Origin of the sequence: Nostoc edaphicum CCNP1411, from assembly GCF_014023275.1 — a bacterium.
Lineage (GTDB): Bacteria > Cyanobacteriota > Cyanobacteriia > Cyanobacteriales > Nostocaceae > Nostoc > Nostoc edaphicum_A.
The window spans coordinates 5,045,001-5,275,686 of record NZ_CP054698.1 but is presented as its reverse complement, the minus strand read 5'-3'; the positions used below and the strand labels follow the sequence as shown (position 1 = coordinate 5,275,686).

Annotated in this window: 171 protein-coding genes, 1 tRNA gene and 2 pseudogenes (1 of these 174 running past the window's edge); 85 read left to right on the top strand and 89 right to left on the bottom strand. The window is 41.7% G+C overall.

The window, feature by feature from the left end; all coding sequences use genetic code 11:
* The 11 genes from HUN01_RS24905 to rfbD all read left to right on the top strand — a co-directional run.
* Window positions 1-758, top strand: partial view of an acyltransferase family protein gene (locus tag HUN01_RS24905; RefSeq protein ID WP_181928423.1) — the 3' portion only. Its footprint begins 346 nt before the window's first position; only the last 758 of its 1,104 coding nucleotides appear in the window; its start codon lies beyond the left edge, outside the window; the stop codon is at window positions 756-758.
* Between the two features lie 234 nt (window positions 759-992).
* Entirely contained in the window at window positions 993-1,835 is an 843-nt protein-coding gene (gene kdsA, locus HUN01_RS24900; RefSeq protein WP_181928422.1) for a 3-deoxy-8-phosphooctulonate synthase, read from the top strand.
* On the top strand, window positions 1,832-2,356 hold the full coding sequence (locus tag HUN01_RS24895; RefSeq protein WP_181928421.1) for a KdsC family phosphatase: 525 nt from the start codon (window positions 1,832-1,834) through the stop codon (window positions 2,354-2,356). The genes kdsA and HUN01_RS24895 overlap by 4 nt, the downstream gene beginning before the upstream one ends.
* A 114-nt stretch (window positions 2,357-2,470) precedes the next feature.
* Complete coding sequence (locus HUN01_RS24890; RefSeq protein ID WP_181928420.1) at window positions 2,471-3,304, top strand: class I SAM-dependent methyltransferase; 834 nt, start codon at window positions 2,471-2,473, stop codon at window positions 3,302-3,304.
* A 39-nt stretch (window positions 3,305-3,343) separates the two neighbouring features.
* On the top strand, window positions 3,344-5,113 hold the full coding sequence (locus tag HUN01_RS24885) for a methyltransferase domain-containing protein (protein ID WP_181928419.1): 1,770 nt from the start codon (window positions 3,344-3,346) through the stop codon (window positions 5,111-5,113).
* A gap of 74 nt (window positions 5,114-5,187) precedes the next feature.
* The gene (locus HUN01_RS24880; RefSeq protein ID WP_181928418.1) at window positions 5,188-6,216 is read left to right on the top strand and encodes a glycosyltransferase family 2 protein; all 1,029 of its coding nucleotides are present in this window, start codon (window positions 5,188-5,190) and stop codon (window positions 6,214-6,216) included.
* The gene (locus HUN01_RS24875; protein ID WP_181928417.1) at window positions 6,213-7,130 is read left to right on the top strand and encodes a glycosyltransferase family 2 protein; all 918 of its coding nucleotides are present in this window, start codon (window positions 6,213-6,215) and stop codon (window positions 7,128-7,130) included. The genes HUN01_RS24880 and HUN01_RS24875 overlap by 4 nt, the downstream gene beginning before the upstream one ends.
* 17 nt (window positions 7,131-7,147) lie before the next feature.
* Window positions 7,148-8,218, top strand: a complete 1,071-nt coding sequence (locus HUN01_RS24870; RefSeq protein WP_181928416.1) for a glycosyltransferase family 4 protein — start codon at window positions 7,148-7,150, stop codon at window positions 8,216-8,218.
* Window positions 8,219-8,315: 97 nt separating this feature from the next.
* Window positions 8,316-9,392 (top strand): glucose-1-phosphate thymidylyltransferase, encoded by a 1,077-nt coding sequence (locus HUN01_RS24865; RefSeq protein WP_181928415.1) that lies wholly within the window; start codon window positions 8,316-8,318, stop codon window positions 9,390-9,392.
* A 104-nt stretch (window positions 9,393-9,496) separates the two neighbouring features.
* Entirely contained in the window at window positions 9,497-10,042 is a 546-nt protein-coding gene (gene rfbC, locus HUN01_RS24860) for a dTDP-4-dehydrorhamnose 3,5-epimerase (RefSeq protein ID WP_181928414.1), read from the top strand.
* A gap of 260 nt (window positions 10,043-10,302) precedes the next feature.
* Window positions 10,303-11,193, top strand: a complete 891-nt coding sequence (gene rfbD, locus HUN01_RS24855) for a dTDP-4-dehydrorhamnose reductase (protein ID WP_181928413.1) — start codon at window positions 10,303-10,305, stop codon at window positions 11,191-11,193.
* Between the two features lie 83 nt (window positions 11,194-11,276).
* On the opposite strand, the gene HUN01_RS24850 is transcribed toward rfbD, so the two are convergent.
* Entirely contained in the window at window positions 11,277-12,011 is a 735-nt protein-coding gene (locus tag HUN01_RS24850; RefSeq protein ID WP_181928412.1) for a 2-phosphosulfolactate phosphatase family protein, read from the bottom strand.
* 450 nt (window positions 12,012-12,461) lie between these two features.
* Between HUN01_RS24850 and HUN01_RS24845 the strand changes: the two genes are divergently transcribed.
* Both HUN01_RS24845 and HUN01_RS24840 read left to right on the top strand, forming a co-directional pair.
* Window positions 12,462-12,881, top strand: a complete 420-nt coding sequence (locus HUN01_RS24845) for a BlaI/MecI/CopY family transcriptional regulator (protein WP_069069046.1) — start codon at window positions 12,462-12,464, stop codon at window positions 12,879-12,881.
* Window positions 12,881-13,720: a M56 family metallopeptidase gene (locus tag HUN01_RS24840; protein ID WP_181932809.1), complete on the top strand. Its 840-nt coding sequence runs from the start codon at window positions 12,881-12,883 to the stop codon at window positions 13,718-13,720. Before HUN01_RS24845 ends, HUN01_RS24840 begins: the two co-directional genes overlap by 1 nt.
* A 283-nt stretch (window positions 13,721-14,003) precedes the next feature.
* Here the strand turns inward: HUN01_RS24840 and HUN01_RS24835 are convergent, their stop codons facing one another.
* The 7 genes from HUN01_RS24835 to psbD all read right to left on the bottom strand — a co-directional run bounded on the left by HUN01_RS24835 (window position 14,004) and on the right by psbD (window position 22,036).
* Window positions 14,004-14,876, bottom strand: coding sequence for a 6-carboxytetrahydropterin synthase (locus tag HUN01_RS24835; protein WP_181928411.1), 873 nt, complete (start codon window positions 14,874-14,876; stop codon window positions 14,004-14,006).
* A gap of 142 nt (window positions 14,877-15,018) precedes the next feature.
* On the bottom strand, window positions 15,019-15,720 hold the full coding sequence (locus HUN01_RS24830; RefSeq protein ID WP_181928410.1) for a J domain-containing protein: 702 nt from the start codon (window positions 15,718-15,720) through the stop codon (window positions 15,019-15,021).
* Window positions 15,721-15,735: 15 nt separating this feature from the next.
* Window positions 15,736-16,698, bottom strand: a complete 963-nt coding sequence (cysK, locus tag HUN01_RS24825; RefSeq protein ID WP_069069051.1) for a cysteine synthase A — start codon at window positions 16,696-16,698, stop codon at window positions 15,736-15,738.
* Between the two features lie 77 nt (window positions 16,699-16,775).
* The gene (locus tag HUN01_RS24820) at window positions 16,776-17,213 is read right to left on the bottom strand and encodes an Rrf2 family transcriptional regulator (protein WP_181928409.1); all 438 of its coding nucleotides are present in this window, start codon (window positions 17,211-17,213) and stop codon (window positions 16,776-16,778) included.
* A gap of 448 nt (window positions 17,214-17,661) precedes the next feature.
* Window positions 17,662-19,368 carry an iron uptake porin gene (locus HUN01_RS24815; RefSeq protein ID WP_181928408.1) on the bottom strand — a complete coding sequence of 569 codons (1,707 nt, stop codon included), beginning with the start codon at window positions 19,366-19,368 and terminating at the stop codon, window positions 17,662-17,664.
* 555 nt (window positions 19,369-19,923) lie between these two features.
* Window positions 19,924-20,205 (bottom strand): 4a-hydroxytetrahydrobiopterin dehydratase, encoded by a 282-nt coding sequence (locus HUN01_RS24810; protein ID WP_181928407.1) that lies wholly within the window; start codon window positions 20,203-20,205, stop codon window positions 19,924-19,926.
* A gap of 775 nt (window positions 20,206-20,980) precedes the next feature.
* Window positions 20,981-22,036, bottom strand: a complete 1,056-nt coding sequence (psbD, locus tag HUN01_RS24805) for a photosystem II D2 protein (photosystem q(a) protein) (protein WP_179066789.1) — start codon at window positions 22,034-22,036, stop codon at window positions 20,981-20,983.
* 351 nt (window positions 22,037-22,387) lie between these two features.
* On the opposite strand from psbD, the gene HUN01_RS24800 reads away from it, so the two are divergent.
* The 4 genes from HUN01_RS24800 (at window position 22,388) to HUN01_RS24785 (ending at window position 24,372) form a co-directional block, all read left to right on the top strand.
* On the top strand, window positions 22,388-22,660 hold the full coding sequence (locus HUN01_RS24800; protein ID WP_012410874.1) for a UPF0367 protein family: 273 nt from the start codon (window positions 22,388-22,390) through the stop codon (window positions 22,658-22,660).
* A 13-nt stretch (window positions 22,661-22,673) separates the two neighbouring features.
* On the top strand, window positions 22,674-23,351 hold the full coding sequence (locus HUN01_RS24795) for an ABC transporter ATP-binding protein (protein ID WP_181928406.1): 678 nt from the start codon (window positions 22,674-22,676) through the stop codon (window positions 23,349-23,351).
* A gap of 253 nt (window positions 23,352-23,604) precedes the next feature.
* A complete protein-coding gene (locus HUN01_RS24790) occupies window positions 23,605-24,156 on the top strand; it encodes an NYN domain-containing protein (protein ID WP_181928405.1) in 552 nt (183 codons plus the stop codon).
* A 144-nt stretch (window positions 24,157-24,300) separates the two neighbouring features.
* Window positions 24,301-24,372: transfer RNA gene (locus HUN01_RS24785), tRNA-Asn, on the top strand.
* 378 nt (window positions 24,373-24,750) lie between these two features.
* On the opposite strand, the gene HUN01_RS24780 is transcribed toward HUN01_RS24785, so the two are convergent.
* Window positions 24,751-25,719: a PrsW family intramembrane metalloprotease gene (locus HUN01_RS24780; RefSeq protein ID WP_181928404.1), complete on the bottom strand. Its 969-nt coding sequence runs from the start codon at window positions 25,717-25,719 to the stop codon at window positions 24,751-24,753.
* Entirely contained in the window at window positions 25,712-26,635 is a 924-nt protein-coding gene (locus tag HUN01_RS24775; protein WP_181928403.1) for a class I SAM-dependent methyltransferase, read from the bottom strand. Before HUN01_RS24775 ends, HUN01_RS24780 begins: the two co-directional genes overlap by 8 nt.
* Before the next feature lie 85 nt (window positions 26,636-26,720).
* On the opposite strand from HUN01_RS24775, the gene mscL reads away from it, so the two are divergent.
* Entirely contained in the window at window positions 26,721-27,200 is a 480-nt protein-coding gene (gene mscL, locus HUN01_RS24770; RefSeq protein WP_338044494.1) for a large conductance mechanosensitive channel protein MscL, read from the top strand.
* 123 nt (window positions 27,201-27,323) lie between these two features.
* Here mscL and HUN01_RS24765 read toward each other — a convergent pair whose 3' ends face one another.
* Window positions 27,324-29,003 (bottom strand): DUF3352 domain-containing protein, encoded by a 1,680-nt coding sequence (locus tag HUN01_RS24765; protein ID WP_181928402.1) that lies wholly within the window; start codon window positions 29,001-29,003, stop codon window positions 27,324-27,326.
* Between the two features lie 550 nt (window positions 29,004-29,553).
* Here HUN01_RS24765 and HUN01_RS24760 point away from each other — a divergent pair.
* The 3 genes from HUN01_RS24760 to HUN01_RS24750 all read left to right on the top strand — a co-directional run bounded on the left by HUN01_RS24760 (window position 29,554) and on the right by HUN01_RS24750 (window position 35,125).
* Entirely contained in the window at window positions 29,554-32,193 is a 2,640-nt protein-coding gene (locus tag HUN01_RS24760) for a M1 family metallopeptidase (RefSeq protein WP_181928401.1), read from the top strand.
* Window positions 32,194-32,997: 804 nt separating this feature from the next.
* Window positions 32,998-34,722 (top strand): ABC1 kinase family protein, encoded by a 1,725-nt coding sequence (locus tag HUN01_RS24755; RefSeq protein ID WP_181928400.1) that lies wholly within the window; start codon window positions 32,998-33,000, stop codon window positions 34,720-34,722.
* Between the two features lie 28 nt (window positions 34,723-34,750).
* Window positions 34,751-35,125, top strand: coding sequence for a hypothetical protein (locus tag HUN01_RS24750; RefSeq protein WP_181928399.1), 375 nt, complete (start codon window positions 34,751-34,753; stop codon window positions 35,123-35,125).
* Between the two features lie 140 nt (window positions 35,126-35,265).
* Here HUN01_RS24750 and HUN01_RS24745 read toward each other — a convergent pair whose 3' ends face one another.
* From HUN01_RS24745 to HUN01_RS24710, 8 genes are all read right to left on the bottom strand, one after another.
* Window positions 35,266-36,300, bottom strand: coding sequence for an Npun_R2821/Npun_R2822 family protein (locus tag HUN01_RS24745; RefSeq protein ID WP_181928398.1), 1,035 nt, complete (start codon window positions 36,298-36,300; stop codon window positions 35,266-35,268).
* Window positions 36,301-36,316: 16 nt separating this feature from the next.
* Window positions 36,317-37,207: an Npun_R2821/Npun_R2822 family protein gene (locus tag HUN01_RS24740; RefSeq protein WP_181928397.1), complete on the bottom strand. Its 891-nt coding sequence runs from the start codon at window positions 37,205-37,207 to the stop codon at window positions 36,317-36,319.
* 3 nt (window positions 37,208-37,210) lie between these two features.
* Window positions 37,211-38,191 (bottom strand): Npun_R2821/Npun_R2822 family protein, encoded by a 981-nt coding sequence (locus HUN01_RS24735; protein WP_181928396.1) that lies wholly within the window; start codon window positions 38,189-38,191, stop codon window positions 37,211-37,213.
* 3 nt (window positions 38,192-38,194) lie between these two features.
* Window positions 38,195-39,154 carry a glycosyltransferase family 10 domain-containing protein gene (locus HUN01_RS24730; RefSeq protein WP_238845588.1) on the bottom strand — a complete coding sequence of 320 codons (960 nt, stop codon included), beginning with the start codon at window positions 39,152-39,154 and terminating at the stop codon, window positions 38,195-38,197.
* A 21-nt stretch (window positions 39,155-39,175) separates the two neighbouring features.
* On the bottom strand, window positions 39,176-40,387 hold the full coding sequence (locus HUN01_RS24725; RefSeq protein WP_181928395.1) for a glycosyltransferase family 4 protein: 1,212 nt from the start codon (window positions 40,385-40,387) through the stop codon (window positions 39,176-39,178).
* A 5-nt stretch (window positions 40,388-40,392) separates the two neighbouring features.
* Entirely contained in the window at window positions 40,393-42,711 is a 2,319-nt protein-coding gene (locus HUN01_RS24720) for an ABC transporter ATP-binding protein (RefSeq protein WP_181928394.1), read from the bottom strand.
* 167 nt (window positions 42,712-42,878) lie between these two features.
* Window positions 42,879-44,042 carry a glycosyltransferase family 4 protein gene (locus HUN01_RS24715; RefSeq protein WP_181928393.1) on the bottom strand — a complete coding sequence of 388 codons (1,164 nt, stop codon included), beginning with the start codon at window positions 44,040-44,042 and terminating at the stop codon, window positions 42,879-42,881.
* Window positions 44,043-44,059: 17 nt separating this feature from the next.
* Entirely contained in the window at window positions 44,060-44,902 is an 843-nt protein-coding gene (locus HUN01_RS24710) for a glycosyltransferase family protein (RefSeq protein ID WP_181928392.1), read from the bottom strand.
* Window positions 44,903-45,306: 404 nt separating this feature from the next.
* Here HUN01_RS24710 and gloB point away from each other — a divergent pair, with 404 nt between their 5' ends.
* From gloB to dnaB, 3 genes are all read left to right on the top strand, one after another.
* Window positions 45,307-46,080, top strand: a complete 774-nt coding sequence (gene gloB / locus HUN01_RS24705; protein ID WP_181928391.1) for a hydroxyacylglutathione hydrolase — start codon at window positions 45,307-45,309, stop codon at window positions 46,078-46,080.
* A 203-nt stretch (window positions 46,081-46,283) separates the two neighbouring features.
* Window positions 46,284-46,742, top strand: a complete 459-nt coding sequence (gene rplI, locus HUN01_RS24700) for a 50S ribosomal protein L9 (protein WP_094352304.1) — start codon at window positions 46,284-46,286, stop codon at window positions 46,740-46,742.
* Between the two features lie 145 nt (window positions 46,743-46,887).
* A complete protein-coding gene (gene dnaB / locus HUN01_RS24695; RefSeq protein WP_181928390.1) occupies window positions 46,888-49,719 on the top strand; it encodes a replicative DNA helicase in 2,832 nt (943 codons plus the stop codon).
* A 171-nt stretch (window positions 49,720-49,890) separates the two neighbouring features.
* On the opposite strand, the gene HUN01_RS24690 is transcribed toward dnaB, so the two are convergent.
* Both HUN01_RS24690 and HUN01_RS24685 read right to left on the bottom strand, forming a co-directional pair.
* Window positions 49,891-50,412 carry an FKBP-type peptidyl-prolyl cis-trans isomerase gene (locus tag HUN01_RS24690; protein ID WP_084227332.1) on the bottom strand — a complete coding sequence of 174 codons (522 nt, stop codon included), beginning with the start codon at window positions 50,410-50,412 and terminating at the stop codon, window positions 49,891-49,893.
* Window positions 50,413-50,490: 78 nt separating this feature from the next.
* Entirely contained in the window at window positions 50,491-50,814 is a 324-nt protein-coding gene (locus HUN01_RS24685) for a phasin family protein (RefSeq protein ID WP_069073600.1), read from the bottom strand.
* 132 nt (window positions 50,815-50,946) lie between these two features.
* On the opposite strand from HUN01_RS24685, the gene HUN01_RS24680 reads away from it, so the two are divergent.
* Window positions 50,947-51,255, top strand: coding sequence for a TIGR03792 family protein (locus HUN01_RS24680; protein WP_181928389.1), 309 nt, complete (start codon window positions 50,947-50,949; stop codon window positions 51,253-51,255).
* Window positions 51,256-51,689: 434 nt separating this feature from the next.
* On the opposite strand, the gene HUN01_RS24675 is transcribed toward HUN01_RS24680, so the two are convergent.
* Window positions 51,690-52,100, bottom strand: coding sequence for a 2TM domain-containing protein (locus tag HUN01_RS24675; RefSeq protein WP_181928388.1), 411 nt, complete (start codon window positions 52,098-52,100; stop codon window positions 51,690-51,692).
* A gap of 502 nt (window positions 52,101-52,602) precedes the next feature.
* On the opposite strand from HUN01_RS24675, the gene HUN01_RS24670 reads away from it, so the two are divergent.
* Together HUN01_RS24670 and HUN01_RS24665 are read left to right on the top strand one after the other, a co-directional pair.
* Window positions 52,603-53,487: a ParA family protein gene (locus tag HUN01_RS24670; protein ID WP_069073597.1), complete on the top strand. Its 885-nt coding sequence runs from the start codon at window positions 52,603-52,605 to the stop codon at window positions 53,485-53,487.
* A 327-nt stretch (window positions 53,488-53,814) separates the two neighbouring features.
* Window positions 53,815-57,198, top strand: a complete 3,384-nt coding sequence (locus HUN01_RS24665; RefSeq protein WP_181928387.1) for an EAL domain-containing protein — start codon at window positions 53,815-53,817, stop codon at window positions 57,196-57,198.
* 73 nt (window positions 57,199-57,271) lie between these two features.
* Here the strand turns inward: HUN01_RS24665 and HUN01_RS24660 are convergent, their stop codons facing one another.
* The 4 genes from HUN01_RS24660 to HUN01_RS24645 form a co-directional block, all read right to left on the bottom strand.
* The gene (locus tag HUN01_RS24660) at window positions 57,272-58,423 is read right to left on the bottom strand and encodes a histidine decarboxylase (protein ID WP_181928386.1); all 1,152 of its coding nucleotides are present in this window, start codon (window positions 58,421-58,423) and stop codon (window positions 57,272-57,274) included.
* A 601-nt stretch (window positions 58,424-59,024) separates the two neighbouring features.
* On the bottom strand, window positions 59,025-60,809 hold the full coding sequence (locus HUN01_RS24655) for a ShlB/FhaC/HecB family hemolysin secretion/activation protein (RefSeq protein ID WP_181928385.1): 1,785 nt from the start codon (window positions 60,807-60,809) through the stop codon (window positions 59,025-59,027).
* Window positions 60,810-61,076: 267 nt separating this feature from the next.
* Window positions 61,077-62,852: an SWIM zinc finger family protein gene (locus tag HUN01_RS24650; RefSeq protein WP_181932806.1), complete on the bottom strand. Its 1,776-nt coding sequence runs from the start codon at window positions 62,850-62,852 to the stop codon at window positions 61,077-61,079.
* 111 nt (window positions 62,853-62,963) lie between these two features.
* Complete coding sequence (locus tag HUN01_RS24645) at window positions 62,964-64,136, bottom strand: RNA-guided endonuclease InsQ/TnpB family protein (RefSeq protein ID WP_181928384.1); 1,173 nt, start codon at window positions 64,134-64,136, stop codon at window positions 62,964-62,966.
* A gap of 65 nt (window positions 64,137-64,201) precedes the next feature.
* Between HUN01_RS24645 and HUN01_RS24640 the strand changes: the two genes are divergently transcribed.
* From HUN01_RS24640 to HUN01_RS24620, 5 genes are all read left to right on the top strand, one after another.
* Window positions 64,202-64,411 (top strand): hypothetical protein, encoded by a 210-nt coding sequence (locus HUN01_RS24640; protein ID WP_181928383.1) that lies wholly within the window; start codon window positions 64,202-64,204, stop codon window positions 64,409-64,411.
* 661 nt (window positions 64,412-65,072) lie between these two features.
* A complete protein-coding gene (lpdA, locus tag HUN01_RS24635; RefSeq protein ID WP_181928382.1) occupies window positions 65,073-66,497 on the top strand; it encodes a dihydrolipoyl dehydrogenase in 1,425 nt (474 codons plus the stop codon).
* A gap of 90 nt (window positions 66,498-66,587) precedes the next feature.
* Window positions 66,588-67,478 (top strand): indole-3-glycerol phosphate synthase TrpC, encoded by an 891-nt coding sequence (gene trpC / locus HUN01_RS24630; protein ID WP_181928381.1) that lies wholly within the window; start codon window positions 66,588-66,590, stop codon window positions 67,476-67,478.
* Window positions 67,479-67,729: 251 nt separating this feature from the next.
* Window positions 67,730-67,981 carry a DUF5340 domain-containing protein gene (locus tag HUN01_RS24625; RefSeq protein WP_069072137.1) on the top strand — a complete coding sequence of 84 codons (252 nt, stop codon included), beginning with the start codon at window positions 67,730-67,732 and terminating at the stop codon, window positions 67,979-67,981.
* 486 nt (window positions 67,982-68,467) lie between these two features.
* Window positions 68,468-69,136 carry a carbonic anhydrase gene (locus tag HUN01_RS24620; RefSeq protein WP_181928380.1) on the top strand — a complete coding sequence of 223 codons (669 nt, stop codon included), beginning with the start codon at window positions 68,468-68,470 and terminating at the stop codon, window positions 69,134-69,136.
* Between the two features lie 194 nt (window positions 69,137-69,330).
* Here the strand turns inward: HUN01_RS24620 and HUN01_RS24615 are convergent, their stop codons facing one another.
* A complete protein-coding gene (locus HUN01_RS24615) occupies window positions 69,331-69,489 on the bottom strand; it encodes a YqaE/Pmp3 family membrane protein (protein WP_069072139.1) in 159 nt (52 codons plus the stop codon).
* Window positions 69,490-69,630: 141 nt separating this feature from the next.
* Window positions 69,631-69,978, bottom strand: coding sequence for a translation initiation factor (locus tag HUN01_RS24610; protein ID WP_069072140.1), 348 nt, complete (start codon window positions 69,976-69,978; stop codon window positions 69,631-69,633).
* Window positions 69,979-70,300: 322 nt separating this feature from the next.
* On the opposite strand from HUN01_RS24610, the gene trpB reads away from it, so the two are divergent.
* From trpB to HUN01_RS24580, 6 genes are all read left to right on the top strand, one after another.
* Window positions 70,301-71,536 (top strand): tryptophan synthase subunit beta, encoded by a 1,236-nt coding sequence (gene trpB / locus HUN01_RS24605; protein ID WP_181928379.1) that lies wholly within the window; start codon window positions 70,301-70,303, stop codon window positions 71,534-71,536.
* A gap of 28 nt (window positions 71,537-71,564) precedes the next feature.
* Window positions 71,565-72,704: a class I SAM-dependent methyltransferase gene (locus HUN01_RS24600; RefSeq protein WP_203219499.1), complete on the top strand. Its 1,140-nt coding sequence runs from the start codon at window positions 71,565-71,567 to the stop codon at window positions 72,702-72,704.
* A 137-nt stretch (window positions 72,705-72,841) separates the two neighbouring features.
* Window positions 72,842-73,129, top strand: coding sequence for a hypothetical protein (locus HUN01_RS24595; RefSeq protein WP_069072143.1), 288 nt, complete (start codon window positions 72,842-72,844; stop codon window positions 73,127-73,129).
* A 232-nt stretch (window positions 73,130-73,361) separates the two neighbouring features.
* Window positions 73,362-73,898 (top strand): CAP domain-containing protein, encoded by a 537-nt coding sequence (locus HUN01_RS24590; protein WP_181928378.1) that lies wholly within the window; start codon window positions 73,362-73,364, stop codon window positions 73,896-73,898.
* A gap of 334 nt (window positions 73,899-74,232) precedes the next feature.
* Entirely contained in the window at window positions 74,233-74,781 is a 549-nt protein-coding gene (locus tag HUN01_RS24585; protein WP_181928377.1) for a CAP domain-containing protein, read from the top strand.
* Window positions 74,782-74,870: 89 nt separating this feature from the next.
* Window positions 74,871-75,500, top strand: a complete 630-nt coding sequence (locus HUN01_RS24580; protein ID WP_181928376.1) for a ribonuclease D — start codon at window positions 74,871-74,873, stop codon at window positions 75,498-75,500.
* Between the two features lie 402 nt (window positions 75,501-75,902).
* On the opposite strand, the pseudogene HUN01_RS24575 reads toward HUN01_RS24580, so the two are convergent.
* From HUN01_RS24575 to HUN01_RS24565, 3 genes and pseudogenes are all read right to left on the bottom strand, one after another.
* Window positions 75,903-76,349 (bottom strand): annotated as a pseudogene (locus HUN01_RS24575) (rhodanese-like domain-containing protein); the annotation flags it as partial.
* Window positions 76,350-76,845: 496 nt separating this feature from the next.
* Window positions 76,846-79,218, bottom strand: coding sequence for an NACHT domain-containing protein (locus HUN01_RS24570; RefSeq protein WP_181928375.1), 2,373 nt, complete (start codon window positions 79,216-79,218; stop codon window positions 76,846-76,848).
* Between the two features lie 338 nt (window positions 79,219-79,556).
* The gene (locus tag HUN01_RS24565) at window positions 79,557-79,760 is read right to left on the bottom strand and encodes a hypothetical protein (protein WP_181928374.1); all 204 of its coding nucleotides are present in this window, start codon (window positions 79,758-79,760) and stop codon (window positions 79,557-79,559) included.
* A gap of 1 nt (window position 79,761) precedes the next feature.
* Here HUN01_RS24565 and HUN01_RS24560 point away from each other — a divergent pair, with 1 nt between their 5' ends.
* The 3 genes from HUN01_RS24560 to HUN01_RS24550 all read left to right on the top strand — a co-directional run bounded on the left by HUN01_RS24560 (window position 79,762) and on the right by HUN01_RS24550 (window position 81,797).
* Entirely contained in the window at window positions 79,762-80,481 is a 720-nt protein-coding gene (locus HUN01_RS24560; RefSeq protein ID WP_181928373.1) for a response regulator transcription factor, read from the top strand.
* Between the two features lie 179 nt (window positions 80,482-80,660).
* Window positions 80,661-81,548, top strand: a complete 888-nt coding sequence (locus HUN01_RS24555) for a protein rep (protein ID WP_181928372.1) — start codon at window positions 80,661-80,663, stop codon at window positions 81,546-81,548.
* A gap of 21 nt (window positions 81,549-81,569) precedes the next feature.
* The gene (locus tag HUN01_RS24550; protein ID WP_181928371.1) at window positions 81,570-81,797 is read left to right on the top strand and encodes a hypothetical protein; all 228 of its coding nucleotides are present in this window, start codon (window positions 81,570-81,572) and stop codon (window positions 81,795-81,797) included.
* A gap of 77 nt (window positions 81,798-81,874) precedes the next feature.
* On the opposite strand, the gene HUN01_RS24545 is transcribed toward HUN01_RS24550, so the two are convergent.
* Both HUN01_RS24545 and pdxA read right to left on the bottom strand, forming a co-directional pair.
* Window positions 81,875-82,063, bottom strand: a complete 189-nt coding sequence (locus HUN01_RS24545) for a hypothetical protein (RefSeq protein ID WP_181928370.1) — start codon at window positions 82,061-82,063, stop codon at window positions 81,875-81,877.
* Window positions 82,064-82,444: 381 nt separating this feature from the next.
* A complete protein-coding gene (pdxA, locus tag HUN01_RS24540; protein WP_181928369.1) occupies window positions 82,445-83,524 on the bottom strand; it encodes a 4-hydroxythreonine-4-phosphate dehydrogenase PdxA in 1,080 nt (359 codons plus the stop codon).
* Between the two features lie 207 nt (window positions 83,525-83,731).
* Between pdxA and petM the strand changes: the two genes are divergently transcribed.
* The 6 genes from petM to HUN01_RS24510 all read left to right on the top strand — a co-directional run bounded on the left by petM (window position 83,732) and on the right by HUN01_RS24510 (window position 88,595).
* Window positions 83,732-83,836, top strand: coding sequence for a cytochrome b6-f complex subunit PetM (petM, locus tag HUN01_RS24535; protein WP_109009093.1), 105 nt, complete (start codon window positions 83,732-83,734; stop codon window positions 83,834-83,836).
* Window positions 83,837-84,069: 233 nt separating this feature from the next.
* A complete protein-coding gene (locus tag HUN01_RS24530; protein ID WP_181928368.1) occupies window positions 84,070-85,068 on the top strand; it encodes an SDR family oxidoreductase in 999 nt (332 codons plus the stop codon).
* Window positions 85,069-85,197: 129 nt separating this feature from the next.
* A complete protein-coding gene (locus HUN01_RS24525; protein ID WP_181928367.1) occupies window positions 85,198-86,115 on the top strand; it encodes an NAD(+) kinase in 918 nt (305 codons plus the stop codon).
* Window positions 86,116-86,499: 384 nt separating this feature from the next.
* Window positions 86,500-87,186 carry a response regulator transcription factor NblR gene (gene nblR / locus HUN01_RS24520; RefSeq protein ID WP_069072197.1) on the top strand — a complete coding sequence of 229 codons (687 nt, stop codon included), beginning with the start codon at window positions 86,500-86,502 and terminating at the stop codon, window positions 87,184-87,186.
* A gap of 160 nt (window positions 87,187-87,346) precedes the next feature.
* Complete coding sequence (locus tag HUN01_RS24515; RefSeq protein ID WP_181928366.1) at window positions 87,347-87,853, top strand: DUF192 domain-containing protein; 507 nt, start codon at window positions 87,347-87,349, stop codon at window positions 87,851-87,853.
* Between the two features lie 514 nt (window positions 87,854-88,367).
* Complete coding sequence (locus tag HUN01_RS24510; protein ID WP_181928365.1) at window positions 88,368-88,595, top strand: DUF2949 domain-containing protein; 228 nt, start codon at window positions 88,368-88,370, stop codon at window positions 88,593-88,595.
* A gap of 372 nt (window positions 88,596-88,967) precedes the next feature.
* Here the strand turns inward: HUN01_RS24510 and HUN01_RS24505 are convergent, their stop codons facing one another.
* Window positions 88,968-90,119 carry a pyridoxal-phosphate-dependent aminotransferase family protein gene (locus HUN01_RS24505; protein WP_181928364.1) on the bottom strand — a complete coding sequence of 384 codons (1,152 nt, stop codon included), beginning with the start codon at window positions 90,117-90,119 and terminating at the stop codon, window positions 88,968-88,970.
* A 599-nt stretch (window positions 90,120-90,718) separates the two neighbouring features.
* Here HUN01_RS24505 and HUN01_RS24500 point away from each other — a divergent pair.
* On the top strand, window positions 90,719-90,892 hold the full coding sequence (locus HUN01_RS24500) for a hypothetical protein (RefSeq protein ID WP_181928363.1): 174 nt from the start codon (window positions 90,719-90,721) through the stop codon (window positions 90,890-90,892).
* Between the two features lie 579 nt (window positions 90,893-91,471).
* Here the strand turns inward: HUN01_RS24500 and HUN01_RS24495 are convergent.
* The 3 genes from HUN01_RS24495 to leuS form a co-directional block, all read right to left on the bottom strand.
* Window positions 91,472-91,813 carry a DUF5615 family PIN-like protein gene (locus HUN01_RS24495; RefSeq protein WP_181928362.1) on the bottom strand — a complete coding sequence of 114 codons (342 nt, stop codon included), beginning with the start codon at window positions 91,811-91,813 and terminating at the stop codon, window positions 91,472-91,474.
* Window positions 91,814-91,816: 3 nt separating this feature from the next.
* Entirely contained in the window at window positions 91,817-92,149 is a 333-nt protein-coding gene (locus HUN01_RS24490; RefSeq protein WP_181928361.1) for a DUF433 domain-containing protein, read from the bottom strand.
* A gap of 175 nt (window positions 92,150-92,324) precedes the next feature.
* Entirely contained in the window at window positions 92,325-94,946 is a 2,622-nt protein-coding gene (gene leuS, locus HUN01_RS24485) for a leucine--tRNA ligase (protein WP_181932804.1), read from the bottom strand.
* Between the two features lie 156 nt (window positions 94,947-95,102).
* Here leuS and HUN01_RS24480 point away from each other — a divergent pair, with 156 nt between their 5' ends.
* A complete protein-coding gene (locus HUN01_RS24480; protein WP_181928360.1) occupies window positions 95,103-95,558 on the top strand; it encodes a gamma-glutamylcyclotransferase family protein in 456 nt (151 codons plus the stop codon).
* 16 nt (window positions 95,559-95,574) lie between these two features.
* On the opposite strand, the gene HUN01_RS24475 is transcribed toward HUN01_RS24480, so the two are convergent.
* The 3 genes from HUN01_RS24475 to HUN01_RS24465 all read right to left on the bottom strand — a co-directional run bounded on the left by HUN01_RS24475 (window position 95,575) and on the right by HUN01_RS24465 (window position 97,524).
* Window positions 95,575-96,189, bottom strand: coding sequence for an anti-sigma factor family protein (locus HUN01_RS24475; protein WP_181928359.1), 615 nt, complete (start codon window positions 96,187-96,189; stop codon window positions 95,575-95,577).
* Window positions 96,190-96,346: 157 nt separating this feature from the next.
* Window positions 96,347-97,003 carry a sigma-70 family RNA polymerase sigma factor gene (locus HUN01_RS24470; protein ID WP_181928358.1) on the bottom strand — a complete coding sequence of 219 codons (657 nt, stop codon included), beginning with the start codon at window positions 97,001-97,003 and terminating at the stop codon, window positions 96,347-96,349.
* A 368-nt stretch (window positions 97,004-97,371) separates the two neighbouring features.
* Window positions 97,372-97,524, bottom strand: a complete 153-nt coding sequence (locus HUN01_RS24465; protein ID WP_181928357.1) for a hypothetical protein — start codon at window positions 97,522-97,524, stop codon at window positions 97,372-97,374.
* A gap of 696 nt (window positions 97,525-98,220) precedes the next feature.
* Between HUN01_RS24465 and HUN01_RS24455 the strand changes: the two genes are divergently transcribed.
* Window positions 98,221-98,853: a L,D-transpeptidase gene (locus tag HUN01_RS24455; protein WP_181932803.1), complete on the top strand. Its 633-nt coding sequence runs from the start codon at window positions 98,221-98,223 to the stop codon at window positions 98,851-98,853.
* A gap of 280 nt (window positions 98,854-99,133) precedes the next feature.
* Here HUN01_RS24455 and HUN01_RS24450 read toward each other — a convergent pair whose 3' ends face one another.
* From HUN01_RS24450 to HUN01_RS24415, 8 genes are all read right to left on the bottom strand, one after another.
* Window positions 99,134-99,673 carry a late competence development ComFB family protein gene (locus tag HUN01_RS24450; RefSeq protein ID WP_179068053.1) on the bottom strand — a complete coding sequence of 180 codons (540 nt, stop codon included), beginning with the start codon at window positions 99,671-99,673 and terminating at the stop codon, window positions 99,134-99,136.
* A 121-nt stretch (window positions 99,674-99,794) separates the two neighbouring features.
* The gene (locus tag HUN01_RS24445) at window positions 99,795-100,730 is read right to left on the bottom strand and encodes a M23 family metallopeptidase (RefSeq protein ID WP_181928356.1); all 936 of its coding nucleotides are present in this window, start codon (window positions 100,728-100,730) and stop codon (window positions 99,795-99,797) included.
* A 600-nt stretch (window positions 100,731-101,330) separates the two neighbouring features.
* Window positions 101,331-102,029 carry a DevA family ABC transporter ATP-binding protein gene (locus HUN01_RS24440; RefSeq protein ID WP_181928355.1) on the bottom strand — a complete coding sequence of 233 codons (699 nt, stop codon included), beginning with the start codon at window positions 102,027-102,029 and terminating at the stop codon, window positions 101,331-101,333.
* 88 nt (window positions 102,030-102,117) lie between these two features.
* The gene (gene devC, locus HUN01_RS24435; RefSeq protein ID WP_181928354.1) at window positions 102,118-103,290 is read right to left on the bottom strand and encodes an ABC transporter permease DevC; all 1,173 of its coding nucleotides are present in this window, start codon (window positions 103,288-103,290) and stop codon (window positions 102,118-102,120) included.
* A gap of 103 nt (window positions 103,291-103,393) precedes the next feature.
* The gene (locus tag HUN01_RS24430; RefSeq protein ID WP_420832818.1) at window positions 103,394-104,590 is read right to left on the bottom strand and encodes an ABC exporter membrane fusion protein; all 1,197 of its coding nucleotides are present in this window, start codon (window positions 104,588-104,590) and stop codon (window positions 103,394-103,396) included.
* 1,128 nt (window positions 104,591-105,718) lie between these two features.
* Window positions 105,719-106,423 carry a DevA family ABC transporter ATP-binding protein gene (locus HUN01_RS24425; protein WP_181928352.1) on the bottom strand — a complete coding sequence of 235 codons (705 nt, stop codon included), beginning with the start codon at window positions 106,421-106,423 and terminating at the stop codon, window positions 105,719-105,721.
* A gap of 155 nt (window positions 106,424-106,578) precedes the next feature.
* Window positions 106,579-107,754 (bottom strand): ABC transporter permease DevC, encoded by a 1,176-nt coding sequence (gene devC / locus HUN01_RS24420; protein WP_181928351.1) that lies wholly within the window; start codon window positions 107,752-107,754, stop codon window positions 106,579-106,581.
* Complete coding sequence (locus HUN01_RS24415) at window positions 107,751-109,058, bottom strand: ABC exporter membrane fusion protein (RefSeq protein ID WP_181928350.1); 1,308 nt, start codon at window positions 109,056-109,058, stop codon at window positions 107,751-107,753. Before HUN01_RS24415 ends, devC (HUN01_RS24420) begins: the two co-directional genes overlap by 4 nt.
* A gap of 219 nt (window positions 109,059-109,277) precedes the next feature.
* On the opposite strand from HUN01_RS24415, the gene HUN01_RS24410 reads away from it, so the two are divergent.
* Complete coding sequence (locus HUN01_RS24410) at window positions 109,278-109,892, top strand: TetR/AcrR family transcriptional regulator (RefSeq protein ID WP_181928349.1); 615 nt, start codon at window positions 109,278-109,280, stop codon at window positions 109,890-109,892.
* 267 nt (window positions 109,893-110,159) lie between these two features.
* Here the strand turns inward: HUN01_RS24410 and infC are convergent, their stop codons facing one another.
* A complete protein-coding gene (infC, locus tag HUN01_RS24405) occupies window positions 110,160-110,672 on the bottom strand; it encodes a translation initiation factor IF-3 (protein ID WP_181928348.1) in 513 nt (170 codons plus the stop codon).
* A 215-nt stretch (window positions 110,673-110,887) separates the two neighbouring features.
* Between infC and HUN01_RS24400 the strand changes: the two genes are divergently transcribed.
* A complete protein-coding gene (locus tag HUN01_RS24400) occupies window positions 110,888-112,225 on the top strand; it encodes a DEAD/DEAH box helicase (RefSeq protein ID WP_181928347.1) in 1,338 nt (445 codons plus the stop codon).
* 255 nt (window positions 112,226-112,480) lie between these two features.
* Here the strand turns inward: HUN01_RS24400 and dnaG are convergent, their stop codons facing one another.
* Entirely contained in the window at window positions 112,481-114,436 is a 1,956-nt protein-coding gene (gene dnaG / locus HUN01_RS24395) for a DNA primase (protein ID WP_181932802.1), read from the bottom strand.
* Between the two features lie 165 nt (window positions 114,437-114,601).
* Here dnaG and tftA point away from each other — a divergent pair, with 165 nt between their 5' ends.
* Together tftA and HUN01_RS24385 are read left to right on the top strand one after the other, a co-directional pair.
* Window positions 114,602-115,954, top strand: coding sequence for a hormogonium tapered terminus morphoprotein TftA (gene tftA / locus HUN01_RS24390; RefSeq protein WP_181928346.1), 1,353 nt, complete (start codon window positions 114,602-114,604; stop codon window positions 115,952-115,954).
* A 97-nt stretch (window positions 115,955-116,051) separates the two neighbouring features.
* Window positions 116,052-118,634, top strand: a complete 2,583-nt coding sequence (locus HUN01_RS24385) for a BsuBI/PstI family type II restriction endonuclease (protein ID WP_238845586.1) — start codon at window positions 116,052-116,054, stop codon at window positions 118,632-118,634.
* Between the two features lie 188 nt (window positions 118,635-118,822).
* On the opposite strand, the gene HUN01_RS24380 is transcribed toward HUN01_RS24385, so the two are convergent.
* The gene (locus HUN01_RS24380) at window positions 118,823-120,667 is read right to left on the bottom strand and encodes a tetratricopeptide repeat protein (RefSeq protein ID WP_181928345.1); all 1,845 of its coding nucleotides are present in this window, start codon (window positions 120,665-120,667) and stop codon (window positions 118,823-118,825) included.
* Between the two features lie 238 nt (window positions 120,668-120,905).
* Here HUN01_RS24380 and HUN01_RS24375 point away from each other — a divergent pair, with 238 nt between their 5' ends.
* Window positions 120,906-121,568, top strand: a complete 663-nt coding sequence (locus tag HUN01_RS24375; RefSeq protein ID WP_181928344.1) for a class I SAM-dependent methyltransferase — start codon at window positions 120,906-120,908, stop codon at window positions 121,566-121,568.
* 299 nt (window positions 121,569-121,867) lie between these two features.
* Here HUN01_RS24375 and HUN01_RS24370 read toward each other — a convergent pair whose 3' ends face one another.
* The 3 genes from HUN01_RS24370 to HUN01_RS24360 form a co-directional block, all read right to left on the bottom strand.
* Window positions 121,868-123,274, bottom strand: a complete 1,407-nt coding sequence (locus HUN01_RS24370; RefSeq protein WP_181928343.1) for a family 2B encapsulin nanocompartment shell protein — start codon at window positions 123,272-123,274, stop codon at window positions 121,868-121,870.
* Between the two features lie 276 nt (window positions 123,275-123,550).
* Entirely contained in the window at window positions 123,551-124,960 is a 1,410-nt protein-coding gene (locus HUN01_RS24365; RefSeq protein ID WP_181928342.1) for a family 2B encapsulin nanocompartment shell protein, read from the bottom strand.
* 216 nt (window positions 124,961-125,176) lie between these two features.
* On the bottom strand, window positions 125,177-127,411 hold the full coding sequence (locus HUN01_RS24360; protein ID WP_181928341.1) for a family 2 encapsulin nanocompartment cargo protein terpene cyclase: 2,235 nt from the start codon (window positions 127,409-127,411) through the stop codon (window positions 125,177-125,179).
* A 670-nt stretch (window positions 127,412-128,081) separates the two neighbouring features.
* Between HUN01_RS24360 and HUN01_RS24355 the strand changes: the two genes are divergently transcribed.
* Together HUN01_RS24355 and HUN01_RS24350 are read left to right on the top strand one after the other, a co-directional pair.
* Window positions 128,082-128,264, top strand: coding sequence for a hypothetical protein (locus tag HUN01_RS24355; protein WP_181928340.1), 183 nt, complete (start codon window positions 128,082-128,084; stop codon window positions 128,262-128,264).
* Window positions 128,265-128,423: 159 nt separating this feature from the next.
* Window positions 128,424-129,398, top strand: coding sequence for a 2-hydroxyacid dehydrogenase (locus tag HUN01_RS24350; protein ID WP_181928339.1), 975 nt, complete (start codon window positions 128,424-128,426; stop codon window positions 129,396-129,398).
* Window positions 129,399-129,623: 225 nt separating this feature from the next.
* Here HUN01_RS24350 and HUN01_RS24345 read toward each other — a convergent pair whose 3' ends face one another.
* On the bottom strand, window positions 129,624-130,700 hold the full coding sequence (locus HUN01_RS24345) for a PIN/TRAM domain-containing protein (RefSeq protein ID WP_181928338.1): 1,077 nt from the start codon (window positions 130,698-130,700) through the stop codon (window positions 129,624-129,626).
* A gap of 411 nt (window positions 130,701-131,111) precedes the next feature.
* On the opposite strand from HUN01_RS24345, the gene hemW reads away from it, so the two are divergent.
* The 4 genes from hemW to HUN01_RS24325 all read left to right on the top strand — a co-directional run bounded on the left by hemW (window position 131,112) and on the right by HUN01_RS24325 (window position 135,239).
* Window positions 131,112-132,293 carry a radical SAM family heme chaperone HemW gene (gene hemW, locus HUN01_RS24340; protein ID WP_181928337.1) on the top strand — a complete coding sequence of 394 codons (1,182 nt, stop codon included), beginning with the start codon at window positions 131,112-131,114 and terminating at the stop codon, window positions 132,291-132,293.
* Window positions 132,294-132,303: 10 nt separating this feature from the next.
* Complete coding sequence (locus tag HUN01_RS24335) at window positions 132,304-133,191, top strand: UTP--glucose-1-phosphate uridylyltransferase (protein WP_181928336.1); 888 nt, start codon at window positions 132,304-132,306, stop codon at window positions 133,189-133,191.
* Window positions 133,192-133,612: 421 nt separating this feature from the next.
* On the top strand, window positions 133,613-134,734 hold the full coding sequence (locus tag HUN01_RS24330; RefSeq protein ID WP_181928335.1) for a THUMP domain-containing class I SAM-dependent RNA methyltransferase: 1,122 nt from the start codon (window positions 133,613-133,615) through the stop codon (window positions 134,732-134,734).
* 238 nt (window positions 134,735-134,972) lie between these two features.
* Window positions 134,973-135,239, top strand: a complete 267-nt coding sequence (locus tag HUN01_RS24325) for a hypothetical protein (RefSeq protein WP_069072185.1) — start codon at window positions 134,973-134,975, stop codon at window positions 135,237-135,239.
* A gap of 399 nt (window positions 135,240-135,638) precedes the next feature.
* Here the strand turns inward: HUN01_RS24325 and HUN01_RS24320 are convergent, their stop codons facing one another.
* From HUN01_RS24320 to HUN01_RS24290, 9 genes and pseudogenes are all read right to left on the bottom strand, one after another.
* Window positions 135,639-136,865, bottom strand: a complete 1,227-nt coding sequence (locus HUN01_RS24320) for a hybrid sensor histidine kinase/response regulator (protein ID WP_181928334.1) — start codon at window positions 136,863-136,865, stop codon at window positions 135,639-135,641.
* A 143-nt stretch (window positions 136,866-137,008) separates the two neighbouring features.
* Complete coding sequence (locus HUN01_RS24315) at window positions 137,009-138,628, bottom strand: NAD(P)/FAD-dependent oxidoreductase (RefSeq protein ID WP_181928333.1); 1,620 nt, start codon at window positions 138,626-138,628, stop codon at window positions 137,009-137,011.
* 68 nt (window positions 138,629-138,696) lie between these two features.
* Window positions 138,697-138,825, bottom strand: coding sequence for a hypothetical protein (locus HUN01_RS36245; protein ID WP_257798003.1), 129 nt, complete (start codon window positions 138,823-138,825; stop codon window positions 138,697-138,699).
* 166 nt (window positions 138,826-138,991) lie between these two features.
* Window positions 138,992-139,150 (bottom strand): annotated as a pseudogene (locus tag HUN01_RS36655) (IS701 family transposase); the annotation flags it as partial.
* A gap of 178 nt (window positions 139,151-139,328) precedes the next feature.
* Window positions 139,329-140,354, bottom strand: coding sequence for a S66 peptidase family protein (locus HUN01_RS24310; protein WP_181928332.1), 1,026 nt, complete (start codon window positions 140,352-140,354; stop codon window positions 139,329-139,331).
* Between the two features lie 115 nt (window positions 140,355-140,469).
* Window positions 140,470-142,911 carry a dynamin-like GTPase family protein gene (locus tag HUN01_RS24305; RefSeq protein WP_181928331.1) on the bottom strand — a complete coding sequence of 814 codons (2,442 nt, stop codon included), beginning with the start codon at window positions 142,909-142,911 and terminating at the stop codon, window positions 140,470-140,472.
* A gap of 739 nt (window positions 142,912-143,650) precedes the next feature.
* Window positions 143,651-144,634 carry a polysaccharide deacetylase family protein gene (locus HUN01_RS24300; RefSeq protein WP_181928330.1) on the bottom strand — a complete coding sequence of 328 codons (984 nt, stop codon included), beginning with the start codon at window positions 144,632-144,634 and terminating at the stop codon, window positions 143,651-143,653.
* A 672-nt stretch (window positions 144,635-145,306) separates the two neighbouring features.
* Window positions 145,307-146,191, bottom strand: coding sequence for an aspartoacylase (locus HUN01_RS24295; RefSeq protein ID WP_181928329.1), 885 nt, complete (start codon window positions 146,189-146,191; stop codon window positions 145,307-145,309).
* 52 nt (window positions 146,192-146,243) lie between these two features.
* The gene (locus HUN01_RS24290) at window positions 146,244-147,299 is read right to left on the bottom strand and encodes a glutathione S-transferase family protein (protein WP_181932800.1); all 1,056 of its coding nucleotides are present in this window, start codon (window positions 147,297-147,299) and stop codon (window positions 146,244-146,246) included.
* A gap of 376 nt (window positions 147,300-147,675) precedes the next feature.
* Here HUN01_RS24290 and HUN01_RS24285 point away from each other — a divergent pair, with 376 nt between their 5' ends.
* Window positions 147,676-149,778 (top strand): vWA domain-containing protein, encoded by a 2,103-nt coding sequence (locus HUN01_RS24285; protein WP_181928328.1) that lies wholly within the window; start codon window positions 147,676-147,678, stop codon window positions 149,776-149,778.
* 71 nt (window positions 149,779-149,849) lie between these two features.
* Window positions 149,850-149,981: a hypothetical protein gene (locus HUN01_RS36240; protein WP_257798002.1), complete on the top strand. Its 132-nt coding sequence runs from the start codon at window positions 149,850-149,852 to the stop codon at window positions 149,979-149,981.
* On the opposite strand, the gene HUN01_RS24280 is transcribed toward HUN01_RS36240, so the two are convergent.
* A complete protein-coding gene (locus HUN01_RS24280) occupies window positions 149,958-152,450 on the bottom strand; it encodes a VIT domain-containing protein (protein ID WP_181928327.1) in 2,493 nt (830 codons plus the stop codon). The two genes, HUN01_RS36240 and HUN01_RS24280, sit on opposite strands and share 24 nt — an antisense overlap.
* Before the next feature lie 201 nt (window positions 152,451-152,651).
* Here HUN01_RS24280 and HUN01_RS24275 point away from each other — a divergent pair, with 201 nt between their 5' ends.
* The 5 genes from HUN01_RS24275 (at window position 152,652) to HUN01_RS24255 (ending at window position 156,936) form a co-directional block, all read left to right on the top strand.
* Window positions 152,652-154,208: a GmrSD restriction endonuclease domain-containing protein gene (locus HUN01_RS24275; RefSeq protein ID WP_181928326.1), complete on the top strand. Its 1,557-nt coding sequence runs from the start codon at window positions 152,652-152,654 to the stop codon at window positions 154,206-154,208.
* A gap of 154 nt (window positions 154,209-154,362) precedes the next feature.
* On the top strand, window positions 154,363-154,605 hold the full coding sequence (locus tag HUN01_RS24270) for a hypothetical protein (protein WP_181928325.1): 243 nt from the start codon (window positions 154,363-154,365) through the stop codon (window positions 154,603-154,605).
* Window positions 154,602-154,991, top strand: coding sequence for a type II toxin-antitoxin system VapC family toxin (locus HUN01_RS24265; RefSeq protein ID WP_181928324.1), 390 nt, complete (start codon window positions 154,602-154,604; stop codon window positions 154,989-154,991). The genes HUN01_RS24270 and HUN01_RS24265 overlap by 4 nt, the downstream gene beginning before the upstream one ends.
* An 87-nt stretch (window positions 154,992-155,078) precedes the next feature.
* Window positions 155,079-155,417, top strand: a complete 339-nt coding sequence (locus tag HUN01_RS24260) for a hypothetical protein (RefSeq protein WP_181928323.1) — start codon at window positions 155,079-155,081, stop codon at window positions 155,415-155,417.
* A 13-nt stretch (window positions 155,418-155,430) separates the two neighbouring features.
* Window positions 155,431-156,936, top strand: coding sequence for an NB-ARC domain-containing protein (locus HUN01_RS24255; protein ID WP_181928322.1), 1,506 nt, complete (start codon window positions 155,431-155,433; stop codon window positions 156,934-156,936).
* 336 nt (window positions 156,937-157,272) lie between these two features.
* Here HUN01_RS24255 and HUN01_RS24250 read toward each other — a convergent pair whose 3' ends face one another.
* From HUN01_RS24250 to HUN01_RS24235, 4 genes are all read right to left on the bottom strand, one after another.
* Window positions 157,273-159,507: a glycoside hydrolase family 57 protein gene (locus HUN01_RS24250; RefSeq protein ID WP_181928321.1), complete on the bottom strand. Its 2,235-nt coding sequence runs from the start codon at window positions 159,505-159,507 to the stop codon at window positions 157,273-157,275.
* A 117-nt stretch (window positions 159,508-159,624) separates the two neighbouring features.
* The gene (locus tag HUN01_RS24245) at window positions 159,625-159,855 is read right to left on the bottom strand and encodes a NifU family protein (RefSeq protein ID WP_012408256.1); all 231 of its coding nucleotides are present in this window, start codon (window positions 159,853-159,855) and stop codon (window positions 159,625-159,627) included.
* A 528-nt stretch (window positions 159,856-160,383) separates the two neighbouring features.
* Window positions 160,384-162,153: an ATP-binding protein gene (locus HUN01_RS24240; RefSeq protein ID WP_181928320.1), complete on the bottom strand. Its 1,770-nt coding sequence runs from the start codon at window positions 162,151-162,153 to the stop codon at window positions 160,384-160,386.
* 173 nt (window positions 162,154-162,326) lie between these two features.
* On the bottom strand, window positions 162,327-162,563 hold the full coding sequence (locus HUN01_RS24235) for a hypothetical protein (RefSeq protein WP_181928319.1): 237 nt from the start codon (window positions 162,561-162,563) through the stop codon (window positions 162,327-162,329).
* A gap of 558 nt (window positions 162,564-163,121) precedes the next feature.
* On the opposite strand from HUN01_RS24235, the gene lepA reads away from it, so the two are divergent.
* The 6 genes from lepA (at window position 163,122) to HUN01_RS24200 (ending at window position 175,551) form a co-directional block, all read left to right on the top strand.
* Window positions 163,122-164,933 (top strand): translation elongation factor 4, encoded by a 1,812-nt coding sequence (lepA, locus tag HUN01_RS24230; RefSeq protein WP_181928318.1) that lies wholly within the window; start codon window positions 163,122-163,124, stop codon window positions 164,931-164,933.
* Between the two features lie 301 nt (window positions 164,934-165,234).
* The gene (locus tag HUN01_RS24225) at window positions 165,235-167,901 is read left to right on the top strand and encodes a PAS domain S-box protein (protein ID WP_181928317.1); all 2,667 of its coding nucleotides are present in this window, start codon (window positions 165,235-165,237) and stop codon (window positions 167,899-167,901) included.
* A gap of 366 nt (window positions 167,902-168,267) precedes the next feature.
* A complete protein-coding gene (locus HUN01_RS24220) occupies window positions 168,268-169,455 on the top strand; it encodes a glycosyltransferase family 4 protein (RefSeq protein WP_181928316.1) in 1,188 nt (395 codons plus the stop codon).
* Between the two features lie 899 nt (window positions 169,456-170,354).
* Window positions 170,355-172,892 carry a 3-keto-alpha-glucoside-1,2-lyase-like domain-containing protein gene (locus HUN01_RS24215; protein WP_181928315.1) on the top strand — a complete coding sequence of 846 codons (2,538 nt, stop codon included), beginning with the start codon at window positions 170,355-170,357 and terminating at the stop codon, window positions 172,890-172,892.
* Window positions 172,893-173,447: 555 nt separating this feature from the next.
* Window positions 173,448-173,909, top strand: a complete 462-nt coding sequence (locus tag HUN01_RS24205) for a hypothetical protein (protein ID WP_181928313.1) — start codon at window positions 173,448-173,450, stop codon at window positions 173,907-173,909.
* 586 nt (window positions 173,910-174,495) lie between these two features.
* On the top strand, window positions 174,496-175,551 hold the full coding sequence (locus HUN01_RS24200) for a cyanophycinase (protein ID WP_181928312.1): 1,056 nt from the start codon (window positions 174,496-174,498) through the stop codon (window positions 175,549-175,551).
* Between the two features lie 240 nt (window positions 175,552-175,791).
* Here HUN01_RS24200 and HUN01_RS24195 read toward each other — a convergent pair whose 3' ends face one another.
* On the bottom strand, window positions 175,792-176,451 hold the full coding sequence (locus tag HUN01_RS24195; RefSeq protein WP_238845584.1) for an SDR family NAD(P)-dependent oxidoreductase: 660 nt from the start codon (window positions 176,449-176,451) through the stop codon (window positions 175,792-175,794).
* A 301-nt stretch (window positions 176,452-176,752) separates the two neighbouring features.
* Between HUN01_RS24195 and HUN01_RS24190 the strand changes: the two genes are divergently transcribed.
* Window positions 176,753-177,709, top strand: coding sequence for an aldo/keto reductase (locus HUN01_RS24190; RefSeq protein ID WP_181928311.1), 957 nt, complete (start codon window positions 176,753-176,755; stop codon window positions 177,707-177,709).
* Window positions 177,710-177,825: 116 nt separating this feature from the next.
* On the opposite strand, the gene HUN01_RS24185 is transcribed toward HUN01_RS24190, so the two are convergent.
* Together HUN01_RS24185 and HUN01_RS24180 are read right to left on the bottom strand one after the other, a co-directional pair.
* Window positions 177,826-178,503, bottom strand: coding sequence for a class I SAM-dependent methyltransferase (locus HUN01_RS24185; RefSeq protein ID WP_181928310.1), 678 nt, complete (start codon window positions 178,501-178,503; stop codon window positions 177,826-177,828).
* A gap of 298 nt (window positions 178,504-178,801) precedes the next feature.
* Entirely contained in the window at window positions 178,802-179,062 is a 261-nt protein-coding gene (locus tag HUN01_RS24180) for a hypothetical protein (protein WP_069069950.1), read from the bottom strand.
* 592 nt (window positions 179,063-179,654) lie between these two features.
* On the opposite strand from HUN01_RS24180, the gene HUN01_RS35610 reads away from it, so the two are divergent.
* The gene (locus HUN01_RS35610) at window positions 179,655-180,425 is read left to right on the top strand and encodes a PEP-CTERM sorting domain-containing protein (RefSeq protein WP_238845582.1); all 771 of its coding nucleotides are present in this window, start codon (window positions 179,655-179,657) and stop codon (window positions 180,423-180,425) included.
* A 376-nt stretch (window positions 180,426-180,801) separates the two neighbouring features.
* Window positions 180,802-182,853 carry a tetratricopeptide repeat protein gene (locus HUN01_RS24170; RefSeq protein WP_181928309.1) on the top strand — a complete coding sequence of 684 codons (2,052 nt, stop codon included), beginning with the start codon at window positions 180,802-180,804 and terminating at the stop codon, window positions 182,851-182,853.
* Window positions 182,854-182,946: 93 nt separating this feature from the next.
* Here the strand turns inward: HUN01_RS24170 and HUN01_RS24165 are convergent, their stop codons facing one another.
* The 3 genes from HUN01_RS24165 to HUN01_RS24155 all read right to left on the bottom strand — a co-directional run bounded on the left by HUN01_RS24165 (window position 182,947) and on the right by HUN01_RS24155 (window position 187,875).
* A complete protein-coding gene (locus tag HUN01_RS24165; protein WP_181928308.1) occupies window positions 182,947-183,705 on the bottom strand; it encodes a hypothetical protein in 759 nt (252 codons plus the stop codon).
* A gap of 128 nt (window positions 183,706-183,833) precedes the next feature.
* Window positions 183,834-185,366 (bottom strand): DUF1565 domain-containing protein, encoded by a 1,533-nt coding sequence (locus HUN01_RS24160; RefSeq protein ID WP_181932798.1) that lies wholly within the window; start codon window positions 185,364-185,366, stop codon window positions 183,834-183,836.
* A gap of 316 nt (window positions 185,367-185,682) precedes the next feature.
* Window positions 185,683-187,875 carry a GUN4 domain-containing protein gene (locus HUN01_RS24155; protein ID WP_181928307.1) on the bottom strand — a complete coding sequence of 731 codons (2,193 nt, stop codon included), beginning with the start codon at window positions 187,873-187,875 and terminating at the stop codon, window positions 185,683-185,685.
* A 135-nt stretch (window positions 187,876-188,010) separates the two neighbouring features.
* On the opposite strand from HUN01_RS24155, the gene pip reads away from it, so the two are divergent.
* Window positions 188,011-188,958, top strand: a complete 948-nt coding sequence (gene pip, locus HUN01_RS24150; RefSeq protein WP_181928306.1) for a prolyl aminopeptidase — start codon at window positions 188,011-188,013, stop codon at window positions 188,956-188,958.
* Window positions 188,959-189,093: 135 nt separating this feature from the next.
* Here the strand turns inward: pip and HUN01_RS24145 are convergent, their stop codons facing one another.
* Window positions 189,094-189,531, bottom strand: a complete 438-nt coding sequence (locus HUN01_RS24145; protein WP_069069944.1) for an NUDIX hydrolase — start codon at window positions 189,529-189,531, stop codon at window positions 189,094-189,096.
* Window positions 189,532-189,931: 400 nt separating this feature from the next.
* The gene (mrdA, locus tag HUN01_RS24140) at window positions 189,932-191,764 is read right to left on the bottom strand and encodes a penicillin-binding protein 2 (RefSeq protein ID WP_181928305.1); all 1,833 of its coding nucleotides are present in this window, start codon (window positions 191,762-191,764) and stop codon (window positions 189,932-189,934) included.
* A gap of 291 nt (window positions 191,765-192,055) precedes the next feature.
* Here mrdA and HUN01_RS24135 point away from each other — a divergent pair, with 291 nt between their 5' ends.
* Both HUN01_RS24135 and HUN01_RS24130 read left to right on the top strand, forming a co-directional pair.
* The gene (locus tag HUN01_RS24135) at window positions 192,056-193,183 is read left to right on the top strand and encodes an ABC transporter ATP-binding protein (RefSeq protein ID WP_181928304.1); all 1,128 of its coding nucleotides are present in this window, start codon (window positions 192,056-192,058) and stop codon (window positions 193,181-193,183) included.
* Window positions 193,184-193,248: 65 nt separating this feature from the next.
* Complete coding sequence (locus HUN01_RS24130; protein ID WP_181928303.1) at window positions 193,249-193,518, top strand: hypothetical protein; 270 nt, start codon at window positions 193,249-193,251, stop codon at window positions 193,516-193,518.
* Window positions 193,519-193,811: 293 nt separating this feature from the next.
* On the opposite strand, the gene HUN01_RS24125 is transcribed toward HUN01_RS24130, so the two are convergent.
* Complete coding sequence (locus tag HUN01_RS24125) at window positions 193,812-199,637, bottom strand: AAA family ATPase (protein WP_181928302.1); 5,826 nt, start codon at window positions 199,635-199,637, stop codon at window positions 193,812-193,814.
* Between the two features lie 571 nt (window positions 199,638-200,208).
* Window positions 200,209-206,070, bottom strand: a complete 5,862-nt coding sequence (locus HUN01_RS24120) for a trifunctional serine/threonine-protein kinase/ATP-binding protein/sensor histidine kinase (protein ID WP_181928301.1) — start codon at window positions 206,068-206,070, stop codon at window positions 200,209-200,211.
* A 533-nt stretch (window positions 206,071-206,603) separates the two neighbouring features.
* Between HUN01_RS24120 and HUN01_RS24115 the strand changes: the two genes are divergently transcribed.
* Genes HUN01_RS24115 through HUN01_RS24105 form a run of 3 tightly spaced genes read left to right on the top strand, consistent with a single transcriptional unit; the run spans window position 206,604 to window position 209,398 of the window.
* Window positions 206,604-207,689, top strand: a complete 1,086-nt coding sequence (locus tag HUN01_RS24115; RefSeq protein ID WP_181928300.1) for an ABC transporter substrate-binding protein — start codon at window positions 206,604-206,606, stop codon at window positions 207,687-207,689.
* Window positions 207,690-207,724: 35 nt separating this feature from the next.
* On the top strand, window positions 207,725-208,618 hold the full coding sequence (locus tag HUN01_RS24110) for an ABC transporter permease (protein ID WP_181932797.1): 894 nt from the start codon (window positions 207,725-207,727) through the stop codon (window positions 208,616-208,618).
* A gap of 54 nt (window positions 208,619-208,672) precedes the next feature.
* Window positions 208,673-209,398: a Uma2 family endonuclease gene (locus HUN01_RS24105; protein WP_181928299.1), complete on the top strand. Its 726-nt coding sequence runs from the start codon at window positions 208,673-208,675 to the stop codon at window positions 209,396-209,398.
* A gap of 128 nt (window positions 209,399-209,526) precedes the next feature.
* On the opposite strand, the gene HUN01_RS24100 is transcribed toward HUN01_RS24105, so the two are convergent.
* The 8 genes from HUN01_RS24100 to HUN01_RS24065 all read right to left on the bottom strand — a co-directional run bounded on the left by HUN01_RS24100 (window position 209,527) and on the right by HUN01_RS24065 (window position 221,698).
* Complete coding sequence (locus HUN01_RS24100; RefSeq protein ID WP_181928298.1) at window positions 209,527-213,195, bottom strand: hybrid sensor histidine kinase/response regulator; 3,669 nt, start codon at window positions 213,193-213,195, stop codon at window positions 209,527-209,529.
* Between the two features lie 128 nt (window positions 213,196-213,323).
* On the bottom strand, window positions 213,324-213,572 hold the full coding sequence (locus tag HUN01_RS24095; RefSeq protein ID WP_238845579.1) for a four helix bundle protein: 249 nt from the start codon (window positions 213,570-213,572) through the stop codon (window positions 213,324-213,326).
* 31 nt (window positions 213,573-213,603) lie between these two features.
* The gene (locus HUN01_RS24090; RefSeq protein ID WP_181928297.1) at window positions 213,604-216,912 is read right to left on the bottom strand and encodes a GAF domain-containing protein; all 3,309 of its coding nucleotides are present in this window, start codon (window positions 216,910-216,912) and stop codon (window positions 213,604-213,606) included.
* 126 nt (window positions 216,913-217,038) lie between these two features.
* Window positions 217,039-217,512: a chemotaxis protein CheW gene (locus HUN01_RS24085; protein WP_181928296.1), complete on the bottom strand. Its 474-nt coding sequence runs from the start codon at window positions 217,510-217,512 to the stop codon at window positions 217,039-217,041.
* 124 nt (window positions 217,513-217,636) lie between these two features.
* The gene (locus tag HUN01_RS24080) at window positions 217,637-217,999 is read right to left on the bottom strand and encodes a response regulator transcription factor (RefSeq protein ID WP_069069929.1); all 363 of its coding nucleotides are present in this window, start codon (window positions 217,997-217,999) and stop codon (window positions 217,637-217,639) included.
* 499 nt (window positions 218,000-218,498) lie between these two features.
* Window positions 218,499-219,698, bottom strand: coding sequence for a response regulator (locus HUN01_RS24075; protein WP_181928295.1), 1,200 nt, complete (start codon window positions 219,696-219,698; stop codon window positions 218,499-218,501).
* A 528-nt stretch (window positions 219,699-220,226) separates the two neighbouring features.
* Window positions 220,227-221,153, bottom strand: coding sequence for an N-acetylmuramic acid 6-phosphate etherase (gene murQ / locus HUN01_RS24070; protein ID WP_069074893.1), 927 nt, complete (start codon window positions 221,151-221,153; stop codon window positions 220,227-220,229).
* Window positions 221,154-221,269: 116 nt separating this feature from the next.
* Window positions 221,270-221,698, bottom strand: coding sequence for a DUF3110 domain-containing protein (locus tag HUN01_RS24065; RefSeq protein WP_181928294.1), 429 nt, complete (start codon window positions 221,696-221,698; stop codon window positions 221,270-221,272).
* 265 nt (window positions 221,699-221,963) lie between these two features.
* Between HUN01_RS24065 and HUN01_RS24060 the strand changes: the two genes are divergently transcribed.
* The gene (locus HUN01_RS24060; protein ID WP_181928293.1) at window positions 221,964-227,873 is read left to right on the top strand and encodes a translocation/assembly module TamB; all 5,910 of its coding nucleotides are present in this window, start codon (window positions 221,964-221,966) and stop codon (window positions 227,871-227,873) included.
* 128 nt (window positions 227,874-228,001) lie between these two features.
* Here HUN01_RS24060 and HUN01_RS24055 read toward each other — a convergent pair whose 3' ends face one another.
* Window positions 228,002-228,931, bottom strand: coding sequence for a carbohydrate ABC transporter permease (locus HUN01_RS24055; RefSeq protein WP_181928292.1), 930 nt, complete (start codon window positions 228,929-228,931; stop codon window positions 228,002-228,004).
* Window positions 228,932-229,090: 159 nt separating this feature from the next.
* On the opposite strand from HUN01_RS24055, the gene HUN01_RS24050 reads away from it, so the two are divergent.
* Window positions 229,091-229,756 carry a GIY-YIG nuclease family protein gene (locus HUN01_RS24050; protein WP_181928291.1) on the top strand — a complete coding sequence of 222 codons (666 nt, stop codon included), beginning with the start codon at window positions 229,091-229,093 and terminating at the stop codon, window positions 229,754-229,756.
* 100 nt (window positions 229,757-229,856) lie between these two features.
* Here the strand turns inward: HUN01_RS24050 and HUN01_RS24045 are convergent, their stop codons facing one another.
* Window positions 229,857-230,633: an ABC transporter ATP-binding protein gene (locus tag HUN01_RS24045; RefSeq protein ID WP_181928290.1), complete on the bottom strand. Its 777-nt coding sequence runs from the start codon at window positions 230,631-230,633 to the stop codon at window positions 229,857-229,859.
* Window positions 230,634-230,686: the final 53 nt, after the last annotated feature.

Genomic DNA, 230,686 nt, shown 5'->3' with positions numbered 1-230,686 from the left:
CTTTATTAAAATCAACTTATGCACCTTCAGCCGGAATTGTAGAAATTGCCCGTCATTTGACGTTTACGCAATCCTTTGATCCAAGCGTAGCACGAGCAATTAATCCCGTACTTTGGACACTTGGACATGAAGGTGTTTTTTATGTAATAGCACCGCTGCTTTATATCACAGTACGTAAGCATACAGCGATATTACTTTTAGCATCTTGGTTACTCTCTGCCTACGCTAGCAGTCACAGCATTCCTGTTGTGCAGCAGTTTTTAATGATATTCAACTTATTTGCTAGCGGTATTTTTATGGCAGAGAAAAAAGTTATATTGGCTCCTTGGATAAGTGTGTTATTGATGCTGGTTGGTTTGCTATTGCTCAACTATGCACCTTCACAGTATTTTTTCAATTCTGTGAGTTTAATTTCCGTAGGCTTTTTTACTCTTCCTCATACTTTGCTAAATTTTCTTCCCAGGATTCGGAATTTTTTAGATAAATCTAATTTCTTGGGAATTACTTGGGTGGGAATGATTTCTTATAGTCTATACATTTGGCACTATTTGTTGATAAATATTTTCTCTGGTTATCAATTACCACAATTATGGCGCTCGTATCAAAATAATGATTTGCTCTGTGCTGTGTTGTTTACTTCAGTGGTCATGATAATTTCTTACATGTCATATTTGCTGATTGAAAAACCCAGCATGACTACTCTCAAGGAGCAACTGCTCAACAGAATATCTAAACAAAATGCTATGCGATCGCCATAATCGTGCTGGATACTTCTGTCCTTGCCTATTTGGACAATTTGCTACCAGCAGCCGTATGCCATTATCTTGATTTGTATACCTTTAGCCGTGATTTTCTGGTAAAGTATGCCAAGCTTACACCTACTTGCTAAGAGCAGTGCGAGAACCCGGACATTCAATCTAAGTGTGTCATACACAAGTCACAACTTTGGAAATCAACACGCCTGAATCCTTGATTGTTAAAGGCATCACCCCATGATTCACACTCAAATTACAGAGAGTCTATCTATTGGAAAAGGTAATCCTCTGACTTTGATCGGCGGACCCTGCGTCATCGAATCAGAAGACTTTACCCTGAAGATGGCCCAAGAAATCCGCCAAGTTTGCGATCGCCTTGGGATCGGATTTATTTTTAAATCCTCTTTTGATAAGGCTAACCGCACCTCCATTAATTCATTCCGGGGTCAAACTTTAGATACTGGTTTAGAAATTCTCCAACGAGTCAAAAAAGAAATTGGCGTACCCGTCTTAACAGATATTCATGAAAGTCAACAAGCGGCGATCGTAGCGGAAGTAGTCGATGTTCTGCAAATTCCGGCTTTCCTCTGTCGGCAAACCGATCTGCTCATAGCCGCCGCTGCTACAGGTAGAGTCGTCAACGTCAAAAAAGGTCAATTTCTTGCACCTTGGGATATGAAGTCTGTAGTCGCAAAGCTAGAGGCGGCTGGAGCTAAAAACATTCTTTTAACAGAACGGGGAACCACTTTTGGGTACAATACCTTGGTTGTTGATTTTCGCTCCATACCACAAATGCGGCAACTAGGTTATCCTGTGGTGTTTGATGCCACCCACAGCGTCCAAATGCCTGGGGGACAAGGTGATAAATCTGGTGGTCAGCGCGAGTTTGTCCCTTATCTTGCCAGAGCAGCTGCGGCTGTTGGTATTGATGCACTGTTTATGGAAATTCACGAAAATCCTGATGCGGCGTTCAGTGATGGGCCGAATATGATTCCCCTTGCTCAGTTAGAAGAGGTTTTAAAACCAGTTTTGCATATCCATAATAGTTTAGCAGTTGCTACTCCTGCTTACTTACAATGATCGAGATATCTGAATCTGAGTTGCGATCGCGTTTTTCCCAAGTGAAACTTTTAGCTCTAGATGTCGATGGTGTGCTGACAGACGGCGGTCTTTACTATACCGAAACTGGTGAAGAGTTCAAGAAATTTAACGTTAAAGATGGTCTAGGACTGAAATTATTGATGCAAGCAGGGATAGATATAGCAATTATCACCGCTAGTACATCAACATCAGTACTTCATCGCGCTAAAAAGTTAGGGATTAATTATACTTTTCTTGGCGTAGAGAATAAGTTGAACATACTTGAAAATCTGTGCCAAAAATTAAATATCACCCTAGAACAAGTTGCGTATATGGGAGACGATCTTAATGATATTCCTGTACTCCAAGCAGTAGGCTGTCCTTTAACGGTCGCTGATTCCATGTCTATGAATAAATCATCTGCGATATATGTTACGGAACTAGCTGGCGGAAAAGGAGCAGTGAGAGAAATATGCGATCGCTTCCTTTCTATCCACAAAGCAAGCAGTCTAATCTTTTAGTATGACAACAGGAGAAATACAATAAGGAGCAGTTCTAGCAATATGCGATCGCTCGTTAAAAAATTAACTTATTGGTTTCAATCACGCTATTCACAAATCAACAAAGAAACATCAATGGAACCTAAAATTACCGGAAATGATAATGAATTACCATTTAGTGGTTTTAATGAACAGAGAAATGAAATTAAATTCATAGATTTTTTAAATGATGATGATTTACAGGAATTGAATAATATATTGAAATGGAACTGTTTCGTAGTAGATAACAACGGCAGAAGATTTGGAAACCTAGCTTGGCGCGGCAAAAGAAACACACCACAAATCATTCCTGACAAAAGAATATTGTTAATGAATGAATATTTTAACTTAACAGACAAGCATGTTCTAGAAATTGGTTGCTTTGAAGGTATTCATACAATAGCTCTCTCACAATATGCCAAGCAAGTTACAGCACTTGATTCTCGGATTGAAAATGTTGTGAAAACAATTGTTCGTTCTTCTTTATTTGGTTTTCATCCGACTGTTTTTAAGTTAAATATAGAAGAAGACTTAACCAAGTATTGGGATTTACTGTCCGCTGATGTTATGCATCATGTTGGTGTTCTTTATCACTTAAAAGATCCAGTCCAACATTTACTTGATTTAGGAAAATATATTCGACTAGGAATAATGTTAGATACTCATTACTCTCTTGAACAAGATGCCAAAGAAACATTCCAAGTGAATGGCAAGATATATTATTATAAAAAATACCGAGAAAAAGGATATGCAGACGTATTTTCAGGTATGTACGAATCATCAAAATGGTTGAAACTAGATGATATAGTTTCAATTTTAAAGGAAGCAGGTTTTGGACAAGTGGATATAGTCGAACATAGGGATGAACGTAATGGGCCACGCGTTCTACTGATGGCTAAAAAACTAATCAAGAGTAATTTAACAAAATAATCTGTAAAACCTAACAGTTAGGAAATATGAAGTTAAATTATGGTGGAAGAAAAAGATTTTCCTGTTGAAAGTCCCATACAAATATTTGTTGGAACTCAAGAAGAGCAGATATTAGCTGTTAAAGTCCTAGAGTACTCCATCAAAAAATATACCTCAATGCCTGTTGAAGTTACGTCTCTATTTTCAGCAGTACACAACGCAGGAATACATATTCCAAAACCTGAAGATCCAAAAATTAAACCGCGAACTCCATTTAGCTTCCAAAGATTTGCAATTCCTGCTCTCAAAAACTATCGCGGTAGAGCCATTTATCTTGACTCTGATATGCAAGTATTTCGAGATATTCAGGAGTTGTGGTTACTACCATTTAACGGAGCAGACTTACTTTCTGTTTATGAACCAGAAAACTCTGGGAGACCGCCTCAATTCAGTGTTATGGTAATTAATTGTGAACAACTGAAGTGGGATGTCGTAGACTTAGTGCGAGATTTAGAACGGGGAAAATGGACTTATAAGCAATTTGTGTTGGAAATGGCTCCAGCTAACAAAATTGCGCCTGTAATACCAACTGAGTGGAATGATTTAGAGCGATATACAGAAGGTAAAACAGCTTTAACTCATTACACTGACATGGCATCTCAACCGTGGCTGACCACAGAAAATCCTCTAGGATGGTTGTGGTGTCAGGAACTATTTAATGCAATTAAAGAAGGCTTTATTAGTGAACAATTCGTCAGAGAAGAAGTTGCCAGAGGATGGATTAGACCTTCACTAGTATATCAATTAGAACATGAAATTATCGATCCTCGTGAACTATCCCCAGCAATAATTACTCAAGACAGCCTACAATTTACTCCTCCCCATTTGTGTGGAAAAATGATGAAAAATGTGAAGGACGATACTAAATCGCTTAATTTGTTAGAACGAATGGCACGTAAGGGTTATGGACTAGCTCAATACATTTGGAGAGCCAGTCGTCCAAACATCCTCAAAAACCAAGACAAGGAACCCTTAGCTGAACAAGTAGACAAAACCTCAAGCGTAAGTAGATTGCAAGAACTATACACCCTTGAACCACCGTTGAATTTAACAAAAGGACATGGGGGGAAACAATTTTCTGATATTGGACATCGGTGGGTGGAAACATTTAAACTTTTTGCAGACCTGAAGCCGAATGAAAGTGTACTAGATGTCGGGTGTGGTCCTGGTCGTATGGCTCTAGCGCTTGCACGCTATCTTAATGCAAAAGGTCGTTATGAAGGATTTGATATTAAACCTGACGATATCGCTTGGTGTCAGCAGGAAATAGAACCACGGTGGTCTCAAAGTCGGTTTCAGCTAGTAAATATTAAAAACGATCATTATAATCCGACTGGCAAGATTTCCGCTGATGAATTTAAGTTTCCCTACAAAGACTGTACTTTTGACTTTGTATTTCTGACTTCAGTATTCACGCACCTACTACCAAAAGATTTATCTAACTACTTGCAAGAAGTAGCGAGAGTACTGAAACCTGGTGGTCGTTGTCTAATTACTTACTTTTTGATAAATGAAGCAGTTAGCGAGTCTATCAAGGCAGGTAATGCCAGATTTGATTTTCTAAACAGTCCACAGACTCACTGCTATATTCAGAAGCCAGACGATCCTGAAGATACAGTAGGGTATGATGAAGAATTCATCCGTAATCAATATTCTCAAATGGGTTTCAAGATTCAGGAACCTATTTATTTTGGTAGTTGGTCAGGTATACAAACTGCCTCTAAACCACGCCACGGACAGGACGTGGTAGTAGCTGTAAAAGTTAAATAGAATCCAGTTAGGAGATAATTTCCATCTCACTTTGCAGGAAATATTTTCAGGTTGACAAATATCATTAAACTCAAATGCCGATTCCAGAAAAAATTGGTATTGTTTTAGCAACCTATAATCCTGATCTGAAATATTTTCAGAAACAGATCCAGTCAATTCAAAACCAGACCTGGCATAACTGGGTTTGTCATATTGTTGATGACTGCTCCCAACCTGAATATCAAACAGCGATTCAAAAAAATATCGAGAATGATTCACGATTTGTTTGTCATTTTCACAGCCATAACCTGAGACATTACCATAATTTTGAAAGGGGTTTACAATACTGTATTGAAGATCCTAAAATTACAGCGATCGCCTTTTCAGATCAAGATGATATTTGGATTCCAGAAAAGCTGGAAGTACTACTAAAAAAATTACGTCTTGAACAAGCACTCTTAGTTCATTCTGATTTGGAACTAATAAACAGTGATGATAAAACTATCAATCATTCTACTTGGGATTTTGAAGGACGTAATCCTGAAAAAGCGACAGTGGAATTATTACTTCTTCGCAACGTTGTAACGGGATGCTCTTTATTATTTTGCACTTCTCTGATAGCCTATGTTTTACCCTTTCCTCAACAAGATGAAATTGGTTGGCATCATGATTGGTGGGTAGCATTGGTTGCAATTCAAAAAGGTAAAATTGGACATATTCGCCAACCATTAGTCCGCTATAGGCTGCATACTTCTAATGTCGTGGGAGCAATGCAAAATGCTGGTAATTTTTATACTGAACTGATGCTGTGGTTCCAGAAAAAATATCGCATTACAGGTAAAAGCTATTTAATTCATAGTAATTTGAGTAAAGCATTTGAAGCTAGATTTTACCAAAAATTAGATTCAAACTGGTCTAATCCTTTTGACAATCGCCGCTTAGATTTTGGTTTGGGTATTCTTGAGCTTTGTTACCAAAGTTGGAAGGTAGGATATCGTTCTGAAGGTATAGCACTACGAATTTGGATTTTTAAAATTTTATTCGATATTCAACAAATTAAAAATTATATCTTCAAGTTGTTGCCAAAATTTACAGCCATTAAAAGCAATATTCAAAACAAATGAACCAGCAACAACCTATTTCAGTATCGATTATTTTAGTCAACTATAATGGAGCCGAAGTTTTACCAGATTGCTTAAATTCTATAAAAAAATTTATTGATATACCTAGCTACGAAATTATTGTTGTAGATAACGCCTCTAGCGATAGTAGTGTTGAATTAATTACAGACAAATTCCCTGAAGTTCATCTACTTAGACAAGCTGAAAATCGCGGTTTCGGGGCAGGAAATAATGCAGGCGCAAAAGTTGCAAGTGGAGAATTCTTATTTTTATTAAATACTGATACTATACTTACCAGTAATATTCTACCCCATCTACTTGAGTTAATGCAAGCGGACCCACAAGTAGGAATTATTGGGCCAAAATTGCTGAATCGAGATGGTAGTTTACAAATTTCTGTTTCGCCGGCATTAGGAATTAAAGGAGAATATCAAGCTCGGAATATGCATCGAGATTATCTAAATAACTCTGAGCAAAATTTGATTGAACAAAGATTTCAAGAAATTCAAGAAGTGGATATTATTGTCGGGGCTGCTTTTTTTATTCGTTCAAGTTTATTTCATGAATTAGGTGGATTTGATGAAAATTTTTTCATGTATTTTGAAGAATCAGATTTATGTCAAAGAGCGCAGTATCAAGGATATAAAATTATCTACACGCCTCATGTATCTTTGATTCATTTGCAAGGATATTCAATTCAAAAGGCTGCAAATGCAATGGCTATTGAATATAGGCGTAGCCAGATTTATTACTATCAAAAACATCGCCCTTTGTGGGAAAAATTACTATTACGTATATATATATTTTATAAATTTTTTGGAGAATTTATAACTACAGCCAATCCTAATAGCCTGAAGATTATTATTTTATTATTTACCGTGGAAAAATCTACTGTTAAAATATCTGTATCTAATTAATAAAAAATAATTTTATTATGCCTGTTCTCGCAAATTTATCTTTTGCACCAACTCAACCAACAGGTTGGTTAAATTATAGCCTGAATTTATTCAAAGAGCTAAAAAATTTAGATGTTGACGTATTAAGTCCACTAAAAATATCTGGCATTAAATGTTATTATTCTCCACCAGATATTACGACAGATTTTGGCATAAAAGGGCATTTAAAGCGCCTGTTATGGACGCAATTTAAACTGCCGAATATATATCATAAAATGAATTCTACGTTACTATTTTCTCCTATTCCAGAGGCTCCTTTATTTTCTTCTTGTTCTTATATAGTTACTGTTCATGATTTAATTCCTCTTAGATTTCCACAATGGTTTTCTGTGACACAGCAGCTTTATTGCAGTTATTATATTCGTGCTGTAATCAGACAATCAAAACACGTTATTTGTAATTCAATAGCAACGGCTGAAGATTTAAGCAAATTTTTGGGAGTTTCCCAGGATAAAATAACTGCAATTCCACTAGCTTATGATGTCAAAAATTTTTTTTGCTTGGATTTACCAACGCAAAATTATTTCCTTTATTTAGGACGGCATAATCCTCACAAAAATACTGAACGTTTAATTGCCGCTTTTGCGGCATTACCTAACTGTAAAGATTACGAGCTTTGGCTAGTAGGACCCAGCGATCGCCGTTATACTCCAGTTTTGACAGCGCAAGTTCAGAAACTAGGTATAACTAATCAAGTGAAGTTCCTAGACTATATGCCTTACAGCGAATTGCCAAAAATCATCAATCAAGCGATCGCTCTCGTTTTCCCCAGTCTTTGGGAAGGTTTTGGTTTACCTGTCCTCGAAGCGATGGCTTGTGGTACTCCCGTCATTACCTCCAATCTCTCCTCCTTACCAGAAGTAGCTGGCGATGCGGCGATTCTGATCAACCCCTACAACACCGGAGAAATTACAGAGGGGATGCAGGTTATCGCAACTAATTCGGCATTGCGATCGCGCCTTTCTAGTCAAGGTATCATTCACTCCCAACAATTCAGTTGGGAAAAAACTGGACAAGCAACCGTTGAAGTGTTATCCCGCTACATATAAAAGATAAACTAAGCCAGAATTTAGATACCAGGATTTAGGATTTTGTCCAGATTTCAGATTATCTTGACTAATGACTGATAATTAATCCTTAATCCCTATGAAAGCACTAATTCTCTCTGGCGGGAAAGGTACACGCCTACGTCCCCTCACCTATAGCGGAGCCAAACAACTCGTACCAGTTGCGAATAAACCTGTTTTATGGTATGGCATTGAAGAAATGGTCGCTACTGGGATTACTGATATTGGCATCATCATCAGCCCGGAAACTGGGGCAGAAGTCCAAGGGAAAACCGGAAATGGAGAATCCTTTGGAGCAAACATCACCTACATCGTCCAAGAGCAGCCACTCGGACTTGCTCACGCCGTCCAAATCGCCCGTCCCTTTTTAGGAGATTCTCCCTTTGTCATGTACTTGGGCGATAACCTGATTCAACTAGGTGAGTTACGTTACTTTCTGCAACAATTTAGCCAACAACAACCAGATGCTTTGATTCTCTTGCGTTCGGTTGCAAACCCTAGTGCCTTTGGTGTGGCTCAGGTTGATGAAACAGGACGGGTATTACAGTTAATTGAAAAACCCAAAGTTCCTCCTTCAAATCTGGCATTGGTAGGAGTTTATTTCTTTTCTCATCTCATCTTTGATGCGATCGCAAATATCCAACCTTCCGCCAGAGGCGAACTAGAAATTACTGATGCTATTCAATACCTCATTAATCAGGAAAAGCAAGTTTTAGCTTACAATCTCAAAGGTTGGTGGTTAGATACTGGTAAGAAAGATGACTTATTAGAAGCTAACCGATTGATTCTCGATACCTATCTGACAGCATCAGTTCTTGGCGAAGTCGATGCCCAAAGTCAGATTATTGGACGAGTCCAGATCGGTGCAAAATCTAAAGTAATTAACTGCACAGTTCGGGGACCAGTTGTGATTGGTAGCAATTGTCATTTAGAAAACTGCTTTATTGGTCCTTATAGTAGTATTGCTAACAATGCGACACTCATTGATACTGATTTAGAACACAGTGTGATTCTAGAAGGTGCTAAAATTGCCGGAATCCATCAGCGGATAATTGATAGTGTGATTGGGCAAAGGGCACAATTGACTCTCGCACCCCGTCGCCCCAAAGCCTTGCGATTTCTAATTGGCGATGACTGTCAAATTGAACTAACTTAAAAACAGGAAAAGCCACAGTCGAAGTGTTCCCTGCTAGCTGTAAAATACAAGCATTAAATTGCTCTCACAATTAACACTGTGGCAGATTACTCGAAATAATATTAATGAGTATTGTACATACCAAAATTCCCGACGTTATACAACTCGAACCCCAAGTATTTGCAGACGAGCGCGGGTTCTTTTTTGAAGCCTACAACGACCGAAAATTTGCTCAAGAGACTGGTATTTTTGCCAACTTTGTCCAAGATAACCACTCTGGCTCTAAACAAAACGTTCTGCGGGGATTACACTACCAAATCCAAAAACCCCAAGGTAAACTTGTCCGGGCTATTGTGGGCACTATCTTTGACGTAGCTGTAGATATTAGAAAAAGTTCCACTACCTTCGGTAAGTGGGTAGGTTATGAACTCAGTGCTGAAAACAAACGCCTACTGTGGATACCACCAGGTTTTGCCCACGGCTTTCTCGTGCTTTCAGAAATAGCTGAAGTTCTCTACAAAGCTACAGATTACTACGCACCCCAAGGCGATCGCACAATTCTATGGAACGATCCAGATTTAGCTATAGATTGGCCCCTAAGTGCCTCACCGATTTTATCAGCTAAAGACCAAGCTGGGAAATCTTTGAGAACTGCTGAAATATTTGATTAAGTAGTCATTGGTCATTGGTCATTGGTACATACCCCATCTTTTGTAATAGCCTAAGCTTACTTTGATGGTGGGCGGAAAAGCTTTGAAATAATTCAAACCATGTTAAAGAGTGGGCGCAATACGGTTCGGTTAAGGCAAGAGACGCGATAAATAATCGCCGTCTCTACAATAATCAGTCCTTTGTAGAGACGGCGATTTATCGCGTCTTTGCGATCTAAGGCGTTGCTTCTATTGGACAAATGACAAATGACAAATAACAAATGAGTAAATCAATTTTGTTGATTGGTAGCAACGGTCAAGTGGGTAAGGAACTGCAACAAATACTCCCATCCTCCGGCAATGTTATCTCAGTAGCACGCCCAACAGTAGACCTTGCCCAGCCTGATACTCTGTGCAGTATTATCAGATCCAACCAACCGCAAATCATCATTAACGCCGCAGCTTATACTGCTGTGGACAAAGCAGAAAGTGAACCCGAACTTGCTACCGCAATTAATGCTACTGCACCCTTAATTCTTGCCCAAGAAAGCCAAAAATTAGGAGCTTTCCTAATTCATATTTCGACCGATTATGTTTTTGATGGTAATGGGTATCGCCCTTACCAGGAAACCGATGCAACTAATCCTTTGAGTGTCTATGGCAAAACCAAACTCGCTGGAGAAGAAGCTATTCGGGAAACTTGCGCTCATCACCTCATCCTACGTACTGCTTGGGTTTATGGAAACTTTGGCAAAAGTAACTTTGTTAAAACCATGCTGCGGCTAGGTGCAGAACGCCAAGAAATCCGTGTTGTCGCGGATCAAATTGGTAGCCCGACTTGGGCGCAAGATATAGCCGCAGTCATAGCCCAGATCATTCCTCTGTTAACCCCAGAAATTAGCGGCAATTATCACTACACTAATAGCGGTGTTGCTAGCTGGTATGACTTTGCAGTTGCCATTTTTGAAGAAGCCCAACAGCTAGGCTTCCCTTTAAAAGTTGAACGGATTGTCCCCATTACAACTGCCGAATATCCAACACCAGCCAGTCGCCCAGCCTATTCTGTGCTTGCTTGTGGAAAAATTTCAGCAATTCTAGGGACTTATCCCCCCCATTGGCGACAAAGACTCAGACAAATGCTCACAGATTTGAAAATAGGGCATGAAGATTAGGGGAGAGGTGACAGGTGACAGGTGACAGGTAATAATCTGTACCCTGTAACCTTTACCCTATTCCCTTCTTCAGTCCCCAGTCCCTATCCCCTTTTTAAAACTCCCGTTTCATGTTGTATTGGCAAGACATCTAAAATATCAGTTTGGGAACAATATTTTAAATCATCTAAACAGTCAAGACGCAATAATCGTTGACCGTGACTAGCTTGGTGGAATAATCCTAATAAGTTATCTTGCCACTGAGAGTAAAGAGCGATCGCACTAACAACTTCATCATTACCAGCTAGTTCTTCTGGTGACAACTGGGTTTGCTGCAAAATACTATGAGCGATCGCACCTGCACAAACTGTATCCTCTAAGGAAAAACTACCTTCCCAACCAGAACCGACAATCCATACTGTCTCTGGTTGTTTCTCTAGGAGAAATTGCACCACCGCCGCCCGGTTGATCAAGGCTGCTGCTAATAGATTTGGGGAGTCTTGTACCCTTTGTAAGGCACGAGTGCCATTGGTGGTACTGATAAATAAGCGACGCCCCTGCACTAATTCTGGTGTGCAGTCGAGGGGAGAGTTTCCCAACTCAAAGCCAGGTACTTTTGCACCGCCGCGTTCTCCAGCCCGCAGGCGTTTTTCAGGGGGCCATTTTTCGCTAACTTCAATTAACTGATCTAAATCGCTGAATACTTGTACAGCTTCGCCTCCAGCCGCCAAAACTGTTGCAATTGTGCTAGTGGCTCGCAATACATCGACTGCGATCGCACATTCTGGCGCTTTATCCGTTGGAGTCAATTCAGGAGTGTGATATACGAATAGCTTCACGCGCTGGATACACCTGCTTTAATACAACTGCCGCAAATAATATTCTACCTAGTTGGTGTCACTAACTATAGTCACAATTGTTCTTGGAGCATTTTTTACCATCAAAATACAAAATGTATCTCATTCAATACATAGATGGGAGTCGGTAGAAACGCAATTAATCGCGTCTCTACTGGGGAGTCGGGAAGAAACCTGCTAGGAGTTTTAACTAAATCTTAAGAGTCCCTAATCCCTAATAAATACTCCAAAAGCCCATTTTGATGCTTTTAGACTTTCAGACTTGCTGCACTATCTTGTAACCTAAAACAAGAACAGACTTTCTAAATAGGGAAAATTTACAGCTTCAAAAAGTTACAGCCCAAAGAGACGGATATCCACTCATTCCCCATTTTCCAGTACAGATGCGATTAATTGCATCTCTCCCATTCCCCACTCCCCATTGAAATTGCTATGGCACCTTTACCCGACTACCGCCCTAAACAACTATCTTTAGGCCCATTGGAAGCGGAAATTTTAAATATTATCTGGGAACTTGGTTCAGCCACAGTCAAGGATGTACACGATCGCATCCTCGCCGATCCCAACCGCGAATTAGCGTATACTTCTGTCACCACCGTTTTACGCCGCCTCACTGATAAAGGTTGGCTGGCCTGCGACAAGAAAGAGCGGGCATTCTATTGGCGGCCAATGCTGAGTAAGCAGCAATCAGATGTCATCAAAGCTCACGAGCAGTTACAGCGATTTCTGGCGGTGGGAAATCCTGATGTTATTGCTGCTTTTGCAGATAGCTTAGATGAAGCAGCTAGTGAGCAAATAGCAGCGATCGCCAAACGCATTCAATCTGCACGCCAAGCCAGGGAGGAACAATGATGCATTTAATGATGATTTTGATTGCTTTGGCAGTTGCCTGGTTATTAAGATCCTCTTGGAATCAATCCCAAGGCAATTGGAGTCTGCGGTGGCAGCGATCGCTATTTTTGTTTCTCTTCCCGCCCTTGCTAATTTTCATGACTGCGATCGCGGTGCTGTTCATGGGGCCTCAAGGACAAATGGGCGGGATGTATACAGGCTCAATTAGCTATTTACTAGCATTCATTTATTTAGCATTTTTTGCCATTTCATGCATTAAACTTGCCTTCCAGGGTTGGCAGTCTGTAGAATCTGCCCGTAACTGCCCTTTAGTGAATGTTGGCGATAGACGAGCCAGACTGCTGCAAACCGGGGCGCTGTTCGCAGGTCAGATTGGTTTTTGGCAACCAGAATTAGTAGTTAGCCAAGGATTAGTGCAAGCTCTCTCACCCGCTCATTTAGAAAGCGTCTTAGCCCATGAGCAAGGGCATCACTATTATAGGGATACGTTCTGGTTTTTCTGGCTGGGTTGGGTGCGTTCCTGCACCGCATGGTTGCCGAATACAGAGCCTTTGTGGGAAGAACTTTTAGCTTTGCGCGAACTCCGTGCCGACGGTTATGCAGCATTGCAAGTAGACCCTCTGGTGCTAGCGGAATCACTTTTATTAGTGGTTAGTACCAGCCCAGTCTTATCGGAAATTTGCTGTGCTGCATTAGGTTCATCTGGTGCAGATCGCTTAGAACAAAGAGTAAAAGCCCTATTAGCACCACCAGAATCAACTTCAGAAACCCAATTGCAATCCTGGCATAGCTTTCTGTTGGCGTTCCTACCTCTACTGACTGTGATATTTCATAGTTAATTTGAATTTAGTAAGCTATTACAACGAAATCGTTTCGATTAAGGTTTTTTGATGAAAATTCTAGATTGCTAAAGATACGATAAATCGCCGTCAAGACAAAAGACCGATTTGTAGAGGCGGCGATTCATCGCGTCTTGTCTTAAACGTGGTATCTGAGAAAAATATTTATTTGGCAAATAGCCCAATGTTGACTGCTAAGAGTGTAGAACAAACTTTTCTAGCTTGGGCATGGGCATGGGGATGATATAAATTCCCTATGTCCTATGCCTGGATTTTCAATTACTTAAACGCTTGCCAATACTGGCTGATTCACGGATGTGCTGACTGAATCTGATTCTGACTCCGTGCAGTAAATTTCACAGGAGTTATTGGGACTTTCAATCAGTTTTACTTTGTAAAGTTTAGCTCCCAATTCCTGAATGGGCGATCGCAGTAAATTACTAATGTAAAGTGCGATATTCTCAGCAGTGGGCACAACTTCGGCAAAGTAGGGAATATCTTTGTTTAAAAATGTGTGATCGAATGGCTCTAACACATAATCTTCTACCACTTGATTCAGGGCACCTAAATCAATAATCATCCCAGTACGCGGGTCAATTTTTCCTTTGACAGTGACTTCTAGATGGTAGTTGTGTCCGTGACCGTTGGGACGAGCGCACTTACCATAAATCTCAGTGTTTTCTTCGTTACTGAGCTTAGGATGAGCTAGCCGATGGGCGGCGCTAAAGTGAGTACTGATAGTGAGGTAGGCTTCCATTGCGTTTCCCATATAATCTGCCCAAAGTTCAGGATGTTCAAATAACTGCACACGGACTAGAGGCAAATGGGGTGCTAGCCGCTGCCAGATAATCCGTGCAATATTCTCAGTGGTAGGCAGAGTTTGTTGAAATTCTGCCCACACATCGTTGAGATAAGAGAAGTCCAATTGACTGGTAACTTCTCGTTTAATTACGTGTTTCACATCAGACAAGTTCAGCACCATGCCATATTCATCTAATTCCCCGGTTAGGGAGATAAATAAAACATAATTATGTCCGTGTCCCGGAAATCTAGAGCAAGCACCAAATTTCTCAATATTCTCGGCTTCACTCAGTTCTGGCAACCAATAGCGATGACTTGCTGAAAACTGGGCGCGGCGATTAACAATGCATTGCATGAGTACACTATGAGCAGAATTTAAAATTTCTTAATCTTTTTCTGTTTCCAGCATAAACTAATTTCTTAGTCATTAGTCATTAGTCATTAGTCCTTTGACATCTATCAGGATTAACCCATGCCCAATGCCCCATGCCCAATTACTATGTAACAGACGCTTGTGCCTCACAGTGTAATCCCGTAGCTATGCGGAATAGTTCTTGACCTGTGTGCAAATAACGCTCATCGTAGTTCAAAGGAAAATAACCTAATTCTTCGAGTCCATCTGCTACCTGATCGAGGCTGTAGTAGAGGTGAGCCGCTGTTCTTGCTAGACTAGGGGGATTCGGTAGGGAGCGAAAAGTACTTTGTGCCTGTTTGAGGTCATCTCGACAGGCTTGTAAGTATTCCTGAAATTCATCTAACAGCTCATCATCAAACGGATCAGCAGCTAATTGCTCCATTTGTTCTTCTAACGAATAAAGAATGGTACAAAGCAAACGATTAACTGGTTGGTAAACTTGGCGCAGCCATTCCTCGACTTGCTCATCAACGTCGCGTCCTGTTTTTCGTCTTGTCTGGTAATGCTTTTGCGCTGATGCTGTACGCTGTTGGCGATCGCTATTTAATTTTTGAGAGTCATCTTGCAGTTCTTGGTCATAATTACGGCGATTTTGGTTATCGCCTAAGACCTCATAAGCTGCATTGATGCGGATAATCTGCTCGTGATCGGCTGTATCCTGATGACTGTCAGGATGAAATAACTTAACCAAGCGGCGATAAGCAAGCTTAATCTCCGCTTGGCTTGCACTTGGACTAACTTTGAGAGTTTCGTAATGGTTAGAAACGTGCTTAGAATTGACCATTAATTCAATGTATCGTTAACTGACGCTAGTGGCTAATCTTGCCTCCAAGTCTTGGAACAACGGTGTACTCAAATACCTCTCGCCAAAACTGGGCTGAATCATCACAATTAAACGTCCCTTATTTTCTTGACGTTGGGCGACGCGAATTGCTGCACATAAAGCTGCTCCACTAGAAATACCAGATAGTAGCCCTTCTTCTTTTGCCAAACGCCGACTGTAAGCGATCGCTTCTTCATCGGTGACAGTAATCACTTCATCAATCAATTTTATCTTTAATACTTGGGGAATAAACCCAGCACCAATTCCCTGGATTTTGTGTGGCCCTGGTCTTCCCCCTGATAAAACAGAGCTATTGGCTGGTTCAACAGCGATCGCTTTAGAATTAGGTTTGCGTGCTTTAATCACTTCTGCTACACCAGTGATCGTACCACCAGTGCCCACCCCTGCCACAATGATATCTACTTGTCCATCAGTATCTTCCCAGATTTCCTCTGCTGTAGTTTCTCGATGCACTTTTGCATTGGCTGGATTGCGGAACTGCTGTAACATATAGGTATTTGGCGTAGTATTAACTATTTGTTGCGCCCGCCCAATTGCTCCACTCATACCTTCCATACCTGGTGTTAGTTCCAGTTCTGCTCCATAGGCCCGCAACATTGCCCGACGCTCCCCACTCATCGTCTCTGGCATTGTCAAAATTAATCGATAACCCTTGGCTGCTGCTGCCATTGCGAGGGCAATTCCTGTGTTTCCAGATGTGGGTTCTACCAATACTGTTTTCCCAGGAGTAATCAGTCCCTCTTCTTCAGCAGCGTTAATCATACTCACCCCAATCCGGTCTTTAACTGATGCCGATGGGTTCATACTTTCCAGCTTGACCACAATTTCCGCAACACATCCTTCTGTTTGAGGAATACGGTTCAACTGCACTAGGGGTGTACGACCAACCAGTTCTGTAATGTTACGAGCTATTCGCATAATTTAGTCCTTAGTTATTAGTTATTAGTTATTAATTATTGGTCATTAGTTATCAACAAATAACAAATGACTCTTGACTAAATGTAGTACATTATATCCAACTGCCGCCGGGAATCTCGTTTTTCACAAAGATCCTGGAGCGTATATTTTTGCAACACTGAATTTGCCGCGCGACTTGCTTCTTGCCAAATTTCTTCTATAACCGAACTGTCTACCGTTTTGGAATTAACCTTTTCTTCACCAGTCCGCACCTCTAACCCTTCTAAACATTCTAAAATCTCAAAAAGGATGATTTTTCGGGGTTCTCGCGTTAACAGATAGCCACCTTTTGACCCGCGTTGACTCTTGACTATACCCCCACGCCTTAAGGTTGCTAGTAGCTGTTCCAGATAGCGATCGGGTATATTTTGTCTTGCTGCAATGTGTCGAATTTGCAGCGGTTCGCCACTTTCGTAATGAGCAGCCATCTCTAATAAGGCGAGAATTGCGTATTCCGATTTACAGGATAGTTCCACAAGTAGCAATAAGTTAGGGGTTATAAATTAGGAGTTAGGAATTAGGAGTCATTCAATCTGAATTTTATATTTTTCCTTCAATATAAAATCCCAAGTTCAAAATCCGCAGAGTTAGGATATTAAGCAATATGTAACTTTATAAAGCCAACAAAGCCAACTTAAACAGGACTTACGCAAACAACATCCAAAACCCTTATTCTCTGGTAGGGGCAATTCATGAATTGCCCCTACCAGAGAATAGTTTTGCGTAAGTCCTATTAAATTAGAAAAGCTCATTCAGAAAAAGTTACTCACGGCGTAAGTCACTTGTAGAATTCACAACTCCTAACTTTTCTAGTATACTCCGGTTAAATACTGGGGTTTATCCATTGCTGCTACTCAAAACAAAAAGCCCCGCCTGATGGCGGGGAGAAATAGAGTTCAAAATTGTTAGTGGATAGTCAACACTCTAGAAGGTGAAAGTTGTTCTGAGCGTACCGATAATTGCATCGTCGTTATCGCTGTTTTGACCAGGAGAGGTCAACCAGATTACACCAGGGGTAACAGAGATGTTATCTGACACGCGATACTTGTAGAAACCTTCAAAGTGATAAGGTACATCATTACCACTACCAGCAAAAACTGCTCGGTTACGAGAATAAGGTTCTGCTCCAGCGAAAATACCTAAAACATTACCCTGTTTACCAAAATCAACTAAAGCAACCCCAGCACCGTAGCTCCAAGCTTCATAATCATCATCTGCACCGAAGCCGGTGACATCATGGTAAGAGACGAAGCCACTAATTGATAGCTTGTCGCTGGGTCTAAACGCAGCTGACAGACCGTAGGAATTGCTGGAACCTTCACCTAGTAAAGCATTACCTTGTCCAGTACCTACTGCAACAAGATCTGCATTTGACGTAGAACCGGAGTTGAATAAATTACCAGCTCCGCCATTATATGCGTGGACGTAGGTAGCAGCTAAAGCCAAGCGATCGCCTACACTAAAGTTAAACTGTCCTAAAGCTGCATAGTCGCCATTGGTAAGACCTTGACCAAGACCAGGATTATTCGCTTCTGATGCCAAGTAACCCGCAGTTATTGAACTATTTCCCAAAATACCGCTGTTTTGACCAAAGGGTATGTTGAGCGCTATACCTGCACCACCACCAATCCGATAAATGGGACTTTCAGAAGCAAAGCTAGACAGGGCGCCATTACCACCGTCAGTTTGATCGAAAAAGTAGGGGTTGTTAACAGCAGCGTAATGGCTGTGTCGTCCGCCACTAGCTGCGAGGTAAACGTTGGCTGGGCCTATGGGAACTTCATAGGTTAAACGGTCTATTTTGACACTGTTGCCACCATCGCCATTACCGACTTGAAAGGTTTGTGTACCTTCATTAGTGACTACAGGAGTATCAAGTAAAAAAGCTTCTGCATTACCAGCAGCAAGACGTGTGTGTAAAACATCTCTACCTGTGAAGCTGGTTTGCAAGTCTAAGCGTACTCTGTTTTGGAAGACAGTGTTGTTGTTGTCACCACTAGTACCGCCAAACACATCACTAACAGCAAAAATGGCTTCACCAACTAGTTTGGTGGTAGTGGAGAACTGATTAGCTTCCAATTCAGCAGTCCGCGCTTCAAGGGAATCTACGCGACCGCGTAGGGTTGCCAATTCTGCGGAAAATTCTTCTTGTAACCGCTGCAAAGTAGCTAAATCTTGTTTGGTTACCAAGTCAGCTGTTGCTGTGGCAATCAATTCGTTAACTCGATCCAAACAGGCATTCAAACCAGCGGCAAATTCATAACGAGTCAAAGCACGGTTACCGCGATAAGTAGCATTTGGGTAACCTGCAATACAACCATAGCGCTCAACCAAGGACTGCAATGCTTGGAATGCCCAGTCGGTGGGTTGTACGTCGGAAAATTGAGAAACCGATGTTACTTGAGACTGGGAGTTATTTTGATTGCCTTCGTTACTGTAGCGATTAACTTGATCTATGGTTGTTTGAGCCAATATTTCTGGCTGTTGGACAACTTCAGTTGCACTTGCTTGTCCGGCTGGCGATACTTCAGTGGTTGTGTTTGGGGCGGCAATTGCTGTTGTCGAAACTAACAATGTTGCTCCCAAAACTGCTGGGCTAACCACTAAGGATTTCCACAAAAGATTAGACATCACTTTACTCCTCACACCTTGTTTAGATAATTGGCTTCGTTGCACCTAATTCTCAAAAATGCGACATCTCATTGAAACCTGTGGATGAGGCATAGTAGCCACTACTACAATTTTAGTTTTTGCAAAGCTAATAAACGATTAACTTGAGGTTAAAAACTTATGTGATTAACTTATGCAAAAACATATCTTTATATCATAACATTATAAAACATCTGATCTAGATGGCAAGATTGGAGCGATCGGCTTAATAACTGTCACACATACTTATCTAAATATCTAAGCAGGGAGTAGGGTTTAGGGCATTTGCTCCTACTTAGTTAAATTGCTGAAAGCTTTAGACACTTAGCAGCTTGTCATCAAAAACAACTTTTTCCACTTAGAGAAAAAATAAATCAACCTAAGTTACGCAATGTAAATTTAATTAAATTGGTCATAGTAAACGGCTCCAGCCTTGGAAATAGGGCTAGAGCCGTTTACTACAAACCTTTAATTATCTACTAAGTTCGCGTCTCGGTTACTTTCAGTCAGTTGGTGCTAGATGTCAAAAGAAATTGCTTAGAGAATTTTGGAAATCGCCTGCGCTACATCAAAGTCTGTCTGCGTCAGCCCGCCTGCATCATGTGTTGTGAGTGTAATCTTCACTTTGTTGTAGGAAATCTCTATATCTGGATGATGTCCTGCTGATTCAGCTGGCTCCACCAACTTATTCACAAATTCAATTGCTTCAATAAAATCTTTGAAGGTGCGGGTAATCTGCAACTTAGAGTCTTCAACAGTCCAACCTGACAGAACCTTTGCCTGTTCTTGAATTTCCGCTTCAGTGAGTAATTGTGCCATATCAAGAAATTCCTACTTATATATCTGTTACATTTTGCATCTGACAAACGTAAATCCCTTTTATTCTCCACACAGAAAGTATTGGAGGATCGACTAAGGCATAATGCGTGTGTGCATATTTAAATCAGACTTTATAGATGCCATTGCTCACATCTAGTCAGTCCCCAAGGTTTGATATAAGATATTTTTCTTTTTAAGAAAACTTAAACGTATTGGTTTTACCCACAGTAAGCATCGCCATCTAAGTTTTCAAAACCAAGCATTGATAAAACAAAATTCACCTATAAAAAACTATCCGCCCTGATTCAGATCGGTTGATCTAAGTCAGGGCGGTCTAGCGGGTCTTCAGGTTGCAACCAGACTGCCGGAAGGAACTCCGAGCTTGCCTAGCTACTTGAGCTAACTTAGTATCTCAAAGATGACTAAGGCTAACTTTTAGAGAACAGCCCCGGCACACAGCCGGCTAACTGCAACCTGATGACCCATGCATTTACTACTTTCTATCATGGGCATCACCTCCTTATTGCCTAAGCGGTCTTAGTTTCAAAAGGGCAGAGGATTTACTCTGGGTTCATAACCTTCACCTAACATAACATACAAATTTAGAGATATTAACCATATACAGAAAAAAATCTCCCACCTTTTGGTGGGAGATTACTGGAGAATGGGGAAAATTGACGTTTTATTGGCTTATTACAAGAAGATTATTTAATCTGCGAGGTGTCAATTTTCGGCAACCACAACTCTTATTCAGTTTATGGTCGGCTTTTTATTCTTAGAGAGCGTTACCGCGAGGTAGAACTTCCTCAGGGAATACAAATTGTTCGTGGGGTTGATCTTGAGGAGCCATCCAAGCGCGGATACCCTCATTCAGCAAAATGTTTTTGGTATAGAAGGTTTCAAACTCAGGGTCTTCCGCCGCCCGTAATTCTTGGGAGACAAAATCATAAGCCCGCAGGTTGAGTGCTAAACCGACGATGCCGACGGCACTCATCCACAAACCTGTGACTGGCACGAACAACATGAAGAAGTGCAACCAGCGTTTGTTAGAGAAAGCAATACCGAAAATCTGTGACCAGAAACGGTTTGCTGTCACCATTGAGTAGGTTTCTTCAGACTGGGTAGGATTGAAGGCGCGGAAGGTGTTAGCACCATCACCGTCTTCAAACAAGGTGTTTTCCACTGTGGCACCGTGAATGGCGCACAATAGAGCACCACCCAATACACCCGCAACGCCCATCATGTGGAAGGGGTTGAGTGTCCAGTTGTGGAAGCCTTGCAAGAATAGTAGGAATCGGAAAATTGCCGCGACGCCAAAGCTGGGTGCAAAGAACCAGCTAGATTGTCCCAAGGGGTACATCAGAAATACGCTGACGAATACTGCAATGGGAGCAGAGAAAGCGAGGGCGTTATAAGGACGGATACCTACCAGACGGGCAATTTCAAATTGCCGCAACATGAAGCCAATCAAACCAAAGGCTCCGTGCAGAGCTACGAATGGCCACAAACCACCCAATTGAAACCAACGGGTGAGGTTGCCTTGGGCTTCTGGCCCCCACAACAGCAATAGGGAATGTCCCATGCTGTCGGCGGGGGTGGATACTGCCACTGTCAGGAAGTTAGCACCTTCTAGGTAAGAGGAGGCTAACCCGTGGGTATACCAAGAGGTGACGAAGGTTGTGCCGGTCAGCCAACCGCCTAGTGCTAGGAAGGCGCAGGGGAACAATAGTATCCCTGACCAACCTACGAATACGAAGCGATCGCGCTTGAGCCAGTCGTCTAGAACGTCAAACCACCCTCTACTGGGGGCGCGTCCAACTGCGATGGTCATGAGAGCAAATCTCCAAATGTTTATAAGTACAGGTTGTATCTGTATTATAGATGGCTAAATAAAAGCCTTCTATATGCAGAAAGTTAACCAGGTTGTTAACCAAGTTTACAATTTTTTACACACCTTTAATCATATTAGGTGTAAATCGTTAATTTTTCTAGGGGTTTTGTCATAAAAATTAATTTTTGATTGAGATTGAGGTGGGGAGACAAGAAGGGAATAGGTAACAGGTAACAGATTATTCTCTATCACCTGTTACCTCTCCCCTAATCCCAATCCCCAATGCCCATTTCCCTAGAATCAGTCAGCTGACGCTAAAATGAGTCCACAGTTAAATTTGATTATTGCTAAATGTTTACCATCGATTTAAGCATCAGAAACACTGCTTTCCCGATCTCAGTACAACGTAAGTCAGCAGAGGATGCTGAGGCTGTCTATCAGCTAATTTTGGCAGCAATCCGTTCTGGGAACCCTGACATTGTAGAACTCAAGTGCGAGGGCAAGACAGAGAAAAAAATTGCTGTCCGCGCTAGTGAAATTTCTGGGGTGCAGATTGTTCAGAAAGATGGTACAACCCCTGGTGGTGGAAGACCACCAGGCTTTTTCGCTGTAGCCGCTGAGTAACCAAGGTTGACAAATGGCTCAAGTGGGCATTGAGGTCAAGGATTTAAATTTCAGTTGGCCTAATGGAGAGAAAGTTATCAAATCTTGCTCTTTAGAAGTACCCAAGGGTGAGTTTTGGATGCTCTTGGGTACAAATGGCAGCGGAAAATCTACGTTACTGAAACTGCTGGCGGGGTTATTAGCTCCTGAATCTGGCGAAATTAGGGTTTTGCACCCCGTTGGCTTTGTTTTCCAAAATCCAGATCATCAACTAGTGATGCCAACTGTTGGTGCTGATGTGGCTTTTGGATTGGTGGAAGAAAAGTTGCCACCTGCTGCTACCAGAGCCAGGGTTGAGGAGGCGCTAGGGGCGGTGAATTTGCTTACCCTCCAACGACGCCCTATCTATGCACTCTCTGGAGGACAGAAACAGCGAGTAGCGATCGCAGGTGCGATCGCCCGTCGCTGTGAAGTCTTATTATTAGATGAACCCACTGCCTTACTAGATCCAGATAGCCAGTTGGATTTAGTTGCTGGTGTTCGCCGCCTTGTCAAAAGTCGAGGTATTACAGCCCTGTGGGTGACACATCGATTAGATGAGTTAAATTACTGTGACGGTGCTTTTTTGCTAGAAAAAGGCTCTCTGGTGGATAGAGGTGAAGCTCAACGCCTCAAACAACGTCTGATGGAGGTACACAGCGAAGCCTCCTAATTAAGTGCTGAGTGCTGAGTGCTGAGTAAGTGAAATTCATTGTACTTAGCACTCCTGAATACTACTAAAAAAGAACTGTAACGCGCCTTTTAAACAAAGGCGCGTTTTAAGTTTGTGCGTCTGTCTGAGGTTTGAGTTTTGTGAGGCTGCCGTATTTTTTATTCTGTGTAGCATAGTGTTACAGACAATGCATCAATTATTATAAAACTTATGAATGAATTTTGTTAACTCTAGAAAATTGTGATTAAAAACCATGCCCCGTTCCTTACTCCAAGCCGTTTTGTTAGTGGACGGCTACAATATAATAGGTGCTTGGCCTTGCCTTAAAAAAACGCGTGATAGTGTTGGATTAGAGGCCGCACGGGGCGAACTTGTGGAAGCAATGACCGGTTATAGTGCGTTTCAAGGTTACACAACTCAGATAGTTTTTGATGCCCAATATCAGAACACCTCTAGTAATAAAGAAATTATTACTGAGCTTTTATCTGTTTATTACACTGATTTTGGGCAAACAGCAGATACTTATATTGAAAAATCCTGCGCTTCTTTTCGCCAGCAAATAGCTCAATCTTTAATTTCTCGTGTAATTGTTGCTACATCAGATCGGGCACAGCAGTTGATGATACAAGGGTATGGGGCTGAATGGTTGTCGGCACAACAACTCTGTGGTGAAGTGGAAGCTACCGTCTGCCGGATGCGACAAAAGTATCATACGCGCAAACAATCTAAGAGTAGGTTTTTAGCTAATGCGATTGATGCTAAAGCGCGGCAGCGTCTGTCTGAATTACGAATGGGATTACAGTGAATATTTAGTATTTAAGAGTCTCTGCTTAAGTTCCTGAATGGATTTTGGCTGCAAAAGTTATCTAAATTAAGCATCTAAAAAAAATATTAGCGAAAGTACTTGCCAAATACTATTTTTAGCCCTAAGATTATAAATCGTGAGTGGTCCTCAGTAGCTCAGTGGTAGAGCGATCGACTGTTAATCGATTGGTCGCTGGTTCGAATCCGGCCTGGGGAGTTTATAAATTTTGGATTTTAAATTTTCGATTCTAGATTATACATCAGAAACGTCACTGCCGCTTGACTCGGCTGTGACGTTTCTGAATTATGGCTCTTTTGGTGCTTTTCCTAAACTTGGTATTCAAGGTCACAAATAGTTCTCGATCAATAATCTCATAGCGATTTCTGTGTTCACGAAGTGTCTTGGAATGGGAATCGCCACCAAATAGCTGTAGGTCAGCAGTCATCTAACCCACTGGAGTTGTTTGCACAGAAACCCCCTAGTACAGCACGGCGGAAATAAACCACCCATTTCCAATCAACAAAACCCTTACGCTGTTTTAATTTTTAATTTTTAATTCCGCCTTGCGGTACTAGCCTTATCCTGAATCATATTTTAAAAATACCGACGACGGGCGGAATGTCGCAAATAGCGATAAATGCCCCAAGCTAAAACTCCAAAAAAGAGATTTAGTAAAAACCGACTAAATATAAACCACAAAATATAAGTGTCAAAAAGCTTTGACGGACTCAAAGGAGTAATTTTCCTGGCTAAGAGAAACAGACCAAAAATAGCATTTCCACCCAGCACAAGGGCAAAAAGCACTAAACTCCTTTGCCAATAACGGCGTTGGATTGTACGGTCTGAAATTAGGGTAATTACAGGTTTACCTTGCACTTTTCGCAGTAATTGTTCCAGTCGCCAAAACATCCACAACAGAAATGGAAATAAACCATAACTTAGGAAACGTAGGGGTAATGAGTAACCCCAAGCAATAGATAGAACATTCACTAGGGCATGACATATTACAGAATTTAGCCAAGCCCGAAAAATGAACTTCTTGTCTCGATTTAACCGAGTGTGGGAGGAAATATAGATTCCTAATGCGTATCCCCAAGGTGCAGAGAACATCGCGTGGACTGGCGTACCAATAATCCGGTCAGGAATTGATGCTGTACCATGAAAAAGGTAAATCCAGTTCTCTTCGGCAGTGAATCCAAGGGCAACGGCTATGGTAAAGAGGAAAACAGTAGAGGGAAGTAATCGATACTTGCGTTGCAGATAGTAGGTTGGGACAACAACCGCAGCCAACTTGCAGCCTTCTTCAATTGGGCCTATTTCCACAAGCTGCCGCAAGGCTGTACCAGGAAGCGATCGCTTAATCTGATGCCAGTCTACAAACCTGTTAGCTACAATTTCAAAAATCCATTCTAGGCTAAGGGCTAAAATACCACATATTGCCCCGATGATAAAGAACATCAGCAATCTCAACAGAGGCGGGGCAAATGGTATCCGATAGTAGTAGTAGCCTAATAGCAGCAAGGGTGGTATTGCTGCCCACAATACTATAGATAAATCAACCACTCACCTGAGCAATCACTGTGCGGTGACGGTGGGTATTGTTGGTGATAGTAGGAGTTTGGAAACCCGCCTCAACAATAGCTTGCTCAATGTCCAAAGCAAAATATTCGTCTAAATACGGTTCAGTACTTTTGAGCAAAGTCAAAATGTAGGCTGGCATTTTCTGGTAAACTTCAGATTTGGGATTCATATCCATGATTGCCAAGTAGCCACCTGGACGTAGCACACGCCGCATTTCAGCGAAAATCTGTCGGGTTGCTGACTGGGGTAATTCATGGCACATCAGGAAAATCGAAACTAAATCAAAAGAGGCATCAGGTAGTCCAGTAGATTCAGCTTGGGCATGAAGCCAGTTTATTTTAGCTTGGCGTTGTTGGGCGCGGTAATGAGCAACAGCTAAAAAGTAGGGAGATAAGTCTAAGCCTGTAATTTTGGTATGGGGATAAATTTCTTGTAGAGCAAAACTACTCAAGCCAACACTACACCCTACATCTAAGATGTCTTGTGGCTCATTGGCGATTTGATTTTTCAGGATATTGTGGTAACTTTGGCGCAGCATGGGATCGCCTTGCGCTTCTTCAGCGCCCTGCCAAATCTTAGCGTGGACAGCGTAAGCAGCAGGTTCTACCTCAAAAGCGGCTTGCCAACTCAGATTTCCAGTTTCGTAGGCATGAAATGAGGTGACGTAATAATCGGGATAGGAAAGCTGAGGATTTTGTACTTGAGTTAAATCAGCCTTCCAATCACGCGCCTGTAGTGTTTCGACTTCTTGCGTCCAAGGTACACCAATTCTCTCGGCACGTTTAATCATCATTTGTCTAGCTTGATGCTTGGCTAGGTTAGCTAAAGGCTGGATTGCCAATATGCCATTTACCAAGCGGGAAGCTAAACCAAGATTAGTGTTTACAGCAGCAGTCATAAATCAATTTGCATTTAACAGCCTTTTTTACTTATGACATAGTTGCTGGACAAAATCTATCTCAACAGAGAGGGCACAAAGGCGAATGTCATATAAAAAAAGACTACAACTAACTTATTCAGTCTCAAGTATGGCAAGAGCAAGAAGAAGTGCAAGTGGCTTTTTAAGAGATTTTCAAGAATTTGCCCTCAAAGGCAGTGTAGTTGACTTAGCGATCGCAGTCATCATCGGTACTGCTTTTAGTCGGGTTATCACCGCCTTTGTTGAGGATGTGATTATGCCATTGATTAACCCCTTAATCAGTGTGACTGGTAAAGACTGGAGAACAATCACTATCGGCCCAGGGATTGCGATCGGTCAGTTTCTCGGCGCAATACTTGACTTTTTAATCATTGCTTTCATCTTATTTGTAGCAATTCGCGCTTTGCAAAAATTCAAGAGACAAGAGGATGTTCCTATTCAATCTCCGTTATCAGATCCTAAGCTTGCAGCTCAGGAAAGACTGACTGGTGCTTTAGATAGGCTCAACCAGACATTAGAATCTCGGAATAATCAAGTTTTGTGAGTGGAGTGGGGAGATGAGGAAGAAGGGGAGCAGGGGGCAGGGAGCAAGGGGGAGAAGAGAGACAAGAGAATAACCCATGCCCAATGCCCAATGCCCAATGCCCAATGCCCAATGCCCAATACCCTACTTCGCAGTAGGCTTGAGAGCTAACAACATCTCCAATTCACTAGTAGATTTATCAGGGCTAGTAGAGGTAAAACCAATACCACGAACAGAACTCAGGATGGTTATGGTATCGGGGTTAGACGAGATAAAACTATTAATCAGGGGTACAGTTTTAGTTTTATCCATATCTAAGTAAAAATAGCCACCGTTGGGCTTTTGCAAAGAACTAGTAACGGCTTTGAAAGCGTCACTATTGTCGAGAGATGAATTCTTGCCATCGGCAACTGCGTCAGCAACAGGGCCACCAACAGCTACAAATACGGTATCTTGATCCAGCCAACCATGTGCCAATAAAGCTCCTTGTCGGGGGATTTGCCATTCAGTTACATCTTTACCACCGATATTTCTGTTAGCTACGTTAATTTGCTGGGTTTTGGCGAGGGTATCCAATTTTGTTAAGGTGGCTTCGGCAGTTTTGCGATCGCTAGTATCAAATACTAAAGCACCCCCAAAACCAACACTTGCTAATACTCCTTGATTTGATGGAATCGCACCAAAGGCAAATTCCCCATTCATCCAGCCAAAAATATCCTTATCCAGGTCTATATTGACAAATTTCAGTTGTCCTCGTACCTGTTCAAGACCTTGCTTCATTTCTGGATAATCTTTTGACTGTTCTACTAGTGCTTCCCAGCCACGGCTGATGCCATTTCCGCTAACCAAAGCAAAGGTATCAGTGGGAAATTTCCCGACTATATTCCCAGGACTTGATTGATACTGAAATTTATTTAGTTGCGGATCTAAATTAGCGATCGCTTTTACCCGCACTCCTGCATCATCGACACCAATACCCGCCACCACAGATTTTATCTGCTTTAGTTGTGTCAAGGTTTGTGGAGGTAACTGCTTTACCTGGGGATTTCCGGCTGCTAATTGCTGTACCATCCCTGCATAGTCTGGTACATAAATTTGGGCAAGGCTGTTTTTGACATCCACTCCTTTAAGAATATTGCTTGCACCTTCTTTACTGGCAAAAGAAGACTGTCCCTTAAAGGTATCAATTGCTTTTTCTACAGCTTGTTTTTCAGGCGCTAATACTAAGTGACTATTATTTAAAACTACGCTATAAGTAGGCTTGCCATTTTCTGTAGTTTCGACAATTTTTTGACCTTGATAGTCAGATTCCTGGAATTTCACCCCTTTTTGTGACTTCAATTTGTTAGCAAAATTCAAGGCACTCAGCTTGTCTTTGATTCCCACCACTATGAGGATATTCTGTTCCTGCTGTAAATTTGTTGGTAGATTAGGTGCCCCAGAGGGGACGTTGAACTGTGCAGGTTTCACAGGATTTGGTGGTAGTACAGCAATCATGACACCACCAGCCCAAGGCTTTATGTCTTTTTCATAAGAAACGTTACCGTCACGGAACATTTGCTTATTGAAATTTTCCAGATTTTTTGCCACTAATTTTTGTGCTTCTGGAGTGCCAAACTGCTGTAATTTTGCCCAAGCTTCAGTGTCAGTAGTAATATAAGTTGCCATCAATGCTGTTGAAGGTACTACTTTAGCACTACCTAAAGCGTCTGAACTACTTCCTGATGGGCCTTTAAAATACGTATAAGTTGCTATACTTCCTGCTACAACAACTACAGCAGCACCAATAGCAGGAATGAGAAACTTTGATTTACTTTCAGGCATTTTATTATCCTCTTTTGCTCAGATTGTCACCGAGATTTATACAAGTGTCATTGTAGAGTTTTCGGATTTCTTAATAATTTCCGCTCTTTGATCGGTATTTACTGATAAAATTAGTAGTCCTATAAGTTAGCAGTCTAATAGTTACTCTCAAAAATACTTCAAAGGGATGATGAGCAAATCCGCAAATGATATGCTGTTCATCTCAAAAAAAATAGCCTGATCAACAGCAGCAAGCTATCCTAAGTTATAAGAATAATTAGGAGTATTTGTACTTAATGAGAATCTTTCGAGGGGCAAGAGACTCTTGACTCAGTGACAAAAAAGTGCAAAACATCAGGAAAAGTAAATGCGGTAGGAATATGGAAAAAAGTCCCAGGTTCGACAGCCGGCCTTTGGAAGTTGGAGTGAGATTAATTTCAATCCCTAATCCCAAAGGGAAGTTCTCACCTCCATAATGCCCTATTAATTTGGGAAATATACACACCGCTATTTTGCTTAACAACATCCAGCCAAGCCAGACTTTTCAGGATTACAAGGTCAGTAAGGATCAATGTCGAAGTCTTATTTTGATACAGATAATAACGGACACAAACCTTTTGAGTTACCGGGAGCAAGACCACAGTACAACCCCGATCGCCCCGGACAGGTAGAGCATATTTTTCTCGATCTCAGCTTGGATATTCCAAAGCTTTGCTATCAGGGCAGTTGTAGCATTCGCCTCTTACCAATCCGTAATGGCATTGATAGTTTGACTTTGGATGCTGTAAACCTGAATATCGAGTCTGTGCAGGTAGACGAGGTTCCACAAAGTTTTGACTACGACGGGGAACAGCTTTCCATTCAACTTTCTGAGGCGACTCAAATTGGTAAACGCTTGCTAATTGCGATCGCCTATTCAGTGGCAAAACCGCAACGCGGTATCTATTTTATTCAACCAGACAAGCATTACCCAAATAAGCCTACGCAAGTTTGGACTCAGGGAGAAGACGAAGACTCTCGCTTTTGGTTCCCCTGCTTTGACTATCCAGGACAACTATCTACTTCGGAAATTCGCGTCCGTGTTCCCAACCCTCTCGTGGCTATTTCCAACGGCGAATTGATTGACACTACAGAAGATGGTGATTATAAAATCTACCATTGGTCACAGCAACAAGTTCATCCTACTTACTTGATGGCCTTAGCAGTAGGTGATTTTGCTGAAATTCGGGATGAGTGGAAAGGTAAACCAGTCACCTACTACGTAGAAAAGGGACGGGAGGAAGATGCTAAACGCAGCATGGACAAAACTCCCCGGATGATCGAATTTTTGAGCCAAAAATATGGTTATCCATACCCTTTTCCGAAATACGCCCAAGTTTGCGTCGATGACTTCATCTTTGGCGGCATGGAAAACACCTCCACAACTCTATTAACAGATAGATGTTTGCTGGATGAACGCGCCGTTTTAGATAACCGCAACACCGAAAGTTTAGTCGTCCACGAACTCGCCCACCAGTGGTTTGGTGATTTGGTGGTGATTAAGCATTGGTCTCATGCTTGGATTAAAGAAGGGATGGCTTCTTATTCTGAGGTGATGTGGACAGAAGAAGAATATAGTCCAGAAGAAGCAGCTTACTATCGTTTATTGGAAGCTCGTCGCTACTTAAGTGAAGATAGTAGCCGTTATCGCCGGCCGATGGTAACGCACGTTTACCGAGAAGCGATTGAACTTTACGATCGCCACATCTACGAAAAAGGGTCTTGTGTTTATCACATGATTCGGGCCCAATTGGGAGATGAATTATTTTGGCAAGCTATCCAAACATTTATCCAAGATAATGCTCACAAAACTGTAGAAACAGTAGACTTACTCAGGGCGATTGAAAAAGCTACCGGACGTAATCTTTTGTTCCTCTTTGACCAATATGTTTATCGTGGTGGTCATCCCGATTTTAAAGTGGCTTATTCTTGGGATGGGGATGCTAAGTTAGCAAAAATTACAGTAACTCAAACCCAAGCTGCTGAAGGTAAAAATGGCAGTAAGGATTTGTTTGATTTAAAAATACCTATTGGTTTTGGCTATACGCAAGAAGAAGTGAGGAGTGAGGAATTAGGAGTTAAAAATAATTCCAAACTCATAACTCCTAACCCACAACTCAAAACTTTCACCGTCCGGGTGAATGAACGTGAACAAAGCTTCTACTTTCCCCTAGAAAATAAGCCCCAATTTATCAGCTTTGATGTTGGAAATAATTACCTAAAAACAATAGCTTTGGAGTATCCAATATCAGAGTTAAAAGCACAGTTAGAATTTGATCCTGACCCGATTTCCCGTATTTATGCAGCAACAGCTTTGGCGAAAAAAGGCGGGTTAGAAGCTACTATTGCGCTTTCTGCTTCGCTAAAAAATGACCCATTGTGGGGTGTGCGTGTGGAAGTGGCAAAACAACTGGCCAAAATCAACTTAGATCAAGCCTTTGATGGCTTAGTTCCTGCTTTAAAAGATAAAAATGCTTACGTGCGACGATCTGTAGTGGAAGCACTTGCTCAAATCAAAACAGCTGAAAGCTATAAGATTGTGAGAGGGGTGTTACAAAAAGGTGATCCTAGCTACTATGTGGAAGCAGCAGCTTCTCGTGTAATTGGGGCGATCGCATCGGCAAACTTGGAAGAAAAACCCAAAGAAGACAAGGTATTAAAGCTGCTGAAATCCGTTTTAGAAGAGAAAGCGGGTTGGAATGAAATCGTGCGGAGTGGTGCAGTTGCTGGTTTAGCTGAATTCAAAACTTCGGAAACAGCTTTAAATCTGCTCATCGAATACACCAAACTTGGTGTACCGCAACCTCTGCGTCTAGCCACAATTCGCGCTTTAGGAAAGATTTCTGTCGGTCAAAGTCCGGCTAATTTGGAAAGGATTTTAGAAAAATTAGCAGAACTAGCCAAAGAAACCTTCTTTTTAACCCAAATAGCCGTAGCCGCAGCGTTAGGACAAATGGAAACACCCAAAGCAGTGGGTATTTTGCGATCGCTCGCTGAACAAACAGCCGATGGGCGTGTGCGTCGCTATGCTGAAGAAGAAATTTCCAAGGTGCAAAAGAATATTGGTTCAGAAAAAACCCTGCGTCAACTACGTGAAGATTTCGACCAACTCAAACAACAAAACCAGGAATTGAGAAGCCGTTTAGAAAACTTGGAGGCCAAATCTAAATAGCACTACATGATAATTAAAAGTAGCTAATTGGTAATTAGTAATTGTGACAAAATCACTATAGTAGTCCTAAATGATATGTGAGAAAGATTGAAGAATTCAGAAGTCAGAATTCAGGGGCGGAGCCGGAGACGCTCCGCCTCTGGTCAGAATCAATGAGTGGGGGATTTTAATCCCCCACTCATTGTAAACCGCTAAATCTTCTCTTTCAGAGACGCTGCGCGAACAATTTAGCGGGGGTCTTAAACCCACTTATTCATTCGCTTTTTGATTCAGAATTCAATTCTGAATTCTGGCTCCTGACTCCTGAATTCTGTTTGATAAAGTCTGTAATGCTTGCAAAATTAGGATTTTTCTATTCGTAAATTCTCATAGATCAGATGGGATTGCTATACCAATTAGCAAGGTTTTATTTGACAGTGTAATTTGTTTATAGACACATCGAATATTTTATTTTTCACTGAAATCGCAAAGTATAAATAAAGATAACATCAAGATCCCCGGCTTCCGTGAGAAGTCGGGGATCTTGTATAGGTAAATATTTATATATATATAAAGTAAAGTTAAGAAAAGATAAAATCATCCAAAACGTGGAAAATAAGTTGTAGTTTTATAAAGTATAATTAAGAAAAAGATAAACATATCTAGGCAGTAGCAATAAGCTAAAATCGCCTCGAACACTATCCCTGAAGGGTAAGGTTCTAGTTGTTTTAGATAAAAGACTACTAGCTATCTTGAACTTGCAACTAACTTGTAGGTCAGGAAAAAAACATTGTAAATTTTTCAGTTGAAGAGGCAAAAAAAGGCGTGGGTCAGTATCAACCTGCTCAACTAAAACTCTATAATCCAGATGCGATCGCTCGCTACTATAGTTATCGTCCTTGGCTAGCCTGGGGGCGACTGCTGAGAATTATCTCCTCCTTTGCAGGATTTATATTCAATCTGAAGTGGGACGAATGGCAAGATAAAGTTGAGCAGAACAAGGGTAAACGAGCTATCCAGTTGCGAGAACTGCTGACCCGCCTCGGCCCGACTTTTATTAAAGTTGGTCAAGCCCTCTCTACTAGGCCTGACCTGATACGCAAAGATTTTTTAGAAGAACTGATCAAGTTACAAGACCAGTTACCACCTTTCGATAATGCGATCGCTTACCAGATTATCGAAACTGAGTTAGGCCGTCCAATCCACGAGAGTTTTAGCGAACTGTCACCTAGCCCAGTAGCGGCTGCTAGCTTGGGTCAAGTATACCGGGGTCGTCTGGTCAGCGGCGAAGAAGTCGCAGTCAAGGTGCAACGCCCGAACTTACACCCGGTAATCACCCGCGACCTATATCTGATGCGTTGGGCAGCAGGTTGGCTAGCTCCTTGGTTGCCTTTAAATCTCGGTCACGACCTAACTTTAATTGTGGACGAGTTTGGCACAAAGTTATTTGAAGAAATTGACTATATTAATGAAGGCCGCAACGCCGAGAAGTTTGCCAGCAATTTCCACAACGACCCACAAGTAAAAGTTCCAGGTATTTACTGGCGTTACACCAACACCCACGTTTTAACCCTGGAATGGATTAACGGCTTCAAGCTGACGGACACTCAACGCATCCGCGAAGCAGGTTTAGATCCAGAAGCGATTATCCAAATTGGCGTTACATCAGGATTGCAACAGCTTTTAGAACACGGCTTTTTCCATGCTGACCCTCATCCCGGCAATTTGTTTGCTGTACCCGATGGTCGTATGGCTTACATTGATTTCGGCATGATGGATCAGTTGGAGGAAAATACCAAAGAAACGCTAGTGGATGCGCTAGTACATTTGGTAAATAAAGACTACACCGACTTAGCCGAAGACTTTGTAAAACTAGGGTTTTTGACTCCTGACACGAATATTTGCCCGATCGTGCCAGCATTAGAAGCAGTGCTAGGAAACGCTATTGGCAAAAATGTCAAGGATTTTAACTTCAAAACTATTACCGATGAATTCTCGGAACTGATGTATGAGTATCCTTTCCGAGTCCCGGCAAAGTTTGCTTTGATTATTCGTTCCTTGGTGACTCAGGAAGGTATTGCCCTGAGCCTCAACCCGGATTTCAAAATTATTGAAGTGGGTTATCCCTACATAGCACGGCGGTTGCTGACGGGCGAATCGCCGGAATTACGGCGACGATTATTGAATGTGTTGTTCAAAGATGGTAAATTTCAGTGGCAGCGGTTAGAGAATTTGATTGCGATCGCTCGTACCGATAGCAACTTTGATGTATTGCCTACAGCCCAGATGGGATTCCAATATTTAATCTCGGAAGAAGGGAAGTTTCTGCGTCGACAGTTGGTGCTTGCTCTCACCGAAGATGACCGCCTCCACACCGAAGATGTCCAACGCCTGTGGAACCTGGTTAAAGATGACTTAAAACCGGATCGTTTATTAAATGTAGCGATCGGCATTTTAACAGAGTTATCCAGAGAAGGTGCGGCGGCTATTCTCCCAAAATCTACATTCCTTGCGCCTTTTACTGGAAACCAGTCAGCAAGTAAAAACTAAAAACCTTTAATATAAATCAGGAGTTTTAATGTACTATTTTCCTCTACAACCACCCTATTTCCTCTTACTTGTTGGCTTTTTGACAGCATTAACATCTGGTTTGGCATTATCTGGCACTTTAAAAGTAATTGTGCAGAAATGGCCAAGCGAACGAACAGAAAATACTAAACCACGTTCCTCACTGAAACAATTACTTGTGCCATTTATCGGCATAACTGGTGGCACTTGCCTATTTCTGTCTTCAGGCTTAGAAATATTTGGTTTTCCCTCCACCTTGGCTTTAGGAGTAGGTCTACCAATTAGTTTGTTTACTTGTTTATTAGTTTGGTTGCAGTTGGGAAGTATGATGACCTTTATAGAACGTGAAGGTATGCAATCTTTAGATTTAGATTCCTTTTCTTAGATATGTGAAAAGGTTAGATACCCGAATTGTTTGAGAATTCAGGTATCTAAAAATTACTAACTTTCAAAAACTAGATAGGATTGCTACAACTGAATTATATTAGTTAATCAAGAATGAGAAAAACTCTATCTTGACTTATTTTAATTAGTAATTCTATCCTTAAAATTGCGATAGTTTAGCTTAATATTGTTGATTCTTTGCTGAATAAAACTACTAGTAGACTTTTGCAGAAGCATTATCTTGCTTGGACGCGTAAAGCTTTGAGGACGTTTTTCAGGTGATTTTAAATAGCGATAATATAAGAAAACATCGCGGTAAGGAATATCAACATCTTCACCCCCACAAAGCCTCACAAAATTTGAAGAAGATATACTCATATAATGTAAATATGTCAACCTCCGCCCTTGGTCGTAGAGGATATTATCTACCACATCAAATTTAGAACCCCAGTGATTACCAGTTGCCTGTTGGCAGTCATGAAAAGCAAAATTATAATAGGAAACGCCACTTCTCAACACCATATAGTTAAATAAAGATTGGTCAGGCGCTAAGAAAGCCATGACATCAGCTTCACCTGCTGCTAATTTGTCAAGTATATCGCCTCTCATCGCTGGAGAAAAAATATTTTTCTTAGTGGCAAACCAACCAGCACAAAATACTTTAGACTGCAAGTTCTCTGAGTTGAAAATTTGTTGTATCTGCTCTGGTGAACCATCAAAAATAAACTTTAAATCAGACTTATACTGAAAATCATTGACTACCCAATCGTAGTTATCTAATTTTTCATATACATAATCTATAGGCCCCATTAACAAGGTATCTGCATCAAAATAAATAAATCTATCAAATGGGCCATCGATAGCACAAAATTTGCGGTGCATTGGTAGCTCATAGAGTTCTGGAAAGCCCCACTCTCGCCAAGTTTTTTGTGCTCTGGGGTAATTTTTCCATATCTGAATAGCAAAATTATCCCAGTAAGCTATGGAATCAGAATCTTCAAATAAGGTGACATTATCTCTAGATGCAATCTCTGCTCTTACCTTGTCTAATCGCTCATTATATGGAAGTATACAAATAGGGATTTTCCTGCCAGCATTAGCTTCTATACTGTTGAGCAACGCAACTAATTGGTCATAGACAACATCATTGGCTAGGATGTAAATACCATCAATCATTGGGATACTCCTAATATTAAGTACGGGCAACAACAAAGGGAAATAAACGGCGAGTTAGTTTGGGGATGAAAGCGAATTTACCCTCATGAAGATAGCGATAGTGTTCCCACAGTTGCCAATAAGGACTACCAGTTTTCATCCGCGTACCAGCCCAGTGGAGATATTTTAATCGTTGTCCTCGGTCATAAAGGGCGTAATCTTGCTGTTGGAAATTTTGTGAACCTGCCCAACTACCAGGCCCACCCCCAGGAATTTTGACAAGATTCCCACGTTTGGCAATCAGCTTAAGCACAAGATAATTTAAAACTGGTTGGTCTGTAACTCCTTCAGAAAAATCGAAATATTCGCGATGCGCTGCACACTCGCGCAAAGTTTCATCCATTTGTTGTTCGGTAATAATTCCTTTTCTGGAAGCCCAAAAACCACTGTTGAAAACGTCTTGAAGTTGGACATCGGAAAAAATTTGCTGCTCTTTTACCAATGGTGAAAAGATATTTCGCAGTTTTTCATTGGCATGATGGTAATCACAACAAAAGAAATCAACTTCTGAAAGTTTGTCTAAATTGTCGGCGATTTTTTCAAAAACGACAATATCCGTATCAATATAAATAAACTCATCTAAAGGGCCAAACCACGCTACTAGCTTACGCATTTTGTTGGGTAAGGCGAGAAAATCTCTATCAAAAATTTCTCCGATGCGTTTGGTAAATTTATCAATAAGTTCTAAATCTGGGAAAATTTTGACATTGTGTAATGTAGCAACCTGCTCTGCTACTTTGTGATAATTGTCATTAAAAGGTATGAGATAAATGATTACTTCTGGGTCATAGTAACGAATGCTATTGAGTAAAGCGATCGCATTATCGATAACCCGGTCATTGGCAACTATATAAATTCCCCTACTCATAAATTATCCTTGGTTAATTAACTTAAATTTTCGCAAAGCTCTTGTAAATAAATTTGCTACTGGAGCGTCATTATAATTCTTAGGAGGATTTGTAAATACTGGGCGCTTTTCTGGTTCGTGTAGGTAACGATAGTAAAGAAATAAATCTCGATAGGGAAACTCAATATTCTCTCCAGCACAGACTGCTTGATTGATATTAGGAGGAATACCAATGTAATGAAGATAAGTTAGTCGATTACCTTTGTCATAAAGAAGATTTTCCCGTTCCTCAAAGTGCTTAGATGTGGCAGAACATCCTGTTTTTTCATGATCTGGCAGTTGACGAGCAAAGTTATAAATAGAAAGATTAGACCTCATTACCATGTAGTTTATCAATGGTTGTTCGCCAGCACCTTCATACAAAATTTCCGCCTCACCATTTTGTAAATGGGATATCAGCAAATCTCTTTGTTCTGAGTTAAATATTCCCCGCTTTGCGCCATAGAAGCCTGAACAAAATATTTCGGAATCAATGCGTTTTTGCTCGAAAACTTCTCGTAATTTGGGAGAATTAATATTATATATTTTACTAACGTCTTTAAATTGAAAATCGTAGACAACAAAATCATAACTATCTAGCTTTTCAAACACTGTCGCTAGTGAGTTCATCACCAAAGTGTCTGCATCTAAATAGATAAACTTATCGAATGGCCCATCAAAAGCGCAAAAACGACGGTGAGCGCCATAAAGACGGGATTTACTGCGATTTAATCGTTCTGGTGCTGCTGTCAGCATAAACTGATCCCAGCGGTTGATTGATTCTAGATCATCGTAAATAAACACATTAGGGCGTTTAGCTATTTCGTCAGTAATTCGCTGTGTTTGATCATCGAAAGGATAGATACAAACAGGAGTTTCTGGGCCTAAGATAACATCAATACTGTTAAGCAAAGCCACCAATTGATCGAAAACATAATCATTGCCAAGGGTACAAATACCATTCATAATTTATGAGTGTTGATCAACAAAGTTTGACAACCAGTTAAGTAGGTTTAATTTGTGTAAGATAATTTGACGTGCTTCTGCGATCGCATCTTTGGCAGCATACCAAGCATCAGGTGTAGCTGTGACTTCTTTGATGTAGGCAATGCCTTTTTCATCTAAACTGGGCAACCGCAAAAAACTACCCGGTGGCAATAATTTATCAGCAGCCGGGCCACCATAGTAAATTGGTAAACACCAAGCAAGCAAACTATCCCAAAGTTTCTCACTCACATACCAATTATTATCAGCATAATTTTCAATTGCCAGATTGTAATAGTATGGCGCCATGCCATACCATTTATTACCTAGTTCTCCCGACTTGTTAGCCCATCCTGGTAAGTTACGCCCATACAAATCAAACTTAATGCCACTAGATTGTAGAGACTGCAAAAAGTCTAAACGCTGGCGATGATTAACTGTACGGCTAATTCCTGAAGTAATCCAACTACACGGTGCAACCTTTTGGGGCGGTGGCATTTCATTTAAATCTTGAAATGAATTTGAGTGATACCAAATAGCAGGCATATAGTCAGGGATGGGAGCAAAATCATCGGGACCAGAAATGTAGCCAGAATATTTCTGGGCGTGTTGGTAATTATGATTAGTGATTTCGACAATTTCATCTAAAGGCGGTTCCCTTAGTAAATAAATAATTCGCTCTTTACTCACACCGCGCAGTAGAGAATCAACATTGACTATTGGTTTTTGCTGCTTTTTGCGAAAACTATCTAACCAAGATTTGTGTGGCGATGCTTGGGGAAAATCAAATTGATACATCAGCAGAAAATCTGGTTTTTCTGCTAGTGCCTGCATTTGCATATTGCCCCAAACTCCAAATTGATTCGGAGTTTGTTGCCATAGCCAATCGGCTCTAGTTTCTAAACCTCGATAGCTGCTAATCATACCTACAGTTTTCATAGTCATTTTAGTTATTAGTTATTTTTATTACACAATCATTTGAGGCAGTAGAGATTCATCAACATAACTAAGGATTTTTGCCGCTCGATTTTCCCAAGAAAACTGCTTGACAAACTCGATGCTATCTGGATAACCCTCTACTTTTCTGGGATGAGTTTCTAAAACCCGCTTCAGACTTTCGGCAAATTTGCTGGGGTTATCTGGTTCACACCAAGCTGCGATCGCTTGAGTATCTTGAAACTCAACTAATGATGGAATTTCTGTCGAGACAATGGGAGTTCCAGATGCGAAGTAGTCAAATAGCTTTAAGGGAGATGTGAAAGTTGCCGCTTTTCCCGAACAATGAGGGTGAGCTAAAACATTGGCTGCTTGTAGCAAAGATGCTAACTCATTATGCAAGACATAGCCCAAAAATTTAATGTTATGAATCTGTTTTTCTTTGACTAATTGTTGATAATATTCAACTTCTGTGGACTTACCACCGGCACAGGCAAATTGCACATAAGGCATTTCTTTAGCTACATCAATTAGTACATCAATACCTTTAAATTGCTGTAGTGCTCCCGCATAAACTACCAATTGTTGGCTTTCATCTCGCAATAGTTTTTGACGCCATTCTGCCGCTTTTTCCGGTTGTCTCTCCATAAATAAGCGATTAAACCCATTATGTAACTTAATCACTTTTTCTGGTGGCATCCCATTTTTAATCATGCTTTCGCGGACAGTTTCTACAACGCTGACAGCAATTTGTAACAGCGGATTGTTGACAATTTCTGGTTCAAATGGCTTGTCTTCATGGTGGTGGTGTTCGTAAATTGCAGGAACGCCATTTCTGATGGCAGCTTTTACAAAATTCCAGTTGCGACTGTGGACAAGTTTAATAGTTGGAAGTAAATGAAATGGTAAATAATATTTGCTGGCAATGGTGTTAGAGTCAGTAAACTTGCTCCGAAAACGGTCAATCGGCCAAGGCATGGGTAAGGGAGCAACTTTTAACTTGTCATGGAGGTTGTAATATTTAACAAGTTCTGTTGGTGTTTGTCTCGGTTGAAAAGGACGAGCTAAATTAGCTAGATTAAAGACTTTTGCTTTTTTGTCAGGATATACCAAAACTGTTGAGTATCCCAAGTTAGCCGCGGCGTTAGCTGCATTTGTAGACTGCACTAAGTGAGCCTCTGGCTGTGGCAACTCTTCACCAATAAAAAAGATGTAGTGTTTTTTTAAAGCAGCATTTTTCATAGATTTTAGATATTAATACTATTCTCAAACTTTTCTAAATTATCTAGCAGTCTTATCGAACATTCATGACTTTCAGTAATTAATTCATTTTGTTCTTCTGTGCTAGATATCAAATTATCAGCTAGAGAACGGAGAGAGTTAAGGATGAGGTTAAGAGAAGTACGGAACTCAATAGAGATATGATTAAATGCTTCATAATAGGTACTTATAATATCTTGATTTTGCTCAGAGATCGAGATTAATTGTCCTTTTTTTTGCAAGTTAATAACATCGTCAAAAACATCAATGGTGTTGAGAATTCTCCAAGCTGATTTGTAAGAGTCTTCAATTAATTCTTGCCGTTCTTGAGAATTGTCTACCAGATCATCAAGTAATAAGCGCAGTAACCCAATCATTGAGTTCATCTGCGTCCGAATTTCATGAGAGATGCGAAGCCAGCTTTGATTGTGTTTAGCAGCTTCCGGATATTCAGCAAATTTTTTGGAGTTTAGGCGCATTGCCTTGAGGATTTGTGTCTGAATCAAGTTTTTATTAGGGCGATCGCTAAATTGCATTGAATAAAGGCGTGAGTAGTAAGCACCCTTTTTTAAAAGTTCTTCATGGGTTCCCACCTCTACCACCTGTCCTTGATCTAAAACGGCAATTTGATCGGCTTTTTGGACGGTGGAAAGGCGGTGAGCAATTACTAGGGTGGTGCGATCGCGACTCAAATCATCAAGTGCAGCTTGGACTAAACGTTCGGAAACGGTATCTAAAGCGCTGGTGGCTTCATCTAAAATCAGAATTTCGGGATTTTGGACGAGGGCGCGGGCGATCGCTAATCTTTGCCTTTGTCCACCAGATAACATAACGCCGCGATCGCCAATTAGGGTGTCAAATCCTTGAGGCAATTTGCTAATAAACTCATAGGCATTTGCCCGCTTGGCTGCTGTAATAATTTCATCCTCAGTAGCCTCTGCTCGCCCGTATGCGATGTTATTCTGTACCGAGTCATTAAAAAGAAAGGTATCTTGACTGACGATTCCCATCCGCTTTCGCAGGGATACAAGATCAAACTCCCGCAAATCGGTGCCGTCAATGGTAATACTGCCAGCGATCGGATCATAGAATCTGGGTAAAAGGTCTGCCAAAGTGGATTTACCAGCACCAGAACCACCTACTAATGCTAAGGTCGTGCCACGTGGTAAATATAAACTCACATCTTTGAGTACCAACTTTTCATGACCAGGGTAGGCAAAGCAAAGAGAATTAAAAGAAACTCCCTCTTCTAATTTTGTGTACGGAAGCTTACCTTTACCCATGAATGGCTTATCGTGTAGGCTTAAAAACTCATTCGTCACATCCACGCTGGCTGCGGTACTGGCAAAGTTGCTGCGAATAGTATTTAACTGAGAAATTAATGGCAGCACTCGCAGCAGCACTAATAAATATGTCAGGAGTACAGTAGAAAGAGAAGAAACCTGGTCAGCAAAAAAGGTTTTGCTCAAAATTACAATCAGCAGTAAAGCTGTAATACCCATAACCTCACTCAGAGGTGTAATTGCTTCCGAATTAACCTGAGATTGAAAATCTGCTAACTCGCGATCGCGAATTAATTTTTTAATCCGTCGATATTCTTTTTCTTCATTTCCCGTCGACTTTACTAGCCGAATTCCGTTCAGGGTTTCTAGTACAGAGATGGAGTATGCCTTAGACATCTCACTAAGCTGCTTACCAAAATTTCTAGACCGGGAAATGGCATACTGATTTACTAATGTCACCAATGACAGCAAAAGCGTAGCAGCGATTGTCAACTGCCAAGAAATTGACAACAATAAACCAACGAAAACTAGAATTGTGATTCCCAGGATAACGATCCTGACAGTACTACCGATAGCGCTTGCAGCCCGACCAATTTCTCCACCAAGACGGTTGATTAAATCACCAACCTTCGTTTTTGCGTAATAATCTATATCAATTTCTAATAATAGTCTTAACCCGGTTTCGCGCATATCCGATGTTAGCTTTCGGGTTAAGGAACTTGATGCTAAAGCGCTGGCATAAGTCGCTAAATTCTTTAAAATAATGGTAAATATAATTGCCCCAGCCATTACTCCTATCCGGTAAGGTTCTGGAGTATTATCAAAGGGAGATATTAACCTTTTTAGAATGGGAGGGGCCGTGCTTAAATCTACTTCTTGCCCCACAATTTTTAAAACCACTGGCACAATTAAAGCTGTGCTAATCCCATTAAATAAAGCTCCAGAAAATCCTAACAATATTGTCAGCAGAATCAAACCTGGATAGGGTTTAGCGAATCTTAGTAGTAGTTTTCTGGTAGACATTGGATATTTTTATGCCACTTTCACTTATTAATATTATTCACAAAATAATTGCCAAATAAAGCTAATCATCAAATAAATATGGGACAGGGTACTGGGGACTGGGAAAGAAAATATGATTAAGATTTGGTTGGGTTCCCAATCCCTAATCCCTAATCCCTAATCAAGATTCACAACCGAGCAATTACTGACTTGAGCGTAGAAGCCATAGCCTCTATGCTATAGTGTTCCACACATCTTTTTCTAGCCTTGATACCTTGCTGGTTTGCTGACTCTAAATTCTGAAAAATCAATTGAATTTGTTCAGCAATCTGTTCAGGACAAGCAGGCTCAACTAAATAACCAGTATCACCTAAAATTTTAGGAATATCTCCAACGCGTGTTGATAATACAGGTTTAGCCATTGCCATTCCATCTGTCAACTTCAGGGGAAATTGAGCACGAGTTTCTGGGGTGTCTCGCTGGGGAACGACTACAATATGAGCCGCTGCTACCAAATCAGGCATAACATCAGCTGGATACTTTGGTAATTTGATAATCCAGCGTCCCCACTTTTGTTGGAGTTGCTGATCATAATCATCATAAGGACTACCGCCTACAATCACTAGTCTTAAGTCTGGCTGATTAATTTTATCGAGTGCGATGAGAACATCTTCTAGACCTTTATACGGTCTTGGCGCACCAGGAAACATTAAAATACGATATTCAGATAAACCATAACGATTTCTGCTGGACTCAGCATCATATCGAGCAGGATCAAATAAAGAAGTATCCTTACCATTAGGAACAAATGTACCGCCAAAGCGCTGCTGCAAAAATTTAGTATGCACCGTCACAGCATCAGCGCTACTTACCAAACCTTCCATCCATTTCACGTACAAAGGATGATAAGGATTCCTGAGTGCGCCGTCTGATTTCAACAATTCCCTAGCTAATTGTTTCGGTGTGGGACGATAATGCCAGTCATCACCACCATACCAACTGAGTTCCCAATCATCTATGTCTAAAATTAACGGTTTTCGGCTAAATATTTTATTTAGTAGGGCAACTCCAAAACTCGCTATTTGTGGTTTTATAGCATAAATGATATCACCATCAATTTTTGGGATAAATTTGCTGACTTCTCCAAAAAAATCTGGAAAATTTTTGCCCGGTAAACTATAAACGTTTAATTCTGATGGTAAATTTCGATATAAGTTATTTCCAAATAAAAACCCCATAATTTCAACTTCATATTCTAAATCTCTTAGGGCTGTCGCTATCAAGTATGCACGCAAAATAGCTGCACTTGATAAATCTGAAACCAACAGCGATATCTTGGAAAACTTTTTCACTATTTTTATACTTATTTTTATTTAGTGCGCCAAGGATTTGTAACTTGATTCGGTAAAAATACTTTAGCGAATCTGTCAAAAATCCGTGTATATAAGGAACGGCTAATATTTTTAGCATATTGAGGTCGATAAGGATAGGTGCAGTGCAGAACTTTAATTTGATCTTGAATATTATAAGCATCCTGCCACTTACTGAGATAATTATAGGTGGGTGGTAGAATTTTCATGTGAGGGTGTACAGATGCGATCGCAGATGCAAAAGCCCCTTGATCTTTTAAAAGTAATTTATCTTGGTTGTTTTTGACAATCTCAAAATAACGTTGAAATTCGTCAAAAAGTACCTTGATTACTTCTGTTTTTCTAAAAGCTATCAAACCGCTATTATATTGCACGTTATCTGCTTGCAAAGGAAACCCTACAGATTGCAGAATTGGCAAAACATTTGGCAAAAGGTCTTCTTGCTTTCCGCGCAACAAATTTGTAGCTTTAAGAATGGAAGGTTGTACATCTTCAGTTAATAGCAAATCATATTCATCTAAATAATCAAATACGTCTTTGATATCGGAAAGTAAACAAATATCTGAATCTAGGTAAATCGTTTTATCAAACTCAGAGGCCGCATATAGAGCTAGTTTTGCTTGCCTTGATGCCAAAACAGTATTTTCATTTGCAGGGGCCGGCTTTAAAATTACATTTTTAAAAGCCTTCAGAAAAGGATAGAGTCCTGTAGGAACTTGGTCAATTAGAATAATGATTGGCTCTTGATGGAACTTTCTAATTGCAGCCAAAAAATGAATACAATCTTGAAAAGGGTAAAGTCCAGTTAAAATTGTAATAAATCCTCTAGTTTCTGTTGGCATAAATCAAATTAACAATTGTTGTTTAGTTTGGAAATTAGATATGTATTTAGGTTTAGAAAATCCTACTCTAGTTTTAGTTTTAGCCAAATATGATAGAGTAGATATAAGCAAAATATAAACTTGATAATTTATTATTTTTAAGTAAAAAACAATAAAATAAATCTAACTTTATATTTGTAGCTATTCCAGAGAAATTTTACTGATAATTTCATCTGAAGTTGACTTTAGTTAAGTATAATTACCGTCTAAGCACGGCTGTATAATATCATAGTGAATATTGCATATAGCTATAATGAACAAAGTATAAATACTTGATATAGTTTGTGGAGGTAGCACTATTATTCATTGGAATGTAGTATTGCTACTCAATACCAAATATTTATGTTGTAAGGGAGGCAGAGATAATGCAGGTAATCCGTCTGGAAGCACTCTCAGACAACTACATATTCTTGTTACACGACTACAAACAAAATATTGCCGCTGTTGTCGATCCAGCGGAGGCTCAACCAGTTTTAAAGAAACTGGCAGAATTAAAAGCTGAGTTGGTAGCAATTTTCAACACGCACCACCATAACGATCATGTGGGTGGTAATAAGCAATTAATGGAACAATTCCCCCAACTGATAGTTTATGGAGGAGCTGAGGATCGTGGTAGAATTCCAGGACAGCAAGTGTTTTTGCAACAAGGCGATCGCGTCCAGTTTGCAGACCGTATAGCTGAAGTTATCTTCGTCCCTGGACATACCCGCGCTCACATTGCTTACTACTTTCCCCCCGAAAAAGCTGGCGAGACAGGGGAATTATTTTGCGGCGATACCTTATTTTCTGGCGGTTGCGGTCGCTTGTTTGAAGGAACACCGACCCAAATGGTAGACTCCTTGAGCAAATTACGCTCTCTGCCCGATGATACACGCATCTGGTGTGCCCACGAATACACATTAAAAAATCTGCAATTTGCCCTAACTGTGGATGGCGACAACGCCGACTTACAAAAACGCTTCAATGAAGTGAAGGCTTACCGTAGTCGAAAAGAAGCTACAATCCCCTCGCTGCTGGGAGTGGAGAAGCGAACCAATCCCTTTTTACGTTGGGATCAGCCATCATTACAATCAACCGTTAAGAGTAGCGATGGAGTGCAAACCTTTGCACGGATACGGGAAATGAAAAATAACTTTTAGGCATTTGGCATTGGGGATTGGGCGATAGGCATTGGGCATTTCCCAATCTCCATCAATTTTCTCGCGCTAATAGTTGCGATCGCACCCTTCCTTTCGCTACGATCTGTAAGCTTTAGGGTGTAGGCAAAGAAGCTTGGAATACAGCAGTGACATTGTGAGCTATCAAGCCTTACCCAAATTAATCAGATTTTACAGGAAAAACGATGGCGAAACGCGTACAGTTAGTTTTAAATCAGGATATCAGCAAGCTGGGGAAATCTGGCGACTTAGTGGAAGTAGCTCCTGGCTACGCTCGTAATTATCTGATTCCCCAGAAATTGGCAACTAATGCCACTCCTGGTATTCTCAAGCAAGTAGAACGCCGTCGTGAGCAAGAGCGTCAACGGCAATTAGAACTCAGACAACAAGCTCTTGAGCAAAAAGAATCTTTAGAAAAAGTTGGCAGCTTGACAATTGCCAAGCCAGTTGGTGAAAACGAAGCAATTTTCGGTACTATCACCACCCAAGATGTTGTAGATGCAATTAAGGCAGCCACAGGTCAGGAAATTGATCGGCGTGGCATTACCATTCCCGATATTAACCACCTTGGTACTTATCAAGCCGAAATCAAACTGCATTCTGAAGTAGCAGCGCAAGTCGATATTCAAGTCGTCGCTAGTTAACTTAAGAGGGGAACGCAGGGATGAGGAAGCAAGGGAAGTAAAAGTAAATAACCTTTAACTCTTGTACAGACGCGATTAATCGCGTCTCTAGCAAACAGACGCGAGTAGTCGCGTCTCTAGCAAAATCTCAAAACTAAAATCGTTTATGGCTGAAGAACTGAGTTTTAAAGGCGATGGTAGCGATCGCCTCCCCCCCCAAAATATTGAGGCGGAAGAAGCGATTTTGGGGGGTATTTTGCTAGATCCAGAAGCGATTAGTCGAGTTAGCGATCGCCTCCTTCCCGAAGCTTTTTACATTAGCGCTCACAAAGATATTTATCAAGCAGCTGTGAGGCTCCACGCCCAAGGTAAACCCACAGATTTACTCTCAGTCACAAGTTGGCTAACTGACCATGAGATACTTGCCCGCATTGGTGGGAGAAATAAATTAGCAACTCTGGTAGACCGCACAGTGTCAGCCGTGAACATCGACGCCTTAGCAGGGTTGGTGATGGAAAAATACCTGCGGCGACAGTTAATTAAAGCTGGCAATGAAATTGTACATTTGGGTTACGAGACAGAAACCGAATTACCAACTGTTTTAGATCAGGCAGAACAGAAAGTATTCGGTGTTACTCAAGAGCGTCCCCAATCAGGTTTAGTTCATATTTCTGATACTCTAATTAATAATTTCCAGGATATTGAAGATAGAAATCAAGGCATTGCCTTACCTGGGATTCCCTGCGGATTTTACGATTTAGATGCCATGACCAGCGGCTTTCAACGTTCTGATTTGATTATTGTCGCTGGCAGACCATCAATGGGTAAATGCCTCAGCCATGATTCAGAAATAGTTTTGGCAGATGGAAAAATTACCACAATTGAAGAATTATATAAACAACGTCATGGTTCATTATTGACGTTAAATAATGACTGGAAATTTACCTTTACTCAACCCTGTGCATTTGTAGATGATGGCATCAAACCAGTTTTTCGCGTAACAACTCGCTTAGGTAGGTCTATTGAAACTACAATCACCCACCCGTATTTGACTATTAAAGGCTGGCAAAAACTAGAAAATCTGAAAGTTGGTGATAAAATTGCTATCCCGCGAAAAATAGATGTGTTTGGCTCACATTCTATACGCGAGTGCGAAGTCAAGTTATTAGCTTATTTAATTGGCGATGGTGGATTAACTAACTGCAATCCACGATTTACAAATGGTAATTCATTACTGCAAACCGATTTTTTGCAAGCAGTTGCGGATTTTGGTGGTTTAACAGTGCGTTGGGAAAATTCTCAAGGTACACGCACACCATCACTTTGTGTACGTGGGGATTTGGAATTTATTGCTATTCAAAGACAGATTTTTGCTGAAAATTTTAAACTAGCGATTCAATCACACTCATTGACAGGAAAAGAAATAAGTCAATTAATTGGAGTCAGTCCTACTTTACTTTGCGCTTGGAAGCAAGGAGTCTGTGTACCAAATTTAGAAACTTTTGAGGTATTATGCGAAATTTTACAATTAGAATCAGAAGAGTTTGTATCTCATAGATTTGCCTGTATGAGCAAATCTCGTAAGAATTCGCTAACGCTTTGGTTAGAAGAATTAGGTTTGTGGGGCAAAGATGCTCATTCTAAAACTATACCAAACATCATTTTTAAGTTAGAGCGATCGCAAATAGCCTTATTCCTTAATCGTCTCTTTGCCACTGATGGATGGGCTGCACTACTTACTAGCGGTCAATCACAGTTAGGCTATGCAACAGTCAGCGAAAAACTAGCAAGACAAATTCAACATCTTTTATTACGATTTGGCATTATTGCATCTCTCAAAAAACGGTCTGTTAAGTATAAAAATACCCGCAGACCAGCGTGGCAATTAGATATTACTGATGCCTTATCTATTAAAACTTTTATCGCTGAAATAGGTATTTTCAGTAAAGAAGAAGCAATAGAAAAAGTTGCAGTAGCAATATCTCAAAAAAGATATCAAACTAATCGTGACTTGATCCCTGTAGAGATTTGGGAACAAATAGCATTAGCAAAAGGTAATGAAACTTGGAGTAGTTTAGCTAGACATGCAGGGATTCAAGGGTATACAAATATGCATGTTGGTAGACGTGCCCTAAAGCGGGAAAGACTTTGGATACTAGCTACAGCTTTAGATAATTTACCACTTCAACAGTTAGCAACTAGTGATGTTTATTGGGATGAAATAGTTGCGATTGAGTCGGTGGGTAACAAGCAGGTTTATGACTTAACAATTCCAGAAACACACAATTTTGTTGCTAATGATATCTGTGTACACAATACAGCATTTTGCTTAAACCTTGCTCACAATATCGCCGCTTCTTATAAATTACCAGTTGCCGTTTTCAGCTTGGAAATGTCAAAAGAGCAATTGACGCAACGGCTATTAGCTAGCGAAGCACAAATTGAAAGTAGTTATCTGCGGACTGGTCGCCTGAGTCAAACACAGTGGGAACCTTTAAGCCGTGCTATTGGTATCCTTTCCGAGATGCCAATTTATATTGATGATACGCCGAATATTACAGTTACACAAATGCGTAGTCAGGCAAGAAGATTACAAGCAGAAGTTGGAACTGAATTAGGATTAATTGTAATAGATTACCTGCAATTGATGGAAGGAGCAGGCGATAATCGAGTTCAAGAATTATCAAAAATTACTCGTCAACTCAAAGGTTTAGCGCGGGAATTATCTGTACCAGTTATTGCTTTGTCTCAGTTGAGTCGAGGGGTTGAAGCACGTACAAACAAGCGTCCAATGTTATCAGATTTGAGAGAATCCGGTTCGATTGAACAGGACGCGGATTTAGTAATAATGTTGTACCGCGATGAATATTACTCTCCCGATACTCCCGATCGCGGCATTGCAGAAGTAATTATAGCTAAACACCGCAACGGGCCTACGGGTACTGCAAAACTTTTGTTCAATCCACAGTTTACAAAGTTTCAAAATTTAAAAATTTAAAAATTTAAAAATTTGAATTGGGCATTGGGCATTGGGCATTGGGCATTGGGAATGGGAGGGATGAGGGAGATAGTGGAGACAAGGTGACGAAGAGACGCAGCTAGGCAAAGAAACGATCAAATACTATCTCTGTGTCCTCGTGTCCTCTTCCCCATGCCCCATACCCAATTTTTACTTAACTCCTAGCAATTCCACGTCAAACAGCAGAGTTGCGTTGGGAGGAATCACGCCACCAGCACCACGAGCGCCATAACCTAACTCAGAGGGGATGATTAAATTGCGACGACCGCCTACTTTCATAGTGCTAAGTCCTTCATCCCAACCTTTGATTACCTGTCCAATGCCGATTTTAAAGCTGAAGGGTTGGCCGCGATCGCGTGAACTATCAAACTGAGTACCATCTTCTAAAGTGCCAACATAGTGAACTTCAACCGTTTGTCCAGGCTGAGGAGTCGCTCCAGTCCCCTCTTTTAACTCAACATACTTCAATCCAGAAGGAGTGGTTACGGCATTCGCATCAGACATAGTATTACTCGCAATTAAGATATTGTTTTCAGTTACAGTTGTGGGCGCTGACGGTGTTTGAGTTAATTCGGCAGCAATGGCAGTATTCTGTTTACTGCCTACTTGCCCCACAATCAACAGCACAACACACACCAGCATGAACGCCACGCTGAGGAAAATTGGTTTCAAAATCAGTTCTCCTTACTTAAGTATCCTGGCAAAAAGATTACCAACAGGACACATTTAGTTTAAATCACAAAGGGTATTCTAACGCCAAAGCTTATTTTCTAAATCGCGCACTTGCCGCTCTAAACGGTCAATTCTACCCCTTAATTCGTCTACCTCTGACTGGCGAGCCACCCCCAAATCCTGCATCATATTTCGCATTTGCCGCTGCATTTGGACATCCCAGTTTCCCTGTTCCGACTTTAACTGCTGGGCAATATCATCCATTACCGCCTTGGCTTGCTCAGGATTGAGTTTACCGTCTTTAACTAAATCATCGCTGACTTGCCGCAGTTTTTCTGCTACTAAAGACGTTGTGCCAAGACCCACCATCATTAGCTGTTGCAACCAATTGTTGTTGTCCATATTCCCTTCCTCTTACTTATTAACCAGCCAACCCTTGCTCCTGAGTTTAGGCAATCAAGCTATGCTTAAAGCGTAGTTACTCTAGCCTACATCTCTATTTTGGCAAATTAAGAAACACAGGGTTCAAAGGACGTGTTTATAGAACTTCTCAAGTTTAAGGTTGCCCCGGATTTACGGGAATATTTTATCCAGAAGGACGCACAAATTTGGACAACAGCGCTGGCTGAGTATCCAGGATTTCTCGGTAAAGAGGTTTGGATCAGCCCAAATGACTACACAGAAGTTATCCTCATCATTCGTTGGGCAACACTGGAACAGTGGAAAGCCATACCCCAAGCACATTTGCAGACCATTGAAGACAACTTCATTCAAGCGCTCAGAGAATCATATTTAATTGTGGATTCAGGAGAATATCAAGTACGGAAATTTCCCCATTCATAGGTGAAAGATTACTTCCAACTCGTCGAGGTGCAAAGCTGTATTGTCAAGCCGACACCTATAAAAAGGCAAAAGGCAGGAGGTAGGAGAGAAAAAGTATTAATTAAAACTGAGAACTAAATACTAATACAGTTAATACCATTTTTTTGTGAAGATACACATAATAATACCCCCTGTAATCCCCCCAAGGCATCGGGGGGACGGCGATAGCCGGGGGGTGAATTATATGCAGCTTCACAAAAAAATGGTACAACTTCCCCTGCTTATACCATTTCACGAAAATCTTGATACATATAGATTTTTCGTAGGGGTTTAGCAGTGCTAAACCCTTACCCACGTATTTGTATCATTATTAAAGTGAAATGGTATTACCCTGATTCTCTTTCCCCCTACTGGCTTCACCTCTTAGTGTCTCTATTTTTCAAAGTAGGGAGAAGTTAAATCTGTGCCCGCCATTTCTGAAAGGCGATCTCGTAATCCTCTGATTTACTCTGATAAACACTCCAGCAATGAAAAAATAGTCCTAAACCCCATCCTAATACTGGGAAAATAGCCCAAAAATAACTAGGACTAGTAATTAAATTCAAAAGAATGAGGAATAAATTCACTGCTAGGAAGGAAACCAAGTGTGTCCAAAAGGCTCTGCGTCGGAAAGTATTAAATGTATGTCGCAAACGTTTCTCTTCTTGTTGAGCCAACCACTTTTGTTCAGTTGTTTCCAAAATATCAGACGAAATACCTAACTCAGATGCCATTTCTAAAAGCTGTTCTCGTGAAAATTCACCTTCCTGTTTACGAGTGAGTGCTTTTTGAAGGATTTGTTCTACATCTTCTGAATCGTAAGTCATTTTAATTACCTTATAAGTTTGTGTGTAAATGCGCCTTTGATTTCACGAAATTATCGATCGGCTTCGTTTAATTCAGTTAGCGAATGCATCCACATTTTGCACCCAATACTTAGTGATATTCACAACCTGATTATTTTCTCACAATTGATTTAGGGCTACTGTATTTGTCAATACCTCTATAATTGCTTTGATGAGAGCGATCGCTGTTACACCATTAAGCCAAACATTTGCATTATGGGGCACAGGAGCCTGGTAACCCGATTTCAGCTAAAGATCCAACTACATGTTGCTGCCTCAATCGAGTAAATATCCCTGAAATCACTCTTTTGAATTTCCGAAAATATTAAATTTAATGGAAGATTTAAGATATCAAGAGGGGTGTACGCTACCTAGTAGTCTGTCAAGTTTTATTTGATAGGTTCATAGTTTGCGCTAAAGCGCAAACTACGGACAATCCGCGACAGACCAGTAGATGGGAATGCGTCAATAGAGGACTCAATCAATGGGATATGTAATTGCTACTGCAAATATGAAAGGTGGCGTTGGTAAAACCACTCTCACCGTCAATTTAGCTACTTGTTTAGCTAAAAATCATGGCAAACGGGTGCTTGTCCTTGATTTAGACAGCCAAATTAGCGCCACACTCAGCTTGATGTCGCCTTTAGATTTTGCCAAGCGTCGTAAACAAAGCAAGACATTTAGGTATCTAATAGACCAAGTTATCAATCCAGATCCACAAGCAAAACTCACAATTCAAGATATCGTTCAATCCCAGGTTTGTAATCTTCCAGGACTAGATTTATTACCGGGAGATATCGATTTGTATGATGAATTTGTTGTTTCAGAAATGCTCCATAAACAAGCAACTGCTTTGGGTGAACAGGACTTTGAAACGATTTGGAATCGGTTTGAAAGGGTCTTGATTAACAACATCTTAAAACCAGTCCGTCAAGAATATGATTTTATTCTTCTCGATTGTGCACCGGGCTATAATCTATTGACTCGTAGCGCTTTAGCTGCTAGCGATTTCTACATACTTCCTGCTAAACCAGAACCATTATCTGTAGTAGGTATTCAACTGCTAGAAAGACGGATTGCCCAATTAAAAGACAGTCACGGACATGAAACCAAGATAGATATAAAAATGTTGGGAATTGTATTTAGTATGTCCAGCGCTAATCTTCTCACTGGCAGATACTATAAACAAGTTATGCACCGCGTTGTTGAAGATTTTGGTGTAGAAAAAATTTGTAAAGTACAAATCCCAGTTGATGTCAATGTTGCTAAGGCTGTTGATAGTTTTATGCCCGCCGTTTTAAATGCTCCCCAATCAGCAGGTTCAAAAGCTTTCTTTCAGTTAACTCAGGAGTTGTTGCAAAAACTATAGCCCTACTTAATCATTCATGAACAACACGATTTCCGACTTATTAAATAGGTCGGAAATCTGAGCTTTTCGATTTTAATCAAGGTCGTAATAAAGATAATTTATACTGGCTTCGTGAAAAGCAAGCTACATGGGAAAAATCTCAAATCTAAAATTCTTTATTCAAGAAAAAAACTTCAGGCATGGGGTCAATCTCAAATCTCAAATTTAAAATCCCAAATTCAGTAATAACTAAGTTGTTTTTTCCTAAAGTTCAGCAGTTATACGGAAGCTATAAGCAGTGAGATTCAGTTATTGAGTGAAAAGGTCAGTAAATCTCACTAAGAAAAAATGGTTAGTAACGATTCTGCACGGGCAGAGAAAAATCAGCATTTGCTAATGCGCCTACCACGGACTCTGAGTTATCTCGAAACCTGGGGCTTTGGGTTAACGGGTCATGTTGGATGGATTGGTACTGCGCCGATTATTCATGCAGCGTTAGGGCCTAAAGCTATCTTAGTTTGGTTTTTTGGCACGATCGTTTCCTTTTTGCTTAACTTGCAGGTACAAAGTCTAGGTAGACATTGGTCAGATGTCGCCGGAGGAACACCAAACTACACTACAAGGCTATTAGAGAACTTTCCTGCTTTAGGCCGTTACGTAGCATTAGGATATTTTTTTAGCTGGGCAGCAGCACCAGCACTATACGCAATTATTCTCACCAACCTAATTAAAGTCAATTTTGAACCATTAGGTATTTCTTTTCCAGAAAATTTATTAAAAGTTTTATTTACAGCGATTCCTTTTATTTTGGCTTTCAGTGGCACGCGTGCTTTAGCACTCCTGCATTTATTTTTTGTATTCCCAGCAATTTTATTACTGTTATTATTTTGTATTCAAGGTGTACTATGGTTAGCCTTCTCAACTTCTAGTTTTAAATTTCTCCCAATTAGCACACATAGCCTGAGCTTTGAAGAATGGGCAAAGTGGTTTTTTCTAGGTAGCTATTCAATTTTTGCTTGTGAAACCACTTCTTCTTTTGTTGCTGATAGCCGCCACCCATATAAAACTTTAAGTTTCTTAACCGTAGCGGCTTGGTTAATTCCTCCAGTCTTTCTAGGTGGTTCTTGGGTATTAATGTGTTCGGCTCCAAATCCAACAATAGGTGATGATGCGTTCTTAAATCTGGTAGAGGCTTCTAAACCTTTTTGGGGTGAGTCCGCCTCCTTTCTAGTAACACTTCTAATTACTATATCTTGCCTTCTAAGTTCTGCTACGGCAGTTTCCAACTCTCCTCGGATGTTATACCAGCTTGCCTTAGATAGACAGATTTCTCCCATATTTGCATTAGTTTCCCGTCAAGGTGTCCTTGGTCCTGCTATTTTAGTTACCTTTTTACTCAGTTTGCTTTGTCTCAATTTGGGAAATATATCTCAACTTGTCACAGTAGCAGGTACTTGTTATCTCATGTCCATTATGGGACTACATCTGGGATTATGGCTGTGTCGGGGACAACCACACGTGTTATGGCCTTGGTGGTCACTTAGTTTTTTCTTAGTAGAAGCAGTAGTTCTCATAGTGGGAGGTTTAGCTTGGAATTGGATAGATTTTTTAGTAGGATTATTATTACCCATTATTCTGATGATAGGAGATGTAGCCCTACGTCGCTTAAGATTTGCACCATTACACCCCAAATGGTGGACACAGCGTTACGACACTAGAGCTATTAAAAACAACTCAGACTTTGTGGTACTACAAGTGATTGTTTTAGTATCATTAATTTGTATTACTGCCACAATCAGTTGGGTTATCCGCGATTTATTAGATAGACTTTCTACTAATCCTCAAAACTCTTTACTAGCTATTCTGTTAGTGACACTATCTTTTACAGGGGTAGCGATCGCTTGCTGGACAACTTTACCACAAATTATTGCTATTGATGAGGCACGCAAACAAGCAAGAAACTTATTTATCACTACTCTCGATACCGTTCCAGATACGGTTTTAGTCTTAGATGAAAAAGGTATAATTTGTCAAACCAATGCTGCTGCTGAAGAATTATTTGAAACAAGCATTCAACAGTTGCTTGGGAAAAACTTGAATCAACTCCTAATGTGCTATCGCGGTACACCGGAACAATGGTCTATTAGAAGTGAGCAAAGTTTAAGAATAAACCAAGGTTTACGAATTGTTGAATCGACTATTTCACAGCCATTTAATTCCCAGCTACGGGAATATATTGTAATTGTCCGTGATATCACTAAGCGGAAGCTAGCAGAGGAAGAATTAGTCCAGTACCGTTATCAGCTTGAGCAGTTGGTGCTAGAACGCACCATTGAACTTATTAGAGTTAATCAACAACTTCAACAAGACATTATCAAGCGTCAAGAAGCACAAGAGCAATTACTACACAATAGTCTTCATGACGGGCTAACTGGATTGCCTAACCAAAGATTATTTATGGAGCGGGTACAGCAGGCAATAGAACAGAGTAAACAGCAAAATAATTATTTATTTGCTGTACTCTTCTTAGACCTAGACCGCTTTAAAGTTGTTAATGACAGCCTTGGACATCTGCAAGGAAATCAACTTTTGATTGCAATTTCTCATCGGCTAAAGTCAGTTCTGCGAGTCGGAGACATAGTTGCCCGTTTTGGTGGAGACGAGTTCACAATATTACTTGAGGAAATTGAAGATATCAGCACCGCTATACATGTAGCCGAGCGAATTAAAAAGGTGCTAGCTTCGCCATTTCAATTAAACGAGCATCGGGTGTTTACTAATGTTAGTATTGGCATCGCTTTAAGTAAAAGAGATTATGAGCAAGCAGCACAGATTCTACGCGATGCCGATGTAGCAATGTATTGTGCCAAAGCACTTGGTAAAGCGCGTTATGAGGTTTTTGACCCAAAGATGCACGAGGGTGCAGCTTTGCTCTTGGAATTAGAAACTGCTTTACGTCATGCGCTGCTCAAGCAAGAAGATTTTCGTCTTGACTACCAGCCAATTGTTTCACTAACAACTGGCAAAGTTATTGGATTTGAGGCACTGATACGTTGGTATCATCCAGAACGAGGACTTATTTCCCCGCAAGATTTTATTCCCCTGGCTGAGGAAACGGGAATGATTGTTAGTATCGGGGAATGGGTGCTTTATGAAGCCTGTCATCAAATGCACAGATGGCATCAACAATTTCCTACTTCACCACCTTTGACAATTAGCGTCAATTTTTCTGGTAAACAAATCACGCAACCCGATGTATTTAAACAGGTTAAACATATTTTGCAGCAAACTGGAATGGAGCCATGCTGTTTGAAATTGGAGATTACTGAAACTTTGTTGATGGATAATTTTGAATTAGCTACCACTGTGCTTTCCCAGTTAACAGCGCTGAATGTCGAGACACACATGGATGACTTTGGTACTGGCTATTCATCCTTGAGTTATCTACACCGTCTACCAATCAAAACCATTAAGATTGACCGCTCTTTTGTCACCAGTATAGGTAGTCGAGGAGAAAATTTAGAAATTATTCGAGCGATTGTGACATTAGCCCATAATTTAAATATGTCTGTAACAGCAGAAGGGATAGAAACTGTAGAGCAATTGGCACAATTGAAGGCTTTACAATGTGATTATGGACAAGGGTATTTTTTCTTACCACCGATGGAACGTGCAGAAGTAGAAAGACTACTTGCTGCTAACTTATGCTCCAAAAACTTTTTAAAAAGATAAAGTCTTGGGATCAAATTCTGCTTAGAGAAACACTTTGTAAAATTGGGCGATCAATTTCACTTGAGAATCTATATTAGTGTAGTACTGACTGTCGCTGGAAATTCTCTGCGTTATTAACTAACCCTTCTTCTAATAAAAGTTCGCTCACAAAAGCATCAATTTTATTTCTATCGATATTCTGCATGACTACAATATGTACCCAATTTTCAAAAATCGCTAACTGCCATTTTTTAATTAACCTTTGAGAAGGTTTTTGAAAGACTACAGTATTGGAAAAATTATTCAGCATACATGGATATTCTCTGATTTGAAGTTGTTGGAAAAGATATTGGGCATTATCAATACAGGTCTTTGCTTCTCTAGCTAATCCATCATAACCTCTTGTTTTCGTTGCATACCAGAGAATCAAAGGGGTATGACCGTTTCTAGACCCCAGAATTGTTGTATCTGTTGAACCAATATATTCAATTGCTGTTTCAACTTTTTCTACCCATTTCTTTTTAGTTAAAACTATACCGCAAGGCAAGGGAGAACCAATGAATTTAGCAGAAATGGCTACACTATCTATAGGTTTTTGAAAGTTAACTTGCGGAGCGCCATCTAGAAATGGTAATATTAATCCTGAAAGAGCGGCATCACAATGAATGTAGTAATCTTTAATCTGATTGCGCTCTAAAATTTCTAGAACTTTGTCTAAGTTATCAATCGCACCTTTGACAGTAGTGCCAATATTTAAATTGATAATCGCTGGATAACTACGATTCTCACTAATTAGTTTTTCAAAATGTTCATAATTCATCTCTCCATTAATTTGTGAATTAACAACATTATGTTGAATGCGAAATAATTTGGCTGCTTTGGGTATGGAGTAATGAGAGTCTTCTGAGGAGTAAAGAATCCCATTAGGGTAGATTTCTCTTGCTAAAAACATTCCATATAAATTACCTTCAGTCCCGCCAGCAGTAATATAACCCCAAAACTGATTTTCTGGAATCTTATAGAGGTGAGCAAAAAAAGATAATACTTCTTGCTCAAACTTACGAGAATGAAGACCAAAATCTGGCTCAATATATGGATCTCCAGCATTATTTAACAGAAAATTAAAAAATTTTGCGATCGCACTGTAGTCACAACTTAAATTATACGGATAACCTGCATGAAACTGCGATCGCTGTTCTATTTGCAGCAAAAAATCTGCCAACTCTTTAGCAACTTTATCTGACATATCTTTTCTTTAAATCTCTTGAATCTTAAGTTAATGGATGTTTTAGTCTAAAATCTACGTATTAATCCATACCTTTATATTTTCTTAATAATGTGGCAGTTCGGTTCTTTCTTTGACAAGAATACAGTGACAATACGTAGATATCTTCAGTGAAAATACTCAATTTTTTTGTTCACAAGTCTATTACCCTTAGAATTAGACCTTTCAAGGTGTTATGTAATAGCTTGATTTGTAGTTTGCTCAAAAGAGGTGAAAATCTGCTGAGTTGAGAATCGAGATGTTGCTGGGGCAGGTGTTTGAACCGTTTATAACAGAAAGTCCAGTTGCGGTGATGGTTTGTGGACTTTTAGAGAAAACACTATGTCCCTAGATACTGAATTACCTATTTTTGTTCGTAGTGCAAAAACTCAATACACTCGCGAGTTATTATTCTCGACACCCGTGAATTTAATGAGCCTAATTTTTTATGGAGTCAACCTATCAATACATCCAGCCCACCAAGCATCGTCTGAATCGCACGCGAGCGAGTTGCTTTAATGGCGGGAATCCCCGTTGCTTGGTACAGACTTTTGTAGAGAAAGGAAGGAGAATAAGCCTAATTTTAAAAAGGATTATAGAGTAAACTAAAATACAGGCCGTTTTCTTGTAATGTTCTCTCGTTTGAGTTAACAGATACTAAAGGAATTCCCCAGTCAAGACGAAGGGTGAAGCGATCGCCCTGTGACCAACGCAACCCCAGACCAACAGCAGCTAAAGTATTAGGATCAGGATTCTCTCTATCAGAACTATTCCAGCCAACACCAAAATCCACAAAGGGGACAACCTGTAGGGTGCTATCTATCTGAGGTAAGCGCAGAATCGGTACTTGAACTTCAGCAGAAAGAAAAGTACCATTATCCGTCAGTAAGTAATCTTGACGGTAGCCGCGAATGCTATCCTGCCCACCTAAGCCAAATTGCTCTAAAGGCAAAAGTGTTCTGGATGCGAGTTGCGTATTTAAACGGAGTAAAAATAAGGTTTCAGGAGCTAAAAGGCGTGCCCACTGCGCTTGTCCTTGCCAAGCAAAAAAACGGCTATCGGGAGGATTTGGATTAATTGTGGGATTCAATACATCTATGCCCAAACTGAATTGAGAACGGAGGGCGATGACTTCACGGCTATTACGACTCGTCCATTCTTGAAAAAATCGCAACGCAGATACCCTGGTGCGTCCTTGTTCATCAGCACCTAAACCGGGAAAAGGTAGTCGCTCTACTTCAATATAAGAAGCTTCACTTTCCCGTCGCGAGGCTGTCAACCCAAGAGCGAATTCTTGTGTAGGAGTTTGAACTATGGGCTGGCGGAATGTCAATTCGTAATAGCGAGAATCCGATTGGATATCTAAAACGTTGAAAGGAGGTTCAATAACATTACTGGATGTGATGCCATAGTTTAAGGTGAGGGTTCCATTGCGGGGATTGAGTGGTAATGTATAGCTGGCATCAAAGGAGTTACTACCATCGGTATTAGTGTAAGCTACACCCAGAGAGTCTCCCAGCCCCAATAAGTTGGCTTCATTTAATTGTAATCGGCGGCGGAAACTGCCAACACTAGGCGATCGCCCATTATCAAGAACTATTTGGCTACTAAAGGTTTTTGCCTCGGTCACTTTAACTTCTAAGAGACTTGCACCAGTCCGTGATCCTGCGGAGAGTTCCGCAGTCACATTTTGAATCAAAGGATTAAGTTGCAAAAGTTGCAGTGCCTCTAGTAGACGCTGGCGATTGAGAGGTTGTGATGTCGCTATTGCTAGTCGGCTGCGGACATAATTCTGATTCAACCGTCTAGTTCCAGTTATCTGGATGTCTTCTAATTTACCTTCGACCACCTGAATTTTGACAACACCAGATTGGATTGTTTGGGGTGGGATATAGGCTCCAGAAGTAATGTAACCATTGTTGACGTATAACTCAGTGATTTTAGAACGTGCTTGATAAACTTCAGTCAGCGATATCGGTCGTTTGGTAAATTCAGCAGTGGCTTTGGCTAATTCTTCGGGACTGAAGACTGTACTACCAACAACTTCAAACCGTTCCACAACAATAGTTTGAGGAAAGTTGCCGGGGATTGGTTCTTCAGGTGTGGGAGTTGGGGCAGAGGGCGGAAATAATTCTGCTGGTGGGGGAAGTGGCTGTGGCAGTTCAGGTGAGGGAGTTGGCAAAGGTGCGGGTGGTTGGACATCCTGTGGTGGTGGGAATTGTTGTGACAGGATGAAATTACTAGTTGGTAATTGTGTAGTATCAACAACCTGAGCTTGCAGTGGACTAGAAGATATGCTGCTGAGAAATACAAGCATACTCAGCGGTAAGCAGGACACTATAAGATTCTGAGGATATTTATCAATCATCGCACTGGACTATTTTTTGTCAGAAACTATGGGATTATAGGGGGACTGCCTCAGATGTGAATCTTACTTCATCTTCTGCCGCTAAAGTTAATATCTTGGGTAAATCTCAATTTAAAAGCGAAATTATCTGGTTATTGCAGACTTAAAAGTATTGACAATGTTCAATCTGCATCAGCAAGCAGATATGTTGAAATTATCTATTGCTGCGGGAGAAATAGACCTCAAGTATTTAGAGCAATTAGGGCTTTGTGTATGAAAAAACTCAGGTTACTCCATATCCCTCTGCTTAAACATTCCCATCAATTTACGTTTACGAGCGTGGGTTTGCATCAAATTGTCCCGATAGCTTAACCAGTCAGCTTTCTTCCCAGATTTTAAGTAGGCATTACGTGCTTTTTTTAACCATTCAACCGCGTAATAGTAGTATTCGGCTTTACCTGCATCCATAATCTTTTCGGCACGGCGACGAGCATTAGCAATCACCCAACTAGGATTGTGAGAGATAGCAGCATCCATAACTCGGTGAATCAACTCTGAATCATAAGAACTGAGTTCACTAGCGATCGCAATGGCATCATCAATTAGCCCTTCATATAAGAATATATCCACCTTGGCCGATTCTGTTCCCCAACCGCTATCAGTACGGATAATTCTCAGCAAGTCTGTTTTGACACTTTCCCAGTTTTCCCCAGCCAATTCTGCCATCTTTTGGTAGTCAACAAAAGAGGGCTTCACTTGAAAAGCCGCCTTGATTGCTAATAAAGCAGCTTCACTATTACCCAACTCCAGAGCTAAATCACTTGTCCAAATCCCCAATTCGTACTGAGAATTACCTGGTAAATTTAATCCACTCTGGGCTATATCTAGTGCTTGCTGTAATGCCCCCTGAACACTGAGTGTTTTCGCTAGGGCAAAAGCTTCTTCCATTGAAATCATCTGGGTTTGAGCAGCATCAATTGCTTCTTCCACCCTACCCAAACGCCCTAGCATTGTCAGATATTGCTGGGTTTGCCCTTCTGCTTCTGCTAAATACAGGTATTCTTGAGAACGTTCCTGACGTTCAAGAATTTTCAGGCGAATTAGTGCCAAATCATCAGCGTAGTCTGGCACATCTTCTTCCCAAGCTCCCCTTTCGGTAATATTACCTTGAAGAACTTCTACTAATGGTGGATAATCCCAACCTTGGCGTAAAGCTTCCATAACTAGACCAAAATCAACATTCCAGTCATCTTGCCAAGCTTCTAAATTTATTTGAATATCAACCTTTTCTTCTGGAGTGAGTTCGGTGCTGAGAATTGCTTCACACCAAGCATGATTCAATTCCTCCACAAGTTCATCGTTTTCAGCACCGTATTCTGCAACATCATCCCAATTTTCCACACAGGTAGAGGTAATCGCTGACAAAATAGCGATCGCATTTTCACCCTCTCCCCGTTCGCTAAAATTTACGGCAGTTTGCACTACACTCAGCAATTCCTCAGCAATTGGGTCTTCTTCGTACCCCTCCTCAAAGTAGCGCACGGTATTCTTGAGAATCTGCCGTACTTGCCGCCGAAACGGAATCGGATCAATAGTATTGCGGCGCAGAGATTTTATAGTTGTTAGCTTGTCAGTAGGATTTGTCATCCAACTTACATGGCGGTCAATCGCCTCAATCATTGGTGGGTATTCAGCTACCAACTCTTGCAACAGCCTTTGAGTTTCGATATAATCTAGGCGATTTAGTAATTGTTCTAGGGTGGGGCGCTGCTCAATACTTTCTGAGTTACGCGCACAGACAAGCATCGTTGCCACAATGTGTTTGCACCACCCGTCAAAGTTGTAAGCACAGGTACAGTTGACTGAAGTTAACCCACTGCTATCGAAATTCAGGTTGACATGATAAGGTCTAGCTTGACTACCTGCAACATCTGCCTGAAGCAGATGACCACGTTGGATAACAGTACTGACAGCACCAGCCTCATAGTATGCCTCGCCCCGCTGGAAAGATTTGGCGTTGGCATGACGGCGGATAGTAAATTCACTAATTTGGGGAATAGACATCGAGCGATCGCCTGCGTAAATCTTTTGGATCAATCGTGACATTTCCTACACTTCTGCTTCTCTACGAGACGCTTCGCGAACGCAGAAAGTGTAGGCTTCTCAGCGACTCTTCTAGGAAGACATTGACTGAGCTTTAAGACCGTGTGCCCCACGGTTCTTTATGTTGATAGCTGCGTTCAAATCCCTACACAAACTGACCTTACAATTAGGACAATTATGTTTTCTTTGGGATAGCAGCTTCTTTACTTTTTGACCACAACTAGAGCATTCTTGGCTTGTGCCGTTTGGATTTATAGCTATTAGCCTCAAACCAGCATTTTCGGCTTTGTTTGAAAGTATGGTTACAAACTGTCCCCAACCAGCATCATTGACACTTTTAGCCAATCTTGTTTTAGCTAGTCTTTTGATATTCAACTTTTCCACAGCTATGACATCATACTTATCAAGTAGTGCTTTAGCTATTTTGAAGTGAAAGTCTTTCCGAGTATCAGCAACTTTTTTGTGTTGCTTACCCAATTTTTGAATAGCTTTTTTACGTCGATTAGAGCTTTTATTGCGTCTTGATACCTTACGCTGTGCTGATTTTAATTTACGTTCAGCTTTGCGCAAATGTTTCGGTGCAGCAATTCTAGAATCATCTGACGCTACATAAAAATCAATTAAACCTACATCAATACCTACGATCTTGTCAGGATTAAAATCAGGCTTGATTGTGGGAACTGTTTTGTCATTAAGGCTTAAAGTTACATAGTAGCCATCTGCCTTTTTGGTGACAGACACAGTTTTAATATCAAACCCCTTAGGTATTGAGCGATGAACAATCACCTTGATATCACCAATTTTTGACAGCGTGATTTTGTTATTAACAAAATGATGTCTTTTAAATTGGGTATAAGTGAATGTTTTGTACTGCCCTTTTCCTTTGAATCTGGGCCTACCAGACTTTTTACCGTTAACGTCGCCCTTTATCCATCTATCAAAAGCTAATTCAACCTTCTTAGGGACTTCTTGTAGTACTTGAGAGTGAATTTCTTTGTACCAAGGTCTATCTACTTTGAGTTGAACAAGAGTTGCTTTTTGATTGTAATAGTTAGGTTGTTCTTTTAACTCTGGCAGATGACAGATTAACGAACATCTATCAACAGGACAGCGATTCATCTCGTACCAGTCAAACCTTTGAGCCAGCAAATAATTATATTGAAAACACAACATTTCCAGAGTTTTATCTATTTTCTCTGCCTGCAATGCAGTTGGTTTGACTTTGTATTGGTATGAGGTTTTCATTTTCTGCCTTCTGTTCTTCGACCTGAAAGTAGCATAACATAAAGTGTATCCATCGTGTAACCAATATGAAAAACAAGCAATTAAGATTAAGAATGTCAGAGCGTAGATTCAATAAGCTCAAGCAATATGCAGAGTATGCAGATAAAACCATGACTCAAGTGATAGACGAGCTTATCGACACATTACCAAGCATAAAAAATGGTGATTCCGACGCTCGCGGACTCGCTAACGCTGAGTTATCATCGACCAACTGCCCTGTCAATCCTGCGGATTGAATTAGTTATTGGTCAATTCGTCATCACCCAAAAATTCATCCCACACTGCCCTTCGGGTCAGATGTGGGGCTTCTTTTTGTTTAAGCTAAATCCAGCTTAGGTGTTCAGCTAACGTGCTGTAAATAAAAAGGTGTGGGGATTGGGAATTGGGAATTGGGTACTGGGAATTGGGTACTGGGAATTGGGTACTGGGAATTGGGTACTGGGAATTGGGAATTGGGAATTGGGTACTGGGAATTGGGTACTGGGAATTGGGAATTGGAAAATAGTATTTTTAATATTATTTCCTAGTCCCTAGTCCCCAGTCCCCAGTCCCCACTCTAAAGTCTAAAAAAATAAGTATCTAGATTTGACTATAATTACTGAAAACATCCATCTTTTCGCCAGAAGTGATTGAATCATAATCTAAGTTAGCAAAACCCGAACCTTAAATCAGGAAATAGTTATCAGGCGTATGGTAGGGATCTAAATTAGTTACCAGTGTTCACTGATACAGTAATTTGCAAATAAGTAAGGTACAAAATGCAGGACTCAAAATCAGATATAAAGAGTTTCTGCCCTCTGCCTCCTGCCTTCCTTGATAACTGATAACTGTTAAAGGGGTTGCGCTGATTGTCGGTCAAGTTGAGAATAAATAGGCGAAGCACACGGGGAAACTAAGGTGAGTCAAGAATTTGATTACGATTTAGTAATTATCGGCGCTGGTGTAGGCGGACATGGCGCAGCCTTACACGCCGTAAGTTGCGGTCTGAAAACAGCGATTATTGAAGCTGCTGATATGGGAGGAACCTGTGTTAATCGGGGCTGTATTCCTTCTAAAGCGTTGCTGGCGGCATCTGGACGTGTGCGGGAGTTACGTGATGCCCACCACCTCAAGTCGTTAGGAATTCAAGTTGGAAGCGTGGAATTTGATCGCCAAGCGATCGCTAATCATGCTGGTAATCTCGTCTCGAAAATTCAAGGCGACTTAACCAACAGCCTCAAACGTCTAGGAGTCGATATCATCAGAGGTTGGGGAAAAATTGCTGGGGCGCAAAAAGTCTCTGTTACCGGAGACGGTGGTGAAAAAACCATCACCGCCAAAGACATCATTCTTTCCCCCGGTTCAATTCCTTTTGTGCCTCCAGGAATTGAAGTAGACGGCAAAACTGTCTTTACCAGCGATCAAGGTGTCAAGTTAGAGTCGTTACCAGATTGGGTGGCGATTATTGGTAGTGGTTACATCGGCTTAGAATTTTCTGATATTTACTCAGCTTTGGGTTGTGAAATCACCTTGATTGAAGCCCTAGATCAGTTAATGCCAGGATTTGACCGCGATATTGCCAAACTTGCTGAACGGGTGCTGATTACTCCCCGCGATATTGAAACGAAAGTGGGGATATACGCCAAAAAAGTCACTCCTGGTTCACCTGTGGTGATTGAGTTAGCAGATTTTAAAACCAAAGAAGATGTAGATGTCATCGAAGTAGATGCTTGCTTGGTGGCTACGGGACGCATCCCAGCGACCAAAAATCTTGGTTTAGAGTCTGTGGGTGTAGAAGTTGATCGGCGGAACTTTATCCCAGTTGACGATCGCATGGCCGTTCTGTCATCTGGTGAAGTAGTGCCGCATCTGTGGGCAATTGGCGACGCGAATGGGAAGATGATGTTAGCACACGCGGCTTCTGCTCAAGGCATCATTGCGGTAGAAAATATAGTTGGGAGGGAAAGAATAGTAGACTATCGCAGCATCCCCGCAGCAGCATTTACCCACCCAGAAGTTAGCTATGTGGGCTTAACAGAAACCGCAGCTAAGGAGTTGGGACAAACCGAAGGGTTTGAAATTGCCACAAGTCGGAGTTACTTCAAAGGGAATTCCAAAGCGTTGGCAGAAAATGAAGCCGACGGTATTGCCAAGGTGATATATCGCAAAGATACAGGAGAAGTCTTAGGAGTCCACATTTTCGGACTGCACGCCTCAGACTTAATTCACGAAGCATCCGCTGCGATCGCAAACCGTCAATCTGTCCAAAGCCTCGCACATCTAGTTCACGCCCACCCGACACTCTCAGAAGTCCTGGACGAAGCTTATAAACGAGCCATTTAGTCATTTGTCCTTTGTCATTTGTCCTTTGCTAATAAACAAGGACAAATGACCATTGATAAATGACCACTGACCAATGACTAATGACAAATTATGCAAATTCGCCGCCGTTCACCTAACCCAGCTATTGATGTATCTATATTGCGTTATCAGGCTGTCGTACCTGATGCAGCGCCAAACCACATTTTGGAGGAAATTGTCTGGCAGAAAGAAGTAGAATATGACCAAATGCGGGAAAAAGTTCCTTTGCAGCAATTGCTTAAACAGGTACTTACCGCGCCGCCAACCCGTGATTTTGTCGCCGCCTTGCGCCAAGGTAAAACTAATCCAGCATTGATTGCCGAAGTCAAAAAAGCTTCACCTAGCAAAGGCGTTTTACGAGAAGATTTTGACCCAGTAGCGATCGCCCAATCTTATCAGCAAGGTGGTGCCAGTTGTCTTTCTGTGCTGACAGATGTCAAGTTCTTTCAAGGTAGTTTTGATAACTTAGCAAAAGTTCGGGCTGCCGTAGATTTGCCCCTACTGTGCAAAGAATTTATCGTTTACGCTTACCAAATATACTTGGCGCGAGTTCAGGGTGCAGATGCTATTTTGTTGATTGCAGCTATTCTCAGCGATCAAGATTTGAAATACTTCCTCAAAATTGCTAACAATCTAAAAATGGCAACCTTGATTGAAGTCCATAGTTTGGCAGAACTTGACCGTGTGTTAGCCTTAGATGGGGTCTCCTTGATAGGAATCAATAATCGTAATTTAGAAGATTTCTCTGTTGACCTGCAAACCACTTGCCAACTTTTGGCTGCAAGAGGTAGCCAATTGCAAGAGAAAAACATCCTTGTTGTCAGCGAGTCAGGACTACACAACCCAGAGGATTTGAGTTTGGTGCTTACAGCAGGTGCATCCGCTGTACTCATTGGAGAATCTTTGGTAAAACAACCAGATCCCGGCGCTGCGATCGCCCGTATATTACCGAGGAATTTCTGAAAAGTTATACCTCTCCTGCGCTAATAAGGAGCGCAGGGCAACTAACTGCACAGAATAGTTGAGCAATTGGGCACACTATGCGTAGACACGCAGCACTTTGCCATCAAGTATCATCAATATCTTTGCCAAATCTTCATTGCTAATCAAATCCAAGCCATAAGCAACTAGTTATTTATTATGTAACAATTCATTAATAAGAGACAAACTCTCATTAATACAAAATCCCAAATATGAAATCAAAATTTAACTTCATGGAGCAAATTCCTCTACCTTCACCTATTCACTACGAACTTATACTTCAACTTTTAGAAAGACAAACTATGTTAGCAGTCAATGATAATCCAGATTTAAGGCATCAGGTCAATCAGCTAATTATTACTCTCCGTAAAGCTGCTGTGCAGCAAAAGCGACTAGAAGAAATTTGCGAGTTTTCCTCTGTAACTATTGATCACCGTTGGTCGATCAACCACCATAACGATAGCAAAGTTGTTGCTCCCGATTGAAGCTGATAACTTAATATCTCAACCTTAAATTTGGCATCTTTAGTTAAGTTATATTACCATTATCAGAAAATGTCTCTGTGTATTGAAGGGGTAAGTACTCAAAATTTCCGCCACACTTGCTTGACCCAAAGGCACGGTTTGGGGTGTGATTTAAAATCCTCTATATAGACTCTAGTTACAGAACTTTCTCTGCATTGTAAAAATATATAGAAATCCTAAATTAGTATTTGAAATCGGCAGCTTTAACGCTTAAAGTTTAGTTGATATAGATTTTACTTTATTGAGCTAGTTCACTCAATTTATACATAGTTATTGTTTCTCTAACTACTAACTTAGCTTTTGACAATTTATACAAAAATAATATTAATGCTGTAGAAAAAATATCATCTTTATAATATTTTAGCTCTGAAAAAGTTCATCTTGATTTAGAAGAAATTGTAGATCAGTTAAAATATTGATGAGATTCTCTCTCGAATTTAACGAAAGATGAAATATAACAGCATTCACGAACTACTCAGAAATAATCAGGCTTGGGTTGCCGAAAAGCTAGCTATAGATCCAACTTACTTTGAAGAATTATCTAATGGACAAACACCACCTTTTCTATACATTGGGTGTTCTGATAGTCGTCTGGCATTAACAAGATTTACCCGTACAGAACCCGGAGAGTTATTTGTACATCGTAATATTGCCAATCAAGTTTCTCTAACGGATATAAACTTTTTAGCCGTTTTAGAATACGCAGTTTTACATCTTAAAGTGGAACACATTATCGTTTGTGGTCACTACGATTGCGGAGGAATTAAGGCCGCTTTAGAAGGGAGAACCATCGGAATTCTTGATAACTGGGTAAATCCGATTCGGGAACTGTATTTACAAAAACAAGAAGAAATTGATACCTTGCCAACAAGAGAAGAACGTCTCAATCGTTTGGCAGAAATCAATGTTGTGGCGCAAGTGAAAAATCTTTACCAAACTTCTATCATGCGTCAGGTACTCCATGAGCGAAAAGCGCCTATGGTTCATGGTTGGGTACTAGATATAAGCACTGGGTTGATCAAAGATTTGAATGTCTCAACTGTGCAATGGCAGTTACACATCTGCCCCTTGCTTTTAGAGTTTAGACTTTATGCTATGTTAAAAAATGAGAGCTAATTCGGTATTTACCGCTAGACAAAAGCTGAACCAATACGCTCAAGATTATTATAGATTTTTGTTTAATAAAACTTACAAATACAAAGCAGGTAATTTATTTTCCTTATTTCCATGCTCCGTATGGAAATGTACTCATTGAGGCCCTGACTCAATTTATCACTGGATGCAGAGCCTCCAACCTACCCCACAAAGAATTATTTCTTAGCAATTATCCACACTGCATGAATAATTCCAGGAATGTAACCAAAAAGCGTCAAAAGTATATTAATCCAAAAGTCTACGCCAAAGCCTACTTGTAAAAAAACTCCCAAAGGCGGCACAAAAATGGCACACAAAATCCGAACTAAATCCATTTAAACCTCCTATTAATCTCACAAAAGACAGCTTGTTGGTGAAGTTATTCATCACTTTTCAAGCATGTTTGTACCTCTCAAAGATAACATTCTCTCTGTTAATCTAGGTCATGATTTAGATGCGGTAAACCGTACTTAACATTAGCCACCGCTGATTTTGGCTTTGTAACCTAGCTTGGTCAAAATATCGAAAATTTTCTGCTTGTGTTCGCCCTGAATTTCAATTTCGTTATCTTTAACTGTCCCACCTGTGCCGCACTGGGTTTTCAACTGCTTCACCAAATCTGCCAAAGTTTCCGGTTTGACTTGAAAACCACTAATTACTGTGACGGTTTTCCCTTTGCGTCCTTTGCGGGAAGCTTGTACTTTAAGATTTTGTTGTTGTGGGGGTAGTTCTGGAATTGGTCTTTCTGTAGCCGCGGAGTTGTCGTTGCCAAATTCGCGGTAGACAAAGCCTTTGTCGGAAGATTTGGGATTGGAAGAAGACATAAAATGAATGTTAAGAAAAATTTCAAAGGCAGTGGAAACTTCTACGCAACCATTCTGCGGGGATATCAATTTCTAGGCTAACATCACAAATCCATTGCAAGGGATTGGGCATTGGGCATTGGGCATGGGGCATTGGGCATGGGGCATTGAAAAGAGGCAGAGGGGCGGGGTGCGGGTGGAAGAGGGGAAAACTTTTCTCCCTTTCTCCCTGCTCCCTGCTCCCTGCTCCCTTGCTTCTTCCCCTGCTTCCCAATCCCCAATCCCCAGATATACCCCAGACTTTCTATAATAATTAAGTCATTCCCGTCATCAAAAACAGCCTGTGACTACCACTCCCCTATCTCCAAGTTCAACTGCTCAAGTTCCCGATATGCTAGGTCGCTTTGGGCGCTTTGGCGGTAAATATGTACCTGAAACGCTCATGCCTGCCCTTGCTGAATTAGAAACAGCTTATCAGCAATACCGCAATGACCCTGGTTTTCAAGCAGAACTACAGCAGTTATTACGGGACTATGTGGGACGTGCAACACCATTGTATTTTGCTGAACGCTTGACTGCTCATTATGCCAGACCCGATCGCACGGGCCCACAAATTTACTTAAAACGCGAAGATTTAAATCATACTGGCGCTCACAAAATCAATAATGCCCTTGGTCAGGTATTGTTGGCGAAACGCATGGGTAAGCAAAGGATTATTGCCGAAACGGGCGCTGGACAACACGGAGTTGCCACAGCTACAGTTTGCGCTCGTTTTGGGCTGGAATGCGTAATTTACATGGGCGTTCATGATATGGAACGCCAATCTTTAAATGTCTTCAGAATGCGGCTGATGGGAGCAGAAGTGCGCCCGGTGGAAGCGGGGACTGGAACCCTGAAAGATGCCACTTCTGAAGCAATCCGCGATTGGGTGACAAATGTGGAAACCACTCACTACATTCTCGGCTCGGTAGCAGGGCCCCATCCTTACCCGATGATGGTACGTGATTTCCATGCAGTAATCGGCCAAGAAACTCGCGCCCAAGCAATGGAAAAATGGGGTGTATTGCCTGATATTCTCTTGGCTTGTGTGGGTGGTGGTTCCAATGCTATGGGACTATTCTACGAGTTTATGAATGAGTCTTCTATACGGTTCATTGGGGTTGAAGCAGCCGGGGAAGGTGTTAATACTGAAAAACACGCTGCAACCTTGACAAAAGGACGAGTTGGTGTATTACACGGAGCAATGAGCTACCTGCTGCAAGATGAAGATGGGCAAATCATTGAGGCACACTCAATTAGTGCAGGTTTAGATTATCCCGGTGTGGGCCCAGAACATAGCTATTTAAAGGATACTGGTCGCGCTGAATACTATAGTGTGACGGATGCAGAGGCTTTGGCAGCATTCCAGCGATTATCGAAATTGGAGGGAATTATCCCAGCATTGGAAACAGCCCATGCGATCGCCTACCTCGAAACCCTCTGTCCTCAATTAACCGACAGTCCTCGGATTGTAATTAACTGCTCTGGACGCGGTGATAAGGATGTACAAACAGTAGCCAAGTTATTAAATCCCGCGTAAATATACTTAAAATTCTTGGGAGGAAGCAATGATGGATCAACAATTCCAACACGCGATGCTACCGCAACCTACTCACGACGAGTTGGCACGCCAAAACTTTGTGCAAAGTCTGAAAATGCACATTTTCAGGAATATCTCTCCTGGTAATAAAGTAATTTATGAAAAACTAGGCAAGCCGAAGTTTGAACAAGAGCATCAGCGTCCTCCCCAGAATCGTTATGAAATTCGGGAAGTAATGCAGCACGAACCCTACTATCGCTGGACTAGTGCCCTTAAGCGCATCAACCAGGAAATGTTATGGGATGCTGTAAATGCCAATGTTGACAGACAGCTACCAGAGTTAATCGAGCGTTCCAAAGACAAGGGTAATGAACTCGGTACTTTAACCCTCGACCCAAATTTTCAAATACCTACTCATCAAAAAGCTGTAGACATTCACTGTATGCCCGGAGGATATCACAGTGAATTCACAGATGATGATGTCGCTGCCGGTGCAACCTACGATCGCGGCGCTTACGTTTATGGTTTAGGTTGGTTGGGGCCGCTCAACGATGATATGGGGCTATCTATAGTCCAGAACTACCTCCTACCAGAGTATCCAGACTTTCGACCCCGAAAAATTCTCGATATGGGATGTTCTGTTGGCAATAGCACATTACCATACACAGATGGTTTTCCAGATGCAGAAGTCCATGCCATAGATGTAGGCGCATCTATGTTGCGTTACGCTCATGCAAGAGCCGAAGCCTTGGGAAAACGGGTACACTTCTCTCAACAAAATGCCGAACATACTAACTTTCCGGATGAATCATTTGACTTAGTGGTTTCTCACATTTTGCTGCATGAAATTCCCCCGCCATCTGTGCGTAAAGTTATGCAAGAATCTTATCGTCTACTGGCTCCTGGCGGCATGATGATCCATGTGGAAGCACCCCTATATCGTCACATGGATATTTATACACAGTTTATTTATGATTGGGAAACCGCTAACAACAACGAACCCTTTTGGAGTGCTGTACGCGATTTAGATTTAGTGCCGCTAGCTACTGAGGCTGGTTTTGCAGCAGATAAAGTATTTGAGAAATTTGTCCCTAATGGGGCATGGAAGGCAAAAGTAAGTAACTCAGGCAGCCAAGGCACTTGGTTTGTAGTTGCTGCAACTAAGTAAGAATTCGTAATTCGTAATTCGTAATTCGTAATGACGCTCCTACGTCGCTAACGTAATTCGTAATTGAGGAAGTCAGATTTTCTCTGAGTTTCCTTCTTTTCTATGTGTGGTCTGATTTTTGGAGAATTGGTATTAGGATGACAAAAATAGCCAAGGGTAAACGGCCTGTTTATCTAGAAAATCCGCAAACTGATAAATTGTTAGCGATCGTCATGGCTTTAACTGGCGAGGTATCCGTGCTGCATGAGCGGCTAGACACCATTGAACGGTTGCTAGAGGTTAAAGGTATTTTATCGGCTACTGAGATTGAAGCTTACGAGCCGGATGCCAAAGTAACTAAGGAACGGGAACAGTGGCGTGCAGAATATATTGCGCGGGTGTTGCGTGTGGTACAGGAAGAGTTAGAAACCCTCAACCAAAGCTAGGCACTCAGAGGTTTTAGTGGAGAAAGTTATGCCATTTGTACAGAAAAAATACTACTAGTGATAGATGTAAATTTTTCATGAACATTACAAAGTTTTCGTAAAGTCGCGAATGTAACCGTTTTTTGGTAACTTTTGAACAAAAAACGGTATAAACAGGAGTATATAGACCTATAAGCAATTTGTCACATTGGCAGTAGTTTGGTTAGATTGTCTGGAACTTTACTTTCAGCAAATGATTAAAACAACAATCTACGCCGTTGCTTTAGGCACTATTGCTCTTAGTAGTGGGGCGATCGCTACTCCTGTAACAAATCAAACTTTTACGCCGCTATCTTCACAACTATCAAATAATACTGTTAAAATTGCAGCATTGAGCTATGACACTGCCGCGATAGAACAGTCAGTTTTCAACCAAATTAATAGCTACAGAGTTTCCCAAGGGCGACTAGCGCTGACTCGTAATCCTAAGATCGACAATCAAGCCAGGATTCACAGTCAGAACATGGCTAACGGTAAAGTTGGCTTTGGACATACTGGATTTTCACAGCGTGTTGTAGCAACCGGTATTCCTTACAGGGCAGCTGGTGAAAATGTCGCTTACAACCAGGGATATCCTGATCCTGCTACGAAAGCTGTACAAGGTTGGCTCAAAAGTTCAGGGCATCTTGCCAATATCAGAAATCAGAATTATACCTTGACGGGGATTGGTGTTGCTGTCACAAGTACAGGCAAAGTTTACTTCACACAAATATTTATGACACCAAGATAGATCCCAAAAGTGTAGCAAAATTTCGGTTTTTTCCTTGTTAGCTAATCTTTTGTTAAATATTGAGTAATGTAGCTTCAATGACATTTGTCTATTGAATACTACATTATTTTTTTAGTAATGCATGAAAATCTGAAATTCTCAGCAAAAGTAAGCATGGTTTTCATGAAGTTGACCTATTGAAGTATTGACAATTAGAAATGATTATTTGTGTTCCTCGTAAAGGATATAGCCAAATTGCCGAAATTCATCAATCCTTAATAGTATCGTGGTATATATCGTCGGAACAATGAGGTAGAGTATAAGTCTTATATCTCTACACATTACGCAATTCTCCATGTTCCGACAAACTGCTTTTGGCATCGCTTTAAGTGCGCTTGTCCTTGCTAGTGGATTAACGACTGTTCCGATACCAAATCATCCTTCTACAAATACATCCACCCGTAATAAGCTGTTGTCGCTTTTTTCCAGTCAGGTTGCAATATCGACTCCTACTTTTAAAACTACGGAGCTAGAAAAATCAGTATTTGAGCAAATTAATCGATATCGGGCTTCTAAAGGACTGCCAAAGTTGACCCTAAATGCTAGTATCACTCGACAGGCAAGAATTCATAGTCAAAATATGGCTAAAGGTAAAACCCCATTTAGCCATCAGGGGTTTGAAGGGCGAGTCAAAGCTATCACTCTTCGCTACAACAGTGCGGCGGAAAATGTTGCTTTCAATCGGGGATATAGCAACCCCGTGGAGGAAGCTGTTACTGGTTGGATCAACAGCCCCGGACACCTAAAGAATCTTAAAGGAAATTACAACCTTACTGGAATTGGCGTTGCTACTAATAATCAAGGCGAAGTCTACCTTACACAACTTTTCTTTCGGGCTAGGTAGATTTAATTTTTAATTTGTTTGCACAATAATAATGTATTGTCTGACAATACTTTTGTCTGTTGGACACTGCTATTATTTTTGGACAATTCATGACATTACCAGATTTTCAGGTGAGCGATCGCGACCTTAGTGACGCAGCCCTTGAACAGTATTTAGAATCGACGGCGATCGCAGTTGATACAGAAACGATGGGATTATTGCCGTTGCGCGATCGCTTGTGTCTCGTCCAACTGTGTAACCTTGAGGGGAAAGTGACTGCAATCCGCATAGCCAAAGGACAAGCAGACGCTCCAAACTTAAAAAAACTCTTAGAAGCGGCGAATGTCGTAAAAGTATTTCACTTTGCTCGTTTTGACCTTGCCACTTTGCGAGCCAATCTGGGGATTCAGGTTGGGCCGGTTTTTTGCACCAAAATTGCCAGCAAGTTAGCCCGTACTTATACAAATCGCCACGGACTCAAAGATGTGGTGCAAGAATTAGAACAAGTGGAACTGGATAAAAGCTCTCAAAGTTCTGATTGGGGTAACGCCGCTAGTTTATCTGAAGCTCAACTAAGTTATGCTGCCAATGATGTGCGCTACTTAATTAGTGTGCAGCAGAAGCTAATAGAAATGCTCAAACGAGAAGAACGTTGGGAAATTGCTCAAGAATGTTTTCAATTTCTACCAACTATAGTTTCCTTAGATTTGTTGCAATTTAAGGATTTGTTTGAACACTGATGAAATGGGCAATGAGGAGTAGGGACAATAAATTTTGACTGCTCGTCGTTTCAGACTACTGAACTGTCAAGTTTAAATTGACAGGTAAGCAAGCTCGTAGTAAAGACTTTAGTCCTTATTTTATTTCTAAGCACTAAAGTCCTTACTACAAAACTTTAATTATTCACGCCCACTTACTCAAGTGATTTTTACCTAAGATCCAACGTTGGAATCATTAGTGTCTCTAGGAGTTTTAGATTCACTAACACCTTCTTTGAGATTACTAGCTCCTTCTTGAATGCCTTCTTTGAGATTACTAGCTCCTTCTTGAATGCCTTCTTTGAGGTTACTTGCTCCCTCTTGAATGCCTTCTTTGAGGTTACTAGCTCCCTTCTTAATGGCTTCCGTAGCGCTAGTACCTCCCTTTTGCAGATTTTCTTGGTGATTTTGTAGCCGAGCTACAACATTGTAGTCATCTGCGCCTGGGGGAGTTTTTGATTCAATAATACCTTCTGTTGGGCCACCAATCGCCTTCCATGCGCCAAGACCACCTTTGAGTTGGGAGACATGCTCAAATCCATTAGAACGCAGTTGCTGCGCGGCTTGAGCAGTTTCTTCTTCATTTGCACCGTAAACGTAAATATCACGGCTTTTATCCAAAGAAGGTACTGCACGTTCTACCAATTCATCTACTGGCATGGGCATCGCTCCCATAATATGACCTTGGTTGAAGGTGTTGCGATCGCGCACATCCAAAATTGTAAAAGCTGGTTCGCCCCATTCCAAGCGAGACTTCAAGACATGAGCATCAGATTGTGCTTCTATTGGTGGCTGTGGGGGAATGATCCCGCCTACTAAATTATTTGCCATAACTGCTCCTTGCTGACGATATTAATAGCAATTTAACTAACTCAATATATTTAATTGCTCTTTCGCTGGTATGAATATCCTCGAAATCTCTCCTCAGATAGACTGGGTAATTTCAATAATTTCTACCAATTAATCAATTGCAAATACAACCATTTAAGACTATGGGAATACAAGATTTTCTAAAAATAATTCAGAATTAAGGAGTCAGAATTCAGTATTAATTCTGTACGATTGGGTGACGAATATTGGTTAAAACCGTACTTCGTCCCGCTATGCTAACGCCCGAAGTCAAGCGAAAAAATTAAAATATTCCCGCCTTAAAACTCTATCTCTTTATAGGTAGATTATTCTGAATTCTGAATTCTGAATTCTGTTTTATATTAATCTAATTAAATAGATTTAAATTTTCTGTTTCTGATGTTGTAGTAATTTAGACAATCTTAATTTTACTAAATTCTTAAAAAATCAGAGAAATTATTAATTTAAAAGTAAAAAATCAGCTATTAATATATAAATTGCGTACCCTTTCAATATCAGCGATCGCTAATAATAATGTCTCCTCAATTTCCTGCCATACTCTTGGACTTACATAAGCGGCGCTATTGAGACAATCTACCAGCAACTTATTGACATCGTAATATTGCTGAAGTAATTCTTTTTGCTGTTCATTAAACTGCCAATAATAACCAATATTGCGATATTTAATCAGTATATTTCTTAATTGTTCACCCCACATTTTACCCTTAGCTTCCCACCAATCCTTAAATTTATCTAGATTGCTGTCTATGGGTGGCAGTTGTTTCTTCAGTTTTTGTAAGACTTGCTTCAATTTAGGATCAATAACAAGGTCAACAGCTTTATCAAAGGCAATGGCGAGGGCATGAACATGATCAAGGGCATCGTTGAGACTATGCTTAAAAGCAAAATCAAGTTCGCTAACACAGGCAACAGTACTAAACAGAAACTCATCAAGAGCAAGCTCAGGGTCAAAAGCTATGTTACCAACAAGGGCGTACTCAAGATCATAACCAGAAGTATAGACAAAGGCGCGAGGTCTATTGCAAGAGCTTTGTTCAACGCAAACGAGGTAAAAAGCACGAACGGCTGCTGCTTTGTAATTAGTAGAGATTGAACTAGATTTTTGACGCAGCCAGGTTAAAAAATATTGTAATCTCTCGTCGCTAGCCATTAATAAATCAATTTTTTGTTTCATTATCTGTAGTATTTCATCAGAATTCGACAACATACTAACAGTTAGTAAAAATACTTCTTGCCAGTGCTTTTCGGTCATGTGACTAACCAGACTGTTCCAAGATTGGACTTGGGAAATCTCAACAATTTTTCTAGCTGTGAAATACTTTTGGAGCGTCAAATGAGAAAAAGAGTAAATTTCTTGTGCCCTTTGCACTAATAACCCATCTTGTACTTCAATTGCCTTCAAAACTGCTTCTCGATCTAGCTGCAATTGAGTTCCTTCTAAGTTAATTCCTTCTAATGTATCCAGATAGTCAGCAATAAGTTGCAAAACTTTTTCCTTTTCAAAGAAGTAATCTTCTTGCTCAAAAGTTATAAATGCAAGTTTACAAAGGAGCTTTTTTTTACTTAATGGAGTCAAATTACAACCAACGCGATCGCGTTTGACATCTCTAATCTCATCCCATCTGAACATTAAAATATTCAGCGCTTGCTCATATAACTTGGCTGGATTTAAGGTGAATCCATCTTTTATTTGGAACACTATGCAAATCCAATGCAACAGTATTGGAGTGACCGCTAATTCTCGGATATGCTGATTTTCTGGTAGATGTAGCTGATTAATAAATAAATTTCCTATGGCTTCCCCATCTTCTCTAGAATTAAGAGCAACTGCAACAAACCATTTTTTGACAAAAACTTCCACTTGCTCTTGGTCAAAGTCTGCCACCTCAACTTCAGTAAATCCCTGAAATCTATATTTCTGGGCAGCAATCCGACTGCTAATAACAAACTTATTTTTGTAAAAACTCTGGGTAAATCTACGAATTTCTACTGTGACTTTATCTGCCTTTTCTGCTGGTACTTGATCTAATCCATCTAGCAAAATCAGTAGTTTGCCCTCAGTCAGCAGAATTTTAGTTGATTCTTTTTCAATACCGCAACTCAGAAATTCTTCGCTGATGTAGTTCAATATATTGAATTGGCTATCACTTTTAGCATCTTCAGCAAATTCTTTCAGCCTAATAAAAGTTGCGATGCGGTTTGGCTGAAACTCGCCTTTGTTACACTCAATTGCGAGATATTGTAAAAATGTGGTTTTACCTGACCCTGGTTTACCCAGCACTATTAGTTTTGAGTGTTGCAATACCGCCTCTAAGCCTGGTAATCGTCTCTGACGTTTATATCCTCCAAGTTGATTAAAGTTCGATTCAGATTTGAAGTCTTTCAACAGGTCAGAAATTTCTCGCCATTCCAGGCTAGTTATCTTCTCTAAGACATTAATATTGGTGTAAATATCCATCAGTTGGACAGTCTGGGAAATGTCCAACATTTGCATGGTATTGCACTGGTCTTGAATTTTGTCTTGGCGCTTTTGGCGCACTTCCCGCACCAATGTATCGATGTCAGCACCTTTGAATTGCGCTTTAGGAGTTGCATCAAATGCGACATCTTCAGGTAAGCTAGCTACTTTTTGCCAAGATAATCCTAGCTGTTGACAAATTTGGACAAAACAAGAGCGAGAAACCGACTCACCTGCAAAAAATTTGGAAACTGGTTGACGTGTAATTCCTAAAGCTGTTGCTAATTTATGCTGACTCCAAGTTTTGTCTGTTAAAGCTGTTTTTGCTGCCCTTATACCTTCTGGTGATGCTCTCAGTCCTTGGCTTATCATAGTCTCAGGCTGAAACTTGTAGTATAGTATATGCTTAAGAGGGTAACTACATGTAAATGCACCAGGGTAGATTTTCGTAGACCTTCTTCAAGAAGACATACTCATTGGCTAAAATACGGTTGGGTTAAATAGGAGTTTAGAATCTAGATTGGCTTATGGTTTCCTTTGTGAGCTTTTATAGATATCTAATTCATCAGAGAGTGTGGTTGCTCTTCCAAAGTTGTAGCAATTGCAGTTGTGTTTAGTGTTTCTTTGGACTATTTGCGGATATGGAGATGGTCTTCAAGGACACTTATTTTAAGTATGAAAGTTTAAAAATATACAATATAAATTCAAAATTATACAAAAATCATACAAGACTTATACATTTTATAAGCATTACGATGGCTGAAGTTTTCATAAACTTCATGGAAAATTAATTGTACACAAGTACTACAGTAGCGATCGTACTCAGCAGAGACGCGCGTGAACACACTCTCAACAGAAACACGTAAAGCAAAACTGACGCAACAGCGAATCGCCCAATCAATAATAGGCAGCATTATGGTTACAGTTCCCACTACTACTCCTAAAATTCTGATCGTCGATGACGATTTCGGTGTGCGAAATCTCGTCTATCGTTTTTTAAGTCGAAAATATCAAATAGAGTCGGCAGCAGATGGTAAAACTGCCTTATCGTTGTTTGAGCAATTTAATCCAGCTTTAGTAATTCTGGATTGGAATTTGCCGGATGTTACTGGTTATAACCTCTGCCAAGAAATGCAGAGTCGTACTAATGTTTTAGTGCTGATACTGACTAGTAGGACTGACGAGGCTGATAAAATTAGAATCTTAAGCGCAGGTGCTGATGATTTCATGACTAAACCATTTAGTCTTGCAGAGGTTGAAGTTAGAGTAGAAGCTCTTTTGAGGCGGATACGCTACATCAACCCCTCCCCAACACAACGGATAGTTTTCAAGCAGCTAGCAATTAATCCAGAAGGTCGGGAGGTAACACTTAACGATAAACCTCTCGCCTTAACAGCCCTGGAATTTAATATCTTACATTTTTTGGCAAGTCATCCGAATCAGGCTTGGAGTCGCCCACAGCTAATCCAAAAAATCTGGGGTTGCGACTACATAGGAGATGGACGGGTAGTTGATGTCCATATTGGTCAGTTGCGTAAGAAAATGGAAGTCGATACCAGCGTACCGGAGTTTATTAAAACTGTGCGGGGCTATGGTTATAAGTTTGAAGCGCCCGATGAGATTACTAATTCGTAATTCGTAATTAATGAGTACTTGCACCGTTGTTTATTAATGGAGACAAAAAAGCGCATTTCTGGATGGGGTAATAATTATCAATTATCATCGCATCTGACTTACCTAAATACTTTTACTGAGGCTTGTCCCTATAACTTGGGTTAATTTAGGACGCTGATACAAACTGATTTGGTGATTTCGTGTCTGCTCAAGCCTCAGACAGTAACTTTATTGCTTTTAATATATCGTCTCAAGATAAGTTCCAACAAAATCAAAATGTACAGACTTTAACCGAAGTTTCACCCATAGGTAAAATTTGGGATAAACACAGAGCTAATACTGATAAAGTATTACATTATTACGCCAAAGCAGACGAAGATTATTTTCAGCAATATGCTTGGCGGATGAGAATATGTTCCGAATTGCTGGAATTTCAATTAGTGCCAGACGAATCAGAAAGTATTCTCAAGTTAAAGCTATTGGATGCCCGATTCTGTAGGGTTCGTCACTGTCCGATTTGTCAGTGGCGGCGATCGCTTATGTGGAAAGCAAGAGCTTACAAAATTCTCCCACAGGTTGTAACTGATTACCCCAAGCATCGTTGGCTATTTCTCACCTTGACTGTAAAGAATTGCCAGATTGAGGAACTCAGGGAAAACTTGGATTCCATAAATAAAGCTTTTAAGCGATTCACTGAATTGAAAGCATGGCCTGGGAAAGGCTGGGTAAAGTCCATAGAAGTGACTAAAGGTAGAGATGGAGTCTCAGCACATCCGCATTTACATATTTTGGCAATGGTGCCGCCTTCGTATTTCAGTCATGGCTATCTTTCTCATACCAAATGGATAGCCTTATGGCAGCAGTGCTTACGGATTGATTACCAGCCAATTATTCATACTAGCGCAATTGCAAAGCATCATAACCCATCACTACTCATCCCAGAAATTCTCAAGTATCAGGTGAAAGAGTCAGATTTAGTGGGTGATAGAGAATGGTTTTTAGAGTTAACCCGTCAACTGCATAGAAGTAGAGCGATCGCTGTTGGGGGTATACTCAGGCAGTATATAGGACTAGTATTTGATTTATGAAAAAATCTAAGTATATGTAGGGTGTGTTACGGCTTCCGTAACGCACCAAAATCTTCGGATGGTGCGTTAGCCTACGGCATAACACACCCTACTCAAATATTTTCAGAAATCAAATATGATTCCTATATGCGCGAGTTAGAAGAAAAAAACCAAGACCTCATTGATGAAAGTGAAGAAAGAGATGAGGCTGATAAAGCAAGTTTGTCTTTCAGGTGGAAGCACAAGTTACAAAAGTACAATATTGAGTGATAACTAAGACTAGTTAAAATACTCATAATCATGAAGATGCAGTTGTTTCAGACTATTAGACAATGTAGAAAAGAGTTTTAATCCTTACCTTTGTCCTGCTCGTGTCGGGTAGAAGTAACCCAACCGACATAGCCACCAAAGCCGACCTTAACAAGATCAGCAAATACTGGACGATAGTCTTTATCAACAACAGCCAAACCGAAAGAACCACCAAGCAATAAAGTGGTACTAATAACAAAACCCAATTCTTTTAGTTTTTGTGACATTTGAATGTACCAAATAGTATTCACGAAGCTATGCGCGATAGCGCTACACAAACCTCACACCTAAGTGCGCGTTAGCACCTCTTCAGAGATCAACAAACAAAAATCCACAGGTAAATTCCTGGGGCGTTGTTTAGTTATCTCTGTTTTCTTTCCTAATTGCCTCAGCGAAGCTGCTCACCATATAGTCCACCCAGCGAGTGGATAAATAAATGCACATCATCACAATTATTAGGCGTTAGCCTACAAAATTTCGTAGAGCCAAAAGAAAAAATCCCAGCAACTCAATGAGTGAATAACTGGGAAATGCAGATTACCTTCACTTGAAATTAGGAAATATCTTCGAGTTATAAAAATAAGTAGGTTAATTTACACTTTTAGGCATCATATCTGCCTTTGACTAACCAACTCAGCCGCTAAATGTATCGCTGCTTTCATACTCGTAGCATCAGCAATTCCCTTACCCGCAATATCAAACGCTGTTCCATGATCCGGTGAAGTCCGAACAAAAGGAAGACCTATAGAAGTATTAACTGCCCGATCAAACGCCATCAGCTTCACAGGAATTAAGCCTTGGTCGTGGTAAAGTGCCAAGTAGCCATCAGCAGGATTTTGTCCTAAAGAATTTCCATACCAAGCTTGACCAGGTTTAACCCACATCGTATCCGGCGGTATTGGGCCATCTAGTTGCAATTGTGGACGATTTTGCCGCTCTTGCTCCAACCAAGGAATTAACCAATCCTGTTCTTCATGTCCAAGTTGTCCCTGTTCACCACTGTGGGGATTTAAACCTGCGATCGCAATTCTCCCATTTTCTATCCCAAAATCTTTCTCCAAACACTCCACCAGTAAATCCAGTTTTTGTGTCAGCAACTTTGGTGTCAATGTATCGGCTACTTGACGTAAGGGAATATGTGTGGTGGCAAGTAAAGTGCGGAGTATCCAACCAGTATGAGGCGATCGCGCCACAAATAACATCCCAAAGCGGTCAACACCTGATTTTTCTGCCAAAAGTTCCGTTTGACCCGGATAATTATATCCTGCGGCTTTCCAAGCAGATTTAGCGATCGGCCCCGTGACAATAGCATCAAATTTACCAGCGAGTGTTTGAGCGATCGCGTATTCCATATAGGCAAAACTAGCTGCACCACTCGCCGCATTACCTATTCCTGAGATAATTTCACCTTTTATTTCCCCATCCAACTGCACATCGTTAATTGACAACTCATCTGGATTTGCCAAAGGTGCTAAATTCTCAGTTAAATTCAGTTTGCGATAAGTCTGTACCAGCAAATCCTTGTTACCCACCACTGTAACGTCATATTTTTTACTAATTTCCGTATCTGCTAAAGCTTTCAAAATCACTTCTGGCCCAATTCCCGCAGGATCTCCCAGCGTCAACGCCAAGCGCGGACGATTCTCTTTAGCAAAATTTATTAAATTACCTTGATTATTTTGATACATAAATTTTCTTCATAATTATTATCATAAAATTTTCCCAATTTCCCCATCTCCCCTTCTTCCAACAGTAGGGATTGCCCCCCAAGCCAGTAGGGATTACCTGCTAAACTAGTTTAAAATTATTTACACAGGTCTAATCCAACAGCAACTATTGAAAAGCTTCTGTTAGACCTAGTTTACACACCACTTTGCATAAGGAGAATCACACCAATGGGCGGCGAAATATTGAATGCAGCTCTATTGTCTTTCGGTTTAATCTTCGTGGGCTGGGGCTTAGGTGCTTTGTTACTTAAAATTCAGGGCGGAGAAGAATAATTAGTGCTGAGTTAGGAGTTAGGAGTTAAGAGTTATTTTATTCTCCCCACTCCCCATTCCCCATTCCCTTTTTCATCGAAATGAGAAAAAAGCTTGTCCGTTAACCGGGCAGCTATTTTCTCATGAGTCTACCCAAATCAATTGATTTTCTGAGAAAAGATGTAAAGTTTTGTTTGCATAGGTTATTCTGATAACATTCTTTTCATAAAACATTAAAATTTATTACAACCCTCATGACATTATTAATCGTCGGTGCCACTGGCACCTTAGGAAGACAAGTGGCTCGTCGGGCAATCGATGAGGGATATAAAGTACGCTGTCTTGTTCGCAGCAGTAAAAAAGCAGCTTTTCTCAAAGAATGGGGTGCAGAACTCGTACCCGGAAATTTGCGTTACCCCGATACCCTTGCGGAAGCTTTAGTTGGCGTAACCCAAGTTATTGATGCGTCAACATCCCGCCCTACAGATTCACTGAGTATCAAACAAGTGGATTGGGACGGCAAAGTAGCATTGATTCAAGCAGCAAAAGCAGCGGGTGTAGAGCGTTTTATCTTCTTTTCGATTTTAGATGCTGATAAATACCCAGAAGTGCCGTTAATGGAAATTAAGCGGTGTACAGAACTCTTCCTGGCTGAGTCAGGTTTAAATTACACCATCTTGCGGCTAGCTGGGTTTATGCAAGGGTTAATTGGCCAGTATGGGATTCCTATTTTAGAAGCACAGCCAGTTTGGGTAACAGGTAATTCTTCTCCCATCGCCTATATGGACACTCAGGACATTGCTAAGTTTGCAATCCGAGCATTGAGTGTACCAGAAACCGAAAACCAAGCTTTTCCTGTAGTCGGTACTCGTGCATGGAGTGCAGAAGAAATCATCAACCTGTGCGAACGCTTATCTGGAAAAGACGCCAGAATAACGCGGATGCCAATAAACTTGCTGCGTGCTGTGCGGGGCTTAATGCGGTTCTTTCAGTGGGGATGGAACGTAGCTGACAGGCTAGCGTTTACAGAAGTATTAGCTAGTGGTAAACAGTTAAATGCTTCAATGGATGAAGTATATACAGTTTTTGGTTTAGATGCACAACAAACCACAACCCTAGAAAGCTATCTACAAGAGTACTTCAGCCGAATCATGAAGAAGCTCAAAGAGGTAGACTACCAGAAAAATAAAAATAAAAAGCAGAAACCTAAAAAAACTCCCTTTAAACAGTCTTCAAAAGCCAATAGTCAATAGTCATTACAAAATAGACATTAGTCGTTAAACTCTAGACTCTGGATATTTGACTCTAGATTAATGACTACATGACCAAAATGTGTAAGGATTACATAATACAGAGCACCGCCTAAACTTGGATATTTGAGTGTGCCGAAAGCAGGCATTATCTACAATGACGTTAAACCGATAGCGGGCCGTGTCGCTATCGAGTTGAAAGACAAGCTAACCGCAGCCGGTTGGAATGTATGTATCACATCGAGTATCGGTGGAATACTGGGCTACTCTACACCTGAGAGTTCTGTATGCCACACGCCCATTGATGGTCTAACCCCCCCTGGTTTTGACTCAGATATGAAGTTTGCAGTGGTGTTAGGGGGGGACGGCACTGTTTTAGCAGCGTCTCGTCAAGTAGCCCCCTGTGGTATTCCACTGCTAACAGTGAATACCGGCCACATGGGATTTTTGACAGAAACTTTCCTGAATCAATTGCCCCAAGCATTAGAACAGGCGATGGCGGGTGAATATGAAATTGAAGAACGAGCTATGCTCACCGTCAAAGTGTTTCGGGGAGATTCAGTACTATGGGAAGCTCTCTGCTTAAATGAAATGGTACTGCATCGGGAACCCTTGACCTCTATGTGCCATTTTGAAATCGCCATAGGGCGTCATGCGCCAGTAGATATTGCGGCGGATGGTGTGATTGTTTCTACACCTACTGGTTCTACAGCTTACTCATTGAGTGCTGGTGGCCCAGTCGTGACTCCTGGCGTACCTGTTTTACAGCTAGTACCCATTTGTCCCCATTCTCTAGCTTCGAGAGCATTGGTATTTCCGGATACCGATTCGGTCAACATCTACCCAGTCAATATTCCTCGACTGGTGATGGTAGTAGATGGCAATGGCGGGTGTTATATCCTACCAGAAGATCGAGTATATATGGAGCGATCGCAATATAGTGCCAGATTTATTCGCCTGCAACCGCCTGAGTTTTTCCGAATTTTACGAGAAAAATTAGGTTGGGGTCTGCCACATATCGCTAAACCAACTTCGGTAGAATTGCCGTAGTTATTGGGCATTGGGGATTGGGCATTGGGCATTGGGTATTGGTATCGGGCATTGTGGATTAAACTTATCCGTAAATTACGTTTTAACCCTCTGATTTATAAGGCTTAAAGGTTAATTCGCGGATATGTCTATTGGGAATTGGTGATTGTTACTTTCTTCTTATTACCCATGCCCCATGCCCCATGCCCAATACCCTTGAAGTTAGTTATTAAGATTGCATCGGAGAATTAGATAGCTGACACCTGAACGTGCTAAAAGATTCTTAGCAGCGTGTCAAATCAGGATTGCTCCGTCACTAAAAACTCGTAATTGCACTTTATGACTGATGTAAAGATTTTCTCTGGAATATCTTTACGAATCCCAAATCCAATATCCCAAATTGTTATGACAGTTGCTTCAAGTCCCTGTGTTTTGGTGATTGAAACCGATGAGAGCCTAGCAAATCAGCTTGCTTGCGATTTGCAAGAAGCCGGCTATGAATCAATTTTGGCTCATGATGCGACCAGTGGATTACAACACTGTCGCGATCGCCAACCTGCTTTAATCGTCTTAGACCGGATGCTAGCAGGAGAATCAGGACTCTCGTTGTGTAAAAATATGAGAAGCACTGGTATGCGATCGCCTGTATTGATTTTAATGGCAAGGGATACAGTCGATGATCGTGTAGCCTGTCTAGAAGCTGGAGCGGATGATTACATCCTCAAACCTTACCGTTCAGAAGACTTTTTGAAGTTAATTCGCCTCTACTTAAAACCCGATGTGGATACCACGGAGCAATTGCGCTTTGGGGATCTAATTTTAGACATCGCAACTCGCCGTGCTATACATAGCGGACGGGCAATTGACTTGACAATGAAGGAATTTGAACTATTAAAATTCTTAATGGAACATCCCCGTGAGGTGTTAACCCGCGAACAAATTTTAGAAAATGTTTGGGGTTATGACTTTCTGGGTGAGTCGAATGTAATTGAAGTGTACATCCGCTACTTGCGCCTAAAAATTGAAGATGAAGGTCAAAAGCGCCTCATTCAGACAGTCCGCGGCGTAGGGTATGTTTTAAGAGAATCCTAATATACTGTGGCGGAAGTTTGCCTATCTTTAACAAGGGGATTTTGCCATTGTCTAATTGAGATTGAAAACTGGGGTGTATTACGGGACAAATAAAAGCCGTGGGTTTTCCAGCTTAAATTCTGTAAAATTGAAATCTAAATTACAAAATCGAACAAATAATATGAGTCGTCGGCTAAGTTTGCTCTCGATATTGCTGAGTATTTTTCTGATGGGCTGTTCCATGCCAACAACAGCTAAACCTCCCAGTCTCACCTCTGGTTCTCAAACTCCAGCACCAGAAAATTTAGGTCAAACACTACCAATTTCGGCTAAAGCCATTGTTCCTAATGGTACAACAATTAAATTAGAGGTGGCGCAGACCCCAGAACAGCAAGCGATGGGCTTGATGTATCGACCAGCTTTGCCAGATGACCGAGGGATGCTGTTTGGATTCCCTTCAGCACAGCCAGTAAGTTTTTGGATGAAGAATGTACCAGTGCCCTTGGATATGGTATTTTTACAGAACGGTGTAGTTAAATATATTCAGGCTTCTGCACCTCCTTGTACAAGTCAGCCTTGTCCTACCTATGGCCCAAACACACCAATAGATAAGGTAATTGAACTTCGCTCTGGAAGAGCTGCCGAATTGAACTTGAAAGTGGGCGATACTGTCAAAATCGAGTTTTGAGACTCCAGTGCTTTACGACCATAAAGAACTAAGTAGTTACTCTGTTGAGAAGCTACACGGTCTAAATATATATTTTTTTTGTAAAAAATATCACTTTATGTGGTAAAACAGTCACTTGTAACGCTAATATTTGAAAACTGTGGTAATGATGTAAAATTCTAATGTCTCCAACCTAAAATTGCGCTTTTGAGGTTTGGTTGCAAAAATATTCCCTTGGGCGTAAGTGTAAATAGCTGCCAATAAGAGAATATAGGCTATGGAATCTCTGTTACTACATGTGTGATTAAATAAAGCACAAAAGTCAACGAGATGGAGTTAATTTAACTAAGCAAAAATACTGCTCGACTTTCAAGCAGATGGTTTGTAGGAAAATTCTATTTCTTAGACCTTTTATGAGAAGCCTCTCTCTAAGGCAAATCAAAAAAAGCTGTGCTGGGGTGGGTGTATAGCCGATAACGGCACAGTGACAGATTAAATACTGGCTACTGTCTACCAAGCAATGGTGAACTGATATATGACAATACATTCTGCACAAGGAGGTGAGATACAAATGTCACCATCAAAATATTCTCGACTGATGCATTTTTTACAAGAAGATTTGGCCATTTCCACAGCCTCACTGGCGGTGGTGCTTCGACATCGTGAGCAAGACCCAGGCCCTTTAGCAATGATTCTTTGGCAGTATGGGTTGATTACTTTAGAGCAGTTAGAACAAATTTATGATTGGCTGGAGACGGCATAAGTCACACCAATTTTGGATTTTGGGTTTTGGATTTAAAGTCTTTACCAAAAGACCGTTAACGGAATCTCAAACAAACACTATTTATACCAATTTGGTATCATACTAAGTTGACAAAGTTAGTTTCTTTGGTGTCAAAGATGCTGTGCTACTGTTTCGGGAGCAAATAATACTATCTATGACAACTCGGTATGATTTAGGAGAATTGAGCCATGTCACATCAACTCTACGTTGTGCAAAAGTTGATATCTGAATCTATTGACTCTGGCGGTTTCTACTCATTTATATACAGATTAAAAGAGCGAGTTAAATTATCAACTCGCTCTTTTAATTTGTCCTTTGTCCTTTGCTAATGACCAATGACCAATGACTTGACTATTGTGTAAACACTCTAACTGCTGCTGCTACACCAGAACCAGGGGTAAAGTCTTCGTAACCAAGTTCTGAGAGGGTAACTTCTAAGGATGCTATACAGCTTAAGATATCGCGATCGCTCACAAAACCCAAGTGACCAATGCGAAAAATTTTGTTGCTCAAATGGTCTTGACCACCTGCTAGGGCGATATCAAAGCGTTTTTTCATCAATGACCGAATCTTATCAGGTTCAATTCCTTGTGGTGCTACAGCCGTAATCGCTGGACTAGCGGAACTATCTGCTGCAAACAGGGGTAAGTTTAACCCTTGAATGGCGGCGCGGGTAGCATTTTTCAGCCGTTCATGTCGAGCAAATATTGACTCCAAGCCTTCCTCTTTCATCATTCGCAACGTGGTGTGTAACGCTACAATCAAGTTCACAGGCGGAGTAAATGGGGTTGTATTTTTGGCTGTGGCTTTACGATATTTGCCTAAGTCCAAATAATATTTTGGTAACTTCGCAGTTTTGTAAGCTTCCCAAGCCTTGGGACTAACAGAGACAAAACCCAATCCCGGCGGAATCATATAACCTTTTTGGGAACCGGAGGCGACTATATCCAAACCCCAAGCATCCACGGGTAGATTGAACGCACCCAAGCTGGTTACAGCATCAACGATAATTAAAGCTTCACCGTGTTCTTTGACGTGGCGGTTGATAGTTTCTAGGTCATTCAACACACCTGTTGATGTTTCGCTGTGGGTAATAATTACGGCTTTAATTTGCTTTTGGGTATCTGCTTGGAGTTTTTCAGCAAATACTGCGGGGTCTAAGGGTTTTCCCCATTCCACCTTAACTTCTTCTACATTCAAACCGTAGGCTTGACCAACTTCTACCCAGCGTTCACCAAATTTACCATTAGAGCCAACTAAAATGCGATCGCCTGGAGAGAGGAAATTAATTATTCCAGCTTCTACAGCACCAGTACCACTGACATTCAGCGTCAATACATCACTTTGAGTTTGGTGCAGCCATTTGAGGTTTTCCGTCACCTCTGCCAATATGTTGCTAAATTCACTGGTACGATGCCCAATCGGATGCTTGGCTAATGCCAGTAAGGCAGCTTCTGGCACCGGGGTTGGGCCAGGAATCATCAGCATCAGCTTATCGTTCATGTGTCCTATCCTAAAAGTCAAATAAAAGTCAAAATTGTGGAAAGTTGGTTCAGTCTGATAGCAAATCCTAGATATTCATCTACAGATTACACACAGTTTGTCACCAGCCTTGCTGTATATTTTCCAAATCTATAGGAAAAGTATCATGAGAGTTACTGTTCGGTCAGCTTGAACTTTCCAATTTATACAGAGACTCTAACTCAGATAAAACCTTTGTTCCAGGCAATCTTACCACACACCTAGACGCCAGGTTAAGGCGTTTGCTCATAGGGGAGAGGCTATTTTAGCTAAGGGTGAAACAAACGTCTATCTAGATGAGGCGCGGATATGATCAATTCTTAAATCTTACCCATAATTCGCTGCGGCGGTTTTGATAAAAACAGACGAAATAGTTTTGAATATCGCGGGAATAGTCGGTGAAAAAGCAATGTTTTGCTTCCACGAAGGAAGTAACCACCTACACTATGCGGAAGACTTGGATGTTACCGTTTGCTAAGAGATAGAAGATACCCAACCCAAACTTTTCAATGTACTTGGGGCGAAAATTTGTTCTTAGGTTGCCATTCTTTAAAGAATACCTCCATCTATAAAAGGAGGCGATGATTTATTTCAGTCCAAATCACTTCGATGCTAATATCCAAGACTTTTCTGGCTTACTCAATAGCGATTTATTTGCCACAGAAGTTGAGATATTTATGCTACTAATTGCTGTATGTTATGATGTTGAACTTAGTGGAAAGCGATGCCTAAAACGGGCTACGCCTACGTTATAAATTATAAGTTTTTATACTAACACTTACAAAATTGCTACAATCGTGCCTAGTCTTTTTAATTACTATTCATGGTGAGTCGTTTTTAACTAGTGTTCAGTTCATAAACTGTCACTCACCAGATCCCCGGTATTCTTGCAAAAGAGATATTCTTAGTTAGTGCAAGGAGTGATACCATTTCACCACATGTTTGTCACAAGTTATCCCCGTAATGCTCCCTCCTCAGGGAATGTTGCAGATTTCAAATGTTGCATCAAACGAGTGAGTTGGTATAAGCTTTTACGGGAAAGCGCTTGAGTGAGCAAAACTCTCAAGCGCTTTTTCGTGTATAAATAAAACAGAAGTCAGAATTCAGAATACTCTACCCATAAAGGGATAGAGTTTTAAGGTGAGAATATTTTAATTTTTTTCGCGCCACTTGCGGGCAAGGTTTTAAACCAATATTCATTACCCAGTCGTACAGAATTCAATTCTGAATTCTGACTCCTGAGTTCTGAATTCTTCTTATAAAATTACTGTAACAGTACTTCTTACAACACATAATTAATGGATTTAACATCCGTGCCATCCGTCAAATCCTTTTTAATTGACTTGACGTACCACACGAATTAGTTTTCCTTGCAAAGGTTCTCCTGCTGTCACAGCCTCATCTATCCGTGCTGCAAACTTTTCCCAATTACGATGGTTCGTGCAAGCAATAATACCGAAGTGGTTAGAATCACGACGATGCAAACGGATAAAATCATCTCTGTTGATAGTTAATATCGAGCGTTTTTGACTTATAGCAAATGCTAGCACTTCCTCATCGGTTATACGTTGACCTGCATTTTCTGCTTCTTGAACTGTCAAAACATCATGTCCCAAAGCGCGTAATAATTCCACAACTGGGAACGGAAACTGCTCATCTGCGTAGAATCGTGCCATCAACTAGGCTGCCTCATTACGCTCAATTGCCAATTCGATTTCATCGGCATGAGTTTCTGCATATACCCAAGCATTGGCTAAGTCTGTAGCTGTAATGGTTGGATAGCTTGTCAAAAGGTCAGCATCACTATATCCAAGACCGCGAGCTTCCACAAGTACCCATACGGGAATACGAGTTTTAGTGATGCGAGCCTCTCCACCACAGACTCTAGGAGTTTTCTCAATTCCTTGCCAATGCCAATTGTTGCCGAGACTTTGAGCAAGTAACTGTATAGCCTGCAATTTTTCACCAGGACTGAGGGCAAGAAGTTTTTGTTCTAACTCTTTGAGTGTCACGGATGTAAATCCTCTGATGTTTTTTCAGGCTACATTTACAATTTTATCGATTGCTAAGTACAACATTTTATTAATTCGTAGCGAATCCTCTGCCGCCCTATCCTGCGGAAAGGCAAAGCGCATCTGCGTTTAAATTTCAACCCTCAATTCGCCACGAGTCTACGCAAAACTCTACTTAACCAACTACAAAATTTACCAACTTTCCCGGTACTACAATTACCTTTTTAATCTCTTTGCCTTCGATGTAACGCTGGGCAATTTCTGACTCACGGGCGTATTTTTCCAACGCTGCTTTATCTGCTTGTGCTGGCACTTGAATCGAGCCGCGAGTTTTACCCATAACTTGAATCACTAAAGTGATTTCATCAGCTACCAAAGCAACCGGGTCAAATGATGGCCAAGTTTGAGTATGAACTGAATCACTTTCACCCAATAAATGCCACAATTCATCAGCAATGTGTGGTGCAAATGGTGCTAGTAAAACCACCAAAGTCCGAATACCTTCTGCATAAATTGGTGAATTTGTGCCGTCAGCATCAGTTAAGGCGTTACTCAGCTTCATCAATTCTGAAATCGCTGTGTTGAATTGATATTCATCTTCCACGTCTTCCGTTACTGCTTGAATAGCCGTATGAATTGCCCGCCGTAATTCCTTTTCTGCTTTAGTTAAATCAGAGAGTTGAGCTTTTTTACGGGATACCCCAGCCGCAATATAATCTGTCACCAAACGCCAAACCCGATTTAAAAAGCGGGATTGTCCTTCCACATCGGCTTCATCCCATTCCAAATCTTTTTCTGGTGGCGCTTTGAACAAGATGAACATCCGCGCTGTATCTACACCGTATTTGGAAATTACATCTTCTGGCGCTACACCGTTGCCCTTTGATTTAGACATGGTGGCATAGAGACGTTGCAGCGGTTCACCTGTCTGGGGGTCACGGGGGTCGGCTGAATTTACTAGATTAGAGGGAATCCATTTATCTTTACCACCCTTTTTGGGATTTAGGTAAGTTAAACCCTGTACCATACCTTGAGTTAACAGGCGTTGGAAGGGTTCGTCAAAGTTCAGTAACCCTCTGTCCCGCAGAACCTTAGTAAAGAACCGCGAATACAACAAATGTAAAATTGCGTGTTCAATTCCACCCACATACTGGTCAACTGGCATCCAGTCGTTAATTTTACTGGAATCGAAAACCTGTTGTTCATTTTTAGCGTCAGGGAAGCGCAAGAAGTACCACGAGGAATCAATAAAAGTATCCATCGTGTCAGTTTCCCGCTTCGCTGGAGTGCCACAAGTCGGACAAGGCACATTTACCCAGCTTTCCAACTGAGTCAAAGGTGAACCGCCACGTCCAGTAAATTCAACCTCTTCTGGCAACTCTACTGGCAAATCTTTATCAGGAACTGGCACTATCCCACAGTTGGGACAGTGAATTACAGGTATGGGTGCGCCCCAATAACGCTGCCGCGAAATTAACCAATCCCGCAAGCGATATTGCACCCGCACTTTACCAAAACCTTGTTGTTCGGCGTATTCAATTATTGCTTGTTTAGCCTCTGTGGAAGCCATACCAGTAAAAGCCCCAGAATTAATTAAAATTCCTGGTTCAGTGTATGCCTGGTTATATTCAATTTGGATGAGTTGCGTGACTTCATCATTCTCTGATGTTGGAGTTAAGTCAAAACCTGCCACATCATCTGGGGAAACAATGACAAAATCAATCGGCAAATCGTAATTTTTGGCAAACTTAAAATCCCGAACATCATGTGCCGGTACACCCATCACTGCCCCAGTACCATACTCGTACAGTACATAGTCAGCAATCCAAATAGGCACTTCCTCGCCTGTAAATGGGTTAATTGCCTTACCACCTGTGGGGATACCCCGCTTAGGTTTGTCTTCAGCGGTACGTTCCAACTCACTTTGATTGGAAACTTCTTTAATAAAGACTTCTACCGCTGCTTGTTGCTCTTTTGTAGTGACACGTTTTGTTAAAGGATGTTCTGGTGCTAACACCAAGTAACTGACACCATAAACGGTATCTGGGCGTGTGGTGTAGACACCGATTTTTTCATCTATCCCAACTATAGGAAATTCTAAATAAGCGCCTGTAGATTTACCAATCCAGTTTGCCTGCATCGACTTGACGCGTTCCGGCCAACCTGTCAATTTATGTAAGTCATTGAGTAATTCTTCGGCGTAGTCGGTAATCTTAAAAAACCACTGGCGTAACAATTTGCGCTCAACTATTGCCCCACTGCGCCAGGAACGTCCTTCGTTATCAACTTGCTCGTTTGCCAGTACAGTTTGATCTATAGGGTCCCAGTTTACCGCTGCTTCTTTTTGGTAAGCTAACCCCGCTTGCAAAAACTGCAAGAAAATCCACTGCGTCCACTTGTAATAGTCTGGTGAACAGGTAGCAAGTTCACATTCCCAATCAATGGATAAACCAAGACGCTGCAATTGCTGCCGCATCTGGGCCATATTCTGATAAGTCCACTTTGCTGGCGGTACACCACGGTCAATGGCGGCGTTTTCTGCTGGCAAGCCAAAGGCATCCCAACCCATTGGGTGTATTACCCGATACCCTTGCATTCGCTTGAGGCGGGCAATCACGTCAGTAATCGTATAATTACGGACGTGACCCATGTGTAGGCTGCCCGATGGATAAGGGAACATGGATAAAGCGTAAAATTTTGGCTTATTGCTAGCTGTAGGTGTCTGATCTAAGCCAAGTTCTATCCATGTCTTTTGCCATTTTTCCTCAATTGCTGCTGGGTTATATCGAGAATCCACCAAAAATGCTCCTACTGGGTCTGTCTAGGTTAACCTGCTAGGTTAACCTATATTGTAGGTCAAGTACTCAAAGATTTATACAATTGAGCATCAGCCTGATTATGCCCAAACTGCTAGCTTTTTGGGTATAGCAAAAGTCATTTAATGAAAGTTTAAATGGTTGAATCAAATATAAAATTTTCTGATTTGGTGCGGGTTTTTGTCTATGGCACGCTCAAACCAGGTGAAGCTAACTATAAAAGATATTGTGCTGGTAAAGTCGTTGATGTCAAATTAGCTATTGCACAAGGTAAATTGTTTGCTCTACCAATGGGATACCCGGCGATGACTTTAGGAGATAGCCAAGTTCACGGATATTTACTTTTTTTTCCCAACCTAAAGATTTTAAATGAATTAGATGTGCTGGAAAATTACCAGCCAACTAGACAACCAACAGCAAACCTCTATAATCGACAAATGATTGAGGTTTACGATTCACAGTCGCTCTCTTTGGGTTGGGCTTGGGTTTATTTAATGACTCTAGACCGAGTTGAGCAATTAAGAGGATGCCTCCAACCTGACGGTTGGTGGAGTGGCTCAGGTTTAACTGCAAAATACAGTTATGATCTGTAAACTGTTAACTTTGTGATTAGTTTATGTCTTGTCTAGAGTCCTGGCGTTGCGGCTGTACCCGATAAACCGGATTTTCTGGAGAAGCTACTGCTGCTTTAGGAATTTCAATTACCGGGTTATTTAGTCCCACCATCAGCGGCGAAGGGGGAACTATAGACGCTGACGATGTTTGTATCGGTTCTGTTTGTGGTCGTTGTGCCAGTTGTGGTACTCTCGAAGCGCCAGGTACTAAGCTAGATACTGCGCCGATCACACAAGCAGCAACGGCTGCACCTCCCAGCATCCAGTTGAGACGAGAGCGGCGGTGCAAACGTGTCAAAACTTTCTGAACTGTTGCTTCTGGGGACTCTTGGGCTGCTGGCACTGGGAGCGTCCGCAAGCCTTGGCGCAGCTTTAACAGTCGGGCATACAAGCATTGAACCGAGGCATCATTTGCCAGCCATTCTTCTACTTGCTTGCGTTCGGTAGCTGTGACTTCACCATCGAGGTAAGCACTCAATAACTCGAAGCGATCGCGCTTCACCATATCCATAAGACCCGTTGATTCATTGGTATGCTTGGCCATTCCATCTGGCAAATCTTGAGGAAGTTGCAAAGGTGAACGGTCGTAAAACTGAGAATCAGTAGTCATCTTAACATTATTACCAATTCATACACGGGTAAACTGGGCGGGAAATTTGGGAAAATTAGCCAATTTTCCTCCTTAGGGCAGAAGTAATCTACGTCTTTCTGGTAATTCTTAATCTATGCTTAAATTCTGCCATTCGACAGAGGCAAGATACTGTAAATTAGGAGTCTAGATAATTCTGCAAGTGAGCTTGCAATCTCGATCTAGCTCTGGCTATTCTTGACTTCACAGTTCCTAGGGAAACTCCAGTGATTTCGGCAATTTCTTCATAAGCCATGCCTTCGATTTCTCTCAGGACGATGGTAGTACGAAAAACTTCTGGTAAATCCGCGATCGCTTCCCGCAATTGCTCGTAAAATTCTCTAGTTGTCAGTTCTTCTTCAGGCCCTGGAGTATCACCAGCGATTTCCCAATCCATCTCGCCGTCCTCTAAGGAGCGGGGAGCATCGAGCGACAAAGGACTCATAACCCGCTTGCGTTTCCGTAACTCGTCGTAAAACAAGTTGGTGGCAATACGGCTTAACCAGCCCCGAAATTTAGCAGGTTCTTGTAATCGGTTAATATTCCGATACACTCGAATCCAAACTTCTTGAGCCAAATCGGCTCTGTCAGCCCAATCTGGAGCCAGGTGGTAGAGAACTCGATCAACTTGACTTTGATAGCGGCGTAATAGTTCTGCAAACGCAACACGATCTGGTCGCAGTCCCGCTTGACAGCGCAAAATTAAATCGTGGTTAGGGAGTTTGTCAACTTGCACTGATGCTTCTGGATACTTTGCATCAACCGTTGACCAGGATACAGTAATCGACTGACTCATAGATCGTACTGGCTCTAAATCATCCCTATCTATTAGACCTGCTAATGGGACATAAGTTCCATACTAAGGTGACGGATTTATTACTGGAACACTGAAGCATACAATTTTGGATACATTTATAGCAATAAGGAGAGCCACTTTTTCCTTATACTGCTCCCATAGTTGCCTTTGCACCCATCAACTAACAAAGTTACTATAATATGCACATTTTAGTAATTTTCGCAACTGGGTATATACGCTTGATAAAAATAATTAAATCTGGTTATAAGGATGAAGATAAAAATTTTGTAATTCTAACTTTTTGATACCTTTAAAATTCAGGTAATAATTTCTGGAAGTTGGGTTGCTGTGGTTGTTAAGATAGTGATTTATTTTTTTGATTTTGTTACCAGAATAGTTGCTGATTGTTCTGGTTGTGGGCCGTAGGCAGCACTAGAGTTATGTTGCTCTGGTACGCGAACTTGAAAAAATAAATTGAGGGAAAATGTAATTGTGACTGCTAGCAATAGTTTTTCAAACATGGTTTTTCTTCCACCTACACCATTAGTGATTGATTGCTACATTTCAAGAGTTCCACCAAAAAGTCCAAGTATTGGCTTACAATCCCCAGAACTTTTGAATAATCAGGTTTCTCACTTGAAGTTTTGCAGCTGGGACAATTCGCATAGTCTTAGTTTGCCCAGAGGTGTTGGCAGATTTATAGCAGAAATGATAAGTATTGATAAATTTTTGATAATAGGATGATGAACACATTCAATTGCTCGGCTGGATATGTCAGGGATAAACAATAGGCGATGGCAATGCTAAGAAATGAATCTGTAGGGCGGATGGTAATGTTGCTCTGTTTTGGCACAGCATTTCTATCTTTAGGTGTCCATTGGCGCATTACTACGGCGGAACGGCAGTTTGAGAAGACTGCATCTACTTCGATGCGGCGAGATTCTACCCTAAGCAATCCCAAGGGAAGCCGCCCAGAGGGAGTCTACAAGAATCTTTCTCAAGTGAGTTTAGGGGAAATTGCTATGGGCGCATCTTCTATGCCACCTGGTGAAGTGACCCAAGGCTCAACTGCCCAGAAGAGGGAATTTACAACAAAGCCCTCTGCTCTTAAGCCTCAAACTAAGTCAAAAACAATTAAGAAGAATGTAGCCAAAGCAACGACTCGGAAGGCTGCTACACTCAGGTCTTCTGGTGGTAAGTCTCAAACTAAGTCGAAAATAATTAAGAAACCTGTAGCGAAAGTAACTAATCGAAAGGCATCTACATTTAAGCCTTCTACTATTAAGCCTCAAACTCAGCCTCAAACCATTAAGAAGAATATCGCTAGAGCAACCGACCTACCAACTAAGACGCAGCTGGTGGCACAAGCAGAAAGACAAAATCCAGTTGCAGATAGCTGGCCAAAAGCTCTATGGTCTAAGGCTTCAGCCCAGCAAGTAGCATCTAATAAGCTGGCAGATGCCAAGACGCAAGTGGTAGTTGATTTAAGTGATCGCCGCACTTATGTATACGCAGGGGATGAGGTGATAGCCAGCTACCCAATTGCTATAGGTAAGAAAGGTTGGGAAACGCCTACAGGTTCTTTCCAGATAATCCACATGCGACACTATCCAATCTGGCGTCACCCAATTACGGGCAAAGTATTTGAAGCTGGTACGGATAGCCCTTTGGGAGACAGATGGATTGGTTTTTGGACAGATGGACGGAATGAAATTGGCTTTCATGGGACGCCGGAAATTGACCTGGTAGGAACGGCTGTATCCCACGGCTGTTTAAGGATGCGTAATTCTGATGTCCGATTATTGTATGACCAAGTGAGTTTAGGTACAGCAGTGGTAGTACGTGATTAATTTATTAAGAGTCATTTGTCATTTGTCATTTGTCATTTGTCTAAAACAAATGACTGAGTGGCACTAATAAAAGCCGAAAGGCTTGTGTAACCTCGTTCCCAGTCTTCAGATTGGGAATGTATTCTAAGACGGCTGATGCCTCTCATTAAGAAAGAGGAGGCGGAGCCTCAAGGAATGGTGTTCCCAGCCTGGAGGCTGGGAACTAGGCAACGCAAAACTTTGTACTTATCTTAGTGGCAATGACTAATGACCAATGACCAATGACCAATGACTCTTAAAATTATAATTTTTGCTCAAAGTTAGGTGCGTATGTCTGGAGTAAAGCACTAACTTGGCGTACAACCTCATTGCCAGTGTTTTTGCCCAAGGCTTGCCGTTCTGGGAAGAAATTGGGTCGATCTAGGTAACGGTTGATCGCCTCACTTACTTGCTGAGAAATTAAGTCTTGCAGTTGTGCCTGAGCAGTTTGGCGCTGAAAGTTAGCACCCTCTTCTGTAGTAGCATACAGAGGTGGTAGGCGATTGAGAGCGTAAGCGGCAATATCCCCGACATCCAGAGAACTTTCGCTGGTAGCTTCAATTTCTGCGACTCGTGCGATCGCTTCCGTCAGTACCAATTCTTCCATAACGTTAATGAATTGTTTGCGAGGTACCGCCACTACCTCACCAGTCAATAGCGCACCCATCAGCCGATCCAGCGCCATATACTCTTCAATTGAGAGTTCCGAGGCGTTGTCACAGATTCTACCGACTTCTGCTTCCATTGCTGGTGTCAAATAACCATCCTGGAGAGCTTGTTCTACAATTTTTTCGATACTCATAACGCTTATCATCATTTATGTTAGCCAAGCAAGGTAGGGACGGTATCAATCCAATTTGTTTTGTCTAATTCTCAGCAAAAAATACACAAATTATTCACAGACGTGATCAACTCCGCCTCTACTAGTTAAAGACCTTAGTTCGCCAAGGTGTTGGATCAACAGATTGTCCGTTGACATACAAACCCCAGTGTAAATGTGGCCCCGTAGAAGCACCTGTTGAACCTACTGCGCCAATTAGTTGACCAGCTTTCACAAAATCACCTTCTTTAACGTTAATACGACTAAGGTGCATGAAAATACTGGTTACTCCTTGACCGTGGTCAATGCCAACTACGTTACCATGAACCCGAAACCCTTGGGATACCCTACCTACCAAAGCAACTCGCCCAGCGGCTGGGGCAATTACGGATGAACCGGCAGCACCAGCGTAGTCAAGACCACGATGATAGTAGTCATTTGCAAATGTACCATTATAGTAGCGACGTACACCATAGGTTGTACTCATTCGCCCTGCATTTGGCCTCAGGAATATTCCATTCCAATACTTTTCTGGTGTTTGTAGTGCCTTAAAAGCTGCCACACGCTGAAGTTCATGCTCTGTAGCCTTCACTCCAGCTTTGCCAGGTGGCAAAGTAATGCGTTGTACGGGGAACTTGCGATTAAGCACATTCACTGCTAAGTTTTGTACTTGACCATCCCCTGCAACCCGAAGTGTTCTAGTTCCAGATTTTTCTAGTGGAGTTGTGGGAACAAAAGCCCGATACTGATTGGGTGCGATTTCAAAAGCTGGGTATGTATTATTACCACTAGCTACTGTTGGATTTGTACCATTATCTGGATTATCTAGATTGATCTCCACCGAGAGTGTATCCCCTAATTTAGGATTAGTTGGAGTCACTTTTACTTCTAAAGCATCTACAGGCAATGCCAAAGCGATTGGGAGAACAGCAAATATTCCCTTTAACACATTTATTGCACGACGGTTGGCTGTCAAGGTTTTGACATCAAAGCCGAGCAACTTTTTGTTTGAACTACTAGCGCTATTCTCAATAATCATAGAACTACAAAAAAACCCTTGCTTGTGTTAGAAAATAGACTAGCTTATTATTACTAGTGTTTCCTGCTTGAAGCCGATGTTGTTGTAAACCATAAATGTTAGGAAATTCTCTAAGTACTTATGGATTGCAAGGGCGAATGATTTTATCTGTAATTATTAGTGAATTGGTATTAACTCTAATAATTAATGTGTATGACATCGATAATGAGCATAAAATTTAACTAGATTGATGGCAAAAACGCTCTTGTGGCTTGCTATATGTTTCACTTGTTAGGCAACAAAGGAAACTCGTTGTAATTATACTCATTACATAATGATACTTGAAGGAAATCTTGGAATCAACTGGACACTTTTTCAACTGGACACTAATATCACACTGTTAGGTTGAAATCGGTATGGGGAAATTACTTAAACTAGGTAAGTAAGTCCGCGAGGATAAATTAAACTATATTAAATAATGTAAATATCTTAAAATTTGCTCTTAGTAGCGCTTTAACGCCAAAAAACCATAAAAATAATGCACAAATTTTAGTATAGTCACGCCACACTTAAGATTTACTTTATAAATCAACTTTACATGATGGAATACGCTGATCAACTTTAGGCTGATAGTATTACTTTTGACTTAAGTTTGCCATCTTCCATGTTAACGATGCGATCGGCAATATCTAGGATGCGGTTGTCATGAGTAACCATCAAGATGGTGCAGCTTTGTTCTTTTGCCAGTTTTTGCATGAGATTGACTACATCTCGTCCCGATTGACTGTCAAGGGCGGCGGTGGGTTCATCCGCAAGGATTATTTGAGGATGACTGACTAGGGCACGAGCGATCGCTACTCTTTGTTTTTGTCCCCCAGACAGTTTATCAGGATAGTAATGCAAATGATTTCCTAATCCTACCTGTTCTAACATCTGGGCTGACCTAGCTCGCATCTTTTTTAACCCAAGATATTTGTGCAATTCCAAAGCCATTTTGACGTTTTGGAGTGCCGTCAAACTACCATGCAAGTTATGTGCTTGGAAAATATAACCATTACGGCGTCGCGCCTGCACTAGTTGTTCAGCACTAGTGCCACAAAGTTCTCGTCCTAACACCCGCAAACTACCAGATTGGGCAGAACGCAATCCACCTACTAAGGTCAGTAAGGTAGTCTTGCCAGAACCAGAGGGCCCAGTCATGATAATAATTTCACCAGCGTTAATCTCTAAGTTGATGTTAAATAGAATTTGCTTGCGGAGTGAGCCATGACCAAAATAGTGGTCGAGATTTTTAATAGAGATGACGGGTTGACTAGTCATAAATAGCTTGATTACTCGTGATGATCGTCATTGGTCATTTGTCCTTTGTCATTTGCAAATGACCAATGACAAATGACAAATGACAAATTTAGAACATATCAGCAGGATCGGCGGCTTGGAGTTTGCGGGTGGCGATCGCACCGGAAATTGTACACATAATGATAGTCAGCACTAATACCTGTAATGCCCGAATCGCAGTCATGTACATGGGCAAATTTGTGGCACTGCGAGTCAGTTGGTAAAGTGCTAAAGATACTCCCAATCCAGGGAAGAAGCCGAGTGCTGCCAAGATCAACGATTCTTCAAGTACCACACCTAGCAGGTAGTAATTGCGATATCCCATTGCTTTGAAGGTGGCGTATTCCCGAACATGGGCATTAACATCGGTGGAAAGGACTTGATAGACGATGATCACGCCTACGACAAAGCCCATCGATACACCCAGGCTGAAAATAAACCCAATGGGTGAATTTGTTCTCCAGAAGTTATTTTCAAATTCAATAAATTCGGCGTGGGTTAATACTCTGACATCATCTCTCAGGTAGGCTTTGAGCATTGCTGCTACTTTTTTCGGTTCATAGCCTGGTTTAAGAACAATCAAACCTAGACTGACACTGCTGGACTGTCGCCCAGAAAATAGCCGCAAAAAATTCTGATCGCTGGTAATCAGGTTGCCATCAGAACCAAAGGAAGCCCCGACTTGGAATAAGCCACTAATAGTAATGGTGCGCCGTTCTATTTCTGTAGTCAGGGTTTTTCCTTGGTCAATTTGAGCGATCGCTTTTTGATAATCTCCTCTTGCACCACGATCAAACAAAACGGTATCTGGCATTTTGATCGTTTGCAATTGCTGGTTAACATCTGGTAAGTCAAAGGCTGGCTTGTCTGGGTTAAAGCCGATAACTAGCACCCCTGTCTCACGGTGTGTTTGGGGATTTTTCCAGATTGCATTATTGAAATACATTGGTTCGGCTGACTTCACCCCTGGTATATCCATTGCTTGGTAAAGTCGCCGACGAGAAAATGTAGACAAGCTTGGCAAGTTACGGGCTTGGGGACTTGTTAAAACAATGTCTGCTTGCAAACTGCGATGTAATCTGGTGTTACTGTCATACAATGCAGTTTGAAAGCCTAACTGCATGAACATCAGAAGATCCGCAAAGGCAATACCTGACAATGCCACGAAGAGACGGCTTTTTTCATGATTCAGTTGCAGCCATCCTAGAGGAGTTCGCCGTCGCAGTTGTTTAATCAATCCCATGATAAGAAGTGAGGAGTGGGGGGATTAGGGGACAAGGGAGATGAGGGAGTAACGAAGAAGAATTAATAACCAATGACTAATGACTAATGACTAATGACAAATTTCACAATTCAATTACTGCCTTAACTTGCATATTGGTTAAGGTGGCAGCTTTTCGGCTGGAAGCTTCATCTAGTCGGATATGGACTTCTACTACTCTGTTGTCGATATTGCTGACGGGATCTGTGTTGATGACATTCTGTCGTCGCACTTGCAAACCTTTGCGATCTACGATTCCCTGTAATTCGATCGGGAGGTAATCACCAAATACTCGTACTTGCTGCCCTGAATGCACTTTGCCGATATCGCTTTCGTAGACTTCGGCTATGACATACATCTGGCTGGTTTGGCCGATATCTGCAATGCCATCATTTGATACTAATTCCCCAGGATGGGTATGGATCTCAAAGACCTGTCCATTTTGAGGCGATCGCACCTCAGCCTGATTAAGATTAACTTTTGCCAGATTCATCGCTGCTACGGCACGATTGACTTCTGCTTTAGCTGCTTCTACATCCACTCCGCGCACTTCGGCAATTTCATCAAGCGTGGCTGTAGCTTGTTTAACTTGTTGCTGACTAGTTGATTGGGTACGATTTAATAGTGACTGTGCTTCTTGCAAGCTTTTTTGGGCGGTTTCCAAGTTTAAACGCTTACTATCCCGTTGAGAAGCGGAAATTGCGCCTTGTTGATATAGTTGCTGATAACGTTCGTCTTCTGCTTGGGCGTTACGCACTTCGGCTTGGAATCGCTCAATTGTCGCGGCTTGGGCATTAAGATCACCTTGGCGTTCTGCCTCTAAACGAGCGATCGCAGCTTTTTGGGCAGCAATTTCACCACGTTTAGCACCTGCTTGGGTGCGGTTTAGGTTTGCCTGGGCTACTTTTACCTCTTCCTGCGCTTCTTTTAATGCTGCTTGCAAGCGATCGCGGCTGTTCAAAATTGCGATCAATTGTCCTGCTTTTACTCTATCCCCCTCCTTCACCAACAACTTTTCTACCCGGCTTCCTTCCGCAGACACCGCAGCAGAGAGTTTAATTACTTTCCCCTGTGGTTCGAGCCGCCCTAAAGCTGTTACCGTTTTTAACTGTGGCAATTGTGTTGCTGGCACTTGTGTCTCTGGATTTACATAATTTTGCCAGCGTTTTACTATATAAAAACTTATTCCGCCAATCAATAAAGATGCAATTATACCTATAGCAACAGATGGACGCAGAATAGACTTAGGGAACGTTCTGTACCCTAGCTTTGAGTTTCGCACCATAGATTACCTCTTAACTAGTGGCGCAGAAAAAAGAACAAATTAGGCTTTTATCCGTAATTGTTTGCTAATTACTACTTCTTAAGTCAGTTATTGTTGATTTATCACTTAAGGGACTTCCAAGAAATAAATTATCCATTTTGTGGGGTAGGCAACATGAGCGCCCTAAATCTGGGACGGGTGGGGACACCATTGGTGTCAACTTAAGCCAAAAATAGCGTACTGATTGGGTGTTGTTCACCCGCCAGGGATTGTAAATCCCTGACTAATTGCTCAAGTCTACTGAAGTAGACTGAAAATTTTTGCGCTCTAAAGTCCTCTGAAGAGGACTTTAACTATGAGACAGGGATTTACAATCCCTGGCGGACGTGCGGTTTCGCGTTAAGTTGACACCAGTGGTGGGGACAACCATCCCACAAGAAAATTTGGGATGTTTTTTTATTTGGAAGTCCCTAACAGTCCATAACAAAATTGTAAATTGTTGACATTTTAGTTACATCAGGTATTTATCTGGATAGGAAAATAACAAATTATTCTACTGATTGAGAGATTTGTTTTCCTGTGAAACTACCTTTGGTTTATGAAAGTATTCAGGTATAGTAAGCGTTTTCAAAATTATGATTTGTAACAGCGCCAACAATCAGAATCAAATTAAGTTAATAAAATAAGTATTTTTTGTCAAGATTATGAATAACTTCAACTTTTAATGATTAATTCTATATAACAACCAGATCGCAGGTATGATAATTAATCTACCAAACATAGTTAGAGACTAAATTATGTCTACTTAAAACTTAGAGTTATTTCCACTCAAAAATTATGATATTTTTATCCGATACTTTCAAAAGTTAAGGGATATTTAAAATCTATCATTTGGATGCAATACGGAGTAGTAAGCTTAATCTAAAATCGGTCGTTAGAAATTTACTGGAAGGTCTAAGTAGAGCGGCATGAATAATTCAAGGTTTGTAGTGGGGGCTACCCCCTGCGGGAACGCTTCTCTACGAGAGGCTCCGCCAACGCGAACAGCCCTCATTTGAGGACTAAAGTCCTTACTACGAAATAATTTCAAGATTTTTTACATTACTTAATCTACTTTGATTTATTCTCGCCTACTTACTTAGTAGTTTAACTGGCTGCAACAACAGCACGATCATTTACTAACTTGCCATCTTCCATATAGACGATGCGATCGGCAATATCTAGAATGCGGTTGTCATGAGTAACCAAGAGAATGGTACAGTCATGCTCTTTAGCTAGTTTTTGCATGAGGTTAACCACATCTCGTCCCGATTTGCTGTCAAGGGCGGCGGTAGGTTCATCTGCTAAAACAATTTTAGGACGACCAACCAATGCACGAGCGATCGCAACTCTTTGTTTTTGTCCCCCAGATAAATCATCAGGATAATAATTGAGGCGATTTCCTAATCCTACCTCCTCTAACATTTGGGCTGACCGGGTTTTCATTTCTGCTGGTGAAATATTATTATGCACTTCCAAGCCCATTCTGACGTTCTGGAGTACTGTCAGGCTACCGTGCAAGTTGTGCGCTTGGAAAATATAACCATTATTGCGTCGCACTTGGGTAAGTTGTCCTGTACTAGCGCCACAAAGTTCTTGTCCCAATATCTGCAAACTACCGGATTGGGCAGAACGCAAGCCGCCTGCTAAGGTGAGAAGTGTCGTTTTACCAGAACCAGAAGGCCCAGTCATAATAATAATTTCGCCAGCGTTAATATCCAGGTTGATATCAAAAAGAACTTGCTTACGGAGTTGACCATTACCAAAATAGTGGTCGAGATTTTTAACAGAGATAACGGATTGACTAGTCATAAATAGCTCGATTATTCCTGATGATTGTCATTTGTCCTTTGTTCTTAGTCATTTTTTATTACCAAGACTTACGCCAAAATTGCTAATTTCGCTGTCGTAGAGAATAATTCCTAGAGTCTCCGTAAGTCCTAATGACTAATGACTAATGACAGTTTTTAAAACATATCTGCGGGGTCAGCGGACTGTAATTTCCGAGTGGCGATCGCACCAGAAATAATACACATAATCATTGTTAGTATTAACACTGTGGTGGCTCGCGCTACCGTCATATAGAGTGGTAAATTGGTGGCATTGCGAGTTAAAGCATAAAGTCCTAAAGGTGCGATCGCTCCTGGAATAAAGCCCAAGATTGCCAAAATTATTGCCTCTTCAAACACCACGCCTAATAAATAGAAATTGTTATAGCCCATTGCTTTGAAAGTGGCGTATTCTTTGAGATGGGAATTCACATCTGTAGAAAGAACTTGATAGACGATAATCACGCCTACCATAAACCCCATTCCTACACCCAGGCTGAAGATAAACCCGATGGCTGTATTTTTTTTCCAATAATCTGTTTCAAATTCGATAAATTCTGCTTTGGTTAAAACTTTAATATCATCATCTAAATGAGATTCTAAAGCTGCTTTGATTTGTTTGGGATCATAGCCTGGTTCTAGTTGAATCAAACCTATACTGACACTACTTGCTTCTCGTTTAGGAAATAGCCGCAAGAAATTCTGGTCGCTGGTAATCAGGTTGCCATCAGCCGCAAAGGAAGCCCCGATTGAAAATAAGCCGCTAATGGTAATTGTCCGGCGGTCAATTTCAGTTGTCACAGGTTTCCCTTGTGCAACTTGAGCGATCGCTTCTTGATAATCTCCTCTAGAGGCGCGATCGAACAGAAGGGTATCTGGTAGCTTCACCCGATCTATCTGGCTGTTCACATCCGGTAAGTCAAACGCTTGCTTTTCAGGATTGATCCCGATAACTAGCACAGATGTCTTTTGGCGTGTTTTAGGATTCTTCCAATCGACAATGTTGACATACATTGGTTCTGCGGACTTCACCCCTTGTACATCCATTGCCTGATACAGCCGCCGCCGCGTAAAGGTGGACGCATTTAACACGTTACGGGCTTGAGGACTAACTAGAAAAATATCAGCCTGGATACTGTTGTGCAACTTAGTATTACTTTCAAATAAGGCGGTCTGAAACCCTAGCTGCATGAACATAAGAATATCAGCGAAAGCAATGCCTCCCAATGCTACCAATAGACGGCTTTTTTCATGACTCAGTTGCAACCATCCCAGGGGGGTTCGCTGCCGCAGTTGTTGAATAAATCCAATCACAGTTCAATTACCGCCTTTACTTGTAGGTTGGTAAACTTTGCAGCTTTGACGCTAGATACTTCATCTAGTCGCACATGTACTTCCACTACTCTGGCGTCAATATTGCTAGAGGGGTCACTGTTGACGAGATTTTGCCGCTGTACCTGCATCCCCATCCAATCGACGGTTCCCTGTAATTCTCCGGGGAGGGAATCGCTTATTACCTTGACCCGTTGCCCCGATCGCACTTTGTTAATATCACTTTGGTAAACTTCTGCGACTGCATACATCTGGTCGGTTCGACCTAGTTCCACAATCCCGTCATTAGAAACGGTTTCTCCAGCCCTTGTATTAATCTTCAGAATTTGTCCCGCATCCGGTGCGCGGACATAAGCCTGATTAAGTTGCGCTTTAATTTTTGCCACAGTCGCTTGAGCGCTGTCTACCTCTGCTTGAGCGTTGGCAATATCTGTAGGACGGACTTCAGCGGTTTGGTTAAGGGTGGCTTTGGCTTCGTTAATCTGCTGTTGCAAGCTAGCGAGGGTTTGGTTGCGGTTCGCTTTGGCTTCTTTAATTTGCTGTTCTAAAGTAGCTACAGTTCTTGTCTTATTGGCTTGGTTTTCGATTACCTGCTGAGTAGAAGTTTCTGCACTCAAGCGTTTTTGATCGGCTTGCTGACTAGAAATTGCCCCTGCTTTGTATAAAGCTTCGTAGCGTTGCACATCTACTTGAGCGTTCCGCTTTTCGGCTGCAACCCGATCCACCGTTGCTTGTAAACTCTCTCGTTGTCCTTGCAAGTCTGCTTCTAGGCGATCAATTGTGGCTTGCTGAGTTTTGACATTTCCTTCTAATTCGACTTGCAGACGGCTGACAGCAGCTTGTTTTGCTCCAATTTCTCCCTGTTTTGCTCCCGCTTTTACCTGGTCAAGGTTGGATTTGGCAACTTGAACTTGTTTTTGGGCTTCAACTAAACTTGCTTGCAAGCGATCGCGACTATCCATAATGGCAATTACCTGTCCAGCTTGGACGCGATCGCCTTCTTTCACCAATAGCTTCTGAAGCAGACTTCCTTCTGTCGAAGAAGTTGCAGACAGTTTTATAACTTCTCCATTTGGTTCTAAGCGTCCCAATGCTGTAACTGTTTTTACTACTGGCTGAACAGCTACTGGCGCTATTTGCTTCTCATTGGCGGTAGCCTGGAACTTTAGTACCGTGTAAACACTAACTCCGCCTATTAGTAGAGATGTAATTATTGCTAGTGTAGTTGGCGATCGCAAAAGATTTTGGGGAGACTTTAAATCCTCTAGTTTCCAGTTCTGCACCATAGTGTTCACCTTTCCCCATTAGCAACTTGTACTAAACTGTTCAGTTCAATTCATGCTAAACTAAACGGAGTAGTTTAGTCAATAGCACAAAGGTAGAATTCTCAATTTAATCAGCTTGCCTTGAGTTATAAACCAGAATGCTTGTCAGGACTGGGATTAATGACGTAGGGTAAATTGCCACATCTATTAAAATTGTTTATAAGAGAGGATGATTAATAAATGGTACGCATTAAATCTGACGAAGTTGATCGCGATAATTCCGTTGATAAAGTGGAGCAAATTCTGCAAGGGGCAATGCAAGAGTTTCTCCAAAATGGTTATGCTGGTACAAGTATGGATCGAGTAGCAGTAGCAGCAGGTGTTTCTAAAGCGACAGTCTACAGCCACTTTCAAGATAAAGAAGGACTTTTTAAAGTACTGTTAGAGCAACTGGCGAGCAAAAAGAATAACTCTATTTTTGGCACAGAACCTATTGGCAAAGAACCAGCAGCCGTACTACATCACTTAGGTACTAAAGCATTAGATTTGATGAATAGCGACCAAGAACATACTGCATTTATGCGAGTATTAATAGGGGAATCTGGTCGTTTTCCTGAGTTAGCTCAAATTTGTGTCCGAGCGATGATTAAGCCAGTGGCGGAAACTCTCACTCAATACTTGGCCGCTCCTGAGCTAAATATACCTGACCCAGAGGCAACAGCAAGAATTCTTTTAGGAGCGTTAGTGCATTTTCATATTACTCAGGATGTGATGCATGGGAGAGATATTATACCAATGGAAAGCGATCGCTTGATTGATGCCTTGATACACTTAATCACTAAACGCGCCGATTGATTGGTTAGATCCCGGCGTGTGGCGCTTGTTTGGTCAGAAGGTCAAATTCACCTTGAGTAACAGTTGACTATACTCAGTGCTGATTTAATTAAAAAATTACTTAGTACTTATGTACTTAGTAAATGCCCCAACTATTGTATGGACGGTCTTTTAACTCAGCACTGAACAATCTTCATTATTTTTTCTATAGAAGTTACAGTACTGTCTCCGGCTTATTTGGTTTCTTACAAGCTGCCACAAATACATCCTCCAGCGATCGCAAGATAACTAGGCAGGAATGACTTGAACAATTAGTGCGCGTTTATCCAGTGACTGGATTTTACCTACTTGACTGAGATCATTGGCAATTCGGTCTAGCAGTTCTCCTGCTTGGTCACGATATTGATGTTCTCGGCCTCGTAAACGGATGGCAAACTTGACTGAATCGCCTTTACTCAACCACTGAACTGCTTTCTCAATACGTAAATTGTAATCAGCGACACCCACGTTTAGACCGAACCTAACTTCCTTTACCGTAGGTCTAGCACTCTGGCTCTGACGTTTTTTCTTTTGATACTGAAGCTTCCCATAGTTGAGAATCTTCGCGATCGGAGCGTCTTTACCTTGGGAGACTACAACTAAGTCAAGCTCTAAGCTTTCAGCTAGCTGTAGCGCCTCATTGGTGTCAATCAGACCACGATTGTTATTCTCATGGTCAATCAAGAAGACACTAGGTGACTTGATTTGTGAATTAATCAGTTGCTTTTGGATTGCGATAATGAATTTCTCCCATTTGTTCAATACTTTGCTTTACAAGCAGGTAATGCCAATTTAACACAACACTGAATCAGAGCAACTTTAACAACACAATAGACGGCAATCTGTTAAGATTAAGTACTGCGGCACTCGCTCTCAGTCTTGGCGCTACTGCCCATCCAGCCTTTCAATAATTTTTTATCCGTCCGCCTAAGACTGACGCCTCATTGGCGACAGGCCGATGTTATTTTTGGAGTCTTATGTCTTTTTCTCATCTCGGCTTGTCCAATGAAATTATCCGTGCCGTTACCGAACGAGGGTACACGGAACCCACGCCAATCCAGATGCAGGCGATTCCCGCTGTATTATCTGGTAGCGATTTGTTAGCTGGCGCACAAACTGGCACTGGAAAGACCGCTAGTTTTACCCTACCGCTTTTGCATCGTTTGTCGTCCAACAAGGGCAAAGGTACATCTAATGGATACCCACCAATTCGGGCGCTAATTCTCACCCCGACTCGCGAACTCGCTGCACAAGTGGAAGAAAGCGTGCGCGAGTATGGCAAGTACTTAAATCTAAACTCAATGGTGATGTTTGGCGGAGTCGGTATTAATCTGCAAAAACAGCGTTTGAGGGGTCGAGTAGATATTTTGGTCGCTACTCCAGGGCGACTACTAGACCACGTACAGCAGGGGACGCTCAACCTGTCGCATATTGAGGTTTTAGTGCTGGATGAAGCAGATCGGATGTTGGACATGGGCTTTATTCATGATATCCGCCGCATCCTTTCACTTCTGCCCAAACAGCGACAGAATTTGCTATTTTTCGCTACTTTCTCAGACAAAATTAAGGCACTAGCCGCCGGACTGCTCAATAACCCGAAGATGATTGAGGTAGCACGCCGCAACGTTACCGCCGAAACGATCGCCCAGAAAGTTTACCAGGTAGACCGTGACAAGAAACGTCAATTACTTGCTCACTTGATTCGGCGAGATAATTGGTATCAAGTGCTAGTGTTCACTCGCACTAAATATGGTGCTGACCGTTTGGTTAAGCAGTTGGGTGAAGACCGGATTCAAGCACTGGCAATTCACGGTAATAAGAGCCAGCCGGTGCGTACTAATGCTCTAGCAAAGTTCAAAAATGGCACATTACAAGTATTGGTGGCGACGGACATTGCTGCTAGGGGTCTTGATATCAGCGAACTGCCCCATGTAGTTAACTTCGATTTGCCCAATGTACCAGAAGATTATGTTCATCGCATTGGTCGCACCGGTCGCGCTGGTGCATCAGGTGAAGCCGTGTCGCTGGTGTGCGTTGATGAACAGCATCTATTGACAGATATTGAAAAACTGATCGAGCAGCGCTTACCAAAGGAAGTGGTTGATGGCTTTGGCCCCAACCCCGACATCAAGGCTGAACCAATCGCAAATGGACGGCAACACAGAGCCAAAACTGGAGGTGATAAGCGTCCGGCTCGGACTGCTAAACCGCTACCACAGACATCGGCTAAACGTAAGGCAGCGCCACCTGCCACGAATGGTGATAATCGTAATCGTTCTTCCGCATCGCGCCGTTCTGCGAAACGCGATCGCTGATCTTCGTTCTTAGAGGATGTTTGAAAAGTCCTCTTGTCGGTATCAAAAGTTTTAGATCCCCCTAAATCCACGCCACTTGCTCATGGGGGAAACCCCCAAGACCGCAGTGGCTCCCCTTCAAAAGGGGGACTTTGACTCCGGTTCCCCCCTTTTTAAGCTATGCATTATAAACATCTTTCTTAACAAAAGCTTTGACAGTTGTTCTTCCCTCTCTAGCGCATCTTGATAGCGTTGTTTAATGACGTGAGTACAAAACTACAACAAGTCTGTGATCGAAAATAACCGTTGTCGATCTATTTGCTGAAGCTTGATTTTTTCAGCGTAGAAAGCCTGATAATACGATTGATAGCGCTCTGGTTCAGTTTCGGGATCGGTTTGTTGCCATAGTTCCAAAAAGTGGCGATAACGTTTTTCAAGCATCACCAAATCCATGCAAGCGATCGCAGCTTGAACTACTTGCGGAGTCCGCAGTATTTCTTTCTGGTTTTTTTCATCTACATGAAATAAATGGGAAATTAACCCGATCTCGCTGTCAAATTCTAAGAACTGGTCTTGCAGGCGGGAAATTAAATCTGGTAGAGACGCAAAATTTTTCGTTTCTCCATCACCAGATGAAATTTCTAAAATCTGTTGCCATAAAAATCGGTGGTGGGAAAGACTAAATTGCAAATCTCGCTCCTCTAGTTCGGCAATAATCGCTTGACGCTGTTCAGGACAATGCAAGTAAATTCGCAATAACAAGGCTTCTGCGTGTTCTAAAAGGCTGCGTTCTGTGGGGAGTGGGAAGTGGGGAGTGGGGAGTGGGGATTTGCTACTTCCCCATGCTTTCTTCGCTGACACAGGTTTAGAGTATGTAGCCGTAGCCGGAGCAATTTGAGTTAGCAGATTTTCGACTCGTAGGGGTATAAGTCTGGTATCTCCCAAGCTGAGTATTTCTGCACAGTAGGAAACATAATAGTTGCGTGTATCGCTGTTAGCTATATTTTTAAGTAATTTGACTAATTGCTGAGTTACTTGCTGAAAATCAGTAGCCTGTTTTAAGTCGCGGTCTTGAATAATTTGCTGAATCTGCCAGTCTAGCCAAAGTGGCGCATTTGTTAGCAGTTCTCCATAATCTTCTGGAGTGTGGCTATGTAAATATTCATCAGCATCTTTACCATCGGGTAAATTCAGAATCTTTAGCTGAACTTCGCCTTTGTATGCTAACTCAGCAATTTCACCGATCGCCCGTTCCGCAGCATTAGTTCCGGCTTTATCAGCATCAAAGTTGAGTACTAATTGTTTTGATTCGGTGTAGCGTAATATTAACCGGACTTGTTCTAAGCTTAAAGCTGTACCGAGTGAGGCGACGGCGTTATTAATACCAGCAGCGTGGAGAGCGATCGCATCAAAATATCCCTCTACCACCACCGCTTGATCGAGTTTAGAAATTCCATCTTTGGCTTGATCGAGGGCAAATAAGGTTTTACCTTTACTAAAAAGTTCGGTTTCTGGTGAATTCAAATATTTAGGCTGTTCATCAGTTAGAGTTCTCCCACCAAAGGCAATGACGCGCCCTTGAACATCACGGATGGGAATCATCAGGCGATCGCGAAATACATCATAATAACCGCCTCCTTCCCTACGTGGCTTAATCAATCCCGCTTTTTCTAATATTTGCGCTGGATAATGTTTGTCTTCCACTAGATAGCGATGAAGGGTTTCCCAACCTGCGGGAGCGTAACCTAAACCAAATTGCTGTATAGTTTCTTCTTTGAATTGGCGGTTAGATTGTAAATATTGAAGAGCCTTTTGCCCTTGTGATTGTCTGAGGGCGTGTTGATAAAACTGTGCTGACGAAGCCAGAACTTCATACAACTGCTCACGCAAAGATAGCTGACGCTGCAATTCTTGGCGTTGTTCAGGTTCGAGAGTTTGCACAGGTACTTGGTAACGCCGTGCTAAATCCAGCACCACGTCAGCAAAAGAACGCTTCCCCAACTCCATGACAAACTTAATGGCATTTCCCCCAGCTTGACAGCCGAAGCAATAATACATTTGCTTGGTCTGACTGACGGTGAAACTAGGAGATTTCTCATCGTGGAAAGGGCACAAACCGACAAAATCCTTTCCACGTTTGCGTAAAACTACGTATTCCGAGACGACATCTACAATATCAGCCCGTAGTTTCACTTCCTCAATTGTGTCTGGGTGCAAGCGGGGGATTTGCATGGCTTTGTCATTAGTCATTGGTCATTGGTCATTGGTCATGAACTTTGGAGAAATACCAAAGGACAAATGACTTTAGACTTCTGATAGCTATTATATTCTTGTTGCTAGACCAAAAATGATTTGTAGAATTGCTTACACTAAATTTTATCAGAGGAAATACTGAAAATGGGACGTATTTTTATATCAGCGGCTCATGGAGGCAGAGAAGCGGGAGGAATCGATCCAGGTGCGATCGCAGGTGGTACAACTGAAGCGAGAGAAATGATTCTGCTGCGGGATTTGATTGTCACGGAACTGAGAGCGCGGAGTTTGGAAATTTTGGCGGTTCCTGATGACTTGAGCGCCACCCAAACTATCACCTGGATCAATTCCCGTGGTCGCCGGGGTGATGTCGCCCTAGAAATTGAATCTGACGCAGCTAGCAGCCCTTCTGTGCGGGGGGCTAGCGTCTTTTATATTGCTAATAATAGCGATCGCAAAAGCAATGCTGAACAGTTGCTAGTGGGGTTATTGCGCCGTGTACCCCAATTACCGAATCGCGGAGTCAAAGCAGATACGAATAGTGGCTTGGGTAGTTTAGCATTCTGTCGCCAGACAACGCTTCCAGCTTTGGTGATGCAAGTGGGGTTTCTCAGCAATCCAGAGGATCGGGCTTTGCTGCAAACTCGTCGCCGCGATTTTGCTTTAGGTATTGCGGATGGATTAGTCACTTGGAGTCGTGTGATTGACCCCACTCCTGGAACTCCAGCCGAAGCAAATTATCCAGCAATTAATATTAATATTAATGGGCAAAATTACTCAGAGCAAGGAGTTTTAGTTAATGGGAATGCTTACATACCTATTGATTTAGTAGACCGCCTACGGATTGACCTTTCAAAAGCAGCTAATGTTAATCGGATTACCTATCGCAAAGTAGTTTATGTTAAAGCGATTGAACTGCGAGATTTTAATGTTGCAGTGAGTTGGGATGCTGCAACACGTACTGTTAGCTTGCGCTCGAATTTGATGGTTTGCTCTGGTCAATTTGAGCGGGTGATGTCAAACGGGAATACTTCAGAAGTACAGTTACAATTATTTCTGAGAAACAATAATGAAAATGCTTTAGTAAAGTTTCCTGACATCCCAAAACTTTATCGGGAAGAAGCAGGGATAGAGGGAGTGAACTATGATATTGCCTTTTGCCAAATGTGTGTAGAAACTGGATTTTTACGGTTTGGTAGCGATATTAGACCTGAGCAAAATAACTTTGCAGGCTTAGGTGCAATTGGTGGTGGTTCGGAGGCTGCTTCTTTTGCAAGTGCCAGAATTGGAGTCAGGGCGCACATCCAACATTTGAAAGCTTACGCCAGTTTAGAACCTCTGGTACAGGAAGTAGTAGATCCCAGGTTTCGCTTTGTCACACGGGGGATTGCGCCATTAATTGATCAGCTATCAGGGCGCTGGTCGGCAGATTTGGATTATGGTACAAAGATTTCAGCAATGCTCAAACGATTATATGAATCAGCAGGACTTCTTTGAGTGAGTTTCTGCACGACGCGATCGCAAACTTGGTCTGCTTCAGCATCAAGATGCCGTAAAGTTGTTGTAAACTTGATCGCAATTAAGAAGACAGACCGTGATCGTCCCATCAAGCATTAGAGCTTTCGTAGCAAGTCATAACAGTAATTTAGAGTTTACCAGCCTCGCAAAACTATCAAGTGGAAACTTGCTTGCAGAAGTGGATCTTCACCGGGCTGTAGCAAGTTTAAAGCTAAGACAAGACAAAAAAGCATCAATGGGTCAATTTTTGACTCCTGCCTCAGTAGCCCAATTGATGGTTGGGATGTTTAATAAGCTGGATTTGCCTGAAATATCCTTGCTTGATGCTGGAGCAGGAATCGGTTCATTACTAGCCGCTTTTGTGGAAAAAGTATGCCAGCATCGACAACAAACCTCAAGTTTGCGCGTTGTAGCTTATGAAATTGACCCTTTTCTAATTAGATATTTGCATCAGACTCTAGAGCTATGTGAAAGGGAATGTCAACGTGTGGGTATTTCCTTCAATTACGAAATTCGTGAGACTGATTTTATCGAAGATGCAGTCAGGCTACTTCAGATGGGTTTATTGAATAGTGCAAACGCAACAGAATTTACCCATGCTATTCTCAACCCGCCTTATTTGAAAATCAATGCTCATTCCAAGGTGCGCGAATTGCTGCGTTCGATCGGTTTGGAAACTAGCAATCTTTATACTGGTTTTATGGCAGCTACAGCGCAACTTTTAAAACCAAGTGGGGAGTTTGTAGCGATTACCCCGCGCAGTTTTTGTAATGGTCCCTATTTTCGTGACTTCCGCAAGATGTTTTTAGAAACGATGGCTTTACAACAAATACATCTTTTTGAGTCGCGGCAAGAAGCATTTAGTGATGATGATGTTTTACAGGAAACTATCATCATCAAAGCTACAAAACAAAGGCAAAAGTTTAGCAGCGTCATCATAAATACCAGTTCTGGTGCTAATGATGACTTGCTTATGTCACACTCTGTACCATATTTAGACTTGGTTCACCTCGATGATTTAGAGCAGTTTATTCATATTATTCCAGATAACATTAGCCAGCAAATTGTTCAGCGAATAGAACTTTTTACCTGTACCTTGAAAGATTTAGAGCTAAAAGTTTCAACTGGACGGGTAGTAGATTTTCGAGCTAAAGATTACCTAAGAGAAAATATAGAAAACAATACCGTTCCTTTAATATATCCAGTGAATTTATCGAATGGATATGTAGAGTACCCAAAAATAACTAAAAAGCCCCAAGCAATAGTTCATATAGAAGAAACAGCGAATCTTTTGATACCAAATGAGCATTATGTTCTATGCAAAAGATTCTCATCGAAAGAAGAGAAAAAGCGTGTTGTTGCGGTGGTTTATGATGCAAACCAATTTAATTATGAATATGTCGGCTTTGAAAATCACTTGAATTACTTTCACAAAGATGGGCGTGGAGTTAGCCTTATCTTGGCTCGTGGGCTTGCTGTTTATCTCAATTCAACCCTAGTTGATGCTTTTTTTCGGTTGTTCAATGGACATACTCAGGTCAATGCAACAGATTTGCGAAAATTAAAGTACCCTAATTTGTCACAGCTATTTTTGTTAGGGACGGGGTTTAAAGAAGAATTTCCTTCTTTACAGGAAATTGATGAACTTATAGAAAATCAGCTACTGAGTATGTCGAATCTATCAGAGAATAATCCAATTGCAACTAAATCTCGAATTGATGAAGCGCTGCAAATCTTGACACAATTGGGCTTTCCACGAACACAGCTTAATGAACGGTCAGCTTTAACCCTCCTGGCATTGCTTGATTTAAAACCGACAGACTCTTGGCAATTAGCAACTTCCCCTTTGATAGGAATTACGCCGATGATGGGCTTTATGGCTCAACATTATGGCAAAACCTATAAACCCAACACACGGGAAACAGTTCGCCGCCAGACAGTACATCAATTTCTGGATGCAGGTTTGATAGTTGCTAATCCAGATGATTTAAGCCGCCCTATCAACAGTCCCAAAACTGTATATCAGATTGAAAATAGTGCGTTAGAACTATTAAGAACTTACGGTACTGACGAATGGGAAAAGAACATTTGCACTTACCTTGCTTCAGTTGAAACTCTGAAAAAGCAATATGCTCAAGAGCGTGAAATGTCCCGTATTCCCATAGTAATTAATGGAGAAATCAAAACTTTATCACCAGGTGGTCAGAATATTCTGATTGAAAAAATTATTAATGATTTTGCCCCTCGTTTTACTCCTAATGGAAAGCTTATCCATGTTGGCGATACAGATGAAAAGTTTGCTCACTTCGATGAAGCAGCATTGGCAGATTTAGGCGTTAACATTGATTTCCACGGCAAAATGCCAGATGTGATTATTCACTTCACCACAAATAACTGGTTGGTGCTGATTGAAGCTGTAACCTCACATGGCCCAATTAATCCTAAACGAAAGAAGGAACTTGAAGTTCTATTTAGAAATGCCGAAATACCTCTGGTGATGGTAACAACATTTCTCAGTCGTAAGGCAATGGTGGCATATCTGGCAGAGATTGCTTGGGAAACAGATGTTTGGGTTGCTGAAGATTCTACTCACCTGATTCATTTCAATGGTGAATATCTATTGCAGGCTTACCAAATAGAAAAGAAGCAAACTTCCTGAATCTACAGCAAAATTCAGGTGTCTGTGTAACATTTATAGCGCAATACGCTTGGGTTAAGATTTAACTCTTTGTCAATACTTTCTTATACCAATTCAATTAATGATTACAACATATCCTTGGGTAAAGACGCGATGAATCGCGTCTCTACAAGATGGTCTATTTGTTGCATTCTTTTTTCAAATTGGTATTACATATCTTGCTTGTATTCTTCTAACAATTGCGGAATGTGATCATACCCATCTACACCGATAATCGCAATAATTTTCGGGCGATGTTGCTGTAAGAACTTGTGGAAAGCTTCTGTCCCTATCTGTCCTTGCAAAATTGTCAGTAACCCTGCTGGTTGTCGCCATTCACTAGAAGCAATTTGCTCTAAAAGATACATTCCCAAGCAGCCTGTGTAAACAGTCTTTTCCGAATTTTGCAGATGATAATAAGCTTCTGCTAAATAAGCTAAGTTCCGCCCCTGTAGATACAAATCACCGGAAACTTGCGCTGTTTTAAAGCCATCTTCGAGATATTTAATTGCGGTTTGGTGTTGTCCAATTACTAGATAGGCAATTCCTAAACTGCTGACACATAAGGCTTTACTTTGAAGATCGCCTAATTTTTCTGATAATTTTAAACCTTGTTCCAAATAATTAATTGCGGCTTCATAAGTTTCTGGTTCTAAGTTTTCCAATTCTTGAGCTTGCATGACTTCGCTGTAGCCCAAATTCACTAGCGCGTTTGCTTCTCCTGTTCTATCGCCTGCTTGCCGACTCAGTATTAATCCTCGTTGACTGTAGTTAATTGCCTCAGCATAATTTTGCTGTTGCACGTATGTGCGGCTGAGGTGGTTGAGATTGGCAATTTCACAAGCGCGATCGCCTGCATTCCTGGCGATCTCTAGTGCCTGCTGATGAAAGTCAATAGAGCGCTGGTATTGTCCCAAAGCACGCTGAGAATAGCCTAAAAGGGTCAAAATTCGCGCTTTCTCTTGGGTTCCTTCGCCTTTTCGCAGCGGTTCATCTAAATAATCGAGGGCATCTCGCAAATAAGTGCCAGTAAAAGAGGCAAAAATCCCGCCGTAAAAGGGAAAATATGGACGCTGGGCAAAGGTTCGTAAAATCTGGAGCATGATTTGAGAACAGGCATCGCCGTATACTTTTCCAATGCTGCCAAAACCACTTGCTAACTGACTCCAAATCACTGCAAAGGTCAAGAAAGTAGAAATGGACAACTTTGGCCCCGCTTTCACATCGTAAGCTTGTTGGTCAAACCAGTTAATTAGTCCCCGTTGCAAGTACTGTAAAATCAATGCCATTTCCACCCAATCTCTGAGGGTGATTCCTCGTTGTCGCTCGGTAAACTCTATTACCGATTCTTCCCTAGCCAAGGTGCGAAGCAGTGATTGGGGTAACTCACTATTGAGTTGTTTCGCCCAACTTGCCCAAGGGCCACCTTCTCCCGGTACGCCGCCAAATCCCAGAGATTCTTTTTGCTCGTACATCCAACTGAGCAAGTTATCTTGCAATCGCTGCCAAGAAGCTAAACCACGGGTAATCCCTTCAGAAAATTGTTCTAAATCAGAATCTACCTGAGCAAATTGCTGTAATGATTTTGATAACTGCTGTAGCTGTTGCAAATTTAGGGGATACTTCTGATTGGGGTCAGTAACCCGGATAAATACCGCCAAACGCTCGTCAGCGGGGGCTGTGGTAATTTCTGAAACTGCCGAGGCGATCGCTTCTGTGGCTTTATTTTGCTCTTGCCACCGTTGCCATTGACTTTGAATAGTCTTAATGGCTCTCAAACTGCGAGTAGCCTTGGCTTTCTTGAGTTCGTCTTTTTGGCTATCTACTTGACTTTGCAGGGAATTCAGGCGATCGCTCAAAGCTAGCTCAAAAACTTCCCCTGTCCCGGAAGTAATTCCTTTCAGCAGCATTTGATATACCTGTTCCACAGAGCTTATTTTGCCCTTGAGGGTGGTTTCGACAATTTCATCAATTAAGGCAAGATAGCGATCGCTTAATGGCAGAGAGTCTGGCACTTTGGCTATTAGGAGAATGTCACGTCAATTCTAATTCTAATCTTGGCAGCAAAAGTTGGGGAATTGGGCATTGGGCATTGGGCATTGGGCATTGGGCATTGGGCATTGGGAATTGGGCATTGGGCCAGAACTAAAGTTTTCATTCATACTTCTTTCCTCCTGTCCCCTGTCCCCTTCCTCCTGCCTTTCTTTGTAAAAGTCTAAATTATCTAGGATTTATTCAGTAGTAACGCACGTTATGACAACTCAAACACTAGGACTCGAACAAAATCTCTATGACTATTTACTATCAATATCTCTTCGAGAACCGGAAATTTTAACCCAACTGAGACAGGAAACAGCCCAATATCCCATCGGTAGAATGCAAATTGCTCCCGAACAGGGGCAGTTTTTGGCGTTACTGGTGCAATTGTTGGGAGCAAAAAAAACTTTGGACGTTGGGGTATTTACAGGTTATAGTTCCCTGGTGGTGGCATTGGCGTTACCGAGCGACGGTAAGGTGGTAGCCTGTGATATCAGTGAGGAATTTACAACGATCGCTCGGCGTTATTGGCAGCAAGCAGGAGTGGCGGATAAAATTCAACTGCACATTGCCCCAGCTTTGGAGACTTTGGATCGGCTACTCGCAACAGGAGAAGCGGCAACTTTTGATTTTGCCTTCATTGATGCAGATAAGAGCAATTATGATGGCTATTATGAGCGATCGCTGCAATTAGTGCGGTCGGGGGGACTGATTGCGATCGATAATGTCCTCTGGTCAGGTAGGGTTGCCGACCCCCAAGTGCAAGATAATAGAACTAAAAGAATTCGTGCCTTTAATCAAAAACTGCATCAAGACCAGCGAGTTAGTCTTAGTTTAATAGCGATCGCAGATGGCTTAACTCTGGCACTGAAGAAGTAATGTCTTTACCGAAGAAAGGCAGAGGGCAGGAGGCAAAAGGCAGAAGGCAGGAGGCAGAAAATATATTTTTTGCCCTCTGCCAAACGGGTTTGAGAGCAACTAAATTTATTTATGAATAAAGGTTAAAAATGTATTTTGAGACGCGCAGCGCAAAAATACAGCGTCCATCATAAATCCCCTAAATTTATTTATGGGGATTACCTCCTGCCTCCTTCCTGCCTTCATCCTCCTGCCTCCTTAAGCCATATCCCGATGTTTGCAAATCGCTACCAGATATTTCAGATGCACTAACCCTTTCCTCAGCGACCGATTTCGACATCTTCGAGGATGCCAAGTGCGTCAGGAACGAGGACAGCTGCGGAGTAGTAGGCAGTGACGAGGTAAGAGATAATGGCCTTTTCGCTGATGCCCATAAATCGGACGGACAAACTGGGTTGGTATTCGTCCGGGATACCAGTTTGATGTAAGCCAATCACGCCCTGATCTTTCTCACCAGTGCGGAGTATAAGGATAGAACTGGTCTGATTCTTGGTAATCGGAATCTTGTTACAGGGAAAAATCGGTACATTGCGCCACGTGATTATTTTGCTCCCATCCATGTCGATGGTGTCTGGATAGATGCCCAGACGGTTACACTGGCGACCGAAGGCTGCAATAGTGCGGGGATGAGCCAGAAAGAACCTCGACTTCCGCCGACGGGTGACTAGTTCATCAAGGTCATCGGGAGTTGGGGGGCCGCTGCGAGTGTAGATGCGCTGTTTCAGGTCGGCGTTGTGCAACAATCCAAATTCGCGGTTGTTGATCAACTCGTATTCTTGACGTTCCCGCAATGCCTCAATCGTCAGCCGCAGTTGTTCTTCCGTCTGGTTATATGGTTGATTGTACAGATCCGCAACGCGAGTATTCACTCGCAACATAGTCTGAGCAATGCTTAACTGATATTCGCGGGGTGAAAGTTCGTAGTCAACAAATGTTCCTGGTAATGTCGTCTCTGTACTATGACTGGTTGACAACGCGATCGCAGCTTCCCCATACTTGTTTTGTGGAAGTTCGGCGCGAGTCCGAAACTGCTCAACTTGGGCTTGCAACGCTTGCGACTGGTTGAGCAGTTCCCGAAATGCCTGTTGTGGTAGTGCTAATACGGTGCATCGGGTCACAGCTTTGACTGTGAACTTCCAATTGCTTTCTGAATCGACCAACACGCGATCGCCAAAATAATCACCGTCAGCTAGCATATCCAATAGAGGCTGCTCGTCATACTTGCCAATACCAATCTTGTTTACTTTGCCATGTGCGATTAAGAAAAGCTGATTGGCTGGCTGACCTGACTGGACAATGATATCACCAGGTGCGAACTCCTGCTGAACAAACCGACTTGCTAACGCCCTCAGCACCTCGATATCGTCAAATCCTCGCAGCAAGGGCAACTCACCAAGTTCCTGGGGAATCACCTGCACCTCGGCTCCGGTGTTGGAGAAACTCAACCGCCCATCACCTACTGTATAGGTCAACCGACGGTTCAGCCGATAAGTGCCACCCTTCGTCTGCACCCACGGCAACATCTTCAATAACCACCGTGAGGTAATTTCCTGCGTCTGCGGTGCAGATTTGGTGGTCGTGGACAAATTACGCGCAGCATCTTTACTCAAACTCAGTTGAGGTTGTCCACTCTCAACATTTAAATTTGATTCAATAAAATCCGTCATCAGCCGATCCTCTAGTTAGTAATAAAAGTGCCATTCAGTACCAATACGGTTCGGTTAAGGTTTTTTGATGAAAATTCTAGATCCAAAGACGCGATAAATCGCCGTCTCTACAAGGAACAATCTTTTGTAGAGACGGCGATTTATCGCGTCTCTTGCCTTAATCAAACCGTATTGCATTCAGTGCTGAGTGCTGAGTTAAAAGACCGCCCACTTTCTTGCAGGGTATCAACAGTCAGCTATAATTTTTACTCACTCAACACTCAGCACTCCTGATATTTAGCGCCCAATTTCAACATCTTCAAGGATGCCAAGTGCGTCAGGAGTGAGGACGGCTGCGGAGTAGTAGGCGGTGACGAGGTAGGAGATGATCGCCTTTTCGCTGATGCCCATGAATCGAACAGACAAGCTGGGTTGGTATTCATCGGGGATACCAGTTTGATGTAAGCCGATCACTCCTTGTTTTTCTACACCAGTGCGGAGCAAAAGGATAGAACTGGTGCGGTTATTGCTGATGGGGATCTTATTGGAAGGAAAGATGGGTACGCCGCGCCAAGATGTTACCTGAACGCCGTTCACATCTACGCTTTGTGGATAAAGACCCAGGCGGTTGGCCTCACGACCGAAAGCAGCGATCGTCCGGGGGTGAGCCAGGAAGAATCCCGGCTCCTTCCATACCGTAGCCAACAGCTCGTCCAAGTCATCGGGGGTGGGTGCGCCGCTACTGCTGTAGATCCGTTGTTTGAGGTCAGCATTGTGCAGCAACCCGAATTCGCGGTTGTTGAGTAATTCGTGTTCTTGACGTTCCCGCAATGCCTCGATAGTCAGACGCAGTTGTTCTTCTGTCTGGTTGTACGGTTCGTTGTACAGATCAGCTACCCGTGTACTTACTCGCAACACCGTTTGAGCAATGCTCAACTCATATTCTCTGGGTGTGAGTTCGTAATCGGCGAAGGTTCCCGGCAACTCAGCCTCTTGGGGATGATCGGCTGCCAGTTCAATGGCCGCTTCACCTTGGGCAGTTTGTGGCTGGTTCAGGCGGGTGCGGAACTGTTCAACATGAGTTCCTAACGCCTCAGACTGAGCGATCGCCCTCTCAAACGCTGCTTGGGGTAGCGACAAAACGATGGTTCTGGTAATCGCTTTGAGGGTGTACTGCCAAGTATCCTCCGACTGCACCACAGTTTCATCGCCGAAGTGATCGCCGTCAGCGAGCACATCGAAGACGATCTGCTCGCCATACTTGCCAACACCAATCTTGTTGACCTTGCCACGAGCAATCAGAATGACGCGATCGGCAGGCTGGCCAAGTTCGACGATTACATCATCTGGGGCATACTCTTGCTGCACAAACTGGTTTGCCAACCCGGTCAATACGTCAAGGTTGTTAAACCCTCGCAGTAAGGGCAACTCAGTAAGTTCCAGGGGAATCACCTGCACCGTTGCTCCGGTGTTAGTGAAACTCACCCGCCCATCACCGACGGAATAACTCAACCGACGGTTGACCCGATATGCGCCACCTTTCGTCTGCACCCACGGCAACAACTTCAATAACCACCGCGATGTAATTTCCTGAGTCTGTGGTGCAGATTTGGTCGTTGTCGCCAAATTACGCGCCGCTGCTGTACTCAAAGTTAAATGGGGCTGCTGATCTTCTACATTCAAATTGGGATCGTTAGAATACGTCACAACTTAATCCTCCACTTTAATTAGTTACTAAAAAAACTGATCTCACGCGATCGCATACTGATACCAATTTGAAAAATGATTGCGACAAATGGAAAACTGAAACACTTATCCAATGGATGTTTCACAATCCAAAATCTAAAATCTAAAATCCAAAATGGTATGACCTTGAATTAACTCACCGACAAAAAACCTGACTTTATTGACCGAGTAATGACCTTAAACCCTCATCGATCCAATACGCCTAGCTGAAGTACCCAGCCCTCTGGGCCCGCTAAGTAGCCGCCCTGCTAACGAATTACGCAATTCAAATTCCTTATAGCGGTCTACCGTTATATGCCACTTGAGGACGCCGCACATCCACTGCTCTAGTTTCTTGACGTATCCAAGCAGTTTCTCGCGGGTACTTGCATCCAAATCGAAATCATCGAAAAGGGCTGGCAGTTCGGTGGCGACGATGTGTTGAAACTGGAGCGCCCGAGCGGTCATCAGGTTGTTGACAACCTCAACCGCCTCTGGTGTGCCGCAATTGAGGAAATTCTGAACGACCAGCACGCAGTTATGGATTTCGCCCTCGAATTCGATTTCTTTCTGATATGAAAAGATATCGTTGGTAAAACAGGCGAAGTCGGCGGCGGAATTATCGAGCGATCGCATCGTTCGGGTGCGGTAAATCTCCTGCGGGATCTCGCTCCCCTGAGCTAGTCGGGACAAGCTCATTGTCAGATCCGAACCAAAGGTCTTACGGCGCATCTCAATATAATCTATCGGGTCGGGAATCCGATTTTGGATCTGGTTGGCAAGTTCCCACACCCAACTGTCAGTCATATCCTGGATTGCGCGGCGGAACTGAGTCCGCGCGTTTGCGGACATGGGGCCAGCTGTGCGAGACCAAATATCTGCCAAACCGGCTTCCACCGGATTAGTCGGAACCTCGCTGGGGGTGGAGTCATCCAGAGGCATAAACGCCGACAGTCGGGCATTGAACACTTTTGCACCAGCCATGTTGCGGTTATTCCCGTAGAGTGCCGGGAAGTAATCGTCGGCATAGGTTCCCCAAACAAGCCAGCACGCTGTCAGATTTAGCTCAGGGCCAGATCCATTCGGATGGATCAATGCGCCGCATAGAGCTACGTCGGCAACATCAAACTTGTGGTCATCCCAGATGACGGCATCAGGAATCCCAGGTAGTGATTCCAGCATCCCCATCTCACGCGCCCATTCCTTGGAATGCTTCCGCGCAGCATCCAGATGGGGATTCAAGCTTGTAGTGAAGGGCATGTAAAACTTCGGCAGTGTTACTGGCCCGACAGCCTGATATGGAACGTGAGTAAAGCTCTTGAACCTTCCCAAACCCAAGGCGGCGTATAGCGATTCAATCCGCGCAGCCGATGTGCCTAGTCCTGTGGGGCCTCCCAGAAGTGGCGTGGATGTCTGAGAATTGTCTCCTCCCTTGTTCATGTAACGGCTCGATCGCATGTGCCACTCGTGACCGCCCGATTGCCAGTCCTGGAGTCCTTTGATGTAAAGGAGAACGTTCACACGAGCCACTGGGTCTAGTCCATACTCTTCAAAGAGAGGGGGCAACTCGGTGACGGCAGTGTTATCAAACTGGTATAACCGCGAGGTCAGCAGTTCGTTGGTGAGGTTAGCCGCCTCCTGGGTACTCACATTCAAGAAGCGCTCCAAGACCAACACGCAGTTGGCGTTCTCACCTTCATCCTCCACTTCTCTCTGGTAGGAGAATAAGTCGTTGCGAAGATGCACTCCATCGGCAAATGTGTCTTTGAGGATACGCATTGGCCGAGTCGAGGCGATTTGGGCCGGAATCTCTATAAACACGGCGTGTTCGACGAGATCCGCTGACCACGGAGCGCCACCAACTTTGCGGCGCATCTCAATATATTCGATGGGGTTGGCAACCCGATCTTGGTTGATATTGGCGAGTTCCCACAGAGACTCTTCTAGGAGGTTCTTGGTACTCTCAAAGAATCGAAGTCGCCAATCCACAGATTTAGTAAAGGCAGTGCGAGACCAGAGGTCAGCCAAGCCGCGCTCTACTGGGTTGGTCGGAACCGAAAGGGTATCAGTGGGATGCACTGGCATAAACGCTGGCAATCGGTCAAGGTATTCCTTTGCCCCAGCCATGTCTTGGGTGCGTTTATAGATTTCCAGGAAGTGATCGTCGAAGAAGAACACCCAAACATACCAGTCGGTTACTAGGTCAAGCTCCGCTCCCGGCGCATCTGGATGGGTATAGGAGCAAAGCAAGGCGTAATCGTGGGAGTCAAATGTATGTTCATCCCAGATAACCGAGCTTTGCGCTTCCTCTTCTGAGCCAAGTATCCCCATCTCGTAGGCCCACGCTTTGGAATGGACTCTTGCCGCTTCTAGATTTGGGTTCAGCCGTGCGGGCCAAGGCGTGTAAAATTCTGGCAGTTCAAAGGGTTGCATGATCTGCGCGTAATCTCCTCTTGGGTCTTCTTGCTGTCTTTATTTCGTGGCTGATCTGAGTACCGTTGCAGTTCATGGATATCCTCGCCAACCGGATTAAGTCTCCACATTGGTTTGCTTGTGATAGCTTGTGTTAAGGCGATAATACAAGATACTGCTAATTCAAATAACGAGCTATGTACGTTTTATTTGAAGTTCCCTATACCAAAGATAAGGCATTTCAAAAAGCTGTTTAAGTCATTACTTTTTTCCAATGCTGGCAGATTAATTTTTAGTGATTTATTATGGTGTTCTCATAACTTTTCATAGTTTTAAAAAAAAAGCAATCCGTAGATGAAAGCACTTAAACAGATAGTTAAATCAAAAATTGAAGGATAAGAAGACAGTTAAGACAGTTAAGCAGATATTTAAATCAAAAGTTGAAGAATAAGAAGACAGTTAAGACAGTTAAGCAGATATTTCAAACATTTAAGACAGTTATTAAAGAATAATTAATAATTGTTAATCCTTTACAAGTAATGTTGATTAACTGGTGTGAATTAACGAAACTCCAATCAAATCAATAAACCTCTGCTATGACCCAATACGATTCGGTAAAGGGGAAAGGGGAAAAGGGAAAGGGGAAAGGTTTTAAGCAAAACCAATTTCCAGAGCATAAGGAAAGTGAAGAGTGCTTATCCGAACCGTATTGTGCTATGACCTAGATGAAATTCCGGAAAGTGAGGACACAGAACAAAGTAGTGTAATTGTGACTGAACTTTCAGAAGAAGCCCTCGTCTCTGGTTCCCATGCTCTGCATGGGCTTATTAGGGGCTGCTGCCTCCAGTCAGACATTGAGTCAGAGACTCAATGAATGCATTCCCAGGCGGAACCTGGGAACGAGGAAAGTCTTATCACAGCTAGGTTTTTAGGTCTTGTGTGTACACCGTAGCGATCGCAGCGTGTTGTAGACAGGGCTGTTTTCCTCCTGCCTTTCCTGATAATAATGGGAAGAATTTATTATGCTAAAACTATGCTTGAAGCTAAAGTCTTCGTTACTCGTCGTCTACCCATTGAATTAGAGGAACTGCGATCGCTTGTCACTGTGGAAGTTTGGCCAGAACGCCAACCCCCTCCCTACGAAATTTTACGAGAAAAAGTCCAGGAAATAGATGGATTACTCTGTCTGCTGACTGACCAAATTGATCGACAACTGATCGAGTCTGGGAAACTCAAAGTCATCAGTCAGATGGCGGTGGGTTACGATAACATTGACATTGCCGCCGCTACGGCACGGCAAATTCCCGTCGGTCATACTCCTGGTGTGCTAACCGATGCTACCGCAGATTTTGCTTGGGCATTACTCATGGCAGCAGCACGGCGAGTAGTGGAGGCAGATCGGTTTACTCGTGCAGGGTTGTGGCAGACTTGGGAACCAGACTTATTATTGGGGCCAAATGTTACGGGTGCTACTTTGGGGATTGTTGGTTTTGGGCGCATTGGTCAAGCGATTGCTCGTCGTGCCAAAGGGTTTGAAATGCAGATTTTATATACGAGTAGGCAACGATGTAACCCAGAATTAGAACAATCTTTAGGTGTGGAGTTTGCTACGTTGGAACACTTGCTGCAAGAGTCTGATTTTGTAACACTGCACACACCATCTACTGATGATACTTATCATCTTATTAGCGATCGCCAATTTGAGTTGATGAAGCGATCGGCTATTTTGATTAATACAGCGCGGGGAACTATTGTAGATCCAGATTCTCTGTATCGTGCCCTTACAAGTGGTCAAATTGCCGCTGCGGCTGTGGATGTCACCGAACCAGAACCGATTCCCAGCGATAGCCTGTTGTTGACTCTAGATAATCTAATTATTGCGCCTCATATTGGCAGTGCCAGTCGTCAAACGCGATCAAAAATGGCAACAATGGCGATCGCTAACTTAATTGCTGGACTGAGGGGCGATCGTCTAGCTTATTGTGTCAACCCCGAAATTTATCAATGAAGGCAGGAGGAAGATTCTGACAAGTGTAGGTTGTTTATTTGGGAATGAGTGGGAACTCTCAAACAGAGTTCTAAACGTGGTTCAAATAACGAAATTTTGTTCTTGGGTGGGAAATCATAAATGTGATGCCTCAATAGTGAGGTTTATAAGTCTAATTAATAAATAATCGGTGCAGTCAACCTGCACCGATTACCAAATGTCACTTGAATTAAACATCCCATTGTTTCACGCCAATGCTGAAGCTTGGGGTTTGGCAAAAATCATTCTTCCTGCTGTAGTTTGTAAAGCACTGGTTACTACTACTCGCAGTTCACCACCCACATAATTGCTGCCTTCTTCAACAACAACCATTGTGCCGTCGTCTAGATAGCCAATGCCTTGACTGGGTTCTTTGCCTTCCTTGAGGATTTTCAAATCCAGGTTGTCACCAGGTAAATAACTGGGACGGACGGCATTCACTAAATCATTCACATTCAAAACAGGTACTTTCTGAACGCTGGCGACTTTAGACAAGTTGTAGTCGTTAGTTAGCAATGTACCGCTGATTTCTTGGGCGAAGCGTACTAACTTCGCGTCTACTGTGGGAATATCGTCGTAGTCAACTGCATTAATCAGAATGCGATCGGGATAATCTTCTTTAATGCGGTTGAGAATTTCTAGCCCTCGTCTTCCGCGCACCCGTTTTTGGTCTTTGCTAGCATCTGCTACTTGTTGGAGTTCTTGCAAGACAAACTGGGGTACAAGAATTTGCCCTTCCAGAAATCCTGTTTCTAGTAAGGCTTCAATACGACCATCAATAATGCAGCTAGTGTCTAAAACTTTGGTATTGGCGGGTTTTAGTGTTCCTTCCACTACCATCGATTCGACGGTGTTGGGATTAATGAACCGCAATAAGCCTCGCCCGTGAGTATCTGCCAAATTCATGCCAGTGACGGAGAGGATAATACTACCGACAACTGCCACGAGTGGCTTAATAAATCCAAAATCCGCCGGGATAGGTAGCAAAAATAGTGGGGCTAGCATGAGGTTAGCTAACAATAGCCCAATCACTAAGCCAATGGCACGAGTTAAGATCACTTCCAGAGGCATTTCCTTGACTTGTGATTCTAGGCGACGATATGTCGTCTGGAAACTCAGCCCGATCGCACCACCAATAATGGCGGCAAAGACGGCAACAACTAAGCGTAAAGCTTCTAGATTCGTTACTTGATCTAGCGCCCCATTGGGTAACAGTTCAATGCTGTAGAACCCTATTCCCGACGCTGCCAGGATAAATGAGAAAATGATAATGGCGTCAAGCATGGTTGTCTTGTTTTCCTGAAATTGTGTTCACCGATAAAGTTAAGTATTTTTTATTTCATCGGTAAGATAAACTCATCAATAAGCAATATTGACTTACACTAAGGGTTTAGTAGGACAATATCTGCAATTATTATAACCAAAGGCTTTTATCTTAATATTTTTCATTGTTTCTTTGTAAAACGACAGAAATTTGTAAATAAACTACTCTTTTTGTAAGAATTCAGAATCCAGAATCCAGAAGTCAGAATTAAGAAGACTTTGATACCCAAACTTAATAATTTTAATAAAATCAAGAAGTTATTACACGCTTGATTTTACAATTATTCTGGCTCCTGACTCCTGACTCCTGAATTCTTACCTCTTTTTTATTGTCTCTAATTCGCAGTTGGATTAACTCAATTCTTTCTCAACATGAGTCAAAAATTTAGTATTTCTGGAATTGCGAGTTCTGCTTATGTGCATATTCCCTTTTGCAGACGGCGGTGCTTTTATTGTGATTTCCCGGTGTCTGTTGTTGGCGATCGCTTGCGGGGCGAAACATCTGGTACTATCTCCCAATATGTTGAGGTGCTATGTCAAGAAATTGCCATTACACCAGCATTTGGTCAACCCCTAAAGACAATTTTCTTCGGTGGTGGTACTCCTTCCCTGCTATCAATAGAGCAGCTACAACGGATAGTAACAGAGCTAGAGAAGCATTTTGGTATTGCATCTGGGGTAGAAATTTCTATGGAAATTGACCCAGGTACTTTTGATTTAGCACATATAGCAGGATATCGCAGTGCAGGCGTGAACCGGGTAAGTTTGGGTGTACAAGCCTTTCAATCAGAATTATTGCAAAGGGCGGGGCGATCGCACTCAGTTGAAGATATTTTTGCAGCAGTGGAACTAATTCATCAAGTCGAGATTCCCGAATTTAGCTTAGACCTAATCTCCGGGTTGCCGCATCAGTCTTTGGATCAATGGCAAGATTCTCTCACCAAAGCGGTAGCGCTTCTACCTACTCACATATCTATTTATGATCTTACCATCGAACCAGGTACGGCTTTTGGCCGTTACTACAAACCTGGCGATACTCCTTTGCCCACGGATGAAGCCACGGTCAAAATGTACCAGATGGGGCAGCAGGTTTTAACTAGTGCAGGTTATGAGCATTATGAAATTTCTAATTATGCTCAATCTGGTCATCAGTGCCGACATAATCGAGTCTATTGGGAAAACCGCTCTTATTACGGCTTTGGGATGGGTGCAGCGAGTTATGTTGAGGGTAAACGCTTCACTCGTCCGCGTAAAACTAAGGAGTATTACAAGTGGGTAGAAGCTGGCGGTGTGATTGATTGTGATCTGACTCCCCCAAAGGAAGTATTGTTAGAAACGTTAATGTTGGGGTTGCGTTTGGCGGAGGGTGTGAGTTTGGCGGCGTTGGCGGAAGCTTATGGGGAAGAGAAGGTGGAGGAAATTTGCAGGTGTTTGCAAGAGTATTTTGATGAAGGTTGGGTAGAAATTGTAGAGGGAAGGTTGCATTTGATTGATCCCCAAGGGTTTTTGTTTTCTAATGTGGTGTTGGCGGAGTTGTTCGAGAAGTTGGGGTGACGATCCATTTATGCAGAAAAATCAAGTTAGAAAAGCTGTGATTCCGGTAGCTGGTTTTGGGACTCGGTTGTTTCCAGCTACGAAAGTTGTGAAAAAAGAACTTTTTCCGATTATTGATCGAGATGGTAGGGCAAAACCTGTGATTCTCGCAATTATTGAAGAGGCAATTAGTGCTGGAATTGCAGAAGTGGGGATCGTGGTGCAGCCCGATGACAAAGAAATATTTGAAAATTTATTGAAAAACCCACCTAAAAAAGAACTTTTAGAGAAACTTTCACCGCAAAATCAGGAATATAGCCAATATCTCGAAGATTTAGGCAGCAAAATTACCATCTTATTGCAAGAGGAGCAATTGGGCTATGGTCATGCGGTGTTTTGTGCCAAAGATTGGGTGCAGAATGAGCCATTTTTACTAATGTTGGGCGACCACATTTATGCATCTGACATTGAAAAATCTTGTGCTAGTCAAGTTTTAGATGTTTACGAACAAGTGAATCAAAATGTTGTTGGTTTAACTACAATGCCAGCAGAGATTATTCATAAGGCTGGGTGTATAACAGGAGTTTGGCAAGAGTTAAATTCGATTTTGTCAGTTACACAACTCTATGAAAAGCCTACCATTGAATATGCAAAACAGCATTTGCGTGTAGAAGGAATGGCAGAAAATGATTTTTTAGGTATATTTGGCTTATATTTGCTGACGCCGAAAATTTTTGACTTTCTAGCAGAGCATATAAATCAAAATTTCCGAGAACGAGGTGAATTTCAGTTAACATCCTGTCTGGAAAAGTTACGTCAGGAAGAGGGAATGACAGGGTATGTTGTTAAAGGGAAGTGTTTTGATACAGGTTTGCCAGATGCTTATCGTCAGACAATGATTGATTTTAGAAATTTCTAGATGAATCTTAGAGGAAGTTTGAAAACTCCTCTTGTCGGTATCAAAAATTTTAGATCCCCCTTAACCCCCCCCTTAAAAAGGCTACGGTGTACACACAAGTCTAATTACCCCCCTTAATCCCCCCTTGCAAAGGGGGGAAATAGAAAATCTAGTTCCCTCCCCTTTGCAAGGGGAGGGTTAGGGTGGGGTAAAATCTTGGTTAATCAGCGATTTCAGACTTGTGTGTACACCGTAGCCTTAAAAAGGGGGGAACCAGAATTAAAGTCCCCTTTTTAAGGGGGATTTAGGGGGATCTAAAAGTGATTAAAGTCACAGCGAAACACTTTTCAAACAACCTCTTAAGTTAAAAAAGTCGCTTCTCTGAAAAACCAATAAATTGAGTTACTAGTAACCATTAATTACGAATTACAAATTACGACTTATGAATTATTTTGCAACGGTTGCTCGCGGATTAGAAACCCTGGCGGCTCAGGAGTTAGAGCAACTGGGTGCCCATTCGGTGGAGCCAGGATTTTGTGGTGTAGCCTTTGAGGGCGATCGCACTTTGCTTTATCGCGTCAATCTCTGGGCTAGGCTACCGTTCCGAATCTTGGTGAATATCCATGAGTTTCCTTGCCAAAATGCCGATGATCTCTATCGCGGTATCCAGACTATCGATTGGGTAAACTATTTAACGCCAGACATGACCCTGGCGGTGAATGTCACAGGCAAAAACCAGCACCTCAACCACAGCCACTTCACATCTCTCCAGGTCAAAAATGCGATCGTTGACCAGCAGAAAGAAAATCTGGGCGAGCGTTCAAATGTAGAGCTTCATGACCCAGATGTGCGGGTCAATGTTCATATTGAACGCGACTTTTGTACCGTTAAACTCGACAGTTCTGGAAATAGTCTGCATCGCCGAGGCTACCGTCCTGCGGTTGGAGTAGCCCCTCTCAAGGAATCTCTCGCTGCTGCGCTCATTCAGCTTTCGGGTTGGGAGCCAAACCAGATGTTCTACGATCCTCTGTGTGGATCTGGCACTTTACCTTTGGAAGCTAGCTTAAAGGCGCTGAACATAGCACCAGGGCTGTTTCGTGAGTCTTTTGGATTTGAAACTTGGCTCGATTTTGATTTGTCCCTTTTAGAAAAGTTGCTCCAAGAAGCTAAGGACAGCCAACTAGATACCCTTCCCGCACCTATTTGGGGAAGCGATCGCGATGAAAATATAATCGAGCAAGCGATTAACAATGCTCAAAACTGCGGCGTTGATAACCATGTATGGTTTTCTCAAATGGAGTTAGCCGATGTTGTCGCCCCCGCAGACAGTGGGATTTTATTCTGCAATCCACCTTATGGCGAACGGCTGGGGCAAGATAGTGATTTAGGGGCGTTCTATAAACTTTTGGGCGATGTCTTGAAACAACGCTTCAAAGGCTGGACTGCATTTGTGCTGAGTGGGAATAAGGAACTGTCTCAATCGATTGGACTAAAATCATCCCGGCGGATTGCGGTGTATAACGGAGCGCTGCCTTGTCAGTTAATGAAATATGAGTTGTATTAAGACAAAGACGCGATCAATCGCCGTCTTTACAAAAGACCGATCATTGTAGAGACGGCGATTTATCGCGTCTTACCTGTGATATTTTTAATACTCTTTAATAAATTTAAATTTAGTCCAAAAAAGCTTGAAACTATCTCTGAGTATATATTCTGGCAGTTATGATGACAACATTTAAAAAAAGTGGCAGTATAATCGGTGACTGACAACCTGCAATTTATTTATAGCTAAGGGGCTATTTATGTCAGACCAATTCACGTTTACCGTTACCAATGACACCGAACAGGCAATTACAGAGTTGTGGGTATCTCTCGATGATGAAGATTGGGCTTCATTTACCTTGAGTGATTCAGGGATTCCATCGGGTGAAACAGTGACAATTGCTTGGGCTGAATATACGAATGATTCGCCCTGTGAATGGTATATCTCTGCTGTCTTTGAAGATGAATCAGAAAGTGAGTCAGCCCTATTTAACTTCTGTGAAGAACCAGCTTTAACGTTCGGCTAAATTCCCCAGTGCGATCGCTTGCTGCGGGCGTGTACGCCATCGCGCTTATGCATGATTGCATCTCGACTCCAGCCATAAAAACTAAAGCCCTGCCTCGAAAGTAGCTAGGTGGGGCTTGATATTAGAATTGATATTGGCATGAATAACATCACAGAATGAAATAGAAAAAAGCTGAAATAAAGGTATAAAGCGTCTTTTGCTCCTGATTTCTGCTGTATAGGACTAGTACAGCACGGCGGAAATAAACCACCCATTCCCAATCAAAAAAACCCTTACGATGTCTTCATTTTTAATTTTTAATTTTTAATTTTTAATTCCGCCTTGCGGTACTAGCCTTTTCAAGGTGACTTGTAAAATTTCTTTTTTCTCTCTGCGCGTGAGGAGAAATATAATGTTCGCTTAAGATGATAAATCTGACAGGCTTAACGGTAGTAAGACAGTGAATCTTGTGCAATCTTTAATATTGGTAACTTCTATCGTGCCTTGGAGACATTCTACAAACTTCTTAACTAATGTCAAACCCAATCCTGTCCCGCCAATTTTCCAGAAATTGTTGTAAGGAATTCGATAAAATGGTTCAAATATTCGAGATTGATCTTTTTTAGGGATTATTACGCCAGAGTTGCTAATTGTAATTTCAAAAAAGGGCACTTGAGCATTAGTCCTCATATCAGATTCCTCATCTTTATTGATTACACTTTTTGTTATGTCGATAATCTGGACAGTTAATTTAATCTCTTCATCAGGTGGAGAATATTTGCAGGCATTGTTGAGTAATTCGGAGATAATTTTGGTAACAACACCTAAGTCTGAAACCATAGGTGGTAAATTTTGGGGGATACTAACCTGGAAAATCTGTTTTTGAGAACGAGCAAGTTCTCGAAAATACAAGCTTAAATGAGGAAGCCATTCTTGAAGTTGAAATGAAGTTAATTCTAATGGATATGCATCTGTATCAATCATTTGTAGAGACAGCAAAATGTTCACCAAATCTAGCCCTTCTTCACACTGTTGGCGCATAATAGTTATGTAGCCAGCTACAGACTCAAATGGAGAAAGTAGTTCTGAATTTAAAATGCCCTCTCGCTCCAGAATATTTTCTAGCACCGAGATTGTCATTTTGATATTCAATAAGGGCATTTGCATTTCATGAGAGGCGGTTGCTAGAAAATTATTTTTCAACAGGTTGAGCCGTTGAGATTGTGACAATTGCTCACGTTGATGGCGATTGAGTGCTGTTTGAATAGCAACATAAAGTTGTTGCTCTTTGACAGGTTTGAGGATGTAACCAAAAGCAAATGTCATGTTAGCCCGCTTCACAGTGTTTTTATCAGAATGTCCGGTAATATAAACGACAGGTATTTGAAAACGATTCCAGATTAGCTCCGCCGCCTGAATTCCGTCCATCTCACCCCGCAACTGGATATCCATCAAAACCAAGTTTGGGAGTAGTTCACCAGCTTTCTCAATTGCCGTTTCTGCCGTATCGATAATATCTAAAACAGTGTATCCCAGCAGCTCTAAAGTTTCTTGTAAATTCATGGACAGAATATACTCATCTTCAACAACCAGAATCCTAACTTTCTCTGTTATCTGTGTGCTTGATAAAATACTGGTTACGTTCATAAAGCTGCTTTTGATAAAATAAATTTTGAGGAGTCCACAACTAATAAGCTGAATAGATTTTAGGTATGTCAAATGGATGTTGTTTCCTAAGATGCGATCGCTTTTCCCCTTTTAGAAACAACCATCGATAAAACTCTTCTGTCTCAAAAATTACGATCGCAATTTTTCAAAATACTTAAAGCCACCGCCTCCGCTACCTTGATACCATCGATACCCGCCGAGAGAATTCCCCCTGCATATCCTGCGCCTTCCCCAGCCGGATAAAGACCGACTGTATTTAAACTCTGATAATCCTCTTTGCGTTTAATCCGAATCGGTGATGAGGTACGGGTTTCCACTCCAGTCAACACGGCATCATCCATCGCAAATCCTTTAATTTGTTTGTCAAAAGCGGGAAGGGCTTCGCGGATGGCTGCGATCGCATAATCTGGTAAACTCTGGCTCAAATCACCCAAATGTACCCCAGGTGTATAAGACGGTTTAACAGTGCCCAATGCTGTAGAGGGGCGATGGTTGAGAAAGTCTCCCACTAACTGCCCTGGAGCTTCATAAGTTCCACCGCCCAACTCAAAAGCCTTTTCTTCCAAGCGCCGTTGAAAGTCAATTCCCGCTAACGCATTTCCCGGATAATCTTCGGGTGTGATACCCACAACGATCGCACTATTGGCATTGCGCTCATTGCGAGAGTATTGGCTCATCCCATTGGTCACAAGTCGCCCCGGTTCTGATGCGGCTGCAACTACCAAGCCTCCCGGACACATACAGAAACTATAGACGGAACGACCATTTTGGCAGTGGTGAACCAGTTTGTAATCGGCAGCACCTAAAAGCTTATGACCAGCCTGAGCGCCGAAGCGACATTTGTCGATGAGAGTCTGGGGATGTTCGACCCGAAAGCCGATGGAAAAAGGTTTTGGCTCTATGTAAACTCCACGATCAAATAGCATTTGGAAGGTATCGCGGGCGCTGTGACCAACTGCGAGAACCACATAATCGCTGGTGATATATTCCCCACTAGCGAGGGTGACTCCCCGCACCTGTCCATTTTCGATGTTGATATCTTCAACTCGACTTTCAAAGCGAATTTCACCACCGAGGGATTCAATTTTAGCCCGCATACTTTGGACAATTCCCACCAGTTTGAATGTGCCGATGTGCGGTTTGTTGATATAGAGAATTTCTGGTGAGGCTCCCGCATTGACGAGTTCGGTTAGTACCTTGCGCCCATAATGCTGAGGATCTTTAACTTGACTGTAGAGTTTGCCATCGGAGAATGTACCCGCCCCACCTTCGCCAAATTGGGCATTGGATTCGGGGTTGAAGTCTGATTTTTTCTTCCAAAAGCCAAAAGTATCAGCAGTGCGATCGCGAACTTTTTTCCCACGTTCTAAAATGATGGGACGGAACCCCATTTGCGCCAGCATCAAACCTGCAAACAAGCCACAAGGCCCAGTACCAATCACGATGGGGCGAATCGCCAAATTGCTGGGTGCTTGTGCCACTGGGCGATAACTCATGTCTGGCGTGGCCATGACATGGGGATCTTTTTTCAGACGCTTGAGTAGATGAGTTTCCTGAGTCGTTTCTACATCCAGAATATAGACAAGGGTTATATCTCCTTTCTTACGCGCATCGTAGCTACGCTTGAAGATTGAATAGCTGATCAATTCTTCGTCTGTGATTTGCAGCTTTTTGAGGATGGCAGACTTGATCTCATCTTCAGGATGATCAAGCGGGAGCTTTACTTCTGTTAGTCGTAACATAGCGAGGAGAAATTCATACTTGTCTATCAAAATCTTAATCAAAATCTAATCAAAATTACTGTGGCACGTTAGCGTAGGTCGCCGTAGACATTCACTAAATGTACTTGCCGCTGCGCTAATGCGATGCCTGCGGTGGGCGTAGCCAACGCTAGTGTTTGCACAACTAGGCGGGGAAAAGGTAGTTCCGCTCTAATCATTAAATTTATTTTTTAGTATCAGGAGATATTTACTCTTACTTTATAATACTACGTACTACTATAACGAACTAGATATGGAGTTATTTCGACTTAACCTAGCAATAGAAACTCAACAAATTGCCTTGTCTAATCTTTTAGATATATCAAGAAATACGAGCAATTTAGTCTAGACAATGCCATCACCGCTAAGGTTTGCAAAAATATGTTCACGTACAACTAACGTGAACATATTCCGTTGTATTTCGTACCAATTGCTAATTATTTTTTCAGACCGTATAAACTCCAATCTAACAAAAGCTTGAAGTGAACAAAATATGTGAGTCTTGTGCATAGATATCTTTAACCCTTGCGGGTTCGCCAGTCGCTACAACGGGGGGGAGGAACCCCCGCAACGCGCTGGTTCACCATGAACCGACAAATTCCACATACTTTTTTTATGGCTCAATGAAAGGTTTCAAATCGCGTAAGTCTTATTTTAATAATCTTGAGCCGTCGAACTTGCGTTAAACCAGACTAACAGCCGCTTCTAACATTCTTATTGTCCCAAGTTCAGCATCTATTTCCACTTCTACACCTATTGGCAAGGTAAATTTATCTTTAATATGACCAATCATTGAACCATACCAAGCAGGAATCCCTAAAGGAAGTAGGTGTTGTTGCAATACTTGCATTAATGTAAATGATGGTTCATCCCCAAGACTACAATTCGTGCATTGCCCAAAGATAAAGCCAGTAATTTGATTTAGTATCCCAGCGGTTTTTAACTGCGTCAACATCCTATCTATACGGTAAATATCCTCGCCAATTTCTTCCATAAACAGGATACTTTTGTTCCAAGAAGGTAGGTAAGGTGAACCTATCATCGCTGATAGCACTGATAAGTTTCCACCTACAAGTTTACCTCTCACCTTTCCCGGTGCTATTGTCTCCACCCGCACTTCGCTAGGGTTGAGATTTTGCATAGTCACAGCTTCGCCATTAAATAGGATGCGCTTGAAGTAATCCACTGTAAATTGATTCCAGGTAGACGTAGCAACTGGGCCATGAAAAGTAATCATTTGACTACGGGCATTAATTGCCAATAACAGCGTCGTAATATCGCTGTACCCGATGATAATTTTCGGATGGGAGCGGATCAGCGAGTAGTTGAGTAAAGGTAAAATGCGATTACAACCCCAACCGCCACGCATGGCGATAATTGCTTTGATGGTGCGATCGCTAAACATTAAGTTTACATCCTGGGCGCGATCGCTATCTTTACCCGCTAAATAGCCGTAACGATCTAAAATATGCTTCCCCAGCTTGACTTTTAACCCTAATTGTGAAACTGACTTCTGCGCTGCTTCGATGTCTTTAGCGTCAACAATACCCGCAGGGGCGATTAATCCTACAGTATCGCCTACTTGCAGATGAGGCGGCTTGCGGATGGTGTTTGTGGGTAGTTTACCTTGGGCGGTAAGTGGTGATACTTGGGTGGCTAGGGTAGCGAGTCCACAGGTTGTAAGAAATTGTCGGCGCTTGATAGTCATAACCATTAAGTTGGGGATTTGGATTATAAAAAGTTAGATCCCCGACTTCTTAAAGAAGTCGGGGATCTAAATACCGCTAATTTTCACAAATCAAATCGGATTGTGATATGTAAAATTAAACCTCTTGTACCACATCTGAAATCACAAATCCATTATTAGCAAACTTCCCATCAGTGTCAAACGAATCACCAATTACAGGCAAAAGATGATCATATAATTGCATCGCCTGCAAACAACTATTAATACTAGAAGTGGCTGAATTATATGCTGCAATATTTTCTTCGACAACATTCAATAATCGGCGATTATTCGCAATTTTTTCTTCAGCCTCTTGTTGCAATGTTTTCTCTAAATAAGCACGCGCCTGTGGATATTGCTGCAAAATTTCATCGGCTTGCTGATTTGCCATTGGGATCAATTGAGTTTTGAGAGTTTGGTTGATGGTTTGACGGAAAGATTTACGAATAGTTTGGGAAACTTTGGGTTCAAAATCTAACTTCAATAACTGCCTAATTGCTGGCTCTGCTTCTATGATACTTTCAGCGTCGTAACCTTGGGAAGTTTGTAATAAAGTTTGGCGAAATTGATATATAGAAAAAGTGCCTTCATCATAAAATCTTGGACTTTCTCGCACAAAGCGATCGCACTCTACACTAGCTGCACTAACTAATGCTTGAGTAACCTGCTTTTCGATAGTTCTAATCTCTTGTTCAATGCCGCCATCATGATCTAATAACCGATACAACTGACGATAATATTCTGACTTACGAATCTTTTCAATCAACCGCTGAAAATAATTTGCAACTACTTGCTGAGAAGATTCAACCAAAATATCTTCTAATTGATTTGCTAAGTAATAAAATGCTTCTACTAAAATAGCAATCAAAGGTGCGGTAGCGTTGCGAGGATGGCTGATGGTTGCGCGTCGGTAAGCATAAGCTACAGAAAAAGTATCTAGCAATTCATCTAAACGGCGAATCATACGTGATTGCAATTGCTTAAAATCTGCTTCAAAAGCATCACAAGAATTATTAATTACATGGTTAACTTCTTCTTTAATATGCTCACTAAATTCTCTCCCAACTTGCTGGAGTTGCTGATTTAGTTGTTGCAATTCTTGTGCCTTCATCATCTCAATTTCTTGAGGCTGACTATCTAAATCGCGTTGTACACTCTGATAATGTTTTTTCAGCTTAATACAAATATCTTCCAAATCATCAGCAAGATTTTTAAATAATTGTGGACGCTTTTCTTCTGTAAGATAGCGAGTAATAGCTGTGCGAAATTCATTAGTACCACTATCTTGAATTAGCTTTTCTATCAGTTCATTTCCCCAATCTCCCAGAATCCGCACATAATTTTGATTTGGGGTTTCAATGGCGTTAACAGAGACATTGAATTTAGTAGAAGATAGCCTTCCTGAATTTACACAGTAGTTGTTAAATGCATAGACAAATTGCGGTGTTTCTTCATTACCATCTAAACCTTTAATACTTTCTGCGAAAACAGAATCTAAACCAAATCTATCTTGTTGGTTTGTCTGTTTAATTTGACTGCCGTAAAATCCTAATAATCCACTGGTTTTATAAACCTTATTTGAATTGCTAAATTGCCCACTAATTAAGTTATCTAACCGTTGCCGTAGTTGGGTATTATACCAAGTTTCATCAATTCGGTTGAAGATATAGAAAACGCGATCGCGTACTCCCCCATTCTTCCGCATTAATTCTAAAAGTTCTGTTTCTTCTTTTGTCATGTCGCCCGCCGAAGCAGGTTTTAGCACACACACCACCGCCGAAGTATCAGGATGTTGAATTTTGGCATAAGTTAGCTGTGCATCTTTTTCTACTGGTGCATCGATACCAGGTGTATCTATAATTACATTGCCATCTTGTAGCAAAGGATGATTACAGTAATATTCTATCCGCTTCAATACTGCACTATTGCTACCACGACGGGCATATCCAGCCGCTTCCTTGAGATTGGAAAAGTTAAATTGCTCCATTGAGTATGTAGCATTATTAACCGTGTTGATGCGATCGCGGTTTGCCATATATCCCTCTAGCAATAACATTAACGCTTTCGCCTGCTTTGCACGTTCTGATTGACTCTCACCACCCTCCTGCTGAATAATCGCTTCAGAACCCTGACGTAATAAGTTGATTACATCAATTTGGTTGATATTAGCTACTGTCTTAAATCCTAGCTGCTGACACAAAGAAACTGCTTGTTCCCGAATTTCTGCTTCACTTAAAAATGTCAAAACAACACGTTCTTTATCTGCTTCTGCATACTCGATTTTGCATTCTGTACCTGTAGCATGTCCCTCTGCACTGTAGAGTAATTCTCTTTCCAATAATGCATTGATTAGCATTGATTTACCAGCACTAAACGCACCCGCAAACACAATTTCAAACTTGGGAGAAATCGCTTTACTTAAGGAAGTTTGTACAGGTGTAATATCTTGAGAACGTAGCGTTGGTTCTTGTTGTAAAAGTTGTAATATCGACTCAACCTGCCCTTTCAAATTTTTGCACTGAAGCGGTAAATCTGACATATTCAGCATCCTGACAATATTTATCTATATCTTAGTAATATTTATTGTCTTGATGGTTCAGTAAAATTCCTGAGAATTTTTTATGCGGTTTAATTACTGGATATTACTTAAACAACTAATTAATGACTATTAACTAAGAGGATATTTTAAAAGTGGTTGGCTGTAATTTTAGGCACTTGTTGATCCCCCCAACCCCCCTTAAAAAGGGGGGCAAAGTCTCTAAAAGTCTCCCAATTTATCGGGGAATTTAGGGGGAACTAAAACGTTTTGCTACCGACCAGAGGACTTTTCAAGTAACCTTATCCACACAACTGCTGAAATAGTTATCGGTGCGAGTGAGGAGTTTACTTTTAATAGAACTTTTGACCAACAAACAGGTTATCAAGAACTAAAAATTATCCCTGACTATTCATAATCGGATTTCTATATAGCACTCATATTTGATTTCTGAAAAAACTCAGTACAACTAAGAAGCCTTATTGACTATTGCCTGCCTACGCAAATTCGTTCAAAAATCAAAGCGGATTCCTATATGACATTAATCGCATCTAAAAAAATAACCTCTAGGGAAGGGATATCACCAGAGGTTTTTAATAAAGACATTGGAATAGTGAACTATTATAGAAATAAATCTATCTTTTTGCCAACCCTATCACCTCCTTCTCAAGCACAGGTCAAAGTTAATTTTGCCTGTAATTAAGGATACGAATTAGACTGAGAAATCGCATAGATTATATTTTTACCTCTTTTGAGGCACTAATACAGGCAGTTGACGCGCACCCGCTACGAATTTGGCGTGTTGTCCAACAGTCAAAACATTAAACTGACTGGATATAAGTTCTAAACTTTTGTTAACTATTGCTAGCTTTTTGTAGGTAGGGACGCTCATTCCAGGGAAAAATGATAGTTCTGGCACATCCTCTTGACTTACAAAGTCTGTAGGATGGAGTAGCAAAGAAGGTTGAACGTGTGTAAGTTTACACAACCAGAGGGCAATTCGCAGGTAGAGTAAAGCCACTTCCGAAGAAAATGTACTTAGATACATTATGTAACTGAAGTGAATTGGCACTTTGAAAATTGGCATGGTGGTAACGGGAATCTCAGTTAGTTTATCCTTACCCATGTGCCACTGATAAGCTTTCAAAGGCTGTAAACCCTCTTTGAAACCACCAAACAAGGCTTCCCGTTTCTTACGTTCTTCCTTGCTCAATTTACAGGTCATTAAATAATAAGCTCGTGCTATTGGCCCCAAAAATGTGGGGAAGGTCGAAGCATCATATTCATATCCCCGTCGTGCTAGAACTTTTAATACCGCAGGAGAAAAACTGTATCCCGGCCCCCGAAAACCAATAGGATGTTGATGAGTGACGCGCTTGATATGTTCTTCGGCAAGTGCCACCTCTTGTTCAATCTCATCCTCTGAATACAGATGTAGCCAAGGATCATGGTAGAATGAATGATTGCCAATTTCGTGGCCGGCGTTAGCGATCGCTTGTATTGCTTTAGAGTTCTTTTCCAGCGCTGCATCCTGACCCACAATAAATACTGTGATTGTCAAATTCCATTGCTGGAGAATATCTAAGAAACGAGGTACTGCGATATCCAGGTAAGAGGGGAAAGTCTCCCAACCCGGAGCGCCTTGATTTTTTAGATAAGACCAAATATTATCCAAGTCTAAAGAAAGACTCGCTATTGGTCTGTTTCCTTGTTGCTTGGTTTTCATTATAAATTCAAGTATTTGGACAATTTTAAGCGTAAATTATAGTGTTGATTTGAGCTTTATTGCTCAAGTTTCGTAATTCGACTCAAGGCTGGTTTTAGGGGAAAATTCAAGCCAGAAGGTTTGCCGCTCCTCATTTTCAAAATAAAGAGTTACTTTAAGAGCAGAATTCCGTAGGCGTAGCCAGTTATAGACATCACCCAGATTAATGTCTCATATTTGTAAACAAATTCTGCTTCTCTAAAAAATATTTTTGATGAATTAGATAATGGGTTTTCAGCATTTTTTGAATATCGACTTTATAAGAAGAATTCAGAACTCAGTAGTCAGAAAACAGGTATGAATTCTGTACGAGTGGGTGACGAATATTGGCTAAAAGAGAGTGGAATATTGGACGAAAAAAATTAAAAGATTTTAGCCTTAAAACTCTATCCCCTTATGGGTAGAGTATTCACCAATCCTGAATTCTGACTCCTATTTTATCAGCCCTACGGACAAATTTTTACCCTGATATTTAATTCCTGGTGATTAATATATCATAATCATGAGACATTTAAACTTAATATAAGTAGGTTTTAGCAATCGCGCTATATATAGAAGTTATTAATGATTTGGATGCTCAATTTTTATCATTAGTTCCAATAAAAAGCAATTATACAAAAAATTTTCCATATCCTAGATATTAATTTGCTGCCTTTGAGTCAAACACATTGCAATTCCCTTTTCGTAGTAAGCTGCCTCATTAATAAAAATCGGCCAAACGGTAGATGCACCCTCATAAATAATTGTTTTATCATCAAAAGTTATAAAAATTGGGTCTCCTGGGTTCAATGCTTGATAATCTTTGTCTTGCAGTTCTGGATGAATCATCCCAAAGATTGTTCCATCCGGTTGTTTTGGATAGTCTACAACAGATAAGTGATCGTAGATAATCAACGTTTCGTTAGTTGATGGAATTTCACCCTGGTTAAACTGTTCCAAATAGTCCAGAACTGCATGAACAAGTTCTTCTGTTTGTTGAAACAGCGTCGCTTTTAAAATACCTTGAGCAATCGGGCCAACCTCGATCGCAAAGCCTAATTCGCACAGAGAATTTACAAATGGGTTTTCTTCAATTGATTTAAAAGAGCAGCGATAAACCTTCACCAAAGGGCTGACATGGCTTAGATAAGCAGCCAATTTCAAGTTTAAGGGATGACTATTTACCAAAATAATTGTCAGACCCATATTAGCTGTACTGCTGTGCAAGTCTAAGATGAAATCTGCTTGTTTATCCCCGTTTGATGCTAGGGTATCCTGGATTGATTTCGCTTGTAATTCTTCGTAACTGTTCAGACTCGGATTTTGTAAATCTTGCTTGAGAAAACAACGATTTAAATCCTTCTCTACATATCGCCTCCCTGCTGCAAAAGCATGAGGATTTGCTAACAGGGTGACTGTCTCAAAACTTGGTCTAGTAATTAAATTGGGAAACTGGGCAAATTTTTGGCTCAGGTAGGCTCCTGTAAACTCATTGCCATGAGTTCCGCCGACAATTGCAACTCGATTAATCTGGTTCACGATTACACCAACTCTAGAATGCAGTCATCGAGGTATCAATTCTCAATGTACCTTATGAAGCATTAACTTTGCCGATGCGATCGCGATCGTGTGGTTGATTAAGATAGGACATATCAGGCCCATCGGGAATAATCCCGCCAGGATTGAGTGGGAATAGGTTTCCGTAGTAGTCGTGCTTCACAGTTTCTAAGTCGCAGGTGTCAGCAACACCTGGAAGCTGATATAAATCACTTAGGTAAACTCCCAAGTTCTGATAGTCTCGAATTCGCCGCCGATTACATTTAAATAAACCGTAGTAGGCACTATCAAACCGAAATAACGTGGTGAATAAACGCACATCTGCGAGTGTGAGATTATCTCCGCACAGATATCGATTAGTCTGCAATGCTATGTCAATCTCATCAAGAGTTGTGAACAATTCATTACAGGCTTGATTATATGCTTCTTGAGTCTGGGCAAAGCCGCAACGATATACACCGTTATTTACGGCGTGATAAATCTTCTCATTCCACCAGTCAATTTTCTCTTTGAGTGCTTCTGGGTAAAGATCAAGCGTGGGATTGTTGGCGAACTCGTTAAACTGAGAGTTCAGCATCACGATAATCTCTGAACTCTCATTGTTGACAATGGTTTTGGTTTGGTTATCCCATAAAATTGGAACTGTAAAGCGTCCGCTGTAGCCGGGTTCTGCCCGCTGATAAAATTCAACTAGTGTGCGGCAACCTTCTTCTTCTTCGTTGAATATCCAACCGCCTTCAATGGGAGAAGGAGAGACAATACATACTGATATTACCGCTTCGAGTTTTTTCAGCGATCGCACAACCAAGGTTCGGTGCGCCCAAGGACAGCCCAGCCCAACATAGAGTTTGTAGCGCCCAACGGATGGTGGGTGTGGATTCCCTGACTCTGTACCAATGAACTTCCGAAACTGGCTATTAGGACGAATATATGCTCCCGACTTATTGCTAGGAGCAAGCTGGGACATCATTATTTGCCACATAGTCGTCCAGACAAACTTTCCCAGCCAAATGATCAGCTTTGGAGGAAGTGTCCTGCCCTTCTTCTTGGGGAGATTTTTATCGTCATCCATTGGAGTTGAGTTAGTCATGGCGACACTCTTGCTTTGGGAGCGATCGACGTTACCACTGTATGTGGTGTTCAATTTATAATCTGTAGGTTTCCATGCCTACACGCACCTTGAGATTTCTTACTTTACTCTACTACGCTTTGCCTGAACTATTGCATCTATGAGTTCGTGGGCTTTTAAGGTTGGGTTTCCTTTCCCCTGATGGTAGACCGGAATGTTTAGTGTTGTATCTGCTACAGTTACCAAAACTGCAACGGTTATGAAATCCCAGGCTGCTCAAGACTATTCTAGGTAAGTGGAAACTTGAAATTTCAGCAACCCTGTACAAAAAGATAGGGCTTCCACACATCCCACAAGGTTTTGAGCTGATACACAAATTTAGTGTGAGGATTTAGCCATGTCTTACCCGATTCCGTCCAAAATGTGGCAGCGAGTTAGTATTGTAGTACTGTTGTTATTGATACCGTCAGTAGGAATTGCAATCTTACGTCAGTCTGCTACGGTTGCGGTTCCAGCTAATCAGACTCCTCCCAGTTCTACCCCAACAAGCTCCATTCTACCCAATCACCCTGACTACCAAGCACTCCAGGCATTGGTACAAAAGTATAGTTGTGTAGTCCCCGTCCAAAACTTTGGTACTCTTCCCCTAACCCGAGCTGAGTTTGCCACCGTCTTGAATGCCTGTGTGAATCGGAGCAATGAGCTAATAGCGACTGACCCCAAGATAGTCACCCAAGGGGATATGAAAACCCTACAACGCTTGCAGTCAGAATTTGCACCGGAGTTAGCAATCCTCAGAAATCAGATAGATGAATTGGAAGCTGGTAGTCCCGTCACTCCAACTCAGGCTCCCAGAGAACGTACTCAAGCCGAGTCTACCCGAAAAACTCAACCCGTACCCACCGCCCCACCCCTTAGCATTCCCTCTGGCTCATCTGTGCAGGATCAAGTTTCTAACCGCCCTGTAAGCCCTACACGCCAAACTCGTAGCACTATTGGAAGGGTTGCCCCGGAACCACAAACAGGTAGCAGATTCAATACAGAAAACTACAATCGGATTGACGATAATCCTTTTCATCGCGTCGGTAATGAACCCCTTTCCACCTTTTCGATTGATGTAGATACAGCATCCTACAGCAACGTGCGACGGTTTATTACTCAAGGGGAATTACCACCCAAGGATGCAGTGCGAATTGAGGAATTGATCAACTATTTTACCTATAATTATCCCCAACCAAAAGGCGATGCCGACGGTAGGCAGAGCCAACGCCCTTTTTCCGTCACCACTGAATTGGCTGCTGCTCCCTGGAATCCTCAACACAAGCTGGTACAGGTGGGTTTGCAAGGTAAACGCCTAGAGAGTGAAACCTTACCACCCAGCAACCTAGTATTTCTGATTGATGTCTCCGGTTCTATGGATGACCCCAACAAATTACCCTTGGTGCAACAGTCCCTAAAATTGCTGGTGAATAAACTGCGTCCTGAAGATCGGGTAAGTTTGGTAGTTTACGCTGGGAACGCTGGATTGGTATTACCTGCTACTCCTGGTAGTCAGAAATCGAAGATTCTGGCGGCGATTGACCGCTTGGAAGCTGGAGGCTCCACTGCTGGCGGTCAGGGCATTGAACTAGCCTACAAAATAGCTAAACAAAGCTTCCTCAAGTCTGGTAATAATAGAGTAATTTTAGCTACCGATGGAGATTTTAACGTCGGGGTTTCTAGTGATGCCGAACTGACGCGATTAATTGAACAAAAGCGAGATCAGGGAATTTTCCTGACGGTGTTGGGATTTGGCACTGGCAATTATAAGGACGGAAAAATGGAGCAACTGGCTGATAAGGGTAATGGCAACTACGCTTACATCGATACCCTATTGGAAGCCAAAAAGGTTTTAGTTAATGATCTGAGGGGAACTCTGTTTACCATTGCCAAGGATGTGAAAATTCAGGTGGAATTTAATCCGGCGAAAGTTCAGGCATATCGCTTGATTGGCTACGAAAACCGCCTGCTGCAAAACCAGGATTTCAATGACGACAAGAAAGATGCAGGGGATATTGGGGCTGGTCATTCTGTGACAGCGCTTTATGAAATAATTCCCACCGGCACGAAAAGCGATGTGAAACTACCGGAGATAGACCCCTTGCGATATCAGCGTTCTGGTGAAACTGCCTCGGATGCTGCTGGTAATGAGTTAATGCAGGTGAAACTGCGCTATAAATTGCCCCAGGACAGCACCAGTCAACTAATTACCCAAACCATCCAAGATGATGATTTGAGAGCCGATCAGATACCCTCCACAAACCTGAGATTTGCTGCTGCGGTGGCAACTTTTGGGATGCTGCTGCGTGACTCTGAGTATAAGGGGAATGCTAATTTTGATTTGGTGATGAAGTTGGCAACCCAAGGGAAAGGGGAAGACCAGGAGGGCTATCGGGGTGAGTTTATCCGCCTGGTGGAACAATCTAAGGGGTTGATGACGAGGACGGGAAGTAGGGAGTAGGGAGTAGAGAGTGGTGTATAGCTGAGTGCTGAGTGCTGAGTGCTGAGTAAAAACCCAGTTGTTTCAAGACTTTGAGCAATCAACACTGTCCTAATCTGTGTGACTACGGCTGTACAACCTACACCAAAAAAGCGATCGCCTGTTTGATTGCAGACATCAAAGGCGATCGCTCTCTACTGTTATGCTTGAATGCGAAGTGTTAACAGCACTGTACTGGTGAAGGTTTGGGAAGGTAGCCAAGCTAAAAGCGATCGCCTAATTAATTCAATCACCGTCTGTTCCTTCAAGGATGAAGCCTCATCATCTAGCATTAACTGTTTTACCCGTCCCTGGTTAACCTGAAATTCAAACACCAAATCACCACCGAAACCTCTAGGGAGTTGAATTGCTTGCAAGTATTGAGTCAGTAGATAAATCATCTGTTGATCTAATCCTGTGAAGCTCACAATCTGTAGATGAGGTATAGAAGATTCTTCTCTCTGTAAGGCTTTTAAATCTTCCAACTGATCATCTAAGTTCATCTCTTCAAGCTGTGGCATCAATTGTTCAGAAAATAATGAAAAGCGCTCAAGATTACTAAATTCATCTACATCTGCAAATCCGATTTCTGGCTCTGATGCTGGAATATCATGTTCCATCGCTAATGATTCCATTTCTTCAAAGCGTGGCATTGGTTTTGCTGGAGCAGGTGCAGACATTGGCGGTGGTGCAGATTGTTTCTTTGCTTCCCGGCTTCGCCTTACCATTGGCTGGTTTACCATTGCACCGCTAGGAGCAGCAGCAACAGCGTTACCAAAGATACCCTCATGGCTGATGGCTTCAGGGATTTCTACAGGTACTTGCACAGATATGAAATCCTGGTTGGGATTGACTCTGATCTCATCACTGACGGCAACAAAAGCGGTATATTGCGATAACAGTTGATAAGCCAGAGCCGTATCTGTCACTGCTTCCACACCTCCCTTTGTGTCTCCACTCACCATTTGATTCATTAAATCCTTGATGCGGGAACGTCCCCAAAGTTGAGCGATCGCAGGATTACCTGTTTGGGGAAAATTCAGGTGAAAACTGTACTGATAACGCCTACCACCCGCAGCAATGCCAGAGATGTGCAACTTTCCAGAATGCGCGTCTGATTTGCGTCCAAATAGCACTAATGGTTGCTCTGCAAATAAATCTGGTGGTGTAGAAGGATACATAATTGGAGATTCCCCATCACCTTCCCATTGCAATTGAATATTGGCGAGGACTGGATTATTGATTTGGCGGAAGAATTTTTCTACCACCTCATCTACAGGTTCATCATGGCGAATAATCCGAGCAATACCCCGTCCTAATTCTGCAATCCGATTGAGTAAGAAACGATTCACCGAACTACCTGCACCAAAGCTATGAAGGCGGGTTCCTGGCTGGAGACGCTGTTTAACTTCAGCTAAAATTTGGTTTTCGTTGCCGATATAACCATCAGTTAGTAAAACAATATTTCGCAAGCGTCCCGGATTTGTGGTTTTTAAGTTTAAGACAGTGCGAATACCGCCTAACATCTCTGTTCCCCCGCCAGCGTTTAAGCGATTGATATAGTTGATTGCTAATGAGCGATTTTGCGAAGTGTTGGAGAGGGGAACGGGTGAAAGTTGCTGTGTGGTATCGGAAAAATCAATAATGTTAAAGGTGTCGTCGGGATTGAGTCCATTGATAAAACGGCGCATCAATTCCTGACATTGCATCAGTGGTTCGCCACTTTGAGAACCGGAGGAGTCGATGAGAAACACCATATCTTTGGCGACAATCTCTTCGGGACGGTACTCAAGGGCGGGAATCAGGTATAGTGCGAAGTGTCCACCCCGTTCATCGGCTTGGGTGAGCGTGGTTGTTTGAATTTTATTATTGCTAACTTGATAGCGTAAAATTAGGTCTTTATTGGGTATGGTGTCTCCACCTCCTAGTTTGACATTTACTAACTGTTCTTCACGGATGATTTGGATTTGGTGAGAGGGTGAGTTAATATCCTGAATCTCAACGCCAGCATTAATTTCGATGGTGACATTAATATCATGACTTGAGCGCATCCCCGACGGTAAAATGGGAGCATTCAAGCGGGAAGCATCTGAAACTAAATCGGTATCTTGATTTAAAGTCATGGGTGCAATAGCTGAACCACCCCCGACTGCATCTTCTGCGATGGTGATTCCGGGAATGTAACGGGGGCCAACAACCATCGGGAAGACGAATTCGTAATTTCCCCCCTCAAATTTTAGGCTGTCGCTGTAGCGAATAATCACATCAATTTGTTCACCTGGTTTGATGTTCGCCAGGGATTGGGTGAAGATATTGTCTCGTTCTTGTTCGAGGAGTCCGGCTGTGTGTCCTTGTTTTCTGGCTTGTTCGTAGATGGCTACAGCTTCTTGGCGTTTTTTGATGCTGCCTTGAATTGTGCGATCGCCTATGCGAATTAGCATATCATCAACGGCAGCTTCATCGGGTAAGGGGAAGATATAAACGGCTTCTAGGCTTGTGGTAAAGGGATTTTCAAAGCTTTGGGTAACTTCCACCCGTGAGATGTTACCAGCGATTTTGGCTTTTACCTCGGTGTGTTTGAGGGGAAAGGCAATCTGTTGGTTGGAGTTTTGCAGATATAAACCACTGGGTTGTTGTTCTAGAGTTTGAGTCATAATTTTTACCTGGCGCTTTTGTTTGCTGTCTCTAGCGTAGGCGGTTTTTTTTGGGAGATATGCTCAGTTTTGTGCTCAGTTATTGGCTCAGTGATGGGTTTAGTGGAAATGCTACTTTATATTTCTGCTATGATATTAAATGATAAGTAAAGTTACTTATATATACTCATTATTGACCATCAAGAAAAAATTAAAAACGTAATGACTAAAGTTAATTTGGACGCACTGATTCCACGAGAAGATTTCGAGGTAGGAGAAAATAGTAATCCAGGTAAGAAGAAAGAAACAATTTCTATTGAAGATATTAAAACAGATTCATTTTTCTTCTTAAACATCCGCAAACCCGACTTTCAAAGAGAAACTAACGAATGGGATAAGACAAAAGTTTGTGATTTTATAAAAAGTTTTATAGATGGTGATTTAATACCAGCGATTATTCTATGGCGAAGTACAGCCGGATATTTGTTTGTAATTGATGGCAGCCATAGGTTAAGTGCTTTAGCTGCTTGGGTAAATGATGATTATGGTGATGGAACAACATCTAAAATATTTTATGACGGTATAATTCCTGATGAACAAATAAAGATTGCTCAAGAAACGAGGAAAGTAGTTAATAAAAACATCGGTTCATATAGTGATGTCAATTTAGCTCTAAAACATCCTGACAAATTTAAACCTGAAATTGTCAAATCTGCTCAAAATTTATCAGTGTTGGCAATTCAGGTTCAATGGGTTGAAGGTGATGCAAGTAAAGCCGAAAATTCTTTTTTCAAGATTAATCAACAAGCTACTTTAATTGATAAAACTGAGCTACAGCTGCTTGAATCTAGAAGGAAACCAAATAGCATAGCTGCACGTGCAATTATTAGGAGTGGTACAGGTCATAAATATTGGTCATCTTTTCCAGCTGAAATACAAAATCAAATACAAGAAATAGCGAAAGAAATTAATGAAATACTTTTCGAGCCTAAACTGCAAACTCCAATAAAAACTTTTGATATACCAGTTGCTGGTAAGCTTTATTCTGCTCAAACACTACCATTAATTTTAGATTTTGTAAATATCGTTAATCATATAGATTTTAACAATAAAGGGATTGATGATGATACAACAGGAGAAGAAACAATCAAAATATTAAAAAATGTCAGAAAAATTGCTTATAGATTAAATAGTAATAAACCTTCATCTTTGGGGCTACACCCAGTTGTTTATTTTTATTCAAAAGAAGGAAGACATAAAACAGTATCTTTTTTATCTATTGTTGATTTCGTCATAGAGCTAGATAAAATAAAAAAAATTAATCATTTTATTGAAGTTAGAGAAAAGTTTGAAGAATTAGTTCTTGAATATGATTATTTGTTTCAGCAGATTTATGTGAAATATAGGTCTGTCCAAAAGAGCTATAAACACATATCGAAGTTTTTTCAAGAAGCTGTTTTCTATTTAAAATCGGGAAAAACAATTGAACAAACTATAGATGAAATGTTGTCTACTCCGAACCTTCAGTATTTGACTGTTCGTAAGATAATAAGTCAGCCAACAGATTTATCTGCACAAGACTTCAATACAAATAAAAAAAGTGAGATTTATATCAAGGAAACCTTAAAAAATGTTCCGAGGTGTAAAATTTGCAACGGACTTATCCATAGAAACTCTATTTCAATTGATCATATACAGCGTAAAGAAGATGGTGGATTAGCAAATGTGGATAATGGACAGATAACACATCCATACTGCAACACTGGATATAAAAATTAAGTGGTTGCTTCTTCCACACATAATACGGAGTCATTAAATTATTTTAGTGCGAACTCAGTGATAAATTGGCAGAGATTATGGCAATAAAGTAGAAAGCTAAGTTAGCAATTTCTTATTCCATTCCTATCCTAATTATGAAGAAAGGAGTTGAACTATGATCGCTCACAAGATAGAAATCGTATTAACTGAAAATGGAACTCTGACGCTACAAGGTTTACCTTTTCATGCAGGGGACGCTGTAGAAGTGATTATTCTGGAAGCTAAAACTCCAGATAACCAAGTAGCACTAAAACCCCAATCAAATACAAATCTTTATCCTTTGCATGATACACAGCCATACCATTATGAAGATCCAACAGAACCTGTAGCTTTAGAAGATTGGGAAGCTTTGCAATGATTGTACTTGATACTCATATCTGGGTTTGGTGGGTGCAGAACGATTCACGACTGACCCAACAACAGCAAGAATGGTTACGAGATTACGAATCTGATGGTTTAGGAATCAGCATTCTTTCTTGCTGGGAAGTAGCAAAATTGGTAGAGAAAAAGCGACTAGTTTTACCTGTAGATATTGATAAATGGCTAGAAGCTGCTTTAGCTTATCCGGGAGTACAACTATTAAATTTGTCTTTGCCGATAATAGTTGATTCAACTCAATTAAATGGATTCCATAACGACCCGTTTGATCAAATGATTGTGGCTACAGCCAGATATTATAATTGTCTTTTGTTAACTGCCGATGCTAAAATTCTTAATTATTCTGATGTACAAACCCTCAAGTAGTGAATTGTAAGATTGTAAAATTTACATAATCTATACTTGTCTTTTCATCAAAATGGGGATATCTAAAACAAAATAGTGGAGAGTAAGATGAATTTAAAAGATATCAAACAAAAAATATTTCCAGTTATAAAAGTAATATCTATAGTAGCGATCGCAACTGCAATAGGCTTAGAATTATGGAATATTCAAGCATTAACAACTAACAATCATCTACCTATTATCTTAAATCCAGTTTTGATAATTGCTCACTTGGCATTGTCGGCTCATTTCATTGAAGGAATCATTGCCGCTTTTTATGCACCTGGGAAAAATCAAAAACCAATCCAATATGGAATTTATACTTTTTTTGTGGGTACAATTGGTTTATTAGAATTGTTTGAAAATCATTCCCAGATCCCCGACTTCTTTAAGAAGTCGGGGATCTAAAATTGTAGATGTTATGTCAAACTCGCTGAAAGCCTCTGATTCAGGATTAGCAATTGTAGACAAATCCCGTCAACGTCTAGGTTGGACAAAAACTAGCACGGCGCGTTGGTGGCAAGATGCCCATACCTCTAGAGCTACTTTACGCCGATTTTGGCAAGGCGATCGCATTCAGCGAGAAATTTTCATCGCGATCTGTCAAGCTGTTGGTATTGTCAACTGGGAAGCGATCGCAGAATTATCCCACGCAGACTTGGAATCTATTGCAGACATCCCCACACTTTACCGAGACTGGAATGAAGCACCTGATATCGAAAGCTTCTATGGACGAAATCAGGAATTGGCACAATTAGAAGAATGGATCACCAGCCCAAACTGTAAATTAATCACCATTAACGGTATCGCTGGTATTGGCAAAACCTCCCTAGCACTGGCTTTAGTAGACCGCATTCAGTCAAAATTTGATTGTTTAATTTGGAAGTCTCTACAAACTTCCCCATCTCTCATTTCCCTGCTCAATAGCCTGCTAAACTCCTTTGAGCAAGGCGTTGTGCAAAATATTCAACAAGGTACAGTACAACTTATACAGCAGTTACAAAAGCGTCACTGTTTGTTGGTATTGGATGGACTAGAGGCTATTTTCTCACAGGCAGAAAACCTCAGCTATGGTCAATTTATCCAACAATTAAGTCGGGAACGACATCAAAGTTGTATTCTCATTACTAGCCGCGAACAACCAAAGAATATCGAAATTAATAGCAAAACATTTCGGTGTTTAAATCTCAAAGGGTTGCCAAAAAAAGCGGCTGTAGAATTATTACAATCAAGGGAATTTACAGGCAAAGAACTGGGGTTATCAGCATTAATTCAACTTTATCGCGGTAATCCTTTGGCGCTGAAACTGGTAACACCATTGATTCAGTCTGTATTTGGCGGGAATATTGCTGCTTTTTTAAGTCAGAATACTCTAATTGTGGGCGATCGCTTGCGTGTGATTCTCAAACAGCAATTTGAGCAACTTTCCGGCTTAGAGCAAGACATTCTCTACTGGTTGGCTATTTGGCAAGAACCTGTCTCATTTTCTCGATTGCAAACCCATTTGCTGATATCCGTTGACCCAGGGATGGTTTTAGAGGGGATTGTGGGGTTAGAAAGGCGATCGCTTTTAGAAAAATGGATCAGCGATTATGAACCCTCATTTACATTGCAACCCCTGGTAATGAAAATAGTGACAGATGAATTGGTGGAACATACTGCCCAAGAGATTCATCAAGTCGTCCAGAGTCATGATATTCGTCATTTTCAGATATTGCGAACCCATTGGTTGCTACGACCGGGTACTGACGATATTGCAGGCGATCGCATTTTAAACCAACTGGGGAAAAAGCTCTGGCGCTTTTATGGTGCAACTCTTCCAGAAATCCTGAATCAGATTTTGTTGTTGTTAAAAGGTCAATCTCCTTTAGCAATGGGTTACATCGGGAGCAATCTAGCAATCCTCTCAGGAATAGACTTGGTATGACCCCCAATAGACCAATACGGTTCAGTTAAGCAAATTTATCTGTTAAGGCAGGCAGGGGGAGCAGGGGGAGCAGGGGAGGCAGGGGGAGAGAAACCTTACTTACAATTTTCTCGCTAACCATCTTGACAAATCCTGTTTGAAATGGAATGAATCAGCCCTGCTTAAAAAGGGGGGCAAAAAGCTCTCAAAGTCCCCCTTTTTAAGGGGGATTTAGGGGGATCAATACACATTTTGCACCCAGCAAAAAGATGTGTGTACACCGTAGCTTACCAAGGGGAGGGGTTGGGGTGTTAAGGACTTTTGCAAGAGGTCTAATAACACCAAGGATATTGAGTTCTAAGGCACCTCAATGGGAATCAAAGCATTTTCTGGCAAATAGTTGGCAAAACGCCCTTCATCCGCAAGCACCAAAATCAGGCGCAGGGAATAATCTGGCGGCACTTGCAAATCTGCCCACGGTACTGCCAACTCTAAACAATTATTTAAAGCTACTTGAGCGCGACTGAAACGGGGTTGCCATTGATAATTGTCTCCAGCTTCCCGAAACTGAATCGATTGCGTCAGCAAGTTAACTTCCAAAAGATGATGGAAAAGGTAATTAAGTGGGGCTGCATCTGGTACATCGGCTAAGGGAACTGGGCTGTTGACCATTGTTTTTTCTGGATAGAACCAAAGCAAATTCAACTCTGCTGGAAAACCCCGCCCTGGTGCAACGCCACCTTTAAAGTCCAGGCGCAAATAGAAATTTAGGTGATCCACCCCATACCAAAGTCGCTGGATGACGCTGCTATTGTGCATCGTCCCCCGCGCCCCGCCGATTTCTATGCGTCCAGCTTTGTCCCAGTCTTGCTCATCACCTTTACCATCAATGACAGGATGAATAAATCCTTGTGGGGTATGGCTTCCCTGTGCTTCGTGGATTTCCACTGGTTGCTTGAGATAGGGCGGTACAGGTTCATTTAATGCCTTGTAAATGCCAAGCAGGTGTTCTCGAAACAACTGGTCAAAGATGGCATCCTGATTTGATGAGTGTCCTGCACCAAACCACCAAAACCAGTCGGAACCCTCTGCGGCATATAATGCTTCCCACGCTTCTGGGTTGTTTTCTTCCGTCGCTTCGGGATGACTTGCGAGCATTTCCCTGGCTTCTGTCAAGTAATCCCAAGCACGATTTTTGGCGGGATCGCCGATCCAAGTTGTGAAGCTCCCATCCACCCAAGAACCACTATGTAGTTGCCCTCCGGGAATGGTGGCTGTGGCTGGAAATTCTTCGAGGAATTCGGAGACAGTGACGAGTTTCAGGTGGGGTTCATCGCTCAAGCTTTGATATAAAGCTTCTAGGAAAGGTTTGCCGTCTTGGGGATAAAATTCCCAGCAATTCTCCCCATCCAAGGCGATGGTAACTAGCCAAGGTTGATCACTGTGACTATCTCTTTGCATTTTAGCGATCGCTTGCAAATGTCCCACCAAGTCTGCTGCTGCCTGTTTTGCTGGCATCGCACCGTAGGTAAAGCCAATCAAATCTGATAATCTGTGGTCACGAAACACAATTGACAAATCACCCTCGGCGGTTTGTAGGCGATAGGGTCGGTACAACAATTCTGGTTGCTGCACATTCCCCGCCCCATCCCGATGAAAAAAGTGTTTCAGCGTCCACCCTAAGACGGCTTCATCTGAGCATATCCACTTAAATCCTTGGTCAATAATATGTGGAAGTGTCGCCGGACTTACTGATTGTTCCGAAGGCCACAAACCACGAGGGATCTGTCCAAAGCGGTCTTTATAAAAGTCCCAAGCTTTCCGCAAGTGGCGGGGAATATCTTCTGCCCACTCAAATCGCTGCTTAGGTAGTGTCATATTAGGCACAGCGACCCGACCAGAGTTAGTATCAGCGAGTAACGGTAAAATCGGGTGGGTGTAAGGCGTGGTAGTAACTTCTAGCTGTCCCGCCTCCTGCATTTTTCGATGTTGGGGGATAATCCGGCTGAGAATTTCTCGCTGTTTGGAATAAATGCGCTGGCGATCGCTTAAAGTAAAATTCCGACCCTGTTTTAACCAAGTAGCAATTTCTGGATCATCCCAAAACAGCGGATCGATCCAAGCCAAATTGTGCCAAGCTAGCAAATCGCCATAATCTGGCAACTCCCAATTTGCTAAACACCAAGCTTGCCCTTTTTCCTGCCTTTGCTGGTACAGTTCGGCATAGCGGGGATGGGGGTCAATCAGCGTGTGGTGATTGGCATCAAAAAAGTGTTGGATAACGAATTCCCGCTGTTCCTGGGTGAGTTGTTCATCCGGTGTCAAGCTGGCTGTGAGATAAGGGTCAAAAGCAGTACCAGCAATATAATCTTCCAGTTGCAATATCAACGATGGTACTAAATTCACCGTTTGGTGTAACTTAGGATACCGCTCTAATAGCAATACCAAATCCAAATAATCTTTAGTCCCATGTAAACGTACCCAAGGTAAACGGTACTGCTGACTTGGAGATAGCGAAACGCCGCTGCCAGGAGATTTGTACAGCGGCTGATGTTGATGCCAGATAAAAGCGATGTAAAGAGGATGGGACATAGCGAGTAATTAAGGGTTAGGAATTGGGGATTACAAATTAGGGATTTAGGTATTAATGATAAATTATGAATGAAAAAATCCATTCTTCCCCAGTCCCCAGTCCCCAGTCCCCAATCTCTACACTACTTGCTCAATTTCTGCAATTTCGGGAATCATTTCCTTAAGGCGGCGCTCAATTCCCATTCTCAGGGTCATTGCAGAACTGGGACAAGAACCACAGGCACCTTGCAGGCGCAGTTTTACAACAGGCCCATCGAGTTCTACGAGTTCCACATTGCCGCCATCAGACATGAGATAAGGGCGCATTTCATCTAAGACTGTTTCAACGTTGTCAATTGTGAGTTCCATAGTTTAGACCTGCTAAGTTAATGATGGGCATTGGGCATTGAATAATAATGATCTCTGTGCCAGATGCGGCGTTGCTCATTAACCATTATCCAAAATTTTATTTTTCAGCTTTGTTAAATCGATCCTAAATCTAATTGCCGCTAGATTGTCATGTGTCAGTTTTTAATGACTTTTGACTAAACCACTGCTGGTTTTAGCAACTTGATATTAGATTAGCTGAACAATTTGTTGTGCAAGCCCTCCTACTCTACTTTAGCCTTTAAAGTACTGAAGAGAACGCAAGGAGGTGAGAACAAGGAAGGTTTTTTCCCAATACCCCTCAAGAGTGCTGAGTAATGAGTGCTGAGTAATGAGTAATGAGTAGGATTCCTTACTCACAACTCGGAACTATTTTGCCCCATGCCTAATATGGTTATTAAACAATAATTACTAATAATTACTAAAAAACTTTAAAGCTTAAAACTCAAAACCCAGTATTACCAAGTATCCAAACTCAGCACTCAGCACTCATTACTCATTACTCATTACTCAGCACTCAGCACTACTTGTTGAGTCGCTATCACTAGATGAAACCATAACTGGTTGTTGATACAGTGGCACGGTGAATGTGACTGTTGAGCCAAGTCCTTCGCCTAGACTATAAAAATGTACCTCACCACCCATTGCCTCTACTAACTTCTGGGATATTGCCAGTCCTAAGCCTGTGCCGCCATATTGGCGAGTGCGGGAGCCATCCACCTGAGAGAATAATTGAAACAGTTTATCTTGTTTATCCAAGGAAACACCGATACCAGTGTCTGCCACACGTACTCTTACCATGCCAGGAAATTCCTGACCTTGAAAGTTCGGCTTCGCTTTTTTCAGTACTAAATCGGCGCTGACGGTGATGCCGCCCTCATGGGTAAATTTGATGGCATTACCTACCAAATTGAGCATCACTTGTAGCAACCGTTGGTAGTTGCTTTGGACAATGATTTCATCGGAAGTGGCAGGCATTTGCATCCCAAAGCTGAGGTTTCTCACTTCTGCTTGGGGACGCATGAAACTTTCTACATCACTGAATAGCTCATTTAGCTTGACTGGAGCGTAAGCTAGCTCCATTTTGCCAGCTTCAATTTTGGCAATGTCCAAAATGTCGTTAATGATATTCAGCAGATGTATGGATAACTGATGAGCTTCTGTCAAAAATTGGTTTTGTTCTTCTGGGTCATCTGCCATCCCTTCCAAAATCAGCTTCAAGAAGCCAATCATGCCGTTGAGGGGGGTACGAATTTCATGGGATACATTAGCCAGAAACTCGCTTTTAAGGCGGGAAGCTTCTTCGGCTTTTTGACGCGCTGCTTCTAATTCTTTATATAAAGTAGCATGTGCGATCGCAGTTCCCAATTGATCTGCTGCTTCTTTTGCTAGTTCTAATTCCGATTCTGTTAATGTGTAGCACTCATCCTGCCAATTCAAGGCAACCAATCCATTGGCTTGGTCTTGATAGCAAGTTGCAACCACTAAAGTTTTCTGCCGCCCAGACCCAGTGTATCCAGGCACTTCCATCACAACTGGTTCTAGGGTTGCCAAGGCTTGAGCAAAAGCAGGCTCAGAAACTACATCTATTTCTGAACCAAGCATTGATTTGAGTTCTGGCTGGCGATACTCAGCTTTTACCTGCACTTTTGAGCTAGAGGGCTGATAAGGACAAATAATACAGCGCTCTAGCCGCAGTGCTTTCCCCAAGCTATCAACTGTTTGCTGCCAAATAATATCTAAATCCAATGTCCGGCGAATATTTCTGGTAATGCGATTTACCAGTTTTTGGTGTTGCTGTGAACGTAAAGCCAACTCTATTTGTGTGGGCGTTTTTGATGCCACGCGCACTTGTTTTTTGTTGAGTGTCGCTTGCACTAAACGTCCCATCACTAAAACTGTAGTGGCAGTTGTTCCCAAACTCGGCATAATCGGACTAATCACTAAGTCCAACTCAAATAATTCCTGGTGATAGCTAAACCAGCACTGAAACCTTTCTGGTATCAAACCCGTCAAAATTCGGTGCAATCGTTCCAAATAAGTAACCTTATCCACAGGAGCAAAGGTTTGGGACTGGTTCAGCTCGTCAACTATTTTTTCAGTATTTAACCCCAGGAGTTCGCTGTGCTGCCAATAAAAGGTCAGATAGCGCCCTGCCCCATCTTGCGTATACACCAACTCTGCTCCTAGAGCTGGTAATGAGCCATCAGTCTTACTGGTAATAGATTCCAGATTTTGGGAAAATACATTTGGCAATTGGGAATTGGCAGTAATAGTCATTAATTGAGTTGGATAGACAAAGGGTGTCCGACCGTAATTTTACTAAAGCCGTTAAAATTTATGCATAAACTTTTACAGCTTTTTTGTTTTTGATTGGGTATTTCTTGGTGTTCTGGAAACCAGATTGACAAACTTTACTTTTTTTAATTTCTATTGACAGCTGACTAATGGCGTCAATCGTTCCATTCACCGCGAGGAGGAACGGGGGTACGCACAGGCGTGCGCGTCAATTCATCATCTCTGAGAATTTCACCCCGCAACCACTGGCGAATCGCCACCTCAATTACTTTACTTGGGTCATTGGTGAGATGCTGAATTTGCTCTAGTAACTCGGAGTCTAGGCGGACAGCAATTTCTACCTTATCGGTTCGTGTGTTTTCCGCTTCGGTAGTTTTCTCTTGCATATTCATAGGTTTGATATACTCTGAATTGGTTTTGTCTAAAGCTTTGTAAAGCAGTTATATTCATAGTTCGGGCTAGTTCGCTGAAAAATCTTCAAAGGGACAGTTACATAGTTCCCTGAAATAGCACCAAAGTAACAGGCTTTAAGTTTCAAATCACATTTTTCATATAACTGACTAGACAATAGCTCTAGAAGTTTTGCCGATAAATCAGTGATTCTGAGTAATTACGGGTCGTAATTGCCCATGATCCCTACATGATCCCTACATGTACTTATTTACATTTATTGTACGCTCCTAGCTGTTGAATACTAGCAGCGACAAATAGACTTTCATAATATTCTTAAAAGTCCACCTATTTAGATCGAAAGTTGAAGATGGAGTGAAGGGAGTGCTGAGTGCTGAGTGCTGAGTTAAGAGTTAAGAGTTATTTTCCCCTCTGCCCCACTCAGCACTCAGCACTTGGAACTCAGCACTAAAAGCGGAGCGTCTTGGCTAAGAAAGCATTAAAATACATTAAGTAAATTGCTCTTTTAACTTTGGTTGCTGCTAAGGCAAAGATAGTATATGACTGACGTTCCCGCAGTTCGCATTCGCAATTTTTGTATTATTGCTCACATCGACCACGGGAAATCAACCCTCGCCGATCGCTTGCTACAAGCTACTGGCACTGTTGAAGACCGACAGATGAAGGAACAGTTTCTCGATAACATGGATCTAGAACGGGAGCGCGGCATTACGATTAAGCTGCAAGCTGCCCGGATGAACTACACAGCTAAGGATGGTCAGCAGTATGTGCTGAACCTGATTGATACTCCGGGACACGTCGATTTCTCTTATGAAGTCTCCCGCTCTCTTGTTGCTTGCGAAGGAGCGCTATTAGTAGTAGATGCGTCCCAAGGTGTGGAAGCGCAAACTTTGGCAAATGTATATTTAGCCTTAGAGAGTAACCTGGAAATTATCCCGGTTTTGAATAAAATCGATTTGCCTGGGGCAGAACCAGAACGGGTAATTAGCGAAATTGAAGAAATTATCGGTCTAGATTGCAGTGGTGCAATTCTGGCCTCTGCTAAAGAAGGAATTGGTATTGATGAGATTTTAGAAGCAGTTGTCGAGCGGATACCGCCACCACCCAATACCATAAATGAACGCTTACGAGCGTTAATTTTTGATAGCTATTACGACAGTTACCGGGGAGTAATTGTCTATTTCCGGGTGATGGATGGCACTTTGAAAAAAGGCGATCGCATCCATTTAATGGCATCCGGTAAAGAATTTGAAATTGATGAGTTAGGTGTTCTTTCTCCGACTCAAAAGCAAGTTGATGAACTCCACGCTGGGGAAGTAGGCTATTTGGGAGCGGCAATTAAAGCTGTAGCTGATGCACGGGTAGGAGACACAATTACCCTAAGTAAGGCGAAAGCGGAGTCACCTTTACCAGGGTACGCAGAAGCGAACCCAATGGTTTTTTGCGGGATGTTCCCCATTGATGCTGACCAATTTGAAGATTTGCGGGAAGCCTTGGAAAAGCTGGAACTCAACGATGCCGCGCTGCACTACGAACCAGAAACTTCTAGCGCGATGGGGTTTGGCTTCCGTTGTGGGTTCTTGGGTTTGCTGCACATGGAAATTGTCCAGGAACGTCTAGAGCGAGAGTATAACCTAGATTTAATCATTACAGCCCCCTCGGTGGTTTATAAGGTGATCACCCTCAAAGGTGAGGAACTGTACATCGATAATCCTAGTCGCTTGCCTTCTCCCAACGATCGCGAAAGAATTGAAGAACCCTACGTTCAAGTCGAGATGATTACGCCGGAAACTTATGTCGGCGCTTTGATGGAGTTGTCACAAAATCGCCGTGGCATCTTCAAAGATATGAAATATCTCGCCCAAGGACGAACCACCCTTACTTACGAACTCCCCTTGGCGGAAGTTGTAACTGACTTTTTTGATCAAATGAAGTCGCGATCGCGCGGTTATGCCAGTATGGAATATCACATCATCGGCTACCGTGAAAATCCTTTGGTGAAGCTGGATATCATGATTAACGGCGATCCCGTAGATTCCTTGGCGATGATTGTGCATCGAGATAAAGCTTACAATGTCGGGCGGGCAATGGCAGAAAAACTCAAGGAACTAATTCCCCGCCATCAATTCAAAGTACCAATTCAGGCATCTATTGGTAGTAAAGTTATCGCCAGCGAACATATCCCCGCCTTGCGGAAAGATGTACTAGCCAAGTGCTACGGTGGTGACATCAGTCGGAAGAAGAAACTTTTACAGAAGCAAGCAAAAGGTAAAAAGCGGATGAAATCTGTAGGTACTGTCGATGTACCCCAGGAAGCTTTTATGGCAGTACTGCGCTTGGATCAAAACTAATAGAATTCCGGAGTCAGAATTCAGAATGAATGGGAGTGCAAGTGGCGGATAGTGCAGTGGTAGCAAGTACGCGATTATCTGACTGTGATATTTTATATTCCCTCACCATAGTTTCCTTATTCTGAATTCTGTATTCTGAATTCTGTATTCTTTAATTTTAATTACACAGGCTGTCAACAGCAGCTTCAAGTGCTTTCACAAAGCCAGACTGACTCACTGTTGGCTCAACCATCCTTGAGTGTGCCCCTAGTGCGGGATTTCTAACAGCAAAATATACTTTATTGTAGAAATTCAAAACATCATGAGTCGCAAGCGGGCCCAAGAAAAACTCTCTGAGGCAGAACAAAAGTATCGCACTCTGGTAGAACAAATTCCGGGCGTTGTTTATATCTCACCAATAAATACCACTGTAAAAAAAGCTTATATTAGTCCGCAACTGCAACAATTATTGGGCATTGTTCCCGAAGACTGGAATCCTGATTTCTTGAATAGTTGGTTAGATTACACTCATCCAGACGATCACGATCGCTTTTGGCAAGCTGTAAACGCTACGATTGCTACTGGAGAGCCTTTGAGCATCGAGTATCGCATGATTAGGCGGGATGGCAGAATAATTTGGGTACGAAATCAAGCTAATCTCGTTCTGGATGCCGATGGACAAACTCAGGTACTTCAGGGTTTATTGTTTGATATTAGCGCTCGTAAACAAGTAGAAGCTGCACTGCAAGAGAGCGAAGCGCGTTCTCGTGCCATCCTCGAAGACCAAACGGAACTGATTGCTAGAGGCTTACCAGATGGCACTTTTACCTTTGTTAATGAAGCTTACTGTCGATTTTTTGGACTGGAGCGAGACAAAATTATCGGTCAGCACTACAAACCTGTTGTGTTTGAGGAAGACCAAGAACGTGTGTTTAGTCTGGTAAATTCCATCAGCTTAGAAAATCCCGTTATCACCATTGAAAATCGCGCTGTAGCTTGCCAAGGGGTGCGGTGGACGCAGTGGATTATTCGAGGGATATTTGATGACCAAGGTACGATTGTAGAACTTCAATCTGTTGGACGAGATATTACCGATCGTAAACGGGTAGAACAAGCTCTAAGTGAAAATGAGCAAAAATTCCGGGCGATTTTCAATCAAACCATTCAGTTTATCGGATTGCTTGAGCCGAATGGAATAGTATTAGAAGCGAACCAAACAGCGTTGGATTTTGCTGGGATTAGTCGAGAAGAAGTGGTAGGTAAGCCATTTTGGGAAGCAAAATGGTGGACAATTTCCTTAGAGACACAAGAGCAATTAAAAACTGCGATCGCTGCTGTTGCTAATGGTCAACCTATTCGCTATGAAGTTGACGTTTTAGGTCGAGATCATCAAATTATCACGATTGATTTCTCACTACGTCCCATACTTGATGAAGCAGGGCGTGTGACACTACTAATTTCTGAGGGACGAGATATTAGTGAATATCAAGCAGCGCTGCGCGAACGCCACAAAGCTGAAGAAGCATTGCGCTCAAGTCAAGACTTTCTCCAAAAGGTTGCTAATACCGTACCGCATATTTTGTATTTGTTTGACCTCTTAAAAGGAACGAGCATTTATCTTAATGAGAAAAGTGTGACAGTTTTAGGCTACTCCCCAGAGGAAATTTGTCAAGCAGATCCGCAGTGGTTCATAAATTGCTTTCATCCAGACGACCGACATCTCTGCTATGACATACCAAGTCGCTTCGTCAATCTGCAAGACAATGAAGTTCTTTCCACCGAATATCGATTTCGACACAAAAATGGGGATTGGCGTTGGCTAAATACACGAGAAGTCGTATTTGCCAGAGATGCTAACGGTAGTCCGACGCAGATTCTTGGCTCAGTAGAAGACATTAACACTCGCAAACAAGCCGAAGCAATGCTACGACAACAAGCAGAAGGTGAACGGCTAATTACTCAAGTAACTCAACAGATTCGGCAATCACTGAATTTGGAAGAGGTTCTGAATACAACAGTCAACAGTATTCGCCAGTGTTTGGGTTCAGATTCCGTAGCTATCTACCAGTTAGAACCTGACGGAAGTGGCAATTTTGCGGCGGAGTCATTGGCTGATGACTACCCCCAGAGATTAGAATTGACAATGCACCCATTTTCGCTCAACCAAGATTTTAGCGACTATTACCAGGGATTACCTAAAGTCTTCCATGATATTCAGGAGTCTGATTTTTCAGCCGATCTTTTTGAGTTATTACAACTCTATCAAATTAAGGCTGCTATAATAACACCGATTTTGAATGGAGAGCATCTATGGGGTTTACTGATTGCTCACCAGTGTGCCGCACCTCGTTACTGGCAAGCCTTTGAAGTTAATTTGTTGCAACAGTTAGCAAGTCAGGTAGCGATCGCGATTCATCAATCTGTACTTTACCAGCAAGTACAAGCTGCCAATGAAGAACTACACAGATTGGCTACCCTAGATGGTTTGACTCAAATAGCTAATCGCCGCCGATTTGATGAGTATCTTGAAACTGAGTGGCAGCGACTCAAACGTGAGCAAGTGCCATTATCTTTAATTTTGTTCGATGTCGATTTTTTTAAACTTTACAATGATAGCTATGGTCATTTAGCAGGAGATGATTGTTTGCGGCAATTGGCAAGTGCCCTCAAAAATATTGTTAAGCGTCCAGCCGATTTAGTCGCCCGTTACGGTGGGGAAGAATTTGCTGTGATTCTGCCTAATACAGAGATTCAAGGAGCAATCCATCTAGCTCAAACTATTCGACAAGCAGTATGCGACTTAGCTATTCCCCATACTCAGTCTCGTGTGTGCGATCGCGTTACCGTGAGTCTAGGTGTTGTCAGCATTGTGCCAAATTGCGAAATTTCACCGCCAGACTTAATTAATGCAGCAGACAAAGCACTTTATATAGCCAAACAGCAAGGACGCGATCAAGTTCATGCTGTTTGCGTCGTTACCCCTTCGTGAACTACCTCGCCGTAAAACGGACGTAGCTTCCAAATTCATCGGGAATAGCCTCCAGGACTCCGTAGTACTAGAAAGTCTTACATTCCCTTTGGTTTTCGCTTATGGCATTGATGGTCAAGACGCTAAATATAATACCATTAAAATCTGAGTTCCAAAACTGGCGCTCAATTATCTTAAATTACGAATTAGTATCATACCTTGCCTTCTATCCCTAGCCCACAGTTGATAACCTTTAATAAGCTTTAACAAAATTACTGTTAAAAAATCTCAAAATTTTAGTAAAAGTACTCACTGCATTGGCCAGACTTGTATTTTTAGGTAAATGTAGTTTGTTAGATATTTATAAAGTGTTGGGGAGTCTAGTAGATGAAGATACTGGTACTGAGTTGGGAGTTTCCACCAAGGATTATTGGGGGAATTGCGCGTCATGTCGCGGAGTTGTACCCAGAACTAGCAAAGCTAGGGCATGAAGTCCATCTAATTACAGCAGAGTTTGGTCAAGCTTCGATGTATGAGGTGGTTGAGGGAGTACACATACATCGCGTACCAGTTGGACATAGTAACGATTTTTTCCACTGGGTAGTTAATCTCAACTTGAGTATGGGAGATCACGGTGGTAAGTTGATCTTGGAGGAAGGGCCCTTTGATTTAATTCATGCCCATGATTGGTTAGTTGGAGATGCTGCGATCGCTCTCAAGCATAATTTTAAAATACCACTAATTGCTACAATTCACGCTACGGAATACGGACGCTACAACGGTATTCACACAGATATCCAAGGCTATATAAATGGCAAAGAAACATTGCTCGCTTACAATGCTTGGCGGATTATCGTTTGTAGCGACTACATGCGCCAAGAAGTAGAACGAGCGCTACATAGTCCTTGGGACAAAATTGATGTCATTTATAACGGTATCCGAGCCGAAAAGAAACAGCATCACATAAATTTTCATGCTCTGGATTTTCGCCGTCAATTTGCCACAGACAATGAGAAAATCGTTTACTACCTCGGTCGTATGACCTACGAAAAAGGTGTACCTGTATTACTTAATGCCGCACCTAAAATCCTTTCAGAAATGGGAGGTAATGTTAAATTTGTCATCGTTGGTGGCGGCAATACTGACCATCTCAAGCGCCAAGCCTGGGATTTGGGAATTTGGCATCATTGTTATTTTACCGGTTTTCTCTCCGATGAATACTTAGATAAATTCCAAACTGTTGCTGACTGTGCCGTTTTTCCTAGTCTTTACGAACCCTTTGGGATTGTGGCTTTAGAAAGCTTTGCTTCTCGTGTTCCAGTGGTAGTTTCCGATACTGGTGGTTTTCCAGAAGTGGTGCAACATACCAAAACAGGCATTGTGACTTGGGTGAACAATCCCAATTCTTTAGCTTGGGGAATTTTGGAAGTATTGAAAAATCCAGGATATCGGCAATGGTTGGTGGATAACGCTTATGAGGATTTAGAGCGACGCTTTAGCTGGCCAAAATTAGCCAAGCAAACTGAAGAAGTATATCAGCGAGTTGTGCAAGAGCGATCGCAAATTGCCTGGTAGTTCAGAGAATACACTGTTTCATATATGACATCAGGGACAGCTAAATTTAGCTGTCCTTAACTATTGCTGAATCGAAGTTCATAAATGTAATGTTTTTGGTAATGTTTTTGAACTTGCATAAATCTTCAATTAAGGGGTGATAGTTTTTCAACGTGCACTGCTTCAGCAAAAAGTGAATAACTAATAACTGATTTAATTCCTTGAGCAGAGTAAATTTAGTGGGGTTACAGATGTGATTTTTTTCAATTACGTCATCATTAAGTGGCTAGGTGTTCCTTATAGGGTAAAGAACTTTTCTCTCCCTCCAATTTCCAAAATTGGAAATGCAGTTTCCGCTCATGATGATGCCTCCTAGTTGACCGAAGAGGCAGGGAAGCAGGAGAGAAAGATACTGAAATTCCTCTGCAAAAATGGTTTCAAGCCCCTAAGAGGATGTTTGAAAAGTCCTCTTGTCGGTATCAAAAATTTTAGATCCCCCCTAACCCCTTTTTAAGGGGGGAACCAGAATTAAAGTCCCCCTTTTTAAGGGGGATTTAGGGGGATCTAAAAGTGATTAAAGTCACAGCGAAACACTTTTCAAACAACCTCTAAATTTATTTATGAGGTTTCCCCCCTGCTCCCTGCCCCCTGCCCCTTTTCCTCTTCTTTGACTTGGACTTATTGTTTGAGTTGTAAGGCAAATAGGAAATATCACAATCACAGAAGGATCTGAGAAAGCAGATTACAGCTTATCTGCATAATTATCTTTCTGTCAATTTAAGTCCTAACTCTCTTGCGGCACTTATTAACAAACAGCCGCGTAGTAAACAATCAATGGAAAACTTCAGCCGAATTTAAATGCACAGTAAAGATTGCATTCAAATTGTGTTGAAAACAAATCATGATTAAGGAAAATTCTCATGCCTTTAAATAGACTTTTTGATTCAGGACAGGCTTTGCCAATACCTGATGTGCAAAAAACTACTTTTGCATTAGATGCAGTTGCTCGTTTAGTTTGCAATACTTGGGAAGAAATCCTCGCAGCACAAGCAGGTGGTCAATTTGACGCTGTGGTGATTGGCTCAGGGATGTATGGTGCATACACAGCTACCAAGTTGTTTGAGTTTGGTAAGGACTTACCAAACCAACAACCACGCATTCTAGTTTTGGAATCTGGGCCATTCCTGATCAGCGAACATTTTCAAAATCTGACTCGCGTTGGTAACTTATTTAACTCAGTTTTGGAACCACTGGTTGAGCCAAATTCCCAGGGAAGAAACATCGGCGAACCCTCAAATTATGCCGGTGCTAATAGGCTAAATGATCATCACCGTTGTGTGGGTGGCAAATCGCTGTTTTGGGGCGGCTGGACACCGCGTCTGGTCGAAGACGATCTCAAACAGTGGCCCGCCGAGGTTGTGGAATATCTGCGGCTCAAAGACAAGCCCGACGGCTATGAATATGTAGAGCGTGAAATCGGCACTTGGCCCGTCGCCGACTTTATCAATGGCGATCTGTTCGATATTCTCAAAGACCGTGCTAAAAGCGTGTTGAGCAAAGTGCCGTCACTAACAACAGTGCAAGATCCACCGATCGCAGTGCTAGGTCAATCGCCGGGGTCTGGCTTATTTAGTATGGACAAGTTTAGCAGCTTGCCTCTGCTGCTCGATGCCATCCGCGAAGCCAGTAATCAAAATGATGCCAACCGACGGCTGTTTCTCGTGCCCAATGCCGAGGTAATCAAGTTAGAAACTAGTAACGGCGTCGTCACCCAAATTGTGGTGGCTTTAAAAAATCCGTTTGACCCCAACAACAAGAGCCAAGCTCGGATCGTGCGTCTGGATGTCAAACCCAGCGCTGCGATCGTGCTGGCAGGCAATACTGTCAATTCAACACGTCTGGCTTTAAATTCATTCCCACGCCCCAAAACGTTGCAGCCGAACTCAGAGTTGATCGGGCGGAACTTGATGGTTCACGTTCGTGGCAACTTCATTTGGAAGATCGCCCGCCCCGCCTTGGGTGTCCCGTCAGAACTGGAAAAAGAGTTGCAGACTGCTGCTCTCCACATCCCAGGCTCAACACAAACAACCAAAGGCCCGGGACAATTCCACTTTCAGTTTTATGCTGCCCCAAATGTATTCACCTCAGCCTTTCCTAATGCCCCCAATAATCCCGAAGAGTTCCTCTACCGGGTAGTACCGAACATTGAGGAGTTTGAGAAGATTCTCGCCGCTCAAACTACCGGGACGATTGAGAACAAGGTTGTGATCGGCATTCGCACCTGTGGCGAAACCTTTGGCGATCGCACAACCCCAATCGGTAATCCTAATAGTAGTTGGATCAGCGTCAATCCCTTCGGCGGTATTGGCGATGATGTGTACTTTGAGAACGGACGGGAACTGCGCGTACCTAAAGCATTTGTAAACCTAGTAGAAACGCCCGCAGACAAACAAGTTCGAGATGCTCAATCTGAAGCAGCTTTTGCCTTCATTGAGGCGTTGGCTGGTCAACCAAAAGGCAGTGCCACCAAAAAAGACCCCAATGCACCGATTGAGTTCTTTAGCGGCGGGGAAGATGGAATAGGTACCACTTATCACGAATCAGGGACATTGTGGATTGGTAACGACTTCACCACATCGGTAACAGATGTAAATGGTCGTTTCCACCACGTATCTAATGCCTATTGCGTAGATCAGTCTATTTTCACTACCGTTGGTTCAGCGAATCCTGTACCCACAGGGCTAACCCTATCCCGTAAGATTGCTCGCTCAATTATTGAACGCTACTCCCAAGTTCAAACGATTGACAACGAAGCAGGTTTTGAAACCCTTTATCGGGGTAACTTCAAGGCTGATGGTTGGGAAATTACAGCATCAGGTAGCCAAAACTTCTTTGATGTCCCAAATCAGAGTGGTGCTGTGCTTGGTGCAGGTGTTGGTAATAAAAATGTCGCCCTGGGCGTTCTCTGGTTTACTCGGAAAAAATTCCAGAATTTCATTCTGAAGTTGGATTGGAAAGCCTTCGACATCGAAGCTAACTCTGGTATTTTCCTGCGAACACCAGAACCCAAAGCTCTTGATGATAGCTTCTATAACTCCAGCACCGAAATTCAAATCGATGAGCGCGGTTACGACTTCCGCAATAACGTTTATGGTAGTCCCTTGCACAAAACAGGTGCAGTATATGAAGTTTTCCCCGCTCAAAAATGGGCTGCGAAAGTCTTAAGTCCGCGCAACTCCGGTAATCAAGAATACTGGAACAGCTATGAAATCAGAGTGCAAGGTAATGAGATTGAGGTCAAACTCAATGGTCAATTAGTTAGTAAAGGAGCCTTCTCGGAACTCTTAGGATTTGCCGATCCCAGCGACGGTAAGAAGAAGCGTTCAGAAGGTTTCATTGGCTTCCAGTGCCATACCGAAGTAGTTCAGTTCCGCAACATTCGGATTAAGGAACTGTAATCCGAATATTGCGACACCTTGGTACCATTCCAAGCTGACCTCTTCCCTACTGGCCCCTCTCCGAGGAGCTACGGTGTACACACAAGTCTCTTGACCTGCACCTTTGTTGCATCGACCTGCACCTTTAATGCATCAATCTGCACCTTTGATGCATCAAAGGTGCACCTTTAATGCATCGACCTGCAAAAATTAACCCCTATGGTACAGAGATCAGCGACTATAGCAACCTCGATCGACTACCTACAGGTGGTGTTGGGTTGCTATTCATGTGCTACCAGTCTGATATCTGGGAACAATTTGAGTTTATTCAGAGGTTCTGGTCTAACAATCCCACATTTCTGGAGCCCGCTATGTCTATAGGTTCAGGGAAATTTACGAGGCTAATCGAGATGTGATTGGGCCCGATCTTACCGTACTGGTGCCTGGGCGGAGAATTCGCATTCCGCAATTATAGGGAACAACACGTAAAGGCTGCGCCAAAGAAGGCGTTGACTTTAGAGATGCGATGAAGAATTAAGTCAATTTCAACAACTTAAACATTTGGACAAAACAACAATGGCAAATCTATCTACCTTAGCTTCAACAGAAACCCAAACCAACCGCCACTTGAGACTGATCTCTGACAGCGTGGGTGATTTTTTTACTGCTGGTGCCGTGATAGAGCTTGATTGGCAATATACTTTCTTGGGCGGCAGAAGCGGATTTTATTCTGCATCGCCATTACGCATTTCTGTTACGCCAGCGCATCCCGATCTTGTGGATAATATAAAAGTGAAGCTGGTGGAACCTAATCGCCTTACCGGAGCCTTGGATAAGGAAGAGAATATTACGCTCGATCGCGAAAATGACAAGTACGTTGGGCAAATCAACTGGGATTCAACAACCAACAATCCCTATCAAGAGTTAAGCGTATTATTTGAAAGCAGCGATCGCGATCGCCTCTCTCCTTCTTTGTTGAAAGACCCAATCAGCAAGCGTTTTAATTTCTTAATTTCGTTGCATAGCGAAGGCGTGTAATTCGGCCTAATGATTGGAAAATAGCCAATATTTTTTGGTTAAGTAAAATTATTTGTTGAGGCAAGCAGTTCTTGAGTAGGGGGAGTTTTTCTTTTTTCTTTTTTCTCCTCCTACTTCTCCAGTTGATCCGAACCGTATTCAGAGTTACCTTTTTGGTTTTCAATTTTGGATTTCATCTGGTCGAAATTATAGCGGTTATCGCTCAAGCGATCGTAGGGCACAGCATTGCTGTGTCCTCACCGTGTATTGTGATGTATTGCTTCCATTGGAGAAGCACTATAAAAGACACAAGCAATAGGGAGATTTTCGCAGAATAGGGCAGAGAATAAATGATTACTCCGCGATATTTTGCGTTAACAAACAGTACAAGCCCTGTACGCTGGAAATTTTACCCTATCTAGTGCCAGAGTTAAGCTAGTACGTGTCTAAGTTGCACATTTTTTCGTTAAAACTGTCATTTGTCATTAATTATTTACAAAGGACAACTGATAAATGACTAATGACAAAAGACGAATTTCACGGATAAATAAGCAATTAAAGTGCGTAATAGCCTAGCAATAATTGCAGTTTGCTCCAGAAGTTTAGTATGACAAAGGCATTCCCAAGCATAGCAAGGCGCTTGAAAAGTACAGGAATCAAGTTGTTGAAGATGGGAACCTTCCTAATAACCCGTTTTATTGCAAGCTGGAAACGCTACTTCCTGGGTGACACTGTTGATGTCCGCCCCTCCCCCTCTCCCTCTCCTTCATCTGATGTCCGTCCCTCTTTAGGGGGGCCAGTCCTAAGCTTAGGTGGAGGGGGCCCCGATGTCGATGATGCTATCCAGTGGATGATTAACCAAGTTCGGGGAAGTAGCAACTCCAGTACTAAAGTTAATGTTGTAGTTCTCCGCACTAATGGTAATCACGATTACAATCGGCTAATTTCTGCTATGAAGGGTGTAAATTCTGTGGAAACTCTTCTGATTCGCAACAGACAAGAGGCAAACAAAGCCGAGATTTATGAAAAAGTCAGAAACGCTGAAGTGGTTTTCTTTGCTGGCGGCGACCAATGTCAATACATCCGCAACTGGAAGGATACTAAGCTTGAGGCTGCTGTTAAGTCAGTTTACCTGAAGGGAGGTGGTGTTGGTGGCACCAGTGCGGGTGCGATGATCCAAAGTGATTGTGTCTATGATGCTTGCGCTTCTTCTGAAAAAGGCATTGAAACTAGAGACGCACTCGAAGATCCTTACCGAGACATTACTTTTACTTACAATTTTTTCAATTGGAGTAATTTAAAGGGAACTATCGTAGATACGCACTTCGACAGGCGAGAAAGAATGGGTCGAATTATGACTTTTATTGCCCGTCAAATTAAGGATGGTGTATCTAGCAGTGTTTTAGGCATAGCAGTTAGTGAAAGTACATCGGTTCTTGTAGATAAAAACGGTTTGGTGAAAGTTATGGGTAGGGGTGCGGCGTATTTTGTACTTGGCAATCATCAACCTGAAGTCTGTGAACCCCGCAAGCCTTTAACCTTTTCTAATTACAAAATTTGGAAAGTTCGCAGTGGCGACACCTTTAACTTGAGAAACAGACCAACCTCTGGGTATTATCTCAGGAGTGTCAAAAGGGGACGGATTGATTCAAATCCTTATTGAAGTTGGGAATGGGGCATGGGGCATGGGGCATGGGGCATTGGGCATGGGGCATAAAGAGTAAGATTTGAACTTTTATCTTCAGAGGCTCAAAGTTTAAGTTTTAACTCTCCCTTTTCCTACCCAATGCCCAATTCCCAATGCCCAATGCCCGATTCCTCTCTACTTTCTACCAGGGAACCACGCCATTTTCATCAAAAAACCCTCCGCTAGAACCATCATCAGGTAAAGTAGCAAGTCTCACTATTGCGATCGCTCCTTGCTCAACAGTGCGATACCCTTGGTATTGATTAATGTCTGTTGCTGTGAAACCAGGGTCAGCAGCATTGACTTTAATCGGGGTATCTTTAAGTTCAGCAGCCTATAGATTGCATTCACTGCTGTTTTTGATGAGTTATAAGCAAGAAGCTTAAAATCAACGAACTCATAATTAGGATCAGAGTTTTGAGTCAGAGAACCTAAACCACTTGATAAATTCACTATTCGCCCTGCTGTTGACTTTTTTAAAAGTGGCAGCAGGGCTTTTGTAACTGCAAACACTCCAAATACATTGGTTTCATAAGTTTGTCGCAGTGTTTCAATATCAACTTGACTAGGTGGAAGGCGATCGCCATCAACCAGTATCCCAGCATTGTTTACAAGGATGTCAAGTTTTCCGAATTCGCTCTCGATTTGTTCACTCACGGAATCGATTGTTTTTTGGTCGATGACATCAAGTTGAACTGATCGAGCATCGATCTGATTTAAACGAAGTTTATTCGCCGCTTCTTCACCACGTCCGATATCTCTTGAACCAACAAGAACAGTAGCACCTCTAGAACCTAATTGGCGTGTAATCTCATACCCGATACCTTTGTTTGCACCTGTAATCAGCGCAACTTTGCCTTTTAAATCTTCTGACATATTTTTTTCTATATTTTAATGAACACTGACAACTGTTACTATCTTCGAGTAAATCTAGTGATAAACACAAGATTCAGGATTTAGTAATGCTACACAACTAGTACAGTACGGCGGAAATAAACCACCCATTCCCAATCAACAAAACCCTTACGCTGTCTTCATTTTTAATTTTTAATTCCGCCTTGCGGTACTAGTACTTGTCCGTTATGTTTACACCAGTAGTAATTCACACCTCAGATAGCTGTTGAGAAAATATTTGCAGCTTAGACTAACATTTGACAGATTCTTGAAGAAGGTAGATATGCAAACCAAACAGCTTGGTAATTCGGAGCTTCACATTACCCCAATCGGCTTTGGTGCTTGGGCGATCGGTGGAGGTGGATGGGCTTTTGGTTGGGGAGCGCAGGATGATCAGGAATCGATCGCAGCGATCAATAGCGCTCTCGACCTCGGCGTTAATTGGATTGACACCGCAGCTGTCTATGGTTTGGGACATTCGGAGGAGGTTGTAGCTAAGGCACTCAAAGGTCGATCTAGTCACCCTTACATTTTCACTAAATGCTCAATGATCTGGGATGAAAAGGGTGAAATTGGTCGCAGCCTGAAGGCGGATTCTGTGCGGCGTGAGGTTGAAGCTAGTCTACGCCGACTCGATATTGAAACCATTGATCTTTACCAAATCCACTGGCCCAACCCTGACTCAGACATCGAAGAAGGTTGGACAACTCTTAACAAGCTTAAGGATGAAGGTAAGGTTCGCTATATTGGGGTTTCAAACTTTAATGTAGAACAGTTGAAACGTGTCCAGGAAATTGCACCAGTTACCTCATTGCAACCACCTTATTCACTGGTGAAGCGCGATGTCGAGAAGGAAATTCTGCCTTTTTGTCAGGAAAATAACATAGGTGTGATTGTGTATTCACCGATGCAATCTGGCTTGCTCACAGGAAAGATGACACCTGAGCGGATTGCCAATTTCCCAGATGATGATTGGCGTAAGAATAGCAGTGAATTTCAGGAGCCACGTCTGTCTCGTAACTTGAAGCTAGTCGAGGTGTTGCAGCACATTGCTCAACAACACGATCGCTCGGCCGGTGAGGTAGCGATCGCTTGGACTTTAAACAATCCGGCGGTGACAGCTGCGATCGTGGGCGGACGCAATCCAAAGCAGGTGGAAGGAATCATCGGTGCTGGGGAATTTCGCCTCAATCAGCAGGAACTAGATCAGATTGGCACCTTCCTGCGCGAAAATCCATAAACCAGGAGTCAGGAGTCAGAATTCAGAATTCAGAATACTCCATGCCTTCATGGATGGAGTATTAACAAGGAAAAATATTTTAATTCAATTTTACTCAGTAACCCCAAAAAGTTCTTTTACTTTGTCGCTACGCCGATAATATGAGGGCTGACAATTGGCAATTGTGCATCAAATCGCTCATAATTCACACTAGTGAAACCAGCTTTTTCTAAGGCTATCCAAGTTTCTCTATCTGGATGGCAACCATCACCTATCACTTTCCAAATCGGACGAATTGTGCTTTGTAGTTGTCGTAATAAACTTCCTGGAGGTGCGGCGACATGTTCAATAAATAAGAAGCGTCCGCCTGGTTTTAGTACTCTTAAAATTGCCTGTAATGTATAATCTATATTCGGCACTGAACACAAAACTAAGGTACTAACAACAGTATCTATGCTATTATCTTCAGCATCTAGCCATTCAGCATTACCAATGCGAAGGTCGATGTTTAAACCCAGCTTTTCTGCTTGTTTTTGCAGATAGGAATGCATGTGTGGGTTTGGCTCGATTCCTATCCAGTGGATATCTTTAGGATAGTAGGGAAGGTTAGGGCCTGTTCCTGGGCCTATTTCTAACACTTTACCTTGAAGATTGGCAAAAAGAGAACGTTTGCGTAGGCGTAGCCCGTCGTAGACATCGCATACGATTTTATCATACGTGCTGCTACTTTGAGCCATCATCCAGGCAAAAAAACGTTTGCCAAAGTTACCATAAATCTGTTTTTGTGAATCTCCAATAATTTGGTTTACAGTCATTATCTACTTCCTAACTTTTAAGGCTATAAATTGGTGTACCAAGCAATCATTGATAGCCTCAAGGTACGATATTTTTTGTTGCTTATACCTCACCCATTAGAATCACCTGATCGGGTGATTTCAATAAATATACATACATAGTGATTTACCGCAAGCTACCACAGAAAGAGCAAAATCACAGAGGCAGAAGTAGAATTTGCCAATAATATAAAAAGCGTTCCGCAATTGGGAACGCTATATTTTGGTAAATTCTATTCAGATAACCTGAATTTAAATTGAAAATTGCTATTTGCTAAAATCAGGCATGGAGATTTGCTTGTTCTTGCAACCAAGGATCTACAGGTTGTCCATCTTTACGGCGTAATTCAATCTCCACTACCATGACTTCTTTTGAACCAGGAGGCGCAGGTTTTTGATGAAAAATAATCTCATAATCTAGCGGATTGTGTTTGCGTTCTTTTAACCAATCCTGCACCTTGGTTGTGGCAAATAATGATTGTCCCTGCTCAAACATTCTGGTAATCTGCATTTGCAGTGTATAGGGATTTATGCGACTCATTTCCTACCGCCTTTGTTAAATAAATTTTAGGCAAACTAATCTGCTTTTCCTACATAATCTGATGTTAGTTTAAGGATGGCAAGATGCCTACCCTACTATGAAAAGTGCTGAGTTCCTGAGTAAGGTAAAAAATTATCTGCACTCAACCAGTGCTTATATGTCAATACGCTTGGTTTAAGGGTTATTGGTGTAGATAACTGGTCTTTGAAGATACGATAAATCGCGTCTCTACATGAGGCTTTTGGGCTGATCTGAACTGTATTGGGTTATATATTCTTTACATTAATTTGTACTTTTTACTACCAAAGTCTCACTTTTATCTAACTTAAAGCAAATCCCTTAAGCCTAAAAGGGTTTCACTAAGGCAGTTTTAGCCCAAAAAACTTTTCTACACTATCACTAGAAGTCTAGCTTAAGTATATACACTGTGAAAAATAAGATACTATAAAATACTACCCACTTAGATAAAAGGTGTGACACGATGAACCTTGTATTAACAAAGTTACTATCACACTAAAGATTCAAAGATATGTTGACAAAAAGTTTTCTGTTGAAATTAGGATGTGTTGTAGCCTTAACAGGATCTGTCCTAATGCCAACAACAGCGAAGGCATCTAATATAGGAAACACTGAAACCTTGATAGACTGGGATCAACTCGCCACTGGATGGACAGCACCAAAATCAGGTGAAGTTCGCAGCTTTCAAGCTGGTACAGGAACAGTTGACCTGAAATTTGACCTTGGTTCACAAACTACGTTCGCTAGTTTTGGTGGTAGTGGGTTGACTCCCGCTATTGGCAGCACTCTCAATGGTAGTCAGGGTGTAAATGACAAAAGTCTGCATCTACAAATTAACCCTTCAGCAGTTGGTCTGACAAAGGGGGCTAACTCGATGACTATGACGACTAGCTTCAAAGATTTTAGTAGTCCCCTCACAGATGTCACCTTTAAGCTGTTTGATGTTGATATCAGCAATAGCAAAACTTGGCAAGATAGGGTAATTTTGAAGGGATTTTTGGGAGATCAGGTTGTTAACGCCATTTTTAATCCAGTTTTAAGTCAAAAAAATACTATCCAGCAAGTCGATGCTTACACTCTTGATGGTATAGGATTCGATTCAGATGCTACTAACGGAGATTTCGGTACTGTGTTAGTGAAGTTTGCTAGCGCCATTGATCGTTTTGAGTTGGTCTTTACAGATGGCGATGATATCGGTACTAGAAATCCAGATAGCCACGGTATCGGTATTGGCGATATCAAATACACCGCTTCTAGCCAAAGTGTTCCAGAACCCGCTTCTATATTAGGTTTATTGGCATTTGGTACTTTTGGGGTTAGTTCAGTCCTGAAGCGCAAACGATAAAACCCTCAATCATGATTGTGTGTAAATGAATTTATTTGTAGGGTAGGCAATATGCCTACCCTTTATAGTTCAATACAGTTCAGATAAGACCAAAACACTTGTAGAGACGGCGATTTATCGCGTCTCGAAAACCCACGATTTTGTACAATTAGCCCTTAACTGAACCTATTGCTTTATAGTTATTAAGCAATACGGTTTGCTTAAAGGGGCAGAATAAAAAACCTTTAACCCAAACCCAGTAACCTTTTCCCCAAAGGTAACTCTGAGTTCAAAATGCTTATCGGAACCGTATTGAGTTATTAACTACTTAATTTTGTTATAGATTGGAGAGAGGCACGCCGCTTCAAAAACTGACCAAGAGACTGAGATGGTTGTTATGAAGAGCAAAAATCAAGCTATTTTCGCTTTAATTGTAAAAAGCACTATTGTTTTTTTCCCTTTAGTGCTAAATGCTACTATTGCCAGTGGACAATCTGCACCATTACCCTCCCCAGCACTAACTCCTACTCCAGTCTTATCGAATCAGGAACGGGAAGAATTGACGCGATTACGAGCCGAAAAGCAAGTTCAATCTGATTTAAAGAGGGCTTTTAGCCGTACAACTATTCTAATTAATATCTGGCTAGTTATATTAAGTCTATTTCCAGTCGCAATTATTGCTTTATTTTGGCTTCTACGACGGGCAGTAATCCGTGAAATTGTTGATCGAGCAATGCAACAAATGCAGGGAATGGAAAATTTGCAAAATCAGCTAACCACTGTTAAGCAAGAAGCTGAAAATGTTATTCAAGAATCTAAAAAAATCAATTATGAATTAGAGCAGGAAACGGTTGCTTTAAAACAAAAAATTAAAAATGAACAAGAAGAAAATGTATCTATCCTTACTTCTGAGCTAGATTTAGCTAAAGCACAGGTATTAAGTAGATTAGAAACTGAACTCAAAAAATCTCAAGGAAATATAGAAGTTTTAGAGTCAAAATTTGCTTCTGCACTGTCTAAGTTAGAGTTTGATGCTCAACAACAAAGAGATATTGCACTGGAGAATCTAAGTAAATTAGCATCTGTGATGACAGCGGAACTATCTAATTTCAAGTTAGGTGTGCAACAACAGCAAGAATTAGCGGTTGCTGATTTAGAAGTATCAAGGTCTGAGTTCACATCTCAACTTTCTGGATGGCAGTCTGATGCTCAAAAACAAAAGGATATAGCTATTGAAAGCTTAACAAAATTGCAATCAGAATTTGCTGAACAACTATCAGAATTACAGGTAGAGGCTCAAAAACAAAAAGATATCACATTTGAAAGTTTAGATAAAGAATTGAAGTTTAAATTATCAGAATTACAGGTAGATGCTCAAGAGCAAAAAAATAAAGTTGTTGAGAATTTAGCAGCATTGCAGTCAGAATTTGCTGAACAACTATCAGAATTACAAATAGATGCTCAAAAGCGCAAAGAGTTAATTATTGAGAATTTAGAGAAATCTGGTTCTGAGTTTAGTTCACAATTCTCAGAATTACAATGGAATGCTCAACAACAAAAGATTCTCATTTTAGAGAAGTTAGAAAGATTAGAAACTGAGTTTGTCTCTCAACTCTCTGAGTTACAATTGGATGCTCAAGAAAGAAAGGATCTCATCCTTCAAGAATTAACTGAAATTACACCTGAATCTATCCCAGAGGTAGTTAATTCTGAAGTTGAGGAAGAAATAAAGGAACAGCCACAACAACCCGAATTCACTGCTGATGAGTATGTAAAAGAGGGAGATGCGCTATTTTATAAAAAGCGCTATGAAGATGCGATCGCAGCTTACAACCAAGCGGTTAAAATCCAAGCTGATGAACCTGTGCCTTGGTTAAAACGAGGTCTAACTCTGGGAAGGTTGAAACGCTACAAAGATGCGATCGCTTCCTATGATAGAGCGATTCAGATTCAGCCAGATTATCATCAAGCTTGGTGCGATCGCGGCGTTGCTTTTGGAAACTTACAACAGCATCAGCAAGCCTTTGCTTCATTTGACAAAGCTACACAAATCAAGCCTGATGATGCAGTCGCTTGGTTAAATCGCGGTCTTTCTCTAGTAGCATTAGAACAATATGAAGAAGCAATAGCATCCTTGGATAAAGCCCAGGAATTCCAACCCAATTCTCCCAAAATCTGGGATAAACGCGGTTATACTTTGGTGAGATTAGGACGCGATGATGAAGCGATCGCTAGTTTTAACAAAGCCTTAGAAATTAAGTCAGATTACGCCAGTGCCCATTACAACAAAGCAGCCTGTTACGCACTGCAAAGACAAGTTGAACTATCTCTGCTATCTCTCCAACAAGCAATTGAACTTAATCCCAGGTATAAAGAAGACGCAACAACTGACCTAGATTTTGATGATATTGCTGATGATGAGCGCTTTAAGGAGTTAATTACAGCCTAAAAACCTAAAAGGCATTGGGCATTGGGCATTGGGCATTGGGGTTATCCTACTCTTGCTTCCCTACTTCCCCTGCTCCCCCTGCTCATCTTCTCCCTACTCCCCACTCCTCACACTTCCATTCTGTTCCCCAGACATCGCTTTGAGTTTAGATGTAAAAGAGTCAGAGCGATCGCTTTTTTCGGGAGTAAATTGCCCAATTGGGGCATGAATAGCAGCCGGTGGCAGCAGTTTCGGCTGTCGTTGATGATGGCTTGGTGATGGCGAAGGCGGTGGACTTTCTTGTGAAGTTTGCCTTTGGCTGACAGCAGATAATCGCTCAAGGGTTGCCGAAGAGGTAAATTTCCCAGAAAGCGGAGACTTCAAGACAGTTTTATGATCACTATCTACCTGCTTTTCTTCTTCACTCAAAGATGTCTTTGGTTCAGAACTTTTGAGTTGTAGGGTTGCAGTATTGTTGTATTGATAGCCATTGCGAATCTTCGCTGGTGGTAATTGAGGACTCGTCACTTTCTCAACAGTGGGGTTTTTCTTGGCTAGCGGTAAAGCTGGTACAGGCGACGAGGTTAAGCTTTGGGGAAACTTGCTACAAACCATGCGTTCAAATTCCATGTTGAAATGATATGTAGCTTGATCCCGGCGCTGCCAAAATACTAAGATTTGCTGCACGGAAACCGCTTTATAACGACCTTGATAGAGTGCCTCAATCACTGCCAGGTGTAGCCAATTCAGCGGGTATTGCGTTTGCCAACGTTCAACTAGCTCATTGGCACTATATCCACTGAGATCGAAACTATAGTTAATTAATAAAGCGATCGCCAAGTTGGCAGAGGTGTCTGGAAGTGTTGTTAACATGGGGCTATTAGCTTTAGGCAATAGGTCTAAGATTGGTCACCCATCGCATATTAGCCTAACGTGCTTTTAACTACATGGTTTTTTTCCAATAGTTACAAGCCGATAAGCAGTGTTTCCTATTCTACTTGTCAACTTATAGAATGCAACCCTACATAGACTGATTTAATCGCAGGTGCTCGTCCAATGGCAACTAATGCCTGATAAACCATTGCTGCAACTTCGGCGCGTGTTGCTCTCCGTGAAGGTGCAAGTAGTTTGGGATCTGGGTAATTAACGATGATTTTTTGTTGTGTAGCAGTAGCAACAGCTTTGCGGGCGTATTCGGAAATGGTATGACGATCGCTATATAGCTCTAAAACATCGCTATCAACAGCTGGTAGTCCCAATCCGTTTACCAGGGAGACAATCACTTGTAGCCGCTGCACATTTTGATCAGGGCGGAAAGTGCGATCGCTAAATCCGCCCACAAAGCCACCGCTAGCGGCGATTTGGATCGCGCTATAAGCCCAAAAATCCTTGGGTACGTCGGTAAAATCAGGTGCCGGGATTTTGGGAAATGGGTTAAAAGCGATCGCAACTAGAACTGCATATTGGGCGCGAGTCATGGGTTTATCTGGCTGGTAGCTACCATCAGCAAAAGCATGAGTTAAATCCATCCTCACTAATGCCTGAATAAATGGTTCTGCCCAATGTCCATCTAGTTGGGGAAACGCAGGGAGTTTTTCAGATGGGGATTCTGTTGGGGCGTTAGAATAATTAGTGCTAACCGCTACTGGATTGCTTGGGAGCAATTCGACTAAGCCCTTGACTAGAATAGGATTTAATTGATTACCTACGGAAATCACCTTTTGGGTAGTAGCATTGTGTAAATCAAATTCACTATTATCACGAAAAATATTATCAGCGGAATCTTGGGTATTACCTAAATCGGGGGCTGCATTGCCATTGATTAATAGACCACCTTGGGTATTTTTAGCAATGAGATTTTCACGCAGCACAGGTTGGGCGTTGCGAGAGAGTGCGATCGCCGTGCGATTTTCTGATAATTTATTATTTGCGATCGCCGGAGCGGCAAAGTCACTAATTGCTATGCCTAAACGGTTTCTTTGAAATACATTCCCCAGTACTTCTCCCTGGCTATGACCTGCCATCACTAACCCACTAGCAGTATTTTGCACAAATATGTTATCTAAAATTGCGGGTTTAGCAGTACCAGTGGTAAACACACCTTCCCGCCCACAGTTGCTCAAAGTATTGTTAGCTAAAGTAGGTGCAGCCGATTCAATCCAGATACCAGTACCTTTGAGTGAAGGATTGGTAACAGTAACACCTAAAAGACTGGCATTATCTACCAAGAGCAGCGTAATATTTTGTATACCAAAGCTGGGACTTTGATACTCGCCACTCCCAGAAATTAAAATCTCTGCACCTTTGTTCGCTTCGTTACCCACCACTTTCGCCCCTTCAGGGATGATCAGTGGGAACACCTCACCACTAGCGGCGCTGTAAGTCCCCGATTCCAGATAAATTATCGTCGGTATTTTGGTTACTTTTAAGGCACGGCTGAGGCTTTTAAACGGACTCAACCGTGAACCTGTATTGGTATCATTCCCAGTCATAGGGTTGACATAGAGTGTGACAACGAGGGTAGAGTTCACCATTGATAGTTGAGAGTCAATTGTTTTAATTATGACAATCATAAATAACACTACTTGTAGCAAACTTTTTGAAAGTAGTATCTTTGTGTGTAGAAAATATATCCACGTTACTTTTTATTGCAAGCGGATCGTGTGTACACACAAGTTATAGACTCTCACGCAACATTCCAGGTTCTCGCCTCGAAGTTCCGAGTTTTGAGGGCGATGTCTAGGTATTGGGGCATGGGGCATGGGGGCAGAGGAGTGGAGTTCAAAGACTCGTCAGCGAGTATTAAAGACTCATCCCCTATTCCCAATGCCCAATGCCCAATGCCCAAGCTTATTTAATTTGACAAGTTTCAATGCGAGAGAATAAAGCCACACATAATCGCCACCAAGAAGCTGTAGCGATCGCACTATGCCATTCCCAAACACCTAATAGCTTTAACCGCCAAACCTGCTCAAAAAAACCAAAGTATGGTAACTGCCCATTGGGAGCATCTTCTTCCACAATTAAGTTACTATAATCAATCCAGGAATCTTTTAAACGCCACCCAGCGCGATTGGCAAAATCAATACAAGTTTGGGAAGCAGCAACATTACCATTACCAATTATCAAAGCTAGTACAGGATCGCTGGCAGAAACATCTCTAATACTCTCCCAAATCCGCTTCTGGACGCTGAAACCGAAGCGTCCATGACTATACTTACCCCAGAGAGTATCGATAGTACATAAGTCGATGCAGGGAAAGTTTTCTACACTTTCTAAATCAAGATAGGGTTTTTCTTCTCTACCAGCTATCCTCAATATGAGAGTTGTAGTTTCCTGATCCGCCTCTAACCATCTCCCAGCTTTAAGTAAATCCCGCAATTGAGTGTAATCTATCCCCACAGATGAACTCAAATCATCTATATCTTCAGTTTTTTGTTCAGAGCGATCGCCCGAAAACAAAGTTTTTCCTGGTAAGACTTCAATCACACCTTGAGAACCAAATAACCAGAAATATAGTTCGATATCGGTGCGTGATAATTCTACTTGTAATTGTGTAATCCAAGCTGCTGCGGTGAGTCCAGATGCTTGAATAGCAACATTGAGGGTATCTACCAAGGAAGAAGCAAATCTTTCACCCTCTGGAGGTGGCGCAGCAGCAGCAATTAAACATTGTTCATCGAGTCCCAATTGCAATTCTTCCACCCAATCGCGTAGAGATGCACATGTGTGCATTCCCACGGGGCAATCCAGGATGATAATTTGTTGCGATCGACATCGGCGCAGCTGTTTTCTCAACCAGGAACGATTAAGTACAACATTCTCAGAAAGTATTAATACTGCTTCTCCTTGTTCAGTTTCTTGAATCTGCCCTCGCAAGTATAAAAATACAGTTGCGGTTTCTTCTATAGAATTGCTGCTAGTGGGTGACTCGGAAAAAGATTCAGCTAACAAACATTTTTGAATCGCTTTGCGGACATCCGAAGTAGGGGTTTTTTCGCTAATAGTCCAATAATTTACCTCAAAGCCACCAGATGTACTGAGTATTTTACCCAAAGCCAAAGCATTCTTGCTCTTAGGAAGTCCCTCTATAACTAACGCCTGTCGTGGATGTCGTGTGGACACTGTTTTATCTGGTTTGAGTCCTAAAATCACTTCTCCGATTCCTTCGACAATTCGCTTCGGCGTTTGAGATGGATATTCTGGATGAATTTGATTTTCGCCACGACCTTTTTTTAGCTGATTAATCACCCGTAGTTGCTGATTAGCTTTATCTATATATGCGAGGGTTTGGTGATAAACATAGCGATAAAGTCCATCCGCTTCAATAATGCCTTGGGAATCAGCCGCTTCTCCCCGCAGTCCCCGAATTAAGTAATAAGTGAATACTCCATGTTTTAATTGCGGAAATTCCCAAGATTGTTGCCCTTGATCGCAAGATAGTAAGGCATAAAATCCTTTTCTCTTAGCAGCGCGTTGTCGCAGAACTTCCACTAATTCTTGTGTGGGGTTGAGTTGCGGATCTATTGGTGTTTCTCCCCTAGCACCCAATAACGTCATGCTACCGCTATGACAAGCATCCAGCCACACAAGTTGCTGCTGGGCTGCACAATTTTCTAATAATTGCAATAACTCTTGCAACTTCAAACCAGTTTCTATTAAGTTGTCTTTTTGAGTATCTTTGAGACACAATACCACCTGCTGACTCGATGGCTCTAGCATCCCATGTCCAGAAAAATAAAACAGAACGGTGTCAATAGATTTAGTGGCAGATGCTACTTGTTTGAGACTGGTACGGACATCTTCTAATAAGGGCTGCTGATGAGCAAAATCGTTGTGAATCTTCACATCCCTTTGCGGAAATCCCTGAGTTGCAGCATTTAATGCTTCTCCTAAACCTTGGCAATCCAATGCTGAGTAATGCAAACAGGGTATTTGTTCATCCTGATATTGGTTGACTCCCACCAATATGAGCCAAAGCTTTGCCAAGCCGGTTTCTAAGGCATGAGTTGAGTGACTAGTACGAACACCGACTGGACACATCTGTTAAAATTCCTTGACAGGAAGAGTACGGTAGCTTTTATATAAATAGTATTCAATCGTACCGACATGAATTACTGAAGTTGGTTCCAAAAAGCTAGCGATCGCCATGACAACATTACTGATAAGATATCGAAAATGCGAGAACTTTACCCAGCGATCGAGCCTTACTTAGAAGGTAGTTTACAGGTTTCTGACCTTCATACCATTCATTTTGAAGAGTCAGGTAACCCCCAAGGTCAACCCATCGTTGTGCTGCATGGCGGCCCTGGTGGTGGATGTCCAGCTTTTTATCGGCAATATTTCCACCCAGAAAAATGGCGGATAGTGATGTTTGACCAGCGCGGTTGTGGTCAAAGTACGCCCCATGCTGAATTAAGAGAAAACACCACTTGGGATTTAGTCAGTGATATCGAAAAACTGCGCCAACATTTAGGTATAGAAAAGTGGGCGGTTTTTGGTGGAAGTTGGGGTAGTACTTTATCATTAGCCTACAGTCAAACCCATCCCTCTCAATGCACGGGGCTAATTCTCCGTGGGATCTTCATGCTGAGGCAAAAAGAGTTGCGATGGTTCTACCAAGAGGGTGCTAGCTATATTTTTCCTGATGCTTGGGAAGAATATCTCAAACCGATTCCCATAGATGAACGTGATGATCTAATCGCAGCATATTACAAGCAGTTGACCAGTCCAGACTTAGAAATTCAATTAACAGCAGCGCGTGCTTGGTCAATTTGGGAAGGTAGTACAAGTAGACTTTTCTTAGACCCAGAACTTATGCAAAAATTTGGCGAGAGTGAATTTGCTTCAGCTTTTGCCCGCATTGAATGCCATTACTTTATGAATAAGGGATTTTTAGAAACCGAAGATCAATTAATCTTAAATATAGACCGTATCCGCCATATTCCGGCTGTAATTGTTCAGGGACGTTATGATGTAGTCTGCCCAATGATATCAGCTTGGGAATTACATCGCGCTTGGCCAGAAGCCGAATTTATTGTGGTTCCTGATGCCGGACATTCGATGAGTGAACCAGGAATTCGTAATGCTTTGATTCAAGCAACAGATAATATTAGCAATTCGTAATTACTAATTACGCTCTCTACGAGATGCTGGGTGTATCTTGCTTCCTATGCTATTACTTTAATTACGAATTACGTTAGCGCAGCGGTAGCGAGTCCGCGTTCGCTTTTAGCGTCTCGTAGAGAGCGTCATTACAAATTATTGTTGAAATGCACAAAAGTAAGATTTGACCTGGAAAAAACCTTTCAGGATTCGTTTGAGTGAATTAAACTTAACCCGCCTGATAGCTTTATTCACTTCTACCCACTGCCGTTTTCTTTTACTTGCTTCTGGATAATCTTCACTCAGCATCTCGACTGGTAACAAATACATCTTGACCCGGTAAATTTTGCCTCGTTTGCGGTACTTATAAGTGCCCAGTTCATTGGCGTTTACTTGCCCAATCACTCCTGCTTCTTCCCACGCCTCTTTAGCTGCTGAAGCAGGCGGACTCATGCCATTAGGAATATCTCCTTTCGGAATCACCCAGTGTTGAAAGTTACGGGTCGTAATTAGCAAGATTTCAATTTTGCCATTGTTCACTCTATAAGGAATTACGCCAGACTGTTTAAACACTTTGCTGACTTTTCGACTCATGTAATTTGCATCCTTTACGGTCTAGCTTTTTTGTACAATGTCTACTTCAAAAAGTCTAGATCTGATACCGGATAAATTTTGGTTAATTTTAGGTTATGAAAAGGTTAAAAATAATTTGTTAATTATAAGAGTTAATTATTGAAAGTTTTTGATTGTTGAAGTAGAGGGTGCATATCTGTGCGCCTCTACTGTCTGTTGCAATATGCGTAGTGGTCAAAGATAGGACTTACGCAAAACTACACGCGGTAGGGACAATTCATGAATTGCCCCTACTATAAAATCAGCGTTTCGGCTATTGTTTGCGTAAGTCCTAAAAGATTTAAAGCTGCGTTAATTGGTCTTGTCCTGGTTGCCGTAACGAGAAGATAAAGGGATGATTTGCTCGTCCTGCCTCCTTCAATCAACTCCGACGGCTGTTTACTATGTTCTCAGGCACTGGTTTCTGATACTTCCCCGGATACTTGCGCTGAAAATATTCCTCCATAATTTGTAAAATCATGGGCGCAGCAATGCTACCACCGCCACCACCAGAATGTTCCGCAAATGCCACAATCAGAACTTCTGGCTGTTCAGCCGGTGCATAGGCTCCAAACCAAGCATGATTTTGCTTAACACGACCCTTCCAGGCTTCGGCTGTACCACTCTTACCCGCGACTGGGGGAATTGTTGGTTGCTTCAAAACTTTACCCGTACCTTCGGATACTACTTTCCGTAGTCCCTGACGGAGAACACTTATGGTTGTAGGCTTCATATTTAAAGATTCTCGCCAGCTTTTTGCTTCTTCATTGTCTTTAAGCAAATGTGGCTGGACTCGGTAGCCACCATTAGCAGGTACGGCAAACATGATGGCGACTTGCAGAGGTGTAGTTAGTAAAGCACCTTGACCAATTGACATATTAATGCTGTCGCCTACAGTCCAAGGTATCTTCCAAGCTTTCTGCTTCCATTTCTCATCTGGTACTAAACCTTCTGCTTCTTCGTTGGCAAACTCAAAGCCAGTTGTTTTACCAAATCCATACTTGCGAGTCCATTCAATTAAAGTTGGGCCGCCAACTCCCCGACCAATTTGATAAAAGAAGGTATCACTACTCCACTGTAATGCTCCGACAAAACCCAATGGCCCGAATCCGGCGTGATTCCATTCACCAAATCGGGTACCGCCAAAAGTTAAGGAGCCGTAGGTTTGTAGGACTGTGTTAGGAGAATATTTACCTGATTCTAGCCCGGCCGTGGTGGTGACAATTTTAAAGGTGCTAGCAGGTGGAAAGGCACTAAGGGCGCGATTCACCAAAGGATGGTCGGCACCTTGGACAAATTCCCAATCTTTTTGGGTGAGTTTCTGCTTCGAGAAAATATTTGGGTCAAAGGTGGGATGAGATACCATTGCTAAAACCGCACCGTTCTTGGGGTCAAGGGCCACGATCGCACCGTCGCGATCGCCCAAAGCTTTTTCTGCTGTCTTTTGCATATCTAAATCTATAGTCAAGTGCAAATCGTTACCAGATTTTGCCTGTTTCTCCCCCAAAACCCGGAGCGGCCGACCTGCACCATCCACTTCTACCTGCTGACCACCCCATTCGCCCCGCAGACTTTTCTCATAAGCTTTTTCAGCTCCCATTTGACCAATCACATCACCTAATCTGTAGCCTTCCTGCTTCTTTTGTTTTAACTGCTCGGCAGTAAGTTCTCGCGTATAGCCTAATATATGTGCTAATTGCTTGCCGTGGGGGTAGTAGCGAACCGCTTCTGTAGAAATTTCCACGTCTTGAAGTTCGGCTTGATACTCCTTCAATGCTGTGATTTGTGCTTCGTTCAAGTCACGAGCGACCCGAATCAGTGAAGAAGAATTAGCACCTGCTTCTTCTAATTTCTTTTCCATCTCTTCTTGAGAAACGTCGAGAATTTGAGATAGACGTGATCCCACAACCGACCATGCTGGCTTGGTATGTGCCATCGGCCACAAATATACAGAGCGAGGATAGCGAGTACTGGCTAAAAGTTTGCCATTGCGGTCAAAGATATTGCCTCGTTCTGGTTGTTTGGGGATCATCCGAATTCGATTGGACTCGGCTCGTTTTCGGTGGCTTGCTCCTTCAGTAATTTGCAAATATGCCAAACGAACACTGATCCCAGTGATCATCAGTAGAGTAAATATAATTAAAAATATCGGCTGTAAACCACGTCCAACGGTACGTGTATCTTTTTTGCCGCCAATTGATGGGAATAAAGACATAAATAATTCAAAATTCAAAATGAATAAACACAATCTTAGCCAGCCTTTTAGCAATTGCTAATATGCAATTTTAATACTTATTAGCTTAAACAAAGAACGCCTAAGTACAAATAAAGTGCTTAAGTTTGCTTTGCATCAAGATTCGGTACTGAGCATAAAAGAATCGGGTGAGTATATTCTTGAACAATTGTTTTTGGCGGATACAATAAACCAAAGTGTCAAATCTAGTCTGCCCAAAAGACTACATCAATTGACAAAATCTCATAAAATCACGGCATTCTACTGAGGATTATGGCTCAAATTGTCATGCAGAATCAGAGGGGGATAACAAGTTTTCAGCCACTTGATGTTGAACTGCGTAATGTCTTCAAGTTTTTTAACCAAGAACCAGCAGTACATGGAATCGACTTGGATGTTAGACAAGGAGAATTTTTTAGTATTTTAGGCCCCTCCGGTTGTGGTAAAACAACAACACTGCGCTTAATTGCTGGGTTTGAAATCGCTGACGCTGGCAAGGTATTAATTCAGGGTCAGTCTATGACTAATGTGCCGCCTTACCGCCGACCCGTCAATACTGTATTTCAAAGTTACGCTTTATTTAACCACCTGAATGTCTGGGATAACATCGCCTTTGGACTGCGGCTAAAAAAATTACGCAAATCGGAAATTGAAAGTAGAGTCCAAGAAGCTTTAAAGCTCGTGAAAATGGAAAGTTTGCGATCGCGTTTTCCCAATCAGCTTTCTGGTGGTCAACAGCAGCGGGTCGCTTTAGCCAGGGCCCTAGTCAACCGTCCCACCGTCGTATTACTGGATGAACCTTTAGGGGCGTTAGATTTAAAACTACGTAAGGAAATGCAGGTTGAGTTATCAAATTTACACAAAGAATTGGGATTAACCTTTGTGATGGTGACACACGACCAGGAAGAAGCATTGTCTTTGAGCGATCGCATTGCCGTGATGAATCAAGGCAAAATTGAACAAGTTGGCACTCCTAGCCAAATTTACGAACGTCCCCAGACATCCTTTGTTGCTGATTTTATTGGCGATACTAATTTATTCAGCGGTGAAATTGTCGAGGTAGACTCCTCGAATGTGCAAATTTCGACGAAAACAGGACTCTCAATTATCATTAGCCGCGCTGAAGATACACCATCTGAATTATCACAAGCTGTAGTGGTAAGTGTGCGCCCAGAAAAAATACAACTTTCGCTTTATCCACCCAATTTACCAGCTAACTGCTTTGAAGGACGGCTTGTGAATGTTATGTATTTGGGCACACACGTTAATTATGTTGTGGAATTAACAAATGGCATTAGGATAAATGTGTTGCAACCTAATACTTTTGGCGCTTTACCTGACCGCGACACACCTATTTATGCCTGGTGGGCTGAAACTGATTGTTTAGCTATTAGTCAATAGTCAAACAATACGACCAACTTCATATAAGATTAAGTCCGTGAGGTTATGCCAAATTTAGGGAATCTATGACACGCCGCCAGTATCCTAACCCACCAATAGAAGAAGCGGTCTGTGAGTTTCGCTTTGCCCCAGACCCAGCATGGAATCTTACAATACCTGGCTTATTCTATGAAAAAATAAAAGATTTTTATACAGGCGAACCACAAATTGAGCCATCTCCTAGTTACACGAACAAAGGAACTTTTAGGAAAGTTGCAGAAAAGTTAGCACGGCTTGCAACAGAGAGAATCAAGAAAGAAGATTGGGAGATTAAACCACAGGATTTACAAACCTAGTCGATTGCAATATCCTTGTCATCTGTCCACATTCACTTAAAACACCACTCGACACAGTGGTGTTTTTGTTTGAGCTTGAGATCGCCTCTACCCAAGAAAATTCGTAAAGCGATATTTCATGATTGAATGCTTCAGTACACATGATCACCTCCTATTTACAATACTGAGTGCTGACTGTTGAGTGCTGAGTAAATTAAGAAGTACTCAGTAGTTATGTAGTTGGGTTTTAGCCCCGCCCCTTGTGGGCGGTCTTTCTTTTAACTCAGCACTCAGCACTCATAACTCAGCACTCTTCATTGCCGCACTGGAATTGTAATCACAAACTCTGTGCCTTTTCCTGGGCAGGAGTTGCAGTGTATCAAACCCCCGTGTTTTTCCACGACAATTTGACGAGCGATCGCCAACCCCAACCCCGTCCCTTTTCCGACAGATTTCGTGGTAAATAAATGGTCAAATATCTTTTGCTTAACTTCTTCACTCATTCCCTTAGCATTATCAGCAATCGTTATTTGAACCTGATTATCTTTCAATGAGGTTTGAATTGTAATCTGGTGAGGATTTTCTTGAATATCTAAAAAGCTCCGCCCAAAATTCGACTCATCTAAGGCATCAATGGCATTGGCAAGGATGTTCATAAAGACCTGATTTAATTGTCCAGGAAAACATTCAACTTGGGGTAAATTGCCATACTCAGTTATTACTTCAATTGCTGGGCGTTGTTCGTTAGCTTTGAGGCGATGTTTGAGAATTAAAATCGTACTGTCAATACCTTCGTGGATGTTAAATGGCACTTTGTAATCTTTATCTGCACGGGAGAAAGTTCTTAAACTAGTGCTGATGTTTTTCAGGCGATCGCACGCCATCACCATTGCATCAATTGCCTTGGGTAAATCTTCTAAGGTATAATCTAAGTCGATTTCTTCAGCATGGTAAATAATTTCATCACCCGGATTAGGTAAACTTTCTTGATAAAGTTTCAAGTGTTTAACAACATCAGCAATAGTGGGTTTAGCTTGTTTGAGGCTCACAGCAATAAAGCCCAAAGGATTATTCATTTCATGGGCTACCCCAGCAACTAAATTACCCAGCGCTGACATTTTCTCGCTCTGAACAATTTGTAATTGGGCTTGTTGTAAATCTTCTAAGGCTGTTCCGAGTGCTTGAGATTTTTCTGTGATCACTGACTCAGCTTGTTTGCGATCGCTAATATTAATACTTGTCCCGACTACCCGATAAACTTTGCCCGTCTCATCTTTTAATGGACTGAGTGTGGTTAACCACCAAATTTTCTGGTCATTAAATGTGAGACATTCTTCATAGGTGACGGGTATTCCGGTTTGGAAACAACGCAGATATTTTTGCTCTATTTCTGCGCCTTCATCAGGAGCCATTACTTCCTGCGGAGTTTTACCCACCACTTCCGAAGCAGGTATACCAATCGTTAATTCGCAGGATTTACTCCATCCTGTGTACTCCAACCTACTATTAGCTCGGATATCAGTGACAAATATCTGACAGCCAACACCTTCGTAAATACTACTGAGAAACTTTTCTCGCTCGTGGAGATGATTATATAATTGGGCATTTTCCAAAGAAATTGCGGCTTGAGTGCAGAGAAAATTTAAAACAGAAAGGCGATCGCTAGTAAATACCCCTTGAGTCAGTTGATTTTCTAAGTAAAGAATCCCTACCAAACGCCCTTGATTAATAATCGGGGTAGATAACACACTCTGGGGTTGCATTAGGTGCATATATTCCCCAATTAAGCCAATAATATCTGTTTTGCAATTGTCTATAACGACTGTTTGCTTGGTATTTTTGACATAATTGATAATATTTACAGGAATGTCTTGACAAGTATCTAGTGATTGTGATTCAAGAATAGTTTGTATTTCTTGATGATTGATCGAGGTAATTGCCCTAACTTGCCAAGTATCATTTTGGGGAAGAATGAGTGCGACTTTTTTCGCGCCGGAGTTTTCGAGGATAATACGGGTGAGGCTGGTAATGAGTTGATCTAATTCCAGAGAACTGGAAATAGCTTGAGCGGCTTTGAGGACAGAGGTAAAATCTAGTGTATCGGAAATACTGCTGCTGTCAGTACTAGAAGTGCGAGTAGATGAGGAAGTTCCACGAAAGTTAACAGTTTCTAAAGAGTTGAGGTTGATTCGTTGGTGTCGCAGAATGGATTGGAGTAGTTGGGGATAGCGTTTTTCGAGGTTTTCTATTTTGGCTTTTGCGCCCCAACGAGCGTAGCAGTAGTATGCTTGGTGCATATATACTTGGGCAACTTTTTCTTTACCCCAATCAAGGTAGAATTTGGTTGCTAGTTCATTGCTAAGTGCTTCTTCGTTAACGTATTCGTTTTCTTTGGCAAGGGAGATGGCGCGATCGTAATGTTCAAGTGCTTCTGCTTTATTGCCCAACACTCTTTGTTTTTCAGCTTCAACTAAATGCCATTTATGCAGATGATTCATGGGAGCATTTTGCGCCGATTGGTGCAGAGTGCTTTGATGGATTTCTACCTGTGCGAGAATTTCGGCTTGTTCAACTTCTGACTGGGTAGGAAACAATGCCAGGTGCGTCAGGGCTGCATAGAAATGGAAAATCGGTACAAAAATTAATCCTGATACTGCGAGTAAATACTGCTGGCATTGTTCAATGTAAGCGATCGCAGCTTTGTAATTACCAAAAGAATAGGCAAGCAACAGTTTGTAGATATGGAGTTCGGCCATCACCGTGAGTTCATTAGCCTGACGATGTTTGGGAATCATCACCGTTTCATCGTAGATAGTGCCGCTTAAGCAATCCGGTTGAATCTGGCTTTCCCTAAAGTTCTGTGCCGCTTGCCGCATTATACTTACATAGGTCTGGGCAGAATGTTGCTTCGCCTGAGTCAAGGCGGCGTTGTAACTTGCTATATCTGACTCCAAATTGTTTAATTCAGAGCCACTCCAAAAGACCGCATAACTGTAACAACATAAGTTATAACCAGCGTGTAAAAAGTCGCCAGTTTCCATACCAGATGTAAAACCAGCTTTCACTGTCGGTATTGTTGCCGAGAGAGCTTTTTGGTGATGCTGAATAAAGCCGCCAAACAACATTGAAATTGTGGATTTGAATTCTGGCACATTGAACCTCTCCAGTAATGAGAGCGCCAATTGCCCAAAGCCATAGCCTGTTTTGACCTCTCCCAAAAAGGCACACAGCACCATTCCGTGAAGCCCATACCCCACTGTTGAGGCGGGCGTATTCCCAAACTGAAGCGATAGACTCACCATTTTGGAACTAATTAGGGGCAATAAACCCGGCATTCCTTGGAAAACGGGTGCAAATAACATTCCTAATAGCTTCATGGCTGGTTGTGCTTGGGGATCAGTCATCACTGGGAGATCAGCTAGTTCCTCAATTCGTTTGCCTTCGAGTTGACTGGCAAGGACTTGTAGAGATTTAGCAATCTCAGCATTGTTTGGCTCAATAGGTAGCTCAACCCCCAATTGTTTTAAGGCATCTCTGCCCACTGCGATCGCTTCTAATAGTCTGCTCTGCGCTGTCTGGGCAGCAATTTGAATTTCGTAAATTTTAACTTTGTCTAAAATCGTCTGGGCTGATTGCAACACCAGTACTGCTATCTGTTTCATGCCATCAAAGTCAGCATTTAAGTAGGCGGCTTCGGTGGCGGCAATGTAGAGACTCAGGGTCAATTTATATTGATCTTGCCAGCAATTGACTGTGAGTAGCTCAATCCCAGTCTGTAAATAGACTCTGGCCGCAGTGTATGCAGTAGAACTTTTAGCTTTACCTGCTGCTGCTAAGTTTAGTTGAGCCAAGGCTTCTCGCTCGTTTGATTGGGTCATTAACTCTTGTCCTAAATTCAAATGCCCGACTATATCAAACAGTTTTTCCTCTTGTTCTATTTGAGAGGAATTTTCTAGAAGTAATTGGCCAATTTTGAGATGAGTTGCTTGTTTTTCGTTATCAGGAATTAGAGAATAAGCAGCTTGTTGCACTCTGTCATGTAAAAATCTATAAGAAACTGTCCTTGGTTCGCTATCTTCTAATAATAAATGACCATTAATTAACGATGAATCTTGATAAAATTTATAAACATCACTAATTGCTAAAATCAACCCTTCTTGTAAAGCTTTCCATAAACTAGCAGCCGTTTCAATTTCTGATGATTCCGAAACAATTGCCAAAGTTGCTAAATCAAATTGATTACCAATACAAGCCGCTAATTGCAACACATTTTGAGTTGATTGATGCAATCTTTTTAATTGAAATACCATAAAATTAACAACATCATCTGTAACCGCTTGCTGATTTATTTTAGTAATATCACATTGCCAAAACCCTGACTCAACATTAAATTCGATTAAGCCATCTTGATGTAATGCTTTGAGAAACTGGATAGCGAAAAACGGATTCCCTTGAGTTTTCTGAGATACTAGTAGAGAAAGAGGTAATGCAAAATTTTCTGTACATTTAAGTGTATCAGCAACTAATTGATTCACTTGCCCTTGACTAAGAGGTGCTAAAGCAATTGTGTTAATTGTTGCGTCTGTTTTTTCGATATCATTCAAAGTCAACATTAACGGATGTGCTGGGTTGACTTCGTTATCACGATAGGCACCAATTAAGAAAAAATATTTTGTATCAGCCATTAATAACTGCATTAACATCAGTGATGCCGAATCAGCCCATTGCAAATCATCTAAAAACATCACTAATGGATGTGCATCACTGGTAAAGACTTGGGTAAATTTCTGGAATAGTAAATTAAATCTATTTTGTGCCGCCGTTCCTGATAATTCTGGTGCTGGTGGTTGTTTGCCAAGAATTCTTTCTAATTCGGGGATGACTTCAATAATTACTTGTCCGTTATCACCTACAGCCGCTAAAATCTTGGATTTAAATTGCTGGATTTGAGCATCGCTTTCTGCTAATAATTGCCCCATTAAATCTCGGAAGGCTTGGACAAATGCCGAAAAGGGAATATTTCGTTGAAATTGGTCATATTTCCCTTTGATAAAATAACCACGTTGTTTGACGATTGGTTTATGAACTTCGTTAACTACAACGGTTTTACCAATACCGGAAAAACCAGCTACCAGCATCATTTCTGTTGCACCAAGACTAACTCTTTCAAATGCTTGGAGTAGGGTTGATACTTCGGTTTCTCTTCCATAAAGTTTATCAGGAATAATAAAGCGATCGCACACATCCCGTTGAGCAATTGGGAAACGCTTAATTTCACCAGTTTCTTGGAGTTGAGATAAACAATTTTCTAAATCAAATTTTAGTCCTAATGCACTCTGATAACGGTCTTCAGCATTTTTCTCCATCAATTTCATCACGATGTCACAGAGAACTTTGGGAATCTCTTCCCTATCCCCTGTCTCCTGTCCCCTGTCCCCTAAAAGAGGTGGAAGCTTTGCTAAATGACAATGTACCAACTCCATCGGATCATTTGATTGAAAGGGTAAAACTCCAGTTAGTAATTCGTAAAAAGTTACACCTAAAGAATATAAGTCAGTACGATAATCAATCCCCCGATTCATTCTTCCTGTTTGTTCTGGAGAAATATAACTCAGTGTTCCTTCCAACACATTGAGATTCATCAGAGTTTGAGTTTCCCGTGGTAGTAAGGATGCAATACTAAAGTCAATTAATTTGACTTGTTTGGTTTTTGGATTAATCAGGATATTGGCGGGTTTGATATCTTTATGAATAATGCGATCGCGGTAGAGTATATCTAAGGTATTGCACAGTGCGATCGCAATCTGTAAAAACTCCATCAAAGATTCTAGCCTTCCCCTTACTCCCCAATCCTTGAGAGAAATCCCCCCAAAGTCTTCCATTACTAACGCATAGCCATTTTGATAGGGTTCCAGGCTATAGGTTTGGATGATTAGAGGTGAGTTAAGATTTTTGGCAATGGTGTACTGATTGCGAAACGACAAGAGTTCGCCCAAACTCGGATAAGGATTTTTTAGTAGTTTAATTACTATAGGTAAAGAGTCCGTCTCTCGATACCCTCGATAAACCAGAGTTCTAGAACCATTGTAGAGTTCTTCGCTAATTTTATATCCAGGAATATTAACAAGAGTGCTAACCATACTATTAAATCCTAATCATTTACAGATATAGTGTTCCCAGATAGATAGTGAAGTTGTTTATAAACAAGAGCAAAAATTTGCGCCAGAGTTTCAATAATGAACCCCGTATCATCACTTAGAATCGAGTTGAAACTCAATTTGTTACTGTGGGTTTATTCGATAATCTGACGAGCGATATCTAATCTCAAACCTGTACTTTTACTGACAATTTTGTAGAATAATATTCACCTAATTTTAAATTTTTAATCCAAAATTCAAAATCGTTATTCGGGAATATTGACAACAGTACTAACCATACTGTTAAATTCTAAAAATTTACAGATGTAGTGTTTCGTGATATATAAAGCAATACGCTTGGGTTAAGGGCTAATAGTACAAAATTGTGGGTTTTCAAGACGCGATAAATCGCCGTCTCTACAAGTGTTTTGGTCTTATCTGAACTGTATTGATATAGCCGTAGACATACAGATTAGGACAGTGTTGATTGCTCAAAGTCTTGAAACAACTGGGTTTTTACTCAGCACTCAGCACTTAGCTATATATAAAGTTGTTTATAAATAAGAGCAAAAACTTACACCGGAATTTCAATGATAAATTCTGTACCTTCACCCAGAACCGAGTTAAAACTCAATTTTCCGCCGTGGGTTTCTTCAACAATTTGACACGCGATCGCTAATCCTAATCCTGTTCCTTTACCGACAGCTTTTGTAGTAAATAAATGGTCAAATATTTTTGATTTGACTTGTTCACTCATTCCCTTACCATTATCCGCAATGGCAATTTTAACTAGATTATTTGCGACTGAAGTTGTAATTATAATGCAGTTAGAATTGGATTTAATTTCTTCAAAGCTGCGTCCATGATTAGATTCATCCAAGGCATCAATGGCATTGGCTAGAAGATTCATAAATACCTGATTTAATTGACCGGGGAAGCATTCAATTTGAGGTAAATTACCGTAGCTGGTGACAACTTCAATGGCGGGACGTTGTTCATTCGCTTTGAGACGATGTTTGAGAATCAGAATGGTACTATCAATGCCTTGGTGGATATTGAAAGGCACTTTGTAATCTTGATCGGCACGAGAGAAAGTACGTAAACTGGTGCTGATGTTTTTTAGGCGATCGCACGCCATAGACATGGAATCAATCATCTTGGGCAAGTCTTCTAAACTATAATCCAAGTCGATTTCTTCGGCGTGGTCAATGATTTGTTCACTTTTGTTAGGTAAACTTGCTTGATATAGTCCCAGATGTTCAACAATATCGGTAAAAGTGGGTTTAACTTGTTTGAGACTGGCAGAAATAAAACCGAGAGGATTATTCATTTCGTGAGCTACACCAGCAACCAAGTTGCCTAGTGCAGACATTTTCTCAGTTTGCACCATTTGTAATTGGGTGTTTTGCAGATCGGCGAGCGCTTGTTCTAGTAAAAGTGATTTTTGTTGCAAGGCAAGTTCCGCAACTTTGCGATCGTTAATATCCACAAATAATCCATCCCACACCATAGACCCATCGGCAAATATTTGGATTCGAGATTCCCCATGAATCCACTTGATAATTCCAGAGGGTGTAATAATTCGTCCTGACCATTGCCAGGGAGATATGGTTTGAATGGCTTGAGTTTGGGACTGTTGATAACTCACGGCATCATCTGGATGCACCATATTGTCGAAAAACTGCCAATTGAACATGGCTTGCTCTGGGGTAATTTCTAGTAAGCTGTAACAGTCGGCACTAATGTAGCTCAACGATATAACCCCATTGGCACTCATACAATATTGAAAAACAACGCCAGGAACATTATCTACAAGTTTCTCAAACCGAGAGTTACTCGCACTCAACTTGGCGAATGACTGCTCTAGCTGTTGGGCATATTCCTGAGAACGTTCATAAAGTCGGGCATTTTCTAGGGAAATGGCCGCTTGGGCGCAGAGTAAACTTAGCAGTTCGACGCGATCGCTGGTGAACGCTCCCATTGCTAAATTATTTTCTAGATATAAAATGCCCATCAACTTACCTTGATGCAAAATCGGACTACACAAGATACTCTTAGGCTGTTGACGAACAATATACGGATCGTTGGCTAAGGTCGGATCTGCTGTCGCATCCACCAGGACAACAGTCTGCCTGTTGTGCAAGACTTTGTAAATCAACTTCAGGGGAATATCCTGACTTTCCTCAATGGGAAGGCGCTGCAACACGACTGGCTGTGTTCCCTCGGAAATCGACCCTTTAATTAGCAGGCGATCGTCTCGCAAAAGCATAAACACGCATTTATCAGCCCCTGCATCTTCCATGACGATCAAAAGCAACGATGAAAGCAGTTTTTCGAGTTCGATTTCACTTGAGAGAGTTTGGTAAGCTTTGAGAATAGCTGCTAAATCTAGGGAATCAGATATGCTGCTGCTAGAAGTGGCTGAACTGGTGGATGTAACACTCCCCAAAGCGAAGATGGTTTCGTTAGTGGAAAGGGTGGAACGGGTTTGCTGTAATATGGGAGCAAGTAGTTGGGGATAGCGTTTTTCTAAGTCAGCGATTTTGGCTTTTGCTCCCCAACGAACATAGCCATAGTAAGCTTGAATCATATACTCCTGAGCAATCCTTTCCTTACGCCATTCCAGGTAAAACTTTGCTGCTAGTTCGTTAGCGAGTGCTTGAATATGGGTAAAGTGATTTTCTTTGGCTGCGGTAATGGCGCGATCGTAACAGGCGATCGCATCTGCGTAGTTACCAGAAACTCTTGCCATTTCAGCCCCAAGCAACAGCAATTGATGCAAAAAGTTCTCTGGACAAGTCTGCGTCCAGGTTTCTAGAAGTTGCCGGTGCTGCTGCATCACATCCCAGTAGTGCTGTTGATTCTCTGGTGTTGCTTTTGGATAAAGCGCGGCTAAACTAAGCGGGTAATAAAAGTGGAATAAAACGATCGGAAACAGACCAAGATTAGAAACCAGCGTTTTTTCAGCAATAGCAGCAACTTCCAGGGCATCGGCATAGCGACCGTATAAGTACAATAGCTGAAGTTTCAAGAAGCAATACCAATTGATACCAGCTTCAAAATTATTCTTCTGCCAAGCATCAAGACAGACAATCTTGCGATCGCCATGATCGACCAGTAGATCGGATTCTGCCAACAAACCTTGCAGGTGCAAAAGAAATTGCTGTTGTAGGTTAAATGTATGCGTCATGTTCACATTATTTACTTGTTGCACATAGCTCAAGTATTTCTCGGTTTCGGCATACACCTCTGATAAACAATCGCCCTTCAACAGCATCGTCCAAATGAGACATATTACTGCCCAGATGCCAAACCCAATGTCACCTGTTTCATAGCTGATCTGGAGAGATTGTTGGTAAACTGCTACGTTTTCAACCAGTGGTCTATTGTAGGGATTGATTGTATGACCAAAAACGTTATTGGTTTTGGGAATGAACTTAGCGCTATTGAATTGGCGATCGAGCTTTCGCCCTAACGTAGCGAACTCATAAGCACTTCGATAGTTTCCCTGTATTGTGAGCATCATCCCATACAAACAGTAAGCACAGCCCGAACTTTCGGCATTGCCATAGGTGAATGAAGTATGAACCATTAACAGGATGCTCAGAATTGTCAGCGCTTGATTGCCACCAACATAAGCAGCCCCCCAAAGATTGGGGAGGATTGACATACATACCTTCTTCGCCGGATCGGTCATCGCAGGCAGGTCATATAAATCTGCGGATTGCACAGTTTCCAGTTTGAGGTGGATCTCCTTGAGTGTGGTTTCAATCAGCGCTTGCTGACCTTCATCGGTTGCCGGAATGCTCATGCCCATAACACTCAAGCCACTCAATGCAGCCTCATAAGCGGCGAGTAGATTCTCTCCCTGATTGGATCTCAGGGCTAGTTGAAGGCCATAAATCTCTGCGAGATCGAATTTCTTCTTGGCGTACTGTAATGCCCGATGGAAGAGTCGTTCTGCCTCGTCAAAGCGCCCTGTGATGTATTCGCACTCTGCACATTCTCGATAAAGCTGAAACGTCAGGTCGTAGGCAGTCTCCCAACTATCTTCGGAAAGCATTTCCATCCCGATCGCGCAGTATTTAATGGCTGCCTTATAAGCTGTGGAAACTTTTGCTTTTTTGCCAGCAATCAGATTCAACTGCGCTAACTCATAGCGATCGCCGATCTGATCTATCAGAGTAATTCCATTGTTCAATTGATTAACAATATCAAAAACATTGAGTTCTATGGCTTCAGGTGCAGTATTTCGCAACAGCAATTGCCCAACGTTGAGATGAGTGGCTTGCTTTTGATCGTCAGGAATCAGAGAGTAGGCAGCTTGTTGTACTCGGTCATGTAAAAATTTGTATGTAACCGTTTGATAATTTTCTAGTTTAACAACTTGACTTTCTTCCCCTACATAAAACTTATAAACTTCACTAATGGGTAAAACTAAACCTTCTTGTAATGCTTTCCATAAACTTGCTGCCGTTTCCACCTCTGACTGTTCGTAAACAATTGCTAAAGTTTCTAAATCAAACTGGTTGCCAATACAAGCAGCTAACTGCAACACTTCTTGAGTTGATTCAGGCAGTTTTCGGAGTTGAAATACCATAAAAGTAACAACGTCATCTGTAACCGCTTGAGTTGTCACCTGTGGGATGTCACATTGCCAACAGCCTAACTCAAAATCAAATTTAATCAACCCATCTTGATGCAATGCTTTGAGAAACTGGGAGGCAAAAAACGGATTACCTTGAGTTTTCTGATCGATTAATTGAGAAAGAGTCCATGCCAAACTTTGTGGACATTTCAGCGTGTCAGCAACTAATTTATTTACTTGCCCTTGACTCAGTGGCGCTAAAGTGATTGTATTAATCATTGCTTGAGTTTTTTGAATTTCACTCAAAGCCAACATTAATGGATGTGCTGGGTTTACTTCGTTATCACGGTACGCACCAATTAATAAAAGATAACCTGTATCAGCTATTAATAATTGCATTAACTTCAGCGATGCCGAATCTGCCCATTGTAAATCATCTAAAAATATCACTAAAGGATGTTCAGCACTGGTAAAGACCTGAGTAAATTTTTGAATCAGTAAATTAAATCTATTTTGTGCTGCCGTTCCTGATAATTGTATAGCGGGCGGTTGTTCACCAATAATTCTTGATAATTCGGGGATGACTTCAATAATTACTTGACCATTTTCTCCAACAGCATCTAATATTTGGTTTCTCCATTGCTGAATTTGTACATCACTTTCGTTTAACAGTTGTCCCATTAAATCTCGGAATGCTTGCACAAATGCACTGAAGGGAATATTCCGGTGAAACTGGTCATATTTTCCTTTGATAAAATAACCGCGTTGGCGAACAATCGGTTTATGAACTTCGTTGACAACGGCTGTTTTACCAATTCCCGAAAAACCTGCTACCAGCATTATTTCTGTTGCACCAAGGCTAACTCTATCAAATGCTTCGAGTAGTGTTGATACTTCAGTTTCTCGTCCATAAAGTTTGTCAGGAATGATGAAGCGATCGCACACATCCCGTTGCCCAATCTCAAAAACCTCAATCTTACCAGAAACTTGTAGCTGATATAAACACTTTTCTAAATCAAACTTCAGTCCCAATGCACTTTGATATCGATCTTCGGCATTTTTTGCCATCAATTTCATCACGATGTCTGACAACACTTGCGGAATCTCTTCACTTTTGACTTTTGACTTTTGACGTTTAACTTCCCGAAGGGATGGTGGAAGTTTAGCAATATGAGAATGTACCAACTCCATCGGATCGTTTGATTGAAAAGGTAAAACTCCAGTGAGTAATTCGTAGAAAGTTACACCCAAAGAATAAAAATCAGTTCGGTAATCAATCCCCCGATTCATTCTTCCTGTTTGTTCTGGAGAAATATAAGCAAGTGTCCCTTCTAACACATTGGGATTGATTAGTGTTTGCGTTTCCCGTGCTAGCAAAGATGCGATACTAAAGTCGATTAATTTAACTTGTTTTGTTTCGGGATTAATTAAAATATTGGCGGGTTTGATATCTTTGTGAATAATCCGCTCGTGATATAATATATCTAAGGTATTACACAGTGCGATCGCAATTTCTAAAAACTCTTGTAGAGATTGTCGCCCGATCCTCACTCCCCATTCATTGAGGGAAATCCCCCCGAAGTCTTCCACCACAAGTGCATAGCCATTTTGGTATGGTTCTAGGCTATAAGTTTGGACGATTAGCGGTGATTTGAGATTTTTAGCTATGGTGTACTGATTCTGAAACGACAAGAGTTCGCCCCAACTCGGATGAGGATTTTTCAGCAGTTTAATAACTACAGCTAATGAGTCAGTCTCTCGATACCCTCGATAAACTATGGTTCTAGAACCATCGTAGAGCTCTTCGCTAACCTTGTATCCAGGAATATTGACAAGAGTGCTAACCATACTGCTAAATCGTTAAGGCTTCCAAATTTAGTATTCCCAGATGCCTGAAATTGTTTACTAAAAAGAGCCAAAAGTTACACCGGAATTTCAATAACAAAATCCGTAACCTCACTGAGAACTTAGTTAAAACTCAATCTTTTACCGTACTCCCTGAAACTGCAAGCGAAAGTTTTGCCAATTAGATATTTATATGAGTCTTCCTTACAATTATGAATTCAAAACTCCTGCCACAGTTTTAACTGGTAAGGTAATGACAAACTCTGTTCTTTTTGCTACTACAGAAGTGCAGTTCAGCTTACAACCCTGGATTTCCTTGATAATTTGACGCTCGCTCGCTTTGTTAATTTTTATAGCTCAAGCTTGTTTAAATAGATTAAAAATCTTGCCTCAAACTAGCTGATAGCCATAACTTATTAACAGTTGCACAGGTAGATACACTTAAGTTAATGTTTAAACTAGCCATGAGCACTCTAATTAAAGGCATATCTAAAATCAATCGGTAACAACACAGAAGATGATTGACTATTAACTTAATGACTAACAGACGCCAATTTTTAAAAGGGGTGGCAGCGCTTTCTAGCTTATCTTTAGCTGGTTGTGGCTGGAGGCTAGCTGAAGTACGTGCTAATTCTAATACTAATGGTCAGCGTGACCAACTTTATATTTTTACCTGGACGCAATATACTGACAATCAATTACTGGAAAATTTTAGCACCCAAACTGGTATAAAAGTGCTAGCGGATGTATATGATTCCAATGATGTCATGCTAGCTAAATTCCAAGCTGGAGGCGGTGGCACTTATAGCATCATCAACCCATCTGATTACATGGTGCAGAAGATGGTAGACAAAGGTTTGCTAACAGAAATAAATCACGATCGCTTAATTGGTCTAGAGAATTTATTTCCCCGGTTCCAGAATCCTAGTTATGACCCCAATAACCGCTACAGTATCCCTTTTAACTGGGGAACAACAGGTTTACTTTACAATTCCGAAAAAATAAACAATCCACCACAAGACTGGGATTACCTTTGGCAAAATCAAGAGCAACTTAATCAGCGGATGACCTTGCTCAATGATGTTCGAGAGGTGATGGGTGCGACGTTAAGAATGCTAGGTTATTCTTACAACTCAAAAAATGAACAAGAAATAAAACAAGCTTATGAAAAGTTGAAGGAACTAAAACCTGCGATCGCACGTTTTGACACTGACGCTTGGCAAAATCAAATTCTGGCAGGAGATTTACTATTAGCAATGTGTTATTCAGCAGATGCAGTGAAAATCTCTCAAGAAAACCCTAAACTCAAATATGTGGTTCCTCGCAGTGGTTCTTCATTATGGACAGACACTATTGTGATTCCCAAAACAGCCCCCAACCAAGCTGGAGCCTATGCTTGGATTAACATGATTTTGCAACCAGAAATAGCAGCCCAAATCACTCAACGTCTGAATATTTCTACACCTAATAGCGCTGGATTTGAACAATTGCCAAAAATAATCCAAAACAACGTTAATTTGTTTCCGCCAGAGTCACTTTTACAAAATTGTGAACGTGTTACTCCTGTAGGAGAATTTGAAGAGGTTTACGATCGTTATTGGACTCAATTGACCAGCAGTTAAAACAGTTAGGAGTTAGGAGTTAGGAGTTAGGAGTGATTAATTTGGAAAAAAATGAGATTTCTAAAATAGAAGAATTGCATCATCCCGTCAGAAATTGGCTACAACCCTTGGTATTGCTTGCACCATCTGGCATTTGGTTATTACTTTTGTTGGTGCTGCCCAGTTTGATAATTTTCGAGTTAAGTTTAGTTGCAGACATCCGACCGGGAGATTTAGTCAATCCCAACGGATTCAAAAACTACATTAGAATATTTGACCCCCTTTACCTGCAAGTAATTGGGCGATCGCTATTTTTTGCCTTTGGCACCACAATAATTTGTTTAATTTTGGGCTTCCCCGTCGCCTATTGGATTGCTCAGATAGCGCCGCAGCGTTGGCGAAATTTGCTGTTATTAAGCTTTGTCTTGCCTTTGTGGACTTCCTCCTTACTTCGCTCCTATGCTTGGATTACAATTCTTCGTCCTACTGGTTTATTGAATAGTTTACTCAGCAATTTAGGCTTGCCTACTTTGCAATTACTTAATCAGAGTCAAGCTGTATTGATTGGTATGAGTTACAGCTTGTTACCCTACATGGTTTTGATTTTATATGCTTCTCTCGAAAAGTTAGACAAGCAGTTGTTAGAAGCAGCAGCTGATTTAGGTGCAAATCCTGTGGAAACTTTTTTCCAAGTAACTGTACCGCAAATTTTGCCGGGAATTGCAGCTGCTTCCATGCTTGTATTCATCACAGGCTTGGGGGATTTTGTCGATCCAGAATTACTCGGTGGTGCTTCTAGTATGACGGCGGCGCGGTTAGTTTATAATCAGTTTCTTGGAGCCACCCAAAATTGGGGATTTGGTTCAGCATTAAGTATGACGTTAATTTTGCTAGTTAGTATTGCGATCGCACTTGTAATTAAGTTTGGTGAACCTACACCCAAACCTTAAACTTTTGTTCGCTCATTTATAATAAAGGCATTAAACGCCAGCGAGACAACGGTTATGCTCTCACCCGATCTCAAAAATGCGTTACCAACTACCGACGAACTTCCCTGTTCAGACGATACCCCAGTGGATAACGAAGATCAAAACTTTTTGCCCAATATTTTACTCTTTTTACTTAACTCCATTTGGGCAAATCGCATGGATTGGTACTTCGGAGTAGATATGGGACTGTATCACACCACAGGAGTAAATCCTAGAGTACCTGTAGTCCCAGATGCTTTTTTAAGTCTGGGAGTAGAACGGAAAAAAGGTGGTAAATCACGCAAAAGTTACGCGGTTTGGGAAGAAAATGGGATAGTTCCAATATTCACATTAGAAATGGTATCCCATACCCCAGGCGGTGAATATGACGAGAAGCTAGATATATATAGAAAACTCGGTGTATTGTACTACGTAATTTATAACCCTGAGTTTTGGCGACGCGACCAACATCAACCCTTTGAAGTGTATAAGTTGCTCGATGGAAACTACCAATTACAAATAGGTGAACCCTATTTAATGCCAGAGGTGGGTTTAGGTATAGGACGACACCAAGCTGTAATTGGCGGGATACAACAGGAGTTTTTATGTTGGTATGACGAGCAAGGAAACCGCTATTTTACAGATGCAGAACAGGCACAACAAGAGCGATCGCGGGCTGAACAAGAACGGCAAAGGGCTGAACAGTTAGCGGAGTATTTACGTTCTCTAGGTGTAGATCCAAATAATCTACCTGGTAATTAAGGCGATCGCGTCCCAAGGATTGATACACTACATAAGTACACTATGCTTCTTTCACCACTGTGGTATCACTGAGCTTAAACTCTTAGAGATAACTTACCGATCGCACTCAACTAAAATTCAGATTAATTTTAATGATTTGTCACCATGAGCAAATGATTTAAATCATTTGTATTACTGTTAATTAAATTCTTGATTGTAGATAAAAATTCATGCTCTAAATAAGGCTTAGTTAAGTAAGCCTTAGCACCCAATTCTTGGGCAAGCTGACGGTGTTTTTCAGCGCTACGAGAAGTGAGAATCACTACAGGTATTTTGCCTAAATTGGGGTATTGACGGAAATTACTCAACAACTCAAAACCATTCATTCGTGGCATCTCTAAATCGGAGACAACAACTTGAATTTCAGGATGTAACTGCAACTTTTCTAGAGCTTCTACACCATTTTGGGCTTGTATTACTTGATAGCCAGCTTTTTGTAGAGTCAGAGAGAGAGTTTGTCGAAGACTAATTGCATCATCTACTACTAAAACAACTTTTGGTGATTTATTTGGCTCTTGAGAATAACTGGGTTGGATTTCTATCGGTGATTTATTATCTGGCTCTTGAGAATAACTGGGTTGGCTTTCTATAGTTGTCGTGGAAGTAGATGCGGCAAGTAATGGTGTAGATGAAAAAGTATGTCCTGATATCGGCAAAGCTTTTTTATTAGATGACGAAGCTACTGGTAGCGCTCTGATATCAAGTGTTGTTTGTTGGATCTCGCTAGACTTTACCAGCAACGAAGCATCAATAACTAAGATGAGATTACCATTAGCTAAACTACTACAACCATAAATATATTTTGGTGGTGCGATCGCATTTCCTAAAGGTCTAATTACCAGTTCTTGTTCACCAATTATTTGGTCAACTTCTAAAGCAATTTTTCCCTGATTTTGTCGTAGTAAAAGCACCGGATTTTTCGCTACGCTTGGATCGTGAGTATTTGATGTGTTGTATGAAGTAGCACTATTAAAGAATGAACCATTATAATCAATCAACTTTGAAAGTTGACGAAGGCTGACCATAGTTTCATCATTGTCGGTGTGCAAATGCAAGACTTTGTTTCCTTCAATTTCTTTAATCTGTTGATCGGAGGGAATCAATATTTTTTCTACACTGTCCAAAAGGAGAGCATAAACAACACCTTTGGCTTGAACTAGCATTAATTTTTCTGTAGTCATAGAAAAAGGAATTTTGAGTATGAAGATTGTTCCTTGATTGGGTAAGGATTGAACTGAAATTGAGCCATTGAGTGCGTGCATCTGAGTACGCACAATATCTAAACCCATACCGCGCCCAGAAATATCACTCACTTTATTAGCAGTAGAAAACCCAGGCGCAAATATCAAATCTAAAAGTTCAGATTCAGGCAGATTAGAAGCATAAACTCTAGTTTTTTCTTCAGTTTGTACGGGATAAAGTTCAGCAGCTTTTCTACGAATTCTGTCTAAATTTAATCCCTGACCATCATCCCGAACCTCAATAACAGTTTGGCTACCCTGATGATAGGCGCAGATTTCGATTAAACCTTGTTCTGGTTTACCAAGCTCTCGACGAAGTTGTGGAGCTTCAATACCGTGGTCAAAAGCATTACGCACTAAGTGTAACAAGGGATCGTACAGCTTTTCTGCGATCGCTTTATCTACTAGAACTTCACTACCAATAAGTTTCAATTCTACAATTTTTGCATGAACATTCCCCAACTTATCTACCATGTGGGGGAAGCGATTTAGAATATTGCCCAAAGGCGACATTCGTGCTTCTACTAAGCTATCTATAATATTAAGAGTTAAATTCTCTTGTTTGTCACTAATTTGAGCAGCTTGGGTCAAAAGTAAGTCAAGAGACTCTGTGGTTTCTTGTAGTTGCAATGCTTCTTCTATTGATTCATGCAACGTCATCTGAAATTCTGTATATACATCCATTTCTAGTGAGTCAAAATCCACTGCAAAACTTTGCGTTTGTTGTGAGCTTATATTTTGTATTTGTAATGGTAAATCGCGTAATTCATTTAAAGTTGTTTGGTGTCTAGTGAGTTGCTGTATTAATTGCTCAATTATTTCTTTGACTTGTTCATCTTGCAATCCACGCCGTTTTTGATAAATCAGCAATTCTCCTGCTAGATAATTGAGGTGTTGCAGTCTCTCTGTATCTACTCGAATAAATGAAGGTTGGCGAAAGTTTTTAGTTTGAACATACTGTGATTTATCTTCTATTTCTTTGTTTATTTGTGTAGCTAAATCAGGCATGACTTCAATAGCTGTTTCAGAAACATTGATAACTACCTGTTCACTGACAGTTAATGAATCAAGTTTTTCTGAAGAATCATCAGTCTGGAACGTCACGACTTCAGCAGCAATATTTTGGCTAGCTTCTTCTCCCCATATTGCTTCTAGGAAGTTATCAGTTGTTTGGGTTGATACAGATATCTCTTTAATAACTAACAGTGTTTGTAGTCTGGGACTATCAAGCCAATTTTTCTCTTCGCCAGTAACAGGAGGATAATTTTTATATTCTTTTGCTAATTTATAAATTTGGTTTTGTAGGATTTTAATTACTGAGAGATAGGCATCAGATGATTTAAGAGAATATTGAAATTTTGCAACTGCAAATAGAATGATTAAGATGATGCCACGTCTATAAATATAAAGACTTTGACTATCTTCTTCATCTTGGACAAAATCAAGAAATTTTTTCAGCCAGTTTTCGATATACTTAAGTAAAGTTTTTCTTTCTAATGTGGGAACCAGTAAAGTCAAACTTAGTTCTGCTTCTGGTATTTCCATCTGGTGATTAAACCAGCCAAAAATATAGCGAATTACCTTTAAATAAAACTTGGCTGTTGTTGGATTGACCGATTCATTTTTATTGTGATCAGATGTAGTGATAAACTGGTAAAATTGTTCTTCATAGGTAATAAATGTGTTAGCAGATGAATTGTTTTGCAATTCTTCAAATAACTCATTATTTGCCACAATTGTGAGTTTTCGTAAATTTGGAGAAGGTTCTCCACCAGATGTGCGATCGCCATCTAATACTAATTTTTGTGATTGTTGTAAATCTCCAAGAGCAATTTCTGCAATTTGCTGCACCTGGGTGGGATTTGCTTGCAGAGCCAACATAATCGTTTGGGAAATTTCTCCCAATCCAGGTAAGTTTAGAGATTCTGCCAAGCCGAAAAATACCTCGGCTTGAGACTGTAAAAATTCAATCAATTCGGCATTGCTTGGTGGATTATTAACAGCATCAGCAATACTGTTTAGACGTTGCTTTACTCCCACTTCAAAAACGGACTGTACAATATCAAATCCCAATTCTTCAGAAGTGGGAATATGAGACTCAGCACCAAAAGCATCACCCAATTTTTCTTGCAACTGTGCAAAGACAGAAGTTGCCCGGTGAAGCAATTCTTCATCATTAACAGTACTGCCGATTAGCTCAGTATTTAATGCTATACTCAGACACTCATAAGCTTGTAATAAAAGCGTTTGTAATTCAGCATCAACTATTACATTTGGATTATAAAGAGCCTTAAATACATCTTCTAAAAAATGGGCTATCATCTTAATTACTTCTAATCCAACATTAGCAGCACCACCTTTAAGTGTATGGGTAGCTCGCATTAAGTTGTGAATTTTTGCAGTGCTATAACCTTCCGATAAGCTAAATAGCTCTTGTTCAATAATTTGGACTAGTTCCGGGGCTTCAGCCAGAAAGTAGATGTATCCTTGTTCGCGAATTTCTTTATCTGTGATCATATTTTTGATTTTAAATTTTGGATTTTGGATTTGTTACGTAAAGTTTTAATTGATGCAACTGTAATTGCAAGAATTTCGGTGTTTTATGACATCAAATTGCTCACTTTTTCCAGTGGTAATAAACCAACCTAAACAATAAGTTCCATCCAATAAAGACTTTCATCGGCTTCTTCCTCTAGCAAGCTGAGTTTAGCAATGACATCGGTGGTTGACTTACCACGACAAGCTGACCGATAGTTAGCTCCCACAGATGTTGCTGAACGGATTAGCTGCTTGCCAATTACATCTGCCGTTCGGCTCTGCGGAAGAGCTTCTACTAAGCGGATTACTCGCAATGCTAGCTGCTTTGTTATCCGCTTAAAATTCTCCTCATTCATAATCCAAAATCTAAAATCTAAAATCTAAAATTCATTTGACTTTAAACTTGCTAGCAGTTGTTAATAGCTCTTGCGCCATACCTGATAAATCTTGGAACACGGTAGCAATTTCTTGAGATTCAGCAAAGGTTTTGTTAGCAATTTCTGCTACATCTTGCATTGATTTAGTTACTGTTACAGATTGCGCCATTTGTTTTTGAGTCGCTGCGGTAATTCGCTCGATTAGCTGACTAATTTCGGCAGTTGCAGAAACGATCGCATTTAAGTTTTGGCGAGTGTCACTGACAAGATTTGTACCTTCTACCACCTGTTGAATGCCAGTTTCCATCGCTACTGCAACTTCCCCAGTTTCTGCTTGAATTTCCTGAACTAATTTTTCAATTTCGATGGTTGCTGCTGCTGATTGGCGAGATAAAGAACGGACTTCATCAGCTACGACAGCAAAGCCTTTGCCATATTCACCTGCACGAGTGGCTTCAATGGCTGCATTCAGAGCCAGTACGTTTGTTTGTGTGGCAAAATTACCAATCAAATTCACCACTTTGGAGATTTTTTGCGAAGATTCGCTGAGGCGTTTAATCTTTTTGCTGGTTTGAGCAACGGTTTCACGAATTCCTTGGATTGCTTTTACAGTCAGGTTCATCGCAGTATCACCAGACTCTACAGTTTGATTGGCTTGTTGCACTGCTAGTTGCACTAACTCTGCGTTCGCCACAACAGCTTGAGTAGAGTCCACCATATGTTGAATTTCGCCTAATGCTGCGGTAATTTCCTCGGATTGCTGTTGTGCTAGATTGGTTAGTCCGGCCAGTGAAGCGTCGCTATTGCTAGAAGTTTGGGCAACTTGTTGAGCAGCGCCCTGTACTTGAATAACGATTTGCCGCAGCGCTTGTAGGGTATTATTGTAGGCGTCAGCGATCGTTCCTAGCTCGTCTTCTGTAATTGGTGCGCGTACCGTTAAATCGCCGTTGAGAGCGGGTCTAAGGGCTGTTAGGAGTTGAATAGATCGTTGTTGTAGTAACTCCTTAGCTGCCTTTTCCCGCGCTGCTGCTTCTGCTAATTTTGCTGACTGCGCTTGTACTTGTTGCAAATATTCGGTGTGTTGTAATGCCAGTCCTAACTGGCTGCCAATACGTGCTAACAAAGTGACTTCCGATTCTTCCCAATCACGAGTTACCGAATTTTGATAAGCTCCTAGCAAGCCCCACAATTGTTCCCCAGCAAATACAGGAACAATTACATAAGCTTTGACTTCAAATTGCTCTAAAATTTCAATGTGGCAAGGAGAATGACCTACCTGATAGATGTCATTTACAACAAAGCTTTCACCCTGGACATATCGACCTCCCTGAGTTTCTTGTAAATGGGTATCTTCCCAGACGGTTTTGATGTCGGGGCCTACCAGTTTTACCCAAAGATGACCTGCTGATTCCGCTACAAATTCACCACTCCAGTTAGAATTGAAACGATAGACGGCAACGCGATCGCATCGCAGTAATTGTCTTACTTCTTGAGTGGTGGTTTTGAAGATTTCTTCTACATCTAAAGATTGCCGAATCCGGTTACTTATTTTGGTGACAGCTTTCTCTTGTTCTGCTATCTGAGCTAATTTATCAGATTTCACCCGCACTAATTCCAAATAGTCGATCTGTGATTTAGCTAGGCTAAATTGCAAGCTAGTCTGAACCAAAAAGTTCACTTCCCAGGTTTGCCATTCACGGGTGCTGGAATTTTGATAAGCTGCCAGCAAGCCCCACAATTTTTCCCCGAAGAATATAGGAACAATTATGTAAGCTTTGGCTTCAAACTGCTCTAAAATCTCAATATGGCAGGGAGCAAGCCCTACTTCATAGATGTCATTTACAACAAAGTTTTCACCTCTAACATACCTACCTCCCTTAGTTTCTTGCAAGTAAGTATCATCCACAATGGTTTTAATATCAGGGCCTACCAGTTTTGTCCAACCAGTACCCACAGACTCAGCTACAAATTCGCCACCCCAATCAGGGTTAAAGCGATAGACAGCGACGCGATCGCATTGTAGTGATTGCCGCACTTCTTGAGTGGTTGTTTTGAAGACGCTTTCTACATCTGAAGATTGTCGGATGCGGTTGACTATCTTAGTGAAAACTTTCTCTTGTTCAACTATTTGAGCTAGTTGGTCAGATTTCGTCTGCACTTGTTCCAGATATTCCCCTTGTGAGATAGCCACACCAAATTGCAGTCCAATTTGAGTGACAAAGCTTTCTTCCCAAGGTTGCCAATCACGAGGCCCAGAATTTTGGTAAGCTGCCAGCAAACCCCATAGTTTTTCTCCAGAAAATATTGGCGCAATGACGTAAGACTTCATTTCATACTGCTCTAAAATGTCAATATGACATTGAGAATGACCCATTTGATAAATGTCATTGGCCACAAAGGTTTCACCTTTGGCATAACGTCCTCCTTGAGTGTCTTGTAAGTGAGTATCTTCCCAGACCATGTAAAAATCAGGGCCTACCATTTTTACCCAACCATTACCCACTGACTCAGCGACAAACTCGCCACTCCAGTCAGGTTTGAAGCGATAGACACCGACGCGATCGCACTTTAATAATTGACGTACTTCTTGAGTGGTTGTTTGAAAAAGCTTATCGACATTTGATGCTCGCAAAATTTTGTCGATGACTTTAGCTACCGATTTTTTTGCTAGTAGCCGCTGTTGCTGTTCTTTTTGGAATTCAAAGCTCTGTAATTTATAGGTCAGTTCTGTTGTAATTTGAGATAGTAGACTAATTTCTACTTCTTGCCACTGTCGTATTGAGTAGCAATTATTTACTGACAGTAATCCCCATACTTTACCTTCTACTAAAATCGGCAAACTTAAACTAGCTTTAATTTGAAATTTATCTAGCAGTTGCTTTTGATAAGGTGTAAGTTGTATCTGATTAATATCGTCAATAACTACAGATTCTATATAGTCTTGATTGGTATATAAGCCAAAAATAATTCCGGGAATATTTTCGCCTAAAGTCGGTGTCCAACCTAATGTTCTAGATTCTGCTAAAACATTACCTGATTCCCGCGAAGTAAACTGATAAATTAAGGCGCGATCGCAGCCAATCTTTTCTCTAATCTGCGCTACAGTGATTTTGAGTAGTGTATCTAGGTCTGGTGCTTGGCGCATGTGAGTTGTGATGTCTTGCAATTGTCGCCGCCAAGTTTTAAATTCCTGAGCAATCGCATTTAATAAAGTTATTTCATTGCTAGCAATATTCGCTATATTAGCGTTACCATTTTGATTTTCTAATTCAGAGATTAGATGCTCATTTTCCTGGCTACTGTTATACAAAAACGTCATTTGATTAACCTCAAAACTTGTGATAGATAATAATTTGATATGTGGCAGCTAAGAATGATTTGGCATTTGGTCATTAAAGATAAAGAATTGTCAAAATTCTCTACCTAATTAACCATTACTAAATGTTCAATTATGAATCCCCCACATGGGAGCTTGGATAATAGTTGTGGCATCCAAATTAAAAATCATGTCCTCCGAATCGCTAATAAAGTATCCCTGTAAAAAAGGTGATATTTTCGGATAAAATAATTCAGCAGTTGCAGGTTTCATTTCCTTAGTATCCAGCCATTCAATATCTATAAGCTGTCGCACCAATAAGCCCAAATATTTACCCTTGTTTTCCAGAACAATCGCCATCATTCTTGAAAGTAAATTTGGCCCTTGCGAAATTGGAGGATAACCTAACATTTCCTCTAAATCCACTAACCAAAGCATTTCACCACGCCAGTTATAAATACCCAAAACGCTACTAGGCATTTGAGGAACGGCACATATTTCAGGTAATGGCACTTGCAAAACTTCTGTAATGTGTTGTAACGAAATTACGGCTGTATCACTTACTCCCAAATTAAAACTTAAAAACTTTTCCTGTGTTTCCAAAGTTATTAATCCTTTGTCATTTATTATTTATCTTTAGCCACTATTTACAGTTATTGTTTGTTTTTGTAGAGGTTCTAACTGAGAAATAGTAACTTCTAGGGATTGTTGATTTATGACATTTTTACTAATTAAGTAATCGCTTTAAAATTACCACTAGCTCGTCTCGATCAATCGGTTTTGATAGATAACCATCAGCGCCCAACATATTACCCCAAATTTTATCTACATCACTATTTTTTGTAGAGCAAAAAACTACAGGTATTTTGCTAGTGTTGGGATTATTTTTCAGTTCTCGGCAAATTTCAAAGCCACTCTTCCCCGGTAAAATTACGTCGAGAAATATTAGGTCTGGCTTATTTTTATCTATTTTGTCTTGAGCCTCTTCACTGCTAGTGGCGCTCATCACAGAATAACCTGCCTGTTGTAAGTAACGGCTGATTATTTCCATATCTGTTAAGCCATCTTCAACAACTAAAACAGTATTCATGGTAATTACTCGTTAAATTTTTCTCAAAATGTAAACAAATTAGATATCCAAATCCTAAATGATTTCCCAAACAAGACATGGAAGGGACTAGAGACTAGCCCTAACCCCTTTGCCCTAACCAATATTTCACAAATCAAATAGGACTGCTATAAATACAAAAATTTGTATTTGTCTAATTTTGGTTCAATCTTTATGTATCAACCTCAGAAAAAGTACGTAATAAACATAACTTAATATGTATTTAAATATAAAATATTCTTATCATCGAATTTGGAATTTTTGATTGAAAACTCCAAAATTTAAAATGCCTGAAAGTCAGCGAATCTAAAAGCGATAATAAATCCAAAATTTAAAATTAATTAACAGAGCCAGTGACTTGATTGCTGGAGTAAATCTGAAATATAAAATAGTTTGACCTCAATAATTTAATTTTTACTGAGGTGAAAAGTCTATAAATTTTGCAGAAGAATTCAGAGTAAAAAATAGCCTCTAATTCTTCCTAATTGCAAACCTCTAAATTAGATTTACTCTTTTCGGTGGATACAGTCGGTGTAGGTAAATATTTACGTACTATACTCATTACCTTATCAGCCACTACAGGTTTAGTGAGAAAATCTGTAGAACCAACCACTTTGGCACGAACTCTATCTAAAAGACCATCACTGCCCGTTAATATAATTATTGGCGTGTTGGAAAAGGTAGATATTCGTCGCAACTGAGTACAAATTTCGTAACCACTAGCAACTGGCATAATCAAATCCAAGAAAATCAAGTCTGGTTTATCCTGAATGAGAATTGGTAGAGCTTGTACAGCATCTTGAATCTTGACAAACCTTAATCCATTGGAAGTGATAATATCCTCTAGCATTTTACATACTTGAGGGCTATCATCAACGCAAGCCACTAATGGAGCAATCCGCTTTTTTGCTTGTGTGGTGGTAGAGTTATTGTTGACTTCAGTAATTCCTAAAGGCAAGTCAGGTACTTCCACCAATTCAATGATTCCTTTAAGGATATAGGGAAGCAAGGAACGCGTGAGGGGTAGTACACTCTGCTTCATTTTCATGGCTAAATCTCGCAGAGTGAATTTACCATTGATTAAATTCACAAAGTTTTTGTAGACAGATGGACTTACCATCTGCTCAAGTTGTTCTGGTCGCCGCAGAATTGGTGCCAAATCAGGAGAAAAATTTGCTAAACCAGCTTCTGACCAAATTTTCCACGAGTCTTGCATATGCTTTACAGACATTTCTGCACTCGTGAAGCTCATTGGAGTTTCTAAGATAACTTCTTGGCTGCGATTGCAACTTATAGATGCAAAGTTTCCTTGCAGAGCTAGGTCAAATAATAGTTCTGCTATCGTGTTATCGACAATAGAGTTAATCTGATCTCGCTGGATTTTCTGTTTTTTATACAAAACTTCTAGAAGGCGATAATCCCAGTAATCGATTGATAGGTCTTGCAAACGCAACTGCAACTTATCAACATCAATCTGCGGACAATTTTGAGCTATATGTCTACGCCAACGTCGGAAGGGATGAGTTCCCCCTGTTGCCCAAACTATTCGTCCCAGCCGATAGTAAAAAGTCCATTGGCTGCCCTTTGAACTCTTAATATTTAATTTGCCATTATATTGTAGCTGAGTACAAGTTTTAAATTCATTTACTAGATTATTTGAAATAACTTCCCGCTGGGACATAGTTTGTTCCTTTTGTAAAAAAGCCAACCCTTAAAAAACCCACGCTAGCTATATAGTGGTCAGCAGATATGTGAATAAGTGGAAATACATTTGGTATATAGCAGTCTAAATCAAGATTATTAAAAGCAAGGAAGATGAGAAGATAGCAAAACTATGCTGTGAAATAATTTATCTCGCATAGAGTTTTATTGGCAGACTTTAGTTTTCTGCTAATATTTATGACTTAAGGAGGTTGCCATAGTCCACATCGTGATGTGTCTAGTATTGATATATTATTTTAATAATTTTCATACTGAATCATATCCGTATAAGTTCTGAATTTTTGTTTAAAAAACATTAGCAGTCTTTAGAGAGTCATGCTTTATTTATTGGAATTGAGAATAAATGTTAAAAATATTTATTTAAATTCACTATTCTTAATAGTGCTATTTAATGTTAGCTTTTCTAGAGAATATTTTTCTAAAAAAAAGGCGTGCTACTAAGAGAAGTAGCAGCCATATTATTAGAATATTTATTTAGGAAAATTTTTCAAGGTTGCTTATGGTTTTGATAGCTGACAACAGCTTCCCTGAGATTACTTTGGTGTTCTGAAAGAAGCCGATCACCTTCGTCTTTTTCTAAACCAGTCCAGTGCATTAATAGCGCTAGCTTCACCCATTTACCACTGCGTTCTAGTAAAAAACCAGAAGCTTCCCGACTTAAACCTGTGAGGTCTTGCAAAATTCGCAAAGCGCGATCGCGTAACTTTTGATTTGTTACCGCTACATCCACCATCCGATTGCCATAAACTTTGCCTAGTTTGACCATTACCCCGGTAGAAAGAATATTTAAAGCTAACTTTGTAGCTGTACCAGCTTTCAGACGAGTTGAGCCAGCAATGATTTCTGGCCCTGTCAATAGCCGAATGTCAATATCGGCATCAAAGCTAACTTGTTCAGCCGGAACACAGGCGATAAAAATAGTAATGGCTCCTCGCTGACGAGCAGCATGAAGCGCACCGTGGACATAAGGCGTTGTCCCACCAGCGGTAATGCCGACTACGACATCTAACTGGGTAATATGTCGCCCAGCGATCGCAGCCTCACCATCTTCGATACTGTCTTCTAAATCTTCGGAACTACGTACCAGTGCCCCAGCGCCACCAGCAATAATCCCCTGTACCAACTCTGGGGGTGTACAAAAAGTAGGTGGACACTCAGCAGCATCTAACACCCCTAACCTGCCACTTGTCCCTGCACCAATATAAAATAGGCGTCCTCCGTGGCGCAAACGCTCTGCGGTGCGCTCAATTGCTTCAGCCAACTGAATTTTTGCCGCTGCAACTGCTGCGACTGCCTTTTGGTCTTCGTTATTAAACAACTCCACTAATTCCAGAGAACTGAGTTGGTCTAAGTTTAGACTGTTAGGATTTACCAGCTCTGTTAAAAGATGCCCACGTTCCTGCAAGTTTGTCATTTGTCCTCTGTCATTTGTCATTTGTCCTACAGTAAGCCGCCTATGTCTATTGTCATTAGTCAATTAGCGACCAATGACCAATGACCAATGACCAATGACTAATGACTAATGACTAATTACAGCAATCCTTCCAATTTGCGACGCATCTTTTCTAGTTCAGAATCAGACAATTCTGGTTCTTCTAGTGGCTGTTGATTGAGAGGGAAGGTGTCTTCAACAGTATCCTCCTTCTGGGCGTCTGCTTGCCAATCAGTTTCTTCGACATTCAATTCTGGGGGAGTGACAACTAAATTGCTGTTTTCTGGGATGATTTCCCATTCATATCCAGCACTTTCGCAAAATTCCTTGATTTCCTCAGCATCGATCGGCTCTGGTGTCGGTGCGGGAAAATCCTGAGCTTCCAGCATCAGAGCAAAGCGGGTGGCGTCGTCTTCTGACTCGAACATCAGAATTTTATTGCGATCGCCCTCCCGAATCGTGTGAATCCCCTCATTTTCCGTTCGAGCATTAAAAATTAATACAAAGACACGCATTGGTGTAATCATCTGTCTTTTTTAAGGTCTATTCATATTAAAGTTCTAGGTTGTGCTTCAGCGAAAGTCACAGGAACAATTTTCACTCTATTGAGATCAGATTTTCCTGAAAACGCCAATATTATTAAGCATAAGTATTGAATCAAGCAAATACCGTAACTTAACTAATGAGGTCTTGGGTTTAGTTGGCGTATCCTGGAAATGGCATACTGAATCAATGTGCCAGTTAATGCTTGTGTGTGCCAGCGACATCTGGCAATTAATACAGTGAAAGCAAATGACTAAAACTCCCAATCAAGATATTCTCTCCCCGTCCCCTATCCGCAAGCGTCTGTGGTTGCTGGTGTTGAGTCGGGGTAGCATTACTTTGGGCGGACTTTTACTGTTAGGAGTTATCATCGGTATTTGGCGGTTGTGGACTTTTGTCCAAACAGAATTAACGCCTTTGGCACAACAAAGTCTCACGACTACACTCAACCGTCCGGTAAAACTGGGAAGAGTCACACAATTTTCGTTGACGGGAGTGGAGTTTGGGGCTTCAGCTATCCCAGCCACACCCACAGATCCAGATCGGGCCGCAGTCGAAGCTGTAGAGGTGGGTTTTGACCTGCCACAACTAATCTTTAACCGCCACTTAAAGCTAGATGTTACCTTAGTCAATCCAGATATTTACATTGACCAAGATGACCAAGGGCGCTGGGTTTCCACTAATTTAGCGCCGTCAGGTGAAGGCGGCGCAATTAAAACCGATTTGGACAATTTGCGGTTTCGCAATGCCAAGCTGGCGTTGATGCCGCAGGAGAGGGCAGAGGAAGTAGGGGGCAGGGGGCAGGGGGCAGGGGGAGCAACATCCCCCTCATCTCCCATAACATTTTCTCAACTGAACGGATCTGCACAGCTTTTAGCAAATAACCAGTTGGTCAGGTTTGAAGTGGGGGGTCATGCAGATAGTGGTGGTAATATTTCCATTCAGGGTGAGACGCAATCTAAGGTGCTAGCGGGTAACTTTCAGTTGCGATCGCAAGACTTGCTGGCTGCGGATATTACTCGACTAATTAAGTTACCAGTGAACTTACTGACTGGTCGAGCCAATGGCGACTTGTTAGTTCGGTTGATGCCAGGACAGGATACTTTATTGTATGGCAGTGCGACTGTGCAAGGGGTAACACTTCAAATACCCAAAGTCCCGCAACTGTTGAGCAATAGTCAAGGAAATCTCCGCTTTCAGGGAACGGAGTTGCAGTTAGATAATATTACTACCAACTACGGTAAAATTCCCCTAGTGGCTACGGGAATTATCGACACTCAAGCAGGCTTTAAGTTGGCAGGGCGTGTAAATGCGGTGAGTTTGGCTAATGCCCAAGAGACTCTCAAGGTAAAACTACCTGTACCGATCGCTGGACAAGTACAAGCAGACTTGCAGATTACCGGATCAACTAAAGAACCAATTCTCTCAGGTACAGTTGCCACAATTCAAACTGCCCGGATTGATAAAGTTGATTTTAATAGCATCAGTAGTAAGTTTGAGCTTGTTACTAGTTCCTCTTTAATTACCCTAAAAGATATTCAAGGTAAAGCCAAAGTTGGTGGTGAGATCACGGGCGCTGGTAAAATTCAACTCGGTGAAACCCCGCGACTGGATTTAAATTTTGCTGCCAAGAATGTTCCAGGGGATGCGATCGCAAAAGTTTATGAAACAACACCCGCTTTCCAAATCGGCAATGTCTCAGCTACAGCCCAACTAACCGGCGCTCCTACCGATGTCCAAACTGTGGTAAGATTCCAAGCTCCTAACGGAACTTACCCTGGAACTGGCGAAGTTGCGATCGCTCCAAATCGCACTGTCTCTTTCCGTAATGTGGCTCTGAATGTAAGTGGTGGTAAAGTACGGGCAACTGGTAGTTATGCCAATGATCGTTGGCAAGCTGTGGCTGTTGCCTCTGGGGTAAAATTGGAACCCTTTGTAGATAAAAGTCAACTGCAAAATGTCTCGTTGGCGGGGGCACAGTTTAATGGTCGTCTCATCCTCTCAGGCAGCACAGCACCATTTGAAATTGCCACGATTCGCAGTGATGGTGCAGGAGTTCAAATTGGTGGCGGCACGGTTGCAGTTTCTAATGTCCAACTACAAGACCAAGGCTTCTCTGCTCAACTTATAGCTAATGGTGTGCGGTTGGGGCGGATATTGAAACAGTCTCCCCCAGCTTTAAATAATCCATTGGCGGGTACGTTCCAAATCGCAGGCAACAGAGATAATTTCAGTCTGAAAACCCTCAGTGGCACTGGGGAAGGCCGCCTTACTATTGGTCGTGGTACGGTTACAGCCAATAATATCCAAGTGGGTAATGGTGTATATCAGGCGCAAGTTCAAGCTAAAAATGTGCCTGTGCAACAGTTGGCAACATTACCAAAGCAGTTCCAAGGGGCGTTGACTGGTCAGTTCAACGTAGCGGGTTCTGTTGAGTCGTTTCAACCGCAAACTATTCAAGCCAGCGGTCAGGCGCGGATCAATGTTGCGGGTGGAACTATTACAGCCAATAATATCCAAGTCGGTAATGGTGTATATCAAGCGCAAGTTCAGGCTAAGAATGTACCTGTGCGGCAGTTGGCAGCAGTACCACCACAGTTTGGAGGGACGTTAACTGGTCAAGTAAACGTGGCGGGTTCTGTTGAATCGTTCCAACCACAAACTATCCAAGCTATAGGTCAAGCGCGAGTGGATGTTGCAGGTGGAACTATTACAGCCTCTAATATCCAAGTCGGTAATGGTGTATATCAGGCACAAGTTCAAGCAAATAATCTACCGTTGCAGCAGTTGGCAGCAGTACCCCCGCAGTTCCGGGGAGCCTTAACTGGTCAAGCAAACGTGGCGGGTTCTATTGAATCGTTCCAACCGCAAACCATCCAAGCCAGCGGTCAAGGACGGTTGGATGTTGCAGGTGGAACGATCGCAGCTTCTAATATCCAATTGGCTAATGGTCGCTATCAAGCTGTAGTTGATGCTTCCGGTGTGGAATTAAATCGGTTAAATCAGCAATTGCGGGGTCAATTTGGCGGTCAGTTACAATTAGCTGGCACGCTAGGATCATCCAAGTTAGCTGATGTGCGTGCTGCTGGACAGGTGCAATTATCCCAAGGTATCCCTGGTCTTGAGCAACCTCTGACGGCTGCGATCGCTTGGAGTGGTGAAAGGCTGACCATTGAGCGAGCAACTGCTCCCGGTTTAAGTGTTACTGGTAACATATTAGCCAATGCTAAGGGAGCGGGCATACCGGAAATTACTGCATTAAATCTCAACGTCCAAGCGCAGAATTACAACTTAAAACAGTTACCAATCAATCTTCCTAATCAGGTTGCTGTGGCGGGGAGAGTTGATTTTAATGGTCAAATCACTGGTAAGCTGCCCTTGCCAAATGTAGTAGGGCAAATTAATTTACGAGATTTAGTTGTTCAAGATATTGCTTTTGAGCCGTTGTTGACTGGAAACATCGATTCAGCACAGGGACGCGGTTTAAATTTGAACTTGGCAGGAAATAGCGATCGCCTGGCCTTCAATTTAGATGCCAATAATCGTCCGAAATCCTTCTTAGTCAAATGGCAGCAAGCATCAGCAACAGGTAATGTTCAAGGGAATGATTGGGCGCTCAAAGTTGCCAATTTCCCCTTACAAATATTGAATTTGACTCCGCCGCCAATTACTCGCCTGGGTACTGGTAAGATAGCTGGATTGTTAACTGGGGATTTGCTGTTTAATCAGCAGACATTGGCAACAACGGGGAATTTAGCGATCGCTAATCCGCAAATTGGCCGGGTTAAAGGCGATCGAATAGCTGCTCAATTCCGCTACGGTGACGGGAAAGCCACACTCGCTAGTAGCGAATTTGTCAAAGGAAAAAGTAGCTACGCTCTTGTCGGTACTTTTGCCCAAAGCCCTAAAGGGCCTCAACTACAAGGTAAACTGAACGTCAACCAGGGAGAGATCCAAGATGTTTTATCTGTAGCACAGATATTTGATTTACAAAATTTGCCAGGTGGTTCAGCAGAAATCTACGGCACAGCAGCGGATCTAACCACCACCTCCCAAGGAGCGCCAAATCAACCCTTATTAACCCAAATCCAACGGTTTTCTGAAATTGAAGCTTTGGTAGCAGAACAGGAAGAACAGCGACTTAATTCCACTCCCATACCAGATTTGGCAGATTTAAAGGGGACTTTCAACGGGGAGGTGGCTGTAAATACAGCTACAGCCAATGGATTATCAGTGGATTTTAATTTGAATGGACAAAACTTTGCCTGGGGTAAAAAGGAAGAAAAAAATCGTTTTTATACTGCCGACAAAGTGATTGCCGAAGGCAACTTTGAAAATGGTGTTTTAAGTTTGCGACCATTACGGCTCGAATCTGAAAACAGGCTGATTGCCTTCACTGGTAACGTTGGCGGTGATGAACAATCTGGCCAGTTGCGAGTGAACAATTTTCCCGTACAACTATTGAATAATGTTGTCAAACTACCAGTTGGAATCACAGGGAATCTTAACGGTACAGCAGCTTTAGCAGGCAGCATTGCTAATCCCCAAGCTAGAGGGGAATTGCAAATTACAGAAGGAATACTAAATCAGAATAAAATAGAGTCAGCGATCGCAAGTTTCAGCTATGCCAACGGACGCTTAAATTTTGGTAGTACTGTAGCCGTTGCTGGGCCAAAACCTGTTGATATTACTGGCAGCATTCCTTATAAATTGCCTTTTGCCTCCGTCGCACCAGACAGTGAGCAAATCAGTTTGGATATGAAATTGGAAAACGAGGGATTGGCACTGTTAAACGCATTAACTAATCAAGTGGTATTTGAGAAAGGTGAAGGAGAAATAGACCTCAAGGTACGCGGAACATTGCAAAAACCCGAAGTAGATGGAATTGCTACTATTAGTAATGCTACTTTTTCAGCCCAGGCTTTGCCAGGTAAACTCAGACGTGTAACAGGTAGAGTACTGTTTAATTTTGACCGCATCTTAGTAGAAAATCTTGAAGGTAGATTTAGCCGTGGGAAGGTAGAAGCATCTGGGGAAATTCCCATCTTCAACAATGAGAACGCGACTATCAACAATCCCCTGACTGTTAATCTCGATCAGCTAGCGTTGAATCTGAAGGGACTTTACCAGGGAGGTGCTAGCGGCAATTTGCAGATTACTGGTTCTGCCCTTAGCCCAGTAATTGGCGGTAAAGTAAACTTATTTGATGGTCAGGTGTTGCTGGCAGAATCTACTGACACGACTTCATCTGCAAATGATAGCGGTCTTGGTGTATCACCCACAAAAGATAATAAGCAGAGTAAAGCTGAAATTGGGAATGAAATGGGAAATGCGATCGCTAGATTTAATAATCTAGATTTAGAACTAGGCAAAAACGTCCAAATTACCCGTCCCCCTATTCTTAACTTCCGCGCCACTGGTAATCTCATAGTTAACGGCTTAATCAATCAGCCAATACCCGACGGCACTATCCAGTTAGAAAAAGGTGGTGTAAATTTATTTACTACCCAATTTAACCTTGCTCGTGGCTATAAACATACCGCAACATTTAGTCCCACTCAACCCCGCGACCCCGACTTAGATATTCGGCTATTTGCCAAAGTACTAGACGTAACTCAAAGTAATGATTTCAGCCGGATAAATACCACAGGTTTATCATCCTTAGAAAGTGTTCGAGTCGAAGCCACTATCAACGGTCTCGCCAGCAAACTAAACGAAAATCTAGAACTAACAAGCAGTCCGTCACGTAGTCAAACCGAAATTGTTGCTCTTTTAGGAGGTGGATTTGTAGACACCCAAGGACGTGCTGACAGTACTTTAGGTCTAATTAACATTGCAGGCTCGGCTGTGTTCAACAATTTTCAGTCAGCTTTTAACCAGATTGGCAGTACATTTGGTTTAAGTGAATTACGGATATTTCCTACAGTTATTTCTGAGAATCCCGAAGCTGGAAGAAGCAATTCAACTTTAGAATTAGCAGCAGAGGCTGGGGTTGACATTACTTCTAAAATATCCGTTTCTAGTATTAAAATTTTAACAACTAATGACCCCTTCCAATGGGGTGTTAATTACCGAATAAACGATGAATTTCGTGTGCGTGCTTCCACTAATTTAACCGATGATAGTCGTGCAGTAGTGGAGTATCAAACGCGGTTTTAAATAAAAAATAATTGAAAGGGCGTAGGCATCACTTTACCATTATCCAAAATTCATATCCTTGTTATTCCCTTTTGTCCTTGCTTATCAATAGCTTGTCTTACAAAGCTTGATTTTGTGCAGTTTAAATATCAAATTGTGATATTATCCCCATCCTGTTGATTAATAACTAATCGCAAAATTGATAACCCTAAAATTATCAAAAATAGCACTAGCCCAATTGTGCAAGCGTAGCTAATTTCCAAATTGTTGAAGGCTTGCTCATATAGATAATAAACAATCGTTTTCGAGCTACTGAGTGGTCCCCCTTGGGTCATAATGTATACCTCTTCAAATACTTTGGTTGCAGAAATAGCCGAAATTACCGCCACTAGTGCTAGATACGGTTTCATTAAAGGTATGGTAATATCCCAATGTTTGCTGATTCCATACGAGCCATCAATTGCAGCGGCTTCGTACACATCAGCGGGAATTGATTGCAACCCCGCCAAATAAATCACCATGTAGTAGCCTAGTCCTTTCCACACGGTGACAGCCATAACGCTGGCAAGAGAAATTGGTACAATACCAAAAATTTTGTCTGGGCTAGTCAGCCAAGGAATACCTTCTGGAAAAATACCTAAAGCTTTAAATAACTGATTAAGTAATCCGTTTTCTGCGTACAGCCATTTCCAAGCTATTCCCGCAACCACCATTGAAATTACCACTGGAGTGTAGTATGCCGATCTAAACCAATTCATCCCCCGCAGTTTTTGATTTACCAATATTGCCAGTACTAAGGGAGCAATTACTAAAATTGGTACTACACCAACAAGATATAGAAAAGTGTTTTCTAAGGTTTTCCAAAAAACTGCATCTTTCCAAAGCTTGAGAAAGTTTGCGAAACCTATCCATAGTGGCGGCTGGGCAATATCTTCATAGCTAGTAAAACTGAGGTAAAACGCTTGCAGTGCAGGCCAAAAAACAGTTAAACCCAAAAGAACCAAAGCGGGTAGTAAAAATAAATAAGGAGTTAGTCTCTGTTTGATGAATATCCAATTTTTAGGCGTCAATTGATTCATATAAATTCTAATAGTTGTTTTTGCTTGGTCAAAATCCTTAAGAAAAAGAATTTGGGGATGTGAGTAGATTTAAGCTTCAATATTTTAAGAGCATATATTTACGTAGCGCTTCGCGCTTGCCATTGGCATCGCTAATTAATAACTTGGAGATCAACTGCAATGGAAACTCAGCACAACTCGTCGTCAATTGAACATCAAAATGTCCCCATAAACCACCGTGGACTACATGACTTTTTGTATAGTTCCGATGACGAACACACCGCCATTGAGGTGAGTATAACCCCTGAACTGGCAAACGATGGTACTGAAATCATTGATCTTGAGACTTGGAGTGCAGCTGCTCAGAATGCTAAAATTGCAGGTGTTTACGCAGTATTGGACGCAGTACGCTGTACACAGCACATTGGCTATTCTCGGAATGTATTGCTTTCCCTAAACGGTCATGTCACTAAAAATGGTAAGCAAAAGTGTGCTTTTGTCCGCGTGCAAGCATTCAAGTTCCCCAAGCGTCAAGAAATGGAAGATTTGCGAGATGCGTGGATAGCAGAACTCGAAAGTACACCACCTGGTAACGCAACTGATCGCGGAATGTGGGCTAGCACGGTAGGCGAAGCTGCAAAAGCGGTAATGTCAGAGGCGGAACGCCAAGCCTATGAGGAGAAAAAGCTAAAACTGCGGAAAGCAATGGCTGACACAACTCTCTCTAAAGAGTCAGAAACAATAAATGCCAGTGAAGCCGAACGTCAGCGTCAACTTGAAGCTGCTGTGACAAATGATGACTGGAGTGTAATTATCGACGCACAGACACAAGAAACCAAGTCTTAGGATGAGTGTTAAGCCCTCTGCTTATTTCCCCACTTGGATACCCTCATATCTTTACAGAATAGAGTATCCAAGTATTTAGATTTTGCTAGCTTGGCAGATTTTAAACAGCAGAAATGGCACAAACCTGTAATCCGACAGGTGTGTGAATAATCACTGATTCTACACCGAAGACTTGTGCGATCGCATTTGGTGTCAGGACTTGTTCCGGTGTACCAACTTCCCAAATATGACCCTGTTTTAATAATCCAATACGGGAACTATACCGTGCTGCCAAATTCAGTTCGTGTAAAACTGTAATAATAGTTAATTCCTGCTGCTGATTCAGTCCTTTGAGCAGTTCCAATAGTTGCAACTGATAGTTGATATCTAAAAAAGTTGTCGGTTCATCTAATAGTAAAACTTTTGGCTCTTGCGCTAGTGCTAGAGCTAAAAAAGCCCGTTGTCTTTCACCGCCTGATAGTTGTTCGACTAAGCGATCGCTCAGTTTTTCTAGTTGTGTCTTTTTAATTGCAGTTTCAACTTTGAGCCAATCTTCAGCGTTTAGTTCCCATTGCCACCAAGGTTGATGCGGCGTGCGTCCTAAACTTACTAATTGTCGCACTGTTAACCCAACGGGAACCGTTTGTTGTTGCGGTAATAATGCCAGTTTCTGTGCAACTAAATTTGGGGGTTGAGAGTGAATTGCCTTACCATCAAGTAGCACCGTTCCATATTGTGGCGAGAGAATACGACTCAGCAATTTGAGTAAAGTAGATTTACCTGAGCCATTAGCACCAACTAAACTCAACCATTCTCCTGTTTGCAGAGTAAGGTTAATGTCTTGGACAATTGGTACTGTGGTATAACCGCCTGTGAGGTTTTGCAGTTCGAGTGGCATTTCAGAAAATCAAAAATGAAAGATGTAGTAAACAACAATTTTTAGAGAGGCGT

Coding starts and splice junctions, on each gene's coding strand:
- HUN01_RS24145 (WP_069069944.1), bottom strand. CDS start 189,531: ATGAGTCGAAAAGTCAGCAAAGTGTTTAAACAGTCTGGCGTAATTCCT.
- HUN01_RS24840 (WP_181932809.1), top strand. CDS start 12,881: ATGCATTTAATGATGATTTTGATTGCTTTGGCAGTTGCCTGGTTATTA.
- HUN01_RS24195 (WP_238845584.1), bottom strand. CDS start 176,451: ATGTCAGAAGATTTAAAAGGCAAAGTTGCGCTGATTACAGGTGCAAAC.
- HUN01_RS24845 (WP_069069046.1), top strand. CDS start 12,462: ATGGCACCTTTACCCGACTACCGCCCTAAACAACTATCTTTAGGCCCA.
- rfbD (WP_181928413.1), top strand. CDS start 10,303: ATGAGTAAATCAATTTTGTTGATTGGTAGCAACGGTCAAGTGGGTAAG.
- HUN01_RS24190 (WP_181928311.1), top strand. CDS start 176,753: ATGCAAACCAAACAGCTTGGTAATTCGGAGCTTCACATTACCCCAATC.
- HUN01_RS24265 (WP_181928324.1), top strand. CDS start 154,602: ATGATTGTACTTGATACTCATATCTGGGTTTGGTGGGTGCAGAACGAT.
- tftA (WP_181928346.1), top strand. CDS start 114,602: ATGGGACGTATTTTTATATCAGCGGCTCATGGAGGCAGAGAAGCGGGA.
- HUN01_RS24315 (WP_181928333.1), bottom strand. CDS start 138,628: ATGTTACGACTAACAGAAGTAAAGCTCCCGCTTGATCATCCTGAAGAT.
- HUN01_RS24115 (WP_181928300.1), top strand. CDS start 206,604: ATGACTAACAGACGCCAATTTTTAAAAGGGGTGGCAGCGCTTTCTAGC.
- HUN01_RS24065 (WP_181928294.1), bottom strand. CDS start 221,698: ATGATTACACCAATGCGTGTCTTTGTATTAATTTTTAATGCTCGAACG.
- HUN01_RS24240 (WP_181928320.1), bottom strand. CDS start 162,153: ATGACTATTACTGCCAATTCCCAATTGCCAAATGTATTTTCCCAAAAT.
- HUN01_RS24765 (WP_181928402.1), bottom strand. CDS start 29,003: ATGCCTGAAAGTAAATCAAAGTTTCTCATTCCTGCTATTGGTGCTGCT.
- HUN01_RS35610 (WP_238845582.1), top strand. CDS start 179,655: ATGCCAACAACAGCGAAGGCATCTAATATAGGAAACACTGAAACCTTG.
- HUN01_RS24730 (WP_238845588.1), bottom strand. CDS start 39,154: ATGACTATGAAAACTGTAGGTATGATTAGCAGCTATCGAGGTTTAGAA.
- HUN01_RS24185 (WP_181928310.1), bottom strand. CDS start 178,503: ATGACTGTAAACCAAATTATTGGAGATTCACAAAAACAGATTTATGGT.
- HUN01_RS24790 (WP_181928405.1), top strand. CDS start 23,605: ATGCCCCGTTCCTTACTCCAAGCCGTTTTGTTAGTGGACGGCTACAAT.
- HUN01_RS24310 (WP_181928332.1), bottom strand. CDS start 140,354: ATGACTATCAAGCGCCGACAATTTCTTACAACCTGTGGACTCGCTACC.
- HUN01_RS24580 (WP_181928376.1), top strand. CDS start 74,871: ATGACATTACCAGATTTTCAGGTGAGCGATCGCGACCTTAGTGACGCA.
- HUN01_RS24625 (WP_069072137.1), top strand. CDS start 67,730: ATGGAGCAAATTCCTCTACCTTCACCTATTCACTACGAACTTATACTT.
- hemW (WP_181928337.1), top strand. CDS start 131,112: ATGAGTCAAAAATTTAGTATTTCTGGAATTGCGAGTTCTGCTTATGTG.
- HUN01_RS24670 (WP_069073597.1), top strand. CDS start 52,603: ATGGGATATGTAATTGCTACTGCAAATATGAAAGGTGGCGTTGGTAAA.
- HUN01_RS24080 (WP_069069929.1), bottom strand. CDS start 217,999: ATGAATACTGTTTTAGTTGTTGAAGATGGCTTAACAGATATGGAAATA.
- devC (WP_181928354.1), bottom strand. CDS start 103,290: ATGGGATTGATTAAACAACTGCGACGGCGAACTCCTCTAGGATGGCTG.
- HUN01_RS24105 (WP_181928299.1), top strand. CDS start 208,673: ATGCTCTCACCCGATCTCAAAAATGCGTTACCAACTACCGACGAACTT.
- HUN01_RS24200 (WP_181928312.1), top strand. CDS start 174,496: ATGACAAAGGCATTCCCAAGCATAGCAAGGCGCTTGAAAAGTACAGGA.
- HUN01_RS24720 (WP_181928394.1), bottom strand. CDS start 42,711: ATGTCTACCAGAAAACTACTACTAAGATTCGCTAAACCCTATCCAGGT.
- HUN01_RS24060 (WP_181928293.1), top strand. CDS start 221,964: ATGACTAAAACTCCCAATCAAGATATTCTCTCCCCGTCCCCTATCCGC.
- gloB (WP_181928391.1), top strand. CDS start 45,307: ATGCAGGTAATCCGTCTGGAAGCACTCTCAGACAACTACATATTCTTG.
- HUN01_RS24375 (WP_181928344.1), top strand. CDS start 120,906: ATGACAACTCAAACACTAGGACTCGAACAAAATCTCTATGACTATTTA.
- HUN01_RS24425 (WP_181928352.1), bottom strand. CDS start 106,423: ATGACTAGTCAATCCGTTATCTCTGTTAAAAATCTCGACCACTATTTT.
- HUN01_RS24305 (WP_181928331.1), bottom strand. CDS start 142,911: ATGTCAGATTTACCGCTTCAGTGCAAAAATTTGAAAGGGCAGGTTGAG.
- HUN01_RS24445 (WP_181928356.1), bottom strand. CDS start 100,730: ATGATTATTGAGAATAGCGCTAGTAGTTCAAACAAAAAGTTGCTCGGC.
- HUN01_RS24475 (WP_181928359.1), bottom strand. CDS start 96,189: ATGACTACTGATTCTCAGTTTTACGACCGTTCACCTTTGCAACTTCCT.
- HUN01_RS24075 (WP_181928295.1), bottom strand. CDS start 219,698: ATGTCCCAGCGGGAAGTTATTTCAAATAATCTAGTAAATGAATTTAAA.
- HUN01_RS24800 (WP_012410874.1), top strand. CDS start 22,388: ATGTTTACCATCGATTTAAGCATCAGAAACACTGCTTTCCCGATCTCA.
- HUN01_RS24235 (WP_181928319.1), bottom strand. CDS start 162,563: ATGAATATGCAAGAGAAAACTACCGAAGCGGAAAACACACGAACCGAT.
- HUN01_RS24370 (WP_181928343.1), bottom strand. CDS start 123,274: ATGACGGATTTTATTGAATCAAATTTAAATGTTGAGAGTGGACAACCT.
- HUN01_RS24400 (WP_181928347.1), top strand. CDS start 110,888: ATGTCTTTTTCTCATCTCGGCTTGTCCAATGAAATTATCCGTGCCGTT.
- HUN01_RS24600 (WP_203219499.1), top strand. CDS start 71,565: ATGATGGATCAACAATTCCAACACGCGATGCTACCGCAACCTACTCAC.
- HUN01_RS24530 (WP_181928368.1), top strand. CDS start 84,070: ATGACATTATTAATCGTCGGTGCCACTGGCACCTTAGGAAGACAAGTG.
- pdxA (WP_181928369.1), bottom strand. CDS start 83,524: ATGTATCAAAATAATCAAGGTAATTTAATAAATTTTGCTAAAGAGAAT.
- trpC (WP_181928381.1), top strand. CDS start 66,588: ATGCAAATTCGCCGCCGTTCACCTAACCCAGCTATTGATGTATCTATA.
- HUN01_RS24205 (WP_181928313.1), top strand. CDS start 173,448: ATGGCAAATCTATCTACCTTAGCTTCAACAGAAACCCAAACCAACCGC.
- HUN01_RS24090 (WP_181928297.1), bottom strand. CDS start 216,912: ATGACGTTTTTGTATAACAGTAGCCAGGAAAATGAGCATCTAATCTCT.
- HUN01_RS24880 (WP_181928418.1), top strand. CDS start 5,188: ATGCCGATTCCAGAAAAAATTGGTATTGTTTTAGCAACCTATAATCCT.
- HUN01_RS36245 (WP_257798003.1), bottom strand. CDS start 138,825: ATGATTAGAGCGGAACTACCTTTTCCCCGCCTAGTTGTGCAAACACTA.
- HUN01_RS24660 (WP_181928386.1), bottom strand. CDS start 58,423: ATGTCAGATAAAGTTGCTAAAGAGTTGGCAGATTTTTTGCTGCAAATA.
- HUN01_RS24220 (WP_181928316.1), top strand. CDS start 168,268: ATGAAGATACTGGTACTGAGTTGGGAGTTTCCACCAAGGATTATTGGG.
- HUN01_RS24225 (WP_181928317.1), top strand. CDS start 165,235: ATGAGTCGCAAGCGGGCCCAAGAAAAACTCTCTGAGGCAGAACAAAAG.
- HUN01_RS24335 (WP_181928336.1), top strand. CDS start 132,304: ATGCAGAAAAATCAAGTTAGAAAAGCTGTGATTCCGGTAGCTGGTTTT.
- HUN01_RS24735 (WP_181928396.1), bottom strand. CDS start 38,191: ATGAATGGTATTTGTACCCTTGGCAATGATTATGTTTTCGATCAATTG.
- HUN01_RS24610 (WP_069072140.1), bottom strand. CDS start 69,978: ATGTCTTCTTCCAATCCCAAATCTTCCGACAAAGGCTTTGTCTACCGC.
- HUN01_RS24740 (WP_181928397.1), bottom strand. CDS start 37,207: ATGAGTAGGGGAATTTATATAGTTGCCAATGACCGGGTTATCGATAAT.
- mscL (WP_338044494.1), top strand. CDS start 26,721: ATGTCATATAAAAAAAGACTACAACTAACTTATTCAGTCTCAAGTATG.
- HUN01_RS24260 (WP_181928323.1), top strand. CDS start 155,079: ATGAATTTAAAAGATATCAAACAAAAAATATTTCCAGTTATAAAAGTA.
- HUN01_RS24565 (WP_181928374.1), bottom strand. CDS start 79,760: ATGCTGCCTATTATTGATTGGGCGATTCGCTGTTGCGTCAGTTTTGCT.
- HUN01_RS24360 (WP_181928341.1), bottom strand. CDS start 127,411: ATGCAACCCTTTGAACTGCCAGAATTTTACACGCCTTGGCCCGCACGG.
- HUN01_RS24615 (WP_069072139.1), bottom strand. CDS start 69,489: ATGGATTTAGTTCGGATTTTGTGTGCCATTTTTGTGCCGCCTTTGGGA.
- HUN01_RS24865 (WP_181928415.1), top strand. CDS start 8,316: ATGAAAGCACTAATTCTCTCTGGCGGGAAAGGTACACGCCTACGTCCC.
- HUN01_RS24585 (WP_181928377.1), top strand. CDS start 74,233: ATGTTCCGACAAACTGCTTTTGGCATCGCTTTAAGTGCGCTTGTCCTT.
- HUN01_RS24275 (WP_181928326.1), top strand. CDS start 152,652: ATGACTAAAGTTAATTTGGACGCACTGATTCCACGAGAAGATTTCGAG.
- HUN01_RS24470 (WP_181928358.1), bottom strand. CDS start 97,003: ATGAGTCAGTCGATTACTGTATCCTGGTCAACGGTTGATGCAAAGTAT.
- HUN01_RS24515 (WP_181928366.1), top strand. CDS start 87,347: ATGAGTCGTCGGCTAAGTTTGCTCTCGATATTGCTGAGTATTTTTCTG.
- HUN01_RS24050 (WP_181928291.1), top strand. CDS start 229,091: ATGGAAACTCAGCACAACTCGTCGTCAATTGAACATCAAAATGTCCCC.
- HUN01_RS24270 (WP_181928325.1), top strand. CDS start 154,363: ATGATCGCTCACAAGATAGAAATCGTATTAACTGAAAATGGAACTCTG.
- HUN01_RS24125 (WP_181928302.1), bottom strand. CDS start 199,637: ATGGTTAGCACTCTTGTTAATATTCCTGGATATAAAATTAGCGAAGAA.
- HUN01_RS24810 (WP_181928407.1), bottom strand. CDS start 20,205: ATGGCACAATTACTCACTGAAGCGGAAATTCAAGAACAGGCAAAGGTT.
- HUN01_RS24640 (WP_181928383.1), top strand. CDS start 64,202: ATGAAAAACAAGCAATTAAGATTAAGAATGTCAGAGCGTAGATTCAAT.
- nblR (WP_069072197.1), top strand. CDS start 86,500: ATGACAGTTGCTTCAAGTCCCTGTGTTTTGGTGATTGAAACCGATGAG.
- HUN01_RS24440 (WP_181928355.1), bottom strand. CDS start 102,029: ATGACTAGTCAACCCGTCATCTCTATTAAAAATCTCGACCACTATTTT.
- petM (WP_109009093.1), top strand. CDS start 83,732: ATGGGCGGCGAAATATTGAATGCAGCTCTATTGTCTTTCGGTTTAATC.
- HUN01_RS24645 (WP_181928384.1), bottom strand. CDS start 64,136: ATGAAAACCTCATACCAATACAAAGTCAAACCAACTGCATTGCAGGCA.
- HUN01_RS24655 (WP_181928385.1), bottom strand. CDS start 60,809: ATGATTGATAAATATCCTCAGAATCTTATAGTGTCCTGCTTACCGCTG.
- HUN01_RS24500 (WP_181928363.1), top strand. CDS start 90,719: ATGATTTATTTCAGTCCAAATCACTTCGATGCTAATATCCAAGACTTT.
- HUN01_RS24895 (WP_181928421.1), top strand. CDS start 1,832: ATGATCGAGATATCTGAATCTGAGTTGCGATCGCGTTTTTCCCAAGTG.
- HUN01_RS24410 (WP_181928349.1), top strand. CDS start 109,278: ATGGTACGCATTAAATCTGACGAAGTTGATCGCGATAATTCCGTTGAT.
- HUN01_RS24350 (WP_181928339.1), top strand. CDS start 128,424: ATGCTTGAAGCTAAAGTCTTCGTTACTCGTCGTCTACCCATTGAATTA.
- HUN01_RS24155 (WP_181928307.1), bottom strand. CDS start 187,875: ATGTGTCCAGTCGGTGTTCGTACTAGTCACTCAACTCATGCCTTAGAA.
- HUN01_RS24875 (WP_181928417.1), top strand. CDS start 6,213: ATGAACCAGCAACAACCTATTTCAGTATCGATTATTTTAGTCAACTAT.
- HUN01_RS24590 (WP_181928378.1), top strand. CDS start 73,362: ATGATTAAAACAACAATCTACGCCGTTGCTTTAGGCACTATTGCTCTT.
- HUN01_RS24650 (WP_181932806.1), bottom strand. CDS start 62,852: ATGTCTATTCCCCAAATTAGTGAATTTACTATCCGCCGTCATGCCAAC.
- HUN01_RS24570 (WP_181928375.1), bottom strand. CDS start 79,218: ATGATAAGCCAAGGACTGAGAGCATCACCAGAAGGTATAAGGGCAGCA.
- HUN01_RS24745 (WP_181928398.1), bottom strand. CDS start 36,300: ATGATTGATGGTATTTACATCCTAGCCAATGATGTTGTCTATGACCAA.
- dnaG (WP_181932802.1), bottom strand. CDS start 114,436: ATGCAAATCCCCCGCTTGCACCCAGACACAATTGAGGAAGTGAAACTA.
- HUN01_RS24300 (WP_181928330.1), bottom strand. CDS start 144,634: ATGAAAACCAAGCAACAAGGAAACAGACCAATAGCGAGTCTTTCTTTA.
- HUN01_RS24215 (WP_181928315.1), top strand. CDS start 170,355: ATGCCTTTAAATAGACTTTTTGATTCAGGACAGGCTTTGCCAATACCT.
- HUN01_RS24165 (WP_181928308.1), bottom strand. CDS start 183,705: ATGTTAACAACACTTCCAGACACCTCTGCCAACTTGGCGATCGCTTTA.
- HUN01_RS24130 (WP_181928303.1), top strand. CDS start 193,249: ATGACACGCCGCCAGTATCCTAACCCACCAATAGAAGAAGCGGTCTGT.
- HUN01_RS24450 (WP_179068053.1), bottom strand. CDS start 99,673: ATGAGTATCGAAAAAATTGTAGAACAAGCTCTCCAGGATGGTTATTTG.
- HUN01_RS24325 (WP_069072185.1), top strand. CDS start 134,973: ATGTCAGACCAATTCACGTTTACCGTTACCAATGACACCGAACAGGCA.
- cysK (WP_069069051.1), bottom strand. CDS start 16,698: ATGCGAATAGCTCGTAACATTACAGAACTGGTTGGTCGTACACCCCTA.
- HUN01_RS24055 (WP_181928292.1), bottom strand. CDS start 228,931: ATGAATCAATTGACGCCTAAAAATTGGATATTCATCAAACAGAGACTA.
- HUN01_RS24560 (WP_181928373.1), top strand. CDS start 79,762: ATGGTTACAGTTCCCACTACTACTCCTAAAATTCTGATCGTCGATGAC.
- HUN01_RS24120 (WP_181928301.1), bottom strand. CDS start 206,070: ATGGTTAGCACTCTTGTCAATATTCCTGGATACAAGGTTAGCGAAGAG.
- HUN01_RS24750 (WP_181928399.1), top strand. CDS start 34,751: ATGTACTATTTTCCTCTACAACCACCCTATTTCCTCTTACTTGTTGGC.
- lepA (WP_181928318.1), top strand. CDS start 163,122: ATGACTGACGTTCCCGCAGTTCGCATTCGCAATTTTTGTATTATTGCT.
- HUN01_RS24870 (WP_181928416.1), top strand. CDS start 7,148: ATGCCTGTTCTCGCAAATTTATCTTTTGCACCAACTCAACCAACAGGT.
- HUN01_RS24345 (WP_181928338.1), bottom strand. CDS start 130,700: ATGCTTGACGCCATTATCATTTTCTCATTTATCCTGGCAGCGTCGGGA.
- HUN01_RS24830 (WP_181928410.1), bottom strand. CDS start 15,720: ATGGTCAATTCTAAGCACGTTTCTAACCATTACGAAACTCTCAAAGTT.
- HUN01_RS24330 (WP_181928335.1), top strand. CDS start 133,613: ATGAATTATTTTGCAACGGTTGCTCGCGGATTAGAAACCCTGGCGGCT.
- HUN01_RS24885 (WP_181928419.1), top strand. CDS start 3,344: ATGGTGGAAGAAAAAGATTTTCCTGTTGAAAGTCCCATACAAATATTT.
- rfbC (WP_181928414.1), top strand. CDS start 9,497: ATGAGTATTGTACATACCAAAATTCCCGACGTTATACAACTCGAACCC.
- HUN01_RS24795 (WP_181928406.1), top strand. CDS start 22,674: ATGGCTCAAGTGGGCATTGAGGTCAAGGATTTAAATTTCAGTTGGCCT.
- HUN01_RS24255 (WP_181928322.1), top strand. CDS start 155,431: ATGTCAAACTCGCTGAAAGCCTCTGATTCAGGATTAGCAATTGTAGAC.
- HUN01_RS24760 (WP_181928401.1), top strand. CDS start 29,554: ATGTCGAAGTCTTATTTTGATACAGATAATAACGGACACAAACCTTTT.
- dnaB (WP_181928390.1), top strand. CDS start 46,888: ATGGCTGAAGAACTGAGTTTTAAAGGCGATGGTAGCGATCGCCTCCCC.
- HUN01_RS24775 (WP_181928403.1), bottom strand. CDS start 26,635: ATGACTGCTGCTGTAAACACTAATCTTGGTTTAGCTTCCCGCTTGGTA.
- HUN01_RS24505 (WP_181928364.1), bottom strand. CDS start 90,119: ATGAACGATAAGCTGATGCTGATGATTCCTGGCCCAACCCCGGTGCCA.
- HUN01_RS24160 (WP_181932798.1), bottom strand. CDS start 185,366: ATGGTGAACTCTACCCTCGTTGTCACACTCTATGTCAACCCTATGACT.
- HUN01_RS24095 (WP_238845579.1), bottom strand. CDS start 213,572: ATGAATGAGGAGAATTTTAAGCGGATAACAAAGCAGCTAGCATTGCGA.
- HUN01_RS24620 (WP_181928380.1), top strand. CDS start 68,468: ATGAAATATAACAGCATTCACGAACTACTCAGAAATAATCAGGCTTGG.
- HUN01_RS24835 (WP_181928411.1), bottom strand. CDS start 14,876: ATGCAATGCATTGTTAATCGCCGCGCCCAGTTTTCAGCAAGTCATCGC.
- kdsA (WP_181928422.1), top strand. CDS start 993: ATGATTCACACTCAAATTACAGAGAGTCTATCTATTGGAAAAGGTAAT.
- HUN01_RS24415 (WP_181928350.1), bottom strand. CDS start 109,058: ATGGTGCAGAACTGGAAACTAGAGGATTTAAAGTCTCCCCAAAATCTT.
- HUN01_RS24480 (WP_181928360.1), top strand. CDS start 95,103: ATGGTTGAATCAAATATAAAATTTTCTGATTTGGTGCGGGTTTTTGTC.
- HUN01_RS24890 (WP_181928420.1), top strand. CDS start 2,471: ATGGAACCTAAAATTACCGGAAATGATAATGAATTACCATTTAGTGGT.
- HUN01_RS24495 (WP_181928362.1), bottom strand. CDS start 91,813: ATGGCACGATTCTACGCAGATGAGCAGTTTCCGTTCCCAGTTGTGGAA.
- HUN01_RS24245 (WP_012408256.1), bottom strand. CDS start 159,855: ATGGAACTCACAATTGACAACGTTGAAACAGTCTTAGATGAAATGCGC.
- HUN01_RS24285 (WP_181928328.1), top strand. CDS start 147,676: ATGTCTTACCCGATTCCGTCCAAAATGTGGCAGCGAGTTAGTATTGTA.
- HUN01_RS24180 (WP_069069950.1), bottom strand. CDS start 179,062: ATGAGTCGCATAAATCCCTATACACTGCAAATGCAGATTACCAGAATG.
- HUN01_RS24710 (WP_181928392.1), bottom strand. CDS start 44,902: ATGCCAACAGAAACTAGAGGATTTATTACAATTTTAACTGGACTTTAC.
- HUN01_RS24815 (WP_181928408.1), bottom strand. CDS start 19,368: ATGTCTAATCTTTTGTGGAAATCCTTAGTGGTTAGCCCAGCAGTTTTG.
- murQ (WP_069074893.1), bottom strand. CDS start 221,153: ATGACAAACTTGCAGGAACGTGGGCATCTTTTAACAGAGCTGGTAAAT.
- rplI (WP_094352304.1), top strand. CDS start 46,284: ATGGCGAAACGCGTACAGTTAGTTTTAAATCAGGATATCAGCAAGCTG.
- HUN01_RS24465 (WP_181928357.1), bottom strand. CDS start 97,524: ATGTTTGAAAAACTATTGCTAGCAGTCACAATTACATTTTCCCTCAAT.
- HUN01_RS24170 (WP_181928309.1), top strand. CDS start 180,802: ATGAAGAGCAAAAATCAAGCTATTTTCGCTTTAATTGTAAAAAGCACT.
- HUN01_RS24595 (WP_069072143.1), top strand. CDS start 72,842: ATGACAAAAATAGCCAAGGGTAAACGGCCTGTTTATCTAGAAAATCCG.
- HUN01_RS24045 (WP_181928290.1), bottom strand. CDS start 230,633: ATGCCACTCGAACTGCAAAACCTCACAGGCGGTTATACCACAGTACCA.
- HUN01_RS24280 (WP_181928327.1), bottom strand. CDS start 152,450: ATGACTCAAACTCTAGAACAACAACCCAGTGGTTTATATCTGCAAAAC.
- HUN01_RS24545 (WP_181928370.1), bottom strand. CDS start 82,063: ATGTCACAAAAACTAAAAGAATTGGGTTTTGTTATTAGTACCACTTTA.
- HUN01_RS24250 (WP_181928321.1), bottom strand. CDS start 159,507: ATGTCCCATCCTCTTTACATCGCTTTTATCTGGCATCAACATCAGCCG.
- HUN01_RS24100 (WP_181928298.1), bottom strand. CDS start 213,195: ATGATCACAGATAAAGAAATTCGCGAACAAGGATACATCTACTTTCTG.
- HUN01_RS24290 (WP_181932800.1), bottom strand. CDS start 147,299: ATGACTAACTCAACTCCAATGGATGACGATAAAAATCTCCCCAAGAAG.
- HUN01_RS24725 (WP_181928395.1), bottom strand. CDS start 40,387: ATGAAAAATGCTGCTTTAAAAAAACACTACATCTTTTTTATTGGTGAA.
- HUN01_RS24510 (WP_181928365.1), top strand. CDS start 88,368: ATGACAATACATTCTGCACAAGGAGGTGAGATACAAATGTCACCATCA.
- HUN01_RS24135 (WP_181928304.1), top strand. CDS start 192,056: ATGGCTCAAATTGTCATGCAGAATCAGAGGGGGATAACAAGTTTTCAG.
- mrdA (WP_181928305.1), bottom strand. CDS start 191,764: ATGTCTTTATTCCCATCAATTGGCGGCAAAAAAGATACACGTACCGTT.
- HUN01_RS24685 (WP_069073600.1), bottom strand. CDS start 50,814: ATGGACAACAACAATTGGTTGCAACAGCTAATGATGGTGGGTCTTGGC.
- psbD (WP_179066789.1), bottom strand. CDS start 22,036: ATGACCATCGCAGTTGGACGCGCCCCCAGTAGAGGGTGGTTTGACGTT.
- HUN01_RS24675 (WP_181928388.1), bottom strand. CDS start 52,100: ATGACTTACGATTCAGAAGATGTAGAACAAATCCTTCAAAAAGCACTC.
- pip (WP_181928306.1), top strand. CDS start 188,011: ATGCGAGAACTTTACCCAGCGATCGAGCCTTACTTAGAAGGTAGTTTA.
- HUN01_RS24665 (WP_181928387.1), top strand. CDS start 53,815: ATGGTTAGTAACGATTCTGCACGGGCAGAGAAAAATCAGCATTTGCTA.
- HUN01_RS24320 (WP_181928334.1), bottom strand. CDS start 136,865: ATGAACGTAACCAGTATTTTATCAAGCACACAGATAACAGAGAAAGTT.